Below are 230114 nucleotides of genomic sequence, written 5' to 3' on the forward strand. Positions count from 1 at the left end.
TCGATCGAGAATTTCCCGTTCGGCGCGCAGGAGCGGATGCCGATCGGCATCGTCCACGCCCAGGCGATCGTGAAGCAGGCGGCGGCGCGGGTGAACGTCAAGCACGGGCTGGACCCCAAGATCGCCGAGATCATCGACCAGGTCGCGCAGGAAGTGATCGACGGCAAGCTCGACGACCAGTTCCCGCTGGTGATCTGGCAGACCGGCAGCGGCACCCAGACCAACATGAACGTCAACGAAGTCATTGCGGGCCGCGCGAACGAGATCCTGACCGGCAAGCGCGGCGGCAAGTCGCCGGTGCATCCGAACGATCATGTCAACATGGCGCAATCGTCGAACGACAGCTTCCCGACCGCGCTGCACATCGCCGCGGCGCGCGGGGTGACGCTGAAGCTGTATCCGGCGCTCGACCGGCTGTTCGCCGCGCTCGACAAGAAGGCGAAGGATTGGGACCACATCGTCAAGATCGGCCGCACCCATCTTCAGGATGCGACGCCGCTGACGCTGGGGCAGGAATTCTCCGGCTATGCGGCGATGCTCGCCTCGGCCAAGGCGCGCTTTGCCAGCGTGCTCGACCTCGACATCTTCAAGCTCGCGCTGGGCGGCACCGCGGTCGGCACCGGGCTCAATTCGCCGCCGCATTATGCCGAGGACGTCGCCGCCGAGATCGCGAAGATCACCGGGCTGCCCTTCGTCACTGCGCCGAACAAGTTCGAATCGCTGGCGACCAAGGATCAGTTGGTGAACCTGTCGGGCACGCTCAACACGCTGGCGGTGTCGCTGACCAAGATCGCCAACGACATCCGCCTGCTGGGCAGCGGCCCGCGCTCGGGGCTGGGTGAACTCGACCTGCCGGCGAACGAGCCGGGCAGCTCGATCATGCCGGGCAAGGTCAACCCGACTCAGTGCGAGATGCTGACGATGGTCGCGGGCCAGGTGATCGGCAACCATGTCGCGGTCACCGTCGGCGGCATGCAGGGGCATATGGAGCTCAACGTGTTCAAGCCGCTGATCGGGTCGAACGTGCTGCGCTCGATCGAGCTGATGGCGATCGGCATGACGAGCTTCGCCGAGCGCACCGTCGACGGGCTGAAGGCGAATGAGGGGCGGATCAAGGAACTGGTCGACCGCTCGCTGATGCTGGTGACCGCGCTGGCGCCCGCGATCGGATATGACAATGCCGCGAAGATCGCCAAGAACGCGCATGAAAAGGGCCTGACGCTCAAGGAATCGGGGCTCGCGCTGGGGCTGGTCGACGAAGCGACGTTCGACAAGTTCGTGCGGGCCGAGGACATGATCGGGCGGTAACGCCGTCCCCCTAACGCCGTCATCCCGGCGAAAGCCGGGATCTCGCGAAGAAGCGCTGCGCCGTCATCGCCCGGCCCCCGCGAGGCCCCGGCTTTCACCGGGGTGACGGGGTGTGCGGTGCCGGGTCTCCTCTCATACCGTCGTCCCGGCGCAGGCCGGGATCTCGTGAAGGAGCGCTGCGCCGTCATCGCCCGGCCCCCGCGAGGCCCCGGCTTTCGCCGGGGTGACGGGGTGTGCGGTGCGGGGTCTCCTCTCATACCGTCGTCCCGGCGTAGACCGGGATCTCGTGAAGGTGCGCTGCACCGTCATCGCCCGGCCCCCGCGAGGCCCCGGCTTTCGCCGGGGTGACGGGGTGTGCGGTGCCCGGTCTCCTCTCATACCGTCGTCCCGGCGAAAGCCGGGATCTCGTGAAGGTGCGCTGCGCCGTTATCGCCCAGCCCCGACGAGGCCCCGGCTTTCGCCGGGGTGACGACCTGAGCGGAACCCCGCCCCGCCTGCGCCGTTTGGCGTCCGGAAGGAGATTCGGATGATCGGCAAGGCAATTGCAGGATGGGTCGGCAGCAAGGTCGACCAGCGGGACGGCGAGGGCGGCACGGTAGGCGCCATTGTCGGCGTCGTGGTGTGGGAAGTCGGCAAGCGCGTCGTGCCCGCGGCGATCGTGCTCGGTGCCGCGGCCTATGGCGTGCGCTATGTCTCGCAGCGGATGGCGCGGGCATGATCCGGGGTATCGTCGGCGCGCTGATCGGCAGCCGGATCAACCGCGGCCAGGGCGGCGGCGGCGCGAAGGGTGCCGTGATGGGCTATGCCGCGCAGCGGGTCATTCGCCGGATGGGAACGCCGGGGCTGGTGCTTGCGGGCGGATATGGGCTGTGGCGCTATGCGTCCGATCGGCGGAAGCAGCGGCGCAACGGTCCTGTGTGACTTGACGCGGGGGGTGGTCGCACGCCAGTAGCGCCCATGCCCCACCGCTCCCACAACGATCCCCATAAATTCCGCCGCCGCGGCGTGTTGTTCGTGCTGTCCTCGCCATCGGGCGCGGGCAAGTCGACGATCGCGCGCAAGCTACTCAAGGCCGACGACCAGCTCGAAATGTCGGTGTCCTACACCACGCGGGCGATACGGCCGGGGGAGGAAGACGGCGTCGATTATCACTTCGTCGACCTCGAGCGGTTTCGCGAAATGGTCGCGAATCACGAGTTTCTCGAATGGGCGCATGTGTTCGACCAGCGCTATGGCACCCCGCGCGAGGGGGTGGAGAAGATCCTCGCCTCGGGCCGCGACGTGCTGTTCGATATCGACTGGCAGGGCGCGCAGCAGCTGTTCCAGCTGGCCGGGGGCGACGTGGTGCGGGTGTTCATCCTGCCGCCGTCATTGCCTGAATTGCGCGAGCGGCTGGTCAACCGGCGCACCGATTCGATGGAGATCATCGATCGCCGGATGGCGCGCGCGACTGCCGAGGTAAGCCATTGGGACGGCTATGACTATGTGCTGGTCAACGACGATGTCGAGCAATGCTATGCGTCGGTCCACACGATCCTGCGCGCCGAGCGGCTCAAGCGATCGCGCCAGACGGGGCTGATCGGCTTTATCCGGGGTTTGAACAAATAGGCGTCCTGCCCGGCCATCGCGCAGGACCAGTAAGGGAGAGCGGCATGGCACGGGTGTTGATGGGCGGGCTGCTGGGCGGCGTGGCGATGTGGATCGTCGGCTTCCTGTTCTGGGGGACGCCGCTGAGCCGGATCGCATTGTCGCGGACCGACGATCCGGCAAGCGCGGCGCTACAGCGCGTGCTGGCCGATAATCTGGGCACGCTGGGCACCGGCGCCTATCCGGTGCCGTGGCCGGGCACGCCGGCGGGGACCCAGCTCCACGGCCAGGGGCCGGTGGTGATGGTCTTCTTCAACGCCAATGGTTTCGCGATCCCCGACAGCAGCGCGCTGATCGGCGGGCTGGTGCTGGCGATTGTCTGTGCGCTGCTGGTCGCGGTGGCGATCCGGACCGTGGCGAACGGGGCGAGCTTTGGCGCGCGGCTCAAGCTGGTGGCGGTGATCGCAGTGGCGGTGACGGCCTATACCGACCTGGGCCAGCCGATCTACAACCACATGCCGCTGGGCTATTTCCTGTTCCTGTGGATCAGCGACGTCGCATCGTGGATCGCGGCGGGCGCGGTCATCGCCTGGGCATTGCCGCGCACGCCGATCCTGCGGGGCTGATTACAGCAGCGTCAGGAACCGCGCGCCCGCGTCGAAATCGGCGCGGTGCGCGGTGCGGGTGGTGACGGCGAGGTCGTCATCGCCCCACATCTCGACCTGCCACGCCTCGTCCACCTGCGCCGCGTGCCAGACGCGATCGGCGTCCGCTGCTCCTTCGAGAAGCGCGAGCGCTGCGACCAGCGACCCGCTGACCGTCACCAGCGGCGACATCGCGGCCAGGCGGAAGGGGTCGAGCGCGGCGACCGCATCGCCCAGCCTAGCCAGCGTGGCGGGGGGCTGGGCGCGGTGCATCACGCCGGCGACGGTTTCGAAATGGACATCGTAGCGGGTGCGCGCCCAGTCCAGCAGCGGGTCCCAGGCGGCGCGCTGGCGCTCGACCAGGGGCTCGGGCGCTTCGGCGCGGTAATAGAGCAGGTCGCTATCGGCATAGGCCGCGAGCCCGGCGGCGAAGCGCGCCGGATCGGGGGCGACGCGCTCGATCGCGGCATTGGCGAGCCCGGTGAGCGGCATCGCGCGCGGATCGATCGTGTCGGCCACGGCGCGCCATTCGTCGGCCACGGCTTGCGCAAGCTGCGGCGTCGGCAGGACCAGCGGCAGGCGCCCGGGGGTGCGCACCGGCTTGCCGTCGAGCGCGATGCCGCCGTCGACGATCGCGACGTCTTTCCAGAAGCGCCTCATGACGGCTCGGGCGTCTTCCAGCGGCGCGCCAGCGCGCGCGGGACCACCGCCATGACATAGAGCGCCGACAACAGGATCGCCCCGCCCAGCACGCCATGCTGCCAGTCGTTCGCGCGGCCCGCGATCACCAGCCCGAAGACCGCGCCGGCTGTGGCGATCATGTTGACGGCGACGATCGTGTAATAGCGCTTCATCGCCAGAGCGTCGGCGTCGGTCATAGGGCCTCCAGATGCGCCGCGAGCGCGCGTGCATGCGGCACGACATGCGCCGCGCCTGCCGCCGTCAGTTCCTGCGCGCTGTGGTAGCCCCATGCAACACCTACCGCATGCGCGCCGGCATTCAGTGCCATCGCCATGTCGAAGCTGGTATCGCCGATCATCGCCGTCGTGTGCGGCGCGGCGCCTGCCTCGGCCATCGCAAGCTCGACCATCGAGGGATGCGGCTTGGACGGGTGGCGATCGGCGGTCTGGAGCGTGACGAAGCGGTGCTTGAGCCCGTGATGCTCGAGGATCAGGTGGAGCCCGCGATCCGATTTGCCGGTGGCGACGCCCAGCATCCAGCCATTTGCCTCCAGCGTGTCGATCGCTTCGACGATGCCGTCGAACAGCGGCTCGGGATCGAGCGCATTGTCGGCGCGCATCGCCCAGAAGGCGCGCTTATAGCCCTCGGCCAGCGAGTCGTGGAGCGCGGCGTCGGCTTGCGGGAGAAGCTGCGCGATCGCGGGGACGAGGCTGAGCCCGACGATCTGGCGGATCGCGTCGCGCCCGGGCGGATCGAGCCGCTCGGCGACGAAACAGGCCTCCATCGCGCGACAGATATTGGCCTGGCTGTCGACGAGGGTGCCGTCGCAATCGAAAAGCGCGAGGCGGTTCATGACGGTGCCCGCATCAGCGCGGCCAGCGCATCGTTGCCGCGCGCGGCAAGCGCATCCGCTACCGCCAGCCGTGGCGCAACCGGCTTGGTCTGGGCCAGTTTCCGCGTCCCGCGCCACGCGGTGACGGCAAGGCGGAAGCCCGTGACCGCGTCGAGCATCCGGGCGATCCTGACGGGGTCGGCCTTGGCGCGCGTCCATTCGGGCTTGGGGGCGAGGCGCGCCTCCTGCACCTGGCTCAGCGCATCGATCTGGTCGATCAGCGCGTCGCGATCCATTTGCGACACAACACCCTCCAGCTCCGCCGTCACATAGTTCCAGGTGGGGACCTCATCGGGTCCTGTGCCGTACCAGTCGGGGCTGACATAGCCATGCGGTCCCTGCACCGCGAACAGGGCCGTCGCGCCGTCGAGGTCGCGCGCAACGGGATTGTTGCGGGCCAGATGGAAGCCGAGCGTCTGGTCGTCGAGCCAGACGATGGGAATATGCGCCACGCGCGGCCCCTGTTCCGAAGCGACGAACAGCGCCCCGAATCCAATATCCTGCACGAACGCCCGGAGCGCCGCCTGATCCTGCCAACGGAACGCCGGGTGCGCAGACATCAGCCCCGCCGCCGACCGCGCTCGCCGCGACGTTCCTTGCGCACCGACTTGGCGTGAGCGCGGCCCATTGCCTTTTTCTGCTCGCGCGAGGGGGGCGGGCGGCCGTCGAGCAGCTCGATCTCGCCCAGATGCTCTTCGAAGCCCAAAGTCTTCATCGATTCGGCGAAGTGGCTGGGCAGTTCGGCGGTCACGTCGATCTTGCCGCCATCGGGGTGGTCGATGCGGATGCGGCGGGCGTGGAGGTGCATCTTGCGGCTGATCCCGCCGGTCAGGAACGCCTCTTGCAACCCATATTTGCCGTCGCCGACGATCGGATGGCCGATCGCCGCCATATGGACGCGCAACTGGTGGGTGCGCCCGGTAAAGGGATGCAGCTCGACCCAGGCGGCGCGGCTGCCCGCCTGTTCGATCACGCGGTAGCGGGTGCGGCTGGGCGCGCCTTCCTTCATGTCGACATGCATCTTCTCGCCGCCGGTGCCCGGCTGCTTGGCGATCGGCAGTTCGATGAAGCCGTCCTCGATCTCCGGCACGCCCATCACCAGCGCCCAATAGACTTTGCGCGCAGTGCGGCCCGAGAAGGACTTGGCGAAGAAGGCGGCGGCGCGCGAGGTGCGGGCGACGAGCAGCGCGCCCGACGTGTCCTTGTCGAGCCGGTGGACCAGCTTGGGCCGTCCCTCCAGATCGAACTGGAGCCCGTCGAGCAGGCCGTCGACATGCTCGTGCGTCTTGGTCCCGCCCTGTGTCGCGAGGCCCGGGGGCTTGTTGAGGACGATCGCCTGCGCGTCCTGGTGGATCACCATTTCGCGGATGAAGCTGGTCTGGTCGTCGCTCAGCGGGGTGCGCTGGACCTTGGGCTTGCCGGTGTCGGGCTTGGGCGTCTCCGCCGGGGGGACGCGGATCGTCTGGCCCTGCGTCACCCGGTCGCCCGGCGTCGCGCGGGCGCCGTCGATGCGGAGTTGCCCCGTGCGCGCCCAGCGCGAGACGAGGTTGAAGCTGACATCGTCGAGATGCCGCTTGAACCAGCGATCGAGGCGGATGCCGTCGTCGTCGGCCCCGACGATGAACTGGCGGACTTCATTTTCGGCGCTCATGCCACGATTCTCACAAGACTGAGGCCGAGTACCAGCGCGGCAATCGACCCGATGACCGAGGCAAGGATATAGCCGAGCGCAGTCGGCCAGTCGCCGCGCTGGAGCATCGACACGGTGTCGAGCGAAAAACTGGAAAAAGTCGTGAAGCCGCCCAGCACGCCGATCGCGAGGAGCAGCCGCAGGGTCTCGCCCCCGTTGCTGAGTCGCGCAAGCGTGCCGACCAGCACGCCCATCAGCAGCCCGCCGAGCAGGTTGACGATGAGCGTACCCCAGGGGAAGCCCATGCCGAACGCCGAAAAGGCCGCGCGCCCGACCAGATAGCGCGCGCCACTGCCGACGGCGCCGCCGAGCATGACGAGGAAAAGAGAAGGCATAATGCCGCGGTTAGCGCGGAAAGCCGCGCAGGGGAACCGTGCGCTTAAATCCCGTTGTTCGCGACCATGTCGATGTCGGTGCCGCCATCGGCGCGCGCGGTGAGGAATAGGACATAGGCGCCATCGTCCCGGGCGCGGGTGCCGCCGAGGATATGTTCCTTGCCGTCGAGCTGATGCTCGGCGGTGTACCCGGCCTTCACGGCGCGGGTGTAATACCAGTCGAGCAGAATCTGCATCGGCTGGGCGGCGGAGAAGCTGACGACGCGGAGCGCGCATTTGCCCGCTTCGGTGCCCGCAGCCTCGGTCACGCGCGCCTGGGGGAAGAGCGGCAGGTCGGCGGGAAGGCGCTGGGCCCATGCGGCGGAATAAGTGAGCGAGGCGGCGCATTGGCTGCTCTTCGCATTCTTCTGGCGGGCGGCGAGCCCACCCAGCGTCACGCTCTCGCGCGCCGCCGCGCATTCCGTGCAGTCCTTGCCAGCCGCGATCGGAGCCGGCGCCTTCATCAGCCCGTTGGTGTCGAGCGGGTCGGTGTTGGCGGCGACCGCGTCGCTGGGGACTGCGCCCGAATAGGGCTGGGCCGGCGGGCGAATCGAATCGCCATTGGCCTGGCGACCCAATTGCGGGTCGACCATGATCTGGTCCTGCAACGCACCCGCGAGCTGGGGATCGGTGGCGTTGACCGCCATCGTCGCATTGCCGTCGTCCGCGCCCGAGCCGCTGCATCCCGCCAGCGCAAGCGGCAGGAAAACGAACACGAAGAAGGCGATTTTGCGAACCATTACATGCTCCTGGGGGGCGGGCGCATCCTGCCGCAGGAAGGTTAAGGAAGCGTGGCCGCGGCATCATGGTGCGGCAGCGATTAACCTTTGCGGGGAACCGCTACGGGCGCTTCCGCGTTTTTGCGGGCTGTGCTATAGTGCCAACACACCAACAAGGCGACATCCCTGCCATGCTCAACATCGTATCGCTGCTGATCGGATTCGTCGCGTTGCTGATCGCGATGGTCGGCATCCTGCCAATCCCGCTGCTGCCGCTCGTCAACTGGATCGCGTTGCCGATCGCGATCCTGGGCGCTGCGATCGGCGCGGTGTCGAGCAGCAATGCGGGGCGCAACCTGAACCTGCTGGTGATCCTGATCTCCGGGGGGCGTCTCTTCCTGACCTGGGGCTTGATCTGAGGCAGGCTCCGCCCGGCGGCGAACCGCCGGGCTTGAGCGCCGAGGGTCAGATCCGCGCGGTTCCCGGATAGGCGAACAACAGGTCGCTGCCCGCCTCGGCATGGAGTTCGGCGGTCCCCTCCAGCGTCAGGCAATCGCCTGCGCGGAACGGCACCCCGTCGACCACGCCTTCGCCGGTCACGGGAATCAGCCAGCCGGTGACGCCTGCGGGCAGAGTCAGCGCGCGGTGGCCGCCTTCCCAGCGCTCGAGCACGAACTTCGGCCCTTCGACCAGGATCGTGCGGTCGTCGGCGACCTTGCCCGGCATCGGATGCGCGACGAAGGGCACGGCGTTCGAGACCGCGACACCGTCGTCGAGATGGAGTTCGCGCGGGCGGCCATAGTCATACAGGCGATAGGTGGTGTCGCTGTTCTGCTGGACTTCGATCAGCGTGATCCCCGCGCCGATCGCATGGACCGTCCCCGACGGCGCGTAGAAGAAGTCGCCCGCCTTGACCGGCTTCCAGTCGAGCAGTTGCTCGATCGATCCGTCGAGCGCGGCGGCATGGAGCGTGGCGGCGTCGACCGGCGCGTGCGTGCCCAGCGCGATCGTCGAATCGGGCTCCGCCGCGAGGATGATCCAGCATTCGTCCTTGCCGCGCGGCAGGCCGCGGGCGTGCGCCTGTTCGTCGTCGGGATGGACCTGGACCGACAGCTTTTCCGACGTGAACAGATATTTGATCAGCAGGTCGGGCGCGGCATTGCCCGGCGTCTGGAACCAGATTTCGCCGACCGGATCGCCCGTCGGCGAAGGGTCCGCAAAGCCCGGCCACAGCGTGTGGCGGCCCCAGGGTTTTTCGACACGATGCGTGGCCAGAAGCGTGGCGGTCACTCAATTCCCTTCCATCTGAAGCGCTGTGCCTAGCGCAACGCGGGGCCGCTGTCAGCGATCCGATCGCACCCGGCCACAAAGCCGCCGCGAAAAGGATTGTTTGAAGCCATGGCCGTCGTCTAAGACCCTGCCCATGCGTACTCCCATGCCCCGCGTCTTCGCGCTCGCGCTCCTTCCGGTGCTAGCTTTTTCCACTGCCGGTTGCGCCAAGAAGAGCGCGCGTTCGGACCTGCCCTATGTCGCGCGCGACGTCGGCACGCTGTACAGCGCGGGCAAGCAGAAGCTGGACCAGCATCAGTATAAGTTGGCGGCGGCGTTGTTCGACGAAGTCGAGCGGCAGCACCCCTATTCGGTCTGGGCGCGCCGCGCACAGCTGATGGGGGCGTTCAGCTATTATCTCAACCGTGACTATACCGAATCGATCGCCTCGGCGCAGCGCTTCCTGGCGGTCCACCCCGGCAACCGCGATGCCGCCTATGCCTATTACCTTGTCGGGATCAGCTATTATGAGCAGATCCAGGACGTCACCCGCGACCAGAAGATTACGCAGCAGGCACTCGATTCGCTCGGCGAACTGACGCGGCGCTATCCCACCAGCCGCTATGCGTCCGACGCGCGGCTGAAGATGGACCTGGTGCGCGATCACCTGGCCGGCAAGGAAATGGAGATCGGCCGCTTCTACGAGACGCGCGGCCAGTGGCTCGCGGCGGTCACGCGTTTCCGCACCGTCGTCGACCAGTATCAGATGACGACGCACGTCCCCGAGGCGCTGATGCGGCTGACCGAGGCCTATCTGGCGCTGGGCGTGCCGCTGGAGGCGCAGAAGTCCGCCGCGGTGCTGGGCGCCAATTATCCGGGCACGGACTGGTACAAACATGCCTATGAGCTGGTCGAGGACAACAAGGACAAGGTCGCGAAGGCGAATACCTCGGCGGGTTGATCCGTCGAGGGGCTGGACGCCCTTCCGTTCCGTCTCCGTTCCTGCAATAACGCTGCGGGCATGCTGACCGCACTATCCATTCGCGACGTGGTGCTGATCGAGGCGCTGGACCTCGATTTCGGCGCAGGGCTCGGCGTGCTTACCGGCGAGACCGGGGCGGGCAAGTCGATCCTGCTCGATGCGCTGGGCCTGGCGCTGGGCGCGCGCGGCGAGACCGGGCTGGTCCGGCAGGGCGCGGCGCAGGCGATGGTGACCGCCACCTTCGACGCACCGGCACCGGGCAGCGCGGTCGCCAATGCGATGGCGCAGAACGGGCTGGAGATCGAGCCGGGCGAGCCATTGCTGATCCGCCGCATCGTCAAGGCCGATGGCGGCAGCCGCGCCTTTGTCAACGACCAGCCGGCATCGGCGGGGCTGCTCCGCGAACTCGCGCCGTCGCTGGTGGAAATCCATGGCCAGCATGACGATCGCGGATTGCTCAATCCGCGCGGGCATCGTGCGCTGCTCGATGCGTTTGCTCGGCTCGACACCGGCGCCGTCGCGATTGCGCACCGCGCGTGGCGCGGGGCCGAGGATGCGCTGGCGGTGGCGCGCGCCGAACAGGATGCCGCCGAGCGCGACCGCGAATGGCTGGAGCACGCCGTTGCCGAGTTGCAGGCGCTCGATCCGCAGCCGGGCGAAGAGGAAGCACTGGCCGAGCGGCGTGCGACGATGCAGCGCGGCGAGAAGGTCGCGGGCGAATTGCAGGCAATCGCCGAACTGCTCGAGGGATCGGAGGGCGGGCTCAGCCAGTTGCGGCAGGCCGCGCGGATATTGGAGCGCGTGGCGAACCAGCATGACGCGCTGGGCGACGCACTGGCGGCGATCGACCGCGCGCTGACCGAGGGCGGCGAGGCGCAGGACCGGATCGATGCGGCGGCGGAGGCACTGGCGTTCGATCCTGCCGCGCTCGAGGCCGACGAGACGCGGCTGTTCGAACTGCGCGCGGTGGCGCGCAAGCACCGCGTCCAGCCCGAGGAACTGCCCGCGCTGCTGGAGACGCTGGCGACGCGGCTGGCGCGCGTCGAACAGGGCGGGGCGGGGATTGCCGCGCTCACGCTGGCGACGGAGGCGGCGCACGCCGCCTATCGCGACGCCGCCCGCGCGCTGTCGGCGGCGCGGACCGAGGCGGCGACGCGGCTGGACCTTGCGGTCGAGGGCGAGCTCAAGCCGCTCAAGCTGGATGCCGCGCGTTTCCGCACGCTGGTCGAGCCGCTGGACGAGAGCCAGTGGAGCGCGAGCGGAATGGACCGCGTCGAATTCGCGGTGTCGACCAATCCGGGGGCGCCGTTCGCACCGCTGGTCAAGATCGCGTCGGGGGGCGAATTGTCGCGCTTCATCCTGGCGATGAAGGTCGCGCTGGCGGAGGAAGGCGGCGCGGGCACGCTGATCTTCGACGAGATCGATCGCGGCGTCGGCGGCGCGGTGGCCAGCGCGATCGGCGAGCGGCTGGCGCGGCTGGCGCAGGGAGCGCAGCTGCTGGTGGTGACGCACAGCCCGCAGGTCGCGGCGCGGGGCACGGCGCACCTGCTGATCGCCAAGCGCCACGACGGCATCGTGACGCGGACCGGGGTGACGCCGCTGGATGCAGGCCAGCGGCGCGAGGAGATTGCGCGGATGCTGTCGGGCGCCGAGATCACCGACGAGGCGCGGGCACAGGCGGTGCGGTTGCTGGAGCCGGCGTGACGCGGGCACAGGCGGTGCGGTTGCTGGAGCCGGCGTGACGCGGGCGATCAGCGGCCAGTGAGCTGATCGAGCATCGCGCCGCGGATTTCGTTCTGCTTCTCGCGGATCATGCCGGGGATCAGGATGGCGTCGATCAGCACCCAGAAGAACCCGATCAGGACGAAATAGGACAGGATCTGGAGGATCGCGGTGCCGGGCCGACCCAGGTAGAAGCGGTGCGCGCTGACGAACCACAGGAAAAACCATAGCAGATAGGCGACGGCGATATTGGGGCCGTCGTTGGTCACGCGCTGTTCGACCAGCGTCAGTTCGGCGGTAGTCAGTGCCATTCGGTGCAGTCCCCCTGCCAGCGACTATGCGGCGCGCGCGCCCGGCGATCAATCGCGCATTGCGCACGCCGAACCTGAACGAAGCCCGCGCCGGTGCGACAAACCGCGACACAAAAGGGCGAAGCGTGGGACAGGTTCGCGACAGGCGCGTTCCACATAGGTGTCAGGCCGCAGCGACGGCCCAGTATCAAGAGGAGTGACACCATGAAGACCATCACGATCCTGCTCGCCGGCCTCGGTATCGCGGCTGCCGCACTTCCCGCGACGACCGCGACTGCGGCGACGGCGCCGAACCATGGCTATGCGAGCTTCCAGGGGCAGGGTGCCTGGCAGAATATCAACGCCCGCCAGAACCGGCTGGAGCAGCGGATCAACCAGGGCATCCGTTCGGGCGCGCTGTCGCGCGCCGAGGCGACCCGGCTGCGCAACGAGTTCCGCGGGCTGACCCGGCTCGAGGCCCAGTATCGCCGCTCGGGCCGCGGGCTGACGCTTTCCGAGCGCCGCGACCTCGACCGCCGCTTCGACGCGCTGTCGGCGCGCATCCGGATCGAGAAGAACGACCGCAACAACCATCGCCGCTGATCCGCGCGACGGCGAATGACAAAGGGCTCCGCCAGCGATGGCGGGGCCCCTTTCGCTGCAGGGTGATCGCATAGGGCAAAAACCGAGTCATCCTGACGAAAGTCAGGATCCATTCGGTGCTCGGTAAGGGCTTTTGGGTCGAGCGGAGCGGCTGAATGGATCCCAGCCTTCGCTGGGGTGACGGCGTGTATGTTTGCCCGATGCCATATGGGATTGCCCTGCCTTTCGCTGGGGTCAGCGCAGCGGTTTGCCGCTGTCCTTCCACTTGTCGAGAATCTGCGACTCGTCGTTCGCGGGGCGGGCATAGGCGGCGAGCGGGGTGCCGCTGTCTGCATAATCGGGCTGTACCGCGGGGCGCGGCGTGGCGGCTTGCTGGGGCGTCGCCACTGGCGGCTGCGCTTCGGCGAGGACATCGGGCAGCGCGCTCGGGTGCGGGGCGGGGAGCGGCTCGTGCCCGCGATAGGGCTGGCTGAACGCGGCGCGGGTGCCCCACCAGCCCTTCCAGCGGTGGAAGAAATGCGCGCCATAGACGCCGGTCATCACCAGCCCGCGGTTCCACGACGGGGTGACCGCATAGGTGTGATAATGCGTCGCCAGCCCGACCGGCGCGAACACCGCTCCGCCCAGCGCATCGGCGGCGACGCGGCCCGCGCGCAGCCATGCCGCGCGGCCGGGCGCGCCGCGCGCCATCGCGCCGTCGCAGGCGAAGCTGAACTGGCAACCGCTTTTCTCCGACCCCTGAAACACCACGCCGCACACGCTGGCGGGGAAGGCGGGGTGGCGGACGCGGTTGAGCACCACCTGCGCGACTGCGCGCTGGCCGGCATCGGGCTCGTTGGCGGCTTCGTAATAGATCGCGCTGGTCAGGCATTGGAGCGCGCGCGCCTTGTCGGTCGCGCTGCCTGCCAGGCGGAAGGGTGTGGCGGGCTGGATCGAGGTGTCGACCACGGCGTTCTCCGGCACGGGCAGGTCGGGAAGCGCGGTGGTGCCGGTGCTGCCGGCGCTCGCGGCCGTCTGTTCGTCGATCGCGGTATAATAGGCCGCGCCGGGGAAATGATCGTCGGCTTCATAGCCGGTTGCGGCGACCTGCCTGGGCGCGCCGGGCAGGTCGGGGGCGAGCGCCTGCGCCGAGAATCCGGCACCGATCAGCGACGCGAGTACCGCCGCCGCCAGCCCCCGTGCCTGCATCCGAGTGAAACGCCGCCAGAACATGGCCCGGCCCATATCGCCTTTCGGCAAGCCGCGCGCGCCCGGATTTCGCCGCGTCCCACGGCGAAACACTTGATGGTTAAGCTAATTTTTGCCGAACATAGCGCGCGCGGAAATCATCGGCGAACGCGGTGAGGCGTCCGTCCCCGATGGCGCCGCGCAGATCGGCCATCAGCGCCTGGTAGAAATAGAGATTATGCTCGGTCATCAGCATCGCCCCCAAAATCTCGCCTGCGCGGACGAGGTGGTGGAGATAGGCGCGGCTCGACGTCGCGCAGACCGGGCAGGCGCAGGCCGGGTCGAGCGGCCCCTGATCCTCGGCGAACTGCGCGTTGCGGATGTTGATCGGGCCGGAGCGGGTGAAAGCCTGGCCGGTGCGGCCCGAACGGGTGGGGAGGACGCAATCGAACATGTCGATCCCGCGCTCGACCGCGCCGACAATGTCGTCGGGCTTGCCGACGCCCATCAGATAGCGCGGCTTGGCGGCGTCGAGCTGGCCCGGCGCATAGTCGAGCACGCCGAACATCGCCTCCTGCCCCTCGCCGACCGCGAGGCCGCCGACGGCATAGCCGTCGAAGCCGATGTCCTTCAGCGCATCGGCGGAGGACTTGCGCAGATCCTGGTCAAGCGCGCCCTGCTGGATGCCGAACAGCGCGGCGCGCGCGGCATGCGCCTCCCCCGAATCGAAGCCCGCGCGGCTGCGCTTCGCCCAGCGCATCGATCGCTCCATCGCCTTTGCCTGCACGTCGCGGGTGGCGGTGGTGGGGACCAGCTCGTCGAACGCCATGACGATGTCCGAGCCGAGCAGCCGCTGGATCTCCATCGAGCGTTCGGGGCTCATCAGGTGGCGCGAGCCGTCGAGATGCGAGGCGAAGGCGACGCCCTCTTCGCTGCGCTTGGTGAGTTCGGACAGGCTCATCACCTGATAGCCGCCCGAATCGGTGAGGATCGGGCGGTCCCAGCCCATGAACTTGTGCAACCCGCCCAGCCGGTGGACGCGCTCTGCGGTGGGGCGCAGCATCAAATGATAGGTGTTGCCGAGCAGGATGTCGGCGCCCGATGCGCGCACATCCTGCGGCTTCATGGCTTTCACGGTGGCGGCGGTGCCGACGGGCATGAAGGCGGGGGTGCGGATCTCGCCGCGCTGCATGGCAATGCTGCCCAGACGGGCCTTGCCGTCGGTGGCGTGGATCGTGAACTGGAAACGGGTGGACATGGCGGTGCGCCTTGCCCCCATGTGCGCGCGAAGTCGAGGGAGAGACAGGTTGAGCGAACGCGACGACGCACTGCGCGCGATGGCGGCGCATCGCGGGTTGAAGCTGGTCACGTCGCGGCGGCGCAAGCCCGGCGGCGATTTCGGGCTGTATGGGTTGAAGGATGCGGGAGGCGCTGCGGTGTTGGGGATCGGCGAGGATGGCCTGACCGCGGATGCCGATGCGGTCGACGCCTGGCTGCGCGATGCGACGCGGGCGACCTGGGGCGAGTCGGCTGAGACGACGCCGGGTGCGGTGAAGCCCAAGGGGGCGCCGAAGCCGAAACCCCAACCCAAGCCCAAACCGAAACCAAAGCCGCGCTTCAAGGTGCAGGTCGGCAACCTCCTGACCGGGCTCCCCGCCGCCAAGCGTGCCGAGGCTTTCACCGAACTGCTCGCGCGGCCCGGCGTGCGAGCCGAGCGGATCGTGTCGCACGGCCAGTCGACCCCCGAGGATGCGCCGATGGTGCAGGATAGCGACGAGTGGGTGCTGCTGCTGCAGGGTGCTGCCGGGCTGCGGATCGAGGATTCGGACGAAGTGGCGCTACACCCCGGCGACGCGCTGTGGATCGCGCGCGGGCAGAGGCATTGGGTGACCTGGACCGCAAAGGACCGCCCGAGCGTCTGGCTGGCGGTGCATTTCGAGTGAGGGCGCCGCCTCAGCGGTGGCGCGCGACGAAATCCAATATGTCCTGCGGAGTGCGGAACTTGGTATCGGGCTTCATCGCGGTCAGCGCCTCTTCGCTGGCATAGCCCCATAGCACCGATCCGGCGCGCATCCCGACTTCGCGGGCGGCGTCGATGTCGCGGGTCTCGTCGCCGATCGCCAGCGTCTGTGCGGCAGGGATACGCATTCGGCGCAGCACCCGGCGGAATTTGGGCGCCTTGCCGAACAGCGACGAGCCGCAGCAGAAACACTCGATCCGCGCGGCATGCGCCGGCCCCAGGATTTTCCGCGCATTCGCCTCGGAATTGGACGTGACCAGCGCGATTCGCACGCCCATGTCGGCGAGCTGCCCGAGCAGGTCGGGGGTGCCGGGAAACAGCTCGATCTGGTGCGCGTTGCGACCGATCATCCGGCGGAGATAACGCGCGATCAGCGGCAGTTTCCAGCGCGGGATGCCGAGATACTCGATCACTTCGCGCGAGCTGCGATGGCGCAGCGCTGGCACTTCCTCGGGCGTGACGGTGCGGAAACGATAGCGCGCGGCAAGCTCGTCGATCACCGACAGGAACCAGTCGCCGCTGTCCGATAGCGTGCCGTCGAAATCGAAGATCACGAGCCGGATGGGTTCGCCCTGTGCCCCCCCGGGCGACTCAATCATGCGCATGGTCCCCATGCAGACGACATTCGGCGCCCTCGCCGAGTTCGATCTGGACCGTGATATGGTCGATCTCGAAATCATGCGCCAGCCGATGCTGAAGGTCGCGCAGGAATGCGTCGCCGGGGTGGCCCGCGGGCATCACCAGATGCGCGGTCAGCGCGGCTTCGGTCGTGCTCATCGGCCAGATGTGGAGATCATGGACCCGCGCCACGCCGGGCAGCGCGCCCAGCGCACTGCGCACCGAATCGACATCGATCCGCGCGGGCACCGCCTGGAGCACCATCACCAGCGATTCGCGCAGCAGCCCCCAGGTGCTCCACAGCACGACGACCACGATCACCAGGCTGATCGCCGGATCGATCCAGCCCGCCCCGGTGATGAGGATCAGCCCCGCGCCGATCACGACTCCGGCGGAGACCGCTGCATCCGCCGCCATGTGGAGGAACGCGCCGCGAATGTTGATGTCGCCCTTGCGCCCGCGCGCGAACAGCAGCGCGGTGCCGAGATTGACGACGATGCCGACCGCCGCGACCGCCATCACCGGGACGGCGTCGATCGATGGCGGTGCGGCGAAGCGTTGTACCGCTTCCCATGCGATGCCGCCGACCGCCACGAGCAACAGCACCGCGTTCGCCAGCGCGGCGAGGATCGAACTGCCGCGATAGCCATAAGTGAAGCGCTTCGACGCCGGCCGCTTGGCCAGTTCCGCCCCGGCCCAGGCGACGAGCAGCCCGAGCACGTCGGACAGATTATGCCCGGCATCGGCGAGCAGCGCGACCGAATCGGTCCACAGCCCCGCGCCCCCCTCGATCACGACAAAGGCGAGGTTGAGGGCGGTTCCCAGCGCAAAGGCCCTGCCGAAATCGGCGGGGGCATGGCTGTGGTGGTGGTGCGCGTGATCGTGATCGGAAGCCATTGGCAGTGGCTTAGCCGGGCTTGTGTGTCGGACGCTAGGGAATCAATTGCCCGGCGCGCGCCCGCGCTTGCCCTTGCGCGATTCGGGCTGGAACATCTGCGGGCGGATCGTCACCAGTTCGCGGCGGACGAGCACCCCGTCCTTGTCGGTATCGAACCGCGCGAAGAACATCGCGAAACGATCGGACAGCTCGTCGAAGGTGATCCGATTGTCGCCGTCGCGATCGGTTTCGAACGGGCTGGGCAGCGTGTTGCGGTCGCCCAGCCAGCGCTCCGCCCAGTCCGAAAAGGCGATATAGCCGAGCGAACCGGTGCGCCGCGTGTCGATCGAATCGAAGCTGCGGCGCAGCCCCGCGTCGAATTCCCCGCGCGTCACCCGGGCATCGCCATCGGCATCGAACGCCGCGATCATCATCGCCACCGGCTCGACGATGATGTTCGCCGCAGGCTGGGGCCGGGGCGGGGTGGCGACGACCGGCGGGACGGGCACGGTCTGCGCGGCGGCGGGCGTCGCGACGATCGCGGCGAGCAGGGGCAACAGGCGCATGGGAATCCTTCCGGCGAATCGGGGCGAGGGCCGCGGTAGCTCGCACGGTAGGTGAAGCACGATTGCGTGGCCAGTCGCCGACACGCGGCCCGTCGGCGCCGCGCGAGTGGTCAGGCGGTCGGGGCGGCCAGATCAGTGCGCAGCCGGGTCCGTGCATCGTTGCCATGGGCCACCGACACCCGATATTCGGTCGCATCGGTCTCGCGCGCCAGATAGCGGCGCACTTCGCGGGATGGTCCTGCGCCCACCGCCGCGAGCGCAGCGGAGAGCGTCAGCGGCTCGAAATCGAGAAAGGCGTGGCGCCGCTCGATCCCCCTGGTGCTGGCGCCCGCCTGCCCGACGAAATCGGCGAAGAAGGCGATGTCGAACTTGCCGCGCTCCGCCGTCTGGGCGAGCCCGGCCCAATAGCGGAAATCGGGCTTTCCGCTATTGGCCGCGCCGGGTTGGCGCCATGCCCCGGATGGTGGCCGTGGCGGGTCAGGAACACCCCGAGGGCGAGTTGGCGGCGGGCGCTGATCCCGGACGGTCGCTCCCGCTCATTCCGCTGCGGCGGCGGTGGCGTAATGGATGGTGCCGTCGTCGGAGACGCTGGCATCGGGGGGGACGAGCTTGCCCATCTTCCATTGCTGTTCGAGCACGCCCGGCCCGAACGGCTGCGACCCGCCGAGCGCGGCGGCGAGGATCTGGAACTGTGCGCCTTCCTCCAGCAGCACGATATTGTTCACCAGATCGCGCAGACCCTTCCAGCTCCACACCGTCGCGCCGCCATTCGCCTCGACGATGCCGGGGACTTCGCGATCGGCCTCGATCGAATCGACGATGAAATCGACCTCGGGCTGGCGGCGGTTGATATAGACCGGCAGCTCGCTGCTGAAGCGGAAGCGGCGGTTGGGGACGTAGAGCAGCGGCAGCTTGGCGTGCGCCTGCGAATAGGCGCCCAGATGCGGGGTGTGGACGTGGCTGATCGCCTGGACGCCGGCATGCGTGCGGAACAGCTTGGCATAGCGCGCGGCGCCGCCGGGCTTGTTGTGCCAATAGCTGTTGCCCTGGAAATCGATCACCGCGGTCTGCGGCTGATCTGGATCGTCGGCCCACAGGCCGAGGTAATTGAAGGTGATGATCTTGTCTTCGCCGGGGATGCGCACGGCCAGGAACAGCGTCCCGCTGGCCGAGATCGTGCGGGTTTCGCGCAGCAGGCGGAAGGCGCGGCGGGCATCCTGTTCCTGCGCGGCGATGAAGGCGATGGTTTCGGGCGAAAGGCCGGGATGGTCGGACATGGCTGTGTCTCCTGTCAGGCGAGTACAAGGGGGGCGTTGCGACGCGCGTTGAGCGCACGCGCGGCTTCGAGGGGGCGCGGGTCGACCCAGTCGGCGAGCGCGAAATCGGCATCGAGAAAGCCGTGGGTGAAGAGGAATTTCTTCTGCTGCTCGAACAAAGCGAGCCGATCGGCGTCGAGCGTCGGGTGGAGCCCTTCGTGGAGGTGGCGATAGGCCTGGTCGACGGCCTCCGGGCTCGCGTCGGTCTCGAACTCGAGGATCGCGCGGAGCTTGTCGGGCTCGGCCTTCACCCAGTCCGCGGCGCGCAGCGTCACCGCGAGGAAGCGCACGAGCACGTCGAAATGCGCGTCGAGCAGATGCTGGTGGACGGTGATCGGGCGCGGCGTGCCGTTGTTTACGCGGAAGCGCGGATCGGGCAGCGCGTCGAGGTCGACCGCGACGACAAGCCCGGCCTCGCGCGCACCGTCGAGCGCCGAGGCGCCCTTGACGTAGATCGCGTCGACATGGCCCGAGACGAGCGCATCGATCGGCCACAACCGCCCGAGCCCCGAGCGGCGCGGGCCGAGATCGCGCCCGCTGCCGCCGATGTTGCGCAGCCGGTCGGGCACTTCGACCAGATCGACATCGTCGAGGCTGAGTCCGGCAGAGGCAAGGGCGCCCTTATACCCCGCCAGCGACATGCCGCGCGCGATGCTGGTGCCGCGGACATGGCTGGGGATGTCGTTGTGCGACCAGCCCGGCAGCGCGAGGCGGCGGCCCTTGAGGTCGCCGGCGTTGCGGATGCCGGTGTCGGGGCGGGTGAGGATGCGCTGGCTCTCCTCGATCCAGGTCAGCCCGATCAGCCGGGTTGGCTCGCCCTGCGCGCGCGCGGCGATCGAGAGCATGTTGCCCCCTTCGCGGATCAGCGTCGGCAGGCGGTGGTCATAGTGATGGCGGCCCAGCTCCGAGCCCGATTCCTGCAAGGTGCGGACGGTGATGCCATCGGGGGCGAATTCCTCTGTCAGCCAGCCGAGCTTGTACGCGATCCCCGTGGCGGTCGGGACCGGGCAGCGCGTGAACCAGAGTTCGTCGAGGGTCGGATCGGGTGTCGTCATGGTCTTTGCTCCCGTGCGGTGGTGGGGTGCCGAAGCGTTGCGAAACGCCGCCGAGGAAGGAGCAAAGAGCGTGCCAAGACGAAGCTGGGAGGGGAGGCTCGCCCGCGGCCAGGCTGGCGTGCGCGGGATTGCGGGGTATTGATCAGCGCGATTGCTGCGTTTTCACCGCAGCGTCAGATCAGGCCGAAATTCTTGAGGTGCGTGCGCACGACGTTGCGCGTGACGCCCAGCGCGGCCGCGGTCTTGATCTGGTTCGACGCGCAGCGGTTGAACGTCTCGGTGACGACTGCGCCGACCAGCCGATCGAGCATCGCGTCATGTTCGCCCCGGAGCAGCGTATCGACCAGCGGGCGGACGATGTCCTCCAGCACGGCACCCTCCGGATCGAGCGGCGCGAGCGCGGGCGCGCCATAGGCCATGCCCGACAGCCCGAGGTCCGGCACCTGGATCATCCCGTCCTGGCAGACCAGAGTGGCGCGGAAGATCGCGTTCTCCAGTTCGCGGATGTTGCCCGGCCAGTCGTGGCGGTACAGCGCCTCTTCCGCGGCGGGGCCGAGTTCGAGCCGGCGCGGCTGGATCTTGTCGCCATAGACCTGGAGGAAATGGCGCGCGAGCGGCAGGATGTCGGCGCGGCGCTCGCGCAGCGGCAGCAACGGCAGCGTCACGACCTGGAGCCGGTAATAAAGGTCCGGGCGGAACAGCCCGTTGGCGACCGAGCGATGCAAGTCGACATTGGTCGCGGCGATCACCCGCACGTCGAGCGGGATCGGCGTGCGCGAGCCGAGGCGGACGACTTCGCGTTCCTGAAGCACGCGCAGCAGCTTGACCTGGAGCGACAGCGGCATCTCGCCGATCTCGTCGAGGAACAGCGTTCCGCCATTGGCCGCCTCGAACCAGCCGGGGCGGGCCAAATGCGCGCCGGTATAGGCGCCCTTCTCCGTGCCGAACAGCTCGCCCTCGATCAGCGATTCGGAAAAGGCGCCGCAATTCACCGCGATGAACGCGCCCTGCGCGCGGTCGCTGAGCGAGTGGACATAGCGCGCGACCAGCTCCTTGCCGGTGCCGGTCTCGCCGATAACGAGGATATTGGCTTCGCTCGGCGCGGTCTTTTCAATGAGCGGGATGAGCGCGCGCGACTGCGGATCGGAAAAGACGAACGCGCGCGCGCGCGGCCCCACCGAATGATGCTTGTCCGAATCGAATGCAAGCACCGGCCGCCCGCCCGGCTGCTTGTGCGCCGCCAGGCCGATCTCGATACTCTCGGCGTTTTCGGTACGCGACACTGCGACCATCGGATCCCTCCAGACCTGTCGCGCAATGGTAGCAGCAAATCTCCTACCGATTAAGTAGGAAATGAATTGCATGGCCTAGCAGGGCTTTAGACGAGCGCCAGTGTGTCGGTGTCGGCAGCCGCCCGGCAGCGCAAAGCGGCGTCCAGCGGGCGCGCGTCGAAGCGCAGCTCCTTCAGGTACGCGGGCTCCCGCGAACCGGGCGATTTCCGGCGCCAGTGAGTCAGCTAAGCGCATGCCAAGTTGCGCGGCAAGCCCGCGGCCCGCCACCGCACCGAAACCGCTGCATTTCGCGCAGCCCGGGCGGATGCACTGCACCGAATTGCGCAGCGGCACGCGCGCAAGCGGCGCGTTCGGCGACGGCGCGCCTCCCGCAGGGCTTTTGGCACGTGAAGTGCATCGATCCCCGGAAAAGGAGTGACGCGTGGCGATCCCAAGACCCAAATCGATCCTGACCTGGGCCATCGGCGCGGCCGCGCTGATTGCGGTGGTGGCGCTGCTGGCCTTTCCATTCCGCGGGGGCGGGGCGGCGTCCGCGCCGAAGACCGTGACGATCGCGGGCATCGCCTATCCCTTCGAGGGCAAACAGGCGTTTAACGGCCTGACCGGCGTGGTCATCCGCGAGGGCTGGCTCAAGGCCGAACTGGCGAAGCGCGGCGTGGCGCTCGCCTTCACCCCTGTTCCGACTGCCGTCGGCGGCCCGCTGATCAACGAAGGATTTTCGGGAAAGCGTATCGACTTCGCGTCCTATGGCGATTTCCCCGCGATCATCGCGATTTCGGGCGGCGTCCCGCTGCGGCTGGTGACGCCGGTGGGGCAGGGGCAGCACAGCTATCTGGTGGTTCGCAACGGCCTGGCCGCCAACAGTATCGCCGAGCTGAAGGGCAAGCGGATCGCGCTGCATCGCGGGCGGCCCTGGGAACTGCCCTTCTCCAAGCTGCTCGACGCCAGCGGGCTCAAGCAAAGCGACTTCAAGATCGTCAACATCAACCCCGCGGCGACCCCCGCGGCGCTCGCGTCGGGCAGCATCGATGCCGCCTTCCTGCTCTCCGACGGGCTGCTGCTCGAGCAAAAGGGCGCGGGCCGGGTGATCTGGTCGACCAAGCAGGCGCCCGCCGACTGGCGGATGCGCGCCGAATTGTTCGGGCGCGGCGATTTCGTCGATGCCAATCCCGAGCTGACGCAATTGGTGGTCGACGCCTATGTCCGCGCCGCCGCCTGGTCCGCGCAGGACGCCAATCGCGATCGCGTGATCAAGGACTCGTCGCGCGGGTCGATGCCGGTCGAAATCATCGCCCGCGATTATGCCAATGACGGCATCCCGTGGCGCGAGCGCTTCTCGCCGACCTTCACGCGTGACGTGATCGCGCATTATCGCTCGGTCGCCGACTATGCCTTTGCGCGCGGGCTGGTCCGCAACAAGATCGATGTCGACGCGCTGATCGACCAAAGGTTCGTGGCGCCGGCATTGCGCGATGCCCGGCTCGAGGGATTCTGGAGCCCAACCACGCCCGTCCAGGCGCAGGCCAGCGCGGCCAAGGCATCCTGATGGCGAGCATAGCCCTTCGCGCCCCGGCGCCGCTCCCCGCGCGCCGGCAATCGCCGCTGGCGTCGCTGCTCGCGCCGATCGCGCTGCTCGGCCTGTGGCAGCTTGCCAGCGTCAGCGGGGTGTTTCCGCCGCAGGTGCTGGTGCCGCCGAGCGAAGTCGGGGCGACGCTCTGGTCGCTGGCACAGACGGGCGAGTTGCAGCGCCATGTCGCGGACAGCATGACGCGGCTTGCACTAGGCTTTGCGATCGGGGCAGTGGCGGGGCTGGCCTTTGGCGCGGCGATCGCCTTGTCGCGCATCGCCGAGGCGCTGTTCGCGCCGTTCTTCTTCGCGGTGTGGCAGGTTCCGGTGATCGCGTTCGTACCGATGCTGGTGATCTTCCTCGGCATCGACGAGCAGTTCAAGATCGTGATCGTCATCCTCGCGGCGTTCTTCCCGGTGGCGCTCGCCGCGTTCGACGCGATCCGCAGCGTCCCCCGCGCCTGGTTCGAAGTCGCGCGCGTCTATCGCACCCGGCTGCCCGACCTGATCTGGCGGATCCTCGTCCCCGCGACGCTGCCTGCCGTCGTCACCGGGCTGCGGGTGGCGCTGACGCGCGCCTGGGTGGTGCTGATCGCCGCCGAACTGCTCGCGGCGGACAGCGGCATCGGCCAGATGATGGAGATGGGGCGTCAGATGTTTCGCATCGACGTGGTGCTCGCCGGGGTGGTGGTCAGCGGGGTGATCGGGTTCGCGCTCGATCGTGGTGCCAAGGCCATCGAGCGCCGCGCATCGCGCTGGAGGGCGGCATGAAGGCGCTGCTTTCGCGCTGTTGGGGCCGTGCCGCGATCGGGCTGGTCGCACCCGTCCTGTTCCTGGTCTGGTGGCAATCGCAAGCCCTGTCGGGGGGCGCGCACGCGCTGGCCTTTGCCCCGCTCGAATCGATCGGGGCCGGGTTCGTCGAGCTGGCGGTGCAGGGCACTCTGGTCGCCGACATGGCATCGACGCTCTCGCGCAGCCTGAGCGGGCTTGCGATCGGCGGCACGCTGGGGATCGCGCTGGGCGTCGCGATGGCGATCTTCCGCCCGCTCGACCGCGCGCTCAATCCGCTGCTCCAGGCGATCCGGCAGGTGCCGCTGATGGGCTGGCTGCCGCTGCTCGGACTGTGGGTCGGCACCGGACGGGGCACCGAGCTGATCGTGGTGAGCCTGTCGGCCTTCTTCCCGACATTGCTCAACAGCTTCGAAGGCGTCGCGGGCGTCGAGCGGCGCTTCGTCGAGGTGGGGCAAATCTATGGCTTCACCCCCGCGCAACGCTTCCGGCTGATCCTGTTGCCCGCGGCGATGCCGCTGATCCTCACCGGGCTGACCCAGGGGCTGGCCTTTGCGTGGATCGCGTCGATCGCGAGCGAGATCCTGCTGGGGGTCGGCGGCGGGCTGGGGGTGACGATGCAGCTCGCGCAGACCCAGCAGCGGCTCGACATCATCCTTGTCGCGATCCTGGTCACCGCCGCGCTCGGCTTCGCGATCAACCAAGTGTTCCTGCGCCTGCGTCGGCATTTGCTGCGCTGGCAACCGCCGCTGCGCTGACATGACCTGCGCTGAAATGGAGAGTCCGATGATCCACGAAAAACTCCCCCGCCCGGTCGCCAATCCGGTGCCCGCGGCACGCGGCGCGCTAACGATCCGCGACCTGCACAAGAGCTTCACGATCGGCGGCGAGCCGCGCGCGGTGCTGGAGGGGATCAGCCTCGACATCCGCCCCGGCGAGTTCGTCAGCATCGTCGGCGCCTCGGGCTGCGGCAAATCGACGCTGCTGCGGCTGATCGTCGGGCTCGATGACGACTATCGCGGCGAAATCCGGCTCGATGGCGAGCGCGTGTCCACCACCAGCCTCGACCGCGGCATCGTGTTCCAGGATCATCGCCTGTTCCCGTGGATGACGCTGGCGCAGAATATCGAACTGGCGCTGCTCAATACCGATGTGCCCAAGGCGCGGCGCGCGGCGATCGTCGCCGATCATATCGCGCTGGTGAACCTCACCGGCTTCGAATCGGCCTATCCGCACCAGTTGTCGGGCGGCATGGCGCAGCGCGCGGCGATCGCGCGGGCGCTGGTGACCGAACCCAAGCTGCTGCTGCTCGACGAGCCGCTCGGCGCGCTCGACGCCCTCACGCGCGTCCGCGTCCAGAACGAGCTGCAGCGCATCTGGATGGCGCAGCGCTCGACGATGCTGATGGTGACGCATGATGTCGAGGAGGCGCTGTATCTCGGCGACCGCGTGGTCGTGATGGCGCCCGATCCCGGGCGGATCCGGCGGATCGTCGAGGTCGACCTGCCGCACCCGCGCGACCGCTCGGCGCCGCTGCTCCACCGGCTGAAGGATGAGATCCTCGCCGAACTTACCGCCGCGCCGGGAACGCCGTCGAACCTGGTCCGGCTGCCCGGGCGGGAGGTGCGCTGATGGCCCGCACGCCCGATCATCCCATCGCGCCGCTGTTCGCCGATCGCCTCGGCCAACCCGCGTTTGTAACCGAGAGGAATGCAGCATGACGATCCAGACCTATTGGCAACTCGACGTGACCGAGGATGCGGCGCGATCGGAACCCGGCGCGCGGCCGTCCGGGCGGTTCCGCGACGTCCGCACGCCGGCGCTCAATCGCTATGATTATTACGTCCAGGTCGGTCAGGCCGCGGCGCAGACGGCGTTCGACGGGCTGTTCCTGCCGCATCGCCCGCAATCGGACGACAGCAACATCGTCGCCGCCGCGATCGCGCGCGAAGTGCCGCGGCTGGGGCTGATCCCCGAGTTCCCGGCGTCGTCGGGCTCGGCGGTCTATGCCGCCAAACAGGCCGTGAGTTTCCAGCGCCAGACACACGGGCGGCTCGGCTGGGCCATCGCGAAGGATGCGGACGCTGCGTCGCGGGCGCGTGAGGGGGACGAGGTTCCCGACGAGGCGCTCCCTGCGCGCGTCGACGAGTTCCTGACGGTCGCGCGCGGCGTGCATGGCCAGCAGCCCTTCGATTTCGCCGGTACGCATTTCGAAGTGCAGGGCGGCGGGTTCACCGCGCCGCTCAACGGTGTCGCCTTCCCCAGGGTGTTCCTGCAGGGCGAGAGCGAGGAGGCGCTGGCGCTGTCCGCGCGCACTGCGGACGTGCATCTGTTCGCCGCAAACACGCCCGCGGCGCTGCGCGCGCACGTCGAGACGCTCGACGCGCTGGCGGCCCATGCGAGCCGCTCGGTCGGGTTCGGTGTCATCCAGCACGTTCTGGCGCGCGAGGATTCCGCCGATGCGCGGCGCGAGGCGGGCCGCGCCGGACTCCCCGACACCGCGATTGTCGGCACCTATGCCGATGTCGCCCAGCGGCTGGCGGATCTCGCCGCGCTGGGCCTGCGCCATTTCGTGCTCGCCGCGCCCTCCTCGCTCGAGGAGGCCTATCGCATCGGCCAGCACGTCCTTCCCCGCTTCCGCGCGCTGACCGAGCGCGTGGCGGTCGCTGCCTGAGGAGCTGTTGCCATGACCATCGATTTCTACTGGCGCCTGCCCAGCCATGGCTGCCACGGCAGCCTGCGCGATACTGCCTATGACCGGGGCGACTGGTCGCCGATCAGCCCGCGCAACGTCGCGCCGGGGCTCGATCGGAGCGGCGCGGACGACGGCTTCCGCTATGTCGACCATCTCAGCGCGATCGCGCGCGCGGCGGAGAGCGTGGGCTTTATCGGCGGGCTGATCCCGTCCTTCCCCAACACCGACGACCCCTGGGTGATTTCGCCGCTGCTCGCGCGCGAGACCCGGACGTTCCGCTTCATGATCGCGTTCCAGCCGGGTTTCCTGAACCCGGTCCATGCCGCGCGGATGTCGGCAAGCCTCCAGCGCGCGACCGGCGGGCGCACGGTGTTCAACATCATCACCGGCGGCGGCGGCCCTTCGCAGCTCTGGTGGGGCGACCGCTTCAGCCATGACGACCGCTATGGCCGCACCACCGAGTTCCTAGACGTGTTCAAGGGCGTGTGGAGCGGGGAGGGCTTTTCTTATGACGGGCGCTTCTATCAGGTGCAGGACGGGGGCCTTTCGCCGCTGCTCGCGCGCGAGGAAGTGCCGGAGATCTGGTTCTCGGGCTCGTCCGACGCGGCGCTGCAATCCGCTGCCAGGCACGCGGACTATTACCTGTCCTGGCTCGAACCGTTCGACCAGCTCGCCGACAAGTTCGCGCGGGTGAAGGACCGCACCGCGGCGCTGGGCGGCGAGCAGAAATGCGCCGTGCGCGTCGATCTGGTCGCGCGCGCCACCGAGGAAGAGGCCTGGGCCGAGGTGCGCGCAGGCTTTGAGGGGCTGAGCCCCGAGCGGCGCAACCAGGCGCGCGGCGGCCCGACCGATTCGGTGGGCGCCGCGCGGCAACAGGCGCTGCGGCCCAGCGAGGCGACGCGCTATGACGACCTGATCGTCGCGCCGAACCTGTGGGGCGGATTCAGCCTGCTCCGTGGCGGGCCGGCGCTCGGCATCGTCGGGAGCTATGAGCAATGCGCCGCGCGGCTGGACGATCTGATCGCGCGCGGGACCGACGCCTTCATCCTCGCGGGCACGCCGCATCTCGAGGAAGCCTATCGCGTCGGCGAGGAAGTGCTGCCGCTGCTCGGGAGCAAGGCGGAGGTGCTGTTGCACGCCGCGGAGTGACACGCGGCGGAGTTGAGAAAGGGCGCCGGTGGCATGTCACCGGCGCCCTTTTTTGCGCCCGGGAGCGGGAGGGCGGCACCCCCCCCGCCCGGTTCTCAGAAGCGCACGATCAGCGACGCGCCATAGGTGCGGCCATCGGCCCAGGCGACCGTGTCGCCGGTAATCCCCTGCGCCGCGTTGGCGGCGGGGAGGGCGTGGTTCAGATAGTCGGTGTCCAGCAGGTTGTTCACGAACGCGGACAGCGTGACCCGCTCGCCCGCCGGGGTGTAGCTGATCCGGGCATTGGCGATCGTATAGCCCTTCTGCGTCAGCAGGTAACGGTTCACGACATCCTGCGGCGTGATGTAGTAGAATTGCCGCGAGGTGTAGCGGGCATCCGCGACCAGATCGACCGTGCCGCCGCTGCCCAGCCCGACCGTATAAGTCGCGCTGCCGTTGAGCGTCAGCTTCGGCGCCCGCACGAACCGTGCGCCCGCCAGGTTGGCGCCGCCGTTCACCACCTGGAGCGTGTCATATCTGGTGTCGAGGATGCCCACCGCGCTGGTCAGCCGCAGCCCCTGGACCGGAGTCGCGTCGATCTCGAACTCGGCGCCGTTGACGTGCGCCTTTTCGGCGTTCTGCAGATAGGAGACGGTGGCACCGCCGACCGCGCCGGGATTCGGCCCGACCACGTTGATCTGCACATTGTGATAGTCATAATGGAACACCGTGGCGTTGACCGTCAGCCGCCGGTCGAACCATTGCGACTTATACCCCAGCTCGAACGCGTCGAGTTCCTCCGGCGCGACCGTGGCGAGCGCGACCGGCAACGTCGCGGCGGTGTTGAACCCGCCCGATTTCACCCCGTGCGAATATTTGGCGTAGAGCAGATTGTCGGGCGCCACCGTCCAGGACGGGGTCACGTCATATGTGAAGGCGTCCCAGGTCTTGCGCAGACTGCCCGAGAAGGTGCCCGCGCCGCCGAAGCTGCCGGTATAGCTGTTCCACCATTGGGCAGTGTTGCTCCATGCCGTTCCCGCCGCATTGGCCGAGGCGCGACGGTCGAAGTCGAGCGTCTTGGTCTCGCGGGTCCAGCGCGCGCCGATGGTCAGCTTCACGGCATCGGTAAAGTCGAACGTCGCGCTGCCGAACGCGGCGCCGCTTTCGGCGCGGTGATCATAGTGCGTCAACGCATACGCAACCGTCGCGGTGCTGCCCGGGCGGGCCGGGACCGAACCGTCCGGGAGTCTCGCCGAATAGGCATCGGAGTCGATCTTCTCGTTGAAATAATAGAGCCCCAGAATCCAGTTCAGCCGATCCGACTGGGGCGAGGCGAGGCGGAGTTCCTGCGTCCATTGCTGGCTGCGCGCGCGGGTGTAGCTGCGTGAAATCTCCAGCGGGGTATAGTCGCTGTCGCCCGCGCCGCGGGTCTTGAACCGTTCATAGCCGGTGATCGCCGTCAGCGAGAGCCCGCCCAGGTCCCAGTCGAGATGCAGCGACCCGCCGAACTGCGAATTGCGGCTGAACTCGCCGGCATTGGTGCTGATCATGTCCTTGTCGGTCGAGGGCGCATAGCCGTTCCGGACGATCCCGCTCGCCGCATAGCTGCCGGTCGTCCAATAGGTGCCGTCGGTCTGGTAATCGCGATAATGGAGGCTCAGCAGCGCCTCGAAACGGGGCGCGGGGGCGAGCAGAAACTGGCCGCGCACGACATTGTCGCGGATCGCGTTCGACTTCTCGCCGGTGAACGCATTGGTGAAGCGCCCCTCGCGATCGTCGATCCGCGCCGAGATGCGCGTCGCGAGCACGCCGGGGATCAGCGCGGCGCCGATGCCGGCCTCGGCGATCTTGTTGTCGAAGCTGCCATATTCGAGCTTCACATAATTCTGGTCGGCGGCATCGGTGAGCGACGGGCGCTTCGAGATGACGTTGATCGCGCCGCCGGTGGTGTTCTTGCCCCATAATGTGCCCTGCGGCCCGCGCAGCACTTCGACGCGCTCGATGTCGAACAGCGGCAGGCCGGTGGCGCTGGCGTTGCTGATATAGACATCGTCGAGATAGAAGCCGACCGGGTTCGCCAGGTCGAGCTGTTGCTGGCCGGCGCCGACGCCGCGGATCCACCAGCGCGGGCGGCCATGCTGCTGGGTCCCGGCCGAAGCGTTGGGCACCAGATTGAGCACTTCGTTCGCCGAACGCCCGATCCCGCCCTCGCTGAACTGCGTAGAGCTGATCGCGGTGATCGCCGTCGGCACGTCCTGGAGCCGCTGCTCGCGGCGCTGCGCAGTCACGACGATATCGGCCTGGGACTGGGTTGGATCGTCCTCCGGATCGGGCGCGGCGGTTACCGTGGCAACGGCCTTTGCAGCGTCCTCGTCGCGCGGCCCGGCAAGGGCGGGGACCGCGCAGGCCAGCGTCAAGGCGACAAGGCTCGAGCGGGCGAGAAGCGACAGCGCGGCGGGATGAGTCGGTTTTGGCAAAATGAGATTCCCCTGATCATCGGGCGCGACGGCGCCGTGGTCTGGGGAGAGGAAAGCAAGCGATGTGCCATAGCCGTAAACTATTGAGATGCAGTGACATATCGCGAATTATGGCAATATGGTGCGGTTCTGGCTGGTGCGATTACACCAGCGGGGCGCGGCGGGGCTGTTGGGTCTTCAGCAGCCCTGCCCTGAAAGGAGGCGCAGCCGTCAGGCGTGCCCGCCCGTTCGGGCCTAGTCGTCCGACCCCGTCGTCGCGTTCGGGTTGCTCGGACCTTCATAGTCCTTGTGGCTCTGGCCGCCGTCGAAATGGCCGTCGGACTTTTCGCCATGGGGGTTGGGATAGGCGCCGCCCTGACTTTCTTCGCCCGGCGGAGTGGTGACGCCGTCGGGGGCCTTGTCCGTGCCTTCGCCGTTCGCTTGCATCGGCTGACTGTCGCTCATGTCGATCTCCGGTCGCTGGGATGCATCAACGGCCGGGCCGCCGCGCGCGTTCCGGTGCGCTATTCTTCGCGCGCCGGCTGGAGCAGCTGTCGCCGCATCAGGTCACCTCCAGTAAATTGACTTAAGGAAAAATACGACACCTCGGAAAGGGATCAAAAATTCTACGGACACCGAAAGTATGATCGGTAAATTACTGTTAGTATATATTTACCATTGCTTTAATCGCACATCGGTATTTTTGCGAAATAGATGAATATCTTGCGCTTATGCATCAAGCGACCTGATTTACTATGAAAGGCAGGGGTAATGATGCGTAGTGTTCACCTATTCTCGACCATCGCTTCGATGGCACTGATTCTCCCCACTCTCGCGATCGCGGCGCCGGACCGGACGCCCCCTGCGGATACCGGCAAGGACAAGGACGCCGCCCAGAGTGAGGCGAAGGCACCCGAGCCTGCCCGCCAGAAGGCGCTGTTCTCCACGGGCGTGGCCAAGGGCCGCGACCTGCTCGACAGCGCGATTTCGACCAGCGCGATCGGCGAGGCCGAAGTGACTCAGATCGGCGCGCGCTCGCTGGGCGAAGTGCTGCGATCGGTGCCCGGCTTCCGCGTCGAGGCGACCGGCGACACCACGACGGTGGCGTATACCATCCGCGGCCTGCCGCTGACCGGGTTCGGGTCGAAAAACGTGCAGTTTCAGGAAGATGGCCTGCCCGTGCTGGAGTTTGGCGATCTGGCGCTGACGACCCCGGACACCTATCTCCGCCCGGACCTCACGCTGAACCGCATCGAATCGATCCGCGGCGGCTCTGCCTCGACCTTCGCGTCGAATTCTCCCGGCGGCGTGATCAATTTCATCTCGCGCACCGGCGAGGAGGAGGGCGGTTCGGTGATGCTCACCGCCGGGCTGAACTATGGCGAGCATCGCGTCGATTTCGACTATGGCGGTCGGCTGTCGGACAATCTGCGCTTCAACGTCGGCGGCTTTTATCGCCAGGGCTCGGGTCCGCGCGACCCCGGCTATTCGGCCTTCAAGGGCGGTCAGGTAAAGCTGAACATCACGCGCGAATTCGCGAACGGCTATGTGCGCGTCTATGCGAAGCTGCTCGACGATCGCGTGCCCGGGTTCCTGGAGGCACCGATCAAGATCACCGGGACCAATGCGAATCCGACCTATTCGAACTTCCCCAGCTTCAACATTCGCAACCAGGTACTCTATTCGAACAACACGCGCGCCTATGCCACCTTCAACGGTGACGGGAATGTGGAGACCCCGGACAATGCCCAGGGGCTGCACCCGATCTCCAAGTCGATCGGCCTGGAAGCGCGTTTCGAGCTCTCCGGATGGACCTTCACCGAGCGCATGCGCTACAGCAGCAATTCCGCGACGCTCGCCGCAATCCCGGCAGCCTTTGTCGCACCCGCGCCGCTGATGGCGATGATCATGGGGGGGCCGGGCGCGACGCTCAGCTATGGCACCGGCGCGAAGAAGGGGCAGGTGATTGCCGATCCGGCGACGTTGAACGGAAACGGCCTCCTCGTCTATGGCGCGCAACTGTACAATCGTTACCGCGATCAGGGCAATTTCATCAACGACTTCCGCGGCACGCGCGTCTGGAAGCTCGGGGCGGGCGACCTGACCTTCACGGCCGGCGTGTACAAGTCCGTGCAGCAGGTGAACATGGACTCGACGTCCAACGCCGTGCTGATGGAAGTGAACGGCACCGACACCGCCCTGATCGACGTGCGGACGGCGAGCGGCGTTCCCGTGACCGCCAATGGCAAGACGGGCTACACGGTCGCCCCCCTCGGGCACCTCGACTCCTCCCGCCGTGACGTCGAATACGACATCACAGCCCCGTACGGCTCCATCAACTACCATATCGGCAAGCTCGCGATCGGCGGCAGCCTGCGCTACGACAGCGGCAAGGTGCGCGGCCAGCTTTTCGGCGCAGCCCTGGGCGGCGATCGGATTGGGCAAATTGCCTATGACATCAACCGCGATGGCGCGATTTCGGTGCCGGAGACGCGGGTCGGCGTTATCCCGACCGACAGCCCGATGGCGCTCGACTATGATTATAATTATGTGAGCTATTCGGTCGGCGCGAATTATCGGGTCGGGCCGGGGCTGGCCTTTTTCGGTCGCTATAGTCGCGGCGCGCGCGCCGCTGCGGACACATTCTTTTTCACGCCGTCGATCAATGTCCAGACCGGCACGCTGGCCAATCCGGCCGACGCCTATGACGTCGTCCGCCAGTCCGAAATGGGCGTGAAGTATCGCAGCGGCAACCTTGCCCTGAACCTGACCGGGTTCCTGGCCAACGCGCATGACAAGAATTTCCAGATCCTCAACGACGCGAACGGCCAGCTTTATTCCGCGCAGATCGACCGCAACTACCGGGCCTATGGTGCGGAGTTCGAGGGCAGCTATTTCTACGGACCGTGGAATCTGACCGCTGCCGCGACCTATACCCACGCGCGGATCCGTGACGACAAGGACAATCCGGAGTTCGTCGACAAGACGCCACGGCATCAGCCAAAGCTCATCGCCCAGGTGGCGCCTTCCTATGTCGGCAAGATGTTCAGCGCGGGTGGAACCGTAATCTATACCGGCAGCAGCTATGCGCAGGACCTGAACCTGCTGAAGATGCCCGCCTATACGACCGTCAACGCCTTTGTGCAGATCCGCCCGGTCGACCGCGTGGAACTGATGGTTACGGCGAGCAACCTGTTCGACACGCTGGGCCTCGTGAACGTGATCCAGAGCGCGATTCCGGCGAGCGGCATCGGCACCGCGACGGTGATCAACGGCCGCACGGTCGCGGGGTCGATCCGCTTCCGCTTCTGATCGATCGCGCGGAGGCTGCGGCGCCCTCCTCCCGGCAACGGGAGGAGGGCGCCGCACTCAGCGCATCGTCGGGATCACGAAGCTCTGGTCGAGCACCGCGCCGCCGCTCGGCCAGCGCTGCGTGACGGTCTTGGTCCGCGTGTAGAAGCGGATGCCGTCCATGCCATATTGGTTGAGGTCGCCAAAGCCCGAGCGCTTCCACCCGCCAAAGCTGTGATAGGCGACCGGCACGGGGATCGGCACGTTGATGCCGACCATGCCGACTTCGACGCTGCTCATGAATTTGCGCGCGAGGTCGCCGTTGCGCGTGAACAGCGCCACGCCGTTGCCGTATTGATGCCCGGTCGGGTAGGAGACGGCTTCCTCGAAGCTCGACGCGCGCAGCATCTGGAGCACCGGGCCGAAAATCTCCTCATTGTAGCTGCGCATGGTGGGCGTGACGCGGTCGAGCAGCGTCGGCCCCATGAAATAGCCGTCCTCATACCCCTGGAGCGAAAGCCCGCGCCCATCGACGACGAGCTCCGAGCCTTCGTCGATCGCCATCTGGATATAGGCCTCGACACGCGCCTTGTGCGCCGCGCTGACGACCGGGCCGTACTGCGCGTCCGGATCGGTGGGGACGCCGACGCGCAGGTCGGCGATGGCGGCGACCAGCTTTTCGCGCAGGCGGTCGGCGGTCTCTTCGCCCACCGGCACGACCACGGGCAGCGCCATGCAGCGCTCGCCCGCCGAGCCATAGGCGGCGCCGACGATGTCCGCCACGGCCTGGTCGAGATCGGCGTCGGGCATGATGATGCCGTGGTTCTTGGCACCGCCCATGCACTGCATGCGCTTGCCGTTCGCCGCGCCGCGGCCATAGACATATTGGGCGATGTCGGACGATCCGACGAAGCTGACGGCCTTGACGTCGGGATGGTCGAGGATCGCGTCGACCACGACCTTGTCGCCATGCACCACGTTCAGGATGCCCTCGGGCAGCCCGGCTTCGAGCGCCAGTTCGGCAAGCCGCACGGGCACGGAGGGATCGCGCTCCGACGGCTTGATGATGAAGGCGTTGCCGCACGCGATCGCGGGGGCGCACATCCATAGCGGGATCATCGCCGGGAAGTTGAACGGCGTGATACCGGCGGCGATGCCGATCGGCTGGCGCATCGAATAGACGTCGATGCCGGGCCCGGCGCCCTCGGTAAATTCGCCCTTCAGCAGGTGCGGAATGCCGCAGACGAACTCGACGACTTCGAGCCCGCGCTGGATGTCGCCCTTCGAATCCGCGATCACCTTGCCATGCTCGCGTGACAGCATCTCGGCGAGTTCGTCCATATGCTGTTCGATCAGCTCCTTGAAGCGGAACATCACGCGCGCGCGGCGCTGCGGGTTGAGCGCTGCCCAGCCCGGCTGCGCCGCCTTGGCGCTCGCCACCGCACGGGCGACCATAGCGGCATCGCCGAGCGTCACCTGTGCCTGGACCTTGCCAAGGGCCGGGTCGAACACGTCGCCCAGCCGCGCGGCGGCGTCGGTCACCGCGGCGCCGTCGATGAAGTGATGGATCATTCGCATGGGAAATCCTCTCCGTGTTGCCTCCTTATAGCGTTCACAGCGAAGTGCATATATAGCGGCGAAATGCGCAACTGTTGTGCGATTTCCTGAATGCTCGATTGGGACGATCTCCGCCTGTTCCTGTCGGTGGCGCGCGATGGCAGCTTCGTCGCGAGCGGTCGCAGGCTCGGGCTCAACCACACGACGCTGGCCCGGCGGTTGACCGCGCTCGAGCACTCGCTGGGCACGCGGCTGTTCGATCGTTCGCCGCGCGGGGTCCAGCCGACGCGGGCGGGAAGCGAACTGCTCGACCATGCCGAGCGGATCGAGGCCGAAGTGATGGCTGCCGGGCGCAGCCTTGCGGGGCAGGAGCAGCAGGTGTCGGGGACCGTCCGGCTGGCCACGCCCGAGGCATTCGGCACGTTCTTCGTGGCACCGCGGGTCCATCTGTTCGCAGCCCGCCATCCGGGCATCGAGCTCGAACTGGTGCCCGAATCGCGGACCGTGAGCCTGTCGAAGCGCGAAGCCGATGTCGCGATCGGGTTGCATCGTCCCGACCAGGGGCGACTCCGCGCGGCACGGCTCGTCGATTACCGCATCGGGCTGTATGCGTCGCAGGACCTGCTGGCGCGCACCGGTCCGGTTGCCACCGTCGCCGATCTGCGCGACCGGCCCTTCATCTCGTATATCGAGGAGATGATCGACCTGCCCGAACTGCGCAATCTGGACCGATCGCTGGCGCAGCGCTGCGTGTTCCGCTCGAGTTCGGTCGCGGCGCAGATGGCGGCGGTCGTCTCCGGTCTCGGTTTCGGGCTGCTCCATTGTTTCGCGGTGACGCCCGAGATGCGGCTGGTGCGTGTGCTGGCGAGCGAGGTGGAGGTGATCCGCAGCTATTGGATGATCTACCATGCCGATCTGGCGCAGGTGCCCCGGATTCGCGCGGTCGCCGATTTCCTGACCGAGCAGGTGCGCGCGCGTGGCACGCAGTTTTGAGGCGGGTTGCCAGACTGGTCCACGCATCGCGCCCAAAATTTCGCGGCTGTCGCGGCAGTTTTGCCTCGACAGGACGCCCGCTGGTCTGAATGGGCGGATCGCCGGAGAAGGTTGATGCCTGGGGAACACGCATATGCATGAAGACGTGGACGTTCTGATCGTTGGTGCCGGCCATGCCGGTGCCGCCTGTGCGATTGCCCTGCGCCAGGGCAAGTTCGACGGGACCATCCTGGTGATCGGCGCCGAGCCCGAGCTTCCCTATGAGCGGCCGCCGCTCTCGAAGGAGTATCTGGCCGGCGACAAGCCGTTCGAGCGCCTGTTGATCCGCCCGGCGGGCTTCTGGGCAGAGCGCGACGTCGCGTTCCGGCTCGGCACCCGCGTGACCGCGATCGACGGATCGGCGCACAGCGTCACCACCGATGCGGGCGACACTATCGGGTATCGCCATCTCGTCTGGGCCACGGGCGGCGCGCCGCGGCGGCTGACCTGCGATGGGCATGACCTGACCGGCGTCCACACCGTCCGCGACCGCGCCGACGCCGATCGGATGATGGCCGAATTGCCCCGGGTCGAGCATGTCGTCGTGATCGGCGGCGGCTATATCGGGCTCGAGGCGGCGGCGGTGCTCGCCAAATTCGGCAAGAAGGTCGTGCTGCTCGAAGCGCTCGACCGCGTGCTGGCACGCGTCGCCGGCGAGCCGCTGTCGCGCTTCTTCGAAGCCGAGCATCGCGCGCACGGCGTCGAGGTCCGGCTGGGCGCGGCGGTCGACTGCATCCTCGGCGAGGATCGGGTGACCGGCGTGCGGCTGTCCGACGGCGAAGTGCTGCGGGCCGATATGGTGATCGTCGGCATCGGCATCGTTCCCGCAGTCGAACCGCTGCTCGCCGCGGGTGCGGAGGGCGGCAACGGCGTGGCGGTCGATGGCCAGTGCCGGACGAGCCTGCCCGATATCTTCGCGATCGGCGATTGTGCGCTCCACGCCAATCGCTTTGCCGGCGGCGCGTCGATCCGCGTCGAATCGGTGCAGAACGCCAACGACCAGGCGGCGGTGGCCGCCAAGGCGATCCTGGGCCAGCCGGTGGCGTATGAGGCGGTCCCATGGTTCTGGTCGAACCAATATGACATCAAGCTCCAGACGGTCGGGCTGTCGATCGGCTATGACCTCGCCGTGGTGCGCGGCGATACGGCGAGCCGCAGCTTCACCGTCGCCTATCTGAAGCAGGGCAGGGTGATCGCGCTCGATTGCGTCAATGCGGTCAAGGACTATGTCCAGGGCCGCAAGCTCGTGACCGAGGGCAATTCGGTGGACGTCGCCCGGCTCGCCGATCCGGCAGTGCCGCTGAAGGAACTCGCCGGATAGCAGCGCGCGGTCCGGTGCGACTATCCGCCGATAGCGCAGCCGTGCCGGGCCTGGAAGTCACGCACCCACTCGGCGGTCGCGCGGAGGCCGCCAAAGGGGTAGAGATGGAGCAGGACGTCGCCGTGCCGCGCGGGATCGAAGCGCTCGGCCAGTTCCTCGACCAGCCGGTCCGGGCCGGCGTTCGACAGCAACCGCGTTACCGACAGCCCGTATTTCGCCATCACCGACGCCGACGCGGCAACCCCGCAGCGCGCGGCGAAGCCCAGCAGCCGCTTGACGCTGGCGGGGCCCGGAATGCCCAGCCGGATCGTCGCGTCGATGCCCGCATCGCGAACCTGCTCGACCCATGCGAGCATCGGCGCCGCGTTGAACCCGAATTGGGTGACGATCGCGAAATCATGCCCGCCCTGGAGCAGCAGGTCGCGCTTGTCGCGCGTCGCCTGCCAGATCTTGTCGTTGCCGATATCGGCATGGCCCTCGGGATAGCCCGATATGCCGACGCGCTTGATGCCGTGTTCGGCGAGCATCCCCGAACGGATCAGCGACAGCGCGTCGGGATAGGGGCCGAGCGGCTCGGGCGGATCGCCCGCGACGACGAAGCAATGGTCGTTGCCGACCTCGCGCCGGAGCGCCGCCAGGAAATCGCGCAGCTCGGCCTCGGAATGGAGCCGCCGTGCCGAGATGTGCGGGATCGGCACGAAGCCCAGTTCCCTGACGCGGCGCGCCGTCGCCACCCGCGCCTCGAAGGTCTCGCCGGGAAGGAAGGTTACGGGCACCTTCGTCCCCGGCGGGACCAGCGCCGCCGCCTCTTCGAGCCGATCGGCATCCTTGGCCGTGATCTCGACCGACCAGCGGTCGATCAACCCGCAGGTCTTGTTTGTACCGGGCACCGGCGCTTCGATCATGATCACGGCCTTTTCAGGGGAGTATAGGGCTCAGGCGGGCTGCTTGGTGCGCCAGCTCTCGGCATAGGCGTCGCGGGCGACTTCCGAATAGGGAACCGGGCTGACGGTCGCCTTGATCTCGGTCTGGACGTGGCGCTCGACCGTGGGCTTGCGCGTGCCGCTATCGGGCTCGCCCCACAGCAGAGTGACTTCGGTGCCGGGCTCGGCATAGCGCTCGTCGACCATCGCCAGCGTGAGCATGCGGCCCTCGTTCCAGCTATAGCCGATCCAGGTCGACAGGCCGACCGTCTGGCCGTCGACCAGCACGCTGTCATACGGATGCATCGAATAGACCGCCGAGGGGAACTCCATGAACTTGGCGCGGTCGCCCTTGCTGAACATCGAGCTCATCACGCGCAGCACGTCCTCGTTGTCGAGCGCCAGCGTGACCTTTCGGCGGTGCGGCCCCTCGGCCTTTTTCTCCAGCGCCTCGCGACCGATGAAATCATGGTCGAACTTGACGAACGGGCCATAGCCGAGGTCCCAGGGCGTCAGATAATAGTCCTCGATGCTGGCGCCGACGAAGCTGCCGCCGATCGATGCCTTGGCCTCGTAGGAGGTGGCGGGCAGCCACTCGCGATAGGCCTTGAGGCTTTCGCCGGTATAGACCGCGGGCAGCGGCGACGGGATCCAGCCCGATTCGAGCGTGTTCGACGAATAGGTGCGTCCGCCGACCAGCTTCATGCCGACCGGCGCGCCGGCCTCGACCAGCGCGCTGTGGACTGCCTGATAGTCTTCCCACGGCCCGAACAGCTCATAGCCCGGCTGCCCCGCCATGCCGTGGCGCAGCGCGCGCACGTTCTTGCCGGCGATTTGCAGCGTGGTCATGTTGAAGAACTTGAGCTGAGGCACTTCGCCGCCGACGGCGTTGTTCATCACCTTGAACGCGTCCGGGCCCTGGACCTGGAAGCGATAGTTTTTGCGCTTGCCGTCGCTGCGCATCGCAGTGCGCTCGTCGCGATCGAGCGTGACGTCCCACTTGCCGGTGGCGACATGATATTCGATCCACTCGATGCACGGCGCGCGACCGACGAGGCTGAACGCATTCTCGGCGAGATAGAACAGGATGCCGTCGCCGATGACATAGCCTTCGGGCGTCACCGGGACCCACTGCTTCGCCTTGTCGACGGTGAAGCCCTTGAAGCTGTTTACGCCGAGATAGTTGAGCAGCGCGAAGGCGTCCGGTCCCTCGATCGCGAGGTCGACCATGTGGTAGGACTGGTTGAACAGCACCGCGCCGTGCTGCCAGGCCCATTGCTCCTCGCGCCAATTGGAATATTCGGCGGGCACGCCGGGATAGGCATTGGGGCCGGTCTGCTGGTTGCGCAGCAGCGCGACGATGTCGCCGGCCTCGCCGATAACCTGTTCAAGATTGCTCATGTTCGTCCTCTCACTGGATCCTGATCCGATGGTTCGAGCCAGCGGCGCAGCGCCGCAGTGACCGAATCTGCCGCTTCGACGGGGGCCATGTGGCCGCTGTCTTCGAAAATCGTGAAGGTGCTGCCGGGGATGGCGTCGGCGATCTCGCGATGCTGCGCCACCGGGCTCCATGTGTCGTCGCGCCCGACACCGACCAGCGTTGGCACCGCGATCGTCGGCAGCAGGTCGCGCCGGTCGGCACGCGCCAGCAGCGCCTCGATCTGCGCCTCGAACTGCGCCAGCCCGGCGCGGCGGCACATTGCGCGCAGGGGCCCGGCAATCGCCGGCACGTCGCGATGCGCGGGAAGCAGCATCGGCGGCAGCCATGCGTCGATCAGCGCCTCGACTCCGCGCGTCCGCCCCAGGTCGCACAGCGCATGGCGCTTCTCGGCCTCGCCAGCCGCAACCGGGTGCACGCCGGTATCGAGCAGCGCGAGCCGCTCGACGCGCTCGGGCGCCTGATCGACGATCTCCAGCGCGACGCGGGCGCCCATCGAATGCCCCGCGAGCGCGAATCGCGGCGGCGCCGCGGCGAGCGCACGGGCGGCCATTTCTGGGAGCGTGCGGGCATCGCCATAGTCTGCGACGATCGGCGCAAAGTCCGCGAGCGCGACGCATTGCGGCGCCCAGATCGTCGAATCGCACCACAGGCCGGGCAGCAGCAGGAGGGGAGTTATGTTCGCACTCATGAAAAGTTCAGATAGACGAAGCTTTGCCGCGCCGCTAGACGAAATCTAAGCAGACCGCGAGGAGCGAGGATGCGCGAGAGGATCTGGACCATGCCGAGCACCGTCATGCAGCAGCGCACCGCGGGCCGCCGCTGCACCACGCATGCCCGCTGAGCCCGGAGTGATGGACGCGCGCCAGACCCTGCTGAAATCGCCGCTGCACTGGCGCCAGGTCGCCGCGATCGGGCTGTGCATCTTCCTGAATGCGCTCGACGGGTTCGACGTGCTGTCGATCAGCTTCGCGGCGCCGGGCATCGTCGCCGAATGGGGAATCGATCGCGCCGCGCTGGGCATCGTCCTGTCGATGGAGCTGGTCGGCATGGCGCTCGGCTCGGTCCTGCTGGGGCAGCTCGCCGATCGGATCGGGCGGCGTCCGGTCCTGCTCGGCTGTGTCGTGGTGATGGCTGCCGGGATGATGCTCGCCGGGCGTGCGCGCTCGATCGAGGTGTTGTCGCTGTGGCGGTTCCTGACCGGCATCGGGATTGGCGGCATGCTTGCCACGATCAGCGCGACTGTCGCGGAAGTGTCCAATGCGCGCCGCCGCAACCTGGCAGTGGCGCTGATGTCGTGCGGCTATCCGCTCGGCGCGGTGGCGGGCGGATCGATCGTGTCGAGCCTCCTCATCACGCATGACTGGCGCGCAGTGTTCGAATTCGGGGCGCTGGTGACTGCGGCCTGCCTGCCGCTCGCCTGGTGGCTGGTGCCCGAGTCGATCGAGTTCCTGCTCTCGCGCGGACGCCCGGCCGATCTGGCGCAGGCCGGGCGGATCATGGCGCAGTTCGGCCATCGCGACCTCGCTCCGCAGGCGCCCGCGGCGGCGTTCGGCGATTCGCGCGCGCCGCGCGGTGCGCTGTGGAGCGGCGCGCTGGCCCGCACGACCTTCCTCCTGACGCTCGCCTATTTCACGCACATCCTGACCTTCTACTTCCTGGTGAAATGGATTCCGAAAGTGGTGGTCGACATGGGATTCCCGGCATCGTCTGCGGGCGGGGTGCTGGTGTGGACCAATGTCGGCGGCGCGGCGGGCGCGCTGTTGTTCAGTGCGCTGGTCGCCTTTGTCGACGTACGGCGGCTGACCATCGTCTTCCTGCTGCTGTCGAGCGCGGCGGTGGTCCTGTTCGGGCGCAGCCCCGCCGACCTCACCCAATTGTCGCTGTTCGCGGGGCTGGCGGGCTTTTGCACCAACGCCGTGATCATCGGCATCTATGCGCTGACCGCCGCCAGCTTCCCCGCCGAGCAGCGCGCCAGCGGCGTCGGCGCGGTGATCGGCATCGGTCGGGGCGGCGCGGCGCTGGGGCCGATCGCCGCGGGATTCCTGTTCGCCGCGGGCTGGAGCCTGCCGCTCGTCGCCGCCGCGATGGCGCTGGGGTCGCTGGTGGGCGCCGCTGCGCTGGTTCTTCTCGCTCGCCGGCGCCGCAGCTGACGGCGCCGCAATTTTCACTCGTGCAGGGGCATTTCATGTCGTCCGAACATATTCTCACGCTTTCGAGCAGCGATCGTCCCGGCATCGTCGCCGCGATCACCACCGCGCTCGCCGCCAGCGGCGCCAATATCCGTGAGGCGCAGCAATATAATGACGTGCCCACCGGCGGCTTCTTCATGCGCGTGCTGTTCGACATCGACGAGGGCGCCGTGGACGGCCTGCGCCAGCGGCTCGCCGCGCCGATCGCGGAATTCGCGCTCGACCTGACCCTGAGGCCGCGCGACCAGCGCAAGCGGGTGCTGATCCTCGTCTCCAAATTCGATCACTGCCTGGGCGATCTCCTCTACCGCAATCGGCTCGGCGAACTGCCGATGGATATTGTCGGCATCATCGGCAATCACCCGCGCGAGGCGCTGACGATCTCGCTGCTCGGCGACGTGCCGTTCCATCACCTGCCGGTGACCCGCGAGACCAAGGCGGAGCAGGAGGCGCAGATCAAGCAGCTGGTGACGCAGACCGGCGCCGATCTCGTCGTGCTCGCGCGCTACATGCAGATCCTGTCGGACGATCTCGCCGGGTTCCTGTCGGGCCGGTGCATCAACATCCATCACAGCTTCCTGCCCGGCTTCAAGGGCGCCAAGCCCTATCACCAGGCGCATGTGCGCGGCGTGAAGCTGATCGGGGCGACGGCGCATTTCGTCACTGCCGATCTGGATGAAGGCCCGATCATCGAACAGGATGTCGAGCCGATTACCCATGCCGACACGCCCGACGACCTCGTCCGCAAGGGGCGCGATATCGAGCGGCGGGTGCTGGCGCGGGCGGTGCGGCTGTATGTCGAGGACCGCATCCTGCTGAACGGGAGCAAGACGGTGGTGTTCAAGCACTGACGGGGCGCGTGGCCAGGATTCACGGAGAGGGAACGGATAGATGACCATCGAGACGACGCATGTCGGAAGCCTGCCGCGCGGCGACGCGCTCACCCCGCTGCTGCTCGCGCGCGACAAGGGCGAGCCCTATGACGCGGCGCAATTCGATACGCTGGTGCAGGCCGCCGTCGACGAGGGCGTCGCCCGCCAGATCGCCAGCGGCGTCAGCATCGTCAGCGACGGCGAACTCGGCAAGGTCGGCTATTCGACGTATATGATCGAGCGGCTTTCGGGCTTTGGCGGGCATGTCGATCGCAAGCCGGCGGCGGACCTTGCCGCGCATCCCGGTCTGGCGCGCAAGCTGTCGGCGATCATGGGCAGTCAGGAGTTCACCCGCGCATCGTGCATCGGGCCGGTGCGCCTCGTCACGCTGGAGCCGCTTCACGACGATATTCGCCGCTTTCGGCACGCGATCGACACGGCGGGCGGCGCGCGCGGCTTCCTGAATGCGGCGTCGCCGGGGCTCATCACCGCGTTCCAGGTGAACCGCCACTATCCGACGCACGAGGCCTATCTGGCCGATATCGTCGATGCGATGCGCGAGGAGTATGAAACGATCGTCGCCGCCGGCTTCGACCTGCAACTCGATTGCCCCGATCTCGCAATGTCGCGGCATACGGGCTATCAGGACGAGAGCGACGAAGCGTTTCTGCGGATCGCCGCCGCCAATGTCGAGGCGCTGAACGCCGCGACGGCCAATATCCCCGCGGACCGGATGCGGATGCATGTGTGCTGGGGCAATTACGAAGGCCCGCATGATTGCGACATCGCGCTGGAGAAGGTGATCGACATCGTGATCGGCGCGCGGCCCGCGACGATCCTGTTCGAAGCCGCCAACCCGCGCCACGAGCATGAATGGACGATCTGGCGCGACGCGAAGCTGCCCGAGGACAAGATCCTCGCGCCGGGGCTGATCGACACCTGTTCCAACTATGTCGAGCACCCCGAGCTGATCGCGCAGCGGATCGAGCGTTTCGCGGGCATCGTCGGCAAGGACCGCGTCATCGCCAGCACCGATTGCGGCTTCGGCACCTTCGCCGGCTATGGCAAGATCGATCCCGAAGTGACGTGGAAGAAGCTGCGCGCGCTGCGTGCGGGGGCCGACATCGCGGACGCGCGGCTGTGAGCGAGTCCGCGGCGGCGGAACGGCGCGCGATCGAGCAGGACTGCGCGCGGCTGATCGCGCGCTATGCCAATCTGAACGATGCCGGCAAATGGGAGGCGGTGGCGGCGCTCTATGCCCCCGATGGCCGGATGTCGCGCCCGACCGCGCCCGACGACTGGATCGAGGGGCGCGCCGCGATCCTCGCGGCGTTCACCGCCCGCCCGCCGCGGACGACGCGGCACATCTGCTCGAACATCGTCATCGACGTCACCGGCCCCGACCAGGCCGAGGGCGAATCGGCGATGCTGCTGTTCACGGGAGAGGGGCCGCCCAAGGTCGGGAGCTTCCACGATCGCTTCGTCCTGACCGCGGACGGCTGGCGGTTCGCCGAGCGGCGCGGTACGCTGACCTTCTGACCGCCGGGAATATCGTGCCAAATCCAACCCAGCCAACCGTCAAATCGGCGATGCGCACGCTCGACATCATCGAGTTCGTCGTCGCGCATCCACAGGGGGTGGTGGCACAGCAGGTCGCGGCGGCGCTGCAGATCCCGGTCAGCAGCCTGTCCTATCTGCTCGCCACCTTGTGCGAGCGCAGCTATCTGCGCCGCGACGGGCGCCGCTATGTCGCGGGCGACGGCCTCGATCGGCTGCGCCTGCCCCCCGCCGCGCGGACGATCGAGGAGCGCGTCGGGCCGCAGGTGACCGCGCTGCGCCGCGCGCTCAACGAGACCGTCTCGTTCTTCGTGCCGGTCGGCTGGGAGCTGGAGGCGCGCGTGACCGAGGCGGCCGACCAGTTCCTGCGCTATTCGATCAGCGCGGGGGCGCGGGCGCCGCTGCACTGCATGGCAGCGGGCAAGGCGGTGCTCGCGAGTTTCGACGAACCGACGCTGCACCGCTATTTCGCCGAGGCCGAGCGGCGGCTGTTCACGCCGCGGACGATCGTCGACGAAGCCGCCATCCGGCGCGAGATCGACGCGGTGCGCGAAGCGGGCTGGGCGTTCACCGACGAGGAATTCACGCTCGGCGTGTGCGGAATGGCGCGCACGGTGGTGATCGCCGGCGCCCCCGTGGGCGCACTCGCGATTGCCCTCCCCAAGCTGCGCTATACCGAGGCGGTCAAGGTCGACAGCATGGAGCGCCTGCTCCGCGCGTGCACCGCGCTTGCACGCGAGGACTGAGCGGGCGGGGCGGGGGGCGCCGGTGCGCAACGCGCACCGGCTGCAGGAGGAAGGCACCTTGGGGTGCGACGCCGCGAGGTTTAGGCTCGTCGGCTTCTCGACTCTGTCATGCATAGGAGGTCAGCGTGCGCGCCGTGAGACAGCTGATTACCGCATTTGCGGCCCTCGCACTCGGAGCGTCGGGCGCTTCGGCCCAGGCGCCCCTGACGGCCAAGCGCCAAGCAGCCGAAAAGGTCGATGCGCAGGCAAAGCTGGTCCAGGAAATGGTCGATTCGGTGTTCAGCTTCTCGGAGCCGGGCTTCCAGGAATATCGCACCATGGCGTATCTGACCGGCATCCTCGAAAAGAACGGCTTCACGGTGACGCGCGGTATCGCGGGCATCCCCACGGCATGGACTGCGACCTGGGGCGACGGCGGACCATTGATCGCGTTGGGAAGCGACGTCGATTGCCCCACCGGCCTCTCGCAATATCCTGGCGTGCCCACGCTCAAGCCGATGGTCGAAGGTGCCCCGGGGCATGGCGAAGGGCATAATTCAGGCGTGCCGCTGATGATCGCGGCGGCCATCGCCGCACGGCAGGTGATGATCGAGAAGAACATCCCCGGCCGATTGATGCTCTGGCCGGGCGTCGCCGAGGAATTGCTGGGCGCCAAGGCCTATTATGTCCGCGCCGGCGTGTTCAAAGGCGTGGATGCCGTGATCTTCGGGCATGTCGGGAATGAATTCGCGACCGGCTGGGGAGACCCCGGAAGGCCCGGCGTGGTGTCGGTCGAATATACGTTCCACGGCAAGACGGCGCATGCCGGCGCCATGCCCTGGGAGGGGCTGAGTGCGCTGGACGGCGTCGAACTGATGGACGTCGCCTGGAATTTCCGCCGCGAACATCTGCCGCCCGCGCATCGGTCGCATTCGGTGATCACCAACGGTGGGGGCCAGCCCAATGTGGTGCCGGCGGTGGCGTCGGTCTGGTATTATTTCCGCGGCCAATCCTTCGACGGTACCCGCAAGCTGTTCGAGGTCGGCAATGCGATCTCGCAGGGCGCAGCGATGGCCACGGGCACGACGGTGACGCGGCAACTGCTTGGCTATGCCGCGCCCAATTACAACAACAAGGCGCTGGCCGAGACACTCTACGCCAATATGAAAATCGTCGGCATGCCCAAGTGGAGCGCCGACGATCAGGCATTCGCCCGCGCGGTCCAACAGGCGAACGATCGCAATCTGTTGCCGCTACGCAGCGAAATCGGGGCGCTCACGACACCCGACACCGTCGAGTTCGGCGCCAATGGATCGTCCGACGATATCGGCGACGTGATGTGGGCCGTGCCCACGATCCGCTTCACCTATCCGGCCAATATCCCTGGGCTGATCGGCCACAATGCGATCTCGGCAATGGCGATGGCGACACCGATCGCGCACAAGGGCGCGGTCGCGGGTGCGAAGGTGGTCGCGATGACCGTGCTCGATCTGATGACGACGCCCCGGATCGTCGCCGCCGCGCGCGACTTCCAGCAAAGGGTGCAGTTCAAGGATCGCAACTACGATCCCGTACTAACCCCCCAAGACAACCCCGCGCTGCACCTCAATCGCGAACTGATGGAGCAGCTACGGCCGCAGCTGGAGAAATTCTACTACGATCCCGCCCGCTATCCGACCTATCTGGACCAACTCGGCATCAAATATCCCAACCTGGAAACCGACCCCAAGCCGTAAGGTGCTGGGCGCGGAATGCACCATTGCGAACCGCTTCGCACCTTGTGGATCGCACCGGAGGTTGGGAATTTGCCGGGCGGGGGCCGGCATCGGACCGGGCATTCGGGGAACCAATAATGGGTTATGTCGCCAGAAAAGCATGGATTGTCGGTGCGCTTTGCACACAGCTTGCCAGCTCGGCATGGGCGCAGACCCCGGTCACTGCCGACGTGATTTTCGAGCGCGGCAAGATCGTCACCAATGCGCCGGGTCCGGAAACCGTGGAAGCGGTGGCGATCCTGGGCGGGCGGATCATCGCCGCCGGCACCACCGAGCAGGTACACAAGCTTGCCGGCGCCACGACGCGCATCGTCGATCTCAAGGGGCGAACGGTCCTGCCGGGATTTTACGACAACCATATCCATCTGGGCGGCAGCGGTGCCGATCCGCGTCAGCAGGATTGGAGTGCGATCAACTCAAAGGCTGATCTGCTCGCGGCACTTTCGGCGCGCGCGGCTGCGCTGCCCAAGGGGAGCTGGATCCTGGGCACCCTCACCAACGAGAATATGCCGCAGGAAAAACTGCCCACGCGGTGGGAAATGGACCGCGTGACGCCCGATCATCCGGTGGTGCTCGAACGCGGCCATATCACCCTGGGCAATTCGCTGACGATGAAGCTCTCGGGCGTCACCGATGCCACGCCGGCACCCGTGGGCGGCGACATCGATCGCAATGCCAAGGGGCAGGCGATCGGCTGGTTCCGCGAAGGCGCCGGAAAGCGCATGATCACCAGCGCGATGCCGCCCGCGCCACCCAACCCCGACGAGGTCGCGGAGAAGGGCCTGAAGGCGCAGCTCGAGGCGCTGCTGCCGCTCGGCATCACCAGTATCAACGTCGCGGGCATGCGGCCGAACACGCTGCGCTGGATTCAGCAGACCTATGCCAGATGGGGCGAGGCGCTGCCGCGCTCGACGGTCCAGCTCCGTCTCTCGCCGGGCCATGACAGCTATGACGATCCTGCCAAAGGCGTGGCCGCGTCGATCGCCGAGCTCGAGAATCTGTCGTTCATCACCGGGTTCGGTGGCGACCGGCTTCGTCTGGGAGCCGTGAAGATGAGCATCGACGGCGGCTTCAGCGCCGCTGCCTTCTACACGATCGAGCCCTATCCGAACCATGACGATTATCACGGCGTGGTCCGCATCGATCAGGACACGCTGTACAAGGTCGCGAAGCGTGCCGACGCGCTCGGCTGGCAGCTCGGCATCCATGCGATCGGCGACGCTGCGGTCAAGATGGTCGTCGATGTCTATGCCAGGGTGCTCGACGAAGCGCCGCGCGCCGACCATCGCCACTTCGTCCACCATCTCTCGGTGCTGCCGCCCGAGGAGACATTGGCGAAGATGGAGAAATACCACATCCTCACCGCCAGCCAGCCCAATTTCACCTACTCGCTCGGCCCCCATAACGCGGCGCCCGCATTGAGCGCCGAGCGTCTGGCGACCAACAACCCCCAGATGTCGCTGATCCGCCACAATATTGAGGTTTCCTACGGCTCGGACGGCATGCCCACCGATCCCCGCGTCGGCATCTACGCTGCCGTTACGCGCAAGGGCATCGACGGCAAGGTCTATGGTCCCGGCGAGAAAGTGCCCCTCAAGGACGCCATCCGGATGTACACGCTCGCGCCCGCGTATCTCAACTTCCTCGAGAAGGAGCGCGGCTCGATCGAACCGGGCAAGGTCGGCGACCTGGTCGTGCTGGGTCAGGACATTCTCAGCGTCGATCCGGAGCGGATCAAGGAGATTCCGATCGACATGACGATCGTCGCGGGGAAGGTGCTTTACGCACGCGCACAATGATGCGCTGGGACAGCATTTCCTCCATATACTTCGGGAGATACGCACATAAATCTTGCGCTGCGGTATGACATCGGGAATGCTTCGGGCATTGGTTCATGAATTCGCAAACCCCTCCCGATCGCAACGCCGATGCCGCCGCTGCCAAGGGCATTCCGCCGCTCGCCGCGCTTCGCGCTTTCGAGGCTGTGGGCCGACTCGGCGGCATCCGTCGCGCCGCGACCAGCCTGAACCTCGATCATTCGGTCGTCAGCCGTCATCTGCGCCAGCTCGAGGACTGGGTCGGCGCCGCATTGTTCCACCGGGTCGGCGGGCAAGTGAACCTGACCGAGGTGGGAGCCCGCTATCACGGGCGCATATCGGCGGCTCTGGCCGAGATGATCCTCGCCACTGCCGAAATCCGGAACCCGGACGACCAGAAGAAAATTCTCGTCTGGTGCGTGCCGGGCTTCGCCGCACAATGGGTTGCCGATCGGCTCGCGGCGTTCGAACGCGCGCGGCCAGACTATCCGGTCGAACTGCGGCCGACCGATGTCCGCGCCAATCTGCTGACGCACGAGGCGGATGTCGATATCCGCTTCTATCTGGACGATTGGCCGCCGGACCCGGGTGGGCGCGGGATCCAATATGTCGAGTTGGCCCGTCCGCCTATCATGATCGTCGCCAGCCCTGCCGTCGCAGAGCAATTGAAGGGAATCACCGTCGACGAACTGGTCGACGCGCCGCTGCTGCACGAGGAGCATGATCATCAATGGCGCGCCTGGCTCAGCCTGAATAACGCCGGCCCGCTTCCGGAGAAGCTCTCCGGTCCGTTGTTGTGGCACGCCCATCTTGCGATCGCCGCTGCGCGCAACAGCCGCGGACTGGCGCTTGCCAGCACCTATCTGGTCGATGCCGACCTTCGCAGCGGCGGGCTTGTCGAGCTTCAGGTCCGCGACACGCGCCCGGTGGTGATCGGCGCCTATGCCTTCGTCACGCGCGAGGATCGCTGGTCGGCTGACGGCGTGTTGCAATTCCGTCGCTTCCTGCAGAGCGAAGTCGCGCGGTTCAGCGCCGGCGCAACCGGCGCCCGCTGATCCTCCACGCGGTGCGCCCCGCGCACCGGGCCGACGGCAATTGCAACTTGTCGCATACCGCGCCCGCTCGGATGGTCTCGAGGAAATTCAACGAGACGGAGGCGGCACTTGCGGCGGTGGCAACGATGGTCTGGCAGGAACCCGCATCAATGGCCGGCGGGATGAGTAGCGACGATGCCACTTTGGCGGCGGTGCCCGATCTTTCCGCTTTCTGGATGCCCTTTACCGACAACCGCTATTTCAAGGCCAATCCGCGCCTCTTCTCGGCGGCAAGCGGTATGCATTACACCACGCCCGACGGTCGGAGGGTATTGGATGCAACGGCGGGCCTGTGGTGCGTCAATGCCGGGCATGGCCGCGAGCCGATCGTCCGCGCGATTCAGGCGCAGGCGGCCAAGCTCGATTTCGCGCCGACGTTCCAACTCGGCCATCCGGCAGCGTTCGAACTGGCGACGCGACTGGCGGCGCTCATGCCCCGCGGTCTGGATCGCGTATTCTTCACCAATTCGGGGTCCGAGTCGGCCGATACCGCGCTGAAGATGGCGCTCGCCTATCACCACGCGCGCGGCCAGTCGGGGCGCGTTCGGATGATCGGCCGGCAACGCGGCTATCACGGCACCAACATGGGCGGAACGTCGGTGGGGGGGATCGGCGGGAACCGGCGCGCCTTCGGGGCACAGATATGGGGGGTCGATCACCTTGCCCACACCCATGGCCACGCCGCCCCGTTCACGCGCGGCAGACAGGCCAGCAACGGCGACCTTGCCGGCGAGTTGAACGAACTGATCGCGCTGCACGGCGCCGAGAGCATCGCGGCAGTGATCGTCGAGCCGGTGGCGGGATCGACGGGCGTTCTGGTGCCGCCGCGGGGTTATCTCGAACGCCTGCGACAGATCACCGCGCAACACGGAATCCTGTTGATCTTCGACGAAGTGATCACCGGTTTCGGGCGTCTGGGCAAGGCGACGGCGGCCGAGTTCTTCGGCGTCACGCCCGATATATTGACGCTGGCCAAGGGGCTTACCAACGGCGCGGTGCCGATGGGCGCGGTGGTCGCCAGCCGGGCGGTGCATGACGCGATCGTCGAGGGTGCCCCGGCCGGCATCGAATTCCTCCACGGCTACACCTATTCGGGCCATCCCCTGGCCGCCGCCGCGGGGATCGCCACGCTGAAGATATGCGAGAGCGAGGCGCTGTTCGAGCGCGCGGAGGGCCTCGCTTCCTATTGGGAAGACGCCGTGCATCGGCTGGCAGGAACGCGCCACGTCATCGACGTGCGCAATCTCGGGCTGGTCGCGGGCATCGAGCTTGCGCCGCGCGAAGGCGCTCCCGGCGAGCGTGCGACCCGGGCCTTCCGCCGTTGCTTCGACGAGGGGCTGCTGATCCGCGTCACCGGCGACATCATTGCGCTTTCACCGCCGCTGATCGTCGAGCGCGCGCAGATCGACGAGATCGTCGAGCGCATCGCGGCGGTGCTGGAGACGATCGAATGACCGTGACCCACGAGGCGATCGAGACGGCGGTGGCCGGCGCGCCGCGGTCCGCCACGCTCGACAAGAGCCTGCGCCGGCGGCACGTGGAGATGATCGCGATCGGCGGCATCATCGGCGCGGGACTCTTCGTCGGCAGCAGCGCCTCGATCGCGGCGATCGGCCCCGCCGTGGTGCTGAGCTATGCCGGCGCCGGGCTCATCGTCCTGCTGGTGATGCGGATGCTGAGCGAGATGGCCGTGGCCATTCCCGGCGTGCAATCCTTTCCCGATTTCGTGCGGCTGGGCCTTGGTCATTGGGCCGGGTTCATGAGCGGATGGCTCTATTGGTATTTCTGGGTGGTGGTGGTGGCGATCGAGGCGATCGCGGGCGCCAACATCGTCCATCAGTGGCTCCCGATGGTGGATAGCTGGGTGATCGGCGTGGCGCTGATGGCGGTGCTCAGCGCGGTCAACCTGCTCTCGACCCGCTCCTATGGCGAATTCGAGTTCTGGTTCTCTTCGATCAAGGTTGCGGCGATCCTGGTGTTCATCCTGGTCGCCGCGGGCTTCGTGTTCGGGATCACCGCGCCCGCCGGGCCGACCTGGTCCAACCTTGTCGCGCATGGCGGCTTCATGCCCAATGGCGCATTGCCAGTGCTCGGCGGGGTGACCAGCGTCATCTTCTCGCTCGTCGGCGCCGAGATCGCGACGATCGCAGCGGCTGAATCCCCCGAATCCAGTGGCACGCTCGGGAGAATGACGGCAACCGTCGCCGGCCGAATCCTGATCTTCTACATCCTCTCGGTGACGCTCATCGTCGCGGCGATACCCTGGACGACCATCGTACCCGGCGAATCCCCCTTTGCCGCGGCGCTGGCCGCGATGGAGATACCCGGCGCCGCGCTCGCAATGAATATCATCGTGCTGGTGGCGGTGCTCTCGTGCCTCAACTCGGGGCTCTATGTGACGTCGCGGGTGCTGTTTTCGCTCGCCGCGCACGGCGATGCCCCGCAAGCGCTGGTCGCGCTCGACCGACGGAGGGTGCCGGCGCGGGCCATCCTGATCGGCAGCCTGTTTGCCTATGCCGCGCTCGCCGCTTCGATCCTGTCGCCGCAGACGGTGTTCGCGTTCCTCGTCAACGCATCGGGCGCGCTGATGCTTGCGATCTATCTGATGATCGCAGTCGCCCAGATCCGCCTGCGCACCCGGATCGAGAAGGAAGCGCCCGAGCGCCTCGCCGTCCGGATGTGGTTTCATCCCTGGGGTACGATCTTCGCGATAGCGGCGATCGTCACCGTCCTGGCGGCGATGGCGCTTACCCCCAAGCTCTCCCGCGAATTCTTCGCGAGCCTTGTCCCGGTCGTCATCACGGCCCTCGCCTTTCTCGCGCACCGCCGCAACGCGCGCCGCTGAGTTCGCCGAGAGCGTCTTCGCTCGCCGCAGCGCACGCGCCGTGCCGATCTCTTCCCGCGCTTCCGACCGATTAGCCGCATCATGGGGCGCAAATACTGTGCGCCGCACCATGCCTGGGCAACTGGTGCATAGCGCGCACCGCCCTGCGACCTTTCGCACCTTGCGACAGGCTGCGCCAACGGTGAAACACAGCGAAAGGCCTCAAAGGGGGCAACAAGAATGCCGCGTCGCACAAACGGGAATCCGAACATGAGCAGAGCTGCCGCCATCGCCATGCTTGCCTTCACCGTGCTGACGCCGGTCGGTCGGCAGGCCCATGCCCAGACCGCGTCGGCCGCCACGGTCAGCGCACCCGATCTGATTTACGAGAACGCCAGGGTCTATACCGTCAACGCGAAGTTCGAACTGGCGCAGGCCGTCGCGATCCGCGGCGACAAGATCGTCGCAGTGGGGAGCACTGCCGAGATTCGCCGCCTGGCGGGTCCGCAGACGAAGGTCGTCGATCTCGCGGGCAAGCCGTTGCTGCCCGGGTTCGCCGACAATCACGTGCATCTCGGCGGGCCGCTCCAGCCCTGGAAATATGGCGGCATGATCGGCGAGCTGCCCGCATGGATCCGGGGCGCCGACACGATCCCCAAGGTTCTCGAAGCGATCAAGGGCCAGGTGGCAACGCTTCCCAAAGGGAGCTGGATCGTGGGTGAGCTGTCCCGCGAGCAATGGCCGAACGGCACGCTTCCCGGGCGCATCGATTTCGACAAGGTCGCGCCGGACAATCCCGTTGCGATCGCCCGCGGGCCGCACACCTTGCTGGTCAACAGCGCCGCGCTGAAGGCGGCCAGGATCACGCGGGAAACGACTGCCGAGGGCGGCGAGATCGTTCACGGTCCCGATGGTGAGCCCAATGGCAAGATCCTCGAATCCGCGCGGCGGCTGATCTGGGAAGTGATGCCCCCCGAAACCCGCGAAGGCGGCGGCGGTAAGGAAGCCAGTCTCGCCGAATGGCACAAATTGTTCACGCAGCTCGTCGACCTCGGCGTGACCAGCGTCAACATTGCCGGCGTTCGGCCCGCCGACCTCAAGCTCGTCCAGGAGATGTATGATCGCTGGGGAGACGAACTGCCGCGCGCGGTTGTCCAGGTCCGCCTCTGGCCCGGATATGATCATCACGCCGACCCGGAGATCGGCGTCAAGGAGTCGATCGCCGAGGTCGATGCGCTGCCCGATCCCAAGACGATCTTCACGCATCCCAAGCTCAAGGCCGGCGCGATCAAGATGAGCATCGACGGCGGGCTGAGTGCGCCGATCATGTGGACGACCAAGCCCTATGAAAACAGGCCCGGCTTTCACGGCGAGCAGCGCATTCCGGACTCGGTCTTCTACCGCGTCGCCAAACGCGCCCATGAGCGGGGATGGCAGCTCGGCATTCACGTGATGGGTGACGGCGCCGTGGTGATGGTCGTCGATCAGCTCGAGCGGATTTACAAGGAAGTGCCCGGCAAGGACGATACGCGCGACTATCTTCATCATGTCGCGGTGATGCCGCCGGAATCCACGATGAAGAAAATGGGCAAGCTGCACATCAACGTGGCCAGCCAGCCCGGCTTCCTGCTCGCGCTGGGGTCTTATGCGGACGAGGCGCTCTCGCCCTATGACGAAGCGCATCAGGACCCCTCGCGTTCGCTGCTGAACCACGGAGTCCGCGTATCCTATGGCTCCGACGCCGGGCCTTATGGTCCGATCGCGGGCATCTATGCGGCGGTAACCCGGCGCGGGTGGAACGACGTCGTGCATGGCGCGGAGGAGGCGGTGACCGTCCCCGAGGCAATCGAAATGCATACGCTCGAGCCTGCATATTTCAACTTCGAGGAAGCGGTCCGCGGTTCGATCGAGCCCGGAAAGCTCGCGGACCTGGTGGTTCTGGACACCGATCCGATGACGATCGATCCGGTGCGGATCCAAGACATCAAGATCGAACGCACCATCATCGGCGGCAAGGAAATATTCGCCCGCTGATTATCGTAGATAATAACAAGGGATAGATCCGGAAGAGCGCCAACGGGCGAATTCCGAAGCGATCTATTGGGGAGAGGCTGCCCGAATTACATAAAAAGGGGGTGGCAATAATGATTGGGCACTATAACAATCCGGGTAGCAGCGCGCTCTCTCGGGCGCGCGGCACCAGACGATTTGGAATCGCGACCGTCAGTCTTATCGCTCTTTGCATCAGTGCGCAGGCGCATGCGCAAGATGCTGCCTCGACAGAAAGCGCGGAAGAAAACGCACAATCCGAAAGCCCCGGGGTCGCACCTGAAGGCGAGATCACCGTAACCGGCTCGCGCATCGTGCGCGATGGCTATAGCGCACCTACGCCGGTGAGCGTGCTCACCAGCGCGGATATCCAGGCGCAGGCGCCCGCCAACCTCGCCGATTTCGTCAACCAGCTGCCGTCGATCGCGGGCAGCACGACGCCTGCGAGCAGCACCGGTTCGCTGAGCGGCGGCGCCGCCGGCATCAACGCCATCAACCTGCGCGGCCTGGGAGCAGGCCGCACGCTGGTGCTGCTCGACGGGCAACGGTCGGTGGCCTCGACCGCGACGGGCCTGGTCGACGTCAACACCTTCCCCCAGCAACTGGTCGAACGCGTCGAGATCGTCACCGGCGGTGCGTCCGCGGCCTATGGCTCCGACGCGATCGGCGGGGTCGTCAACTTCATCCTCGACAAGTCGTTCAAGGGTCTCAAGATGTCGGCCGAGACCGGCATCACCGACTATGGCGACGGCGAATTCTACAAATTGAGCGCCACCGGCGGCCTTTCGCTGATGGATGACCGGCTGAAGATCATCGCAAGCGCCGAGTATTTCGAGCTTCCCGGGATCCACTATATCGATCGGGACTGGAACCAGCAGGGTTACTTCCACATCACCAATCCGGATTATGTGGCGGGCAACGGAAAGCCCGAGCGCTATGTCGGCTATAATATCGGTCCAAGCAACGCCACGCCGGGGGGCCTCATCACCTCCGGTCCCCTGCGCGGAACGGTTTTCGGGCAGATCGATCCCGCGACCGGACGCGCGACGACGTCCACGCTCAATTTCGGAAAGGTCAGCGGCGCGTGGATGATCGGCGGCGACTGGCAGGCGACTTCGGAAAACTGGGTCGGCGTGAACTCGTTTCAGCCGGGTCAGGAGCGCATCGGGACCTTCGGTCGCGTCAGCTTCGAGCTCACGCCGGACATCGAAGTCTTCGCCCAGGGCTCGTTCAATCGGGACGAGGGCTATTCGGTGTACATCTCGTCGATCAACGCGGGCAATCTCTCCATCCGGCGCGACAATGCGTTTCTGCCGGCATCGGTGCGGGCCGCGATGGTCGCGAACAATCTTCAAACCATCACCGTCGGGACGTCTAACGAAGGCATCCCTCCGGGTACGGCGACCAACATTCGCGAAGTCACGCGCTATGTGGTCGGCGCGAACGGTAATTTCGATGCGCTGGGCAGCAATTGGAAATGGGACGCCTATTACCAGTCGGGCAAGTCCAAGCTCAACGAAAACCTGATCAACACCTGGAACAACACCCGGATCGCCAATGCGACCGACTCGATCTACGCGCCCGCCGGCAATGCCGAAGGGGTGGCGGCGGGGACCGTCACCTGCCGGATCAATGCCGACAGCAACCTGTCGAACAACGATGCGGCATGCGTGCCGCTCAACCGCATCGGCACCGGGGGCGTTACCCAGGCTGCGCTCGATTATGTTCTCGGCACGCCCTATCGCCTGCAGACCATCACCCAGAAGGTGGGGGCGCTGACCTTCAGCGGGAACCCGTTCGCGCTGCCCGCCGGCCCGGTCTCGGTCGCCTTTGGCGGTGAATATCGCGAGGAGAAGGTCGACGGGTTCGTCGAGGAGCGGTACAAGACCGGCTGGCAGTACGGCAATTATCTGCCGAACGTCGGCGGCTACAACGTCAAGGAAGCCTTTCTCGAAGTCGCGGTCCCGATATTCTCGGGCCTGGATCTCAATGCGGCGGGTCGGTACACCAGCTATTCGACCTCTGGCGATGTGCAGACGTGGAAAGTCGGCGCGACCTATGCGCCACTGTCCGACATCAAGTTCCGCGGCACGATCTCGCACGACATCCGTGCGCCCAATCTCGACGAACTGTTCGCCGCCGGCACGGGGCGCAGCAACACGGTCATCATCAACGGCGCCTCCGCCGCCTATCAACAATTGGCCACCGGCAATCGGGACCTGAAGCCCGAAGTCGCCGACAGCTGGAGCGCAGGCCTGGTGTTCACACCGACCTTCCTGCCCGGCTTCGCCTTCTCGGCGGACTATTACAGGGTCGAGATCAGCGAGGCGATCGGTTCGCTCCAGCCGCAAACGGTCGCCGATCTCTGCTACCTTCAGAATGTCGCGGCGCAATGCGCGAACATCACGACGCTATCGAGCGGTCTGCTGCAGATTAAGCTCGCACCGTTCAATTTCTCCAAACAGCTTTCGCGCGGTCTCGATTTCGAGGCGAGCTATCGGATGTCGTTGGGCAGCGGAAACCTGTCGCTGCGCGCGCTGGCCACGCATTATATCGAAAATCTGGTCGATAACGGGCTGGAGGCGGCGCAGGATACCGCCGGAACCAATGATGCGACCAATGGCGGCGGTCCTCCCCACTGGATCTACCGCCTGAATGCCCTGTACGAGATTGATCCCTTCAAGTTCAGCCTGATCGGTCGCGGCGTCAGCGCCGGTGTGATCAACAACTCCTATATCGAATGCACGTCGAACTGCCCGGTCTCGACGGTCGAGCATCGGACGATCAACAACAATCATGTCGATGGCCAATTCTGGCTCGACGCCTCGGTCACCACTGCATTCGATGCACTTGGCGCGCTGGGAGAGTTCCAGATTTCGGTGTCGAACATCTTCAACTCGGATCCGGTACTCGTCGCACGCGGCCCTACCGGGAACAGTGCCCCGTCTTTTCCCGCGACCAACCAGACCCTCTACGACATGTACGGCCGCACCTATCGCGCGACCTTCCGCATAAAGTTCTGAGCCGAACCCCGCCGTTTCGACAGGGCGGCGGGGTACGGCCCGAGTGTCCTTCCTACGACGGTTGCAGCCAACCGAGCCCCAAGGAAAACGCGAATGATCTGGATCGAGAAACTGTCCGCCGGCCTGGCCAGGGTGATCGCCGGGACGATGCTGGCGGCACTGCCGGTTGCAGCGATCGCGCAGACTGCGTCGCCCTCGGCGGATGCGCTGAAGCGCGAGGGCTTTGCGATCGTCGATGCCGGCGCCGATCGGATCGGGCGGATCAACGACGCGATCTATTCCTACGCCGAAATCGGCTTTCAGGAATATAAGACCGTGGCGTTGCTCACCGCTACCCTGGCGGAGGCCGGTTTCAAGGTCGACAAGGGCGTCGCGCGAATGCCCACCGCGTTCGTCGCGACCTATGGCTCGGATGGACCCGTGATCGGCCTTATGGCCGATTTCGACGGCGTGCCCGGCACTTCGCAAAAGCCGACCGTGCTGGCCCATCAACCGCTTGTGCCGGGCGCACCCGGGCATGGCGAAGGCCATAATACCGGACAGCCCACATTGCTCGCCGCCGCATTCGCGATCAAGGCGCTCAAGGACAAGTATAAGCTGCCCGGCACGATCGTGATCTATGGCGGCCCTGCCGAGGAACTCCTCGCCAGCCGCGGCTATATGGTCAATGCCGGCCTCTATAAGGGCGTGGACGCGGTCATCGACGTCCATATCGGCACCGATCTGGCCACGAGCTGGGGCCTCCAGAACCTGGGGATATTGTCGGCGCAATGGACCTTTACCGGGCTCCAGGCGCATGGCGCGCGGGCTTGGGAAGGCCGCAGTGCGCTCGATGCGGTAGAGATCATGAACGTCTCGACCGATTTCATGCGCGAACATATCCCGCCATCGGCGCGGATGCATTACGTCATCCCCGACGGCGGACAGCAGCCCAACGTCGTGCCGGGCGAAGCGACCACTTGGTATTATTTCCGCGATACCAGCGCGAAGGGTGTGTGGGACCTGTTCAAGCGGGTACGCGAGGCCGCCAAGGGCGCTGCGCTTTCCACCTCCACCAGCGTCACCGAACGTATCCTCTCCGCATCCTGGCCGTTCAACGGCAACAAGGAACTCGCGGAAGTCGTGCAGTCAAACATCGAAATCGCCGGCATGCCCCAGTGGAGCGCCGACGATCAGGCGTTCGCACGGGCCTATCAGAAATCGATGGGCGCGCCGGTCGTCGGCATGCCGACACAGGTGGGCAGGCTGCGCAAGGCGAGCCAGGCGTCGGGCTCCACCGATGCCGGGGACGTGAGCTGGCAGACGCCGTTCGTGCGGCTCCGTATTCCCGCCAAGCCCGACGGCGAACTGGCCGGCCATCATTGGTCCGCCGGTATCGCGCCCGCCACCCCGCTCGCGCACAAGGGAATTACGGCGGGCGCGAAAGTGCTGGTCGGCTCGGCGATCGATCTGATGACCAGTCCCGAAGCGCTGGCCCGCGTGAAGGCCGGATTTGCGGCGCAGCTTGCCCAATATCCCAAGTGGAAAAGCATGATCCCGCCGGACGCCGATCCGCCGACCTTCCTCAACGTGGAGGAGATGGGTCGCTACCGCGCGGCACTCAAGCCGTTCGAATATGATCCCAAATCCCGCCAGACCTATCTCGAGTTCATGAAGGTTTCCTACCCACCAGCCGAGCCTGCAACGGCGATCGGCTTGGCATCGAACGATCCCAATGCGGGGGGAGAGTGACCATGTACCGGACTTCTAGCGTTATCCTCGCCATCGCGCTGGCCGCCTCGCCTGCGGCCGCGCAGGAAAAGCCCAGCGCCGAGCAGCTCAAGCAGGAGGCTTTTGCTGTCGTCGATGCCAATGCCGACCTGATGGGCCGGTATAGCGATGCGATCTTCTCCTATTCCGAGATCGGCTTTCAGGAATTCAAGACGATCGCGCTGGTGACCGAAGCGCTGGCCAAGGCGGGTTTCAAGGTCGAGAAGGGGGTGGCGGGGATGCCCACCGCCTATCGGGCGACCTATGGCTCGGGAGGTCCGGTGATCGGGCTGATGTCCGACTTCGATGGCGTTCCTGGCGCTTCGCAAAAGCCTGCCGCGCTGGCGCACGACCCCGTCGTCCCCGGCGCGCCCGGGCATGGCGAGGGTCATAATACCCACCAGCCGACGCTGATCGGCGCTGCGCTCGCGTTCAAGGCGCTCAAGGACAAGTATAATTTCCCCGGAACGCTGGTCGTCTATGGCGGACCGGCAGAGGAATTGCTCGCCAGCCGCGGCTATATGACCAATGCCGGGCTGTTCAAGGGCGTGGACGCGATGATGGACGTCCATATCGGCACTGCATTCGGCGCCAGCTATGGCCTCAACAATTTCGCGAACGTGACCGTGCAGTGGAGCTTCCGCGGTAAACAGGCGCACGGGGCGCGACCGTGGCAGGGTCGCAGCGCGCTGGATGCTGTCGAGCTCATGGATACCGGCGTCAACCTGATGCGCGAACATGGCTATGACCCCGCCGACGCGCGCGTCCATTATGTCATCCCGGACGGCGGCAAGCAGCCCAACGTGGTGCCCTATGAGGCGACCGTCTGGTATTATATCCGCGCGAAGAGTCCTGAGATCGTGAGCGACGTGCTCGATTGGGTCCGCGACATCGCCCAGGGCGCGGCGCTTTCAACCAAGACGCGAGTCAGCGAGCGCGTCCTTTCGGGTTCCTGGCCCGTAAATGGCAATCGTCTGCTCGCGGAACTGGTCGTGAAAAACATCACCCGGATCGGCATGCCGAATTGGTCGAAGGACGATATCGCCTTTGCCCGCGCCGTCCAGAAATCGATGGGCGCTCCGGTCGAGGGCCTGCCGACCAAGGTCGATCCGCTAAGCTCCGATCGCCAGGGGTCCTCGACCTCCGACGCCGGGGACATCTCGTGGAACGTGCCCTATGTTCGCATGTACATCCCGGCCAAGCCCGACGGCGCGCTTGCAGGGCATCACTGGTCGGCGGCTCTCGGCCCGGCCACGCCGATTGCGCACAAGGGCATCGCGGTCGGCTCGAAGGCCCTGATCGCCAGCGTTGTCGATCTGATCACCGAGCCCGCGGCGCTTGCGGCGATCAAGGCCGATTTCCAGAAGCAACTGGCGGCGTATCCGGCATGGAAAACCCTGATCCCGCCCGGCTCCACGCCGCCGATACATCTCAACAAGGAAGACATGGCGCGATACCGTCCGGCGCTCGCCCGATATGAATATGACCCCAGGTCCAAGCAGACCTATCTCCAGTTCATGGGCGCAGCCTATCCGCCGGCCGAACCTGCAACCGCAATCGGCAAGGCATCGAACGAGCCCCAGCCAGCCGCCTCCAAGTCCTCGATAGATTGGGACTGGGAGAAATGAAGGCGGCGCCAGCGAAGGGTTCGACCTTGTACAGCGGGGATTTCCCGCGCCCGGCGCGGGCATAGTCGCGGACTCGCTTTCCGCATTGTCCGCGTCCGTAGCGCCGGGCCCTGTCGGTGGCGACACCAGGATCGTCGAAGAAGATCAGGCGCTTGGCGCTGAGCATCGGCTGCATTGCCCGCCATGCCTCGCGCCGCGCCACCACGTCAGGCCGGAGCTGTTCGGAGGCGTAGACGCTTTTTTTGAAGCTGATCCCGATCCGGCAACGATCATGCCGGCGGGCAGCGTCACCCAATAGTCGAAGTCACCATAGTCGAGATAGAATTCCTGGGCGAGATAGGGGAGCGGATCCCAGCCGCGCAGATCGTCATACACCGCCATGCGCGGATACCATTGCGCGATGTTGTACACCTCGCCGTCGCGGGCCTTGCCCCAGGCCATGCGTCCGCCCCATTCGCCGGGAATGGTGAAGTGATAGCGGATGCGCAGGGAAAGCTTGCCGTGCGATGGCAATGCCGCCGGCAAGGGCACCTGCATGCGCGTGTCCGAAATCACCGGCGTCACCGCGATCGTCTTGCCGCCAGACAGCAGCTCGACCGCCTCGATCACCATGCCGTCGGTGGTACCGCCGGGCGCATGCCCGCTCGCCATGCCGCCGCGCGATCCGGGCCGGTAGAGATTCTGGTCGAGCTGGAGCCAGAGAGTGTCGAGCCGGTCGGGGCTGTTGTTGGTATAGGCGATCGTCGCGGTGCCGCTGATCCGCTTTGCGCCGGGATCGAGCGTCGCCCGGATCTGATAGTCCGCCCGGTTCTGCCAATAGCCAGGCCCCGGCATGCCGTTCGCGCTGCGGATCGTGTTGGCAGCGGTGGGAAGAGTGAGCGGCGCAAAGGTGACAGCCGGGTCGTAGCGCGTTTGGGCACCGGCCGGCGCGGCGCCGGGGGCAAGCAGGGCGACGGCCCCGGCGATAGGGAAGGCCAAGCGTTTCAGGGGACAGCTCCGTTTGTCTCGAGGGTTAGCATAGGAAGATCTGCCGGACCGTCTGCCGGTTGGTGCCGCAGGGCATAGGTTCGTACCACACTTGCCACGCATAAGCACATAGGGGTAGGGGGTATCCCTATGAGTCATGTGAGCGATAGTAAACCCGAGCTGATTGCGCGCGTGCGCCGCATCGCCGGCCAGGTTGCGGCGGTGGAGCGGGAACTCGCCGCAGACGCTTCGTGCACGAAGGTGCTGCACCTTGTCGCTGCGGTGCGAGGCGCGGTGAACGGACTGGTCGACGAGATCATCGCAGGCCATCTTGAAGCGCATGTCGCAGCAGCCGGACTGACCGATGAAGCGCGCGCGCAGGGTGCTGACGAACTGCTGGCGGTGATCCGCCGCTATTCCAAATAGGATCTTTCGATGCCCGAGGCTACGAATGCTATGGCGCTGACCCACGCGCACAATTTCCTCGGTGCGGCGCATGAGGCGAATGCGCGCCGCACGCTGTGGGTGGTCGGCCTCACCGCCGTGATGATGGTGGGCGAGATCGCGGCAGGCTATATTACCGGCTCGATGGCGCTGCTCGCCGACGGGTTTCATATGGCGACTCATGCCGGCGCGCTGGCGATCGCGGCGGCGGCCTATGCCTATGCAAGGCAACATGCCGCCAGCCGGCGATTCAGCTTCGGGACGGGCAAGGTTGGCGACCTCGCCGGTTTCGCCTCGGCGCTGGTTCTGGGCTTGGTCGCGGCCGCGATCGGCGCCGAATCGGTCTGGCGATTGTTCGAACCCACCGACGTCGATTTCGGCGCCGCCACCTGGATTGCAGCGCTCGGCCTCGTGGTGAACCTCGTCAGCGCGATTCTGCTGAGCGGAGGGCATCACCATCACCACCATGATCACGGGGCGCACCATGGCCATGGGGCGCACGGGCACCACCACGACAATAATCTGCGTTCGGCCTATGTGCATGTCATGGCTGACGCGCTGACCTCCGTCCTTGCGATCGCGGCCCTGCTGGCGGGGCGGTATCTTGGCTGGTTGTGGATGGATGCGGCGATGGGGATCGTCGGTGCGGTGGTGATCGCGCGGTGGTCGTGGAGCCTGATGCGCGATACGGCTGCGGTCCTGCTGGACGCCACAGACGATTCTGTTGCGCAGGAAGTGCGCGCGTTGGTGGAAACTGCCGGCGATGCACGGATCACCGATCTCCACGTCTGGCGGGTGGGGCCGGAGGCGCGCGCCGCGATCGTGAGCGTCACCGGGGTTCGCGATGGTGAATTGATTCGAGAGCGTCTCAACGCCGTTCACGAACTCGCGCACCTCACGGTCGAAACGCGGTAACCCCGCCCGCGCGGCGCAGTCGCTGCCAGCCGAGCACCACGCCGGTGATGCTGAACAGGAAGCCCGCCGTCAGGGGCAGCAGCAAGAGTGTACGGCGCAGCACCGGGCGCGTCGTCAGGCCGGGCACATTGCCGGTGTGCAGCGCGTAATAGACCCAGGCATAGGCGGCCCGGCTGCTATCCATCACCGTCAGCAGCCGGCCGGTATCGCCGTCCACAACCAGATCGGGCCGGCCCCGCGCATCCAGCCGAACCCGCCATGCCGAAGCGGGCCAGCCTTCGGCCAGCGCATCGGTTGCGCTGGGATCGATCGGATCGATGCGCACATGCGCTGCGCCCGGCCAGCCGGCGAGCGCCGCGCGCTGTACCAGCCCGCGCATTGCTGCCTCGTCGATGATGTGCCCTGCGCCGTCGACGCGATCGGCGCGGCCATCCCCAGAATAGCGGGTCAGCACTGGCGTGCAGGCAAGCGGCGTGAACCCGATCTCCCGGAGATTTGCCCCGGCCAATATCGTGGGATTCACACGCTGCAGGGCATCCGCCAGCGAACAACCCGCATAACGCCGCGCCTGCACGTCCGTCGCCGTGCCGCGCGAAAACAGACGGCCATGGTCCATCGACAGCCACCCGCTGAAGATCCAGCCTAGCACGAACACCGCGCTGCCCAGCCCAAGCAGGTGGTGCCAGCGCAGCCAGCGCCGCCGATAGAAACTGATACGCGGCGGGCGTAGGCGCCGCGCCGCCAGCATCCGCACCACGCCCAGTACCGTGCCCGCGATCGCCACCAGCATGCAGACCAGCGACAGCCACCAGACGCTGGAATCCCAGGCGCGCCAGTCCTTCCGCAGCGGCGTCATATAGACCCAGTGGAGCACCGCTCCCGGCCAGTTCCACGCCCTCGCGCTCCAGGTCGTGCGCTGGAGCAGTTCACCCGAACGCGCGGACAAATAGAGTTGGGTCCCCGCCGCGTCGTTCGCATCGAGGCGGTAGAAGGGCCGCGCCGGATCGAACCGGTTGTGGACCACCCATTGGTCATAGCCGAACGGCCCGGCGACGGTCGCGGCGGGGCCGAACACGCGCCGGGCTTCGGCAAGCGCCTGTGCGGGCGTCAGCGGCGGGAGCGGCGCGCCCGTCTGCGCATCGATGGTGCTTAGGGCTTCGCCCCCGCCGACCAGATAGGCCGGACGTCCTGCCCGCTGGACCAGCCGCAGCGTCTCCGCGCCGGGCACCGCCGCCGCGGCGCGGCCCGGCGCGACCGTCACGTCGGCAAGCCGCACCGGGGCTTGCAACGTCATCTGCGCGGCATGGGGCAGCGACGGGAAAGGCTGGAACAGCATCACCGCGCCGCTGGCAAACCAGGCAGCGAAGATCAGGCAGGTGGCCACGCCCAGCCAGCGGTGGAACCAGACCAGCGCGCCCAGCACCCGGCGCGCCTTAGAAGCGGGCAAGCAGGCTCACCTCGGCGCGCCGCGGCTCACCCAGCATCACCTGCGCCGGATAATAGATGTCGGCCCATTGCACGAATGTCTTGTTCCACACATTGTTGACCCGCCCGGTCAGCGACAGCCGCGGGTTCACCGCCCAGGTGGCGTAGACGATGCCGGTCGCATAGGGGCGCAGCACCAGCGTGTTGGCGGTGTTGCCATAGCGCTGGCCGACATATTTCACGCCCCCGCCCGCCTCCAGCGGCAGGCCCGCGATCTGCTGGACGCTGGTCCAGACATTGGCCGTCCAGTCCGGCACGTTCGGCGGCCGGTTGCCCGAGGCCGCCACGCCGTAGTTCGGATCGGTGAAGCTGCCATAGGCGGCATCGACATAGGTGCCGCTGGCGGTGACGGCCCAATGCGGCGTCAACCGCGCCTCGCCCGACAGTTCGATCCCGCGCGATCGCTGGCTGCCGATATTGCTGACCGTATCGATCGCCACCTGGGTCAGGATATTGCGCCGTTCGATGTCATAGACCGCCGCTGTCAGCGACGCCCGCCCGTTCAGCAGCGCCGCCTTCACCCCGGCTTCGACTTGCCGCGAGTTCGATAGCGCGAAATTCTGGCCGGCATTGACCAGGAAGATGTTGGAGCCGACCGGATCCTGCCCGGTGCTGAACGACGCATAGGTGGTGATCGCGGGCGTCACATCATAGACGAGGCCGGCGCGCCAGTTGAACGGCTTGTACACGCGGCGGAAGCTGGAGCCGGCGTTGAAGCTGCCATCCAGATTATAGTTTTCGCGCGTCAGGTACAGCCGCTCGGCCCGCAGGCCGGTGACCAGCTTGAGTTTGGCGGTGAGATCGAGCGCATCCTCGGCGAACAGCGCGATCTGGTCCCACCGCGTCGGGCTCACCCGCCGATCGAGCGCGCCGAAACTGCCGCGCGCCGGCCGTAGCAGATCGACGCTGTCGCCGTCCGGGAAGCCCCGGCTGCGCACGAAATCGAGATGGTTATAGTCGAAGCCGATCACCAGCTGGTTCGCCATCCCGGCCAGGCTGTGGCGGAACGTCGCGCTGCCCTGGTCGCCGACAAGATCCTGGTTGTGGAACACGAAGAACCGATCGCGATCTACCCGGCCGGTGGCGGCATTATAGGCATAGCTTTCCGCGTTGATCCAGGCGCGGTCGGCGTGGAAATAATAGGCCGTGTTGGACAGTGTCACCGCGTCCGAAGGCGACCAGGTGACGGCCAGGCGCGGCCAGACCTGCCAGCTGTTCGCGCGGCTATCCCCGACATTGTAATTGACGAAGCGGGTGCGGCGATCGACCACGGCGCCGTTCGCCGATGTGAGAATGCCCGGAATCGGGTCCGTTGCCGCGGCGGCCGGCAATAGCGGCGTGCCGTAATAGGTGGGCAGCCGATCGCGCAGATAATCGACGCTGAGTTCGACGGACAGGTCGCTGCTGGGCCGATAGAGCAATGCACCCGTCGCGTTGAACGAGTGCGGCCCGGTATCGTCGACATAGCCGTTCGAGCGGTGATAGCTCACATCCACGCGGCCCGCGAGCGTATCGCTCAGCACCCGATTGCCGCCCGCGCCCAGGCTGACCGTGTCGAATTCGCCATAGGAAGCGAGCGCCTGGCCGCTATTGCCCTTAAAATCGGGGTGCTTGCTGACGATGTTGACCGCGCCGCCCACTGCGCCCTGGCCATAGAGCACCGACGCCGGCCCCTTCAGCACATCGATGCTGGCGAGGTTGAAGGTGTTGCCCGGCCGGTTGATCATGTTGGCGGGGCCGAGATACAGGCCGTTGTGCAGAATCGTGATCTGCTCGCCGGTGAAGCCGCGCATCGAGAACAGCGTGGGGTTGCCGGGCGATCCGCCGGAAATGATGCCAGGCAGGCTGTCCGTCGCCTCTTCCACCGTGCGAAAGCCGCGCGTCAGCATTTCGTCGGCGGTGATCCGGTCGAGTGTCGCGGGCGTGTCGCGGATGGAGAGATCAAGCCGGCTGCCGGTCGGCGTCACCGTGTCGAGCTGGCGCAGGCGCCACCCGGTGACGGTGATCTCCTGGTCTACGGATGCCGCTTGCCCGGCGGACTGGCCGCTCTGTGCGGCCGCGGGCGCGGCAAAGGCCGCCGCGAACGCAAGAAGAGAGATGCGCGGCAGAAGCCGCAGCTTCGATGTCATGTTGGTGTCCCCCCTCAGGAATATCGTGAAAAGCAGTGCGCGTAGGATCAGACGCTGGTTCCGGCATGCGCGCGCCAGCGGCTGGCGACGAGCAACAGGACGATCGCCGCCGCCGATCCGATGCCGATTGCCGTGAAGGCGCCATCGGACAGCGCGACGTCCAGACCAGACAGTTCGGCAAGTGCATAGCCGGCGGTGCCGAAGCTGAGCGCCACGACAAGCCAGCCGACCGCGCGGCGATAGCGGCGCACGGTCGCCGTCGGCCGATCGGTGGCACGCAGCAGGCGCCCGACGATCTGGCTGTCCAGCGTGTCCGCCAGCATCATCCCGATGGTGAACGCGGCGATGATCGCCAGCGCGGCGGTCGTACCCCCCTTGGCGGTTGCGGCGGCGCCCCAGGCGGCGGCCTGCGTCGCGGTATCGAACACCAGGCCGAAGATCGCACCGATCGCCACCACCGCAAGCGGATGGGTGCTGTTGCGCAGCCGCCGCGGCACCAGCCCGCTTCGCCAACCGACCGGCGTATAGTCCGCCCGGACCAGCAGCGCGTGGAGGTTGAGCGACCCGACGATCAGCAACAGGCCGATCACCGCCGCGTCGACCAGCGGGCCGCTCCAGGCGGGCAGCGCAAAGGCGTCCGCCGCCAGCGACACTCCGATGGCGACGACCGCCACCGACAGGCTGTGCCCCAGCGCGAACAAGGTGCCCACCCACAGCGCCAGACGCGGCCGAGGCTGCACGGTGCGGAACACGATATTGTCGATCACCGCGACGTGATCGGGATCGAGCCCGTGGCGCAACCCCAGCACGAACATCAGCCACAGCGCGGAAATCTCGATCATGCTTCTTCCTCGAACACGCGGATGCCGCGGGCGTCGAGCTTGGCGAGCCGCGCCGGCAGTGTCTTGTTGATCGCCAGCAGCCGGGGCCGCGGCGCCTTTTTCCATTCCCGGCACTCCGCCAGCGTCCGCGCGCAGGCGACGCACCAGCCGGTGCGGCCGTCGAACCGGCACACGCTGATGCAGGGGCTTTTCACGCGCGCGCGTCCATGTTCAAAATGCCGACGCGCCCGTCCTCGCATCCCCAGCCCAGCCGGGTGCCCGCATCGTTCCACGCCAGCGTGGCGACCGGGGCGCCGGCGGTGTCGAGCAGCAGCGTGTTCTCATCCGCAAGCCGTGCAAGGGCGACAATGCCGTCGCCATAGCCGACCGCCAGCACCTCGTCCTTCGGATGGAATGCAACCTGCGTGACCAGCGCGCCCTTGCGCTCGGCGCGGAGCAGCGGCGCCTTGCCCATCGGCCCGTCCTTGCCGTCGAACGGCCACAGGATCGCAGCCGCATCGCCGCTGGTGGCGAGCCATTTGCCCTTGCGATCCCAGGAGAAGCTGCGGGTCTTGGCGGTATAGCCGCTCATCCGCATGTCGCGCAGATCGGCCAGCCGCCAGCCGTGCAGGCCGGTTTCCTGCAGCGCAGTGAGCAGAAAGCGGCCCTCTGGGTGCAGCGTGCAGGCGAGATGCGACCCCGTCCAGGCGAGCGCCACGCGGCCGCTGTCCGGGTTGGTGCCGTAGAGCAGCGTCGCGCCATTGTAATGGGCGACGGCCAGCCGCTTGCCCTTCGCATCCAGCGCCAGCCCGCCGATCGTCGAGGCGACAGCGTAGCGATGCGACGGCGCGTCGGCCCCTCTGGTCCAGGCGATCGCCTCCTTGCCGACACCCGCGACGAGAAGACCGGACGCCGGGCTCGCCGCCAGATGCTCCACCCATTTGCGCGGGAAATGGCCGAGCTGGGTCACCGCCCCATCCGGCGAAACCCGGCAGATTTGTCCGTCGTCACCGCCCGTGACGATCGCCGTGCCGTCGGGATGCCGGCATGCCGACAGGATCGCGCCGCCATGCACCGGAACCGGCTGCGCATCTTCCCCGTCTGGAATCCAGCAAAGCCGGCCATCGCCCAGCGTCACGGCAGCATTGGTGCCCAGCCACAACAAAGCGGTGGGCGCCGCCTCCAGTTCTACATGGCGGCCATGGCGCTGGATGAGCGGACTGTCCGCAGCCGTCGTCGCCATCAGGCGGCACGCACCGCGCAAGCCTCGAACCCCTGTTGCAGCGTGGCGGGATCCAGGTTGCGGCCGATGAACACCATGCGGCTGGTGCGTGGCTCCTCCGGCTTCCAGGCGCGCTGGTGATCGCCGTCGAGCAGCATGTGCACGCCCTGCACGACATAGCGCTGTTCTTCGTCCGGAAAGGCCAGCACACCCTTCAGGCGCAGAATATCCTGCCCCTGGTTCGTGGTCAGCATACGCAGCCAGGGCATGAACAGTTCCGGCCGGATCGCGGCCTCTGAGCGCAACGAGACCGAGGTGATCGCATCGTCATGCTCGTGATCGTCTTCGGAGAGGAAGTTGGGCTCGATCTCCAGGATACGGTCGAGATCGAACGCGCCGCGCTCCAGCACTTCCTCCAGCGGGACGACGCAGTTCTGGGTTTCGTGCAGCCTCGCCTGGGCGTTGATCGCGCGGATACGCTGGCGCACCCGCTCCAGTTCCTGCGCATCGACCAGGTCGATCTTGTTGAGCAGGATCACATCGGCAAAGGCAATCTGCTCCTCCGCCTCATGGCTGTCCTCCAGCCGCTGGAGAATGTGGCGTGCATCCACCACCGTGACGATCGCGTCGAGGCTGGCGCGGGCGCGCACGTCGTCGTCGACGAAGAAGGTCTGGGCAACCGGCGCGGGATCGGCGAGGCCGGTCGTCTCGATCACGATGGCGTCGAACGTTCCCTTGCGCTTCATCAGCCCTTCGATGATGCGGATGAGATCGCCGCGCACGGTGCAGCAGATGCAGCCATTGTTCATTTCGAACACTTCCTCATCGGCATCGACGATAAGGTCGTTGTCGATGCCGATCTCGCCGAACTCGTTGACGATCACGGCATAGCGGCGGCCGTGATTCTCGCTGAGAATGCGATTGAGCAGCGTAGTCTTGCCTGCACCGAGATAGCCGGTGAGCACGGTGACGGGGATAGTAGGTTCGGCAGCCATGGTGATTCTCACGAGATGATGTATCATATCCTGATCGGCGATCATGCTGCGGGAATCAACCACTTCGTGTCGAAGAACTGGGCTGCTGCGTGGATATGCCGCCGGTCAGAGCTTCCACTGCACCTCGATACCGCCTTGCCGCCCGCGGCCGATGGGCGCGTACCAATTGCCATCATTGCCGAATGCGAGGTTGCGGAACGCAAGACCGGTCGCGCGCCGCACATCCGTCAAATTCTCGACAAATCCCCGGATCGACCAGCGCGGCCCCGCATAGCCCAGTTGGAGACCGACCATCTGTGTCGCCGGCTGCACCGCGTCGCCCTTGCTTTCCAGCGATTGCTTCCCCGTCAGGGCAAGCTCGGCGCGCGCGAACAGCCCGCCGGGCAACTGGTATCGCGCCGCCAGATAGCCGTCATAGGCCGGGATCAGCTTGACGCGCCGGCCGCGTACATTGGTCGTCGCATCGACCTGAAGGTTGCGGTAGCGGGCGTCGGCATAACCGAGATTGGCCGTCAGCGTGAGGCCGCCCAGCGGCTCCGCCGATGCTTCGACTTCAAAACCCTTGCTGTCGATCGATGCGGACGAACCGATATAGTCGGCGGATAGAATGCGGCCCGAAGCATCCGTCGCCACCTGGATTTCCTGCCAGTTGTTCGACCGGATGTAGAACGCCGCTGCGCCCAGCCGGAGGCGCCCATCCGGCGAGTGCCATTTTGCCCCGCCTTCGTGGCTCCACATGGTTTCCGATTGGTAGCGCAGCACGCTGTCGGGCAAATTGCCTTGTGCTGCCGTCAGGTTGAAGCCGCCGGGGATATAGCCCTTTGAGGCACTGGCATAGACGGTGAGCTGCGGCGACGCGGTATAGCGGGCGGTGAAGCGCGGCAGCACTGCCTCGAAACTACCGGCCAACGACGCATCGCGATAGGTGAACAGGGTACCGTTGCCGAGATCGATCGAGCCCGCATTCTGCTGGGCGGTGCGCCGGGCATGATCGTAGCGCAGGCCCGCTCCCAGGCTCAGCTTCGGTGCGAAGTGCGGCGCCCATTCGGCCGATCCGAACACCCCCCAGTCGCGCGCCTGCGCATATTGATGCGGCGATGGCTGATAGGAATCGAGCGTGCCTGGCCCCACGAAGGTCGTCTGGAAGCGGTCGTCATTCTGCCGATACTGGGTGGCGCCGAGAATATAGGTGAACGGCTTGTCGGACGGCGAGGTGAAGCGCAGTTCGGCGTTCCAGAAATCGCGGTCCTTGAAATCCTGTCCGGCGGCGGTGGGCAGCGCGGTGAAGTCGAAATCGAGCCCCTTCGCGTCACTCTTGTAGTGACGATAGGACAGCGCGGCATCGATCCGCCCATAGCCGAGCTGATAGCTGGCGCTCGCACCCGCCACGCGCTCGCGCTTGTCTGTCCGCTTCGGCGCGTCCTGGATATAGCCGAACCGGGCCGCAGACTTCCCTTCGTTGAAGGCGGCACCATAGGTCTTGTTGTAGAGCGCCAGATCCAGCGGCACATATTCCTGATCGAACACACCGGGCGCGCGCGTGTTCAGGATATAGCCGGTCATGTTGACGGTAAGCCGGTCCGAGGGTTCCCAGCGCAGGCGACCCTGCACGAAATCCTCCTCGATGCGGCCGCCGGGCTGGCCCGGCTGCTGGTTGCGCAGGAAGCTGTCGCCGCGCTGGACCTTGAACGCCACCGATCCCGTCAGCGTACCGCCCGCCAGCGGCCCGCCGACAAAGCCGTCGGCGATGCCGTTCCAGCCATTGCCGAAGCGCATCCCCGTCATGCGCAGTTCCGCCGTCGTGCGATCGGTGGGCGCGCGCGTGTTGATGACGATCAGGCCCGATTCGCTGTTGGCGCCATAGAGCGTCGCCTGTGGCCCACGCAGCACTTCGATCGATTCGACCTGGTTCAGCACCGCGTTCGAAAGCTCACGGAACGGGATGCCGTCGATATAGACGGCGGCGCGATTGACGATGAACGGGTTCGATTCGATGCCGCGGATCGAAATGAACGTGCTGCCGAGTTGGCCGCTCTCGTTGAACTGCACGTTCGGTACGACGGCATCCAGCTGGCGAATGTCGCGGATGCGGGCTTCGTCCAGTGTCTCGCGCGTCAACACCGTCACAGAAGCGGGCGTGTCCTGAAGCCGCGTGTCGCGGCGCGTACCGGTGACCACGATTTCATTCTGGCCGGGCGTCTGCCCAGGATCGCTTGCCGATTGCGCTTGAACGACGGCAGGCGTGGCACAGCCCGCGAGGATGCAGGCGAGACGAACGGACGACATGATGGATAAACGCTCCCCGGACTCTTTTCCGGGGCGTGTAATACTGTATCATCGCGGACATGCCGCTCCATTCCGAGACCGACCGCTCCAATCGGGGAAATAGCAGCTTGGTCGACAGCGATCGGGCAAGGATCGCCGGTGGTGCCCAGGATTCGGGCACGGTGCTGTCGTCGCCCGATGGCAGTGCGACGATCCTGCGTCGGCGCTATCCAGCGTTCGAGGGGCCGATCGCCAACGGCCCGCACCTGCGCATCGGCCTGTCCGTCAGCGGCAGCGCGCGGCTGGTGCAGCATGTCGGCGGCGGGCGGCTGGAGGGCAGCTGGCGGCGCGGTGCGATCGTCGTCACGCCGCCGGGCGGCACCGGGGAGGCCAGCAGTTCCCCCGTCGACATGATCGGGCTGGCGCTACTGCCTTCGCATTGGAATGCCGCCGCCGACATGGATTGGGACGCGGTATCGCACCGCTTCCACGCCGATCCGCTGCTCGCCTCGGTCCTCACCGCGCTCTGCTACGAAGCCGAGGCGCATGGCGCATCGACCGCCTTTTTCGAACATGGCGTGTCGCTGATCGTGAAGCGGCTGGCGGATTCGGCGCCGCCGGCGGCGGACGTCCGATCAGCCCGCCCCTTATCTGCCCAGCGGCTTGCGCGCGTGCGCGCCTATGTCGATGCGCATTTGGGCGACGACCTTTCCGTGACACAGATGGCCGCGATTGCGGGGATGGATCCCAGCGGCTTCACCCGTGCGCTTCGCGCACGCACCGGCCTTGCGCCCTATCGCTGGCTGACGATGCTGCGAATGGAGCGGGCGGCAGCGCTCCTTGCCGCCGGCGCCAGCGTCATGGGGGCGGCAAACGCGGTTGGCTATGCCAATGCCGGCAAGTTCGCGGCCGCGTTTCGCCGGATTACGGGAATGCCGCCCTCCGACTGGCGACCGCGATAGCCCGGGCAGCTGTGCAACCCCGCCCCGCGCACGCCAGATCGCCTTTGTTCGCGTTACTCCCCGCCCAGACCCCTATTGCGCAGCAGTGCCTCCGGCGTCGGCATCCGCCCGCGAAACGCGGTGTAGCTCTCCGCCGGATCGCGGGTGTTGCCGCGTTCCAGCACCTCGCGGCGCAGCTTCGCCGCCAGTGCCGGATCATAGATGTTGCCCGCTTCCTTGAACGCCTGGAACCCGTCGGCGTCCATCACCTCGGCCCAGGTATAGGCGTAATAGCCGGCCGAATAGCCGCCGTCGAAGATGTGGCTGAAATGGGCAAGGCGGTGGCGCATCCCCACTTCCTCGGGCACGCCGAGCGCTTTCAGCTCCGCTGCTTCCCAGGCGCGCGCATCGAAATTGGCGGGCAGGCTGGTCAGCGCATGCAGCCGCATGTCGAGGATTGCGGAAGACAGCTGCTGCACCGTCAGATAGCCCTGGTTGAAGGTCCGCGACGTGAGCAGTGCCTGCAACATCGCTTCCGGCATCGGTTCGCCGGCTGCGTTGCGGGCATAGGTGCGCAGCGTCTCCGGCTCGGTCACCCAATGCTCATAGACCTGGCTCGGGAATTCGACGAAGTCGCGCGATACCGCCGTGCCGGACAGGCTGGGGTAGCGCACCTTGCTGAGCAAGCCGTGCAGGCCATGGCCGAATTCATGGAACAGCGTCCGCGCCTCGTCGACCGAGATCTGCGCCGGCTGGCCCGGCGCGGGCGGAACGATATTCTGGTTGTTCACGACGATCGGCAGTTCGCCGAACAGAGTGTTCTGGTCGCGCAGGCTGTTCATCCACGCGCCCGGCCGCTTGGTTGGCCGCGCGACCCAGTCGGCGTAGAACAGGCCGATCGTGCGCCCGTCCGCCTCGCGCAATTCCCACACCCGCACGCCCTTGGCATAGACGGGCACGTCCTTCCGTTCGTGCGCGGTGATGCCATAAAGTTTGTTGGTGGTATCGAACAGCGCCGCGACCATGTTGTCGAGCAGCAGATACTGCTTCACCGCCCCCTCATCGAGTGCGAAGCGTTGCTTGCGTACCTGCTCGGCATAATAGCGCCAGTCCCAGGGTTCGACCTTGGCGATGCCGTCCTTGGCGGCATATGCGGCGATGTCGCGCAGCTCTTCCTTGGCCCTGACAAGCGCCGGGCGATAGACGCGCATCAGCAGTTCTGTCGCGGCGGCCGGGGTCTTGGCCATCTGATCCTGCAGGACGAACGCGGCATGGCTTTCCGCGCCGAGCAGCTTGGCGCGCTCGATGCGGAGCGCGACCATCCGGGCGATGATCGCATTGGTATCGTTGGCGTTGCCATTGTCGCCGCGCATCACGAACGCACGCCAGATCTTTTCGCGCGCGGCGCGGTTGGGCGCGGCGGTAAGGAACGGCTCGGCGGCAGAGCGCGTCGCCGGGAACAGGAAGCTGCCGGCGTGCCCGGCGGCTTCGGCCGCCATCGCGGCGGCGCTGCGCTGATCTTCAGGCACGCCGGCGACCTCGGCAGCGCCGAGCAACACGCTGCCGGCCTTCTGGTCGGCGAGCAGCTTCTGCCCGAAATCGACGCCCAGCGTCGCAAGCTCTTCGTTGATCGCGGCGACGCGGGTCCGCTGCGCCGGGTTCAGCGCGGCACCCGCACGGACAAACCGGCTGTGCGTTTCCTGCAGTAACCGCGCCTGCTCAGGGGAAAGCTGCAAGGTCGCGCGTGCCTTCCACAGCGTATCGACGCGGCCGAACAGCTTCGGATCCAGCAGCGTGTCGTTGCTCAGCCGCGTCAGTTTGGGCGTGACCCGTTCCTCGACCCCCTGGATGGCGTCGGTGGCATCGGCGGAAGCGACATTGAAGAAGGTGCTCGCAATGCGCCCCAGCGGCCGTCCCGCGCCTTCCATCGCCTCGATCGTGTTGGCGAAGCTGGGCGCGGCGGGATTGTCGGCGATCCGCCGATAGTCTGTCCGTGCCTCGGCGAGCGCGGCGTCGAATGCCGGCTCATATTGTTCAGGGCGGATTCGGTCATAGGGCGGAACGCCGTCCGGCGTGGTCCAGCGCGCGAGCAACGGGTTGGCGGTCTGGTCTGGGGCCGCGCGGGGCGTTTGCGCTGCGGCGGCGTCGGGAAGCGGGGATGCCAGCATGGTGACCAGCACGGTACAGGCAAGCAGGGGTGTTCGCACGGTGTATTTCCTATTCAACGTCTTGGGCGCAGCCGCCGGTGCCAGGACTTGCGGCAAGCGTGGCTATTGCAGTGTGGTGGCGCATTCGGCGCAGCGGCCATGGCTCTCGATGATGAGCCGGGCAGGCCTGAAACCCAGCCGCTGCGCTTGGGCGGCCAGTTGCGCGGGGAGTTCGGGGCAGGGCAGAAGTTGGATCGCATGGCAGCCATCGCAGATCAGGCACATGTCGAACGGCGCGCGCCAGAGCATATAGGCGGCCAGCGTTTCGACGCGGAACACCCGCCCCTGCGCCATCAGCCGCGCCAATACGCGGTACACCTGGGTGGGCGCGATCGGATGCCCCTCGGCGGTGCAGCGATGGACGATGTCATAGGCGCTGATCGGCCGGTTGGCGCCTGTAAGCAACGCCACCACGCGCGCCTCGGCGACGCCGGGGGCCCTGCGGGGCGCCGCAGCGCCACTCGCTGCATGTGCCGGGGCGCGCATCGTCACCGCTTCACCGCATGGGGGCCGTCGCCATGCCGAAGCGCGCGCCAGTTGAGCGCATGGCCAAGCGCCAGCGCCAGGGCGCCGGGCACGGTCAGCGCGGCTTCCATCGCTTCGGTCGGGGCGGCGAGTGCGCCGAATGCCAGCAGCGCAATCCCTGGAACCACGATCTTCGCCGGCCTGCTCTGGCGATGGCGGCGATAGCCGGCAGCCAGCGCGATCGTGCTGGCCGGTATCGCAAGCGCAAGCGCCCACAAGTGGAATTGCTCCGGCACCGCCAGATAGGCCGCCAGCACGGGAAGCAGGAGGATCAGCATCGGCAGCACGAGGCAGTGCACCAGGCAGAGCAGCGAGAGTCCGAGCGCGAGCGCGTCGTACAGATATTGTCGTCGCACTGCCTGCGTCATGCCTTACTCCATCCAACGCTGGACACCGAGGTGCCTGCGTGGCAATGATATAACATTACCATCGCGTCAAGTGGCCTTCCCACCTATTGGCGTCCGACCAAGGAAGAAAGCACGTTGTTCCAGCTACATCGCTGTCGGGATGCAGCCCGGCCACCCCGGTCTTCCCTCTTCGCGCGGAACGCTCTTTCTTTGAGCGCGCGGTCGACGCCAAATCCGCGTGCCACGCGTTTCGGTCGTGTGCCGACCCGTCCCACCCCAGCCATAACCAGGAGGAACCCATGAAGCGCATTGTCCTATCGCTTGCGTTTGCGAGCCTTGCCGCCGCCCCGTCGCTCGCTCTCGCACAGGCGACGCCTGCGCCCGCCGCCTTCACGCTGCCGGCGCTGCCCTATGCCGCCGACGCGCTGGAACCGGCGATCGATGCGCAGACGATGACGATCCACCACGACAAGCACCACCAGGCCTATGTCGATGCGCTGAACAAGGCAGTTGCCGCCGATGCTGCGCTGGCTGGCCAGTCGCTCGAGCAACTTGTCGCCAGGGCGGGCACGCTGCCGGCGGTCGTGCGCAACAATGCCGGCGGGCATTGGAACCACAGCTTCTTCTGGAAGACGATGGCGTCGCCCGCGCAGGCTGGCGCGCCCTCGCCGGCGCTGGCGACCGCGATTGCCGACAGCTTTGGCTCGCTCGACACGTTCAAGGCCGCGTTCAAGGAGGCGGGTACCAAGCGCTTCGGCTCGGGCTGGGTCTGGCTGATCGTGGGCGCGGACGGCAAGCTGGCCATTACCTCCACCCCCAACCAGGACAATCCGTTGATGGACGTGGCCGAAGCCAAGGGCACGCCGATCCTCGGCAACGACGTGTGGGAGCATGCCTATTATCTGAAGTACCAGAACCGCCGCGGCGATTATCTCGACGGCTGGTGGCAGGTGGTGAACTGGGCCGAAGTCTCCCGCCGCTACGCGCAAGCAATGGCAAAGCGCTAAGACGATGGCACAGCCGATCTAGACCGCCGCCTATTCGTGCTCGACTATGCCTATGACGGCATCCCCTCGACCTTCTCGTCCGGCGTGCCCGAGTTCGACTTGGTTATCTATGAGCGGCTTGAAGTGCAGCGCGGGCCGACCGGCCTGTTCCGTGGATCCGGATCGCCGGGCGGCACGATCAACCTCATCCGCAAGCGTGGACAGGATCAACTCGCAATTTCCGGCGCGCTTTCTGCCGGCTCCTGGAACAACTATCGCGGCGAGTTCGATATCGGCGGGCCGGTGGATGCAGCCGGGCGTCTGCGCCTGCGTGCGGTGGGCGCACTGCACGATCGCGACTTCTTCCAGGCCAAGTCGCATACCCGGCCGCGGCCAGCATCGCGCCGTTCCTCGACCCATGGTCGATCTTCGACCCGCACATGGCCGGACTGGAAAGCCCTGCGGTGCTCGCTGCAGGGCGCTTCGATCTCGCCTTTGTCATCGTCCTGCTTCTGCCCCTGCTGCTGATCGCCGCGACCTATGATTTCTGGTCGCGTGACGTCGAGAATGGCAGCGCCCGGTTCCAACTCGCCCAACCCATTTCGCCCGCCCGGCTGGTCTTGATGCGCGTAGCGGTGCGCGGCGGCGGCTTGCTTGCCGGCGCAACGCTGATCGCGTGCATGGCGCTCGTGCTGGCAGGCGCGCGCGACCTTGCTGGCCTGACAGGCTTTGCCGCCATCGTGCTTGCCTATGGACTGTTCTGGATCGCGCTCACCACGCTCATCAATCTGTTCGTGCGTGCCTCGACCACTGCGGCGCTGGCGGCGGGTACCGCCTGGCTGGTGATCGTCGTGCTCTTGCCCGGCGCGATCGCAGCCGGGGTGGGCCTCGCGGCGCCCCGCCCGCCGGCGATGTCCTATACCAATGCCGTCCGCGCTGCAGGTCTGGAGGTGCGGGCCGCGCATGCCAGCGCCGCGCTCGCGGCTGCCAAGGCGCCACCGCGCAACAATTACCCTGCATCGCTGTGGCATAGCCGGGGCGAGATGGCAGGGTCTCAAGGCCGAGGTGATCCTGCCTGGCGAGGCCGCGGAGACGATGAGATCGTCGGCGTCAGCGGCGTCTTCACCCGGGCAGTTCCGGCAGGGAGACGCAGTCATTTGCCCTGCAGGCTCACCACGGCAGAGAAGCGCACGTCCTAGCCGATCGCGCGGCGCAGCATCAGATAGGCGATCATCAGCAGATAGATGCCGAAGAGAGTCTTCAGTGGCCGGGACGGCAGCTTGTGCGCTGCCGCCACGCCGTACGGCGCGGTCACGATCGACATCGCCGCGACTGCCGCAGTCGCGGGCAGGTTTACATAACCGAGCGAGCCCCAGGGCAGCCGCTGCTCGTGCAGCCCGATCAGCACGAAGCCCAGCGTCGTCGGCACCGCGATCAGCGTGCCGACGCCCGATGCTGTCGCGATCGCGCGATGAATGGTGCGCCCGCACAACGTCATCAGCATGATCGCGAGCGTCCCCCCGCCGATGCCCAGCAGCGAGGAAAACGTCCCCAGTCCGGTTGCGAATCCTATCCGGAGCATGCCGCCGGGCATCGTGTCGCGCACCACCTTGTCGCCCAGCTTGGGGACAAGGAAATTGATCGACATGAGCCCCACCCCGATCCCGAAGATCAGCGTCAGAACGCGGCCGTCGATCCGGTCCGCGAGCAGCACGCCCGCGCCACAGCCGAGGACGATCCACGGCGCCCAGCCGCGCAGCGTATCGAACTCCACGGCGCCGCGCTTCGCATGCGCGCGCAGCGACCGCAGCGAGGTTATGATGATCGTCGCTGCCGAGGTGCCGATCGCGACATGGGCATAATGATGCGGGTCACCGCCCAGCAGCGGCAGCACCAGCAGCAACGCGGGAACGACGACAAACCCACCGCCGATCCCGAACAGCCCGGCCGCGAACCCCGCCGCCAGGCCCGCTGCAAGCAAGGCGAACCCGGGAAGGAGCAACGCCATCAGCGCACGCCCTCCACCTTCTGACGCACCACCAGTCGGGTGCCGGCATAGCGCCGCGGGTCGACGTTGCGGATCGTTTGCGTCCTGCGGCCCTTCGGCGTCAGGAACGTCACCTCCACGGTGACCGGCGCAATTCTGGACAGCCCGAAATGCACCGGTAGCGCGCTTTGCGTGTTATAGCCGTCGCCGGTGCCGAGCTGCCGCGTCGCAAGGATCTTTCCGGCCGCATCGCGCAGTCGCACCTCGGCGCCGGCGCGAGTGAAATGCCCCTTGGCGTCGAGCACCAGCACCTGCAGGCTGCGGGCCGCGACGCTTTTCGGCGAGGTGTTATGGAAGACGAAATGGCCGCCGACCGGGCCATAGCCGTCGGTGATCGACAGATCGAGCGCGCCGTCGCCGTCATAGTCGACCCATTGCACGCCGTGGTCGCCGGCATTGACCGGGCTGGTGCGCGGCAGGACGTTGACGAAGCGGCGCCCGCCCTTGCCGTCGGGCGCGTTGTGCATCAGCGCATTGGTTGGCACCTGCTGCCCGACCGGGCCCTCATAGGCCATGATCGACAGGTCGATCCAGCCGTCATTGTCGTAATCGCCCCAGGCGGCACCGACGCCGTGGTTCTCGAAGCCAAGGCCCGCAGCGGCGGAGGCATTCTCGAACGTGCCGTCGCCCTTGTTCCGGTACAGCGCGTTGGCGCCGTAATTGGGGACGAACAGGTCGAGATGGCCGTCATTGTCATAGTCGCCCACCGCGCAGCCGACGCCGCCTTCTTCCTTGGTGCGCGGCGGCCCGGCGACGCCGGCCTGCACCGCCACGTCGGTGAAATGCCCGCCATCGTTGCGCCACAGGGCATCTGCCGCACCCGACTGGTTGGCGAGGAACAGGTCGAGGTCACCGTCCTCGTCATAGTCGAACCAGCAGGCGCCCACGGTCGGGCGCGGATCGGTGATGCCGTCGCTAGCCAGTATCTGGGCGAACTGGCCCTTGGTGTTGGCGAAAAGCTTGTTCGGGCCGATCCGATCGGCGGCGTACACGTCCAGATCGCCGTCATTGTCGAAATCGACCCAGCTGGTCTGCCGCGCCGAGCGGCCGGAAAAGCCCAGCCCGATTGCCGCGCCGACTTCCTCGAATGTCTTGCCGGCCAGATTGTGGAATACCAGAGTCGCGGTCTTGGGATCGGTCGCGCCGCCGAGCAGGTCGAGCCAGCCGTCGCCGTCATAATCGCCCCAGCTCAGGCCGCGCAGCTCATAGCCCTTGGTAGGCAGCCCCATCGCCGCACCGACGCTGACGAAGGTGCCGCCGTCGTTGCGATAGAGCCGCAGTTCGCCGCTCTTGAGCGATACCGCCAGATCGGCATCGCCGTCGCCGTCGAAATCGCCCCACGCATTGGAGAGCGAGCCGGCGACGCCGAACAGCTCGGGCTGGACCGACTGGAACGGCAGCGGCGGCGCATCGGCGGCGGGAAGGGGGACGCCGTGCTCGTCCTGCATCGGCGCGGCGGCCAGCAACAGGGCGAAGGGAAGCAGGGGCAACAGGCGAACGCGAGCCATCGGCATTACCTTTCGGGATCGGCGCCGTCCGCGGCCATCTGGCCGCCGGCGCGGGTTTCGGGCATCAGGAAATAGGCGATGAGCGACAGGGCGATCAGCGCCGAGACGTACCAGTAGAAGCCGTTCTCCAGCCCTTCCCGCTTCAGCCACAGCGCAACATATTCGGCGGTGCCGCCGAACAGCGTGTTGGCCAGCGCATAGGGCAGCGCGACGCCCAGCGCGCGGATATGGGCCGGGAACATCTCCGCCTTCACCACCGCGTTGATCGACGTATAGCCGGTGACGAGCAGCAGTCCCGCCAGCACCAGCAGGAACGCCTCGAACGACGAGGTGACATGCTCCAGCCGGGTGAAGATCGGCACGGTCAGCAGCGCGCCGCCGATGCCGAACAGGATCAGCAGCGGCTTGCGCCCGATGCGATCGGAAAGGCCGCCCGCCAGCGGCTGGGCCAGCATGTAGAGGAACAGCGCCGATGCCATGATCGCGGTGGCGGTCTGGCGGCCGAACCCTGCCGAGTTGACCAGGAATTTCTGCATGTAGGTTGAGTAGGCGTAGAAGGCGAGCGTGCCGCCAGCGGTCATCACGAACACCGTCAGGGCCGCGCGCGGATGGTGGCGGAACAGCGCCAGCGCCGCCGAGCGCGGACGATCGGCCCGCGCGGCGCTGTTCTGGAAGGCCGCGGTTTCCTGTAGCCTACGCCGCAGCACATAGACGCCCACCGCCATCACCGCGCCCACCGCAAAGGGAATCCGCCAGCCCCACGCCTCCAGCTGCGCCTCGGTCAGCACGTCCTGGAGCAGTAACAGCACGCACAGCGCCAGCAGCTGGCCGGCGATCAGCGTGACATATTGGAAGCTGGAGAAAAATCCGCGCAGACCGGGCCGCGCCATTTCGGACAGATAGGTGGCGCTGGCGCCATATTCGCCGCCGACCGAAAGCCCCTGCATCAGCCGGGCGAGCAGCAGCAGCAGCGGCGCGGCGTTGCCGATCGTCGCATGGCCGGGCGTCATCGCGATCAGCGCCGAGCCGCCGCCCATCAGCGCGACCGAGAGCGCGAGGCCGGCCTTGCGCCCGTGGCGATCGGCATAGATGCCCATGATCCACGCCCCCAGCGGCCGCATCAGGAAGCCGACGGCGAAGATCGCCGCCGCGCTCAGCAGCTGCGCGGTGCTGTCGTCCGACGGGAAGAAGACCGGCGCGAAATAGAGCGTGAACGCCGAATAGACGTACCAGTCATACCATTCGACGAGATTGCCCAGCGAACCGCCGATGATCGACCTCAGCCGTCGATCCGCCGTGGCGGCTGCAATCGGTGCGTGGTCTGCCGTTGAACGCTGCTGTGTCGTGAACCCCATGTCGCCGGAAACGGACCGCGCGACGCTTTCTGCTACTCGGCGGGGCTATTCCGCCGCCGGCATCAGCAGCAGCGATCCGTCCGCGCCGGGAAGGGTGCGGATTCCGAAGCTCTGCTCCAGCGCATGGGCGAAATCGTCGGAGCGGTCCGAGCGGAAGGTGCCGCCGATGCGCAGGCCGCTGATCGCCGGATCGCCGATCACGATCGGGCTGATGCGGTAGCGGTTGAACTCCTCCACCGCCTGCGCGAGCGTATCGCCCTCGAAGCTGAGCCGCCCCTGCTGCCACGCCAGCCGGCGGGCGATGTCGTGGCCGGCGAGCGGGGTCACCGCGATCGCGCCCTGGCGCACGGCGGCGGCGTTACCTGCCGTCACGCGACGGCCGGCTGCCTGGTCGTCGCGCACCAGCACCACCCCCTGGGTTACGGTCACTTCGGTCAGGTCGGGGCGCAGCCGCACCGAAAATGCCGTGCCGACCGCGCGCACCTTGGCGCTATCGGCATCGACGATGAACGGCCGGGCGGAATCGTGGGCGACGTCGAAGCTCGCTTCGCCGCGAAGCAGCCGTATCGAGCGCTCCTTCTTGCCCAGCGCGACTTCGATCGAGCTGCCGGTGTTCAGCCGCACCACGCTGCCATCCGCGAGCCGGACGGTGCGCTTCTCACCGATCTTGGTGCGATAATGGTCCACCGCATGATCGAGCTGGAGCGCCACCGTGCCGCCGATCGCTACTGCCAGCATGCTGGCGGCGATGGTGCCGGCCAATAGCCGGCGGGTCGGCCGCCATCGCCAGGGCGGCGATCCCGCCTGGTTCAAGGCGCCGGGGGCTCCATCCGAATCTTCCGGGACGGCGGCGGGCGGAGTGCCGTCACGCGCGCTCAGCGGGCAGCGCGGGTCGGCGGGTGCAATCTCGCCCAACCGTTCGGACAGCTCCCACGCCGCCTCTACCTTGGCGAAGGCATAGCCATGTGCCGGGTGCTCCGCGACCCAACCGAGCGCTTCGTCCCACGCCGTGTCAGTATCGGCGGCGCGCGCCTTCAGGAACAGACGGGCCGCCTGGGCCTCGATCGCCTGCCGTTCTGCTGCGCTTGTGAAGGGACCACCCAAAACCCGAACCCTCAAACTCGCCGATCGCCTGCATGATCTTCAGTGCGGCCCGCGCAAGATGCTTGTCTACAGTGGAAACGGACAGGCCCATCTCCTCTGCTATCGCTACCACCGGCCAATCATAGACGCGCCGTAAAAAGAAAGCACGCCGACACTGGGGCGGCAACGTATCCAATATGGCCTGCAAGTGGCGCAATTCATCGCGCGCCTCCAGCCGGGCATGCGCGGTATCGTCCACGCCGATCAGCTCCAGATCGGCGATAACCTCGAACGATACGATCTTGCTGCGGCGTGCCTCGTCGATCACCAGGTTGCGCGCGATCTGGAACAGATAGGCGCGGCCCGACTGCGTCCGATCGATGTCCCCATTCGCATAGGCGCGAGTCATCGCCTCTGCCACCATATCGTCGATGTCGTAGCCGTCGGGCAGAACGCGACGGAGGCGCGCCCGCAACGCCCCCTCATGCGGCAGAATACACCCTTTATACCAGTCCAGCCGTGCCCGAACGGGATCCATGCGACGTCCCCCCTTTTTATGGGGCATCCTCTCCTGCGGATCGTGGTTGGGGCGATACGAACAGGGAATCGGGGGCGTGTCCAGCCACGATGAAATAAAAATGACGCGCCGATTAGCAGAATGTGTCGTGCCGTCCGTCTTCCCAGCAGCAAACATCTTCTCTGGGGGGCAATCCATGACATCGACCCTGCTTCGCACCATGATGGCCAGCGCTGCGGCCATCACGGCGTTTCCCGCAGCCGCGCAGGCCGAGCGCGAGGTGACCTTCGACATTCGCGCACAGCCGGTGCAATCCGCATTGGCGCGCTTCGCCGAACAGACGGGCATGCAGATCCTGTATCCCTATGATCGTGTGGCGGGCCTGCGCACCGCCGGTGTGCAGGGCAAGATGGCACCGCGCGCCGCGCTCGATCGGCTGCTCGCCGGCACCGGGCTACAGATTAATCGCGCCGGTGGCGGCGTGATCGCGCTCTCGCTTCCCAAGGCGGTCGCGGCCGCGAAGCTGGTGCGTACCGCCAGCCTCACGCCGATGGGCGTCCCCGCCGCGCCGCCGGCGAGCGCGAGCCGCGCGGCACAGGACGTCCAGGAAAGCGCCGCGGCGCAGGATAGCCCCGACAAGGAGATCGTCGTCACCGGCAGTCGCGGATTGCCGCGCACGGTGGCGGACAGCCCCACGCCGATCGACGTCATCGGCGCAAGCGAATTGCAGCGTACCGGGCGGGCGGGCGTGTTTTCCGCGCTGAACACGCTCGTGCCGTCGTTCAATCTGCCGGCCCGTGCCGGCGGCGGCACGTCGACGGTGATCGCCACCGGCGGCCTGCGGGGCCTGAATCCCGACCAGACGCTGATCCTCGTCAACGGCAAGCGGCGCCACAAGACCTCGCTGATCAACGCGGTCTCGTCCTATTACAACGGCTCGGTTCCGGCCGACCTCGACCTGATCCCGACCTCTGCCATCGACCATATCGAGGTGCTGCGCGACGGCGCCGCCGCGCAATATGGCTCGGACGCGATCGCCGGCGTGATCAACATCATCCTGAAGAAGGACAAGTCCGGCGGCTTCGGATCGTTCACAGCGGGCCAGAATTTCGATCGCAGCGACGGCGAACTGTTTCAGGCCGACGCCAATATCGGCTTCGCGCTGGGGCAGGACGGGTTCCTCGACCTCTCGGTCAGCGCCAAGAAGCAGAATGCGTCGAACCGCGCCGAGCCGATTTCATCGTCGATCCGGCTCTATCCGCTCGTCAACGGCGCGCTCGATTCGCGCGAGGCGACGATCAACCGGCTGGTGACAACCAACTATGGTGCGATGCCACAGGAATCCATCAACACCGGCTTCAATGCCGGCTATGATCTGGGGGGCGTCGAACTCTATTCCTTCGGCACCTACAGCCAGCGGAAATCGGACCTCAATTACACCTATCGCGCGCCCACCAACGCCAATTCGCTCCCGGCGGTCTTCCCCAACGGCTTCCGCCCGCACGTGATGATCGCCGAAGAAGACTATGAGGTGGCGGTGGGCGCGCGTGGCGCGCTTTCGGGATGGGACTGGGACTTCAGCCAGACGCTGGGCAAAAACCGTTCGCGCCAGACCGCGGACAATACGCTCAACGCATCGCTTGGACCGACGAGCCAGACGCATTTCTATGTCGGCACGTTGATTTCCAAGGAAGCGGTGACCTCGCTGGACCTGACGCGCGGCTATGCCGTGGGCGGCGGCAGCCTCCAGGTTTCGGGCGGGCTGCAATATCGCGTGGAAAGCTATCAGGTGCTCGCGGGCGAGTGGGCCAGCTATGCAGCAGGGACCTATACGAGCAGCCTGGGCCGCCCGACGCCCGGCGCATCGGGCGCCGCAGGCTTCACGCCCGATGATGCAGGCTTCCTGAAACGCAACAACATGGCGGCCTATGGCGACATCGTCTGGGACCCGAGCACGCGGCTGACCATCGGCGGCGCGCTACGCTTCGAGCATTATGACGACGACAGCGGCGACACGCTGATCGGAAAGCTCAATGCCCGCTATGCCGTAACGCCCTGGGTGGCGGTGCGGGGCGCGGTCAGCACCGGGTTCCGCGCGCCGGCGCTGGCGCAACAAATCTACGCCTCCACCACCGGCCAGTTCCGCACGATCGGCACCACCCTGAACCTGCTCCAGATCAAGACGCTTCCGGTCAATTCGGCCGCAGCGATCGCCTTGGGGGCCGAGCCGCTGAAGCCAGAAAAATCGACCAACCTGAGCGCGGGTATCGTGCTGACCCCGTTCGCGCGGTTCACCCTCACCGTCGACGGCTATCAGATCGAGGTGCGAGACCGGATCGCGATCACCTCCACGCTGACCGGGACGGCGGTGTCCGCGATCCTGACTGCCAACGGGCTTTCCCCCGATATCAGCGCGCAATATTACACCAATGCCATCGACACCCGGACCCGCGGCGTGGACGTAGTCGCGACCTATCAGCACCCGATCGGCAGCGTCGCCAGCATGGCGTGGAACCTCGGCTACAACTATAACCGGACGGTCATCACCCATATCAAGGATAACCCGTCCGAACTGGGATCGCTGGGTTCGGGCTATGTGCTTTTCGATCGCCTGTCGCAGAGCAACATGACGGTCAACCTGCCGGAAACAAAGTTCTTTCTGGGCAACGTCACGACGCTGGCGCCCTTCACCCTGGCGACGCGGCTGGTGCGGTACGGATCGTTCAAATCCTACGGCAACACCATCGCGAACGACCGCACTTTCGGCGCAAAATGGGTCACCGATGTTGATCTGTCCTGGAAGGCCAGCGACCGGCTTACGGTCTCGGCAGGGGCCAATAACCTGTTCAACGTCTATCCCGACCGCAACGACACACTGACCAACGTCAACACGGGCGCCGGCTTCTATTCCACAGGCGGAGCCTATGGCTTCACCGGCGGATATTATTACGGTCGCGTCGCAATCAAGTTCTGAGGGGCTGACATGCGTACCAAGATCATTTGCGGATTGCTTCTGGCCGGGGCCGCAGCCGCGCCCGCCGTATCGCATCAGGCGCGGCCCGCCCCCGGCGGGAAGGGCGAGATTTTGTGGGATAGCTTCGGCGTCCCCCATGTCTATGCGAAGACGGAGTCGGGGGCCTTTTGGGGCTTCGGCTACGCCCAGGCGCAAAGCCACGGCAACCTGCTGCTCAAGCTGTACGGCGAGGCGCGGGCGAAGTCGGCCGAATATTGGGGAGGCAGCGCCAACGAGACGCAGGATCGCTGGCTGATCGCCAATGACGTGCCCGTCCGCGCAGGGCGCTGGTTCCAGCAGCAGACCCCACAGATGCGCGCCGATCTCGACGCCTTCGCCGCCGGCATCAACGCCTATGCGGCCAAGCATCCTGATGCGATCGATCCGGCGATGCGGCGCGTGCTACCGATCACCGGGCTGGACGTGATGGCACATGCCCACCGGCTGATGAACTATGTCTACATCGCCTCGGACCGGAAGGTGCTGGCCGATCCCGCGACCAACGAGGCCGGCGGATCGAATGCCTGGGCGGTGGCGCCTTCGCGGTCCGCGAGCGGCAAGGCGATGCTGCTCGCCAACCCGCATCTGCCCTGGGCGCCGAGCATGCTGACCTATTATGAGGCGCATCTGAACGCGCCCGGCTACAGCGTGTATGGCGCGACGCAGGTGGGTCTGCCGGTGCTGCGCTTCGCGTTCAACAACGATCTGGGCTTCACCAACACGGTGAACACGATGCTCGGCTATTCGAGCTACACGCTCACCCTGGCCGACGGCGGCTATCGCTATGACGGCAAGGTGCTGCCGTTCCGCACCGAGCAGAAAAGCTACAAGGTCCGCCAGGCCGACGGTTCGCTGAAGACCGTGACCTTCACCCAGCGCTATGCCGTGCAGGGCCCGGTGTTCGACATTCCCGGCGGCACCACCGTCGCGCTGAAGGTGGCGGGGCTCGATCGCCCGGGCGTGCTCAAGCAATATCTCGACATGGGCAAGGCGCATAATTTCGCGCAGTTCCAGGCGGCGCTGCGCCAGATGCAGGTGCCGATGTTCAACATCGTCTATGCCGATCGCGCCGGGCATATCCTGTATCTCGACAACGGCATCCTGCCCAAGCACGCAGGCGGCGATCTCGCCAAATGGTCTGCGCCGGTGCCGGGCGACACCTCGGCCACGCTGTGGCGCGACGTGCACGGCTATGACGATCTGCCCAAGGTGATCGATCCCGCCAGCGGCTTCGTCCAGAACGCCAATGATCCGCCCTGGCTCGCCACCTGGCCGCGCGTGCTCGATCCCAAGGCGTTCCCCGCCTATGTCGCGCCGGTCGGCCCGGTCAGCCAGCGCGCGCAGATGTCGGTCAAGCTGATGACCGCGAGCCCCAAGATCTCGTTCGACGATTTCGTGGCGCGCAAGCTCGAGACGCGGGCGCTGATGGCGGACCGGCTGCTGCCGGAGCTGATCGCGGCAGCAAAGGACAGCACCGATCCCGAGATCGTCGAAGCGGTGCGCCTGCTCAGCGGCTGGGATCACCGGTTCGAGGCGGATGCCCGCGGCGCGCTGCTGTTCGAGACCTGGGCGGCCATGTTCGCGCCGAAGAACTTCACCGACCAGAGCAACTATGCGGTGAAGTGGTCGCTCAGCGATCCGCTGGAGACGCCGCGCGGCCTGAAGGACCCTGCCGGCGCGGTCGCGATGCTCAAGGCGGCGGTGGCCAGGACGCGCCAGCTCTACGGCGCCGTCGATCGCCCCTATGGCGAGGTTTCGCGCTTCCACCTGGGCGATGTGAGCCTGCCCGCCAATGGCGGCTTCGGCAACACCGGCGTGTTCCGCACGATCACCTGGGGCCCGATGAAGAATGGCGAGCGCACGCCGATGCACGGTGAGACCTGGGTCTCGATGATCGAATTCAGCACGCCGATGCGCGCCGTGGGCATGATGAGCTATGGCAACAGCAGCCAGCCGGGATCGAAGCATAATTCCGACCAGCTGCAATTCCTCAACAGCAAAACCTTCCGTACGCTGTGGATCGACCGGACCGAGGTCGAACGTCATGTCGAAGAACGGACACCCTTCTGATGCGCATCTTTTCCACGCTGCCGCTGCTCGCCTTGCTCGCCACGCTTCCCGCCGTCGCCTCGGCACAGACCGCGCGGAAGGTGCATGACGACGCGATCGTGCTCGACACCCATTTCGACACGCCGGCCAATCTCGGTCGACCGGGCTGGACCATCACCGACCGGCACGACACCGCCAGGGACGGCGACCAGGTCGACGTGCCGCGGATGATCGAAGGCGGCGTCGATGGCGGCTTCTTCGCCATCTACACCGCGCAGGGGCCCCGCACGCCCGAGGCGCGGCGGGCGGCGCGCGACGCCGGTTTCGTTCGCGCGGTGCAGATCCGCGAGATGGTGGCGCGCCACCCGAACGTGTTCCAGTTCGTCACCACGGCGGAGCAGGCCCGCGCCGTTGCCGCTTCGGGCAAGCGCTTCGTCTTCATGAGCATGGAGAATGGCACGCCGGTGGAAGCCGACGTCTCGCTGCTCTCGACCTTCCATGCGCTGGGGCTGACGATGGCCTCGCCGGTGCACTTCAAGAACAACGACTTGGCCGACAGCGCCACCGACAAACCCGAATGGAACGGCCTCAGCCCCGCCGGGCGCGCCTTCGTCGCGGAGGCCAACCGACTGGGCATCCTGCTCGATGCCAGCCACGCCTCGGATCAGGTGCTGGAACAGATGATCGCGCTGTCCAAGGCGCCGATCATCCTGTCCCACTCGGGCGTGCGAGCAATCTATAACCATCCGCGCAACGTCAGCGATGCCGATCTGAAGCTGCTTGCGGCCAAGGGCGGGGTCGTCCAGATCAACGCCTTCAGCGCCTATATGATCGACCAGCCCAAGATCCCCGAGCGCGATGCGGCGATGCAGGCGCTGATGGCCAAGGCTGGCAATATGCGCGACATGACGCCCGCGCAGCGCAGCGCACTAATGACCGAGCGCAAGGCGATCGACGCCCGCTGGCCGGCACCACGCGCGACCTTCGCCGATCTGATGAAGCATCTCGAACACGCGATCCAGGTGGCCGGCATCGACCATGTCGGGCTGAGCGGCGATTTCGACGGCGGTGGCGGGATCGAGGGGTTCGACGGCGTCGCCGATTTCCCGAAGGTCAGCGCGGTGTTGCTCGAGCGCGGCTATTCGGCGGCGGACGTCGCCAAGGTGATGGGCGGCAATGCCCTGCGCGTGCTCGCCGCGGCCCAGGCAGCCGGCGATCCCGCCGCGCGCGTCACCATTCCACAGACCAATTGAACCAAGGGGGCCGGAACCATGCTCGACAAGGATGCACGCAACGATCTGATGGAACGCGGCTATTCGCGGCGGCAGCTGGGCCGCATCGCCGCGCTGGTCGGCGGCGGCGCGGCGCTGGCGCCGTTCGCGCCCTCGGCCTTTGCGCAGAGCCAGGCCGCGCGCGGCGTGAAGGGTGCCGTGCAGATCGGCGCCAACGAATGCTGGACCGGTCCATTCCCCGCTGCCGTAGCGGCCGGCGCCAGCATCCTGGCGCAGGGCAATCGCTACGACCCTGATGACCTGCGTGGCAAGCTGATCAAGACGGTCGCCACCGTCGAGCACGTGCCCGAAGAGCGCGTGATGCCCTGGCCCGGCTCTGGCGACCCGCTGGTGCGCTCGGTCATCACCTTCTGCTCGCCGAGCAAGGGTCTGGTGACCGCCGATCCAACCTTCGAATCCGCCTGGCGCGCGGCCGCCTGGCTGGAGGCTCCGCTCGCCAAGGTTCCGATGGCCCCCGGCGCAGGTGCCGACGTTCGCAAGATGCTCGCCGCCAATCCGAATGCGGGCCTTTATTACATCTGCACGCCCAACAACCCCACCGGCACGGTCACCCCGCTCGCCGATATCGAATGGCTGCTCGCCAACAAGCCGGCGGACTCGGTGGTGCTGGTCGATGAGGCCTATCTGCACTTCTCCGAAGCGCCCAGTGCCGCCCCGCTCGCCGCCACGCGCAGCGACGTGATCGTGATGCGCACCTTCTCGAAGCTGTTCGGCATGGCGGGTGTCCGCCTCGGCCTCACCTTCGCGCATCCCGACCTGCACAAGCGGATGATGCGCTATGACGGCTTCCAGGTGACCGGCACGCTGCCGATGCCCGCCGTCGCCTGCGGCACGGCCGCCTATACCATGGCCGACGCCATCCGCGCCCGCCGGGCCGAGATGATCGCGGTGCGCGAGGCGACCATCGCCCAGCTCACCCGGCGCGGACTGCAGGTGCACCAGAACAGCCAGGCGAACATGATCATGCTCGACTGGAAGACCCGCCCCGCCGTGGAGGTGCAGAAGGCGCTGCTGGCCCAGAATGTGCAGATCGGGCGCAACTGGCCGATCTGGCCGACCGTCTCGCGCGTGACGATCGGCTCTGCCGACGATATGATGAAGTTCAGCGCAGCGGTAGACAAGGTACTGGCCTGAACATCAGTGCCGCCTGGAGATCGTGGGAACGTCCCGCGATTTTTCTCCCGAGAATTGCAGGTCTTTGGCGGGCCCGTTGATCGCGCCGCTGAAAGAGACGGGCTTCGAAAGCGGGTGCCGGGCCTAATCTCCGCGTGTACACCGGTCGTTACCTCCTCGGGCCGCATCCGCAGCACCCGCGATGTGCCTGAGACCAGCCCTCGTTTGTGTTGGTAACTATGACTTTGAGGAGCGTCTGCTCATGGGAAAATCGACCGATCAACACAAGACGTTGGATCGGCAGGAAAGTCCCAATATTTGACCTTCCGGCTTGCGTTGGGGGATTAACGTCGTTGTTCTCAACATGTGCGAGCTGCCGCTCATCGCTCGAAGCGCCGCCAGGAGCGCAAGAATCTGCTTGGAGAGGGGGACCCGATGCGGGCGGCCCCTCTTCATTTTCTCGCCGGGGATGGTCCAGACCTTCGCTGATAGGTCGAACTCTCCCCACTCAGCAGCGCGCAGTTCGCCCGGACGCACAAAGACGTGTGGGGCGATCCGAAGCGCCAGGGCAACCGATGGCTGACCCTCGTAACCATCTATGGCGCGCAAGAGTGCGCCCACCTTGTCGGGTTCGATGATTGCGGCGTGATGCTTGACCTTGGGCGTGATAAGGGCGCCCTGGAGATCGGCTGTCGGGTCCCGCTGCGCCCGTCCGGTGGCGATTGCGTAGCGAATGACGCTGCTGCAGGTGCTACGAAGGCGTCGTGCCGTCTCGTAGCGGCCTCGGACCTCTACAGTCCTCAATACGGTGAGCAGCTCGGGCGCGCTGATGTCGCCGATCGGCCGAGGGCCGATCAGCGGGTTGGCGAACCCGATCAGCCACCGGAGCTTTTCGAGGGTCTTTGCCGCTCGCCCCTCGGCCTCGATCTTCCTCAGCCATTCGTCGGCGACGGTAGCCGGCCGAAATGCTGCCCACCCCGCGGGTCAGCTTGCCGTAGGAGGAAGGGTTGATGCCCTTCTCGAGCAATTTCCGAGCATTCTCTCGGCGTTCACGCACCTCCTTAAGGGCTACGTCCGGGTAGACGCCCAGGGCGACGGTGCCGCGTTTGCCGTCATGTCGGTAGTCCCATCGCCAGTACCGACCACCGCCAGGCTGAACGAGGAGGTACATGCCGTGCATGTCCTGAGTCTTGAACGCTTTGTCCCGCGGTTTGATTCGACGGACGGCTGCATCGGTGAGCATGACGGTCTCCTCAGCTGGCGCAGTGCTGATGCCGTCAAAATATACTGCCAGGGGCCGCGGGTTCCAATGGATCGACCCGGATTTGGGTGGATCAGATACCGTCAAAACCCACGCAAAACTGCGGATTTTTGAACGTTCTTGGATCTGTACGGAAAGGCAAATGGTGCCCGGGGACGGATTCGAACCGCCGACACTGCGATTTTCAGCGGCAGCGCTCCATGCGTAACTAATTCAGATAAAAACGGAAATACAGTATGCGTGCTAGATATGTGCTAAAACGCCCTGCGAGCGTCAGCACCTGCATGGTCGCCGCTGCGCAGTGTTGAAGATTTCGTTGTGAACGTACCTTCATCGAGCATCGCAGGCGTCTAGCTACGTCTCCTCGTGGGCCGGAAGCAGACAGACCCCTTTCTGGAAACGCCCTCGTGATTTCGGTCGATCGCGTCGGGACATCCCTTGACGAGGGCGGCTGACCTCGCAGGGGCTGTTCAAAATGCGCGGCAGAGGAATTGATCAATACCACTTCTCTGCATATCTTTGCGCTATGTCGATAAGCGCGCGCTCGATCCCCGTCGGAACCAAGATCACGATCTGGGAGGAGCCGGTCCTCGGGCAGTCGGCGATAACGTTGCTGAGCCCAAGGATCGCCAGCATTTTTGCTCGGTGGAGCGTACTTGAGAAGCAACTCAATCAACTCTTCACGCTAGTGACCGATGCCGACCCGGTCGCCAGGAGCGATTTCGATCAACTTAAGGGGTGGGACCGCCGCGTGGATGCAATCGTTATACAGGCGACGCATCGTCTGGAACCAGCGGTGTCCGATCTTGTGAAGGTTGTGCTGCGGCTTGTGAAATCTCCCGCCGCAAAACGCGACGAACTCGCCCACCGCGTCTGGGCGACAGCGGAGGGTTTCGAGGATGAACTCGCGCTGCTGCCGCCCGACGACCAGCATAGCTTCGCTGAATCGATCATTGCGGTGAAAATAGCCGGGCGGTGCGACATACCGCTCGACAACGGTCCGCTTTATGACGGTAGTACGCTCGTGTCGGCATCAGATCTTGATGCGCTCATCCTCGATCTGAAAAATGCCGGGGAGCGGATGAATAGCCTCATTCGAGGGCACTTCTTCCCACCGTTCGCCGATCTGACTGGCGGCGGGTTCGCCGACGACCGCCAGCGGCTGGCCGACGACGGCGAAATCTCTGCGCGCATCGTCAATGTTGCGAGAGCCCGTGAGCAAGCCGAGCGAGCAGCGCGTCGGCAGACCGGTTGAAGACTGACCGCTTTCGGGCCGCCGAACGCGGGAAGCAGACACGTCTGAAATCCAGCACCGCTATTCGTCAGCTTAGGAGCGCCGACCTTCAAGCGCCACCCCAGATCGGCGCGGCGGGCTTCGAAGCGGTCGCGCGTCCTGCTATAGAAGCGGGATGATCGGACGCCCGCTCGATGAGATTTCCCTTGCCGATATCATGGCGCTGACCGCCTATGGCCGAAGCGAAGGGCCGACGCTCGACTTCAAGGAGCGGTTCCCCGGCGCCGACCACAAGGGCGTGCGCGACTTCCTCGCCGATGTGACCGCCTTCGCCAACACTGAGGGCGGCGACATCATCATCGGCGTGCGTGAGGACAAGAACGGGGTCGCGGCAGAGGTGGTCGGCATCGAGCGGGAGGGGCTGGACGAACGTTTGCGGCGGATCGACGACCAGCTGCGCAGCTGCGTCGACCCGCGGGTGCCGCACTTCCGGGTGCGGGAGGTTCCGCTCGAGAATGGCCGCGTCACGCTGGTGATGCGTGTGGCCGCCAGCCTAGCTGCGCCGCACCGCGTCGTCTTCGACAAAAGCAGCCGCTTCTTCCGCCGCGCAAACCGGGGAAATTACGAGATGAGCACCGCAGAGCTGCGCCAGGCCTTTGCTGCATCGATCGATCTTCCAGCGCGCATCCGCGATCTCCATCGCAAGGCTGTCGCGGCCAGCGCCGGCACCGATATGCCCTTCCGCATCTACGAAGGCCCCACCGCAGTGGTGACGGTCGCGCCGGTGTCGGTGCTGCGCGCCGCGCGCGATGTCGATGTCACGCGCGATGTCGCCGTGCTGCCGCCGCGGCACACCAGCAATACGCAAATGATCGTCGCCCTCGACGGCGTGATCGCACATTCGCCGGTCGACGCGAAAACCGGCGGCGTGCGAGGCTGGGCGGTGAACCACCGCCTCGGGTATGTCGATCTGGCCTGGAGCATCGGTCATTCCGATCACGAGGGCCACAAGCTGGTCTGGCCCAAATACTTCGTGCCGCAGTTAAAGGGGATTGTGCCGTTCGCGATCACAAGGCTCCGAAGCTATGAGATCGAAGGCCCCTGGATCGCCATGCTGACGCTCACCGGCGTCAAGGACTATCGGATCATCGCCGGCGACGACTGGGTGACCGAGCCTGCGTGGCAGGACTTGGCTTATCTCGGCGAAATCGTCCACGATGCCATGGCCGCGGAGGCGCTGCTGCCCTTCACCCAGGGGTTCTGGCGGCTGTTCGGTGAGGATCGCCCGCCGGTCTCGCAGCTATGAAGCGATATCGGTGAGATTGGAGCGAGATCGATGGCACAGGTGAGCAAGCTGGACGCGGCCGAGCGGCTGATCGTCAGCGGGATCAACATGGTCGAGCGCGGAGACGATCCGATCGCGATCCATGTTGTGGCCGCCTCCGCTCTCAACATGCTGCGCGAGCTAATTCAGGAGAAGGGCGATGATTATACCGCGTGGGTGCTGCGTGAGGGCCTCCACCTGCTCGCCACCGCGCGTCTCAGAGCCTGATTCGAAAGTTTCTTAATCTAGACAATATCTTGCGGTTCGTCGGATGAGCATGCGGATGGATGCGACGAGCGCCCAGGCGGTGGAGGAAGCGATAGAAGTTTCCCAGTCCTTGGCGAGGCGTCGGCATCGTCCGAGCCAGGCGAAGGTTCGTTCCACGACCCATCGGCGAGGCAGGAGTTGGAAGCCTTTGGCAGCGTCGGAACGCTTGATGATCTCGACGGTCCACCGGCCCATGTCAGCGAGTGCGTCGCGGAGCTTGTCTCCGGCATAGCCACCATCGGCGAACAGGTGCCGCAGCCACGGGAAGCGATGCCGTATCGCCGCCAGGACATCGACGGCGCCGTCGCGATCCTGGATGTCGGCAGCATGGACGAGAACGAAGATCAGAAATCCGCAGGTGTCGGTGACGATATGCCGCTTGCGGCCTTTCACCTTCTTGCCCGCATCATAGCCCGAAATTCCGCCGCTTTCGGTGGTCTTGACCGACTGGCTGTCGATCACGCCGGCCGATGGCGAGGCTTCGCGCCCTTCGATCTCGCGCAGGTTCATCACCAGCAGCGTGTTGATCGCATCGAACAATCCGGCATCGCGCCATGCGTAGAAATAGCGCCGAACCGTCGAGGCCGGGGGGAAGCATTTCGGCAGTAGTCGCCACGCGCATCCGGCAGAGGCAAGATACAGCAGCGCGTTCAAAACCTCGCGCATGTCCGTCGTCCGACGTCGCCCGCCCGTCTTGGCCGGCGGGATGAACGGCGCCGCCAAAGCCCATTCGCGGTCCGTCATATCGCTTGGATACCGCAACCCCTCCCGGCTATGCTCCCGCCGGGCGATACCAGACCATGCCATGTTTCACTCCACCTCGTCGCAAGGGCGCCGTGAATCACAACATGCTGGTATCGCTCAACAACTTTCGGATCGGGCTCTCAACGGCATGCCGATCAACTTGCCGACCACGCCGGAAATCGACGCGCTGATTGACGATGTCGCGCGGGGGATCGAGAACGGAGTCATCAAGGAGCCGACCGACCTCAAGGTCACGCTCGATACGGAGGAGCGGCGTCGGTTGGTCGCCTATATCATCCGCCCGTTCAACTTCCTGAAGCATGCGCAGCGCGATCCCCTCGCGACGCTCGACGAAGTAGATATCGACCAGGAGGGCGCGATCATCCATGCCTTGACCGCCTATTCGGTACTCAGGCCTGGACAGGCATTGCCTGAGCAAGTCGCATCGTTCCTCGCGAAGCACGACCTGCTCTAGCTGCCGCTCCCTACCGACAGGGCGAATGGCAGCGTTTGGGATCATCTGCGGGCCGGCAGGATGGCAACTATTGGGGCGCAAAGCGGACATCGCTCGCAGCGCCGTCTTACTTGAGTATGCCGCGCCAAGACACCTGAGGAAGACGTAGAGCCTGTCGCCTTGTGGTTGACGGCCCTCTCAAAAGACACATCGTGGCCTTGGTCTCGAACCAACCAAGACGGAGGCCAACATGATTGTGGGGTACGCGCGCGTCAGCAGCGCGGGGCAGAACCTGGATGTACAAGAGGCGGTGCTCGCCGAGGCCGGATGCGAAAAAACGTTCAGCGAAAAACAAAGCGGGACAACTGTGACGGGCAGGGCGGCGCTCGCGGCGGCGCTGGACTTCGTAAGGGCGGGGGACACCCTTCTGGTTTGCAGGCTTGATAGGCTGGCTCGCAGCGTGGCCGACCTTCACCGGATCATTGAACGCCTCAACGATAAGGACGTGGGCTTCCGGGTGGTTCAGCAGGCGGGCATCGATACGACGAGCAGCACCGGCAAGCTCACCATGGCGATCCTGGGCGCGGTCGCGGAGTTCGAGACCGAGATCAGAAAGGAGCGCCAGCGCGACGGCATCGCGAAGGCAAAGGCCGCCGGGGTTTACAAGGGCCGCCGAGCAACCATTTCTGCAGACCGAGTGCGCGAGCTTCACACGGGTGGCATGCGGCCCGTCGATATTGCCCGCGAGCTCGGGATAGGCCGCGCAAGCGTCTACCGGTTGCTTGGATAGTGAGGCCGATTACGATTGGCCGCTTTCAGCGGCCTCCCGCATCGCCCGCTTGGCCGCCATAGTGGCGAGCCGCGCCGCGGTGCGATCGGCAATCTGCTGTGGGGTCTGTTTCCTTCCGCGCTTGCTGTCACCGATGGCTATCTTGGCGGCCGGCGAGTGCTGCGACCCACGCCTAAACCCGAAGAGATGCTTGCTCTCCTTTGCTGGTCGGATTTTCGCGTTCCGGACGGTCATGACGCCTCCCCGCACGAGGTCCGTTGGCGCGACCCAGCTGCACACCGGGCGCAGATACCGGTGGCTCATATAGGCACGGATTGCCGCAGGTCCCTTGGCCAAATTATCGGTTATTGCGGCGAGTTGGTAGCGGGGCCAAAGGCTCAAAAACTCATCGAATGTCATCGCTACGGTGATGTCGTTTCGTTGTCGCTGGTAGCGGATCGCCGCGCAGTACTCCTCCCACAGGAGTTCTTGTACGGGTTCGGGAATGGGGCTGCGGTCTATCATTGGCGTCGTGTCCTTTCATGCGAGCCTGGAAGGGACACGACCACCTTCCAGGCTCTTTGGGCTCGCGCCCAAGCTGCTCAATGCCACGTCGTATCCAGCACTCGATCTACTTATGCCGGCCCACATTCGGCATCTTCGCATTGTACAAAGACCAATTGCATGGTGTCATTATTCACGTGACAGTTTTATAAGAGCCATAGTATTCAGTAGGTCGTCGAGCGACTGGTACCTCGGCATTTTATAAGAGCCATATCTTCGATAGAAGATATGACCCCCACAAGCTGACGAAGCACCAAACGTTCAACGAGTAGTCCTTCGCGGTTTCACGCGAACTCCGCGCGTCGCTTCGCTCGGCGCTCGTTCGGCGAAACCACTCGGACATGGCGTTTCACGCCGCTCCAGTGGATTTAGCTTCGCTGCTATTCGTCCTGCGGACGGCCTGGTCGCTTCGCTCCTGATTTTCCACCTTCGGCGGAAAATGGCATGACGGCGTAGCCGAGAAAGAAGCGCCGTCCTGCCCCTCAGGGCGTCACACAAGGGCGGAACGGGGCAAGCACTACTTTGGCTCAGCTTCTTTTCCTTCCGCTGCTTCTCGGGCAGCGCGATCGAGGCGCTCGAAAAGCGTTTCATTGGAGTGCTGGATGTGAGCAAGGCGCCGTTGCGTGGCCCTTGTTACCGCTTCGTCGATCATGCCATACAGCTCGTCCCGATAGCAGGGCAGCGGTTCGCGAGTTGCAAAAAAGGCCATTGCGGCGTTGAAAATTGCCACGCGGGTCGCTTCCCGAACACCGTCCTCATATCCTGCGGATCGCTGGCCCTGCATCAGCCTGTGGATGTGCCGCTCTTGCTCGCGTGCAGCGGGGTCGAAGCGAGCCTTTCTGAGACTTTTATGCCTCATGGCTCTTCTCCAAGAGCGGCAGCAAGGACCACGCTGACACCATATGCGACCGGCAACTCGGCGTGGGGCATGACAACGGCGGGCGGGGCTATTTCTGCCATTTCCGGCGGCCAACCGCCTTGTTCGCTCCCCTGCTCCGCCCAAATTTTTACGTCACGGGGCAGTTGATCATAATACGCCCACATGCGGGCTTTGCTATTCGCGAGCTCGTCTTCTGCCTGCTGGATCCGAGTGACCAGCGCGTGGGCTTTTGGACGAAGCTTTTCGATCTTAGCGGGCGCCGCCCTGTAGCTATTCTTCGTTGCGCGCAACTTGGCCCGGTAGGTTTGCACGGCCGGCGGCGGCTGACCGTAATCCGCAGCTAGCTCGTCATATTGCTCATAGAAGGAATTGCCGCGCACGATCGCGCGAGCAACTACAGCCTCGGCTAACTCGGCCGGAAGCACCGCTTCGACTTCGTCTTCGGTGATCGCCTCATTTGCACGAGCACGGTTGAGCAGCGCCGCAAAAGCGGCGCGTTCTGCATCACTGTACATTGTTGAACTCCCATAGGGCGGGGAGGGCTCGCGCCCTCCCCCGCACGCTCACGCCGCTGCGCCGACCTGGCTCTCATCACTCGAAGTGATGGCATCCCCGGCAACTTGTACCTCGCGTGGAAACGAGAAGTCACCATCACGTTCGAACACGGTCAGCCTGCGGCTGAGCTGCCTCTCCGCCTCGCGAGCACCGATGTAATCGCCCTGGGCAGCAAGCGCGGCTAGCAGGCTTTCGATGTCATCGGGGCCATGCTTGTCCAAATTGGCCACGGCAAGCTTCATCGCGGCTTCCGAACGCCACTCGCGAAACTGCTGTACCATTGGCTTAGCGATGGTCGACCATGCGCGCGCGCTATCCGACTGATTGACGCCGCGAACCTGCCATTCGCCGGTCTTGGCATCGTACTGGGCAACTAGGCCAAGCATCTGCCGGTCCCGAGGATCCGTAGCCAAGGTGCCGCAAAAGGTGGCCAGTGGCGCTTGGGTCCTAGCGAGCCAAGCGATAGCCGCACGGCTCTCCTCTTCGTCCCATGCAGCGGACGGATCACCGTTCTGCTGCCTATCCAGGGCTTCGAGGGCACTCAAGAACCGCAAGGTCTTGTCCTTGCCGCCGGCCGCTACGACGAGCGAGAACCCCGCGACGTTGGTCGCGAAATCCCCTGCCTTCCAGCCAAGCGTTTGAGCAGCGCGGAAGGCCTTTCCGTATTTCCACGCGCTTCGGGCCGCTTCAAGCTTCCCCCTCTTGCTCTTCTTTCCGAACATCAACCGAACGGGGGCGCTGTGGGGGTTTTCGAGAACACCGGGCGCATTGGTCCCGTAATGCGCGCAGAGCTGCCCAAGCACTGCCATATCAGACGTAAGCCTCAGGCTGACCGAATAGGCCTCCCCGAGCATTTCGAACAAGCGTTCACGGGTAGCAATCTCAAATTGCTCCTTATGGCCGTCCTTACCCGAATGCGCTGAGTTGTACGCAGAGAGCGTATTATGGAAGTCGGAAATCAGCTTGACGCCAGCGTTCAAGTGTAAAGATTTGTTTTTCATGGCATTTCTCCGTGCAGATTGGCTCTGCAGGGCCCGTCCGAGTACATTCACTCGGTTGGAGGCGCTTGATGGACTCGAACCATCCCATTCGCGGGCAGCGGATTCCCACGAACTAACAACCAGCAGCGCCAGGCGAACGCGGTTGTTCGCCAAACTAGATTTCCAAATCAACAATGTGAAAGAGCGCGGGTTGCCCCGGAGCGGCCCAAATACCAGAGTTTTCTGCACGGTCAAGCGGAAGGATGGTAGTGATGAAGATAGTGACGACCATTCGTCACTGTAAGTGAGGTGCTTCGTAGGGACCGTTAGGCTTGAGAAAGAAGTCGCTTGGCAAATAAGCGATAGAATTAATAAGCAGTTCCAAGAAACTGATCACGTTAGTCAAAATTTGTGCCGTACGATACGCGTTTATTGATCGTATTCTCTGGTTCTGAAGGAATAATTATTTCTTGAAGTCGACGTGATCTTCGGTCGTACTTCTGGAAAAAGGCAATATCGCATCGGCATCAACCACGAAGGAGATGCCGATGACTATCCTCAAGACCCTTACCCTCGCCGCTGCTAGCCCCGCGCGTGCGACCACGCCGGAACAGCGTCTGCGCGTGCGGCTGCTCGATCACCTCGCCGACCAGCGGGCACTGGCGGCGGCAGAGATCGCCGGTACGCCGTTCAACCCCACGCGGAAAGTCACGCGCACCGATGACGCGGGCAACAAAGTCCGAGTGGACGCCCCGCGTCAGGTCCGAAAGGGGTGGTTTACCGATGCGACTGGCAAGCTGTTTTTCCAGGTCCGCTACGCTGGCAAGCCCTTGGACCTCGCCAAGGGCATGAACGCCGTGGCGGTCGCGGATACGGGGGCGCTGCCCGAAATGATCGGCACGATCATCGATGCCGTGAACGCGGGCGAACTCGATCCGCAGCTCACGGCGGCGAGCGCCGAGCGGAAGGCGAACTTCAAGCCTCGCGCCAAGAAGGCCGGCTGATGCCCAAGGATTTGAGGCGGGCAGCGACAATTGCCCGCCTCACTGAGGAGTTTCGCTTCACCGGTAGGGGCGGCGAGATGTACATGACCGCAGGCGTGGCGGCTCTACCGTTGGCAACGCAGCGGCTCATCATGGATACGGTGCAACTTCCGGGAGAATTCGGCCCCGACAACAATCCATATTTCGAGGGTGATTTCCAGGCCATGACCGTTCATGGGCACCGCGTTTTCTGGAAGATCGACTACTATCCGCCCGACGACGATCCATCCCGCGATCCCGATCCGGCCGATCCCGCAGCCGTGAAGCGCGTCCTTACGATCATGCTCGCCGAGGAATATTGATGCGCCGCTACAACGTCCGCGACATCACCGATCGGCATTACCGCGCGCTCCGTGTCCTGCTCGCAACGCAACAGGCCGAGGCCCACATCGTAGTACGCAGCAAGCGGCCCTGGCCGTCGCGCATACCGCTGTCACCTCATGAGAATGTCGGCGATGTGGAGGGGGACGCGATCAACTAGCTGGCGTGGCAGCAGGCGATTCTTCCAACAGCGCTCCCGGTTTTACGCCAAGTGCGACTGCAATTTTCTCGACAATATCCAGCGTAGGATTGCGCTTTCCGCTCTCTATTTCACTGAGGTAGCTGCGCTTCACATCTGCTTCGAACGCCAATTGCTCTTGGGTCCAGCCCTTCTCGCGCCGAGCCGATCGCACGTTTCGTCCAAATACTTCCGACAGCACCATAATGGTGACCATGAAGGCTGCCGCCGCACGCTCTATCCCCAATAGGGGACATTCCGCTTTACGCCGAGAGCGTTGATGCTAGTGTCCCCTATTGTAGACACATGCATAGTGCGTTGTTCAGGGGAGATAGAATGCGGCAATTTGCAACGGTGGTGGCGGGCGTCTCCTTGGTCTTGGCTGTCGGTGGGTGTGGCGGCCAATCCGTAAACGGCCAGGAGTTTGCGCTAGCGATTCCACAAGCGATGACAGAGTGCGTGGTTGCGATCGGAGTGCGAGAAAACTGGGCCAATCGCGTCGAACGAAATATCGATGCTGGAACCCAATCCACGCCGTCATACGCGGTGTCGATAGCCGGATACGAGTTTGTCGCAAAGAAGTGCCGGAGAACGTTCGCCGACCTGGCGAAATTAAAACTGCCAAGTATCAGAAGCGGTGAACTGCGGGTCGAAATGGAGCGGGCGCTAGGCCAATGTAAGCAGGCCGCATTGGATGCTGCCGACGCCGGCACGCGCAGCGCCCGGTTCGCCGATCAGACGGTCGGAGATCCACTCGCGACGCGCGAATTCTTAGACGCGGGGCGGCGCTTGCGATCAGTTTCTGCCGATCGCATTCGGCCGTGCATGCAGATAATGGGTGAGCTATCGCGAGCGGCGGGACTGCAAACTCCGACCGCCGAAGCGTTGACCAAGTTCTATATGGAGAGGCAGCGCGCGCTGACCGCAGAATTCGAGCGCGAACTGTAGGGAGAAACTACATGGATACCTTGGAGCGCTAACGAACCGCCGGGGTCCGCGCGTTCCTGACCACCCAAGACCGCTTGGCGCCCTTTTCGGCCATTCGAGCATTGCGGTCTGATCCCGAAAGCTGACGTGGAGCGGGCAGTCGCCTAGCACGGATGCCGGTTCAACTGCGACCGGCGCCCTGCGGTTTCACTGTCGAGCCTCCACAATGCGCTTGTCTCCGTCTCTAACGTAAGCGAGGTCTGAAGGCCGCCTTGCGGGCGGGGTCATCAACGGGCTGATAGCCGCTCTTTGAGCGGGGCGGTGATGTCAGACGAGATCGGGTCATCTAGTGCTGACACCGGACCTGCGGCGGTCTCCGCGTCTGTCTTAACGATGATCATATCGGTAACGACGTGGTCCACCTCCACGTCCGGCTTGTTCACCACCTCCCACTCTCCTCGGATCCACATCGAGTAGAGTTCGAAGGGGTCGTTAGGATTCTGCGCGGGGTCGGCATAGGTGGCCGTCTCGACGTAGGGGATGCCGACCTTGAGGCGCTTTCCCGATATCTGGCCGTATAGGTGATCGTAGCAGGCCAGCAGCACCGCGATCGACAGCAGCTTGGAAGAAAGCGGGGACACGAAAGCCTTGCATCCGCCGAGAACGTTGAGCGCCAGGCGATAGCGGTCCATCGCCTCGAACACCTGCTTGTAAGCCTCGAACGGGTTGTATTCACAGGCGAGCAAGATATTGCGGGGTTCGACTTGGAAGGTGTCGAACAGCAGCTCACGATGTTCGTAGATGATCTCGTCTCCGCGGCGCGGAGAGCGGGATGGGAATGGCACGACGGGACAGATCTCGTCGGGCGTGACCTTCTGGTGAATCTTGTCGAGGCGGTCGCGCTGGTTCTCGCCGAGCACGGGAAACCAGACGTTGGGCAGATCCTTCGTGGTAAGAGCGGTGAGCTCACCGGAGAAGCCGCGTACGAACGAGACCTGATCGCGCAGCGACCCCTGACCGGCGCCGAGGTCGGCGGTGACGCTCTCGGCCGTGGTCACGTGCAGGTTCACGCACTTGTTGCCCTCGGGCGGGTGGTCGAGCCAGTATAGCAGTACAGCGACGCTGGTCATGGCGACCATGCGCGGCATCGCGCTGATGTCGACCACCACATCGTCATAGGCCATGGCGTCGCCCGCGGCGAGGATCTGCTCGTAGGTGGTGCGCGAGGCTATCGGATCCTCAAACGCACCGCCGAGGTCGATCAACACTTCCTTAACGCGATCTGCCGGGAACAGCTTGCCGAGACCCTCGACGTTGTCGTCCGTCCGCTGCCGCCGCAGCGCGCTGTCGTCCTGTCCATTGTGGAAGGCGAGCAGCCAAACGTCGACGTCGGCTCCAAGGGCGTGCAGGCGCCGTGCGGTCTCCAACGCCCTCACGTCGAAACCCTTCCCGACGACCAGCAGCAGGCGACGCTGGCGTTGGGCGAGATGGCGCTTCCAGAAGACGTCGAAATCCAGGTCGCTCGCCAGCGAGTAGGGATCCCAGCGCATCACTGCTTGGTCAGACAAAGGTCGGCTCCTCTTCCTTGCCGCCGTATGCCTGCCAGGCCATCAGGTCTTTGATCTTTTTCTCCCGCCAGCCGCCGTATCCGAGCGGCAGGCCGAACTGCACGCAGAGCAACCGGTTCAGGTAGAAGACGACGAACTTCTTGTTTTTGTTGCTGTGGTCTAGCCGCGGGACGAGCAGGTTGTGCGCGACCAGCGAGGTGAGCACGTCGCGCAGGCCGCGAAGATGCTTGATCTGGTCGTCGGGTGTGTCGATCAGTGCCTCGCGGTCCTGCATCGTAATGCCGATGCCGGTCACGCCCGGCATGTAGGGCGCCGTCTCCCGGAAGGTCTGCGCGCGGCAGAACGTCCCAATCCCCTCGAGGAGCGTCTTGGCGTCTCGTCCGAGCGGAAGCCGGCGGGTCAGGTCGTCCCATCGGGCCTTGGCGACGCCCGTAATGATGCTGTGCTGCCGGTCGGCGTTCAGAGGCATGGGGTTGTCCCGGACGAACTGGATCTTGGCGGAGATCTCTTCGAACAGCTCGCCGGCCACAGCGAGATACTGCTCCACGTTGTAGGACGACACATCCGCGATCGTGTCGCGGCCGAAGTAGATTGGCGCACCGATCTCGGTGCGCACGAAGTGCTCGGCGGCCCGCGCGGCGCCGCTGCTTCCGCGCTTGTCGAGCTCGTCAGTCGACAGGGACACGAAGTCGAACGCCTGCTGCTGGTTCCGCATGTCTCGCGCGATTAGGATCTCGGCCATCCGCCATTGGACGGCCTTCTCCACCGCGCTGCCTTTCTTCGCGCGCGCGGCGTCGAGCCAGAGGTCATAGCGTGGCGACGAGCCCTTCGCCGCAACGATCCGCGTCTCGATGGCGGCACACGCTTCCTCGAACTTCGGCGCCCATACCGTAAGGTCGTCGCCGTCCGAGATCAGGGTGAACAGGTCCCGATCTCCGAAGTTGTCGGCCTTCGCGGCGCGCAGCTGGGCGATATTCTCGACGAAGCGGGAATAGGCCACCCCGCGCTTGTCGCTCCACTGCCGCTCGAGCTGAATCACCCCGCTATAGTCGCGGTTCTCGAGCGCCCCTTCGGAAAGCAAATCCTTGTGCGTGAGGGTTTCCAGCCGCTCGGCGATCCAGACGCCGCACTTGGCACGGGCCGCCGTTACAAAGTCGAGAAGCGATCGCCGCTGACCGGCGGAGAGGGTCTGGAGCTCGTCGAAGAGCAGCACGCGTCTGACGACCACGTCTCCGAACGGTTCGGTGATGCGGGAGTTGGCGAACCACTTCAGGCCATCGAGCCGGGCGTGTCCTCCGTGGACCGGCCGCGGCTCTCCGAGGACGTCCATGCGGCCGTAGAAGTCCGTCTCGATCTGCGACGCCCAAGCGAAGAGCTCATCGCCGGTCGCGGACGCCGGAATAGTGCTTCCGGACTCCGGCTCCCACTCGAACCTGATATGGCGGAGATCACGGGGGAACGGTCGACCCAGCCTCTCAAGCACGGCGCGCAGCGTCGCGATCACGATGCGCGAGTTGACGAGCTCGCGGAAGAGGGAGTTGCCGCGGTCGAACGCGGCCAGTTCGCGAAACTCGCTCGTGAACTCCACCATGGTGCCCAGAAGTTCTGCCCCATCCGGACCGATGGCGCCGACCGAGCGCAGCGCCTCCTGCGTCGCCTTGACCGCCGAACTGCCACTGGCCAGCGAATTGGCGAGGCCGAGCGGTCGCGGGGTCATCAGACGCAGAAACGTGGTCTTCCCGCCACCCGGCGCGCTGCGGAGGAAGGAGACGCTGCCCCATGGATCGTTGATGTTGTGGACGAGATCGATCGCGCCGGCGCCGAAGAGCCGCACGAACTCCTCGTCCGACGTCGCCTTCTGCGACGCGCTGATACGAAAGGGGTTTCTCACGGCTGCTGCAGCTTCCGATGTCGGCTGACCCGGGGAAAGAGACCGCGCACGGTCTGCACGTCCTCGGCCCATAGGATATAGACCGAGTTGTTCGGCGTGTTGTGGTTGAGCACGATTGGAAGACGGCCGTTCGCGTAGCCGTAGCGCTTGGTGCTGCCGCCGACCGCTCCGTGCTTGTCGTCCGCCTCCGGGTCGAAATAGCGGTCATCTGCCATCAGGTCGAAAAAGGCCGCGTCACGAGACTCGTCGAGCGGAACGAGCGAGCCGAGCTTGCAGACGACTTCGAATTCGACCGTGCCCTTGGTGAAGGGCAGGGAGGGAAGCAGTTTGCCGATATGCTCGATTGCCTGCTCACTCGCGATGTATGCGACGATGATCACCTTCACGCTTTGGATCACGCTGGCGCCTAGGCGTTCATCGTCCTTTTCGAGATCCTCGATGATCTTGGGGATCTTGCCCTTCCACTTGCCGGCCTCTTCGTCGTAGCGGATCGCGCTGGTGCCGCTGGCGGTGAAGTCGTCGAGGAGCACCACGGTTTCGAACAGCGCGTCGTCGCCATCGGGCTCGGCGCCCGACATCTCCGTAAGGTCCTTCTTGAGGTTGTCGACCATGTCGGAGCTCTTGACCTCGGACACGTCGTAGGCGTGGAACACCTGCTCGTTCGAGATCGACGGGTTGGCGCGGCGGAACCAGTCGGTACGGGCCCCGTCGCTCATCCCGAGGTAGAGCGTGCGGCGGTGCAGCTTGCGATACTCGGCCGTCTCCATGATCGCCTTGATCCGATCGACCGCGACGCCGCTTCGTGCGCTCGCGGTCTCGATCAGCCTGGGTCGGACGATCGTCGGAAAGGTCAGCTCGACCAGATGGTTCATCTCACCCGCGCTGAAAAAGATGAGGCGGTTGCAGACGAAGTCGTAGGCGGTGCGGCGCTGGCTTCCAACGTCGAACTGGGCGAGCCAGAGCGCGAGGCTCTCGATAAACCGCCTGCCGGGAGAGAACTGCTGATACTCGTCGTATTTGTAGCTCGAGAACGTCTCGAGCCGCGCCCGCTCACGCGCCTTCTCCTCGTCCGTCCAGTCCATGATCCTGGTCAGGAGAGCCTCGGCCAACTCCTTCTTCACGCAGTCGCTCCCGGTGCTTGCCGCTGTCGTCCAGCGCGACCGGCCCCTCTCTGCGCTAGCAATACACGGCAGCCCGGCGATTGCATCAGGATTCGGTTAGATTGCGGGGTTGCCTACAGGTGAAGCATCCGAACTGGCTTCTTTCCCTCGTTTGCCCGACGTCACCTTGGCCACGGCATCAATGACCGCGACCAGCCGTTCGGCTCCCTGCGGGGTCTGATCCCAGGCGCGTCGGACCGACGCTTCCAGCTTCGCCCAGGCCGCACGCTTCCTGACTTCCTTGGGGGCGGCATCGTCGTCGTCTTCACCATGCGGATTGATCCCCAGTGCGTTGCAAATTCGCAAGACGTTGCCGCTGACAGTGCGAAACTGGCCGTCGAGGATGCGCGACGTCTGGCCCGGATCCACGCTCGCGATCGCAGCCAATTCGGCGTTGGAGAGCGAGGTCTTCGCACGCCGCCGCCGGATCAGTCCGACCAACTTTTCTCTTTCCTCCCGACTCGGCTTCATGCATATTAGCATGCATATTCGGTGCTAATATGCAATAGGAGTTAGTCGATGGCCGAGGACGAGATCCGCTTTTACCGGGCGAGCGAGAAGCCCTACGGCGCCTTTAGCAACCTCTATCGTCGTGCGGTCGAGTTTGAGGGCGAGACTTTCGCCACCAGCGAACACGCCTATCAGGCGGGCAAGGCAAGGAAGCCGGAGGTTCGAGACTGGGTTCTCTCGGCGCCGTCGCCGGCGCTGGTCGCAATGGCCGCCCATGGCCTCTACTACTGGGACATCGCACCCGGGTGGTCGCGCACGAAGTTCGACCGGATGCGCGGCGTTCTTCGCGCCAAGTTCACCCAGCACGAGGATCTGAAAGAGATGCTGCTCGCGACCGGTGACGCGCGTCTCGTCGAGAGCGCGACGGTGGACAACGAGGTCAATCGGCTCTGGGGCGAAGTGAACGGCGAGGGGCGCAACATGCTCGGACAGCTCCTCATGGAGCTTCGCGCGAGCCTCCGCGAGGAGGCGTCCAGCCCTACGCGCAGGGCGGCCTGACGCCGGGGCTCAGAACGCGGCCAGTATCGTCCTGGCGTGCTGTGGGCCGCGCTCGCGGAAGAGTCCGCGGGCTCCGATGTACGCGCAGTTCGCCGCGGCCAGGCGCTGACCCGACTTGACCCCGGAAAGGACGATCGGGAGCGACAGGCCTTCGGAGCCCCGTACGCCCGCCTGTATGATCGCGTCGATTAGGCCGAGCGTGACCATGTCGCCCGCGCCGCAGGTGTCTTTCACCACGCCCGCATCGATCGCCTCGCACCGGTATGCAGCCCCGTCGTGCCGCACCTCTAGGCCGAATCGACCGGCGGTGACGATGCTGAAGGCCTCGGGCCGCAGCCGTTCGGCCACGTCGGGATCGAGCCGGTCCGCCGAATACTTAAAGATATGCGCGGCGGAGAGCGCTCGTTCGAACAGGTCCGGGTCCGAAATCGACGAGGGTTCGAAGTGGACGATCGCGCCTCCGTCGGCTGCCGCCTCCATCGCGTCGCAGATCGCCGCCGAGACTCTGTCCGCGTAGAAAACGGCGCACGAAGACACCGCGGGTCGCGCCGGCTCCAGTTCACGCAGCGTGATCGGTTCGAAGCCGCCGAACCTTTCGAACGAGTGCGGGCAGACGAAGGAGAAGCTGTGGTCGCTTGACGCCAGATCCAGCATCTCGACGATCACCGGCGTCCTGATCTCCTCGTCGAGCCAGACTAGCTTGGTGTCCGCTCCGGCGAGGCGGAGATCTCGCTCGAGCCGCTCGCCGACCCGATCGGTTCCCAGTCGCAGCAGCGGGATCACGGAGCGGCCCAGCATCGCGAGCGAGATCAGCACGTTACCGCACGATCCGCCGAGCTCCTCGAAGAGTGGCTCCTGCTCGTCGACGTGGATGCGGTCCAGCGCGACCAGTCCGGTGCCGACCACCTGGCCGTAGGATGCGGACATGGAATGCATCTGAAAGTTCATGCGGGACTCGCGCTGAGGAAATCGAGGTCGAGGCGAGCATGCCCGCTTTCGGTGCGGAGCGCGCGCAGAATCCGCAGCAGCGCAACCGGCCCCGACGAGGCGCGTCCGAACAGCGACCAGCTGCCCCCGAGATGGCCGCACACTCCGTCGACGCTGACGCTCGGCGAGCGCCTCAGTAACTCGGTATCGTTTCCGCCTGGCTCGCCGCTGTCGCCGATTGCTAGAACGTGGTGATCGGAGCCCATTCGCCGGTGCATCTCGTCGGTCACCGCAGTCTTGCTGGTGGCCGATGGGAGAAGGTCGAAGCTGTGGTGCGAGCTCAGTGCCTTGATGCGACCGTCTGCGACTGCGGCGAAACCGGCCACGCGGGAGGCGAAGGCTGCCGGATCCGTGAGCTCGTCGTGCCGTATCGTGATCTGGACCTCGCCCCGCTTGAGCCTGGTTCCCGGGGCAAGCAGCGACTGCCCCTCGATCCAGTCGGCGAGAGCGACGAGATTGGCGTCGGCTTCGGGGCGGTCGTTCTCGATGTCCGCGTCCAGCGTTCGCACATGGCCGCCGTTGTAGTAGCCGACCGCGACAGTCGAATGTAGCCTCTCGGGCAGAGCCTTTCGCAGCGCGTCGCCGGCAGACCCGCCTCGCCCCGTCGCGAAACCTATCGAGATACCGGCGTCGGCGAGGCGGACCAGTTCGGAAATGATTTCCGGCGCGGGCGGATCCAGTCGGGCTTCGGTGGTAACCACCGTTCCGTCGTAGTCAAGCAAGATGCCGCCGATGCAGGCATTGGACAGCCCTTTCAGCCACGCCTTCCGGGCCTCCGGCGCGTCGCCGACCGGGCAGGTCGGGTCGTCATAATGGTGCACGGCTTGGAGCTTGTGGCGCACTGCGGGGTCGAGCGCGCTGGCAAGTTCCGCGAGGCCGGTGTCGCCGTAGATGGCTCCCGCGAACTCGCCCCGTCCTGGTCGGCCGGGATCGATTCCGGCCGCGTCGCCAAGGGCTCGGACCACGTCCAGGCCGTCCGCGATCGAGACCGCCGTTCCAAAGCGGCCTGCGTGGCCGAGGTCGATCTCGACCGCGCGGATAGTGTCTGGCAGGGCGCTGCGGATGCCGGCCCAAATGTCGCGGGACGTCGCCGCCGTCACCGAAATCACCAGCATGCTGTCCGGATGCCGGGCGGCCCAGACGTGTCGACCGTGAGCAAAGTTCCTGAAGTCGGCGCGCTGGACCGGCGCGATTGCGGTCTCCCACAGGGAGGTCTCGATCAGCGTTGCGATCGTGCGGCACTGAGGATCGTGCAGGACGACAACGGTGTCGCCAGGTCTGAGGTCGATGCTGCGGGGCGCAGCTGCGACGCGCTCGACCTCGCCTGCCAGGCGGCCGACCGTCTCGGTCGAGCCGGATTGGCTCGAGACCATGTCGGCCGCGGCCAGCATGCAGGTCGCCATAGCGACGAGCGAATGGGTGGCGAGGAAGCCGTCCTTGCGTTCGGCCACGGGCGCGACGAGCACCCGGCAGCGATCTTCCCGCGCCGCCGCGACGGCCGCCGCGCCATCCCGGTTGACGGTCAAAATCGTCACGCCTGATGCCGCCGAGGCCAGTGCTGCGGTCAGCGCCGCGACGGCGTCGGGATTGTCGGCACCGGCGCTAAATATCCACACGTCGCAACCGGACATGTCGTCCCCGGCCACCACGAACTCCATCGGGGTCTGCACGGTCGTCGGTCCGTGGCCGAATGTCGTCCGGCAACGGGCGAAGAACTCCGCCATGATCGCCGATCCCCCGGATCCGATCGCGATGGCGGGCCGGCCCGCATTCGCGCGCAGCGCGTCCGCGAGCGCGCCGAGCGGCCCGTCGGCAGCTAGGCGCACGGTCTCGACGAGTGTCGAGAGCTTGTCGGCGAAGACTGTCATCGGCGCTTTCCTATCAGCAATTCACGAACGTTCGACCCGCTGTTCGATCCATCAGTGAAAACTTTTGCCGACCCTACCGGCGAACCGGGCGACTCACTGCGTAATGTTCTCTATATGTTCTCTGAGATTATGTCGACGGAATGTGCGGCGGCCCGCCAAGACGGAGCTCGGCGAGCTTAGCGGCGTCCTAATCCCAAGCTGCTGTCCGCACTTTCAGGGCTATATCGAACCGATCAGTCGGCTCATGAACAGATGGCCGGTTGCGGTAAGCGTTCACGCTAGCGTGAACGGCCAGAATTGGCTCTTAGCGGCTTTGGCAATCTCCTGAACGAGCGTCCGCTTTGTGTATCGGGCCTTCCGAAGGACGTCTGCCTACAAGCGGCCCAAGAGCGGTCGATTACGCCAAGCCCTCCGGCACTCTAAAAGGATGAGAAATGCCATTGCTGATGCAAGTTTGCCTTCGGTGAATTTCTGCCCTGTATGAACCCTTGCAGGGTATCAGCGCCACTGCGGACGCAACTGATCTTTTAACTGCTCGACCGACACCTGTCCGTAGAACTTATCGATCATATCCGGGGACGTGCCGCAGTTTCGCGCGAGGGCAAAAACATCGACCCCAGCGATGAGCTGCTGACTGATGTAGAAGTGCCGGAAACTGTAACTGTCACGTTTCATGCCGCGGTGGTCTGTCTTCAGCTCGGCCGCTTCAAGCAGCGACGTAAGGCTATTGTTGATGGATGTAAGCCGGTTGCCGTTTGCGGCGGCAAACACTGGATCTTTATCCGCAGGCTCGGCGCCGTGATGGCCGGCTTTCCACAGATCCCAGAGCCTGTCGAATTCGTGCAACGTGCCTTCAAGCGGAATAAACTCGCGAGCCTTACCCTTGCCGCGCGCACGTATGCGGATGTCCCTATCGCGCGCTGGCTTGGTTCTGCCTTCGCGGTAATGCAGGATGTCACCCCAGTTAAGATTGCGGATCTCGGTCGGCCTCATGCCGGACGCGGCGGCGATGGTGATATATGCGTAGAGAATTTGCCGATCACGCTTCACCTCGCTGTTGATCGATTTTTCCCAAATGCGATTCTGGGCCAGCTTCAGCAGCTTTTGCATCTCGGAGATCGAGAAGCTGGGTCGCGGGGATGGTGGAACACGTGGCGTATCCACATCAGGAATTTGCGCTTGGTTGAGATATCCCCACTTCGCGCCCTGTCGAAATAGCTGCCGTAGGACGACCGCTTCGCCGCGCTGGGTGCTTAGGCTGGACGCGCCGCGAAGATCGGTCGCAGGCCGACGCAGCCGCTTACCGCCGCGCTCATATTCGATGTGCGTTTGATCGGCGCCAGGACCCGTTGTCCAATAGCTCTTTCGCCACTCCTGGTATCGCGCGACATCGTGATCGGTGATCGCCTCGATGGCTTTCTTGCCGAAGTAGGGAATAAAGTAACGACGGATCAGTGACGCATGCCGGCGATCAACACCGGCGCGACGTTCCCCTCGCTCAACCTCGCGCTCCAACTGCTTGATAAACTCTTCGGCAACGCGTTCGAAAGAACGTTGCACGGGGCGGAGGCCGTTTTCGGAGCGGTAGGTTGCATCGCGCCAAATCTTGTCTGCTTTTCGTCGCGCGTCCGCTTCATCCGACGTGCCCAGCGAATTTCTGATCTGTCCTGCGCCGCGGATGCTGAAGCGCACCCACCAGATCGAGCTGCCCTTGCGTTGGAAAATCTTAAACTGCTCTGCCCGCGCATCTGACATGCGTCTTGCCCCTTGCGATCATAGCGCACGGCGGTACGCGGAGTGCCCTGCCTGTGCTTGAAATGTGCGAGATTGCACCTCTTTGCGCTGGGTCCCGAATCCTAGGTCCTTGAGATCCTTGGGATGCGCAAATTGGGCTGTGCTAGCACTGTGCTAGCCTACTTCCGCTCAAAGGGTAGGGCAACCCAATGCTAAGTTGCTGATTTTGCTGTAAAGTTGTGGTGCCCGGGGACGGATTCGAACCGCCGACACTGCGATTTTCAGTCGCATGCTCTACCAACTGAGCTACCCGGGCATCGTCCGGCGGGCCGGAGCGAAAGAGGACCGACCGAAGCCGGAAGCGGGCTCTTAGTCGCGGCTTTCGTTCCTGTCCAGCCCGCTAAGTGCATCGGGATCTACCGGATCGCCGGGAACGCGATAGCCTTCGCCGAGCCAGTTGAGCAGATCGCGATCCTTGCAGCCGCGGCTGCAAAAGGGTTTGAACTCGGGGGTGGGGGCCTGCCCGCAGATCGGGCAGCCTTCGCGCTTGGCCAATGTCTACTCCTTTGCCGAGACGAACTGCGTCGTCCCGCCGCTGCGCCGCGCCAGTTCCGTGGTCCAGCCGGGTTGCTGGGCGAGGCGGCGGGCGATTCGCTGGGTTGTCATATGGGTGGCCGGGGGCGGCGGGGGAAGGCGTTCGATGCGGCGCAGCTCGGCGCGGGTCTCGGCGCCGATCGGGTCGGCGCGCAGCAGCTCGGGCAGCGAGGGGCGGGTGCGGCGGCGGACGATCTGGAGGAAGCCGAAACCGTTGACCGTCGTCCGCTCGAACGGCTGGGGCAGTGCGGCGTCGATCGCCTCGGCCACCGCCGCGCGCGCGGCCCTGTTCGCCAGTGTGGGGAAATCGACGCCGATCGAGCCGGTGATCCCATGCCGTTCGATCGCGCGGGCGACAGCGTGCGCGGCGGCGACCGCCAGCGGCTCCAGCGGGCCACCGCCATCGACGTCGAACAGTGTCATGGCGGGGGTTGGCGACAGCCGGAGCGCGCCGCCGGGGAAGGCGATTTCGCCAGTGACGGCTTCGTCGAGCACTTCGGACCAGCCCGCCTGTTCGAGCAAATCGGGCTCGTGCGCGCGGCAGACGCGCACCGGCACGTCGGACGCAGTGATTCGCTCCAGCAGCGTGAGGCCGGGCATCGGTAACGCGTCGCTGGGCACCGCCTTGGGCAATTTGGGGCGACCCGGCTCAGGGATCGCCTCGCGCACGATTCGCACCCGCAGCGGCCCGCCCTGGGTCACGCCGGGGGGAAGCGGATCGCACAGCGCCTCGCCGCCACCGTCCAGCGTCACCTTGCCCGTCGACCGATCGGCCAGCCGCGCGTTCAGGATCGCGCCGACGCGCGCGCCGGTGCCCTCCAGTTCGATCCGCGCCTTCCAGATCGTCCCGCGCGAGACCAGGGCGGCGCGGTTCTCGCCGATCCCGGCCTCGTACAGCCACTCAGCCAAGCGGATAGCCCGCCGATTCGAGCAGCGCGCGGGCTTCGAACACCGGCAGCCCGACGACGCCCGAATGGCTGCCCGACAGGAAGCGGACGAACGCCTCGGCCCGGCCCTGGATGGCATAGCCCCCCGCCTTGCCCATCCCCTCGCCGCTGGCGACATAGGAATCGACCTCGGCGGGGGTCAGGCGCTTGAACGCGACGACGGTGTCGCTGATCCGGGTGCGCGCCTTGCCGTCCAGCCCGATCAGGCAGATCGCCGACAGGCAATGGTGGCGGCGGCCCGAGAGCAGGGCCAGCATCCGGCGCAGATCGGCCTCATCGGCGGGCTTGCCCAGGATGCGGCGACCGACTGCGATCGTGGTGTCGCCGGCCAGCACGATCTCATCCGCGGCACGCGCCACCGCATGCGCCTTGCCCCGCGCGACGCGCAGGACATAGTCGCGCGGCAGTTCGGCACTGCGCGGGTCTTCGTCGATATCGGGGGCGGCGATGCGCGCGGGCTCGGCACCGATGCGCCGGAGCAGATCGAGCCGTCGCGGCGACGTGGAGGCGAGGACGAGCTTCATGCGCGCCCGCGCCGTGCGCGCGAAATCAGGATGGGCCTGGCCCACCGCGACCGGGCATGAAGCGATAGGTGATCCGACCCTTGGTCAGATCATAGGGCGTCAGCTCGACGAGCACTTCGTCGCCCACCAGCACGCGGATGCGATTCTTGCGCATCTTGCCTGCGGTGTGCCCCAGTATCTCATGGTTGTTTTCGAGCTTCACGCGGAACATCGCGTTGGGCAGCAGCTCAACGACTTGTCCGCGCATTTCAAGCAGTTCTTCTTTGGCCAAAAATATGCCTCTCGGGTGAGCGCCAGCAAAATTTGGCGGAGCCTTTACTCTGCCGGGGGGGAAAAGGGAAGGTGGGCGGTGCGGGGGACGTGTCGTCGGGGTGCGAAAGAAGAAGGTAGAGGTTCGCGCAGAGGCGCGGAGGCGCAGAGGGGGTTCTGGCGAAACGGGCGTGGGGGCATGAAGCGGACGGGCGTTGACGCCCGAATAGCGGTGGTTGGAAACTGGTGCTAGATTGGGACGATGAAGGCGTTTCCGTCCTTACTGGCTGTGGCTTGTGCAATGCCGCTTGTTGGCTGTTCGGTCGACATCGATGCAGAAAATGCTGTTGCCCGCGGGGCTTCCTTGACGGAAATTGAGAATGATGGCGAAGCCTCAGCAGTCCGGCCCGATGGTGCAGGGACGTGGGTGCTGATCACGGCCCAGATCAAAAAAGAGGATGTCGAAAGCGTCTCTCGCTGGGAAGTGTATCCCCATGTTTACATTGTCGAATGTGTTACAGGCAGGGATGTAAATGTAGGGAGCGAGCCAAAGATTGGGGGAGAGGACTTCGCAAACAGCAACGCTGTTAAAGCGCAGTTGGATGCGCAACCAGACAAGCTACATTATCAGATGCGAAGTCTCATCTTTGCCCGCAAAGGGGACTTTCAAACGCCGCAGTGTTTGCAGTTTCGAGGTGGCAGCATGCTCGGGCAGAAGATCATCGAGAAACAATTTCCCATCCGTATCGTCGGTCCGCTTCCCTAGGGCCAACTCACACCGGACCCGGCCTCTCCGCCGTCCCCCGCAGAGGTGCGCGCGCCCCTCTGCGCCTCCGCGCCTCTGCGCGAGCCTCTCTCTTCTGTTTGACCATCCCCCGTCTCCAGAATCGCCCGCTTGCCATCCCCCCACCCCCTCACTTACACTCGTGTTAATTGGACGGCCCATCCAGGGCTGCCACGACAGGAGCAGAGGATGGCGGAGGCCTATATCGTCGCGGCGGTGCGTACCGCCGGCGGGCGTCGCAACGGGCGGTTGATGGGGTGGCATCCTGTCGATCTGGCGGGGGCGGTGCTGTCCGAAGTCGCGGCGCGCAGCGGGATCGATCCGGCGGCGATCGACGATGTCATCATGGGATGCGTGGGGCAGGCGGGCGAGCAGGCGCTGCATGTCGGGCGCAACGCGGTGCTGGCCTCGACTTTGCCCGACAGCGTGCCCGCCGTGTCGATCGACCGGCAATGCGGTTCCTCGCAACAGGCGATCCAGTTCGCGGCGCAGGCGGTGATGTCGGGCACGCAGGACGTGGTGATCGCAGCAGGCGTCGAGCATATGAGCCGGGTGCCGATGGGCACATCCGTCGCGGGCGCGCGACCGTTCAGCGAGCGGGTGCTCGCGCGGTACGGCGTGAAGGGGTTCAGCCAGTTCACTGGTGCCGAGATGATCGCGCGCAAATATGGCCAGGATCGCGCGATGGTCGACGGCTATGCGCTGGAGAGCCACCGCCGCGCCGCCGCCGCGGTTGAGCGCGGCGATTTTGCCGACGAGATATTGGTGCTCGACGTCGATACGCCCGACGGGGCCGTGCGCCACGCTGTCGACGAGGGTATCCGTTTCGACGCCAGCCTGGAGGGGCTGGGCGCGCTCAAGACGCTGGCCGAGGGCGGGGTGGTGACGGCGGGCAATGCCAGCCAGATTTGCGACGGCGCGTCGGCGGTGATGGTGGTCTCCGAAGCCGCGCTGAAGGCGCATGGCCTCACGCCGCTCGCCCGGATCGTGAACCTGACGGTGAGCGCGGGCGATCCGGTGATCATGCTGGAGGAGCCGCTGTTCGCGACCGACAAGGCGCTCAAGCGCGCTGGCATGTCGATCGGCGATATCGACCTGTACGAAGTCAACGAGGCGTTCGCGCCGGTACCGCTCGCGTGGCTACACCATGTCGGCGGCGATCCTGCGCGGCTGAACGTCAATGGCGGGGCGATCGCGCTGGGGCATCCGCTGGGTGCGAGCGGGACCAAGCTGATGACGACATTGGTCCACGCGCTGCGCAAGCGCGGGCTTCGCTATGGGTTGCAGACGATGTGCGAAGGCGGCGGCATTGCCAACGTCACCATCGTCGAAGCGCTTTGAGGGGGATTTGGCCATGGATTTCAACGGTATCGCCGCAGTCGTCACCGGCGGCGCATCGGGGCTGGGCGCGGCGACGGCGCGCGCGCTGGCGGCGGCGGGGGCGAAGGTCGCGCTGTTCGACATGAACGCCGAGAAGGGCGAGGCGCTGGCCGCCGAGATCGGGGGCGTGTTCTGCAAGGTTGATGTGCGATCGGACGAAGAGGTCGATGCGGGCTTTGCCAAGGCGCGGGCGGCGCATGGGCAGGAGCGGGTGCTGGTCAATTGCGCGGGGGTCGGCAACGCCTTCAAGACCGTCAGCCGCGACAAGACGAGCGGCGAGATCCGCCAGTTTCCCGCCGCGTCGTTCGACTGGGTGATCCAGGTCAATCTGGTCGGCACCTTCCGTTGCATCGTCAAATCGGCGGCGGGGATGCTGACGCTTGAGCCCGGAGAGGGCGGCGAGCGCGGCGCGATCGTCAACACCGCCAGCGTCGCGGCGGAGGACGGGCAGATCGGGCAGGCGGCCTATGCGGCGTCGAAGGGCGGGATCGTCGGCATGACACTGCCCATCGCGCGCGACCTGTCGAGCGAGGGTATCCGGGTGAACACCATCCTGCCGGGGATTTTCGACACCCCGCTGATGAACGCAGCACCACCGCAGGTGAAGGACGCGCTGGCGGCATCGGTGCCCTTCCCCAAAAGGCTGGGCAAGCCTGAGGACTATGCCAGCCTCGCGCTGGAGATGCTGCGCAATCCCTATTTCAACGGCGAGGACGTCCGGCTGGACGGTGCGATCCGCATGGGGCTGCGGTGAGCGGCGGCTGGCGGGACGATCCCGAACTGGTCGCGCTGGGCGATCACGCCGCGCGCTTCTTCGAGCGCGAAGCGCCGCCGGAGCGGATCGCGGGCTGGCGCGAGGCGGGGCAGGTCGAGCGCGCCTTTTGGCGGCAGGCGGGCGAGGCGGGGCTGCTCGGCGCGTCGATCCCGGTCGAATATGGTGGCGCGGGCGGCGATTTCCGGCACGACGTGGTGCTGGTCGAGGCAGTGGGGCAGTGCGGCGTCGAGGGATTCGCGCTGTCGCTGCACAATGTCATCATCCTCCCCTATGTCCTCGCGCACGGGACCGAGGAGCAAAAGGCGCGCTGGTTGCCGAAACTCTGCTCTGGCGAGAGCGTGGCCGCGATCGCGATGAGCGAGCCGGGCGCCGGATCGGATCTGCAATCGATCCGCACCACCGCGATCCGCGACGGCAACGGATACCGGATCAACGGCGCGAAGACCTTCATCTCGAACGGCCAGATCGCCGATTTCGTGATCGTCGTCGCCAAGACCGATCCCGCGCAGGGCGCCAAGGGCGTGTCGCTGTTGGTCGTCGAGACGGGGGAAGCCGAGGGCTTCCGCCGGGGCAAGGCGCTCGACAAGGTCGGGCTGGATGCGCAGGACACGTCGGAGCTGTTCTTCGACGATGTCTGGGTCCCCGCCGACAATCTGCTCGGCACCAGCGAAGGGCAGGGTTTCCGGCAATTAATGGCCGAGCTGCCCCGCGAGCGGCTGGTGATCGCAGTGGGCAGCGTGGTGACGATGCACAAGGCGCTCGACGTGACGACCGAGTATGTCAAGCAACGCCAGGCGTTCGGTCAGCGTGTGTTCGATTTCCAGAACACTCAGTTCAAGCTCGCCGAGTGCAAGGCGAAGACGGAGGTGGCGCGCGTCTATGTCGAGGATTGCATCGCGCGCCAGATCGCGGGCACGCTCGACCTGACCAGCGCCGCCATCGCCAAATATTGGGTGACCGACGCCGAATGGCAGGTGGTCGACGAGTGCCTCCAGCTCCATGGTGGCTATGGCTATATCAACGATTACCCCATCGCGCGGATGTGGCGGAATGCGCGGGTGCAGCGGATTTATGGCGGGTCGAACGAGATCATGAAGATGCTGATCGCCCGAAGCCTATAGCGCCGGCTCCTCCGGCAACCGGCACACATCCACCCAGTGGGCCGACACCAGCACCGCCAGCCGTTCGGGCGCGATTTCGACCGAGCTGGTCAGCGATCCCGCCGCCGGGAAGACGCTGGTGAAGGCGCGGAGCGAGACGTCGCAATAGACCGGCAACGGCGTCGCGAGGCCGAACGGGCACACGCCGCCCACCGGATGCCCGGTCAGCGTCAGCGCCTCTTCCGCCGCCACCATGCGGGGGCGCCCGCCGAACGCCGCCTTGGACTTGGCGTTGTCGATCCGCGCATCGCCGCGCGCGACGACCAGCAGCACTTGCTCGTCGACGCGCAGCGCCAGTGTCTTGGCGATCCGCGCGGGGGCGACGCCCAGCGCGGCGGCGGCCTCCGCGACGGTGGCGGTGCTCGCGCCCTGATCGATTATGGTCAGGTCGGGGGCATGGTCCGCCAGCCATGCGCGAACGGTTTCGATCGTCATGCCAAAGCGTCTACAGGCGGTGGCGCCGGGGTTGAAGCCCCCAAGCGGGCTATGCCGCCATGTCGAGCACCACGCGCCCCTCGATTCCGCCGGCGCGCATCTTGTCGAAGACGGCGTTGATATTCTCCAGCCTATCGGTGCTGACCGTCGCCGCGACCTTGCCCGCCGCTGCGAAATCGAGCGACTCCTGCAAGTCCAGCCGCGTGCCGACGATCGATCCGCGCACGGTCAGGCCGTTCAGCACCGTATCGAAGATCGGCAGCGGGAAATCGCCCGGCGGCAACCCGTTGAGTGCCAGCGTGCCGCCCCGGCGCAGCATCCCCAGTCCTTGCGAAAACGCCTTGGGCGATACCGCCGTCACCAGCACGCCGTGCGCGCCGCCGATTTCCTTGCGCACCACCGCCGCCGGATCAGCGTGGAGTGCATTCACGGTCAGCGCCGCGCCCAGCCGGGTCGCGAGCGCCAGCTTGGCGTCATCAATGTCCACTGCCACCACGTTCAGCCCCATCGCGACGGCATATTGCACCGCCATGTGGCCCAGCCCGCCGATGCCCGAAATCGCCACCCAGTCGCCGGGCTTGGTGTCGGTCACCTTCAGCCCCTTGTACACGGTCACCCCTGCGCACAGGATCGGGGCGATTTCGACGAAGCCGATCTTGTCGGGCAGCAGGCCGACATAATTGGCGTCGGCGAGGACGTAATCGGCATAGCCGCCATTGACCGAATAGCCGGTGTTCTGCTGGCTCTCGCACAGCGTCTCCCACCCGCCCAGACAATGGGTGCAATGGCCGCATGCGCTGTACAGCCAGGGCACGCCCACCCGGTCGCCCTCGCGCACATGCGTCACGCCCGCGCCGACGGCGGCGACATGGCCCACGCCTTCATGGCCGGGGATGAAGGGCGGGTTGGGCTTGACCGGCCAGTCGCCCTCGGCGGCGTGGAGATCGGTGTGGCACACGCCGCTGGCGGCGACGCGCACCAGTATCTCGCCGGGGCCGGGGCGCGGCACCGCGACTTCCTCGATCACCAGCGGCGCACCAAAGGCGCGGACAACAGCGGCTCTCATCGTGGTCTGCACGGCTTTTCTCCCGATTGTTCGGGGAGGCCATGCCTCGCGCGTAGGGCACGTCCCATTGGGACAGTCCCGTATCGGCGCCGCAATGATCAGCCGGGGATCGCCGTCACCTCGACCAGCTCGATCGCGTCGGCACGCCCGTTGAACGCCACGCTCTCGCCTGCTTCGGCGCCCAGCAGCGCATGGGCGAGCGGGGCGGAGAAGGCGAGGCGGTCCGCCGCCGGATCGGCCTCGTCATGCCCGACAATGTCGATCGTGCGCAGCTTGCCTGCCAGCCGGATGCGGACGCGCGAGCCGATGCCGGCCACGCCCTCCTCGGGCGGCGGGGCAAGCTGGGCGGTGGTGCGCCGGGTGTTCCAATAGCGGCGTTCGCGCTGGAGCACCTCGCGCGGCTCTTCGGCGGGCTCGGCGGCGATTGCGGCTTCCAGCGCAGCCACCTTCGCCTCGATCGCGGCGAGTCCCCGTGCGGTGACCAGGTTTGGACCCGAGGGCAGCGGAATCTCGAACTTGGGCTCCTTATGCTCCTCGTCGCTCTCGCGGCGGAACGCGACGCTCATCCCTTGGGTGTCGTTTCGAGCGTCGAGGAGACCTTCCACAGGTCGATCGCGCCTTCGGTGGCGTGGCGATCGATTGCGGCAAGCTCCTCGGGCGAGAAGTCGAGATTGTTCACGGCATCGAGCGAATCGTCGAGCTGCGCCACCGTGCGCGCCCCGACCAGCGCCGAGGTGACACGCGGATCGCGCAGCACCCAGGCGATTGCCATCTGCGCCAGCGTCTGCCCGCGCGCCTCCGCAATCGCATTCAGCGCGCGGATGCGGGCGAGATTGTCCTCCGACAAGAGCTGCTGCCCCAGCGATCCGCCCTTGGCGGCACGGGCATCGGCAGGAACGCCGTTCAGATATTTCGAGGTCAGCATCCCCTGGGCCAGCGGCGAAAAGGCGATGCAGCCGGTGCCGAGCTCGCCCAGCGTATCGAGCAGCGACTCCTCGATCCAGCGATTGAGCATCGAATAGCTCGGCTGGTGGATCAGCAACGGCACCTTGTGCTCGGCCAGGATCGCCGCCGCCTTGCGCGTCAGCTCGGGCGAATAGCTCGAGATGCCGACATACAGCGCCTTGCCCTGCTGGTGCAGCGTGGCGAGCGCGCCCATCGTCTCCTCCAGCGGAGTCTTGGGATCGACGCGGTGCGAATAGAAGATGTCGACATAGTCGAGGCCCATCCGCTTCAGGCTCTGGTCGCACGACGCGATCAGATATTTGCGGCTGCCGCCGACATCGCCGTACGGGCCGGGCCACATGTCCCACCCGGCCTTGGTCGAGATCACCAGCTCGTCGCGGTGCGCGGCGAAATCCGTCGCCATCACGCGCCCGAAATTCTCCTCGGCTGAGCCATAGGGCGGGCCGTAATTGTTCGCGAGGTCGAAATGGGTGACGCCACGGTCGAACGCCCGGCGCAGCATCGCCCGCGCGGTTTCGAACACGTCGGTCCCGCCGAAATTCTGCCACAGCCCCAGCGAGATCGCCGGCAGGTCGAGCCCGCTGCGACCGGTGCGGCGATAGGGCATCCGACCGTCATAGCGTGCGGGATCGGCGGTGTAGGGCTGGGGGAAGGCCATGGAATTCCTCTTCGGGCAACGGATTTGCATCCGTCCTATCGCAGTCCGCGCCAACGCGCGACTGGCGCAAAGGGATGCTTCAGATTCCGTTTGGAAATGCGCCGTGGCGCATTTCGCGGTGCCAGCCCGCTCCCCCGCCCGGCCACCCGACGACAATATTCTAGGGGTGGCCGGGCGGGGGAGCGGGCCGGCACCGCCTTGAAATTCGCTCTTTCGCGAATTTCCAAACAACTTTCAGACGGTAAAGCTCTCGCCGCAACCGCACGCGCCCTTGGCATTGGGGTTCTGGAAGGTGAAGCCGGCGGTGAAATCGTCCTCGACCCAGTCCATCGTGGAGCCGACAAGGTACAGCACCGAGGCGCCGTCGACGAAGAATAGCCCGCCGGGGGTCTCGATCCGCTCGTCGAACGGCTTGGCCTCGGTCACATAGTCGACCGAATAGGCGAGCCCCGAACAGCCGCGTCGCGGCGTCGACAGCTTGACGCCCAGCGTCCCCTCAGGCGCCCTGGCCATCAGTTCGGCGATGCGCGCCTCCGCACGCTGCGTCAGCGTCAGCGCGGCGGGGCGGGTGCGGGTCTTCACGTCGGTCATGTCTTGCCTCTTGTCCGACCCTTCCGGTCTGCGCTCCCCTTCCGCAGAGCGGGAGGGGCAGGGGGAGGGCCTGTACTAGATAGGAACGAATCGTCCCTCCCCTAACCCCTCCGCCACGCGGAAGGGGAAAGAAGGAGGGCGCGCGTCACAACATCCCCAGTTCCAGCTTGGCGTCGTCGCTCATCTTTTGCGGGTCCCAGGGCGGGTCCCATACCAGATTGACGTCGGCGGTCGCGATGCCGGGCACCGAACTCACGCGCAGCTCGACCTCGCCGGGCATCGATTCGGCGACCGGGCAATGCGGCGTGGTGAGTGTCATCATCACGGCGGCATGGCCCTCATTGGTCACGTCGACGCCGTAGATCAGCCCGAGGTCATAGATGTTGACCGGGATTTCGGGGTCGTAGATTTCCTTGAGCGCGGCGATCACCGCCTCATACAGCGCGCCGCCGGGCTGCCCGTCCGGGTGCGGCTCGGGCTTTTGCGAGAGGAAGCCGGCGAGATAGTCGCGCTTGCGCTCGAAGCTCGCCTGCACGCCCTCCGGCTCGGCGATCGCGTCGTCGACGCGCGCCTTGGGCGGGGGTTCGACGGCGTCGACCTGCTCGACTGCGATCCTGCGTTCCTCGTTCATCCGAAGATCCTCGTCACTCGTTGTATTCCCTCGACCAGCGCGGCGATGTCGTCCGCGCCGTTGTACACGCCGAAGCTGGCCCGCGCGGTTGCGGGCACCTCCAGCAATTCCATCAGCGGCTGCGCGCAGTGATGGCCTGCGCGGATCGCGACATTGCCCTCGTCGAGGATCGTCGCGACGTCGTGCGGGTGGACGCCTTCCACTGCGAAGCTCACGATCCCGGCGCTGTCGTCGGGTCCGAACAGGCGCACGCTGTTGATCTGCGACAGCGCGGCGCGGGCGCTGCGGACCAGTGCGGCCTCATGCGCCTCGATCCGGTCGAGTCCCAGTCCGGCGACATAGTCGATCGCGGCGTGGAGCCCGAGCACGCCGACGATGTGCGGCGTCCCCGCCTCGAACCGGCCGGGGGGCGGGGCGTAGCTTATCTTCTCGAAGCTTACGCGATCGATCATCGAACCGCCCCCCTGCCAGGGGGGCATTGCGTCGAGCAGGTCGTAGCGGCCCCACAGCACCCCGATGCCGGTCGGGCCATAGAGCTTATGCCCTGAAAACACGTAGAAATCACAGCCGATCGCGGCGACATCCACCGGCAGCCGCGCCACCGCCTGGCAGCCGTCGATGAGAATTTTGGCGCCCACGGCATGCGCCAGTTCGGTCGCGCGGCGGGCGTCGAGCACCGATCCCAGCACGTTGGAGACATGCGCCAGCGCGACCAGCTTGTGCGCGGGAGTCAGCATCGCCGCCATCGCGTCGAGGTCGATGCGGTGGTCGGCGGTCAGCGGCACCACGTCGATCGCCGCGCCCACGCGCTCGGCGGCCATATACCAGGGCACGATGTTCGAATGATGCTCGAGCGCGGAGAGCAGGATGCGGTCGCCCGGCTTGAGCTGGGTCGCGGCCCAGCTTTGCGCGACGAGGTTGATCCCCTCGGTCGCGCCGCGCACGAACACCACTTCCTCGGGCTTGCCGCCGATGAACGCCGCCACGCGGGCGCGCGCCGCCTCGAACGCCAGCGTCATGTCCGCCGAGCGCTGGTACACGCCGCGATGGACGGTGGCATAGGTCTCGCCATAGCCGCGCGTGATCGCGTCGATCACCGGGCGCGGCTTTTGCGAGGTCGCGGCGGTATCGAGATACGCCCAGCCCGCCGGGATTGCGGGGAAATCGGCGAGCACGTCGAGGGGGGCGGTACTCACTTTCTCCCCTTCCGCTTGCGGGAGGGGTCGGGGGAGGGCCTGGGAGAGATCGACGTTCATAGGTCGCCCTCACCCTTCCCACTCGGCTGCGCCGAGCGGGCCCCTTCCCTCTCCCGCTGGGAGAGGGAGGCTTCCAACCAGCGGTCGGCATCGGCTTCGAATGCCGCGCGCACCGTTTCGTCGCCGATCCGGGCCACCGCGTCGGCGACGAAGGCGCGGGTCAGCAGTGCCTTGGCGCGGGCTTCGTCGATGCCGCGGCTCTGAAGGTAGAACAGCGCCATGCGGTCCAGCTCGCCGACCGTGGCGCCGTGCGCGCACTTCACGTCGTCGGCGAAGATTTCCAGCTCGGGCTTGAGGTTAACCGTCGCGCCGCGATCCAGCAGGAGACCGCGCAGCGACTGTTCGCCATCGGTCTGTTGCGCAGCACGCGCCACTTCGACGCGGGCGGCGAGGCTGGCCGCCGAACGGTCCGCCGCGACCGCGCGCCAGAGCTGGCGCGAGCTGCCCTCGACGGCCTCATGCCGCACGGTGACCGCCGCTTCCTGGCGCTGGCTGGCGCGGGTCAGCAGCGCGCCGCCCATTTCGGCGAACGCGCCCTTGCCGGTCAGCGTCAGCGTGCCGTCGATGCGGCTGCCCATCCCGCCCGCGCCGAGGAAGATCGAGACGAGGCTCGCCGCCGCGCCGATTTCGGCCTCGTCGCGGATCGACACGAAGCCGTCGGCCTGCACCAGCCGCACCGAGCGCATCAGCCGCGCGCCGGTATCGAGCGAAATCTGCGTCAGCCGGTTGGCCCAGCCATGGCCGGCAAAAGTCTCGACGATGCTTGCCACCGCATCGGCATCGAGCGCGATCCGCGCGGGGACATGGCTCTCGCCGCCCGAGCCGAGATGGACGACCTGGATCGTGCCCACTGCATGCTCGGCGCCGACGCGCAGCACCCAGCCCTCGCCGACGGCGAGGCGCCCCAGCGGATGCTCGGTCGCGGCGATCTGCGGCGCGACCTGCACCGGGCCGGGGCGGCTATGCGCAGGCTCGAACACGCCGTCGACGAAGCACAGCCGCGGGCCTTCGATGTCGAGGAACAGGGTGGCGGGATCGATGCCCGTTGTTGCGGGTGCGCTCTCGGCGGCGGTGCGCAGCGCGCCCATGTCCGCCCAGCGCCAGGCCTCCTGCTTGGGCGAGGGGAGGTCGAGCACGGTCATGCGATCCTCCCCGGCACGGGGAGGGGGACCATGCGCAGCATGGTGGAGGGGGCGTGCCCCAAACCGATTCGCCTGTGGCGGGCCCCCTCCACCAAGCCGCTACGCGCCTTGGTCCCCCTCCCCGTGCCGGGGAGGATCGGAAACGGCGACGATTCGAGGATTGATCCGGCGCCGCTCATGCCGCGATCGCCCCATAGCCTTCGCGCTCGAGCTCGAGCGCGAGTTCCGGCCCGCCCGAGCGGACGATGCGGCCATCGGCGAGGACGTGGACGAAATCGGGCCGCACATAATCGAGCAGCCGCTGGTAATGGGTGATCAGGATCACCGCCTTGTCGGGCGCGCGCATGATGCGGTTGATGCCGTCGCCGACCGCCTTGAGCGCATCGATGTCGAGCCCGCTGTCGGTCTCGTCGAGGATCGCCAGCTTCGGGCCGATGATCCCCATCTGGACCATCTCGTTGCGCTTCTTCTCGCCGCCCGAAAAGCCCACGTTCACCGGGCGCTTGAGCATTTCCATGTCCATGCCGAGCGCATCGGCCTGGGCACGCGCCAGTTTCAGGAACTCGCCGCCCGACAGCGGCGCCTCGTCGCGCCCGCGGCGCTGGCTGTTGAGCGCCTCGCGCAGGAACTGGACGTTGGAGATTCCGGGGATTTCGACCGGATATTGGAAGCCGAGGAACAGCCCCGCCGCGGCGCGCGCATGCGGCGCCATGTCGAGCAGGTCGGCGCCGTCGAAGGTCACGCTGCCCGCAGTCGCTTCATAGCCCGGACGCCCGCCCAGCACATAGCCGAGCGTCGACTTGCCCGCGCCATTGGGGCCCATGATCGCATGGACTTCGCCCGCGCCGACGCGCAGCGTCAGGCCCTTGAGGATTTGCTTGCCGCCGATTTCGGCGTGGAGGTTTTCGATGTTCAGCATCATTCCGGTTCTTTCCTTGCCGGGCCGGTCGTGCCGCCCCGCGCATAAGCGAGCATGCGATCCTGTACGCATGCAGAGACCGCGGCCTGTTCGCGGGGCCGCTGGTTGAAACATTGCACCGTGGTGGTGCACGCGGTTCGGTCGAACGCGCTGTCGCCGCTGGTCCGATCGATCGCGCACGCCGTCGCCCGGCCCTTGCGATTGGTCTTCAGGCTCACTTTCAGCGCCAGCAACCGGCCCGAAACGACGATTTCCTCGCCCGGCGGCGCTTCCGGCGGTGCGTCCTGGGGCACGGCGAGAAGGGCCAGCAGCGTCGCGGCGATCATAGCGGCACGACCAGCAAATTGACCGATGTGAGCGGACCTGGCGCATTGTAGACGTCGACGCGACCGCCATCGGGAAGCTGCCAGATGACCTTATATTGTTTGGGGCTGACGATCGCGTTCGACACGTCGCTCTCCACCGCGTCGAACACGCGCTGCATCCGCTTCCACCAGCCCGCGCTCACCACCCGGTCACCCACCTTGACGCGCCCGGCATCATGATCGCTTTCGACATAGGCGCGGCAATCGGTCACCGCCGTCCGGATCGCTGCGTCGCGCGCGGCGTCCTCCTCGGGCGCGATGCCGACGCGGCGGACGATGCAGCGCGCATGGCGCGTGGCGAGCCCGATCTGGGCCACGTTCGACACCTGCACGCCGCCGCTGACGTTCAGGTCCTGCACGACCATGGCGGCAATGAACAATGCGATACTCATCGGGTTTCCTTGTTCCCTTTGGGAATGTGGTGAGTCATTCGGGCTTACCCCCGCCGAAGGTGACGACGGGCCCGTTGCTCGGCGCCTTGGGAAGCGGGGGAAGCTTGACGCGCTGACGCTCGGTCTCGCGGCTTTCCTCGCCGGGCTGGAGCGGGCCGGCCTGGCCCGGGGCCAGCGGCTGCGGGCGCACGAGGCTTGGCAGTTCGAACACCACGGCCTTGGCAGCGGGAGGGGGGGCGGCCACGATCGGATCGATCACCGCGAACTGGACGCAATCCTCGACCACATCCTGCGTCTTGGCATAGCAGACCGGCGTCGACTGGCAGGCCTTGGTGTCGCGCCGCTGGCTGCCGCTCGAGACCATCACCCGGCAATTGTGGAGGCGCCCGTCGGCGCTCTTGTCGAACAGCATCGTCGTGGTGCCATAGGTGGCGCGCACGACGATCTCCTCCTCGGCGGGCGCCGCGGCGGCGGACGGATCGGGCACGTCCTGGGCAAGGAGGAGCAGCGCGAGGATCACCGTTCAACTCGTCAGATTACTGCGCATTGTAAGGTGATAGGACTTACCGGGTCCGGAAAATCACCTTTTGAAGTCGGATAATGTTCGACCAGCAAGACTCGGAGTTTGATTTCCCCGGCTTCCGTCTGAACGAAAATTATCTCATCAGTTCGTGGAACGCTTGCAAATTCAAAATGGTCCGACACTGTGCCGCATTCGGTATCAACAAATATCTGCACCATCACCCCACGCTCCCTTCCAGCGAAATCCCCAGCAGCTTCTGGGCCTCAACGGCAAACTCCATCGGCAGTTGCTTGAGCACGTCCTTGGCAAAGCCGTTGACGATCAGCGCGACCGCGGCCTCCTGGTCGAGCCCGCGCTGCATTGCGTAGAACATCTGGTCCTCGCTGATCTTCGACGTGGTCGCCTCATGCTCGATCTGCGCGGTGGGGTTCTTGACTTCGATATAGGGGACGGTGTGCGCGCCGCACTGATCGCCCAGCAACAGGCTGTCGCACTGGGTGAAGTTGCGGACATTCTCGGCGGCGGCATTCACCAGCACGCGCCCGCGATAGGTGTTGTCGCTGCGCCCGGCGCTGATCCCCTTCGACACGATGGTCGAGCGAGTGTTCTTGCCGATATGGAGCATCTTGGTGCCGGTATCGGCCTGTTGGCGGCCATTGGTCACCGCGACCGAATAGAATTCGCCGACCGATCCATCGCCCTTCAGCACGCAGCTGGGGTATTTCCAGGTGATCGCGCTGCCGGTCTCGACCTGGGTCCAGCTCACCTTCGAATTGCGCCCCTCGCACAACGCGCGCTTGGTCACGAAGTTGAAGATGCCGCCCTTGCCGTTCTCATCGCCGGGATACCAGTTCTGGACGGTCGAATATTTGATCTCGGCATCGTCGAGCGCGACCAGCTCGACCACGGCGGCGTGGAGCTGGTTCTCGTCGCGCATCGGCGCGGTGCAGCCTTCAAGATACGAGACATAGGCGCCCTTGTCCGCCACGATCAGCGTGCGTTCGAACTGGCCGGTATTCTCCGCATTGATGCGGAAATAGGTGCTCAGCTCCATCGGGCAGCGCACGCCCTCCGGGATGTACACGAAGGTCCCGTCCGAGAAGACGGCGGCGTTGAGGGCGGAGAAGAAATTGTCGCGCACGGGCACGACCTTGCCCAGCCATTTCTGAACCAGCTCTGGATATTCGCGGATCGCCTCGCTGATCGAGCGGAAGATCACCCCCGCCGCTTCCAGCTCGGCGCGGAAGGTGGTCGCGACCGAGACGCTGTCGAACACCGCATCGACAGCGATCTTGCGGCTGCCCTCGACCCCGGCGAGCATCTTCTGCTCCTCGATCGGGATGCCGAGCTTTTCGTAGACGCGCAGGATCTCGGGATCGACTTCGTCGAGCGAGCCGAGCTTGGGCTTCGCCTTGGGCTCGGCATAGTAATAGGCGTCCTGGTAATCGATCGGCGGGATGGCGAGCTTCGCCCAGTCGGGCAGTTCCATCGTCTGCCAAGTGCGGAACGCCTTGAGCCGCCAGTCGAGCATCCATTCGGGCTCGTTCTTCTTGGCGGAGATGAAGCGGACGGTGTCTTCGCTCAGCCCCTTGGGTGCGAACTCCTGCTCGATGTCCGAGCTGAAGCCCCATTCATACTTCTTGTTCGCGGCGGCATGCGCCTCGGCGTTCTTGGTAGCCATCATGCATTCCCACTCAGGGTGGCGAGGGAAACCCCCGCGAGCGCGCCCTTCACGGCGCCATTGACTGCGTTCCAATGCGGGCGGACCCGGCACGATCCCTCGACCGCGCAATCATGCCGGCCGCCGTCGACGCAGGCGGTGAGCGCGATCGGCCCTTCGATCGCCTCGACGATATCGGCGATGGTGATCGCGGCGGGCGGGCGGGCGAGGCGGAAACCCCCGCCGGTGCCGCGCGCGCTCTCGATCAGCCCCGCGGCGGAGAGCCGGCTGACCAGCTTCTGCACCGTCGGCAGCGGCAGCCCGGTTTCTTCGGACAGCAGCGTGGCGTTGAGCCGGCACGACGCGCCGCAATGGCGCGCCGCTGCGGTCATCATCACCACGGCATAGTCAGTCAGGCTGGAAAGTCGCATCGCACCCAATCGGACGGTTTCAGTCCGATTGCATGTGGGGTCACTTTGGCCGGCGGTCAACCAGTTCTTCGGGAATTACGTCGGGCAGGAAGTGGAATGTCTCGTTATCGAGCGTCGCCGCGAGCACCGGATCGATCCGTTCGCGCAGCGTGCGCGGAGTGTGGCCGGTGAAGTGCTTGATCTCGTTGATCATGTGCGACTGGTCGGCGAAAGGGCCGATCACGTCGGACAGCGGCGCGCCCTGATATAGCCGCATCGCCGCGCGAATCGCGCGGAACTTGCGCTTCAGGTGCATCGGCGCGCTGCCGAAATATTCGCGGCACAGCCGCTGGACCTGGCGCTCGCCCAGCCCGCTGGTGGCGCGGATCGAGTCGTAGAGCTGGTCGAGCGTGCCGTCCTCGATCACCGTCCATTCGCGGACCGCGCGCAGGAAGGGGAGGTGCGCATGGGGCACCGGCTTCACTTCGTGGCGGCGCATCTTGAGCAGCGGCTCGACCGCGGCGACCATCTCCTCGAGCGTCGCCATCTTGCGCAACCGGCCCAGCAACAGCGCGGCCTGTTCGCAGAACAGCTTCTCGCCGTCGATGATATGGTCGGTCACCTTGTGCGCCGGGATGCCGATCAGCGTCTTCCACCCGATCGCGCGCAGCGAAACGCCGAAGCAATGGAACGGCCCGTCGACGCGATAGGTGGCCGCAGCGGTGCCCGGCCCGTTGATCATCACCGGGCGCGTGCGTTCGACGCGGCCATCGGGGAAGGTCATCTCACCCTCGCCGCGCAGCACGAACCGCAACTGGCCCAGATCGACTCGCTCGATCCCTTCCACCAGCGCGGCCTCGTAGCGATACAGATAGTAGGACTCGACCAGCGGCATCATGCTGCCGGTAGCCTTGCGGAACTCGATCGTCGGTATCACCGGCGCATAGATTCGCGCGCGTGCGGACCTGTCGGTCCTGATTGTGCCTGCGTAAGACATTGTGACCCTGAGCCCCCTGATTCTCAGATTCATTTTCGTGGGGGGCAGTCTATACCATGCAAATAATTTGTACAAAAAATGACCCGACCGGTTGCCCGGTCGGGTCAGGAAAAAGGGCTCCCCCCGTTAAAGTGGAACCCCTCGGGTCGCATTTCCTCTCTACGCCGCTCGGCGGCTGACGTATTGGATGAATTCGACATTTTTGACTTTCCGCCGCGATATCGCGGGTTCAAAAGCAGGCATCATGGCATATCCGTTCCGAACCGCTTTGTTCACGCTCGACGCGGAAAAGGCGCATGGCGCCGCGATCGCACTTCTCCGCGGCTGGGGGGCGTTGGGCGCGCCGTTCGCGGTTGACTCCATTCCGGATGCGTCGAGCGTCACGATCGCGGGAATCAGCTTCCCCAACCCCGTCGGGCTCGCCGCAGGACTCGACAAGGATGCCGAGGCAATAGTCGGACTATTCGGGCTGGGTTTCGGCGCAGTCGAAGTCGGCACGCTGACGCCGCGGCCCCAGCCGGGCAATCCCCGACCGCGGCTGTTCCGCCTGGCCGAGGACGAGGCGGTGATCAACCGCATGGGGTTCAACAACCATGGCATCGACGCCGCGATCGCGCGGATCGCCGCGCTGCGCCGCCGGCCCGGAATCCTGGGCATCAATGTCGGGGCGAACAAGGATTCGACCGATCGCGTCGCCGACTATGCGCTGGGCGTGGCCAAGGCCGCGCCGCATGCCGATTATATCACGATCAACGTCAGCTCGCCGAACACCCCCGGGCTGCGCGATCTCCAGTCGCGCCCTGCGCTCGACGAGCTGCTCGCCGCCTGCGACGCCGCGCGCGCGCATGTGCCGCTGTTCCTGAAGCTGGCGCCCGACCTCGATCGGGCCGGGCTGGAGGGCGCGATCCGCGCCGCGACCGATAACCGAGTCGATGCGCTGATCGTGTCGAACACCACGCTCTCGCGCCCCGATACGCTGCGCTCGTCGCAGCGCGGCGAAGCGGGCGGGCTGTCGGGCGCGCCGCTGCGCGCGCTGGCCCGCGCCAAGCTTGCCGAGGCAGTGGAGATCACCGGCGGGGCGCTGCCGCTGATCTCGGCGGGCGGGATCGACAGCGCCGACGAAGCGCGCCGCCGCCTCGATGCGGGGGCGCGGCTGGTCCAGATCTACAGCGCGCTGGTCTATAAGGGGCCGGGGCTGGTGCGGCAGATCGTGCGCGGGCTGGCGGAGCGGGGTTAGCCCCGCGCGATCCGCTGTGCCACGGCCTCCAACTGGCGGGCAGCCGTCAGCCATCCCGCTTCGAATCCCATGACCGCGTGCTGGTCCCTGAGGTCCTCGGACCAATGCCGGGCGCTGGCGCGATAGCGGGTCCGCTCTCCGTCCGGCTCCAACTCCCATACGCCGACGAGGAACGGCTCTTGCGGGACCCATCCGACCGCGAACGCGTCGGTCCAAACGACCCGCCGCGCCGGAATCGCCTCCAGGATCACGCCTTCCAGTCGGTTCTTCTCCTCGCCATCCGGCCCGCGCAGGATCATCGCGCTCCTGCCACCGGGGCGTACGTCATGCTCGATCAACTCGGTCGTCCACGGTTTCGGGCACCACCATTCCGCTAGGTGATCGGTCCATGCCCTCCACACGGCATCGACGGGCGCGTCGATCAGCGTCTCGATCGACAGCTCCAACGCGGGATCGGTGTCTGGCATCCTGTGGTTCCTCAATCCCGGTCCGGGGCGCCCGGCGGGAAATAGCTGCGATAGGGTCGGGCTTCGTCGACCACGCGCGCGATCGTCGGGCGCGCGAGCAGCCGGGCGCGATAGGCGCGCAGCCGGGGATGGGTCTCGGCGATCAGGTGGACCCAATCGGCGTAGAACAGCGCGGGCGCGGCGGCGCAATCGGCGAGCGAGAACCCGCCGCTGGCCCATTCGCGCCCGTCCAGCCAGGTTTCCAGCCAGCCATAGGCCTTGTCGAGCATCGCCTTCGCCTGATCGACTTCGATCGGGTCGCGCCGCTCGGGCGGCCGTAGTGCGTTGTTCACCACGCGCTGCATCTGCGCCATGACGTGGTTGTCGAAGATGCGGTCGAGCATCCGCACCTCCAGCGCGGCATCGCCCTCCGGGATCAACGGCACGGGCCCCGGATGATGGCGCTGGAGATGCTCGATGATGATGCTCGATTCCATCACCGGCACGCCATCATCGACCAGCAGCGGGAATTTGGCGAGCGGCCAGAGCCGCGCGAGTTCGGCCCCGTTCTCGGGCACCTCCAGCGAGCGATAGTCGAACGGCGTGGCGTTCTCGTAGAGCGGAATCAGCACCTTCCAGCAATAGGACGAGAAGGGGTGGGCGAAGAGTGCGAGCGCCATCAGCCCCGCGACCCCACTACGCCGAAATGCAAGCCCTGCGGATCGAGCGCATAGATCACCCAGTCGCCGCCCGGAACCTCGATCGGGCCATGGGCCAGGCTGCCGCCGCGTTCCTCGATCCGCGCCTTGGCCTCTTCGATCGGGCCGACGCGGAAGAAGTAATTCCAGCGCGGGCGCTCTCCCGGTGGGGCGGGCATCACCGCGCCGATCACGCCGCCGTCATGGCTGAGGAAGCTGTATTCGCCCATCGGCCCCATCGGCATCGCGCCGTCCTTCTGCCAGCCGAACTGGTCGGCGTAGAAGGCGAGCGCTGCTTTGTCGTCGGCGGCGTAGAGTTCGTTCCATTCGCCATGGCCCGGCGCCATGCGCTTGAACGACGTGCTCGGCTCCGGGCTGGCGCCCTTCATCACATAGAATCGCGCGCCGCCCGGATCGGCGACCATCGCCAGCCGCCCGACGCCGTCGAGCGTGGTCGGCGGCATGTCCACCGCGCCGCCGCTTTCCGCGACTTTCGCCGCGGCCGCATCGACATCGTCTACTCCGATATAGCCGTACCAGCCGGGGGCGGGGCCGCCCTCCGGCGCGCGCATCATCCCGGCCACGCCCTCGCCATCGGGAGCGCTGAAGATGCGATAATCGTCGGGGCCGGCGACGGTCGCGCCGCCATAGCTGCCGACGCTCCAGCCGACGACATGCCCGTAAAAGGCCGATGCGGCGTCGGGGTCCGAGGTCATCAACTCGTACCAGATCGGGGTGCCGTGGGGATTGGTCATCGCGCTGTTCCTTCAGGCTCCAGTGTCGAGAACGACTTCGAATTCACCGTAGATCATCCGCTTCGGATCGAACGGCATGTCCTCGCCCGGTGCCATGCTGGGATCGGCCATCACCTTTTCCCACCCCGCGTCGCGCGTCGCCTTGTCGGGCCAGACGATCCACGAGAAGACGATGGTGTCGCCTTCGTCGGCGGCGACGGCGCGATAGAAATCGGTCTGCTTGCCATGCGGCACGTCGGTGCCGAAGGTCTCGACGACCTGGAGCGCGCCATGTTCCTGGAAAACGGGGGCCGATTTGGCCGCGAGTTCGATATAGGCGTCGCGCTTGCCCGCGGGCACCGGCGCCACGAATCCGTCGATATAGGGCATCTCTCTCTCTCTCTCCTCCTTAGGTTGCGCCGCCTCAGGCCGTCTCGACTGGGCGCGCGTCGAATTCGGCCAGTTGTGCCGCGATCGCCGCGACAAAGCCCGGACGGGCGAGGCAGCGCTGCTGATAGGCCGCCAGCCGGGGGTGTTCGGCGAGCAATTCGGTATGGTCGAGCGCGCGCAGCGCCGATGCCATCAACAGGTCGCCCGCAGTGAAGCCGCCCTCCAGATAGTCGCGATCGCCGAGTGCGGTTTCGAGCTGCCCCAGCCGCGTGCGAATCGCCTCGACCAGGCTGGGCCGCCGCAGATCGGCCCAGGGCTCGCCCCGCGCGAACAGATCGACGGTGGTCAGTTCCATCAGCATCGGCTCGACGCTGTTGAGCGCGGCGACCATCCAGCACTGCGCCCGTGCGCGCTGCGCGGGGTCGAGCGGCAACAGCGCTTCGGACGCCTCGGCGATGTGGAGGACGATCGCGCCCGATTCGAACATGCGCACGGTGTCGTCGCGATACGCCGGCACCTGACCGAACGGCTGGTCGGCGAAATGGCTGGCGGGCCGCTGCGCCGCGCTGATCGGCCGCGTGCGATAGGCAATGCCCGCTTCTTCGAGCGCCCAGCGGACGCGAAAGTCCCGGACATAGCCGCGTGCGAAATCGGGTACCCAGTCGAAGGTCACGATCTCGACCGGGCTGTTGGGATCTGTCGGCATGCAACTCTCCTCTTGGTTGTGCGCCCCTCAGGCCGCGACCGCCGCCTCCAGCGCGGCAATGTCGATCTTCTGCATCGTCATCATCGATTGCATCGCGCGCCGGGCGCGGTCGGCGTCGGGGCTTCCGATCAGCTCCATCAGCTGGCGCGGCGTGATCTGCCACGAAAAGCCCCAGCGATCCTTGCACCAGCCGCAATCGCCTGGCGCGCCGCCGTTCGTGACGATCATCGCCCATAGCCGGTCGGTCTCGGCCTGGTCGTCGGTCAGGATCTGAAACGACACGCTCTCATTGGGCGTGAAGGCGGGGCCGCCGTTCAGCCCCGCGAATTTCTGCCCCGCCAGCGTGAAATCGACGACCAGCACCGCGCCCGCGGGCGCCGCCGGCGTGTCCGCTGCGGCGCGGACCACGCGCTCGATCCGGCTGTCGGGCAACAGCGACACATAGAAGCGGGCGGCCTCCTCGGCATCGCTGTCGAACCACAGCATCGGCGCGATCTTCGCCATTGCTCAGGCCTCCGCCGGCTGCGCCATCGCGGCCATCGCGGCTTCGGCGTCCATGAACATCGGCTCGAAGATATGGCCGTCGGGGTCCTCGAAGCTGCGCGCGTACATGAAGCCCATGTCCTGGGGCTCGCGGATATCGCCCTTGCCCCCGGCGGCGGCGGCGCGCGCGACGATCGCATCGACATCGGCGCGGCTTTCGCGCGAGATGCACAGCAGCACCTCGGTCGTCGCATGCGCGTCGGCGAGCGGCTTGGGCGTGAAGCCCTGGAAGAAGGCGCGGTCGAGAACCATGAAGCTGATCGTGTCCGACAGCACCATGGCACTGGCGTGGGGACCGCTGAAGCGCGGATCGAGAGCGCAGCCGATCGCTTCGTAAAAGGCCGTGGCGCGGGCCACATCGGCCACCGGCAGGTTCACGAAAATCATCTGCGGCATCGGCCATCCCCCTGAATTCATTGTCCCGACTCGATTCGGCCGGCGACTTGATTCGTGCCGTCATCGGTTATAAAAAGCAACCATGAAGTTAGAAAATATAACTGAAGGTCGCAACAAACCGAAGCGTTGGTACGATGATGCGTGCGGGACGGCGCTGGCGCTGGAGTTTGTCGGCGAGCGCTGGGCGCTGCTGATCGTGCGCGAATTGCTGCTCGGCCCGCGCCGGTTCGGGGAAATCCGCGCCGGGCTGCCCGGGATCAGCGCCAATGTCCTGACCCAGCGGCTGGCGGGGCTGGAGGCCGACGGGATCGTGGTGCGCGAGAAGCTGGCGCCCCCCGCCAATGTCCAGGTCTATGCGCTCACCGCCTGGGGGCGCGAGGCCGAGCCGGTGGTGATGGCGCTGGGCCAATGGGCGCTGCGATCGCCGCGGCACGACCCGAGCCTGCCGTTCTCGCGGGTGTCGCTGTTGCTCGCGCTACGGATGATGCTGCTGCCCGAGCGCGCGGCAGGGTGGGCGGGGCGGATCGGCTTCCGGCTGGGCGAGGAGACCTATGCCGTGGCGGTGGAGAACGGCGCGCTCGACATCGCGCGGGGCAGCCTGAGCGGAGTCGAGGCGGTGTTTATCGGCGAGCCGAATGATTTCCTGCCGGTGTTGTTCGGGCCGATGCCGCTGGCGATGGCGCTGGCCGAGGGGCGCTTCGCCGTCGAAGGCGATGTGGCCCGCGCCGCCGCGTTTGCGGGGCTGTTCCTGCTGCCGCCGAAGGTGGTGGGATGAGGGTGGGGCTATCGCATATGGATGCGATGCCCTCCTTTACCGCCGTCCTGCTGAACTTGTTTCAGCATCCAACGCGCCACAAGCTGCGAATTCCCGTGTTGCGCGTTGGACCCTGAAACAAGTTCAGGGCGACGGAATTGATAGAAGCGGCCCTCCGTTCCACATGCCCTTGCCCTGCGCCTGCGGGCGAATTTCAGCGAGGCTCAATCCGCGTTAGCGCCCGCAGGTTTCCGGGCGGCCCGGCTTGCCCCAGCAGCCCTGGCGGATCTGGATGCGCAATTCGGCGCAGGGGCGGCGTGCGCTGCATTGGCCGCCGCTGGTGCCGGTCACCGCCTCGCACTGCGACGCGAGCCGCGCTGCCGCCGCGCCGCCGATGTCGCCGGTGCAGCTCTGCTCGCCTGCACCTGCGCGCCATGTGCCGCCGTGCTTGATGGGGTGCGGGCGCGGCTTGGGCTTGGGTTTCGGCTTGGGCGTCGGGCGCGGTGTCGGCCGGGCGGCGGGGACCGCGGGGTAGAGATAGCGGCGATAGGCGATGGCGACGCAGCCGGCGTCGTTGCACGCATCGCGCTCGCTCAGCAGCGCATAAAGCTGGTTCTCGAGTATCTCGAGCCGCTGGTCGGACGCATTCTGGCGGTCATTCGCCCATTGCCCCGCCAGTTGGCGATGGAGCGCGTTTAGCGCCTTGTCGTCGCACACCAGCCATTCGGCGCGAGTCAGCGTGCCGGTGCACAGCGGGTCCTGCGTCAGCCACGGCGCCGGAGCGGGCGGGGTCGGACTCGCCGTCGGAGTCGGCTTGGGAGTCGCGCTGTTATTGGCGACGGGCTGCCCCCAGCATCCGGCCAGCATTATCAACAACGCCGCCGATCCTATCGCCTTGCGCATCGATTCCCCCCAGAACGCGATCGTTACCGTGACGTCATGATCTCATGAATGCATGGCCAAGTGAAGGGCCGCGCCGACCGCGTTCGCGCTTTGGCGTTGCGGTGGGGGTTGGGAGACACTAGTCGGCAGGAACATTCCCCCTTTCGCCGACTTCCAGGAAGCAGTGATGGCAGACATTCCGAATACCCAGCCCGACAGCCGGGAAACGACGATCCTCGAAGCGCCCGACAAGATGGTGAAGGTGCGCGAGCTGTTCGGGATCGATTCGGACATGGAATGCCCGGCGTTCAGCATCGCCGACGAGCGGGTGCCCGATCTCGACCCCGCTTATGTGTTCGATCCCGACACGACGCTCGCGATCCTGGCGGGGTTTGCGCATAATCGCCGCGTGATGGTCCAGGGCTATCACGGCACCGGCAAGTCGACGCATATCGAACAGGTCGCGGCGCGGCTGAACTGGCCGTGCATCCGGATCAACCTCGACGCGCATATCAGCCGCATCGACCTGATCGGGCGCGACGCGATCGTGCTGAAGGACGGCCAGCAGATCACCGAATTCCGCGAGGGGCTGTTGCCCTGGGCGCTCCAGACGCCGACCGCGCTCGTGTTCGACGAATATGATGCCGGTCGCCCCGACGTGATGTTCGTGATCCAGCGCGTGCTGGAGACCGAGGGCAAGCTGACGTTGCTCGACCAGAACCGCGTGATCCGCCCGAGCCCGTGGTTCCGCCTGTTCGCCACCGCCAACACGGTCGGGCTGGGCGATACCAGCGGGCTGTATCACGGCACCCAGCAGATCAACCAGGGCCAGATGGACCGCTGGAACATCGTCGTCACGCTCAACTATCTGCCCGCCGCGGTCGAGGCGAATATCGTGCTCGCCAAGTCGGGCGAATATGACAAGCCGGGCGGCAAGGAGACTGTCGAGAACATGGTCCGCGTCGCCGAGCTGACCCGCCGCGGCTTCATCATTGGCGACATCTCCACCGTGATGAGCCCGCGTACCGTCATCACCTGGGCCCAGAATGCGCTGATCTTCGGCGATGTCGGCTTCGCGTTCCGCCTGTCGTTCCTGAACAAGTGCGACGAGGCCGAGCGCGCGCAGGTTGCCGAATATTACCAGCGCGTGTTCGGCAAGGACCTGCCCGAAAGCGTCGTCGGAAAGGCGTAAGGCGCAGCCCGCGCGATTGACATTGCGCGGGCCGCCCCCTGCTAAGCTGCGCTCACTTGAGCGGCGTCTCCGTGCGCGTTACGCTCCTCGCCGGGGCCGACGCTATTCACGCGCAAGGGGGGGAAATGATTCGAGGAAGGTTGAGCGCCGCCGTGCTGGCGGGCGCACTGATGTTGGGTGTTGCGGCTCCGGCAAGCGGGCAAAAAATGACGGTGTATCCGCTACCGGATACGCTGTGGCCCGACGCTTCCGCCCCAATCGGCCAGCCTCTCACGCTGAAGCCTGGCGACGAATTGATGCGCGCCACGGTCATGCAGACTCGAAAGCTCACGCTTTCCGAGCCAGTGAAAGTGTCTATCGACAGGTTCAGCGACGATCTGGCGATCGGCGAGGAACTGACCACGGTCATCGGGTCTGACTCGACCGAGGTCATATTGGGCCGAGGCCCCTATTTCTGCGGACGCGACCAGCGCAGCCGCTCCGAGCTGGCCGCTTTGCTGATCGGCGGCTTCGGCTCGAAATTCCGGTCGATCGTCCGATTCTGTTTTATCGATAGTAATCGTGATGGCACGCTCGACCAGGTGTTTCTGGCTGGCGCGAAGGACAAGGCACTTCAAAAGACGTTTCCCATCGATCCGGTGCGGTATAGCAGCGAGGCTCTTGTGCCGCGTGACGCCAGCCAATATTTGCGGCTGCGCTATCGGAAATATGTCCTGGAAAGCAACAAGGTACAGCTCGAACTCGAGGTGTTCGAAAACGGCAAGAAGCGCGTTTTCGACTATGTGATTTACGAGGGCCCTGGCGGGGTGGCGTTTCAGGAGCAGCCTTATCGCCAGACCAATCCCAAGAAGGTTCCCTATCCGGCGGTGTTTACGAACATCCTGGGCGCGTCGGTGGCGGTCAACGGCGTCGATCCTGACGGAACCGCACGCTTTGAGATTCGGCGCAATTTCCGCCCCTCCCTGTTTCGCCCGGTCTCGATCCAGACGCAGATGATATTCATCTATATGTAGCGCGGGCTTGCATCGCGCGACCAAGCTTACCAAAGCGAAGACATGGCCGCAGACTCCCCGCTCGACAAACTCCGCAACGTGCTCGGCGGGACGGCGCGCGCGCTGTCGGGCGAGGCCGAGCTGGAGCTGAGCTTCACCTCGGACGCGCCGCGCCAGGACGGCAACAGCGTCAAGGTGCCGATGCCGTCGCGCGGGGTGCCGGTGGAGCAGGTGGGCGAGGCGCGGGGCTTTGCCGATGGCTTTGCGCTGCGGATGCGGCACCATGACGTGCGGCTGCACCAGCGCAATGCGCCGGGCGATGCGGTGGCGCGCGCGGTGTTCGATTCGGTCGAGACCGCGCGGATCGAGGCGCTGGGATCGCGCGGCTATGCGGGGATCGCGGACAATCTCGAGGCATCGCTCAACCTCAAGCTGCGCTCGGACCCGATCACGCGCGCGCGCAATCGGGACGAGGTTCCTCTCTCCACTGCGATCGGGCTGATGGTGCGCGAGCGGCTGACCGGGCGCGAATCGCCGGCGGCGGCGGCGATGGGGATGGCGCTGGTCCGCGACTGGATCGAAGAACGCGGCGGCAGCGATCTCGACGCGCTGGCGCTGGCGATCGACGACCAGCGCGCCTTTGCCTCGCTCGCCACCAAGCTGCTCCAGGACCTGGAGCTGGTCGAGGGCGACCGCGTGCCCGAGGAGAGCGACGAGGGCGGCGACGAGGACGAGGGCAGCAACGACCAGGACGAGCCCGGCGAGGAAGAAGGCGACAGCGAAGCGTCCGAAGGCGACGGCCAGACCGAGGCGCGGGGCGAGCAGCGCGAATCGGACCAGAGCGAGGAAGGCGAAGAGCAGCAGTCCGAAGCGATGGACGATGGCGATGGCGAGCCCGGCGACGATGGCGAGGAGGGGATGATCCCCTCGCGCCCCAATCGCCCGTGGAGCGATTTGCCGGCGAGCTTCGAGTACAAGCCGTTCACCCGCCAGTTCGACGAGGAAGTCGCGGCGACCGAGCTGTGCGATACCGAGGAGCTGGATCGGCTGCGCGCCTATCTCGACCAGCAGCTCGTCCATTTGCAGGGCGCGGTGACCAAGCTGGCCAACCGGCTCCAGCGGCGGTTGATGGCGCAGCAGAACCGGAGCTGGGACTTCGACCAGGAGGAAGGCATCCTCGACGCCGCGCGGCTGGCGCGGGTGGTGGTCAATCCGATGCTGTCGCTCAGCTACAAGGTCGAGCGCGATACCGAGTTCAAGGATACGGTGGTCACGCTGCTGATCGACAATTCGGGGTCGATGCGCGGGCGACCGATCTCGATCGCCGCGATCAGCGCCGACATCATGGCGCGCACGCTGGAGCGGGTGGGGGTCAAGACCGAGATTCTGGGCTTCACGACGCGCGCGTGGAAGGGCGGGCAGAGCCGCGAGAAATGGCTGGCCGAAGGGCGCCCGCCGCAGCCCGGGCGGCTCAACGACATCCGCCATATCGTCTATAAACAGGCCGACGAGCCGTGGCGCCGCGCCAAGCGCAGCCTGGGGCTGATGATGCGCGAGGGGCTGCTCAAGGAGAATATCGACGGCGAGGCGCTGCTCTGGGCGCACGCCCGGCTGCTCGCGCGGCACGAGGACCGCAAGATCCTGATGGTGATCTCCGACGGCGCGCCGGTGGATGACTCGACGCTGTCGGTGAACAGCGGCTCGTATCTGGAACGCCATCTGCGCCAGGTCATCGGCTGGATCGAGACGCGCTCGCCGGTCGAGCTGGTCGCGATCGGGATCGGGCATGACGTGACGCGCTATTACCAGCGGGCGGTGACGATCATGGACGCCGAACAGCTTGCGGGGACGATGGTGGAGCAGTTGGCGGCGTTGTTTGACGCCAAGGATTGAGTTGGGCGGATACGAACCCTAGTCTCGACCCGCATTGATCGGGGGAGGGGGCCAGCGTGAAATCGGACTGGCTTGAACCCGTTGCGGCAGTCGCGTGTGCTCTGGCGAGTTTCGTCGCGCCGATCGATGGCGGGGCTACGGCGGCGTTGGTCGGCGGGGCTGCGCTGCTCGCGCGGTTCAAGGCGGCGCGGGCCAAGGCGGGGTTGGACGACGCCAAGCTGACCGAAAAGATGCGGCTCGCCGTGATCCGCGATTGGGACCGCCCCGATCAGTCGGAGGAGGCGCGCGACGCGGTCGGGCTCGCGGCCACGGCGATGGGCAAGCACATCGCCGATTGCCTGCCGACCCGCGAGCAAGTCGCGCAGGTCGCGATGCGGGGCCAGGGGAGTTATCCGGCAGCGGTGGCGCGGCTGGTGGTCGATCGGCTTGCGGGTTGCGATGCGGAGTGCGGTTCGCTGTTCGTGGCGCCGGGAGATGGCGCCGAACCCAGCATCGGGCGCCGCTTCGCACTCGATGTGGTCGAGCGCGCGGTGCGGCAGGCGAAGGACGACCCGGAGTACGCGACGCTGCTGACGCTCGATCTGGTGATCGAGATTGCGGGCGGGGTGGCGCGGGTTGAGGACATGGTCGAGGCCAACAGCGCGGTCTGTCTCGATACCAATGCGATGGTGCGCGCGCTGTTCGACGATATGCGGGCGACCCAGCGCGCGCGCCACCTTACCGACGAAGCGCTGATCGCGCTGGCCCGCCGGATCGCGGCCAAAGTCGAGGATGCGGGCGAGGCGCTGGAGGCGCTCGGGCTGGCGATCGACGAGTTCATTCGCCAGCGCGATCAGGCCGAGCGCGGCACCAATCTGGGCGAACTGGTCGATCGCACGCTGCGCAACATCGTGGCCGCCAATGATCTCGGCGACCTCGACAAAGGCGCGCAAGAGGCGGCGCGTGCGTTCGACGACTGGTGCGAACAGCTAGAGGCGGCGCGGCAGGCCGGGCTGCGGCTGATCGATGCCAACATCGAGCAACACCGGCTGCGCTTCGACGCCGAGGCGATGGCGCACTGGATTGGCAAGCGGCTCAAGCTGGAGAATGGCGGAACGCTCGATTTTGAAGCTCTGCGCGTGGAGCAGGATCGCTGGTACGTTCTGGGACGCGATCACGGGCTATCGCTCGAACTCGATGTCTCCATTCGCCTCGCGCGATTGTCGGAGCGGATAGCGAAGTCGGAAACCGATCGCGCAATCGCCCAAAACGACCTCGGCATCGCGCTTGCGACGCGGGGCGCTCGGACGGGTGGCGATGCGGGGTCGGCGCTGCTGTCGGAAGCGGTGTCGGCGTTTCGCGCGGCGCTGACCGTGCGCACCGAGCGCGCGATGCCCGCAGACTGGGCGGGGACCCAGAATAGCCTCGGCGCTGCGCTTCAGACGCAAGCCGAGCGGACGGGTGGCGACGCGGGGCTGGCGCTGCTTGCGGAAGCGGTGTCGGCGTATCGCGCGGCACTGACCGTGTACACCGAGCGCGCGATGCCCGCCGACTGGGCGATGACCCTGAATAATCTCGGGTTTGCGCTTGCGAGGCAGGGCGAGCGGACGGGTGGCGATGCGGGGTTGGCGCTGCTTGCGGATGCGGTGTCGGCGTATCGCGTGGCGCTGACCGTGCGCACCGAGCGCGCGATGCCCGTCGACTGGGCGGGGACTCAGAACAATCTCGGCACTGCCCTTACGACGCAAGGCGGGCGAACGGGTGGCGATGCGGGGCTGGCGCTGCTTGCGGACGCGGTGTCGGCGTATCGCGCCGCGCTAAGCGTGTTCACCGAGCGCGCGATGTCAGCCAACTGGGCGATGACGCAGAATAATCTCGGCACTGCTCTTGAGACGCAGGGCGAGCGGACGGTGGGCGACGCGGGGCTGGCGCTACTGGCGGAAGCGGTGTCGGCGTATCACGCTGCGCTGCGAGTGTGGACCGCCGAGCATTTCGGCTATCAGCACGAAGGCGCCACCCGCAACCTCGCCCGCGCCTTCGCCCTCATCGCCGAGCGCAGCAAGTGACCATCACCCCGCCCCCCGGCGGCTTTCGCGGGCCGGTCAAGCGATCGATCACCATTGCCGGGCACCAGACGTCGATCAGCCTTGAACCCCTGTTCTGGGAACTGCTCGAAGCCGCCGCCGCTGCCCGTGCGCTGCCGCTTTCCGCGCTCGTTGCGGCGATCGATCATGCGCGCATCCAGGCGGAGGCGCCGCCCAATCTTGCGAGTGCGCTGCGCACCTGGCTGGTGGGGCAGGGCGAAGGTGGCGAACATTGCCCATAGCGCAACACTCTTGCGACAAAAGTGAGAACAGTTCGCATTAGCGTTGACTCTGCGAACGCTTCGCAATAGCTGCCCCTGTAACGAAACATTACAGGGGGACTTTTCTACCGTGACGCGCTCCGCTCCTGCCGCCTCGCCGGCATTCCTGGCACTCGCCTGTGTCGGCTTCATCGCCTCCGCCCCGCTGGCGCAGGCCGCGCCACCGGATCCCACGACGGACGACGACAAGACCAAGGCCGACGAGGGCCAGGACAGCGACAAGATCGTCGTGAAGGGCGAAGTCTATCAGCCCCGGCAGGCAAGCCCGAAGAACACCCGCGGCGTGCGCGACACGCCGCAGACGGTGACCGTGATCACCGCCGAGACGATCGAGCAGCAGAACCTGCTGACGCTGCGCGACATGCTCTCGACGGTTCCCGGCATCACCTTTGGCGCGGCGGAGGGGGGCACGCCGCCGAGCGACCAGATCACCCTGCGCGGCTATTCGGCGGGCAGCGACATCACCCAGGACGGGGTGCGCGACAGCGCCGCCTATAGCCGTTCGGACTCGTTCAACCTCGAACAGCTCGAAGTCGTCAACGGCGCCAATTCGGTCTATTCGGGCGCGGGCTCGGTCGGCGGATCGATCAACATCGTGACCAAGCGGCCCCAGTCGCAGGATCACCTGACCGTCACCGGCGGCGTCGGCACGTCCGAATATTATCGGGGCACCGTCGACGCGAACCTGCGCGTCACCGACAAAATCGCGGTGCGGCTCAACGCCATGGCGCACAAGAACGATATCCCGGGCCGCGACGTCGAATATTACAAGCGCTGGGGCTTTGCGCCCGCGGTGACGATCGGGATCGACAGCCCGACGCGGCTGACGCTGCTCTATACCCATCAGGAAGACACCAACATCCCGCAATATGGCGTGCCCTATTACACGAACGCCACGAGCAGCGGCCCGGTGGCCGGAGTCGATCGCAGCGACTATTTCGGCTTTCGCAACGTCGATACGCAGGAGATCAAGGTCGATCAGGCGACCGGCATCTTCGACCATGATTTCAGCGACACGCTGTCGGTGCGCAACCTCGCGCGCTATCAGCAGGTGACGCAGCTCACGATCGTCGGGCCGCCCCAGGGCACCTATTGCCTCGCCAGCGGGGTGCTGCCCACCGGGGCCGCGTGCCCGGCGACGGTGCCGGCGGGCTATTATCTGATCGGCGGTCCGCGCGGCAATTTCCGCGATTCGAAGAACGAGCTGATGTACGACCAGCTCGACCTGAGCGCGAAGTTCAACACCGGGCCGATCGAACACACGCTGGTCGCGGGCGGATCGGCGAGCTGGGAGAAATTCTCGCTGCGGACGGGCAACGCGCTGCGCAACGCCAATGGCACGGCGGTCTATTCGAGCTACCCGCTGGTCAACATCGCCAACCCCAACGCGGTGGTCCAGGGCCCGACCGGCTTCACCTATGGCAGCAACGTCTATACCGGCCCGGTCAACCTGATCGCGAGCGGCGCGCAGCAGGGCGAAGTGACCAACTATGCGCTGTACCTGTTCGACGCGATGAAGCTCGGCAAGGTGGAGATCAACGGCGGGCTGCGCTGGGAAAGCAACCACGGCACCTATCGCACCGATACCTCGACTCCGACCGCGACGGTCACCGTGCCGCAGGGCCCGCTGACGCGCGGCACCACGCTCCACAACGACGCCAAGCTGTTCTCGTACCGGCTCGGGCTGGTGTACAAGCCGATCGAGGCGGTGTCGGTCTATGCCGCGTTCGGCAATTCGATGACGCCGTCGCAAAATGCCGTGAACGGCGCGTGCACCACCGCGACCTGTAACGTCGATCCGGAGACGGCGAAGAACTATGAGGTCGGCGCCAAGGTCGAGCTGATGAACGGTCGCCTGCTGCTCAGCGGATCGGCGTTCCGGAACGAGCGCGACAAATATCGCGTCGCGGCCGGCGACCCGGTGGTTCCGGACCAGCAGCTTGATGGCCGCTCGCGGGTAGATGGCGTGGCGCTGAGCGCAGTTGGGCAGATCACTAAGGCGTGGTCGATCACCGCCAACTACACCTATCTGAAGGGCAAGTTGATCCAGTCGGTGTCGGATTATTGCCTTGCCAACCCGAACAACCCGAACGCGAAGCCGCCGGTCGTCAACACGTGCGGCAATAGTGTTGAAGTGCCCGATCCGGCCAAGGGCGCCCGGCTGGCGAACACCCCCGAACATTCGGGCAGCTTGTTCACTACCTATGCCTTCCCGTTCGGGCTGCGCGTGGGATATGGCGCGACCTATCAGGGCAGCTTCGTCTTCGCACTGCCCACGCTCGCCGTGCCGACCGTGTACAAGTCGGACTCCTATTGGGTGCACAACGCCTATGTCGCGTATGACATCACCAAGTCGGTGAGCGCGCAGGTCAACGTCAAGAACTTCACCGACGCCGAATATTACACGCGCATCCGCAACAATGGCTGGGCCACCCCCGGCGATGCGCGCGCGGCGGTGCTGACGCTCGCCTATCGCTACTGAGTTCCCCGCAAGGGGGCGGGCGGCGGATACTCCCCAAGAGGTCCGTCGTCCGTTCGCTTATCTTTTGATCTTGCCCAAGATCTGCGGCAGCGAAGGCAGGTAGAACCGCCTCCGCTGCCATTTTCGTTGAGGATCGCCCGCCCATGATGATCGCCATCCCGGACCTGTTCGACGCCGCCGGCGTGTCGCGGTTGCGCGCGATCATCGATGCCGCCGAATGGGTGGACGGCAACGTCACCTCGGGGCATCAGTCCGCACTCGCCAAGCGCAACGAGCAATTGCCCGAGGGCAGCGACGCCGCGCGACAGGCGGGGGCGATGGTGCTGGAGGCGCTGGGCCGCTCGCCCTTGTTCTTTGCCGCCGCGCTGCCGCTGAAAGTATTTCCGCCGCTGTTCAACCGCTATGGCGAGGGACAGACTTTCGGCACGCATGTCGACAATGCGATCCGCATCCAGCGCGGCACCGACTTCCGCATCCGCAGCGACTTGTCGATGACGGTCTTTCTCGAGCCGCCCGAGGCCTATGACGGCGGCGAGCTGGTGGTGGAGGATCATTTCGGGGTGCAGCGCGTGAAGCTGCCCGCGGGGCACGCCGTGCTCTATCCCTCGTCGAGCCTGCATCATGTGACGCCGGTGACGCGGGGCGTGCGCGTGGCATCGTTCTTCTGGCTCCAGTCGATGATCCGCGACGATGGCGACCGGCGCATCCTGTTCGACCTCGACCAGGCGGTGCAGCGGCTGACGGGCGAACTGGGCGGTAGCGATCGGTCGGTGATCGAGCTGACCGGGGTGTATCATAATCTGCTGCGGCGCTGGGCCGACGCCTAACCCAGCATTGCCGCGAAGGCGGGCGACAGATGCTCGCCCCCGCCGCGCACGACCATATGCGCCGCCAGCCCCTCGCGCGCCGCCAGCGCCATGCCCTCCGGCCCCAGCACCCCTAGCGCGGTTGCCCAGGCGTCGGCGCGCATTGCGCTGGGGTGCAGCACCGTCACCGACGCGACGGCGTTTGCCAGCGGGCGTCCGGTGCGCGGGTCGAGGGTGTGGGCATAGTCGCGCCCCTCGTGGCGGAAGCTGCGGCGGTAATCGCCCGAGGTTGCGATCGACAGGCCGTGGAGCGCGACGCGGATCGGGGCGACAGGGGCGCCCGGCGCGGCCTCGACATCGACCCACCAGGGCTGGCCATCGGGCTTGATCCCTTCGCCGCGCAGCTCGCCGCCGATCTCGACGAGGACGTCCGCGATGCCCAGCGCGAGGAGACGTTCGGCGACGGCATCGACGGCATGCCCCTTGGCGATGCCCGAAAAATCGAGCGTGGCGTGGGAGAGCCGCCGGGCGCGAGCGCCGTCCTGTTCGATGTGGCGGACGCCCGATAGGGCGAGCGCATCGGCCACTTCGCGGTCGCTGGGCACGCCGTCGCGGGGCCCGGCGGGGCCGAAGCCCCATAGATTGGCGAGCAGCCCCATTGCGGGGTCGAACGCGCCGCCGCTGGCCTGCGCCACGTCGAGTGCCGCTGTGAGGACGGTGGCAAACCCTGGCGGCAGCGGCTGCCAGCGCCCCGGTTCGGCGCGGTTGAAGCGGCTGAGGTGCGAGTCCCGTGCCCAATGGCTCATCTCGGCGATGATGCGGTCGAGCACGCCCGTGATTTCCTCGCGCAGCCCGGCGGTGGGGGCGACGGCGTGGACCGACCAGCTTGTGCCCATCGTCTCGCCCGACAGGTGCGCCAGATGCGACGAAGCCTGCCGCCTGCGGAATGCCGCGGGCGACAGGCTGTCGGGAATCGCGATCCGCGGGTCGCGGCTCAGGGGGCGAGCACTTCCAGCGTGGTGGTGTAGCTCACCCGGCGCGGCTGGGGGCCGGTGGGGCGGGGGCCGCCCATGCCGGGGCCGCCGGGGCCGCCCTGACCGGCGCCAGGACCACCGGGGCCGCCAGGACCACCGGGACCACCGGGGCCTTCGCCTTCGCCGCGCGGCGCATTGGGGGTGACGTTGAGCCAGTACATCCCCGGCGTCGGCCAGTTGATCGTGACCTTGCCCTGCGCATCGGTCTTCAGGTCCATCTGGCCCAGGCTGTCGCGATAGCGGTTGCCGCCGGGGATCGCGGTGACGAACAGGCCCGCCGCGGGCTTGCCGTCGAGCAGGAACTGGAAGGTCGCCGCCTCGCCCGCGACCAGATCGTTGGGATGCGTCACCGGGACCAACTCGAGCCCCTTGCCGGTCGGCTTGAACACCGTGCTGGTCGGCTCGCCCTGCGTCACGAAGATCTCGTTGCGGGTCAGGCTCTCCGACGTCATGACATCGGTCGCGCCCGCCGGGATCGCCGATGCCAGCGTGGCGGGGGTGGTGCCGCGCGGGATCATCTTGGTCTCGCCGTTCAGCGTATAGCGGCCCATCACGCCTTCGTTGACGAAGCCGATCTTGTACGTCCCCTGCTGGGTCAGATGCACGTCGAAGGTCGCGCGGAACTTGCCGACGGCGTGGTTCTCGATGGCGCCGGGGGTGCCGTCGGGCTGGGTGACGATCGGGGCGACGCGCACCGGCTGGTGATCGAAGAAGAACAGGTCGTTCGAGACCGCGGCGTCGACCGTGATCCAGTTATCGGTGCCCGACACGGTGGTCGACGAGGGCAGCAGCCACATGCGATGGGCAAAGGCGGCGGGGGTGGCGATCGCGGCCAGCGCGGCGATCGCGATCAGGGGTCTGCGGAGGTTCATGAATCGGCTCCCGGTTAGCGCTTGACGGTGAGGGACACGGCGCCAAGCTCGCTCGTGCCCTTGGCAGTTGCAGTCGCGGTGCTGCCGTTCCAGGCGAAGGGCAGGCGGAGGACTTCGCGGCCCCCGACTTCGCGCGCGGCCTCGATCACCAGCGTGTAATTGCCCCCCGACAGCACCGGCATCGCGCCGCTGCCCCCGGTCAGCCGCAGCTTCTGCGCGCCGGGCGCGCGGGTTGCGCCGCTGACGCCGTCGGCGGGGAATTGCATCGAGCGGCCCGAGGCGCGCCACCATTGGCGCACGTCGCGCAGCCATTTGGTGCCCTCGCCGCCGCGCTTGTCGACATCATACCAGACCGCGAGGGTGCGCGGGGCGGCGCCCTCTTTCTCGAGCCAGATCGCGACATAGGGGCGGTGATATTCGGCGACGGTGAGCTTGGGGATCGTGATCGTGAGGTCCAGCGTCTGCGCCGCGGCACCCGCGGGGAAGAGCGCGGCGCCCCCCAGCGCTGCGGTGGCGAACCCGGTGATGCGAAACTGCATGTGCGAACCCCTTAATGAATGAACAGGACGGCGAGCAGCGCCGGAATGGCGAGCCCCGCCGCGACCAGCGGCCAGGTGCTGCGGCGGTGCTTCGAATGCATCTGGAGCAGGAACAGCCCGGTGCCGGTGAAGACGATGCAGGCCAGGACGAAGATGTCGATGAACCATTTCCACACAGTGCCCGCGTTGCGGCCCTTATGGAGATCGTTGAGATAGGCGATCCAGCCGCGCGAGGTGACTTCGGAGGTCACTTCGCCGGTCTCGCGGTCGATCGATACCCAGCCATCGCCGCCGGGGCGGGGCAAAGCGAGGTAGATTTCGTCGGCGGACCATTCGGCGGCGCCGGTGGCGGGCAGCGACCAGCTTGACTGCACCCAGCCCGCGACGGCGGGGGGGAGCGGCTTCTTGGCATCGGAGGCATCGTCGGGGCGGACCATCGCGGCGAGCGGCGCGGGGAGTTGGCCCTTGCGCTCGACCGATTGCGGGGAGCCCTCGATGTCGGCGGCGTGGTTGAGCGTGAAGCCGGTGAGCGCGAACAGCAGCAGCCCGATCAGGCTGATCGCCGAGCTCATCCAATGCCAGGTATGGAGCTGCTTCAGCCAGAAGCTCTTCCGGCTGCGCTTGGCCTTGACCGGCGGGGGCGCCGTTCCGTGCATCAGGGGAGGGTCTCGCTCATCGTGCAGCGGCGATAACGCGAACGATTCGCAATTGCAACGTTCTCGGCAAAATCAGTTCCTCCCCGGAACGGGAAGGGGGACCGCGCCCGGAGGGCGTGGTGGAGGGGCCCGCCGCGCAGACGGCGGGAGTCGCTATCGGCACGCGAGTCCCGCGCCTGGCGGCGCGGCCCCTCCACCATGCTGCGCATGGTCCCCCTCCCCGTTCCGGGGAGGAATTTTTGGGCGGTTATTCCTCCCCGAGCGCAGCACGGGGAGGGGGACCGCGCCCGCAGGGCGGGGTGGAGGGGCCGCCGCGCAGACGGCGGGAGTCGCTATCGGCACGCGGGTCCCGCGCCTGGCGGCGCGGCCCCTCCACCCTGCTGCGCAGGGTCCCCCTCCCCGTTCCGGGGAGGAGTTTTTGGGCGGCATTCCTCCCCGAGCGTAGCACGGGGAGGGGGGGCCGCGCCCGCAGGGCGTGGTGGAGGGGTTCGCCGCGCAGACGGCGGGAGGCGCTATCGGCACGCGAGTCCCGCGCCTGGCGGCGCGGCCCCTCCACCCTGCTGCGCATGGTCCCCCTCCCCGTTCCGGGGAGGAATTGCACATTGCACCGTGGTCACCCTCACCCTTCCGCGCCTTCGGCGCTCCCTCCCTCTCCCGCTAGGAGAGGGAAGGGGCCCGCGCCGCAACGCGGCGTGGGAAGGGGGAGGGTGACGGATTTCAGCGCCCCAGCAGTACTCGTGCCTGGCCTGCGATCTGGGCGAGCATTGCGGCGTTGGGTGTCGCCGCCTGTCGTGCGCGGCGGACCAAATTGGCGAATTGCGCGACGCGGGCTGCGTTTGCCGTCAGCCATTCGTCCACTGCCGCCTGCGGGTCCTTGCCGTCGGCGCGCGCGAGGAACTCCAGCCGCAATTGCTGGAAATCGCGCGCGAGTCCCGCGATCAGCAGGCGCTCCCACGGATCGCCGGTGGTGATCCGCGCCGCAGTCGACTGCGCCCAGTCGAGCCCGAGCGCCTGCCCCAGATGCGTGAACGCGCGGGTGAGAATCGTCTCGTCGATGCCGCGCCGCTCGCCCAGATCGGCGAGCCCGACCGAGCCGTCGACTTCGAACAGCCGCACGACCTGTTCGACCAGCGCGGGCGGTGCGCCTGCCGCTTCGAGCCGGGCCGAAATGCGCGCCGATTGCGCCTTCACTTCGTCGAGCATCAGCGCCTTGGCCTGGCGATCGAGCGAGTCGATGCCGGGGCGCAGCCGCGCGACCACCTCGGCGGGGCTGGCGCCGGGGCGGCAGACGCGGAGCAGGTCGGCGATCTGGCCGCGCGTCGCGACCGCGACTTCCTCGATCAGCGCGAGCCGCGCGCCTTCCGAAATCTGCGCGGTCTCGACGGCTTCCCAAATCTCGGGAAGCCCGAACAGCCGCTCGGCGACGACGAACATCGCGGCGATGTCGCGCAGCGACGCCCCCTCCTCCTCGGCCAGTTCGAACGGGTGGAGCACGCCCAGCCGGTTGATGATCCGGTTCGCCAGCTTGGTCGCGACGATCTCGGCGCGCAGCCGGTGCTCCTCGATCGCCGCAGGGAAGCGTTCCTGCATCGCGCGCGGGAAGGCGGCGAACAGATCGTCCTTGAGCTCGGGGTCGGCGCCGAGATCGCCATGCTCGATCGCATCCTGGAGCGCGAGCTTGGTCGAGGCGAGCAGCACCGCGAGTTCGGGGCGGGTGAGCCCGCGGCCCTCCTGCGCGCGGCGCAGCATCTCTTCGTTCGACGCCAGCCCCTCGACCACGCGATCCAGCCGACCGGCGGCCTCGAGGATCTCGATCACGCGGACATAGCTGGGCAGCGCGACCGCGCCGTCATTTTCGAGGAACGACAGCGCGAGCGTCTGGAGGCGGTTATCCTCCAGCACCAGATGCGCGACATCGTCGGTCATCGACACGAGCAGGGTGTTGCGATCCTCGAACCCCAGCCGGCCCTCGATCATCTCGCGGTTGAGCGCGATCTTGATGTTGACTTCGTTATCCGAGCAATCGACGCCTGCCGAATTGTCGATGAAATCGGTGTTGATCCGACCGCCGTGCGTCGCGAAGGCGATACGCCCGGCCTGGGTGACGCCCAGATTGGCGCCTTCGCCGATCGCCTTGGTGCGAAGATCCTCGGCATTGACGCGCAGCCGGTCGTTGGCGGGATCGCCGACATCGACATGGCTCTCCGCCGCCGCCTTGATGTACGTGCCGATGCCGCCGAACCACAGCAGGTCGACTTCGGCCTTGAGGATCGCCGTGATCAGCCCGGTCGGGTCGATTTCCTCGACGTTCAGCCCCAGCATCGCCTGAACCTCAGGGCTCAGCGGGATCGACTTCGCGGTGCGCGCGAAGACGCCGCCGCCCTTCGAGATCAGCGCGGGATCATAATCGGCCCAGCTCGACCGGGGCAGCGCGAACATCCGCGCGCGCTCGTGCCAGCTCTTGGCCGGATCGGGATCGGGATCGAAGAAGATGTGGCGATGATCGAACGCGGCGACCAGCCGGATTGACCTGGACAGCAGCATGCCGTTGCCGAATACGTCGCCCGACATGTCGCCGCACCCGGCGACGCGCACCGGATCGGACTGGACGTCGACGCCCATTTCCAGGAAGTGCCGCTGCACCGACACCCAGGCGCCCTTGGCGGTGATGCCCATCGCCTTATGGTCATAGCCCTGCGACCCGCCCGAGGCGAAGGCGTCGCCCAGCCAGAAATTGCGCTCGATCGCGATTCTGTTCGCGACGTCGGAGAAGGTCGCCGTGCCCTTGTCGGCGGCGACGACGAAATAGGGGTCCTCGCCATCGAGCACCGTCACGCCCTCCGGATGCACGACTTCGCCCGCGACGATATTGTCGGTCACCGACAACAGCGTGCGGATGAAGATGCGATAGCTTTCGGTGCCCTCGGCCAGCCAGGCGTCGCGATCGGTGGCGGGGGAGGGGAGCAGCTTGGGATAGAAGCCGCCCTTGGCACCCGTCGGGACGATCACCGCGTTCTTGACGCGCTGTGCCTTCATCAGCCCCAGGATTTCGGTGCGGAAATCGTCGCGCCGGTCGGACCAGCGCAGCCCGCCGCGCGCGACCGGGCCGGCGCGCAGGTGGATGCCCTCCACCCGCGGGCTGTACACCCAGATTTCGCGCCACGGCAGCGGCCGGGGCAGCCCGGGGACGAGCGCCGAATCGAGCTTGAACGCCAGCGCCTCGGCGGCGGCGGGGGCATAGGCATTGGTGCGCAGCGTCGCGAGCACGACGCCCTTCAGCATCCGCAGAATCCGGTCGTCGTCGATCGCCGAGACCAGGTCGAGCCCGGCGTTGATCGCTGCATTCGCCTCGCCCAGCAGTTCGTCATCGTCCGCGCGCGCGGGGTTGTGCGCGGCTTCGAACCGGTCGATCAGCCCGGTCGCGACCATCGGCGCGCGGCGCAGCGCGTCGACGACGGTCGCCATGCCATAGTTCATCCCCGTCTGGCGCAGATAGCGGAACCAGGCGCGGAACAGCACCACCGCCGAGGGGGGCATCGCCGCCTCGACGATCAGCCGGTTGAACAGGTCGTTCTCGGCCTTGCCCTCCAGCACCGCGGCGATCGCGGCTTCGACGGTGGCGGGATCGCGGTCCAGCGTCTCCGCCGGGCTGCTCGGCACGACTTCGAAATCATGGATGAAGGCGCCGTTGAGCAATTCGGTCGGCACTTCGTCGACGACGCGGAAGCCGAAATTCTCGAACGCCGGCACGGCGTCGGACAGCGCCAGCGCGCCGCCCAGCCGATACAGCTTGATCCGATAGCTGCCGGGCTTCTTCGCGTGGGGGATAATCCGCACGCCGCGGTCCTCGGGCGTCTCCAGCGTGCCGATCCCGATCACGTCCTCGGCGGCTTCCTCGGGGGTGTGCGTCGCGCGATAGACTTGCGGGAAGGCCGAGGCGAAGCGCAGCGCGAGGCGATAGGCGCCGCTGCCGATCTTGTCGGCCAGCGCACCCTCGACCGCGGGCACCCAGCCGCGCACCATCCGCGCGAGCCGCGCGTCGAGCGCCTCGGCATCCGGCATCACGCCGCCGTTGCGCAGGTCCAGCGTATAGCGGATCTGCGCGGTGACGCCGTCCTCCAGCGCGATCGACCAGCTGATAAGCTGGGCATGCGCGGCTTCGGTCAGCATCTCGCCGATCGCTTCGCGGTGGCCGGTCGCGATCTGGTCGCGCGGCAGCCACACAAAGGCGAACAAATGCCGCCCCAGCGGGCTGCGCACCAGCACCAGCTTCGAGCGCGGGCGATCGGCGACCGACATTGCGGTCAGCACCAGCCGTTCGAGCGATTCGGTGTCGAACGCGGTGGTCAGGTCGTGCGGCAGCGCGGTCAGCGCGTGGGTCATCGCCTTGCCGGTATGGCCGTGCGGATCGAAGCCGAACTTGGTCTCGAGCGTCTCCAGCCGGTTGCGCAGCATCGGCACCAGCGGCGGCGGGGTGAACAGCGCCTGGCTGGTCCACAGCCCGACATGGATCGACAGCCCGGTGACGCGATCGCCGTCCTTGACCGGGACCACGATGATATCGAGCGGGGCATTGCGATGCACGGTCGACAGCGCATTCGATTTGAGCAGCAACGGCGCCTCGCCACCACCCTCGAAATAGCGCATCGCTGCCTCGCGCGACGATTCGGCGAGCAGCGGCACGTCGAGCGTATAGCGCGACAGGCCCAGATGGTCGCGCGCCTCGCCGTCGATGCTCCAGACTTCATGGCCGAGCAGCGTCATCGCATCGTCGGCGAACCAGCGCAGCAGCGCCTCGCCCTCGCGCGACGGGATCTGGACCGCGTCGGCGCCCAGCGCGCGCTGCAACCCGCGCCAATCGTCCACCACGTCGCGGACATGCTCGAGGATGCGCTCGATCTCGCCCGCCAGCGCGCGTCGGCGTTTCGCGTCGGCGCGCTCCATTTCGATATAGATGATCGATTCGGGCACGCCGCCTGCGGCATCGGCGCCGATCGCAGTGATCGCTCCCTCGGCATCGCGCGCAACCTGGAGGATCGGGTGGATGATTCGGTGCACGCCCAGATCGTGCGCGGCGATCCGTGCCGAGATCGAATCGACCAGGAACGGCATGTCGTCATTGACGACCGCGAGCCGCATCCGCCGCCGCTCTTCGTCGAGATAGGTTTCCAGCCGGACGCGCGGCAGCCCGGGCGGTCGCACCGCCGCGGTCTCCGCGACGAACGCCGCCGCCTCGGCGCGCTCGGCCGCGTCAAATCCTTCCAGCTCTCCCGGCAGCGCTCCTTCGAGCAGCCGATTCTCGAACGCCTGCACCAGCGACGTCATCATGTTTTTCATGGCCGGCATATGCCCCCGCTGCGGGCGTAGCTCAAGACTTGCGGCCCCAGAAACCACCCGGTGCGTCTACCTAAGGTAGTTGCACGGAGGGCGGCGATCAGGCCGCGGCGCGGCGGATCGCGCGTCCGGTGAACCCCGGATCCTCGGGAAGGCGCGCGACGATGTCGAGCCCGTCGCCCCGCGCGCAGGCCAGCAGCAGCACGAAATCGTCGCCGTCCGCGTCGATCGCGACATGGCCCAGCGGCGGGCGGCTGCGCAATTCGGCGGCAGCGCGCGCGAAGCCCGCGTCCGACAGCGCCGGGCGGCGATGCGCGCGTTCGGCCTGGACCAGCCCCTTGATCCCGCCCTCGGCGAGCGCGAGGAACGATTCGAGCCCGCCCTGCGGCACGCGGATGCGCCGCGCATGGCTCAGCACCGCGATGAACTCGGCGAGTCGCGCCTTGTCGTAATCGGCGCCGAACACGAGCTTGACTGGCGGCGCCATCGGCTGCCGCTCGTGCGCGGACACTCCGGCGTCCGCGAGCAGTTCGGCATAGTCCGCGGCATCGCGTTCGGCGGCGAGCGCGAAGTCATAGGCGCGGCCCAGCGCGCGATACAGTGCAGCGCGGCTGCGCGTATCGGATGCGCGCGCCGCCGCCGCCGATTCGCGCGCGAGCAGCAGGCGGTCGGCCAGGCTGGCGCCCGCGAGCAGCTCGACCGGGGCATCGTTGGCAAGCGGTTCGTCGAACCCCGCGCTGGGGCCGTCGGCCCAGATCGCGGTTGGCACCACCGGGCGCGGCGCCGCGCGGCGCGACTGCTCGACCTCGGCGGCGAGCCGCGCCTGCGTCTCGGCGTCGACCAGCTCCTTCCAGTTGATCACGCCATAGATGAAGTCGATCGTGTCCGAGTCGGACGAGAAGGGCATCAGGATGCCGCGATACAGCGTATTGTGCCCGCGCTGGCCGACGAACTCGGCCTCGAAGCCGATCGGCGCGCGGTTGGCGATGATCTGGAGATAATGGTCGGTCAGCCGCGACAGCAGCGACCGGCTCGGCACCTGCGCGACATGGGTGATCGACCCGTCGACGCCGCATTCGACGCGCAGTGCGCTGCCCAGAAAGCGGATCGCGGGGTTTTCGACACCGCGCGAGAAATCGAGCAGCACCCCGTTGGGGCCGAAATCCATGCTGTTCGCAGGGTCCAGCGAGTCGATCGACGGATAGGGGCGGCCCCGGAGCAACGACACCCAGTGGTTGTAGGCGCGGACGTGCATCCGGCGCTCGTCGGTGCCGATGTCGAGCGGGCGATCCGAAACCGCGGCGTCGTCCGCCTCGGCATGCGGGGCCGGGTCGAGCGGGCCGTTGATGCCGCGAGCCATGTTCATGCGCGTGCTCCATTCCGGGCGAACGCGCCCGGTATCAGTGCCGGCTTTTGCACTGCCCTTGGTAAACGAGACGTAAAGCCGCCGCTCCGTCGACGCCCGAAACGCAATATCGCAAGCCAGCGCTTGTCAGCACGGATTCCTGCTGTTAAGCGCGCCCCTCTCTTCCGGACGCAACCCAGCGCCGGACGGGCCGCTTTAGCTCAGCTGGTAGAGCATCGCATTCGTAATGCGGGGGTCGCAGGTTCGAGTCCTGCAAGCGGCACCATTTCCACCAGAGAACATCGCTGCAAAACCGCAGAGTTCCGCGGTAGAATCGCTCCTGCGGGCCTTATCGTTTCCCATTTTGTTCCACCGTGGCCTAAAGTGGCCAAGAATCGGTGGGCCACGAAGACCCCCTTCGAGCTCGTTGCCAACGACGATATCGAGAAGATGGAGCGTGCGGGGAAATCGGCGGCGAGGCGGATGGTCGCAGCATCGGCCATAGCCTCGCGGACAGGATCGGAAGGGGGCGGAGCAGGGGGCCGAGCATCGGACTGTGCGTAACGTTCAAATAATGCATTGAATGTCCGCGGTTCAAAGGCCGGTCTCGCTAATCGTGCGCCGACGCGGGGGCAGGGTTGTCAGGCGGCAACGTCCCAGTGATAGAGATCCCTGAGATTTTGAGGGGACTTTTGTTGAACCATCAGGCGCTGTCGGCTTTCATCTGGTCTGTGGCCGACCTTCTGCGCGGCGATTACAAGCCGGCCGACTATGGCTCGGTGATCCTGCCCTTTACGGTCTTGCGGCGGCTCGACTGTGTCCTGGAGCCCAGCAAGGCGGACGTGCTGGCCGAGCTTGCGCTGCGCTCGACCGCTGGATTCGACCCGGAGCATTTTTTACGACGCAAGTCCGGCACACACTTCTTCAACACCTCGCCGATGGACCTCCAGAAGCTGCTGGGGGACCCGGACAATATCGCCGCGAACCTCACCGCCTACGTCCAGGGCTTCTCCGAAGAGGTGCGGGACATTTTCGAGAAGTTCGAGTTCCATAACCAGATCGACAAGCTCGCCCGCGCCAAGCTGCTGTTCCTGGTCACCGAGAAATTCGCCGGCATCGACCTGCACCCGGACAAGGTGGCGAACAGCCAGATGGGGCTGGTGTTCGAGGAGCTGATCCGCAAATTCGCCGAGGCCTCGAACGAAACCGCAGGCGACCATTTCACCCCGCGTGAGGTGATCAACCTGATGGTCAACCTGATCTTCGTCGAGGATGACGCGGCGCTGTCCAAGCCCGGCGTGGTGCGGACGATCTACGATCCCACCGCAGGCACCGGCGGGATGCTGTCGGTTGCCGAGGAGCATCTGGCGGCGCTCAATCCCGGCGCGCGCCTCACCATCTCCGGCCAGGAGCTCAACCCGGAATCCTATGCGATCTGCAAGGCGGACATGCTCATCAAGGGGCAGGCCGTCTCCAACATCGCCTTCGGCAATACGCTGTCCGAGGATGGCCACCCCGGCAAGACCTTCGACTATATGCTGGCCAACCCGCCGTTCGGCGTCGAGTGGAAGAAGGTCGAGAAGGAAGTCCGCCGCGAGCATGAGCAGCAGGGCTTCAACGGGCGCTTCGGCCCCGGCCTGCCGCGTGTCTCGGACGGCTCGATGCTGTTCCTGCTCCACATGCTGGCGAAGATGCGCCCGGCGACCGAGGGCGGCTGCCGTTTCGGCATCGTCCTCAACGGCTCCCCGCTGTTCACCGGCGGCGCCGGCAGCGGCGAGAGCGAAATCCGGCGCTACGTGCTGGAGAACGACCTGGTCGAAGCCATCATCGCGCTGCCGACCGATATGTTCTTCAACACCGGCATCGCGACCTATATCTGGATCGTCTCGAACCGGAAGCCGGCCGGCCGCAAGGGGCAGGTGCAGTTGATCGATGGCTCGGGCTTCTGGCGCAAGATGCGCAAGTCGCTCGGCTCGAAGCGCAAGGAACTGGGCGAGGCGCATATCCGGCAGATCACCGAGCTGTTCGGCCGCGCGGAAGCGGCGGAGATTGCGACCGTGCTCGACGCCGAGGGCAAGGAAGTGGCGCGCGAGATCGTCTGGGCCGGCGAGAAGGCCCCGGAGGCACCGCAGGGCGGCAAGGTGAAACGCGCACCGCTCTCCCGCCTCTTCCCCAACAGCGCCTTCGGCTACCGCACCATCACCGTCGAGCGTCCGCTGCGCGACGCGGCGGGCAAGATCGTCCTGGGCGAACGCGGCAAGAACAAGGGCAAGCCGCAGGCGGACAGCGCGCTGCGCGATACCGAGAATGTGCCGCTGGCCGAGGACGTCGCCGCCTATTTCGAGCGCGAGGTGCTGCCGCACGCGCCGGATGCGTGGATCGACGAGAGCAAGACCAAGGTCGGTTATGATGTGCCGTTCAACCGGCAGTTCTATGTGTTCGAGGCGCCGAGGCCGTTGGCGGAGATCGACGCGGATTTGAAGCAGGTGACCGACCGGATCAAGGCGATGATCGAGGGGCTCGCGGCGTGAGCTTTCCGACGTACCCGAACTATCGGGAAAGCGGAGTTGAGTGGCTAGGACGTGTTCCGAGCAACTGGACCACTGCAAAGCTGAAACGCATCGCAAGCTTCAGTGGCGGCGGGACACCCAGTCGAGATCAAGCTTCGTTTTGGAACGGAGCCATACCTTGGGTGTCACCCAAAGACATGAAGTCTGAGGTGATCACTACGAGCGAAGAGATGATCACAGACGAAGCACTTGCCGCAAGCGCCACTTCACTGGTCCCGCCCGGGGCAGTGCTCTTGGTGGTTCGCTCTGGCATCCTGCGACACACCGTTCCCGTAGCAATCAACGAGGTAGAGGTCAGCCTCAATCAAGACATGAAGGCGCTGCGTTTCAATTCCTCCTACTGCGACCCGCGCTTTTTCTTCCGATGGGTGCAAGGTCTCAACGATGAATTGATTCTCGCGTGGTCGAAGCCGGGCGCAACGGTAGAGAGCATTGAGCATCAATATCTCGCCGAAACCGTGATGGCTTTACCGTCACTTCCCGAGCAACGCACTATTGTCGCATTTCTCGACCGCGAAACCGCCAAGATCGACGCACTGGTGGAGGAGCAGCGGCGGCTCATCAAGTTGCTCAAGGAGAAGCGCCAGGCCGTCATCTCCCGTGCGGTGACCCAGGGGCTGGACCCGACCGTGCCCATGAAGGACTCCGGCGTGGAATGGCTGGGCGACGTGCCGGCGCATTGGAACGTGACGTCAGTAGGTCGGCTTTGCGAGCAGCTTTCCTACGGCTTCACAAATCCGATGCCGACTTCGGCGGATGGACCGTTTATGTTGACGGCTAACGACATCGGCGATGGCGAGGTCCGTTTCGAAACGGCACGGCGCACTACCCTTGAGGCTTTCGACACTCTGCTGACTGAAAAGAGCCGCCCCCAACCCGGGGATATCCTGCTCACGAAAGATGGCACGCTGGGCCGCATTGCGGTCTTCGACGGCACGCTATCCTGCATTAACCAATCGGTCGCGTTTTTGCGCCCGAAGGTCGATCTGGTTTCTAGTGATTATCTGGCTGCAGCGCTCGCGGACGGAGTCTATCAAGATCGCATGATCTACGAGGCAGGTGGGACAACCATCAAGCATATCTACATTTCGCGGCTGGCTAAAATGCCAATCGCCATCCCGCCTCTCGACGAGATGAAGCAGCTTGAAAAGTTCTGCTTGATCCATCGCGCGGCTGCGCAGCAGCTCTCGATAGCTGCAGATGCGGCCGTTACATTGCTGAACGAGCGCCGCGCCGCCCTCATCTCCGCCGCAGTCACCGGAAAGATCGACGTGCGCGCCACCGGAACCCCGCAGGCAGAAGCAGCATGACCCGTCTCTGGATTGCCCGCGCCGGTCGCAACGGGGAACGCGAGCTGGATGCCATCCAGCAGGGCAAATTGATGCTCGGCTTCAATGAAGTCGACGACCTGAGCCTGTATCAGGACCGCGCTGCCATCCTCGCGCATCTCGAAGAGGCCGTGCCTGATGCCAGCGCAAACCGGCGGAAGAACTTCGCGGCCCAGCTGAATCAGTTCGCCCATGTGATCCAGATCGGGGACCTTGTGGTGCTGCCCCGCAAGCTTACCAGCGGCGTCGCCATCGGCGAAGTCACCGGCCCGTACAAGTTCGAGCCGGACGGTATCAGCAAACAGACGCGCGCGGTGAAGTGGCTCAACGAGGCTGTGCCCCGCGACGCCTTCAAGCAGGACCTGCGACACTCCTTCGGCGCGTTCATGACGGTTTGCGAGATCAAGCGGAACCAGGCGCTGGAGCGGGTCAAGGCGGTGCTGGCGACCGGACGGGACCCCGGCGCACTGCTCGGCAAGCAAGGTACGGCGACGGTCGCCGCGTCCGACGAGGTCGTGGACGCGGACGATATCGCAACGGACATCGAGGATGTCGCGAACCAGCAGATCATCTCGCTGATCAAATCGGAGTTTGCCGGACACGCGCTCGCGAACCTTGTCGCAGAAATACTGGAGGTCGAGGGCTACACGACCAAGGTTTCTCCGCCGGGTGCAGACGGCGGCGTCGACATCCTGGCGGCAGGGGGAACGTTGGGGCTTGGCGAAGACCGCATCTGCGTACAGGTGAAGTCGGGGGATGGCGCTGCAAACCATGACGTGGTTCTGCGCCTGATCGGATCAGTGTCGAACAGCCAGGCGCGCACGGGCCTGCTCGTTAGCATCGGCGGCGTGAACGCCGTCGCCCAAAAGGAACTCGACAACAACTTCTTCAAGCTGCGCCTGTGGCAGATGCCGGACCTGTTGAAGGCGCTGTTCCGTACCTACGCGCAGCTCCCCGTCGAAACGCGAGCGAAGTTGCCGCTGAAGCAAATCTGGGCGCCTCTCGCTGGACCCGAAGCATGAGCCGCCTCCACGAGGAGATCAGCTTCGAGAGCGAGGTCTGCACGATCCTCGCCTCCAAGGGCTGGCTGTACGCGGCAGGCGACGCGCAGGCCTATGACCGCAAGCGCGCGCTGTTCCCGGCCGATCTGCTCGCCTGGCTACAGGAGGCCCAGCCCAAGGCCTGGGAGAGCCTGACCACGCTGCACGGCGCCTCGGCAGAGGCGCTGCTGCTCGACCGCGTGCGCAAGTCGCTGGACGACCGCGGGACGCTCGACGTGCTGCGCAACGGCGTCGACACCATCGGCGTGCGCGGCACGATCCAGCTTGCCCAGTTCAAGCCGGCAATGGGCATGAACCCGGACATTATCGCCCGCTACAGCGCCAATCGGCTCCGCGTGGTGCGGCAGGTTCGCTACAGCCTCGCCAACGAGAATTGCATCGATCTGGTGCTGTTCCTCAACGGCCTCCCCGTCGCCACGGTGGAGCTGAAGACCGATTTCACCCAGTCGGTGCAGGACGCGGTCGACCAGTATAAGCACGACCGGCTGCCGCAGCTTAAGGGGCATGAACGCGAGCCGCTGCTGAGCTTCCCATCGGGTGCGCTGGTCCACTTCGCTGTCTCGAACCGCGAAGTGATGATGACGACCAAGCTGGCGGGGCCGGCCACGCACTTCCTGCCGTTCAACCAGGGCGATCATGGCGGCAAGGGCAACCCCGCGCTGCCCTTCGGCCATGCCACATCGTATCTGTGGGAGCAGGTGTGGCAGCGCGACAGCTGGCTGGAGCTGCTGGGCCGCTACCTCGTCACCCAGCGCGACGACAAAAAGGCCATTCGGGCGATCATCTTCCCGCGCTATCACCAGCTCGACGTGACGCGGAAGCTGCAGGCGGCGGTCCTCCAGGAGGGCGTGGGCGCCAAGTACCTCGTCCAGCACTCGGCGGGATCGGGCAAGACCAACTCCATCGCCTGGACCGCGCACTTCCTCTCCGAGCTCCACGACGCGAACGACGAGAAGCTGTTTTCGACGGTGATCGTCGTGTCCGACCGGCGGGTGATCGACGGGCAGCTTCAGGACGCACTGTTCGATTTCCAGCGCACCACGGGCGTTGTCGAGACGATCAAGAGCGAGAGCGGCAGCAAGAGCGCGCAGCTGGCCGACGCGCTCAAGGCTGGCAAGAAGATCATCGTCTGCACGATCCAGACCTTCCCCTTTGCGCTCCAGGCGGTGCGGGATCTGGCGGCGACCGACGGCAAGCGCTTCGCGGTGATCGCGGACGAGGCGCACAGCTCGCAGACGGGCGAGGCAGCGGCGAAGCTCAAGGAAGTGCTCTCGCCGGAGGAGATTGCCGAGCTCCAGGACGGCGGCGAGATCGACACCGAAGACCTGCTGGCGGCACAGATGGCGGCGCGGGCGAGCGACACCGGCGTGACCTATGTCGCCTTCACCGCAACCCCCAAGGCGAAGACGTTGCAGCTCTTCGGGCGCGTGAAGCAGCCGGGCGGCCTGCCGGAGCCCTTTCACGTCTATTCGATGCGCCAGGCCATCGAAGAGGGCTTCATCCTCGACGTGCTCAAGAACTACACGCCCTATAAGCTCGCGTTCCGGCTGGCGCATGGCGGCAAGGAACTGGACGACACCGAGGTCGAGCGTTCGGCAGCGACGAAGGGCATCATGCAGTGGGTGAGCCTGCACCCCTACAACATCGCGCAGAAGGTCCAGATCGTCGTCGAGCATTTCCGTGAGAATGTGCAGCCGCTGCTCGACGGTAAGGCCAAGGCCATGGTGGTGCTGGCGAGCCGCAAGGAAGCGGTTCGGTGGAAGCTGGCCATCGACCGCTACATCAAGGGCAAGGGCTATCCGCTGGGCACGCTCGTCGCCTTTTCGGGCGAGGTGAACGATCCGGATTCGTCGCCGGAGCCGCTGAGCGAGACGAGCAAGGCGCTCAACCCGAACCTGAAGGGCCGCGACATCCGCGACGCCTTCAAGGCCACCGAGTATCACCTGCTGCTCGTCGCGAACAAGTTCCAGACCGGGTTCGACCAGCCGCTGCTGTGCGGCATGTATGTCGACCGGCGCCTGGCGGGCGTTCAGGCGGTGCAGACGCTGTCGCGCCTCAACCGTGCCCATCCGGGCAAGGACACGACCTATATCCTCGATTTCGTGAACAGCTCGCAGGAGGTGCTCGCCGCGTTCCGCACCTATTATGAGACGGCAGCGCTCGAAGGCGTCACCGATCCCAACCTTGTCTACGACATGCGCGCGAAGCTCGATGCCGGCGGCTGGTACGACAGCTTCGAGGTGGATCGCGTGGCGACCGTCGCGATGGACCCGAAGTCCACCCAGGGGGACCTTGCCGGGGCGCTCGGGCCGGTCGCGGATCGCCTGCTGAAGCGCTTCGCCGCAGCCAAGGCCGCCAAGGAGGCCGCCGACGCGCTTGGCGACGAGAAGGCTGCCCAGACGGCAAGCGACGAGATGGGCACGCTCACGCTCTTCAAGACCGACGCGCAGACCTTCATCCGCATCTACACCTTCCTCAGCCAGATGTTCGACTATGGCAACACGGACATCGAGAAGCGTTTCCTGTTCTTCAAATACCTCGTGCGGCTGCTCGATTTCGGGCGGGAGCGCGTGGCGGTGGACGTGTCGCAGCTGCAGCTCACGCACCACCTGCTGAGCAAGCTCCACAAGCAGCCAATGCAGATGGGCGGAGAGCCCCCGAAACTCGCGCCAGTAGGCGACGCAGGGTCGGGGTCGATACAGGAGAAACAAAAGGCTCTCCTCCGCGAGATCATCCAGCGCGTGAACGACCTCTTCGACGGCGAACTCACCGACGGCGATCAGCTCGTCTACGTGAATGACGTCATCAAGGGCAAGCTGCTGGAGTCCGAGGAGCTGGTTACGCAGGCGCTGAATAACAGCAAATCGCAGTTTGCCGCGTCGCCGACGCTGGACAATGAGCTGCTCAACGCGGTCATTGAGGCGCTCGACGCCCACCAGAAAATGAGCCAGCAGGCGCTGGGCTCGTCTACGGTCCGAGCAGGCCTGAAGGATGTCCTGTTGGGCCCTGGCCAGCTCTACGAACTGCTTCGAGATCGCGCTCCTGGGGCTGGGGGAATCCGTGAGTTGAGGTGATGCGGATATGTGCCGGCGCCACAGCGTCGGATCGGCGACGTTCACCAAGGGGAAGTCGAAATACGGCGGGCCGAAAGTCTCCGAGGCGCGCGCCTGCGTGCGCTCGAAGGAGAACGCCCGGCTGAAGAAATTGTTGAAGGCCCGCGCCGTCAGCCAGGCCTTATCACTATCCTCGGCATTGAAATCGACAATCACGCTGCTGGTCACGCAGTCGTAATATCTCTGCTGCACCGGGCTCTCGGGCTGGTCGGGGGAAAGCAGGAAGCGTCAAGAACGTCATTTTCCCGATAATTGTCGCCGCGAGGCGCAATGCATCGCGGGTGGGTGCGAGGCGATATGCCCTGCGTCCGTCCGCAATGCCCGTCGGGCCCGGGGAGAAAAAAGCGCGGCGGTCGTGAGGTCGCCGGAGCTGCGCACATAGACGTCAAAGAATGCAGCAATCCCGATCTCTTCCGAGGTCGGGAAGCGCTGGCGCTCGCCACGAAGACATACGCAGGCGGACGTCCAGCAAAATCAACGGGGGGTCATACATTGTACAACAAATTCAGCCGCTTCGAGCGCGCCACGCATCTTCTCGCCGGAGTGGCGCTTGCCGCCCTGACGATTGTCCCGGCCGCGGCGCAGACCGTGCCGCCCGTCGACGCCGATGCCAACGAGGCCGGTGAGGAGATCGTCGTATCCGGCTATCGCCGCAGCCTGGACGAAGCGATCGAGATCAAGCGCAATACGGTTGGCTTTTCCGATTCGATCGTCGCCACCGACATCGCCGACTTTCCCGAGCAGAACCTGTCCGAGGCGCTGCAGCGCATCCCCGGCGTGACGATCGAGCGCGAGCGGGGCCTGGGCACCCGCGTCAACGTCCGCGGCCTGCCGAGCGAGTTCACCTTCGTCTCGATCAACAAGCTCGCCACCGCATCGGGTTCGGGCGGGCGTGATGTCGAGTTCGACATCTTCGCCTCCGAGCTGATCCAGTCGGTCACCGTGCAGAAGTCGCCGACCGCAGCCGACGAGGAGGGCGGCATCGCCGGCTCGGTCTCGATCCGCACCGCGCGCCCGTTCGACAATCCCGGCCTGCGCCTCGTCGGCAGCGTCGAGGGCGCGTATAATTCGATCTCGGAGAAGATCGACCCGAATTTCTCGTTCCTCGCGAGCAACACCTTTGGCGATTTCGGCGTGCTGGTGTCGGTCGCCAAGCAACAGCGGACCAACCGCACCGATTCCAATTCGGGGATCAACTTCCGGCCGATCGCGCGCTGGACCGATCGCACGGGCTCGGGCGCTGTCTATCGCGACCAGGCGATCGCCGTGCTCCAGCGCGATGCCGGCATCACCTTCACCAATGCCGACAAGAACAAGATCGTCTTCCTCGATAAGGTCGGCGACCGCGTCTATCAGAATGACCAGGATCGGCTCGGCCTGTCGGGCTCGGTCCAGTACAAGCCGAGCGAGACGTTCAGCCTCGCCTTCGACGCGTTCATCGGCTCCTATGATTCGGTCGAGGACGAATATGACGCCGCCGGCTATTCGGCGTCGAGCAACTCGACGCTCGAGACCATCCACGAAGTGGACAAGACGACGCTTTCGAGCGCCGGCATCATCGTGCTGCGCGACGTCTCCTATACCAACACCCAGCATGAATTCCTGAGCAAGCAATATATCAACGAGACCGACTATCGTCAGTTCGGCGGCGAGCTGAACTGGGAGACCGGCAACTGGAAGATCAACGCGCTGGGCGGCTATTCGGGCGCCAAGAAGACGATCGATTATGCCAATCTCAAGCACGTCGCCTATGCGCCGTCGCGGACCCGCTACACCGAGACGGGCGGCGAGACGATCCCGAGCGCCAATCCGCGCACGATCGACATGTACAATGCGCCGGCCTCCTATCTGTTCGAAGCCTATGAGACGACACGCGAGCAGATTGAGGACGATAAATATGCCGCGCAGCTCGATCTCACCTACGGCTTTGATTCGTCGGTGCTGAAGCGCTTCAATGTCGGCGGGCGCTACACCAACAAGACCAACCAGCGCCAATATGGCGAAGAGAAGATCCAGGGGCCGACGCGCGGCAGCACGGCCTATGTCAACAAGCGCACGCTTGCCGACAGCCCGCTCACCAATGTGACCGAGATCGTCGGGGGCAAGGACTATCAGGTCCGCGACCTTGCCTGGGCGCAGGTCTCCAACGAATATGCCCGCAGCTTCTTCCGTCCGGCCGGCTTCGTGACGCCGTTCGCCAACGCCAACTATGCCAAGGTCAGCGAAGAGACGTTCGCCGGCTATGCGATGGTCGATTTCGAGTTCGACGTCGCGGTGCCGGTGTTCGTGAACCTGGGTGGCCGCTACCTGCGCACCGACATCCACTCCGAGGGCTTCCACCAGATCCAGAACCCCAACGGCACGACGGGCCTGACCCCTGCGCCGGTCGCGAGCGACGGCAGCTACGAGAAGTTCCTGCCCTCGTTCAACGCGCATGCCGAGATCACCGACAGCCTGGTCCTGCGCGCTGCCGCGTCGAAGACGCTGATCCGCCCGGCGCTCTCCGACCTTGCCTATAAGCGCACCGCCAGCATCGGCAATTTCCGCTACACCGACGGCAATCCGGGCCTGAAGCCCACCTTGGCCGATCAGTGGGAAATCGGCGCCGAACAATATCTTGGCGGCGGCGGCATCCTTGCGGCGTCGTATTTCTGGAAGAAGATCAAGGGCGTGGTGCAGAGCCAGCTGACCGGCGAAGTGCCCAACGTGACGGTGTACAACGCCAACGGCACGGTCAACGGCGTCTATGATTTCGACGTCTATCAGCCGGTCAATGCCGAGGGCTCGTACGACGTGAGTGGTATCGAGCTCAATGCGGTGATCCCGTTCGGGATGGCCGCCAAGTGGCTCGAAGGCTTCGGCCTCAATGCCAACGCGACCTTCCTCGACAGCTCGCTGACCGGCCAGTCCGATCTCGGAATCCCCACCTCGCCGATCGGCCTGTCGGACAACACGTATAACGCCACGCTGTTCTACGATCGGGGCCCGCTGTCGCTGCGCGTCTCGTACAACCGCAAGGGCGCCTATGTGGAGCGGATCGAGCGCAACATGTATCCGGTGTACCGCGACGCCTATGGCCAGTTCGACGTTGCCGCCAGCTATCAGGTGACGCGCAACTTCCGCGTCGAGCTGCAGGGCATCAACGTGGGCAATGCCAAGACGACGGGCTACACGATGGATCCGTCCTTCCCCGTGATGTACGAATCCTCGGGAAGCCGCATCAGCCTGGGCGTTCGCGCGCAGTTCTGATCCCTCGGACCGGCGTGCCCGCGGCACGCCGGTCCCCGCACCATTTTGGAGCTGGCTCATGTTCTGGCTGTTCGCCCCGCTGGCGCTTGCCGCTGCAGAAGCGCCGCTGCGCGTCAACGACGTGGTGATGCTCGGCACGCACAACAGCTACAAGCTGGCGATGCCGGCCGATCGCATGGCGGTGTTGCGGAAGGCCGATGCGGGCAGCGCCGACGCGCTCGACTATGCGCACCGGCCGCTCGCCGAGCAACTCGACGCGGGTGCGCGCCAGCTCGAACTCGACATCTGGTACGATCCCAAAGGCGGGCTCTATGCCGACGGGTCCGCCGAACCGATGATGCAGCGCCCGGGCTTCAAGGTGCAGCACATCGCCGGGTTCGACAACCGGGCGAGTTGCGTCACGCTGGTCCAGTGCCTGACGATCCTCCGCCTCTGGTCCGACGCGCATCCGGGACACCTCCCGATCCTGCTCATGTTCAACACCAACGATAATGGCCGCGTCCTGAAGGGGGAGCCGTATAGCGAGGCCGCCTATGACGCACTCGATGCCGAGGTCCGCTCGGTACTCGCGCCGTCGAAGCTGATCGTGCCCGATGCCGTGCAGGGCCGCTACCGCACGCTGCGCGAGGCGGTGCTGGCCAATAATTGGCCGACGCTCGCGGAATCGCGCGGCAAGTTCCTGTTCGCGCTCGACGAAGGCGCGGCCAAGGTCGCGCTGTATCGCGGCGCGCGCAAATCGCTCGAGGGGCGCGTCTTCTTCGTCAATGCCGAGGAAAGCTCGCCGGCGGCTGCCTATCTGACGATCAACGATCCCGTGGGCGACGCCGATCGGCTCGCGCGCGCGGTGAAGGCCAATTTCCTGGTTCGTACCCGCGCCGATGCCGACACCCGCGAAGCCCGGACCAACGATACGCACCGGCGCGACGCCGCCTTGCGCAGCGGCGCGCAATACATCTCGACCGACTATCTGTGGCCCGACGCGCGTTTTGCCGGAGGCTATCGCGTGACGATGCCCGGCGGCGCCGTGGCGCTCTGCAACCCCGTTCGCCGTCCGCACGGATGCGGCGGCGCCATCACCGAACCGCCCGTTCGCTGACCTCTGGAGTACCGCCAATGATCTCGCGTATCGCCCTTGTTGCCCTGCTCGCTTTGTCTGCCCAGCCCGCCTTGGCGCAGGATTCGGCGCCCGATCTGGCGCGCGGTGCACGCGGCGATATCCGCGAACCCGGCGGTGCGCGGCGGCTCGCCGGAGACATGCGCGCCACCTATCGCACGCTCAGCGCCGAGGGCGAGGTCCGCAACGTCATCCTGCTGATCGGCGATGGCATGGGCGATTCGGAGATCACGCTGGCGCGCAACTATGCCGAGGGCGCGGGCGGCTATTTCAAGGGCATCGACGCGCTGCCCTTCACTGGCCAGTACACGCACTATTCGCTCGACCGCGACACCGGCAAACCCAATTACGTGACCGACAGCGCGGCGTCGGCGACCGCCTGGGCCTCGGGCGTCAAGAGCTATAACGGCGCGATCGGCGTCGATCTTCGTGGCACGCCGCAGGCGACGTTGATCGAGCGTGCGCGGGCGGCGGGGCTGGGCACCGGAAACGTCTCGACCGCCGAAATCCAGGACGCGACGCCGGGCGCGCAGATCGCCCATGTTGCGTTTCGCAGCTGCTATGCGCCGGCTGTGACCAGCAAGACCTGCCCGAAGGAAGCGCTCGAGAATGGCGGCGCCGGCTCGATCACCGAGCAAATGCTGAACACCCGCGCCGATCTGGTGCTGGGCGGTGGCGCGGCGAGCTTCGCCGAGACGGCGACAGCGGGCACGTACAAGGGCAAGACGCTGTTCGAGCAGGCGCAGGCGCGCGGCTATCGCGTCGTCCGCAACGCCGCCGAGCTCGACGCGGCCACACGCGCCGACGACAAGCAGCCGCTGATCGGCCTGTTCGCCGACGGCAACATGCCCGTTCGCTGGATCGGGCCAAAGGCGAGCCTCCACGGCAATATCGATCAGCCCGCGATCACGTGCCAGCCCAATGGCGCGCGCGGCGCGACGATACCGACGCTGGCGGCAATGACGCGCAAGGCGATCGCGCTGCTCAAGGACAAGCCCAAGGGCTTTTTCCTTCAAGTCGAAGGCGCGTCGATCGACAAGCAGGACCATGCCGCCAACCCCTGCGGCCAGATCGGCGAGACCGTCGATCTCGACGAAGCGGTTCAGGTCGCGCTGGAGTTCGCGCGGGCCGATGGTCACACGCTGGTGATCGTCACTGCCGACCATGCGCATACCAGCCAGATCGTCGGCAACGGCACTCGCGCACCCGGACTGTCCGCCGCGCTGAACACGCGCGAAGGCGGCGTGATGACGGTGACCTATGGCACGGCGGAAGAGGGATCGCAGGCGCATACCGGCACGCAATTGCGCATCGCGGCCTATGGCCCGCACGCCGTCAATGTCAGCGGCCTGCTCGATCAGACCGACCTGCACTATATCATCCGGGATGCGCTGAAGCTCGATTAAGGGCTTTGCTACGGGCGGGGATGTGCCCCAATTTCGACCGTTCGCCTGGTGCGGGGCGATCCCGAAACCGGGCGACTTGGTGGCCAATCAGCGCCGCACTTTTCCGTCCGGAGCCACCTTCAAGGTTCGTCCCGTCTCCGCAGACGCATAAATCGCTTCGATCAATCGAAGGTCCCGCAGCCCCATCTCTCCGGCTGTCCTTATCTGCGTGCCGTCGCGGATGGCGTCTGCAAGGTGATCGAGCTGGCGCGCGAACTGAACCTCGGGATCGCCTGGGGTGAACGCGCGACCATTCGGCCCTTCGATCCGCATTTTCTGTCCGGCATAGCTGGTCGCCGGATCCATGATCAGCGTGCCATCGGTGCCGCGGACAAGCGAGATGTTGCCCCCCGCCGAATCATAGGAGGTGACCAGCTGCGCAACCGCGCCCGACGGAAATCGCAGCTGTGCAGAAACATGCGCGAAAATCTCGGCAAAGCGTGGATCGCCATTGGGCCGGAAGGTGGTGGCACTGATGCTCTCGGGCATCTCGCCGGTCAGATACAGGGCCGATTGCAGGCCATAGAGTCCATAATCCTCCAGCGGGCCGCCGCCCGCCAGCGCGCGATTGACGCGCCAGTTCTGGGCCGGACTGGTCGGCCCCATTCGATAGGCCTGCTCGGTCCGCACGAGCCGGATATCGCCAACCGCCTTTTGTTGCATGAGCTTCATGGCTTCGAGGTTGTACGGCTCGAAATGCGATCGATAGGCGATCATCAGCTTGCGGTTGGCGCGCCGCGCCGCGGCAATCATCCGCTCACAGTCTTTGCTCGAAATCGCCATCGGCTTTTCGCACAGTACATGCTTGCCCGCAGCGAAAGCGCGGATGGCCCATTCGGCATGCAGGCCCGTCGGCAGGACGATGTAGACGGCGTCGACGCGGTCGTCTGCGGCGATCTTTGCGAACGTGTCATAGGAATAGCGGGCGTCTTCCGGGACACCATAGGCATCGCCGACGCGGCGGAGCTTGTCGGGGTTGCCCGAGACCAGCGCGGCAATGTGCGCGCGCTTGGCCTGGCTGAAGCGCGGCATCATCTGGTTGAGGGCATAGCCGCCGAGACCGACGATCGCGTATCCAATGCTGTCCGCACCACCGCGTCGCGGCGGCTCAGCCGGGAGCTTCGCATCCCGTGGCAAAGGCTGGCCCTTCACCTGCGCGCCATCCTTTGTCTGGGCAAAGGAGGCGACCGAACTCGCCGTTGCTGCGAGCGAGGCGGCGGCCACTCCACCGACTTCGATGAACCCTCGCCGCGAAATGCTTTCACCGATCATCAGCGCTCTCCGGTTGTACGTTCCAGCTTCCGTCAAGGGATAGTGGGGTATTGCAGTTGTTGACAGTCAGGCTGCGCTAGAATCGACGAGGATTACAACCCCCTGCAACTCGCCATTGCGCTACCCGACAGGGGTTCCTGAACCCGCCCTGCGTTCGTAAATCTATGGCGTGTGGAAACGATAGCCGGGGACCGTTTGTTCCGAACCTGATCAGGTCGACATTGTCGCTCGGAATGGGAATATAACGCCATTCGCCACTCTGCCCGGGCTTGACGCTGCCAGGCCGCTCCACCGGCTGCAAGGCGCCTAAGACCGCCTTCGTTTCAGGTTCGACGAGCGGCGGACGTCACAATACTAAGTGCGAGAATCCCGGCAATTAGCCTCATAGTCGCTCTCCCATGGTCGCGACGGGTATGCCGGCCGCCCAGGCGTTCAGGCAAGCCGCTTCGCCACCTTGTGCAACGGATGCGTTGTCTATCAAGCTCGGGCGCCTCCGCTGAAATACTTCGTGCTTTCGCTGTCCCGCCATGCGCATCGTGCGTCTAAGGGGAGGCGGCGTTAGGCCGACAGGAGCGATTGGGCGACGTGCAGCAGGAAAGGGTCAGTGAGCAGACGCATCTGCACCGCCGCTGGCGGCCGGCGCTGATGGCGTTTTTCCTGCGCCGCGTCCGCGACCATAATGAAGCCGAGGATCTGACGCAGGAAGTGTTCCTGCGGCTGCTCAATGTCGGTGCGCACGCCCAATCGCCCGATGCATATGTCTTTCAGGTCGCCGCCAATCTCGTCACCGATCGCGCCCGCCGGGTGCGGGTTCGTGCCGAGTATCGCGAGGCGGCGTCGCGGCAGGACGATCGCCATGTCGAGCCGATCGACCCGCACCGCATCCTCGCCGCACGCGCGCAACTCGCCGCGATGACCAGGGCGCTCGAAAGCCTTCCCGAACGGACCCGTACGATTTTCACGCTCTACCGCATCGAAAATATGAGCCAGCAGATGATCGGACTTGGATGCGATCGGGCCATCGTCACGATGACCGACACAAACGCCAAGGTGACGCGGTTCGCGCAGCAGCAGAAGGTCGCGCTCCTGACCGCGGCCTTCCTCCGTCACTGGGCGGGCGGCGACGATGTGCTCAAGGATCGGCTCAGTCTGGAAGAACTGATTGCCAGCATCCAATCGTACGCGTGGCAGAAGCAGGACGGCGACTGGATCAAACAAATAGCGGTTGCGAAGTCCGCCGTTGTCTGTCTCGCGCCCTACCCAGCCTTCAACAAGGCGATCAGTTCATTTCGTTTCTTTGCCGAGCGGGCCGCCACACGCCCACAACACCGGGAGCAAGCTCTCCGCGGCGCGTTCCTGTCGGCCGCGCTCGCCTGCATGGCGCTCGACGCGGCACTTGAGAAGCTGGCCTTCGAGGAGCACTCCACCCTCGACGTCTGCCGCCGTCGCCAATCCGGTCGCGAAGGCGGCGGCAGCGGATGGGCCTGAGGATGAAAACGAATCGGGCAAGCCCGAGGCTGGCGAGGACCAGAAAGGCCAAGACGCAAGCCCCAAGTTGCTCTAGCTGAAAGTTCCCCGGGCGTTTCCCTGGGCCGGGCTGTGGCCGGGAAAGAGGAAGCCAATTCATTGAAAAGATGGTGCACCCGACAGGATTCGAACCTGTGGCCTCTGCCTTCGGAGCGCGCTCGGATAGCCTTACCGAACCTTCGCCAGTCTGTCCAATCGCACGATAACATATTGTAAATAAGAATTTATTTGATCATGATTTTCCGCTGCAGTACGATGCGCAACGCCAGCATTTCCGATTTTCTGGTGAGAATGTGGTGAGAATCCCGGGAGAGTTCGGGCGAGGCTGAGACCCCCGATCGACCGTCAGTGCCGCCCATTTTCGACCGCAGCTGGCGCAAGCGCGGAGGATATTTGGTGGTCAAGCTTACCAAGACCGTCGTCGAGGCGGCGCGGCCCGGCGACAAGCAGTATATTGTCTGGTGCAGCGACCTGAAGGGGTTCGGCGTCTGCGTGTTGCCGAGCGGCACCCTCACCTATGTTGTCGACTACCGCACTGCCGAGGACATCAGGCGCCGGATGACGATCGGCCGCCACGGCAAGATCACGGCCGAGGAGGCGCGCAAGATCGCGATCGCGACGCTGGGCGAGGCGGTGAAGGGCGGCGACCCCGCCGGCGAGCGGGCTACCCGGCGCGAGGCGATGACCATGTCGGAGTTGTGCACCCAGTATATCGCGGCAATGGAGAAGGGGCTTATCCTAGGCAAAAGCGGGCGGCCGAAGAAGGCGAGCACGATCTACACCGACAAGGGCCGTATCAACGGGCACATCGTGCCCCTGCTCGGAACACGTCGCGTGATCGATCTCAAGGCAGCCGACATCAAGCGCTTCCTCAAGGACGTCGCGGCGGGCAAGACCGCCAAGACCAAGCGGACCGCCAAGCACCGCGGCAAGTCGATCGTGCGCGGCGGCAACGGCACCGCGGCCCGGACTACCGGGCTACTAGGCGGCATCCTGACCTACGCGTTCGACGAAGGGATCATCGAGCGCAGCCCCGCCATTGGGGTGAAGAAGCCCACGGGCAAGAAGAAGAAGCGGCGGCTGTCTCCCGAAGAGTTCGCGGTGCTTGGTGCTGCGTTGCGACAGGCGGAAGCCGAAGGCGAATGCCAGCAGTTGATCGACGCGGTCTGGATCACGCTGTTCAGCGGTTGCCGGCGCGGCGAGGTCATCAATCTCAAATGGTCCGAGATCGATGTGCCTGGGAGCGCACTCCGGCTCGAAGACAGCAAGGAGGGCGAGTCGGTCCGACCCGCCGGAGCCCGGCTGCTCGAACGGCTCGCCCGGATCGAGCGGGTCGAGGATTGCGAGAAGGTGCTTGTTCCTGGCAGGGGCGGCGAGGTGTTCGGCGGGCTGCCTAATGGCTGGCTTCGGCTCCGCAAGCGTGCTGGATTCACCGATGTTACGCTGCATACGCTGTGGCACAGTTTCGCGTCGGTTGCGGCGGACCTCGGATATTCGGAGCCGACGATCGGATCGATGCTGGGGCACAGTTCCAGTACGATTACCGGCCGCTACATCCACCAGCTGGACGCAGTGCTGATCGCGGCAGCGGACCGGGTCGCGAATGCGGTGTTCGAAATGATGTGCGCGCCAGCGAAAATCGCGGCGGCGACAGATATCCAGGAGATGTAGGCACCGATTATCCCCACTATTCGCGAAGGTCGATGCGTTCCATTACTCGCCCTATGGACCACATGGTTCCGATCCTGACGAACGGGTATGCGAGGTGATCCGCGCCGTGCGGCTGGGCCGCACGGCGCGCTCCCTCACTCTGTTTTGCGACGCCGAGAGGTGGGGGACTTGGTGACCGTCTGGGACTTGGAGTGGCGGCCTTTGCTGCCGAGGCCAATCTTCTTCACCATCGCGCGGCGCTGCTCGGAATAGGCTTCGGCTACCATCGGATAATCGGATTTGAGGTTGTAGCGTTCGCGATATTGCTCCGGCGTCAGGCCGTGCCCTGCAGGATGACGGCGCAGCGTCTTGTAGGGTTTGCCGTCGATCATCGAAACGATATGGTCTCGCGATGCGAGCGAATTGCGAGCCGATATGGCAGGAGCGAACGCCTGCGCCGCAGCGGCATGTTCGGCGTCCGGATTGCTGTAAACGACTGGTGTTTCAGCGAGCGTAATGATCGTTGCGTGCATACTGCGAAGAAAAGAGATGGCTCGGTTCATTTGAACAGCTCGGCGCGATTGCTAAGTGGAGCGTCTGCCGGTTTCATGCCGCTGCGAGAAGCGGCCGGTCGAAATAAACCTGATCGGGTGTCCTGCGGTCAAGCGACGAGTGCGGGCGCAGGGAAGAGCCGTGGGCCGCAAGCGAATCTCGCCCAGGTGACGCTATCGTCGCCGGGGCAGGTCGCGCCGGACGTCGGACAGGGTGGCGTAGCGCGGGGAGCGATAGGCGGCGCGGATCAGCGCGGGTGGATTGATCGCGGGGTCCTTGATGTACTTCGTGTGCCAGGTCATGAAATAGCACCAGTCTGCACCGCTGGCGCGCATCTGTTCGGGATCGGGAATCGGGCCGTTTTCGTGCAGCGCGATCGGAATGTCCGGGCCGGTGATGGCCACGACGCGATCGTACAGCGATTTCAACGGGCCGTGATCGTCGACATAGGCATCGGCACCGGCAATGTCATAGAAGGCGCGTCCGGGATCATAGGCCTTGTCGGGCTCATGCGAATAGCCCAGCACCCAGATGAGATTGTCCAGCCCGCGCGTGACAGTGAAGTGCCGGTACATGCACTGCCACAATTGCCGGAACACCGCCGGACCGTGCTGTCCCCACCAGAACCAAGTGCCGGTGAACTCGTGGAAAGGGCGCCACAGGATCGGCACGCCGCGTCGCTGCAGCACCGCCAGTTTGTCCGCAATGGCGTCCATGTCGCGCAGCATCACGCGGTGTTGCGGAGTCCCCGGAACCAGCGCGGCGACGGCGTCGAACGGCTTCTTGGCGTTCTCATATCCCGGCCCGATGTCCGGAGCGCCCCAGTGCCAGCATAGCGTGGCGATCCCCCCTTCTTCGAGATACCAGCGCGACGCGCGATCGTTGACATGGTCGTTGTCCGCCGGATCGATGTAATCCAGTCCCAGCAGCGCGGGCAGCTTCCCGCTGCATTTGCGGATATAGTCCAGTTCGGACCTGGGGCCGCCGTCCCAGGTCGATTCCATCTGTCCCGTCAGCGTCTGGCGACCGCGAAGCCCGGCGATGTAGCGATACAACGCACGGGCGCCCGGCGATGCCGCGGGATTGGAAAGTGCAGGGGTGGGGGTCGCGCGGGCGGTGGATGCCGCCAGCGGCATACAGCTCATACCTGCCAAAGCCTGCCGCCGGCTGCATTTCCACGCATGCCCATTTCGCATCCCGCCTCCCGTCTCGCGTTGTCGGCGGAACCAACGCCCGCCGGATCTGTGCCAGAATTTCATAAAGACAAATAACTTTACTAATTGACAGTTGCAATCGGGACATTTTATATCGGCACGATAACGACCGTGGGCTGTCCGGCAGGCAGACCGACGGGTCGATCGAGAGGAATGTGATGAAACGGGCCATTCGACCGTCGTTCTCGGTTATGATCTTTGCAGTCATGGTATTTGGCGCGGTTTCGCCTGCGGCGGCGCAGAGCCGTGCCCCGATCCGCGTGTATGACGATGCACTTGCACTGGGTTGGAATAACTGGAGCTTTGCGGTCGATGCCGCGCTCGACGCCGGCCATGTCCATGATGGAAAGGCGGCGATCGCGGTCACGGCGAAGCCCTGGGGGTGCCTGGCTATCAACGCCGGGAGCCCACTGGACGTGGCGGGCCTTACCACGCTGTCCTTCTGGATCGATGGCGGCGCGCAGGGCGGCCAGACGCTCAGCGTCATTCTGAACGGCGAGAAAGGAGTCGCCAGCGCGGTCAACCTTCCGCCGCTGGTCAAGGGGTGGAACCATATTGCGGTGCCGCTGGCGGATGCCGGGCTGGCATCCGGCATGCTCACGGCGATCTGGGTCCGCAATTCCAGCGGCAGCCCCGCCGAAACCTATTTTATCGACGACATCGAACTGCGCTGACGGGCGATGCATACCGGGCATTTCCTTGCCGCGCTGACAACGTTGTGCGTCGGTTCTCCGTCGCTTGCCCACGCGCAGGCGGCGGTAACCGAGCTGCGCTTCGGCGCGATGTTCGCCAGCCATGGCGTCATCCAGCGCGATACGGCGCTGGAGATATGGGGCGACGCGGCGCCGCGTGCGCGGCTGACGGTAACGCTCGCGGGTCGGCAGGTTGCCGGGCGCGCCGATGAGGCCGGCCATTGGCGGGTGGCGTTGCCGCCGCTTGCGGCGGGCGGTCCCTATGCCCTGTCGGTTGCCGATGATGCGGGCCATGTCGTCGCGCTCGACGATGTGATGATCGGCGATGTGTGGCTGTGCGGCGGGCAGTCCAACATGGAAATGCGGCTGGGCGCGGCCACCAATGCTTGGAACGAAATCCGCTCCTCGGCAAATCCGGCACTCCGTTTCGCGACCATCGAGAAGGCGCTGGCGCCCACCCCGCGCGTGCGCTTCACCGCGCCGGTCGCGTGGAAAGTCGTCGGGCCGAACAGCGCGGGTGAAGCGTCGGCGGTGTGCTATCAGATGGCGAAGGCGCTCCAGGCAGCGACGAAGGTACCGATCGGCTTCGTCAACGCCAGCTGGGGCGGAACGGCGGCGGAAGGCTGGATCGCTGCGCCTGACCTGCGCGCGCTGAAGCGTTTCGACGCGGGGCTGGACCTGCTCGACCGCTATGCGCGGACGCCGGAAGATCCGGCGGTGAAGGCCACCGTCAATGCGCCCTGGACCGCATCAGATTACAGCCTGTCGGTGCTCTACAACGGCATGATCGCGCCGCTCGCGGGATATCGGTTCAAGGGCGTGGCCTGGTATCAGGGTGAATCGAACTGGCGGGCGCCGCGCCAATATGCCGAACTGCTTCCGGCGCTGATCGCCAACTGGCGTCGCACGCTGGGCGATACCCGGCTGCCGTTCCTGGTTGTTCAGCTTCCTGGCTTCGGCGCGCTCGCCGCCCAGCCCGGCGACAGCGCCTGGCCGATCCTGCGCGATATGCAGCGTCGGGTGGTTGACGCGACGGCGAACACGGCGCTGGTCGTGACGCTGGATGTCGGCGACCGGTTCGACATCCATCCCTCGCAAAAGGCCGTGGTCGGCGAACGGCTGGCCCAGGCCGCGCGGCGGCTGGCCTATGGCCAGGCGGTGGTCGCGCACCCCTATCCGCGCGGGGTGCGTCGGGTGGGAAGCGATCTGGTGATCGATTTTGCAGAAACCGACGGTCCTCTCAAGACGATCGGCGGCGATCATGCGCTCGGGTTCGAGGCCTGCTCCGCCGCCAGCGACTGTCATTGGGCAGAAGCGCGGGTGGCGGGCGCTGCGGTCGTGCTGACCGGTGCCAACCGGGCCGAGGTGGCGAAGGTTCGCTACGCCTGGGCCGATGCGCCCGTCGTCAATCTTTTCGGCGGATCGAACCTGCCGCCGGGCACTTTCGAACTGCCGGTTCCGTAGCACCGGATTGAGCAGGCGATCGGTGAGAGGGGCCGATCGCCAAAACCATGAACTTGATAATTTGGGGGGATTATATGCGTATCAGGATCAAGACGCTGCTGGCCGTGACGTCTGCGAGCATCGCGCTGCTGCCGGGACTCGCGCAGGCGCAACAGGCCGCATCCGCGGATGATGCCGACGCCGAGATCGTCGTCACGGGCCAGCGCGCGGCACAAAAGACCGCGATCGAGACCAAGAAGAAATCCGACGTCATTATGGATTCGGTGTCGGCGGATGAAGCGGGCAAGCTGCCCGACAACAGCGTCACCGAAGTGTTGCAGCGTGTTGTCGGCGTGAACATCACGCGCATCCAGACCGGCGGCTCCAGCGAGAATTATCTCGGCGAGGGCACCGGGCTGACGGTGCGCGGGCTCGACAAGATCGTCAGCCAGCTCAACGGGCGCGACAGCTTCAGCGCCGCCAGCGGTCGCAACCTGGCGTGGGAGGATATTCCCCCCGAGCTGGCGCAGGGCGTCGATGTGAACAAGAGCGCGTCGGCCGACCTGCCCGAAGGCGGCTTCGGCGGCACCGTGAACCTGCGCACGCGCCAGCCGTTCGATTTCAAGGGGCGCACGATCAATGCGTCGATCGACGCCAACTATGCCGACTATGCGCAAAAGGCGCATCCCGGCGGCAACATCCTGCTGTCCGATCGCTGGACGACGCCGATCGGCGAGTTCGGGCTGCTGATCAACGCCGCCTATTCGGATCTGGCGACCAAGGCCGACGGGGTGCAGGTCTCGCCCTATTTCCCGCAGGTCTACAACCCGAGCTTCACCTCGACCAACGAGACGCGGCTGCCCTATCTGGGCGATGCCGGTTCGACCGAGGTCTATGTCCCGGGCGGGGTCAATTTCAACCAGAACGAATATGATCGCAAACGGCTGGGGCTGTACGCGGCGGCGCAATATCGGCCGAACGACCGGCTGACCTTTTTCCTCACGGGCTTCCGTTCGGAATATCGCCTGAAGTCGGTACTCCATTCGATGTACGCCGATACCTCGGGCGTCACCGTCCTGTCCCCCAATTCGACGAACACGTTCGATGAGAATGGGGGGCTGACGTCCACTACGGGCCTGTCGAGCTTCCTGTATATCGCGCCTTCGGGATCGGGTTCTGCCGTCGGGCTGGGGACGGCGAGCGGCTGGGCGTATCAGCCGATGCCGTATGTTTTCCAGACCAGCCAGTCGGTGCAGAAGAACGTCACCAGCGATATTTCATTCGGCGCAGATTGGGACCCCAGCGATCGGTTGAAGTTCAAGTTCGCCTATCAATATGTCGACTCGACATCGACCTCCTCGGACAAGGCGGCCTATGCCTATGCCTATCTGCCCGGATACGGCCTGACGCTGGGTTCCTATGGATCGTCGGCGCTGCCCCAGGTCACGCTGTCGTCGCAGACGCCGGACCTGACCAATGCCGCCAATTACGGCTGGCTGGCGACCATGGACCATCTTCGCGACGATCGCGGGCATGAGCATGCGGGCTATATCGATGGCAGCTACATCCTGGGCGACGGGCTGTTCCGCTCCATCAAGTTCGGCGCCAAGGTCACGTTCCGCAGGGAGCGGGACAACGAAACGCTGTGGAACTACAAGGCGCTGACCCCGCCCTTCGGCGTCGGCATCAATTCGGACGGCCAGTATCAGGCGCTTTCGTCGTTCAGCCCGCCGGCGTTCAGCTATCTGTCGACGTCCAATTCCGCCTGGTCGGAGCTGTTCAACCTGGGCAGCCTGTTCCACGGCCAGACCAGCCTGCCGTCGAGCGCCTATTTCCCCTCGCTCGCCCTGCTGAACACCGATTTCGGGACCGTCCATTCGGCAATCGGCGCCCCCGGCGACACGACCGAAACCGTGACCTACCAGCCCGGCAGCCTGAGCACGCAGCGCGAAGATACCCAGGCGGTCTATGCGCTGACGAATTTCCGGAGCGAAGCCAACGGCTTCATGCCGTTCCGCGGCAATATCGGCGTCCGCCTGGTGCATTATGACTATTACTCGTCGGGATCGGTGATTTCGCTGGGCTTCCCCACGCCGGTCTCGCTGATGCCGGTGACCGGCTATGTCGCGCCGGGTGCCGAGGGCTCGATCGTGAACAATGGCCAGTATCAGGGCAACACCGTGCAGTTCACGTCGGCGGATACCGCCATTCCGAACGCCGGCGGGCGTTCGGGGTTCATGGCACTGCCGTCACTCAACATCCTGCTCGAGCCGATGGCCGAAGTGCAGGTCCGCCTGGCCGCATCGAAGGGCATGTCGCGCCCGACCTTTGCCCAGCTGAATCCGCGCGGGTCGCTCTACGGCACCTATGCGGGCACCTATGTCAGCCATTTCAGCGGCAACCAGGGCAATCCCAACCTGAAGCCCGAGACGGCCGAACAGTTCGACGCCTCGTTCGAATGGTATCCGGGCTCCGGCGGGCTCGTCCACCTGGCGGCATTCTACAAGCGGATTCACAACTATATTTCGACCCAGGCGGTAACGGTGCCCTATACGCTGGAAACCTATGTTTCGGGCGGCGTCGCGGGCACGGTGAACGGTCAGGGCAATGCCGGTTGCGCGTCGGTAGTCTATGGCGCCTATTGCCCGCAGACCGTCAACGCGGTGATGATCCAGCCGTTCAACGAAACCGAAGTCGCGACGATCAAGGGGCTGGAATTCGGCCTTCAGAAATATGCGACGTTCCTGCCCGGGCCGTTCGACGGGCTGGGGGTGAACTTTAACTATACCTATATCGACAGCCACCAGCCCGGCGCGCTCGCCTATGACATCAAGGGCAACCGGATAAACGGCCTGCCGCTGACCGGCCTGTCCAAGAACACGCTGAACCTGGCGATGCTGTACGACAAGGGGCCGTTGTCGCTGCGCGTCGCGTATAACTGGCGCGACAGCTTCCTGGTCTCGACCGCGGCGTATCAGACGTCGGGATCGTATAACTACATCAACGACCTGGCGCCGGTGAACGGCCAGACCGCCGGGCAGCAGGGCACAGTCATAACCTATGCCCTGCCGGTGTTCCAGTATCCCAGCGGCACGCTCGACGTGAACTTCAGCTACAAGATTAGCGATAACGTGACCTGGGTGGTCCAGGGCGCCAACCTGACCCAGCCGACCGTCCGGCTGTACATGGGGACGGGCACCGGGCGGTATAACCGGAGTTGGTACACGTCCGACCGGCGCTACACCACGTCGATCCGCATCACGCTTTGAACACATAGGGGCCGGGACCGCGCAGCGCGTTCCGGCCCCGAACGGCACGCGCGTTGCTCCGCGCCCGTTCGAACCATAGCAATCAGGGGAGGGGTTACCCATGAATCCGTCAGCTTCGAAGAATAGCTTCCGTCGCCCGTCGAGCGCATTGGCGCTCGTCCTGGCCGCCGCCGCAGCCTGTGCAGGGGCAGGTTCCGCCCAGGCCCAAACCACGCTGGACGAGAGCAACAGCCCGGTCCAGATCGATGGCGGCGCGACGTCGATCACCGTCACCAGCGGCACCAACGCCGTGGTCCTGCCCAATTATGCTTCGCCTGGCGTTGAACAGGGCTGGATCACGATACCGGACAATGGGCTGGTCCTCGATTATGCCAATTCCATACTGTCCTCGCCCGCATCGTCGTCGCCCTTCGGCGGCGCTTCGACCGGCGCCCAGATCAATGTAGAAAGCGGCGCGACGCTGACCTTCGCCGGGGTCCCGACGCTGGGCTATGGCCAGTGGGTCGCGTTCAACAACCTGATCCGCGCGTCGGGGGACGTGGTGATCGAGAATACCGGCGGCAACTCGATCAACCTGGCAGGGGCCAACAGCTTTCTCGGCAACCTGACGTTGGAGGCGGGCGCCCAGCTCAACACCGGCCAGACCTGGGGGGCGCCGGTGCAGCTCACATTCGGCGCGAATTCCAACGTCACCCTGGGCGCTGGTGCGCAGTGGTTCATCAACCAGGGCACCAACACCGCCACGATCGGCGGGCGCTTGTCGGCGGCGGATTCGACAGCGACCGTCAATCTGAGTTCCGGCACGCTGGTGGTGAACGGCCAGAACACCACGGCCAGCCCGTTTCGGGGCACGCTGACGATCGGTGCCGGCGCAACCTTCGTCGTCGGCGATTCCACGCATTCGAGCGCGATTTTCGGCGATCCGAATTACGTCGACGGGTCCGGCCTGACCATCAATGTCGTGCGCAACAGCACGGGCACGCCCGCCACGCTCCAGGGCTATGGCACGATCTATGCCGCCGTGAACAATGCATCGGGCATCGTTCAGCCGGGCGGGACGGCAGGAACGCTCGGCACGCTCACGGTGGGCAGCTATACGCAAGGCGCCACCGGCATCCTGAATGTTGAGGTATCGCCGACGGGTGCGTCTCAGCTGAAGGTGCTCGGCGCCGCCTCGCTGTCGGGTACGCTGAACATCACGGTCGATGCCGGCGAGTATGGCAACGCGGTCTATACGGTCCTGTCCGCCCAGTCGATTTCGGGTGAATTCTCCAACATCGTGACCAGTGGCAACACGAGCGGGGCGATCGTCGGGCTCCAGGTGACGTCGACCAGCTATTCGCTGGTGACCGAATCGACCGAGAGCACGCAGATCATATCGCATCTGTCCGCCGCCAATCGCGATCATATCAAGCTGTTCACCGGCGCGCTGTACGACACGATCGCCACGACATCGGAAAGCTATGGCGCGCCGCGGCAGGACTATGGCCGTGGCGTCAGCCTGTGGATGGCGCCCATCGGGCAGCGTTCCAACGTGCGATCGGGCAATACGGGCTATCGGGCCGATGCCTATGGCGGGATCGGCGGGTTTGAACTGGCGCTGCCGCACAAGGGCAAGCTGGGCATCGCGGCGTCCTATACCAGCGGGTCGATCGACACGCGCAGCGGGACCGCGCAGGCCAGTGTCGATACGCTCGATCTGGCGGTCTATGGCGGCCTGGAATTCCAGAATGCGCGGATCGACGGTATCGCCTTCTACAACCGCTATGACGCCACGGCCGATCGCCAGCTGGAGGGCTATGGCACGATCTCGAGCAGCCCCAAGGGCATTTCCTATGGCGGCTCGCTTCAGCTCAGCCGCGGCATTTTCGACAATGCCGTCGTGCCGTTCCTGCGCGGGACCTATTCGTTCCACAAGCAGAAGGGGGTCGTTGAGGCCGGGGGCGATGCGCTGTCGCTGGCGTTCGACGAGATCCGGCTGCATTCGTTCGTGGCGAACGCAGGGCTGAAGATCCATCCGGTCGCGCCGATCGGCAAGGTGAAGCTGCGCCCCGAAATCACGCTGGCGGTGGAGCATGATTTCTCCAACCCCGGCGAATATGTCACGGGCAGCTTCGCGACGATCACCGGCTCGCCCTTTTCCTATTACTGGTCGGGCAACACGCAGACGGCGGGTGTCGGGTCGATTGATCTGACCGCGCTTCTTTCCCCCCGGCTGGCGGTATTCGGACGGGTGGATGGTCGTTTCACCAGCCGGCAGGACTCAGAAGCTGCATCGCTAGGCCTGCGTTTGCGCTTCTAGAGCCGGCACCGCCACGGTGCCGAGGATGGCCCGGCGCGCCGCCGACACGGCGCGTCGGGCCTCGTCTTTGCCCGGTGGCCGACACGTATACGCCCGGCGCCAAAGGGGTGCGGGACTCCGCTGGAGACGATTGCATTGATACGGATTGGCGTGGATTTCGGAGGCACGAAGATCGAGGCCGCCGCATTGAACCCGGACGGCGGGTTTCTGTCGCGGGTGCGGGTGCCCAATCCGGGGTCGTATGACGCGGCGCTTGCGGCGATCCGGGGGCTGGTCGATCGTGTCGAGCAGGAAGCGGGCGGGCGCGGGACCGTGGGCGTCGGCGCCCCTGGATCGGTTTCACCGCGCACCGGCGTGGTCCGCAACGCGAATTCGGTGTGGCTGAACGGGCGGCCTTTCCGCGAGGATCTGGAAAATACCCTCGATCGTCCGGTACGGCTGGCCAACGACGCCAACTGCATGGTGCTGTCCGAAGCGACCGACGGCGCGGCCATGGGATGCCATACCAGTTTCGGCGTGATCGTCGGCACCGGTTGTGGCGGCGGGCTGGTGGTCGATGGCCGGCTGGTGGAAGGGGCGAGCGGCATCGCCGGCGAATGGGGCCATATCTCGCTGCCCTGGCCAAAGCCCGACGAGGTGCCGGGACCGGCGTGCTGGTGCGGCCAGAGCGGCTGTATCGAGAAATGGGTTTCTGGCACGGGCTTTGAACGCGATTTCCAGGCGCATACCGGGCGCAATGAGCGGGGCGCGGCGATCGTTGCCGCCGCGCGTGCGGGCGATGCCGATGCCGTCGCCGCGCTGGATCGGCTGATCGACCGGCTTGGCAGGGCGCTGGCCCTGTTGTGCAACGTCCTCGACCCCGACATCTTCGTGTTCGGCGGTGGGCTGTCGAACCTGCCCGAATTGTACGAGCGCCTGCCTGTAGTCATTCAGGCCTATGTCTTTTCGGACAATTGGTCGGGGCGGCTGGCGCCCGCCACCTGGGGCGATTCGTCGGGCGTGCGCGGCGCGGCGCGTCTCTGGCCGCTGCACCAGCATATCGAGAACGGGCCGATGGGGGTGTTTTCCTGATCGCAGATCGCGTGGCGGCAGGACCTTGAAGAGAAAAAGCGGCGGGCGCCCCGGGTCGGGGCGCCCGTCGTCGTTCAGGCGGGTGTTGCGAAACGCTTTGCGTGGTCGCGGATGATCGCCTGGATCGCGGTGTCGCTGTCGAAATTGCCATACCAGCCCTGGGGCTCATGTGGCGGATCGCCCATGAACTGGGCGTCGCCCGGCTGGAAACGATAATCCGCGTGCGGGGTGCGCGCTTCGCCGTTCCAGGCCCAGAAATTAGTGCCCGCGACCGGCCCGCCCTGCGCCAGGCTGCGCTCTGCCGCGCCATAGATCAGCCGGTAGTATTTCTCGCGGAAACTGGTGCCGGCCTCTTGCCCGAAGCGCCCGTCGTCGCGCGGGAAGCCGAACTCCTCGATCACGAGCGGCTTGCCCGCCGTCGCGGCCAGCCGGACATGGGTATCGACATAGGCCTCGACCTTCTCGGCCCCGGCCTGCCACGTCCCGGCAAGGTTCTTGTCGTCCACCCATCCCCAATTGAGGGGCCAGACATGCGCGGTCATGTAATCGATATTCTCATGGGCCTTAAGGACGATCTCTTCGCTACCATTGGTCGCGATCGTGCCTTCCATGCCAAGCGATACCAGATGCTTTGGCGCCAGGCTGCGGATCAGCCGGGCTGAGGTGTTGATCCAGTTGTAATAGGCCGGGAGAATGGCCTTCATCACTTCCGGCCGCACGCCCGGGCGCGGTTCGTTGCACAACTGCCACGACATGATCGTGGGATCGTCGGCATAGCGAATACCCGTTACCGAATTCACTCGCGATACCAGCGCGCGGACATAATTCAGGTTGCGGCGGACAGCAGCGGCGTTGGCATAGAATGCGCTGCCCCGGTCGGGGAAATCGGGCCAGGGATAGGCGGGGTCATTATTGTCGATATACTGGCCGGTCTCGTACCACAGCAGCGTCATCATGCCGCCGGACCATTCCCAGTTGTTGGTCAGGTAGAGCACCCCGGTCATGTCGCGCACCGCCAGTTCTGCCAGCGCATGATCGAGCCCGACGAGCAGATCCTGGTTGAGCGTGCCCGCGCGATTGAGGAATCCGGGCGTGACGGCGTTCTTCAGCGGGCCTTCCTCGGCACCCGCGAGCAGGCGCACATTGGTGACGCCCAACGCGCGCAGGCGATCGAGTTCGCGGCCCAGCCGGGCGCGGTTGCCATAGCTGGCGGCGCTGCCCAGCCACGCAAGATACCAGGCATTGGCCCCGGTCAGCCGCCACGGCTTGCCATGGCGGACAAAGCTCGTGCCGCTCCGCCGAACGAAGGCATCCCGGCCGGGCGCGGGCGCAATGCCCGCAAGCGCTGCGGGTGCGACAATGCTGCCGGCGGCACCGGCAAGGAACATGCGCCGGCCCAGGGGGGTATCATTCGGATTCATCGTGTCGATCCTCTCGCTGTGCTCGTTTGCGGCACCTGTGTCTCGAAGGTTCCGATTGTGGAACAGGATGTGCTAGGTTTAAAGAAAAATATTTGCTTTATCACTGAGACACGGCCCGCAGGCGGGTTCCGGCACAAGCAAGAGGAGAGGAAGATGAGCCCGAATGCGATCCTGCGCGGGGTCTGCCATTGGATGGCGCTGACGGTTGCGACGGCGTCGATAGCCTGGGCGTCGTCGGCGGCGGCGCAATCGCCCGTCGTTGCGGTGACTGGCGGCGCGATCGCCGGGCATGCGACCGACGGCGCAACCGAATTCCTGGCGATCCCCTATGCCGCCCCTCCGGTCGGCACTCTGCGCTGGCGCGCGCCTGCGCCGGTCCTGCCCTGGGCCGGCCAGCGCGATGCGAGCCGCTCCGGCCCCGCCTGTCTCCAGAATGACGAGGGCTGGAACCACGCCCAATGGCTCGACGCGAGCGAGGATTGCCTGACGCTCGACGTGCGCACGCCGTCGATGACCGGCAAGCGCCCGGTGGTGGTGTGGATTCACGGGGGCAGCAACCGCGCCGGGTCGGGCCGGGATGCAGTCAATTCGGGCTTTGTCGGCAAGGGGCTGGTGGTGGTGTCGATCCAGTACCGGCTGGGCGTGCTGGGCTTTCTGTCACATCCGGCGCTGGCCGCCGAACAGGGCGGGGCGAGCGGCAATTACGGGTTGATGGATCAGATCGCGGCGCTTCGCTGGGTCCGGGACAATATCGCGCGTTTCGGGGGTGATCCCGCGCAGGTGACGATCATGGGCGAAAGCGCGGGTGCGCAGGACGTGTCGCTCCTGTTGGCCGCGCCGGACGCGCGCGGCTTGTTTCGCGCCGCAGTCCTGCAAAGCGGAACGCCTGGCTTCGGCATGTCGTTTCGCTCGCATGCGGACGCCATGAAGATCGGTGAAGCGCTTGACCGGCTGGCGGGTGCGCAAGGCGATCTGACCCGGCTGCGTCGGCTGTCGCCGGTCGCTCTGTTCGCGCTCCAGTCGCAGTTGAGCGAAACCGAATCGCATGGCAGCGACTTCGTGTTTCTCCGCACCACCATCGATGGGCGCGTCCTGCCCGAGTCGCCCGACCGATTGCTGGCAAAGCGGCCCGCAGTGCCGGTGATCATCGGCACCAATACCGTAGAATTCGGCCCCGGCGCCGGATCGGTGCCGCTCGACGCCTTTGCCCAATATTGGTTCGGTGCCGGCGCCACAGCGGCACTCGGCGCCTATCGCGACGAAGAAGCCAGGGGCGCCGATCCACGGCGTGGTAATGTGGAGTTGCGGATGCAGTCCGACGCGCAGTTCCACTGTCCTGCCAACCGAATGGCGGCGCTGCTGACGGCGCGGGGATGGCCGGTGTGGCGCTATGAGTTCGATGTTGGTCCGACCGGCGGGCTGACCAGCCACGCCGCCGAGATCGGTTATATTTTTGGCGGTCGACCGGTGGGTGGCGGCGTCAGCGTGCTGGATTACTGGTCGGCGCTGGCACTGCACGGCGATCCGAACGCCGCGATCGACAGCACCCCCACGCGCCCGGCCTGGCCCAGCCTGGCGCAGGGAAGCGAGCGCACCCTGCGCTTTGGCGGGCAATCGACCGAGGTTGCCAAGGGACTTCCGCGCGCTGCCTTCTGTAGCTTCGCCAGCAACCTCTGACTTCGGGGCTCAGGCTTCCTCCTCCTTCCAAAGCGCTTCGGTGTTGGGCAGCAGAAAATGGTGGAAGGGGAGGATGGCGGCGCCGATTGCCGGTGCGTTGTCTGACAGCAGGGCGCGCATGATTGGCGCGCGCGACGGCAGCGTCGGGGTTACGGCATCCAGTGCCTGTTCGAGCGCGCGTGTCAACCGATGGACGCAAGCGTGGGGCAAACGCGCGCCGATCAGGATGCACGCCGGGTTGAGTAGGCAATTTACTGCCACTAGCGGGCTGGTCAGCCGCTCGACTGCACCGGCAAGCCAGACATCATAGGCGCGCATCACCGCACTGTCTTCCGCCGCACCCTCCAGTTCGTCAAGCGTGTGGCCCGATTGTCCGAGATGCGCCTTCAGTGCGGAAAGCGACACATAGTCCTGCACGCGCTTGCCATCGGCGAGCGGAATGAGCCCGATCTCGCCGCTCCGGCCGGTCGCGCCCCGCATCGAATGCCCATCGACCAGCAGGCCCCCTCCAAGACCCGAACTGATCAGGATATAGAGCGCGCTCGATACCTTCGGACCCAGCCCGAACCGCAATTCGCCCAGTGCTGCCGCGGCGGCATCGTTTTCGACGAAGGTCGGCAGGTCGAACGGTGTGGCGAACAGTGCTGGGACATCGGTGTCCTGCCATGCCCTATAGTCTTCGGGCGCGCCGGGAAGGTAGATCGCGCCCAGATCGTCGGGCATCGCAATGCCGATTCCGATCAGCCGCGACACATCCGCACCTGCATCGCGGACCATCGCCTCCACCTCCGCCTGCCAATAGGCGCGCACGTCGGCGGGAAGGGCGAAGGGCAGGTCAAGCGAACGGGAGGCCACGATTTCCCCAAGGAAATTGACCAGCAACAGGCTGATATGGTCGCGATCGATGTTCACGCCGATGCTGAACCGGCCATGCGGGTTGATCTGGAGCAGCTTGCCCGGCTGGCCACGCCCCTGGCGAAGCAGTCCTTCCTCCTCGATCAGCTTCTCATCCAGCAGCCGTTTGACGATGTTCGCCACCGCAGGGGGCGTGAGCCCTGTCATCCGGGCCAGCGCAATGCGCGTGATCGTCTTGTGGACGAGAATTGCCTGCAATATCGTGCGTTGGTTATGGTCAGCGGCGCGAATGATGTTCGTGCCTGACAGCCTGACCTGAACAGGGGTCACACCGGTTGCTCCTGATTGTGCGACATCCAGCACATCGCAGGGCTTCATATTAAAGTAACTAGCTTAATGAATTCGCGCCAGGTGTCAATTCACCGCAAGCGACCTCCTCCTACGGGCAGGGCGGGCTAGCGCGGTAGGATAACAGACCTTGCCCCCGATGGCAAAATGCCGATGGATCTTGCGTGGTGGACGCTGCCCGCTATTCGCCGCTGCGCACCGCTGAACATGCATCCTGCGAATCGCCGAAATGCCGTTCGACCACGCGCACCTGCGCTATCTCCGCGCCCAGCCCGGTGGCAATCTCCTCAAGCCCGGCGTGGAGATAATGCGCGCGTCCGCACATGAAGATATCGACCCATGCGGTGCTATATTCGCGCCAAGTGTGGATCGAAATGGGGGATTCGGCGAGCAGCGCCACGCCCGTCACTCCCTGGCCGGGGCCGAAGCTGCGGAGCCGGATTACCAGCAACGTGGCAACCGCCGCTGCCGCCGCCGCGATCAGGCAGGCTTCGATCGGGGCGGCGTCCGCCAGATCGCGGGCGTCGTGCAGATCGGCGAGGAGGTGGTGTCCGATGGTCACAACAGGCTTTCATGCGCGTGGCCGAGCGACGACATCGCGCGTTCGGCGGCATCCACGCCCCGATAATGGGCTTCCTCGAAAAGCGACAGGCCGCTCAGGTCGAATGCGCGAGGAACAGCGACGGATCGGGCAGCAGCGCGTCGCCGCGCCAGAGGAAGCCCGGCGTCGGGCGGACCATCGCATGCCCCCAGCGCCACAGCTCGATGCCCCGAATCGCGTCGGCTAGTTCCGGATGCGTCGCGAGCAGATCGTCGCGCACGATGCGTTTCCAGTCATCGGCGGAACGCTCGACCAGCAGCGTACGGGCGGCGCCGGGCGCAATGTCCGACAGCGGCAGATACCAGATGGACACAGTACCCAAGGTGACCGCCTCCGGCCCCAGATGCGTCGCGACGACCAGCCAGGGCGCGTAGCTGAAGTCCTCGCGCCGGTGATCGCCGGGCAGATGCGCGCCGCGATGAAATGCGGCTTCGCCAGAATCGCGGCGCGGGCATGGCGAACGATGCCGGCACGCTATAGCGCATGCGCTCGAAGCTCACGAGACAGGTTTTCCAGCCCGACGCCGGCGTGCACGCCACTGGCTCGACCAGATAGCCGACCGTTTAGCCATCAATCCGGGGGATTGATGGCAGGGAGGCCCGCACATCTGCTCGAAGCGGCGGTTATATTTACGTTCACGCCCGACGAAGATCGCATCGACCGCCGTCTTCATGTTGTCGTAGATGCCGCGCTGGCAAGCACCGCCGAAGAATGCGAACGCGCGGTCATGCGCATCGAACACCATCTCCTGGCTCTCGCGCGGATAGGCCCGCACGTAGAACATCCGGCTGTGGCAAAGCCGCATCTGCGCAACCTTCACCGTCGTCGTGGCGCCCGCGATCACGACGATCTCGTGGCTCCAGTCGAACTGGTACGCCTCGCCCGGCGCGAAGCTCAGCGGCACATACGCAGCCGCTGTCGCGACCGATCGCTCGCGGTGCCACGCCGCCGCATAGCGCCGGACCGCGTCGTAACCGCCGCGGTAGCCAAGCCCCTGTAGTTCCTCGAACACGCGGATGATCGTCAGGCGCTCGCGCCGTGCCTTGCGGTCGTTCGTCTCCAGCAGCCGATCCAGATCGGCCGTCCATGGTCCCAGCTTCGGCAACGGCTGCACGCTGCGCTCATACGCGAACGCCGTCTCCCCCGAGCGCAGCACCTTCCTGACCGTTTTCCGCGATACGCCGAGGTCGCGCACGATCTCCTTGATCGACTTGCCCTTGACGAAAAACTCGCGCCGGATGCGCGCCACTGTCTCCACGACCAGCATCTCCCACCGCCCCCGCCGCAAAGCGACGAGGCGTGAACCGCATCCGTTCAGGGGGTCAATTTTGGAAGCCGAGCAGCCCCGAACGGGGTCAATATTGCAGGCCGATTCACACGCATTCGGCGGACCACACCACGAGTCTCATCCGCTCGTCGCCTTCTGCGCGCGCCGCGAGCATGTAGCGCTCCTTCTAGCGGTTGCGGCGCGGGCCGGCGTCGGGATGGAGAACAACGAAATGGGTGAGGTTATGGTCTACACCGATGACATCCGCCGCATGCCGGTCTTCGCAGCGGCATTGCTCGAAAACCGCGACCTTTTCGACGGGCTGAGTTTCTCCGATAGCGAAGCAGGGGACTCAAATCGCGCCTGAAGCGGCGTATCCCGCGCCGGGCGATCGTACAGATCAGCTTCTGTCAGGTTCCGTCGACCCGGATTCCGGATATTCGACGTCGATTCAGACGCGATACGCATCCCCGAACCCGACGCACGCTGCGTCGCTACCAGATCATGCGAGCGCGACGTGCCTGCTGCGCGTCCATACTATTACCTCATCATCCACGGGCCACCGCTAGGCCATTCGCCATCGAAGCTCCTGCCTTCGGCGAGCCTCCTTACAAGGGGCATCACCAGCGCCGCGATTTGCGCCTGGATCGCCGCGAACGGTTCGGGCGCCAACGCGATTTCGGTCCGCCGCAGGAACGCGGTCCATTGGCCCTGCTTCTCATCGGCGAAGGCGGGCGTGAGCGCCGGGGGCGTCTCGGCGGGCAACGGGGTTTGACGGCGATCGAAGGTGGCCTGGATGGCGCGCGATAGCACGGCGCCATCGAACGCAAACGATCCCACGATCGCCCAGATGTCGTAGAAATCCTTGAGGCGCGTGTTCAGCATACCGAGCGCGACCATGGCCTGGAATTTTTCGGCCACGACCGTTTCGGGCGGATAGGCCCGAAGATGCGCGGTGGGCTGGCCGAGCAACGACGGATATTCGATCTCGATCGCGCCCGGCGTGATCGCATCGCCATAGCCGATATCGACGTGCATCGGCAGGCGCGCGCCGGCGAGTTCGGCGACGAAGTCGATACGGACACCGGCATATTCATCCTCGGCACGGGCCGCAGCCGCGCGCAGGGTTTCTGGCCGGAACACGATGCCGTCGTCATCGACCGCGACCGCAATGATTTCCTGAAAGACCGCCGCGAGCTGCTCGGGCGCGTTTTCCCCCACGCCTAGCAGATCGAGGTCGCCGGTGGCGAGATAGGGTGCTGCCGCCCACAGGCTGAACAGCATCGCGCCCTTGAGCACGAACCGCTCGCGATGGGGCGACAGGCTCAGGCGAAAGAGCAGGCGCTCGATGACATAGCGGGTCATCAACAACTGTGCGTTTTCGCGGCGCTCGCGCACACGCGCTGTCAGCCGGTCACGCACCGAGATCGCCATGTTCTTCGGTGGTCGGCTCATGTCATGGCCTCGAGATAGGGCCGGATCACCGACTGGACCCGATCGAGCTGAGCATAACGGTAGATCGCATTCCCGCGAATTATCTTGATGCCGGGCGCCGCGTGTTCGGCGGTATCCGCCTCAACTTCTGACAAATTCAGGATCGCGCCGGCCAGGTGCCGGCCGATCGCAAGGGAGAATGACATGGTCGACAAACTTGATCGGCGCGGCGTGCTGCTCGCAGGCAGCGGCGGCGCGTTCGGGCTCTATTCCTGGGCGGCCGGTGCGCAGGTCGCGCAGGGGCAGCCTGGGAAGCAGGACCTGCGGCTCAAGCGCAAGCCGGGCGTGAAGCCGAAGAACATCCTGTTCGTCCTTACCGACGATCATCGCTACGACGCGATGGGGTTCATGAAAGCCCAGGACTTTGGCGACACGCCGACCCTCGATCGGCTGGCGCGCGAGGGCACGCATTTCCGCAACGCGTTTGTGACGACGGCGCTCTGCTCGCCGTCACGCGCCTCGATCCTCACCGGCCTCTACGCGCATCAGCACAAGGTGGTGGACAACAACCATCCGTTCCCGCCCGAGCTGATCTTCTATCCCAGGTATCTGCAGCGCGCCGGGTACGACACGGCGTTCATCGGCAAATGGCATATGGGCAACGAAGGCGATGCCCCGCAACCCGGCTTCCACCATTGGGTGAGTTTCAAGGGACAGGGTACCTATCTGCCGAGCCCGAACGGACTCAACGTCAACGGCCGGCAGGTCCCGCAAAAGGGCTATATCACCGACGAGCTGACCGACTATGCGATCGACTGGATCCGCAAGCGCGATCGCAACAAGCCGTGGATGATGCATCTGGCGCACAAGGCTGTGCATGCCGAGTTCCTGCCGGCCGAGCGCCACAAGGGGCGCTACGACAACGAAACCTTCCGCTACCCCGAGAACATGAAGCCTGGGGTGCCGGGGCGCCCGATGTGGGTCGAGAACCAGCGCAACAGCTGGCACGGCGTGGATTATGCCTATCACGGCACGCTCGACATCGCCGACTATTACAAGCGCTACATGGAGACGCTGCTCGCCGTTGACGAAGGGTTGGCGCGGATCCTGGATTTGCTCGAACAGCGCGGTGAGCTCGACGACACGCTGATCGTCTATATGGGCGACAATGGCTTCCTGTTTGGCGAGCACGGACTGATCGACAAGCGCAACGCCTATGAGGAATCGATGCGCGTGCCGTTGCTGGTGCGCTGCCCCTCGCTGTTCAAACCGGGCAGCACGATCGAGTCCGTGGTCGCCAATATCGACATCGCGCCGACGCTGCTAGCTGCGGCGGGGCTCGAGGCGCCGGACTATATGGCCGGATCCGACATGCTGCCGCTGGCGCGGAATCCCAAGGCACCGTGGCGCAGCGAGCTGCTCTACGAATATTATTGGGAACGCAATTTCCCGCAGACGCCGACGGTGCACGCTCTGCGTGAGGACCGCTACAAATATATGCATTTCCACGGCATCTGGGATTTGGACGAGCTCTACGACATCGTCGCCGATCCGCACGAAAACGACAATCTGCTGGCGCGTCCCGGCCATGAAGACCTGGCCGAACGCCTGAGCGGCAAATTGTTCGCGCTGCTGGACGAAACCAACGGCATGCAGATTCCGCTTAGCGCGGACGCGGGCGGGCGCAACGAGTTGCGCAACGCCGCCGGCAGCCCGCAGGCCGGCTTCCCGCCATCTTTCTTCCGGACCCCGCAACAAGGGCGAAAGAGGGGTTGAAGCCCGTCGCGATCCCCGGATCGCGAGATGCTTGAACGCGCGCATGACGGAGGCGGTGACTTCCTCTCTGAGGTGGAGCCGGTTTTCTGGACAGGGTGTTAAGCTACTCGCGATCTGATCGATTGGTACGGGAATGAAGACGACGAGGAAGCGCTACAGCGCGGATTTCAAGGCCAAGCTTGCGCTGGAGTCGATCCGTGGCGACCTGACACTTGCGGAACTGGCGGCCAAATATGGCGTCCACCACACGATGGTCGCGGCCTGGAAGCGGCAGCCCATCGACGGGATGGCGAGCACGTTCGCCGCGGCTGGCGAAGCGGCCAAGACTGCCAGTGAAGGCGAGGTGGAAAAGCTGCACGCCAAAATCGGGCAGCTGGTCGTGGAGCGGAATTTTTTAGCGAAAGCCTTCGGTCGATGAGCGCGGATCGGAGGCGGGTGATGATTGAACCTGCTCACCGCCGCCTGTCGATCTCGGCGCAGTGCCGTCTGCTGCGGATCAGCCGCTCCTCCTGACCTTATGCGCAGATCGGTGGTTACGAGCTTCGCCTGAAAATCGGACCTTCCTCTCACCGGTTGACCCGGTCTCGCGCCCTTCTCGGGATCGAGCCAATTCCGATTGCGCCACCTTACAACGCTGCGCTCAGCGTCAGCGTCACCGCACGCGGTGCGATCGGGTTTAGCAGTCCGGAATTCCCCACATTCCACGCGAAGCGGTCGGTGATGTTGGTCACGCGCGCACGAAGCGTGAAGGGCTTTCCGTCGAGCGTGATGGCCTGGCGAAGGCCCAGATTGATGATGGCGTAGGACGGGAGCGTGAAGCTGTTCGCCCTGTCGCCGTATCGCTCCGATCGGAACGTTACGCCACCGTCGATCGCGAGCCCTTCAATCCATGGCGCTCGCCAGGTCGCACTAGCCAGCGCCACGGTGGATGGACGGTTCATAGGACGGACACCGTACAGGCCTAGATCGACCAGCTCGCCCTGCGCGTGCGCATCAAGATAGGTTGCTCCCACGACCACGCTGAGGCGCGGCGTGAGCGGACCGGCGACGGACAGTTCCGTGCCCCGATGCCGCACCGTTCCCACAAAGCCGAACGCGCCGCGTGCATCGATCCCCAACTGTGGCTTCGAGAGGTCGAATAACCCTGCAATCAAGGTCGGCCCACCACGGATCGGAAATTTAAGCCCGAGCTCGGACTGGCGCGAGATCGCGGCCGGAAGGATATCGCCGCGATTGATGGCGTTCGCCGGCGCTACGCCGGATTCCTCCAGCCCGCGCGTGAAGCTTGCATAAGCGGTCAGCGCCGGGGTTATCGCGACCGAGAGGGCACCGCCATAGAGCCACGGGCGGCTCGCATTTTCCGTCACCGATCCGTCCAGCGCGCGTGCCTGTTTTACATAATCGACGCGCTGGACGTCGGCGCGGATCTCAGCCTTGTCACCGATCGATAGCCGGTAGCCAAAGCCGGCCGTCCATTGGTCAACATCGTCCCGGAGCCGCCGCGGATCGAGCGCTACCGCGGGACGGTCCCGTTCCGGTGGGTTGTCGAGGTCAGGATATTGCCCGAGCTGGAATGCCGCGCCCGAGTCGCTTGAGGCCATGCTGTCGCGGCGTCGGATCATGGCCAGCAGGCGGTGCTGGAGCGCACCGGTGGAAAAGCGCTTGGCGGCAGTGACCTCTGCGGAGATCGAGCTGCGTGTCTCGGCGCCGTAGAGCAGTCCGCTCGCTTCGGCCGGTGCGCCGTTCTGCGGCAAGCGGATTAGGCTGAAGACATTACGCTGATAGGAAAGCGACGATCGGAAGGCCGAGGCACCGAAGGTCCATCCGGCGCCCGCCTCGATATCGGCCATGACCCCGGCAAGATCGCTGGTGTTCCTGACATCCATCCACGCCTGGGTGCGATCGGTGCCGCGGCGGATCCGGGCGGGCGGGGCGCCAGTGACCGAATAGGAGGTACTCGCGCCGCGTGTGAAAAGGTTGCGGCTCCAGATGCCAGTCAGTCGGATGCCAGGCGCTGGCCGCCAACGAGGAACGAACCCGAAGGCGACGAAGTCCCCACGCGTGCCATCGGCGTACCGCTGGGCGAGGCTGAGCTGGACGCCGGCCGACATCCCAAACTCGCCTCCCGCCGTCGCGGCGGCGAGACGCGGGAGTACCACCGGGCCCGAGCCGCCCCACCATCCGGCTTCGATCGTGGCACGCGTGCCTGGCGCCGCGTCGGGCAGCGAATATTGCACCACCCCTGAGGGGGCTGCAAAATCGGTTCGCAAGGCGCTGACCCCAACTCTGATCGCCGTCCCTTCGGTGACTGGCTGGAGCAGGCCGGCGGCACGGACGAAATAATGGTCCTCGATGCGGTAGTTGCCGGCACTTTGCAGGTCGAAGCCGCGCACCTCGCTTTCGCTATAGAGGCCGACATCCTCCACCCCGATCCGCCGCCCGAACGCGTCATCCGATTCGCGCACCACGTCGCGTCCCTGGGCCGGCGGAGGCGACGCGCTTTGGGCCTGCGCGGCGGGCGCAACGAGCAACGTCAGGGGCAAAAAGGGGAAGCGCATTCTGGCAATCTCCGGAGATGGAGCGGCACCGCTGCGCGGCTGAATGGCTTGGAATCGAGCGGCTTGGTGCGAACGGCGCGTGCGCGGGACGAACGACACTTCGCGCGCGCGGGCACCTGCGCTACCGGGGAGACATGAAAACGAACGCACATCGATTGGTCTGGGATCAGCAGATCCCGCTTGCGGCTGGGCTATTGCTCGCACTGTTCGGGTTCGTGCTTGGCTACGGGGTGGGCGGTACGGCGCTGCAGCTAAATCCTTTCGCGGCCGACCATCCGGCCGAGGCACCGATCGCCAAGATGCTCGTCTGGTGCCTGGCGCTGGTGATCGGTTGCGGGTGCCGCGGGCCCATCGCCGACCTGCTTGGGCGGCGAGGCTCGCCGTTGCTTCTGCTGGTCCTGGCATTCGCGCCGGTGATGATCGCGGATATGCTCGCCTCGCGCTTCGCGATCGGGCTTTCAGGGTACCCGACCTGCGCGCCCGGTGCGATACCGCTGCCCGGCTTTGACAGCTTTCTGCCACGCGGCATGCTGCTCGGCACTGCCGTGTTGCTCTCGCTTCTGGGCTGGAGCCAGTATCTTACGAAACGTGCCGCCGCCGAAGCCGCTGAACTGGAGCCGGTCGTCGCTTGCCCTGAGCCTGGGGAAAGCCCTGTACTGGCCGGCGAATGGCTCGCACTGCCCGAGGCCCCGCATTTGCGGCTACGTCTTGCCGACATCGTGCTGATCCGGTCTGCAGGCAATTACAGCGAGATCGTCGCGGACGGACGTGCGCATCTAGTGCGCGTCGCGCTGACGGACCTGGCGCACCGGCTCGCGCCGGTGGGCTTCATCCGCGTCCATCGTCAGACTGTGGTGAATAGCCGACAAGTGCGAGAGATCCGCAAGGGGGCGGGCGGGAGCCGCATCGTCGAGTTGCTGTGCGGCGTCTCGGTCACACTTGGGCGAAGCTATGCGCGCTCGGTTTTGTCTGCGCCGTAACAGTGTGACGGATTGCTTTTTAAATAGTCCCGGTCGTCAGCGCGTGATGGACCCCTTCGATCACCAACGCTGTCCACATGATGTTTGTAAGCATTGCCACGGCACCAGTGTTTCGCCGAGCGCGACCTTTGCGCGGTAGTCTGCCATCAGAAGGCGAGGCCGTCAGCGTTGGTATCGCCCTCCGGCGAAGCCGGATTCTGATCACTTCGATGCCGACGAAGCCTTGCAGAGAAGCTGCGACCGCGTTGCGGCAGCCGTTCATTGCTGAGGGCCAGGCCAAGATCGTCGTGCCGGACATCGATCAGATCGGCGAGACGTTCATTGAGCCCGAACACGACCAGAATGTCGGCGAGCGTGCCGATCCCGACTCCCGCCTCACCCTTTTCCATCCGGATTATGGTGCTGGTCGAGGTGCCTGCGCGCACTGCAAGGTCGCTGATCGCCATGCCGCGGCGAAGGCGCGCAGCCCGCAGGTCCTTGCCAAGCCTAACCAACACCGACCGGGTTTTTGCCGACGACAGGATAACGATCCATATATGAGGTCTTGTGCCTTGTAAGTGATCATATATGACAGGTTGGTAGTTGCGTAAAGGTTTGACGTGTCGTTGCACGCGCATCAACCAACATAGGAAATGTGCTTTCTGTCGGTGGCATCTCGTGCCGCGACGACCATCCTGTCCGCCGCTCCTTTTTTGCGCTTCGCCGCCCGGAGGAAAGGCATTCTCCTGAGGCCCGGCCCTGGTCTGGCTGTCGCTTCTACAGCGGGCGGCCCCGCGGGCGCCCCGAAGAGGAAGAGCGCGGCCGGTTCGGCCGTGACGGGTCAGGGTCGAGAGAGAGTCTCTCGGCACCCGTCGCGGAGAAATTCCATGGCGACTGTCCTCAATCAAGCATCCGCGCCGCCCCGGCGTCCGGGTTCCTACAAGGTCGATATCTCGCGAGGATCTCGCATCGGGCGCGTCTCGTCCGAATGGTTCTCGCGCCCCGACGACGAGCGCTATCTCTCGCTGCGCGAGCTCCACGCGGCGACGCTGGCGCGCGCAACGCGCGCCACGACCCGTACCGTCGAGACCCGCGAGGTCCGGGTGGAGGCGAGCCGCGACAATGCCGAACGCCTCGCGCTGTTCGTGCCGGGCCGCGACGAACCTGTGGCGCCGACCCACTGGTCGTTCGGCCAGCTTTGCAGCCTGGTCGGCGCGCCTTCGGTCTGGACGCGGTACGCACACGGCTGCTCGCACAGATATTGCCCGAAGATCGTCCCTGATACTCTCATGACCGGGAGGCATCGCCTCCGTTGCTGCGCTGGCGAGAGTCCGCGCCATGCGCCTTCCGAGAGGGCGACGGGTCGGCATCGCGCGCGCCTGTGCAACCCGTCCGCGCGGCTATTTTCCGCCGCGGGCCTGCGGCCCGCTTTGCATCGCGAAGCAAAATAGCCGCGCTCCCGGGTCCTCCGCTGCGCTTCGGCGCCCGCCGGCTTTGCCGGTCGCTGCCCTCGGTCGTGCGCGGGCGCGCGCGATACCGCCTCTTGTCGCCAGGAAGGCCGCAGCGACGCGGCCCCAGCCAGGAGCACTTCGGATGGACGATTTTCACGACAGGGCGGGCGAGGGCGGATCGCAATTCGCCCATTTGCTGGAGGAGCTGGAACTGTTTGGCCGACGGCCATTCGACGATGATCTCGATCCGAGGCCACTGCCCGAGGGGCGCCTGATCGAGGCAGCGACAGCCGACGCCTTCGACGCGATGGGCGCCAGCCTCGCCGATACCCGCCTCGAGCCCGAACTCGAGGAACTGCTCTGGGGGTTCACCAATGTCTTTCACCGCGCGACCGAGCGGGCCGACCGGCAGCTGGATTCCAACGAGCTGGCGCAGAAACGCCTCCAGCGCGAGCAGGACGGGTCCGAGGTCAAGTCGGTCGAGCTCGAAACACTGATCGCCGAGGGCCGGACCATGATCGAGCGCCGCGACGCGATGGAAGCGTATCGCGAAGCATTCGCCGAGCAGTTTCGCCACTATTTCCGCAAACCCTGGCTGCCCAAGAGCGGGTCGATGCTCAACCGCACCGCGATGACCGCGGCGGTGATCGAAAGCCGCGAATTCGTGAACGATCGGCGCTGGACCGATGCAAAGCTCCTCCTGCCACCCGGCGAACGCATTTATGTCAGCGGTGGCACCGATTACATGGAGCATCGCACGATCTGGCAGGTGCTCGACAAGGTCCATAGCCGCCACCCGGCGATGGTGCTGATCCACGGCGGGTCGAGCAAAGGCGCCGAGCACATCGCTTCGCTCTGGGCGGGCGAGCGCAAGATCCCGCAGGTGCCGTTCAAGCCCGACTTCGTGAAGCACAATCGGGCATCCGCTCCGTTCAAGCGCAACGACCGCGTGATTGCCTGCATGCCCCGCGGCATCATCATCTTCCCGGGCGGGGGCATTCAGGACAATCTGTTCGACAAGGCGCGCAGCGCCGGCATCGCGATCATCGACCGCAGGCAGCGATGATCGTCGCCTCCAACGCAGCCCAACCCGGGCGAGCCAGGCCTGGGCCCGCGCCGGCGGGGCCGCAACGCGGGCCCAGGCCCCGCGTCCTCCACTTTGTTCCGGCCCTGCGGGTGCACCCCGCCTCCTGACGCGGGCCCGCACCGTCTCTCCCCCGGCTTCGGCCGCCATGCGATGGAGAAGGATAATGAACCGCGAGCTTGGAAGGTTGCGTCTTGCGATGGACGCCATGCCCGACCCTGAATGGCGGGTATTTTGTCGGGCACGCTACTGCGACCTCGACTATTTCCAGATCGCGGCCGAGCTCGACATCGCCGTGTCCGAAGTCGAGCGCCTTCTCGCCTCCGCGATGCTGCATCTCATGCAATTTCGGGAATGACCGGCAGGAACATTGAGGAAACGGTCGGCCACAGCTAGGAAATGATCATGCGCGTCGATCTCGATCACTTGCCCGATGTCCAGCAGGCCGAGCTGGCGCGCGTGCGCGACACGCTGATGGCGGAGTTCGCCCGGGCGAACTCGACCTCGACTCAGCCGTGGAAGAAGAACGGCAAGATCCTCAAGATCATCCTGTTCGGCAGCTATTCGCGCGACGATTGGGTCGATGAGCCGGACAACGGTTACCAGTCGGACTTCGACCTGCTGGTGATCGTCAGCCACGAGGACCCCACCGATATCGCCGCTTACTGGTATATCGCCGAGGACAAGATCCTCCACGATCCCGCGGTGCGCCGGCCGGTCAACATCATCGTCCACACCCTCAATGAGGTGAATCAGGCGCTGCACCGCGGCGAGTATTTCTGGGTCGATATCGTCCGCGACGGCGTGGTGCTGTACGAGTTGCCGCAGCATGCGCTGGCGGCGCCGAAGCCGCTGACGGCGGCGGATGCATTAATGATGGCGCAGAAATATTTCGACCATTGGTATCCTGACATCGCTGATCTCCTCTCAGGTGCGGAGCACTATCTGAGCATCGGAAACAGGAATCTCGCCGCCTTTACGCTGCACCAAGCGACAGAGCGTGCCTACGCGTGCTTTCTGTTGGTACGGACGCTCTACTTCCCACGGTCGCACAACATCAAATTCCTGCGGTCATTGTCAGAGGACAAGGAGCCGCGCTTGGTCGATGCATGGCCGCGTGCGACTCGTATTGATCGGCGCCGTTTCGAACTGTTGAAGCGAGCCTATGTCGAGGCGCGCTATTCGCCCAGCTATGAGATCGAGAACGAGGATCTCGCGACGCTAACGGCATCGGTGAGCCGGCTGCGTGATATCGTGCAAGTGTTGAGCCTCGAGCAGTTGGAAATCCTGCGTTCGGAAGCAAACGCCTGACAGGTGTCAGCACTGCAGTATTAGTGGGCGTTTCGCGCCTGCGGCGCGACCGCGCTCTATGCCGCTGCGCGGCACCGAGCCCCTTTAGGGTCTCTGCCGCCAGAGGCGGTAACGATCGCGAACGCGAGAGTTCAGTTAGTCAGCTTTGTGCCCCAACTGTTGTCGTTCAGCGCCTCTATCCCTGTCCCCAATACCCGCCGTTCCCGCAACCCGCCGTCGCACGCGCACGAAGGTCCGGAGCTGGGAGATTGTGTTGAAAAAGGCGGTGTCTGTCGCCGGTCGGCGTGATGGCTGAGCGACGCTGACGAGTTGCCTCGTCGCTCACCGCGCTCCTGCCATGGCCGGCATCGGGATGAGCTTGGCGAGCTTGCGGAGGTTCTGGGCGGTGGCGGCGAGGAGGAATTCGTCCTTCGCTCCGTTGGGCCCTCGCAGCCGCAAGCGCCGCAGATTCAGGATGCGCTTGAGATGCGCGAACAGCATCTCGACTTTCTTTCGCTGTCGTCGGGATGCGACATAGGCGTCGGTGGTGGCGATATCGCGCGCCATGTCGCGGGCGCCCTCGTGGATCGAGCGCAGGATCTTGCGGGCGGGCGCGTTGGGGCAGCAACGCGGCTTGAGGGCGCAGGCGTCGCAATCGAGCTTGCTGGCGCGGTACCGGGTCATCCCCTCCGCATCGACGAAGGGAAGCGCTTCCCGGTAGTGCTTCCGGCGCTGCCGCAGGCGCTTGCCAGCGGGGCAGACATAGCTGTCGTCGTCATGGTCGAAGACGAAGTCGGCGCGCTCGAAGCTGCCGTCGCGCCGGGCCGACTTGTCGAACACCGGGATGTGCGGCTCGATGCCGCGTTCCTCCACCAGCCAGGACAGGTTCCTGGCATCGCCATATCCGGTATCCGCCGCAAGCCGCTCGGGCCACAGCCCGAACCGGGTGTGCGCACGCTCGATCATCCGGCGCTGGGCGGTGACCTCGGCCTGGCGGATGGCGGTGGTCGCCTCGACATCGACGATCACGGCATGGTCGAGGTCGATCAGATAGTTGGTCGAATAGGCGAAGAAGGCGCGGTCGCGCGACGCCGCCGTCCACCGCGCCGCCGGATCGGCCACCGCCAGCTGCTTGGGCGGCACCGGCGTCGCGCCTCCGAACGCGGCATCGTCGAGCACGGCCAGATATTCCCGCACCGCATGGCTGGCGCTAGCCGGCGGAAGCTGACCGGCATGATCGACGACATGCTGCCGGCTGGCATCGGCCCGGATCAGGCTGGCATCGACTGCGAAGCCTTCGCCGCCCACCAGCTTCTCGGCAATGCAGCGCGCCACCGTCGTTTCGAACAGCCGGCGGAGCAGGTCGCTGTCGCGGAACCTGCCGTGCCGGTTCTTCGAGAAGGTCGAATGGTTGGGCACGTCGCCTTCCAGCCCGAGCCGGCAGAACCAGCGATAGGCCAGATTCACATGCACTTCCTCGCACAGCCGGCGCTCGGAGCGGATGCCCATGCAATAGCCGATGATCAGCATCCGCAGCATCAACTCGGGATCAATCGAGGGGCGTCCCGTCTCGCTGTAGAAGGGGCGCAGCTGTTCGCGTAGGTCCGACAGGTCGACGAAGCGGTCGATCGAGCGCAGCAGGTGGTCCGCCGGCACGTGCCGTTCCAGGTTGAAGCTGTAGAACAGCGACTCCTGCGACACGGTTCGCTCGCCCATCATCCGCATGTCTCCCAACGACCGGTAGGAGTGAATCAGACCGTCACCGCGACTTCAAGAGCGGGTTTTTCAACATTAGGTAATGGTCTGGCTGCTCTTCGATGGAGACCGATAGGATCGGCTCCGATGTAGAAGAGGAGAACGACCATGGATTACTATGCTGGCCTGGACGTGTCGCTGGAGAAGACGCACATCTGCGTCCTTGATCGTGACGGCACGGTGATACACGAGGTGACGGCGTCGTCATCAGCGGAGGCGATCTCGGCGGCCCTGGCCAAGGCCCCGGCGTGTACGCGTGTGGTGTTCGAGACGGGCCGCATGGCACCGATGCTCTACCATGGCTTGGCCGAACTGGGCGTGCCGGTTGTCTGCGTCGAGAGCCGGCAGGCATATCAGGCGCTGAAGACGCTGGCGACACACAAGACTGACCGCAATGATGCGCGTGGGCTGGCTCAGTTGGCGAGGACGGGCTTCTTTAAGCCCGTGCACGTGAAGTCGCTACCGGCACATGCGGTGCGCGCGCTGATCATCGCGCGCAAGAAGCTGGTCGGCCAGCGCGTCACGCTCGAGAACCAGATCCGTGGCCTCGCGGTCGTGTTCGGCGTCCGGTTGCCGCGTGGCCTCAGCCCCGCGTTCGTAGACCAGGTGATCGCCATGAGCGAAGGCATTGCGGGCCTGTCAGGCGCCATGCGAGGGCTCGTGGCGGCACGCCATGCCGTACTCGGCGCGATCGCGGCCATCGACGCCGACATGAAGAAGCTGGTTCGCGCGTCCGATGCGTGCCGCCGGCTGATGACCATCCCTGGCGTTGGGCAACTGACCGCGCTGGCGTTCACCGCCGCCATCGACGATCCGGGCCGCTTCCGCCGCTCGCGTGATCTCGGTGCCTATCTCGGACTGGTGCCGCGGCGCTACCAGTCGGGCGAGATCGACTATGTCGGCGGGATCTCCAAAGTTGGCGACCGACGCGTTCGAACCCTGCTCTATGAGTCGGCCAACGTCATGCTCACCCGCTACAAGGGCGATCTGAAGCTGAAGGACTGGGCGCTCGCCATCGCCAGGCGCTCGACCATGCGCAAGGCGCGGATCGCGCTCGCCCGACGCCTCGCCATCATCATGCACTCCATGCTCCGACACGGCACCGACTTCCGACCGGCCTAATCTCCGCCGACCAAGAGACAGGAGGCCGCACCGAGCTCCCGAGCGGGAGCAACGCCCGAGGGAGGGAGCAAATGATGGCGCCGATTCTGTAGCATGCGGCCGACCCGTCGACCGACTGCGCTTTCAACCAAGCCACGTTGCACCCAGCTGACCCCATCAAGTGCCGATATCGAGCACGCAGAGAACGCAGGCACCCAAAGGCACCCAATCCGCTCAGGACCGAGCAGCCAGACCTTGCCCTATTAGAGAACACAATTGGGACGTAGCCGTCGTTCGCGATCGCAACTGACAGCGTCTGGTTTCGGATAAACTGGACGATTGGTTGACGGAAAAAGGTTCGCCGCGGAAGCAGGTCTGGTTGCTAAAAGACCGGCAGATTTCGGGTCGCAAATATCAGAAAACTGTCCTCTCAAGTAGGAAAGGGACAACGCCAAAAACTGCCATGAGCAATGAACAGTGCAGCCGGCTGTCCACGCAACGATACTGTCACATCCGGCTCATATGCATCCCCCGCGATGGCCGCCACAATGCCCCTTTTGCGCGAACAGCGCGCCGAACTGCTGCACTATGTCGGCCGGCAGGTTCGCGATTCAGCATTAAGCGAGGATATCGTCCAGGAAGCCTATCTGCGACTGCTGAGCTTCGAGGCGAAGGCGGACAATGTCGTCACGAACATTCCTGCCCTGTTAAAGCGCATTTCGATCAACCTTGTTCGCGATCATTTTCGACGGGAAGGCCGAGCGTCAACGGTTGAGCTGTCTGAAGCGATGCCCTGCCCGAACTCCGCAATCGACTTACAGTTGGAGCGCAAGGAACTCGTCGATCAGGTGTTCGCGATCCTCAAGGAGATGCCAAAACTGCGCCGCGAGGTCTTCATTCGCCGCCGGGTGCATGGAGAAACAGCCGGGGAGGTCGGCGAAGCACTTGGCCTGTCTCCCAGCGCCGTTAGCAACCATGTCGCACGAGCGGTGCTGGATCTCGATGCGGCGATCGAGAAGATCGAAAAGCGTGGCGGCTATCACGGAGCCTGATCCCATCAAATGGGAAGCTGCGCAGTGGGTCGAGCGTCACATGGACAATGCCCCGTTCGACGAGGCAGGCTTCCGCAGCTGGCTGTCCGGCAATCCGCGTTGCCAGCCCATTTTCGAAACGATGTGGCAGCGCGTGATGGGACCAGACATGGACTACGCACTGTGCGATTATGGCCGCCGCAAAAGCATGGCCCGCAAAAGACTGGCGAGCGCCGCAGTCGTCGCGCTGCTTTCGCTCGTCAGTTATCAGTCACTGCCGTCGATTGAGCTGCAACTCGCCACGCCACAGACATTCGAGGTTGCGGACGGCGCCGTTCGTTCGATCACGCTGCCAGATGGCAGCCGGTTAACCCTAGGGGGCGGGGCCAAGGTCAATGTTCGCTTTACGCGCAGCGATAGGGTCGTCGATTTTTCACAAGGTGCCGTCTTCGCCGATGTTGCGCATGATTCTGATCGTCCCTTCCGCATTCGGACCAATGGCGCTGACATCGTCGATATCGGAACCAGCTTCGAGGTGCTCAGCAAGCCATCGGAAGTGCGTGTCACGGTCACGGAGGGCGAGGTCGAACTTAAGCATCAGGGATGGTTCGGTACACCGGTCAACCTGAAGGCAAGCCAAGCAGCCACACTAAGCGGCTCGAGCGTCAGCCGGATGAAAAATGTCAATCTGAGCGATGTGGCGCGTTGGCGTGATGACTGGGTCGAATACAGAGGCACTCCGTTGCGACAGGTGATTGATGATCTCCAGAGTTTGTCGCCGCTGCCAATCGAGATTGAGGGCGACAGGCTAGCAAATCAGCCAGTGAGTGGCCGTATCAAGCTCTCCAGGCCATCGGAACAGTTAGACAACCTGGCTGTGATCCAGTCCTTCCGAATCGACAGGACAAGCCATGCCCTGATCCTGAGGGAAGAATAGGGTCGCGGCATGCGAGACCCATGTCATTAAAATGCAACAAAAAACTTTGTGAAACTTGTCCTCTCGCAGCGTCTTAGGTCTGAAGAGTTTCAGCCTTGGCGCCGGGGGGTTCGGGTGTACGCATACTACCGCTCGCTCCGCGCGAGCATCGATACGTCCATTATCATAGCGGCATGCGCCGCTTCGCCGACTGTTGCCCAAACTCGGATCAGCCTGCCCGAGTCGAGCTTGGAAGAAGCATTTAACGGGCTCTCTCGGCTGACGGGCATACAGATACTGGTCAATCAGAAGTTGGTGCGCGGAAAGGGGGCTCGCGCTGTGAAGGGCGCGAGTTCTCCCGATGCAGCGCTGGCTGAAATGTTGCGCGGTTCCGGTCTGACATTCGATAGGCGCGGTCGGACATATCTGATAATCCGGGCACCTGGGAATGATCGACCGCAAGCGCAGCGTCCTCGGCCGGAGGTGAAGAAGTCGGTCGCCAGTCGACCTTCGGGCGGTCGAGATGGGCTCAATCTGGACACGATAATCGTGACAGGGACGGCGCAAGGGCAACGTCAGTTCCAAGCATCTTATGCAGTAACCGCGCTCTCTGAACATGACATCCAGCGCATTGGAGCGACGAGCACGGCGGACATGCTGGGTAAAGTGCCCGGCATCTATGCCGAAGCGAACTCCGGCGAGGCGCAGAATGTGTGGCGCATTCGCGGCTTGCCCGACTCTGGATATTTCACGGAGTATCAGGAGGACGCCGCTCCGATTCTGGCCCAGAACAGCATCGGGAACGGCAAGGCCGACGTGCTGAGCCGCATCGACATCATGACATCCGGTTTTGAAATCGTTCGCGGCGGATCGACTCCTGTTTTTGCCGACCAGGCAATCGCCATCATGAACAATGTCAGCCGCCGCGGCACCTCGACCGCAGAGGGTGCCGTGCGCCTGACTGGCGCTTCCATCGGCCTAGCGCGAGCGGATGCATATTATGCCGGACCGCTGGATCAGCATACCGCGATCGCGCTTGGCGGTTTCTATCGCGTCAGTGAGGGCTATCGCGACAACGGTTATCTGGGAGACAGGGGTGGCCAATTTCGCATGAATCTGACGCGCAGGTTTAGTGGTGGAGACCTAAACCTGTTCGTCCGAGTTCTTGACGATCGGAACGCGTTCTACCTGCCTATCCCCTTGGCTAATCCATACGATCCTGATGAGAGCCTTGCCGATGTTCTCGATCCCTCGAGGGGGACGCTCAATACGCCAGCGCTGCGCAACTCCCTCATTCTGTATCCATCTGCGGATGGCACCACCAATGCGGTGACGCGCGATCTCAGTGATGGCCGCCATATCAGAACTCAGACCGTCGGCCTCGATTTCCACCGAGATTTCGACAGCGGTTGGGCCCTCACCAACCGGCTGCGCTGGGCGCATGTCGATATGAGTTTCGATGCCCTCTATTCGGAGGGCAATCCGATCAGGGCCGAAGAGTTCTCCAATCGCTATATAGCGGCCGCCAGCGCAGCCTTTGGGCCCTACACATCTCTGGATTTCGCCCTTGCGGGCACAGGCGGAGCGACCCACTTCGATCCATCGCAGACTCATGGTCTCGTGCTGACTGGCAGCCTTCTATCGTACGTCACGACGGCTTCGTCGATCCTGAATGACATACGCGCCACCCGGAAATTCAACACCGGCTGGGGCGTGCATAATCTCACGATCGGTGCCGCAGCATCTCACTTCACGCATAGTTTCGACCGCTTCCGGCAGCGCTACCTGCTTGAGATGGCAAGCAATCCGCAGTTGCTCGATCTCGTCGCACGCGCTGCAGACGGAAGCGTGGTGGGCTACGTGACCGACAACGGCGTCCTAGCTTATGGTACCGGGCGTCAACTCGATGATGCCATGGCGAGCCACATGGCCTTTTATCTCAATGATGAGTGGCAAGTGGCCAATCGGGTCCGCTTGGATGGCGGCCTTCGTTGGCAATATCTGAATGTTAAGGGCGGACGGTTTGGCCAGTCGACTTACAATCTGGGTAATCCTGCCACACTCGCTGACGACAATGTGCAGGGCCTGACCGAACAATATATTCCAGTCTTAACAAGCCGGCGATTTTTCGCCTGGACGGCTGGCGCCAATCTGGAATTTTCCACGAAATTGGCCGCTTATGTGCGCTATGCGAGATCATACAACGCGCCGGATGCCAGCGCCGTGGTCAACGCTGAAGCGATCAGGCTGACAACCGTCGATCAGTATGAACTTGGCCTCAAGCTGAACACGCGCCGATTGCAGCTCTTCGCAACCGCATTTTTCGCCAGGTACGCACCGTTCACAGCGGTGGGTGACGGTATCGATCCCATCACAGGCATGGTTGTTCAACACAATTACTCAGGCGATGCCTTGGTCCCAGGCGTTGAAGTGGCCGCATCCTTTCGCCCTCAGCGCTGGCTGCGCATCGAAGCCACGGCCAACTATAACGATGTGAAAGTTGAAAACCTTTCTGATGATCGTGGCGGTCAAGCAGTGGACGTGAACGGGAACATGCCGTCCCGTCAGCCAAAATGGTATGGCAATATTTCGCCGACTATCAGCCTCGATCAGGGGCAGACCAGCTTCGATCTCTACGGCCGATACAATTTCGTCGGCAGTAGATGGACCGACGTGATGAATAACACTCTGTTGCCTGCCTATCAGAATTTCGATGTTGGTCTGAACCTTCGGCAAGGTAACTGGGATCTCCGAATCACCGGGCGGAATATTACCAACACCTTTGGCCTGAATGAGGGCAACCCTCGCACCGATCAATTGACCGGCCAAGGCACGCCAACGCCAATCTACGGCCGGCCAATATTCGCCAGAACATTCGAGTCAGCGATCACCTATAGATTCTAACAACGGATAATTACCATGATATCATTTTTCATATTTAGCGAGATCATGGTGAGGTAGATCGCCCGCTAAATAAATAACGAATTCCGTAATTACCTCAACACCCCCTGCCGGGGTGACCGGCACCGCTTTGCCTGAGCAAATTCACTTTCAATAGAAAATATCATTCCGCTGCGCGGAGAGGATTCATTTCAAACATTTTCGAGGTTATCATGAGATCTACATTTTTCACCGGCGTTGCACTTGCTGCTTTGACCATTCCTGTTTGCGCTCATGCCCAATCCACCGGCACGCTCGATATCGAAAGCAATGATATCGTCGTAACGGCAGGTTCGCCGACCAAGTCGCTGGGTGGCTTTGAGCAGGCTGAGACGACCAAAACCCGTGCTACGTTGAATCAGGAGTTCATCGCCAAGCAGCGCCCTGGTCAATCGGTTTTTGAGCTGATCAACCAGTTGCCTGGCGTCAGTGTACAGAATTCGGATCCGTTTGGCGCGGCGAATGCGACCATGTCGATCCGTGGCTTCGATTCTGGCCGCATCTCGCTCACGGTCGATGGTATTCCGCTCAACGATACCGGCAATTACGCCGTCTATGGCGCGCAGCAGCTCGACTCCGAACTGATCGAGCAGGTGTCGGTCAATCTCGGGTCCACTGATGTGGACTCTCCTACGGCGGCGGCCTCTGGACCGACCTTGAACTACCGCTTGATGAGTCCGACCGAGGAATTTGGCGGACGCGTTGCCGCGACCGTCGGCCGGTTCAACATGCATCGCTTCTTTGGCCAGATTAACACCGGCAATCTGACGGCCTCGGGAACTCGTCTATGGCTCGCGGCCAGCACCGTGTCCTACGATCCGTTCACCAATGATTGGGGCAAGACCGAGCGCACCCAGTTCAATGGAAAAATATATCAGCCGCTCGGTTCCAACGGTGATTTCATCTCGATTGCCGGAACGCACAGTCGCTATCGCAATAACCAGCCTGCATCGGTCCCGCTACGCACCGATGCAGTGGCCTACTCCGTCACAGGCAGCTCGCCGAACCAGACGCTGGTAACTACGTCTCGCGCTTTTGGCAGCGCGAGCGCCAATCGCTTCCCGACTGGTTTTGATCAGTTGCCCCTGAGCATCGCACGTTGCACGACGCCCGAGGGCACGGCTGGCGTGGCGGACGACGTGAACGGCTGCGGCACTGCTGGCGCTTACAGCTTCAATCCCGCCGACACTCGCAACATCCGCATCAACTCGCGCTTTACATTGGCGAGGGGCCTCGTCCTGACGGTCGATCCCAGCTTCCAGTCGATCAAGATGAATGGCGGTGGCACCGTCACGGCGCGCGAGGGTGTGCGGATCGTCAACGGCAAGACATATACTGGCTACATCGACGGACAATTCTATGGCGGCAGGGATCTGAACGGCGATGGCGATGTGCTCGATACCTGCTCGCCACTCGGTGCAGCCTGCGCTGCGTCGAACACCAAGGGTGTTACGATGCTGTCGCCTGGACAGGCGCGCACCAATCGGTTCGGCGTCATCGCATCGCTGCGCTATACGATCGATGAGAATAATACCGTCCGTCTCGGCTATTCCTGGGATTATGGACGCCAACGCCAGACGGGCGAACTCGCTCCCTTGAATCGCGATGGCACTCCCGTCATGGTATTTCCCATGGACAGTCCGACCGAGGCATTGAGCGGATATGTCCTGCAAAGTCGCGACCGTCGTTCCTTCGCCACGCTGCATCAGGTTTCCGCCGAATATATCGGCCGCTTTGCTGACGACCGCCTCGTCATAAATGCCGGGCTGCGGTCTCCCTGGTTCATCCGCGATCTGACGAACTATTGCTTCACGCGAACGGCGACGGGCGGGGTCAATTGCCTGGGCCGGGACAATGCTGCTGCCAATTCGGACTATGCGAGCCAGAACTCCTATTCGTTCAACGGAGGCACCAACACTGTTGCGGGACAGGCGGCACCACAGTCGCGAACCTACCGCTATCATGAGTTTCTGCCGTCTGCCGGATTCGTGTTTCGGCTCGATGATCGCTTTGTGGTCCATGCCAATTATTCCCGCGGCCTGCAGGTTCCGAGCGTCTCCAATCTCTACAACAGCTTCTACTATCCGCAGAGTGTCCAGAGCACCCGTCCGGTGCCTGAAACGTCGAACAATTTCGACGCAGGCCTCCGCTATGCCACGCGGAACCTAAAAATCGAAATCAGCCCGTGGTACACTCGCTATCAGAACCGCCTCGCGAGCGCGTTCGATCCCGTTCTCGACGTCACGGTTTTCCGTAATCTCGGAGATGTTGAGAAGTATGGCATCGATTTTCAAGTGGATGCGCGGCCGATCCCCGGCCTCGGCCTTCACGCCTTCGCCTCCTATCTCAAATCGACCATCCTCGATGACGTCCAGAGCGGCACGACGATCGTGAACGGGGTGGCAACTCCGGTTTATGCTGCCACTAAGGGCAAGCGGGAGTCCGGTTTCCCTACCGGAACGCTGGGTGGTCGCGTCGACTACACCACCGGTCCGGTGATGGTTGGCGTTCAAGCGAAATATACCGGCGGCCGTTATGTTAACGATCAGAACCGTCCGATCACTGCCAGCTACACCCTCAATGGCCAGAATGTGAGCTATCAGGTCTATGGTGCTCAAACGCCGAGCTACACGCTGGTTGATATAGACGCCAAAGTATCGCTGGAAAAGCTGGGTTTGAAGCGGGGAACCTACCTGCAGATCAATGTGACGAACCTGTTCAACAAGTTCTATGTTGGTGGTTTTGGTGGTGGATCGCTGTCTGCAGACAATGTCCCCTCGGCCAATATCGGCGTGCCGCGGACCTTCACCGCTACGCTCAACGCCGCATTCTGACATCTGGCAGCGCACCGGTCACATCAGGGGCCGGTGGGCTATCCCGCACAGCAGGGTTATCACAATGAGAGCTTTGATTTGCGCGACCATCGCTTGTGTCGCGCTCACAGTACCGCAAACCGCGGAGGCGTGGGGTGCTTTGGGCCATGCCGTAATTGATGAGGCGGCCATCGATGCGCTTCCACCGGATGCGCCGGATTTTCTGCGAAAGTACAAGCAGTATATTATCGATACCTCCAGCGTGCCAGACTGGTGGCGCGAGGATAATGGCAGCTTTTCCAAGATCGGAGAGGAGACAAATCACGCATGGTATCAGGAGCAGCTTCCGCTAATCGGCGAACTCCCTCGATCTCGAACGAAATTTCTGATCGAACTTGCCCGTATACAGCAAAGCCTGACCGAAATCGGCTCGCCTGCGGCAGCAAGCCTCAACGCACGTGGTGTCGGCACGATGCCCTACGAGATTGCATCGGTCTACGGGCACCTCGTCACCGGATTTCGATGGTATCGAAACCTGAAAGCTGCGGCTAAGGCGACCCAATCAGCCGAGATGGCATGCGCTTTCTACGTCGCTTGGATGGGCCATTATGTGGGAGACGGCGCACAGCCGCTTCATGTCAGTGTGCATCATGATGGCTGGCAGGGTGCCAACCCGCGCGGCTATTCGACGGATCGAAAGCTGCATAATCGCTTTGAAGTCAACTTCGTCGAGAGCATCAATCTGTCGGCTGGCGATATTCGACCTTACGTAACATCGGTCGACTTGTTGGGAGGTGACGTGTTCGAAGCGGTGCTCGCTTACCTGACTGCCTCTCACGAGCACGTTGAAGAGGTCTATCAGGCTGAAAAGCGCATGGCCTTTACCGACGCGAACGACCAGAGGGCGCGCACGCTGGTTTATACGCGTACCGCAGCAGGCGCGAGCATGATGCGCAATTTGATTTTTCGTGCGTGGCTTGAAAGTGCCATGCCAGTGGACAGGACGGAGTCCGCTTATGATCCCGTGTTTATGAGGGAGACCGGTGCGAATCCGGCTCGGCAGTCACGGGCGGTCGCAGCGGGCAAACCTTAGAGTTAGCTCCATAACGTCGGAGTTCGGCCCATTAAGAGCATTGCCTGCTTCCGGGACCCGACCACGTCTGCGGGGATGCCCAATGTGGGGCGCTAAGCATTGCGTGCAAATGACCGGTTCCGACGTGAGCGGACGTTCAAGCGTCGAACGCGGAATGGCTAGAACTGGTCCGAGTCCTGCCGAAGCGCGGCCGGCGCTTCGTGGACAATTCGGTCGTTTGCAAGGATGGCGGCAACGGCCGGTCTCAGCGACACCCGACGTTCACTCGGTAGCGCCGATCACCCTATGGGTAGGTGAGACTGGCCGATTCCGGAATGTCGGCTCATCGGCTGGGGTTTGAGTTGCCAAATCGTAGATCCGGTTGGCCGGCACCCATTTGACGTCGGGTGGCGCAAAAGGAAGGCGTTTCTGGAACTTGTCCATCATGCGCTCCCACGCCTGAACATCAGCATCGTGCCCGTCGCGTTCGGCCTTCGCAACGGGGTCGAAATCGGGCGTGGTTTCCATCAGCATAACTAGCCGATCCCCTGTCTGCCAGATCGTCATCGCCACGATGCCCGATGCCAGGATCTGGCGCGTGACAGCGCTCGGAGGTCCCCCCGGCCGATGCCATTCACGATAGGCCGCGATCAACTCCGCATCATCTACAAGATCGAGCAGCAGAACGTGGGAGACGGTTGCGCCTTCAGACATCGGCCAAACTGCCATCCGTTAGCCCGCGCCCCGAAAGTATCAGCGGAATACCGATGGTGTTGCGAAGGCCTTGTGGCACCGTCACTTCAAGCGCGGCATCGGTCCGCTTGAATGGCAGTGGAGCGTTCGACCCCGGCACCGTCACGCGCTCAACCTCGCCGCGTCCGACCGGGTTGTTCCGGCTCCACAGCGTCAGGCGGACTATGCCGTCATCGGGCCAGCCCATGACCAGCCCATGGACATTTTCTCCCTTGCGTACATAACGCACATCGCGCGCGGTATAGGGTGATTTCGGTCCGCCTTCGGCAAACATGCCGCTATTGGGCTTGGTCGGCCCTTCGGCATGAATGCGCCACGGCCGCGTGCCATAGATCGCCTCGCCAAAGTGACCCATCCAGGCCGCGATCTCCTCGACGATCCGCTCCTCTTTCTCGTCGATAGACCCGTCACCGCGCATCGGCACGTTGAGCAGGAGATTGCCGTTCTTGGATACCACATCACACAGCGTGTGGATGATTGTCGCGGCCGTCTTGTAGCCATCGCGTTCGTACAAAGCGCGGTCGTAATGCCAATCGCCGATGCAGGTGTCGGTCTGCCAGGGATAGGTCTCGATATAGGATTTTCCGCCGCGCTCGACATCCTCGACCAGCCCCATTCGCCGTTCGGGCGGGACCATCTTGATGTTCAACACCGCCTCAAGATTGCCATTATGCCAAGCGCGATTGGCATTGTAATAATGCGCGGCGATCTCCAGCCCGATCTGCTGGAACGGCAGATCGAAATTGTCGAAATACAGTAGGTCCGGCTGATATTTGTCGATCAACTCGCGACAGCGCAGCGCCCAGTTACGCGCGAATTCGGGATTCTGCGCCGGGATCGCTTCGCTCCACAGCCGGTCGGTACGCTGGTGTATCTCATTGGCCTCGACAATGGTCGTCACGCTGTCGGGCAGCGGCATTACCGGCTTGGCATAAAGCGTGCGCGGGTCCAGCCCGTTCCACCACTGGCCCTTGCCGTCCGCGGCTGTCAGTCGCGCCGCATCGTAGCGCTGACCGCGCATCGGGCCTTCAGGATCATAGCCATAGGCGGTCTGAAACCAGTGCCAGGTGTGTGCGCTGTGGTTCGACACGCCAAAGCGCAGGCCCCGTTCGCGCGCCAGTTTCGACCAGATGCCGATAATGTCCTTGCGCGGCCCGATCCGGGTCGAGTTCCATGGATGGTGCGTCGAAGTATAGGTGTCGAAATTGTCGTGGTGGTTGGCCAGCGCGACGAAATACTTTGCGCCGGCGCGCTGATACAGGGTGATCAGGCGCTCCGGCTGCCACTTCTCCGCCTTCCACAGATTCGTGATTTCCATGAAACCAAATTTGGTCGGGTGGCCATATTTGGCGACATGCGCCTTGTTCGCCCGCGTGCCTTGCCGGTACATTTCACGGGCGTACCAGTCGCCTTCCTCGGGCACGCATTGCGCGCTCCAGTGAGCCCACATACCAAACTTGGCATCGCGGAACCAGTCGGGCGCGCGATAGCCTTTAGCCAGCGACGCCCAATCGGCGGTGAACGGGCCGGCGGCCGGTTGTGCAAGAGCAGATGCGCTACCGCCCATTGCGCCGGCGGCCCCGGCAGCACCAAAGACGCCCAGCGTCTCGCGCCGACTAATGTTCATGATCTCTCCCACTTCCGCAACCATCTGCAACTTTCAGGGGTAAAAACTATTTTGCACATGTGGATGTGGGCGTCTAGAGGGAGCGTTGAGTTTCCGCTCTCGGGGTGTAGGAATCACCGTCCAACGGCGAAAGGTGGCGGTTGTCATTCGTCTGCTTCGAATATGCCGAGTGGCAGCTACCGTCACGACCGGACGTTCATCAGCGCAGATGGGAGCGGCCGGGTCTGGTCGGCACCCGCCGCCGCAAAACGAACGCCGCATCGTGGGGACATTGCGGTCGTTCCCGCCTTGGTCGCTGAACGACAGCTTCTAACAGAAGCCGCCGCTCGCGAATCCCCGGCGGTCAAGGCGCCGAATGCTAACGTTGCTTCAGAATGGGTGACGCTACGGAATGGTCGGGGACGTAAGCTCAGTCATCTCGGACCTCTACGGATGGCGGGCGGATGATCTCCGGCGAGTTCGATCGTCGTCGCTTTTAATTCCTCGGTAAGTCGGGCCATGAAGCGCAGCGCAGCATCGAGTTCGTCGTCGCCATATTCATCCAACAAAGCCGTCGTCCGCTTCACATGATCGACATAGATGGCGTCGACGGTCGCAATCGCCTCAGGATCGGACTTCAGAATCCAGCGCCGTCGATCGGCCGGATCCTGCTCACGGCTCAGGAAGGCGCGAGCGGCGAGCTTGTCGACGATGACGCTCAGCGACGCCCGCGTCAGGCCGGTCTCCCTCGCCAGCTCCGATGCCGTCAGCGGGCCCTCGTTCCGCACCAGTTGAAAGCATTCAAGCTGCGTCGCCGTGAGATCGAGCCGGCGCGCCGCCGCTTCCTGAAACAGCACGGTTCTTGCGCCGAAACGTTGGGCGATCAGGACGTAGCGCTCAAACCGCTCTCTGGACATCGGCGCTCCAATAATTAGATGAGCTAATCGTTAGTCGGTCTAACCGTCTTATCGCCAGTCGTCCAGTGGAGACGTGGCGGGAGGGGTGCGCTGGCTTCGTATCAACGCGCCAGTCCAGAAGGATGCAGCTATGAAGTTCGAAGGAAAGACCGCCCTCGTCACCGGCGCCGCGACCGGCATCGGCGCTGCCATTGCGACCGGACTCGCCGAAGCCGGCGCGCGTGTCGTTGGAGCCGATCTCGCCTGGACGGAGCAGGAAAGCGCATCTGGGATCGAACGGGTTCACTGCGACGTCGCCGATGCGGTGAGCGTTGAAGCGTGCATCGCCGACATCGATGCGCGCCATGGAGGGGTGGACATTCTGGTGAACAATGCCGCGCTGGCGGCCGAGATCGCGCCGAAACCGTTCGAGCAGATCACGCCGGAGGAATGGACTCGCGTGCTGACGGTCAACACGCTCAGCCAGTTACTGTGCACCAAGGCGGTGATGCCGCGGATGCGCGAGAAAAAGTGGGGCCGAATCGTCAATCTCACGTCGGGCACGGTCTTCGTCGGTACGCCGTACATGCTGGCTTATACCGCGAGCAAAGGCGCGATCGTCGCCATGACGCGCGCGCTTGCGAAGGAAGTCGGGGGCGACGGGATCACCGTCAACGCGATCGCACCGGGACTGACCGTGACAGAAGGGATCAGGAACAATGAAGGCTACTCGAAAGAGATGCTCGACGGCGTGATCGCCTCGCGCGCCATTCAACGTGAGGAAGTCGCTGAGGATCTTGTCGGCACCTGTCTATTCCTCGCGAGCGATGCCGCGCGGTTCATCACTGGTCAGATCGTCGTCGTCGACGGCGGCGCGACCTTCCATTGATTGATGGGAGCGACTGCATGCCAATCTCGCTCAACCACACGATCGTCTGGGCGTCGGACCCGGGGAAGTCCGCGCGCTTGCTGGCGACGATATTGGGGCGACCAACGCCGATGCGTTTCGGTCATTTCGAAGTCGTCCAGCTCGACAACGAGGTCACGCTCGACTTCGCTGCCTGGACGGGACCGATCCAGTCCCAACATTATGGGTTTCTGATCGGCGAGGACGATTTCGATCCGATCTTTGATCGCATTCGAGAGGAGGGTCTTAATTACTGGGCCGATCCGTTCCGCCGTCGCCCGAACGAGATCAACCGCGACGATGGCGGACGGGGCGTGTATTTCGCGGACCTCGACGACCACCTTCTTGAGGTCATCACCCGACCATATGGCGGAGGCTAGAACCGGCGCACCAAATCAACCAGGTCGACCGGCAGGCGGAAACTCACGCGCGGGCGAATGGCAATTTCCGTCACGACCAGACGTTCGCGCGCGATTTGACGAACGACTTAAAGTGGTCGACTACTGCCGCAAGCGAACACCGGATCGTGGGACAATCCGTCATTGAAGTTGAACGGCTTGAATGGTGGCTCCCGGCAGACGCAGACACTATCGTAAGCGTGTAGAAGCAATCAAGGATCATGCAAGGTCGGGGATGGACCGGCGATAGCTGTCGGTGGCTGCCGTCCCAAAAAGGATCTAGTTTCGGGAAAGCTACTGCCCGGTGACCTCCTCGCCGCGATGCACGATGTGCATCTTGTTGCCATCGGGATCGCGCAGATAGGCGCCGTAATAATCCGGACCATAATGAGGACGCGGGCCCGGCGCGCCTTCATCCGTGCCACCCGTGCGCAATCCCTCGGCATGCGCGCGCACGACAGCCTCGGTCGACGGAGCGCGCAACGCCACCATGCTGCCGTTGCCGTGCGAGCTGGGCCGCCCGTCGAACGGCAGGTAAACGTAGAATCGTGGCAGCGACAAACCTGGCCGATGCCAGCAGCGCGACGGCGGTCCACCATCCGGTACGACCGATCGCCGGGCAAGGCCAAGTGGTGCCAACACCGCGTCGTAGAAGGATGCGGCCCGATCAAGGTCGCTTACGCCTAAGGTGACGTGGCTGAACATGGCCGTCCCCTCAGATCTCACCTATGATCGACGCTATTTCGCCCAGCCGTTCGTCATCACGACGATAAAAAGTCCATTGTCGGATGCGCTTGGCCGTCACCAGCCCGCTGGCTTGAAGCACGCGCATATGCTCGCTGAGTGTGGAGGCGTTCACGCCGAGCTTGTCGGCGATGAACTGGCCGCACACGCCGTCCTCGATCAGGTCGCCGTCGCGTTGCGGAGGAAAGTGAGCGGTCGGATCGCGAAGCCAGCCCAGAATTTGCAGGCGACGCTCGTTGCCCAGCGCGCGGAACAGATCTGCGGTTTCCATGTCGGGAATTTGCCAATTAACGAACTAAGTGTCAAGCATGCGGCGAATCGTAGCAGGATCGCGCAATGACCTCATTTCCGTTCTTTACCGTCGATGTGTTCACCACCGCGCGCTTTGGCGGCAATCCGCTCGCAGTGGTGATCGGTGGCGAAACGCTCGACCCGGCCACGATGCAGGCCGTGGCTGCCGAGTTCAATCTTAGCGAGACCACCTTCGTCCTGCCGCCCGCCGATCCCGCCCATACGGCGCGGGTCCGCATCTTCAACCGGACCGCCGAGATGGCCTTTGCCGGGCATCCGATGGTTGGGACTGCCTTCGTCCTGGCGGGGCGTCATCCCGATCTTGTCGAAGCGACGTTCGAAATACCGGCGGGCCTGGTCCGTGTCCGGATCGAACGAAATGCCACGGGCGACCCCGTCGGTGCCGCGATCACTACGCCGCAACCCCTGACGGTGGGAGAAGCGTTGGAACGCGAGGTGATCGCCAGCGTCCTGAGGCTGACTGCCGACGACGTGATGACGACGACGCATCCGCCAATAATGGCGTCGAACGGCAACCCTTACGTGATCGCCGAACTGACCGATGACGCGCTAGCGCGTTGCTCGCCCGACCTGGATGCCTTCCGGGCGGCGCTTGCGGCGCATCCGCAGGACGGCAACCGTTTCTCGGTCCATGTCTACTGCCGAAAGGAACGCACGTTGCGCGCCCGCATGTTCGCGCCGCTGGCAGGAACCTGGGAGGACCCGGCGACCGGCAGCGCGAACGCTCCGCTCGCCTGCCTCCTGCTGTCGCTGGAGCCGGGAAGCGAGGCGGCGGTGTTCAACATCCACCAAGGTGTCGAGATGGGTCGACCGAGCCTGCTGCGCGTCGAGGCACGCCGTGTTGCAGAGGGCATCGTCGCTACGCTCGCCGGAGCGTGCGTAGCAGTCATGCAAGGGCAGATCACGCTATGACGGATATTGCTTCCACTATCGAAGCCCTTTCGCTTCCCGTCGATCGTACGATTGGGCCTCTTCTGATGGTGTCAGGGTCGGCGATCCGCGGTTCCTGTCGGGTCGCATGGGGCCGGCCTATGCCGACATGATCCTGAATGGTGGCCGGTAACACGCAACTGCGGTTGTGCGGGCGCCGGACGACCTTAGCGACGCTCTTGGTCATGGCCGCCGTTCGCAGGTCCTTCGCGGAACGTCCTGAGTTGGTCGGCACCCGCCGCCGCAAAACGAACGCCGCATCGTGGGACGAAGCGGTCGTTCCAGACGGTTACTGTGAACGTCGGGTTTCGGACAGACCGGCCATTCGCGGGGCCGCTGGTGTCGGGACAGCAGCAAGCAATCCCGGCCGGTACTGAACTGTACGATTCTGGAGAGGTCGTGCCGAAATTGCGGTCGTTGTTCCCCTGACGAAAAACCATGCCTTCAAGGTTGTCGCACACTTTCTCAATCCGACAGGGTTTGTCGGACACTCATGCCCAACATGGAGATCCTGCTATGCCCTCTCACCTTGATCATCGTGAATTTGCGCGTGGTGTTGTATCGACAAACATGTGTTTTCCGACAGTGACCGGCGGGCAGGCAGCGCTAAAACGCGGCCGGGCCGTTTCCGCCCAAAGTCGGTGATAGCGAGGGAAATCGGCCGCTCTTGAAAGCGGACATTTCGAACCAGGGTTCTGACCCTTCTCGCCGAGCAAAAAGGCGTGGGTCTGCGGCAGCGTCACAACCGCTCGGTTGTAACACCTGATAAGCGGGGAGAGCGACAGCCGAGATCGTCAGCCGTCATCGGGCCGCTCTGCTTGAATTGCGATCTATGTTTTCATTCATGTCCTCATTGGTTTTGAGGTGAATGCCGGTTGGAGCAGCAACGGCTCCTTCAATGAGCAAGGCGGCCACAGCGCTTGCCGGACTGATGCGCCATCGAAGCGGCAGCACGGGAGCCAGAATTCTCGCGATAACCTGTGCTGTACGTTCATCGGCGCGCTGGCGGTCGCGATGTCCTTCGAGCACGCTCGGACGAACGATCGTCAAGGACGCAAAGCCAAGTTTGCCCAATTCCGACTCCATCTCACCTTTTGTCCGAGTATAAGCAAATCGCGAGTACGGGTTCGCGCCAAGGGATGACGTCAGCGCGAAGCGTGTTGCCCCATTGGCCCGTGCATGTTGCGCGACAGAAAGCGGATAATCGTAATCGATCGCGCGGTAGGTAGAAGGTGATTGGGTCTGGGTGCGCGTGGTGCCGAGCGCGCTGACAACCGCGTCCACGCACCACCAACCGGCATGGTCGGGCATGTCGGAAAAATCGATTACGACATTCTTCAGCTTCTCGCACGTCGGGATCGGGCGCCGGGTCAAGGCGATGACCCGGCTGATCCGCGGGTCGGCGATCGACTGCATCACGACCTGCTGACCGACAAGTCCGGTCGCGCCTACGACCAGCAAGCGGGTCATGTCGCCATCCGTTTGGGAAAATGCGCTTTCAGACCTCGATCGAGCATCCGGTCCATCATCCGGTCGGGCATGAAGCTGACGAGGCGAGCGAGCATCGCGGTATACCGACCGACGGTGTAACGCGTGCGAGGCCGTGGGCTGGTAATCGCGTTCGCAATGACACGAGCCGCCTCCTCGGGTGCCGCGCCGCCGGGTACGGACGCTTGGGCTTGGGCTATGACCGCGTGCATCAAACCCTCGTAGCGACCGCGCTGTTCGGTTGTCATATCGTCGATGACGCGTCGGCCGGCGACATCGACTCGTCCCAGCATGCTGGTCGTGACCGCGCCCGGTTCGATCACTACGACCTTCATGCCAAGCGGTTCGACTTCGCGACGCAGGGAGTCGCTCACCGCTTCCAAAGCGAACTTTGTGGCGGCGTAGGGGCCATAGGCAGCCATCGCCACCTTGCCGCCGATCGACGAGATGTTGACGATGGTCCCACGGCTCTTGATGAGCACAGGCAGCAATGCCTGCATCATCGCAACATGGCCGAAAAGATTGACCTCGAAGAGACGCCGCCAGTCGGGCAACGGGTAGGTTTCCAGCGGTGCGTTGACCGCCATGCCCGCATTGTTGACCAAGGCGCAGAGCGGACGCCGCTCAGGATCTTCGGCGATACGCCGTACCAGGGCGGCAATCCCCAATGAATCGGTGATATCAAGCAAGACCGGCTCGATACCCGGAGCACGGATCGCATCGGCATCGATGTCTCGGCGCACCCCGGCCAAAACGTGGAAGCCACGCCGGGCAAGTTCATGAGCCGTGGCGGCACCGATACCTGCCGACGCACCGGTAACCACGACCATCTTCTGTTTAGACTGTTCGCTGATGATGATGTCCATATTGATTGTCCAGTCGCTCTTTTAAAGTTCAAATAAATTAGGTCAGAACGCGCCAAAGCACCTCGAAACCGGCTGCGGCATGGACCCGAGCATGGGCAGGGTTTCGTGTCATGTAATCGACCGTCGCATCGACGATGCTCGTCACAATAGAGGCGACGAACATGAGGGGGGCATCGCGCAACAATCCATTGGCGCGGCTCCGATCCAGGAGCGCTTCAACGCCGGCAAAGGCTTGATCAGCAACCTGGTGGCTCGCCTCAGTCACGGCGTTCGAAACGCCCAGATGGGCAAGGGTGCGGCGTTCCGCCGGATGCGCCGTTGCCCAACGCAGCCAAGCATTCCAGACATGTAACATCTGGTCACGCCGGGGGGCTTCGGTCGGGATGCCGGTCGTTGTCGACTTGGCCATGTCTTCTTTCAACTCTCGGTAGAGTTGGTTCAGGAGGTCGGCCTTGGTCTCGAAATAGGTGAACAGCGCGCCGTTCGAAACGCCCGCCTCCTTTGCGATCGACGCGGTCGGCGCACTGAGCCCCTGCGCGGCAATGACCTTTATCGCCGCGGCAAGTATGGCGGCACGCTTCTCGTCGCTCTTTGGGCGGGCCATCACATCACTCCAAGAATTCCTGCTTATAAGAGAGTGTGCAGTCAGTCAACTACCTTCGGCGTATTGAGTTGGGGATCGCAGAGCCCTGGGTCGGCACACCCGCTCGCAAGCTACTGGATTTTGTAACCTCCTCGCAGCGTCACAACCGAGCGGTTATGACACCGGCTCAAAGGCACCTTTCAACCATTCCGCTGCCGAAAGTTGCCTGTCGCCTAACCACCATTTATGGCCATTCATCGATTGGGTGTGCGGAAAACCCGGTCGTAATCACGACTATGCGACAAACAGGTGTTTTCCGCCACGGCAGGTCATGCCGCCGTTGACTCAGCAGGGGGTTGCTCCGGATGGGTCGCAACGCCGAACATTTGTATGCGCAGCGTAAGTGGCAGGTCTTGCGAAGAGCCGCCGTTCACGCCTTCGCTCATGTATGGCGTGGGTTGGTCGATTGTGTTCTCTAATAGGGCAGGGTCTGGCTGCTCGGTCCTGAGCGGATTGGGTGCCTTTGGGTGCCTGCGTTCTCTGCGTGCTCGATATCGGCACTTGATGGGGTCAGCTGGGTGCAACGTGGCTTGGTTGAAAGCGCAGTCGGTCGACGGGTCGGCCGCATGCTACAGAATCGGCGCCATCATTTGCTCCCTCCCTCGGGCGTTGCTCCCGCTCGGGAGCTCGGTGCGGCCTCCTGTCTCTTGGTCGGCGGAGATCAGGCCGGCCGGAAGTCGGTGCCGTGTCGGAGCATGGAGTGCATGATGATGGCGAGGCGTCGGGCAAGCGCGATCCGCGCCTTGCGCATGGTCGAGCGCCTGGCGATGGCGAGCGCCCAGTCCTTCAGCTTCAGATCGCCCTTGTAGCGGGTGAGCATGACGTTAGCCGACTCATAGAGCAGGGTTCGAACGCGTCGGTCGCCAACTTTGGAGATCCCGCCGACATAGTCGATCTCGCCCGACTGGTAGCGCCGCGGCACCAGTCCGAGATAGGCACCGAGATCACGCGAGCGGCGGAAGCGGCCCGGATCGTCGATGGCGGCGGTGAACGCCAGCGCGGTCAGTTGCCCAACGCCAGGGATGGTCATCAGCCGGCGGCACGCATCGGACGCGCGAACCAGCTTCTTCATGTCGGCGTCGATGGCCGCGATCGCGCCGAGTACGGCATGGCGTGCCGCCATGAGCCCTCGCATGGCGCCTGACAGGCCCGCAATGCCTTCGCTCATGGCGATCACCTGGTCTACGAACGCGGGGCTGAGACCACGCGGCAACCGGACGCCGAACACGACCGCGAGGCCACGGATCTGGTTCTCGAGCGTGACGCGCTGGCCGACCAGCTTCTTGCGCGCGATGATCAGCGCGCGCACCGCATGTGCCGGTAGCGACTTCACGTGCACGGGCTTAAAGAAGCCCGTCCTCGCCAACTGAGCCAGCCCACGCGCATCATTGCGGTCAGTCTTGTGTGTCGCCAGCGTCTTCAGCGCCTGATATGCCTGCCGGCTCTCGACGCAGACAACCGGCACGCCCAGTTCGGCCAAGCCATGGTAGAGCATCGGTGCCATGCGGCCCGTCTCGAACACCACACGCGTACACGCCGGGGCCTTGGCCAGGGCCGCCGAGATCGCCTCCGCTGATGACGACGCCGTCACCTCGTGTATCACCGTGCCGTCACGATCAAGGACGCAGATGTGCGTCTTCTCCAGCGACACGTCCAGGCCAGCATAGTAATCCATGGTCGTTCTCCTCTTCTACATCGGAGCCGATCCTATCGGTCTCCATCGAAGAGCAGCCAGACCATTACCCAATGTTGAAAAAGCCGCCGCTGAGATCGAGGCTAGTGCCAGCTTAGGCGCGGTCTGGAGGGCTCATCCCCGGTTATGCGGGCGCTGGGATTGCGGGCATGGTGACTTGCGCCCCATTTTCAGGCCGCTGATAATTAGCTTCGGTGTTCATATGCTCATGGCGGGGGCGGTTCGTAAACTCGGCGGGTGCCAGCCCGCCAAGACTGCCGTGCGGACGCAGGGTGTTGCAGTCCGTCCGCCATGCCTCGATGATCCGTCTCGCCGCAGCCAGCGATGGGAACAGGCGCTCGTCCAGGAACTCGTCGCGCTAGCGACCATCAATGCTCTCGACAAAGCCGTTCTGCCGCGGCTCGCCCGGCGCGATATAGTGCCACTCGATCCCGGGGTCCTGGCACCAGGCGAGGACGGAGTGAATGGTGCGCTGGGTGGCTCTCTTCGGATTGATCTCCCGGATCAATCCGCGGCGGTCGGTGTCGCGGACCACCCTGCACGGCAGCCCGCGACGCTCAGCGATGGCGCTCAGTTCGCGGATGACGCGCCGACCCGACAGTGAAGTATCGACGATGCACGCCAGGCACTCCCGACTGTAATCGTCGATGACGTTCAGCATATGGAACTGTCAGCACGCAGGCCAGTGCATCCGATACGAAGTCGAGCGACCAGCGCTGGTTGGGTTCCTGCGGGATCGCCAGCGGCGCCCGCGTGCCGAGCGCCCGCTTGCGGCCACTACGCGTGCGCACCGTCAGCCGCTCCTCGCGGCACAGCGACTTCCAGATTTAGAATGTCGCATCGCTGATCCCCTGCTTACGGCACAGATCAGCCGTCTTCACACCAGCCTCATACTCGCGCAACATACCAATGATATGATCCCCGGTAAATCGGCCTCGCCGCATCTCGTCTCCATCTGACGAGCTAACCTACCAATGGCATGATTTCTGGGAAGCACGTCGGTCCTGATCGATAGCCGCAACGGCAATTGCAAACAGCGTTCAGTGCCCAGCGCACACATGCTCGACAGACCGTATCTGGCGCACCTCGCAGCGATTGGCGCCCGAGGACATTGACATGGTGATGCGCACGTATCTCCATTTTGACCATGTCGACTGGAACACCCGGCTGGAAAACGCCGCCGGGTGCCGAGCTTTCCCGATGGTCGCTACAGCCTTGGCAAGCGCGACTACGAGCATTGGGCGGCGATCGCCATCTGATCGCGTCGGCGGCAGTGCCCGATCGGCGAGACATGCCGAAACCGCAGGGGCGTGCGCGGCATCTGGCGTCCCGAGTTCGGTGGGCGGCTCCGACGTGCGCAGCGGCTCGTGCAGCCGTCCCGCCCACAACAGGTTTGTCGCACAGCGACTATCCACAGCACAAATGTTCACTCTTTCATCCATATTATTGTCAGAATTCGAACAATTCGAAAGGGATTGACGTTCGCTCTCCAACGCGCTCAAAATAGGCAATGCAGGACGCACATGACATTCTCGTCGTCGGTGGAGGAATCAACGGGGCTGCCGTGGCGCGGGATGCCGCGGGGCGGGGCGCGCGCGTTTTGCTGGTCGAGCAGAACGACCTTGCCGCCCATACCTCGTCGGCCAGCACCAAGCTGATCCATGGCGGACTGCGCTACCTGGAGCAATTCGAGTTCCGCCTGGTTGGCGAGGCGCTCGCCGAGCGCGAACGGCTGCTCCATGCCGCCCCCCACCTGATCCGCCCGCTCGAGTTCGTGTTGCCGCATGAGCGCTCGATGCGCCCAGGGTGGATGATGCGACTAGGCCTGTTCCTGTACGACAGGCTGGGCGGCGCTAGCAGCCTGGCACGGTCGCACGCGGTGCGTCTCGATCGCGGGACTCGCGGCGCTCCGCTCCAGCCACAGCATCGGCGCGGCTATGTCTATTGGGATTGCTGGGGCGATGACAGCCGCCTGGTCGTCGCCAACGCGGCGGATGCTGCCCAGCGCGGCGCCGCTATCCGCACGCGCACCCGCCTTCTTTCCGCCGAACGTAAAGAGGGACGGTGGCAGGCGGAGATAGAGGGCCCGGAGGGAATCCAGCATGTCTCGGCGCGCGCGCTGGTCAATGCCACGGGCGCCTGGGCAGCCGATTTCTTGCCGCAGCGCGCCAAAGTCGCCACGCGCTCGGCATTGCGGCTGATCAAGGGCAGCCATATCGTCACGCGCCGCCTGTTCGACGGCGATCACGCCTATCTGCTCCAGAACCCTGACAAGCGGGTGGTCTTCGCGATCCCCTATGAGGGCGCGTTCACGCTGATCGGCACGACGGATGTGGCGTGGGACGGCGCGCTCGACCGCGTCGAGATCGATGCGGCCGAAACCGACTATCTGTGCGAGTCGGTGAATCGCTGGCTGCGCACGCCGATCTCCGCCGCCGATGTCGTCTGGAGCTACGCCGGCTTGCGACCGCTGTACGACGATGCCGAAGCGAACCCGTCGGCGATCAGCCGCGACTATGTCTTGTCGCTCGACGCGGAAAATGGGCAGGCGCCGGTCCTGTCGATCTTCGGCGGCAAGATCACGACGCACCGTGCGCTCGCGAACCGCGCGGTGGACCAGCTTGCGCCTTTTCTCCCGCTCCTCGGTGCCGCATGGACCGACGATGCCGTCCTGCCGGGCGGCGACCTGGGCGCCGGTGGCCTTTCGGCGCTTGTCGAGTCGATTGCCGCGCGCGCACCGTTCCTCGATGGCCGAACGGCGCGGCGGCTGGCCGAAAGCTATGGCACAAGCGCGTATCGCGTGCTCGGTGGCGCGACGTCGGCGAGCGATCTGGGCGAGGCGTTCGGCGCGGGATTGACCGAGGCGGAGGTCGAGTATCTGCTCACCGAGGAATGGGCGCAGACGGCGGAAGACATACTCTGGCGCCGTTCCAAGCTCGGGCTACACATGACGCCCGAGGCGATCGCGCGGCTCACGGCCTATGTCGAGGGTCGCGCGGGCGCCACCAGACAAACTTGCGAGCAAATCGCCGGGACGTAAAAAAAACGGGGAGAGGGAAGTGCCGATCAACAAGGCTTATCTGGGAGAGCTGATCTCCGAATGCATCGCCGTGACGATTATCATCACCATCGGCAATTCCGCCGCGGCGATGTACACACTGTACGATCCGAGTCCCTACCAGACCGCCTATTGGGGGGTCTGCATCACCTGGGGCCTGGCGGTGACCATCGCGATCTATGTGACCGGGGCGGTTTCGGGGACGCATGCCAATCCGGCCGTGACATTTGCGCTTGCGCTGTACCGCGGCTTTCCCAAGTCGAAAATGGTGCCGTTCTGGGCGGCACAGACGCTCGGTGCGATCCTCGGGGCGGCGCTGGTCTACATGATGTTCTCGCCGGTCATCGATATCTATAATCTCGCGCACGGTACTGATCGGGCAGCGGGGGGGGCCGCCGGTGTATTCTTCACGCACCCCGGATTGGGGATCACGCCGATCCGCGCCTTCTTCAACGAAATCGTCCTGACGGGCATCCTCCTGCTCGGAATCTTCGCGATCACCGAGGAATATAACACCCAGGCGCCGCAGGCGAATTCAAGCGCGCTGATCATCGGCCTGCTCGTCGCGGCAATCGGCGCTTCGGCCGGCTATCTTGAAGCCTGGCCACTCAATCCCGCGCGCGATTTTGGGCCGAGGCTGTTCTGCTATTTCACGGGTTGGGGGTCGCAGGCGTTCCCGGCGCCGGACAATTATTGGTGGGTGCCGATCGCCGGACCCTTTTGCGGCGGTGTTGCCGGTGCCTCGGTCTATCAGTGGCTGATCCGGCCCTTCCTGCCCTCGCGGC

The 230114-nt window shown here is 65.3% G+C and carries 209 protein-coding genes, 3 tRNA genes and 6 pseudogenes (2 of these 218 only partly in view); 103 read left to right on the forward strand and 115 right to left on the reverse strand.

The genetic code is table 11. The annotated features are described in order from the left end of the window. The 5 genes from fumC to TS85_RS00560 all read left to right on the forward strand — a co-directional run. Nucleotides 1-1308, forward strand: partial view of a class II fumarate hydratase gene (gene fumC / locus TS85_RS00540; protein WP_044329763.1) — the 3' portion only. 84 nt of this gene lie to the left of the window's left edge; the window shows 1308 of its 1392 coding nt (coding positions 85-1392); its start codon lies beyond the left edge, outside the window; it ends in the stop codon at nucleotides 1306-1308. 526 nt (nucleotides 1309-1834) lie between these two features. Continuing rightward, nucleotides 1835-2026 carry a hypothetical protein gene (locus TS85_RS00545; protein ID WP_044329766.1) on the forward strand — a complete coding sequence of 64 codons (192 nt, stop codon included), beginning with the start codon at nucleotides 1835-1837 and terminating at the stop codon, nucleotides 2024-2026. Further along, nucleotides 2023-2229: a hypothetical protein gene (locus TS85_RS00550; protein WP_044329769.1), complete on the forward strand. Its 207-nt coding sequence runs from the start codon at nucleotides 2023-2025 to the stop codon at nucleotides 2227-2229. Before TS85_RS00545 ends, TS85_RS00550 begins: the two co-directional genes overlap by 4 nt. Nucleotides 2230-2265: 36 nt before the next feature. Then, a complete protein-coding gene (gene gmk / locus TS85_RS00555) occupies nucleotides 2266-2916 on the forward strand; it encodes a guanylate kinase (RefSeq protein WP_044329772.1) in 651 nt (216 codons plus the stop codon). 44 nt (nucleotides 2917-2960) lie between these two features. After that, nucleotides 2961-3521, forward strand: a complete 561-nt coding sequence (locus TS85_RS00560; protein ID WP_044329773.1) for a hypothetical protein — start codon at nucleotides 2961-2963, stop codon at nucleotides 3519-3521. On the opposite strand, the gene TS85_RS00565 is transcribed toward TS85_RS00560, so the two are convergent. The 7 genes from TS85_RS00565 to TS85_RS00595 are packed head-to-tail and all read right to left on the reverse strand — an operon-like array spanning nucleotide 3522 to nucleotide 7916. Then, nucleotides 3522-4199 carry an ATP12 family chaperone protein gene (locus TS85_RS00565; protein WP_044329774.1) on the reverse strand — a complete coding sequence of 226 codons (678 nt, stop codon included), beginning with the start codon at nucleotides 4197-4199 and terminating at the stop codon, nucleotides 3522-3524. After that, nucleotides 4196-4417, reverse strand: a complete 222-nt coding sequence (locus TS85_RS00570; protein ID WP_044329775.1) for a hypothetical protein — start codon at nucleotides 4415-4417, stop codon at nucleotides 4196-4198. The genes TS85_RS00565 and TS85_RS00570 overlap by 4 nt, the downstream gene beginning before the upstream one ends. Further along, nucleotides 4414-5073 (reverse strand): HAD-IA family hydrolase, encoded by a 660-nt coding sequence (locus TS85_RS00575; RefSeq protein ID WP_044329776.1) that lies wholly within the window; start codon nucleotides 5071-5073, stop codon nucleotides 4414-4416. The genes TS85_RS00570 and TS85_RS00575 overlap by 4 nt, the downstream gene beginning before the upstream one ends. Continuing rightward, nucleotides 5070-5672, reverse strand: a complete 603-nt coding sequence (locus TS85_RS00580) for an FMN-binding negative transcriptional regulator (protein ID WP_044329778.1) — start codon at nucleotides 5670-5672, stop codon at nucleotides 5070-5072. Before TS85_RS00580 ends, TS85_RS00575 begins: the two co-directional genes overlap by 4 nt. Beyond that, nucleotides 5672-6763, reverse strand: coding sequence for an RluA family pseudouridine synthase (locus tag TS85_RS00585; protein ID WP_044329780.1), 1092 nt, complete (start codon nucleotides 6761-6763; stop codon nucleotides 5672-5674). Before TS85_RS00585 ends, TS85_RS00580 begins: the two co-directional genes overlap by 1 nt. Further along, nucleotides 6760-7137: a fluoride efflux transporter CrcB gene (gene crcB / locus TS85_RS00590; protein WP_044329782.1), complete on the reverse strand. Its 378-nt coding sequence runs from the start codon at nucleotides 7135-7137 to the stop codon at nucleotides 6760-6762. Before crcB ends, TS85_RS00585 begins: the two co-directional genes overlap by 4 nt. A 44-nt stretch (nucleotides 7138-7181) precedes the next feature. Further along, nucleotides 7182-7916 carry a hypothetical protein gene (locus tag TS85_RS00595; protein WP_052507650.1) on the reverse strand — a complete coding sequence of 245 codons (735 nt, stop codon included), beginning with the start codon at nucleotides 7914-7916 and terminating at the stop codon, nucleotides 7182-7184. Between the two features lie 170 nt (nucleotides 7917-8086). On the opposite strand from TS85_RS00595, the gene TS85_RS00600 reads away from it, so the two are divergent. Then, nucleotides 8087-8314, forward strand: a complete 228-nt coding sequence (locus TS85_RS00600; RefSeq protein ID WP_044329784.1) for a hypothetical protein — start codon at nucleotides 8087-8089, stop codon at nucleotides 8312-8314. A gap of 46 nt (nucleotides 8315-8360) precedes the next feature. Here TS85_RS00600 and TS85_RS00605 read toward each other — a convergent pair whose 3' ends face one another. Next, nucleotides 8361-9185 (reverse strand): pirin family protein, encoded by an 825-nt coding sequence (locus TS85_RS00605; protein ID WP_044329786.1) that lies wholly within the window; start codon nucleotides 9183-9185, stop codon nucleotides 8361-8363. A 133-nt stretch (nucleotides 9186-9318) separates the two neighbouring features. On the opposite strand from TS85_RS00605, the gene TS85_RS00610 reads away from it, so the two are divergent. Next, entirely contained in the window at nucleotides 9319-10125 is an 807-nt protein-coding gene (locus TS85_RS00610) for an outer membrane protein assembly factor BamD (RefSeq protein WP_044329788.1), read from the forward strand. A gap of 60 nt (nucleotides 10126-10185) precedes the next feature. Then, entirely contained in the window at nucleotides 10186-11850 is a 1665-nt protein-coding gene (gene recN, locus TS85_RS00615; protein ID WP_044329790.1) for a DNA repair protein RecN, read from the forward strand. A 47-nt stretch (nucleotides 11851-11897) separates the two neighbouring features. On the opposite strand, the gene TS85_RS00620 is transcribed toward recN, so the two are convergent. Further along, nucleotides 11898-12179 carry a TM2 domain-containing protein gene (locus tag TS85_RS00620; RefSeq protein WP_044329792.1) on the reverse strand — a complete coding sequence of 94 codons (282 nt, stop codon included), beginning with the start codon at nucleotides 12177-12179 and terminating at the stop codon, nucleotides 11898-11900. A gap of 204 nt (nucleotides 12180-12383) precedes the next feature. On the opposite strand from TS85_RS00620, the gene TS85_RS00625 reads away from it, so the two are divergent. Further along, complete coding sequence (locus TS85_RS00625; RefSeq protein ID WP_044329794.1) at nucleotides 12384-12761, forward strand: hypothetical protein; 378 nt, start codon at nucleotides 12384-12386, stop codon at nucleotides 12759-12761. Nucleotides 12762-12995: 234 nt separating this feature from the next. Here TS85_RS00625 and TS85_RS00630 read toward each other — a convergent pair whose 3' ends face one another. Then, on the reverse strand, nucleotides 12996-13973 hold the full coding sequence (locus TS85_RS00630) for a cell wall hydrolase (RefSeq protein ID WP_227698610.1): 978 nt from the start codon (nucleotides 13971-13973) through the stop codon (nucleotides 12996-12998). 76 nt (nucleotides 13974-14049) lie between these two features. Then, complete coding sequence (gene tgt / locus TS85_RS00635) at nucleotides 14050-15186, reverse strand: tRNA guanosine(34) transglycosylase Tgt (protein ID WP_044329799.1); 1137 nt, start codon at nucleotides 15184-15186, stop codon at nucleotides 14050-14052. 49 nt (nucleotides 15187-15235) lie between these two features. On the opposite strand from tgt, the gene TS85_RS25955 reads away from it, so the two are divergent. Next, complete coding sequence (locus TS85_RS25955; RefSeq protein WP_227698611.1) at nucleotides 15236-15871, forward strand: cupin domain-containing protein; 636 nt, start codon at nucleotides 15236-15238, stop codon at nucleotides 15869-15871. A gap of 10 nt (nucleotides 15872-15881) precedes the next feature. On the opposite strand, the gene TS85_RS00645 is transcribed toward TS85_RS25955, so the two are convergent. The 7 genes from TS85_RS00645 to TS85_RS00670 form a co-directional block, all read right to left on the reverse strand. After that, nucleotides 15882-16547, reverse strand: coding sequence for an HAD hydrolase-like protein (locus TS85_RS00645; protein ID WP_044335591.1), 666 nt, complete (start codon nucleotides 16545-16547; stop codon nucleotides 15882-15884). Further along, nucleotides 16540-17463: a cation diffusion facilitator family transporter gene (locus tag TS85_RS00650; protein ID WP_044329801.1), complete on the reverse strand. Its 924-nt coding sequence runs from the start codon at nucleotides 17461-17463 to the stop codon at nucleotides 16540-16542. The genes TS85_RS00645 and TS85_RS00650 overlap by 8 nt, the downstream gene beginning before the upstream one ends. 42 nt (nucleotides 17464-17505) lie before the next feature. Beyond that, nucleotides 17506-18009 (reverse strand): EF-hand domain-containing protein, encoded by a 504-nt coding sequence (locus tag TS85_RS00655; RefSeq protein WP_044329803.1) that lies wholly within the window; start codon nucleotides 18007-18009, stop codon nucleotides 17506-17508. Between the two features lie 110 nt (nucleotides 18010-18119). Next, nucleotides 18120-18257, reverse strand: coding sequence for a hypothetical protein (locus tag TS85_RS25910; RefSeq protein WP_193790686.1), 138 nt, complete (start codon nucleotides 18255-18257; stop codon nucleotides 18120-18122). A 288-nt stretch (nucleotides 18258-18545) separates the two neighbouring features. Then, nucleotides 18546-19286: a class II aldolase/adducin family protein gene (locus TS85_RS00660; RefSeq protein WP_044329806.1), complete on the reverse strand. Its 741-nt coding sequence runs from the start codon at nucleotides 19284-19286 to the stop codon at nucleotides 18546-18548. 14 nt (nucleotides 19287-19300) lie between these two features. Next, complete coding sequence (locus TS85_RS00665) at nucleotides 19301-20380, reverse strand: ABC transporter substrate-binding protein (RefSeq protein WP_044329808.1); 1080 nt, start codon at nucleotides 20378-20380, stop codon at nucleotides 19301-19303. 173 nt (nucleotides 20381-20553) lie between these two features. Beyond that, the gene (locus TS85_RS00670) at nucleotides 20554-21672 is read right to left on the reverse strand and encodes a sigma-54 interaction domain-containing protein (RefSeq protein ID WP_077228375.1); all 1119 of its coding nucleotides are present in this window, start codon (nucleotides 21670-21672) and stop codon (nucleotides 20554-20556) included. A gap of 421 nt (nucleotides 21673-22093) precedes the next feature. Here TS85_RS00670 and TS85_RS00675 point away from each other — a divergent pair, with 421 nt between their 5' ends. From TS85_RS00675 to TS85_RS00700, 6 genes are all read left to right on the forward strand, one after another. Beyond that, nucleotides 22094-23218: an ABC transporter substrate-binding protein gene (locus tag TS85_RS00675; RefSeq protein WP_077228376.1), complete on the forward strand. Its 1125-nt coding sequence runs from the start codon at nucleotides 22094-22096 to the stop codon at nucleotides 23216-23218. Further along, a complete protein-coding gene (locus TS85_RS00680; protein WP_044329810.1) occupies nucleotides 23218-24009 on the forward strand; it encodes an ABC transporter permease in 792 nt (263 codons plus the stop codon). Before TS85_RS00675 ends, TS85_RS00680 begins: the two co-directional genes overlap by 1 nt. Next, nucleotides 24006-24785, forward strand: coding sequence for an ABC transporter permease (locus TS85_RS00685; RefSeq protein ID WP_044329812.1), 780 nt, complete (start codon nucleotides 24006-24008; stop codon nucleotides 24783-24785). Before TS85_RS00680 ends, TS85_RS00685 begins: the two co-directional genes overlap by 4 nt. A 28-nt stretch (nucleotides 24786-24813) precedes the next feature. After that, a complete protein-coding gene (locus TS85_RS00690) occupies nucleotides 24814-25659 on the forward strand; it encodes an ABC transporter ATP-binding protein (protein ID WP_044335596.1) in 846 nt (281 codons plus the stop codon). Nucleotides 25660-25744: 85 nt separating this feature from the next. Beyond that, the gene (locus TS85_RS00695) at nucleotides 25745-26701 is read left to right on the forward strand and encodes an LLM class flavin-dependent oxidoreductase (protein WP_052507651.1); all 957 of its coding nucleotides are present in this window, start codon (nucleotides 25745-25747) and stop codon (nucleotides 26699-26701) included. Between the two features lie 12 nt (nucleotides 26702-26713). Next, on the forward strand, nucleotides 26714-27871 hold the full coding sequence (locus TS85_RS00700; protein WP_044329814.1) for an LLM class flavin-dependent oxidoreductase: 1158 nt from the start codon (nucleotides 26714-26716) through the stop codon (nucleotides 27869-27871). A 95-nt stretch (nucleotides 27872-27966) separates the two neighbouring features. Here the strand turns inward: TS85_RS00700 and TS85_RS00705 are convergent, their stop codons facing one another. Together TS85_RS00705 and TS85_RS00710 are read right to left on the reverse strand one after the other, a co-directional pair. Further along, on the reverse strand, nucleotides 27967-30327 hold the full coding sequence (locus TS85_RS00705) for a TonB-dependent receptor (protein ID WP_044329816.1): 2361 nt from the start codon (nucleotides 30325-30327) through the stop codon (nucleotides 27967-27969). 234 nt (nucleotides 30328-30561) lie between these two features. Then, on the reverse strand, nucleotides 30562-30771 hold the full coding sequence (locus TS85_RS00710) for a hypothetical protein (protein ID WP_044329818.1): 210 nt from the start codon (nucleotides 30769-30771) through the stop codon (nucleotides 30562-30564). A gap of 345 nt (nucleotides 30772-31116) precedes the next feature. On the opposite strand from TS85_RS00710, the gene TS85_RS00715 reads away from it, so the two are divergent. Continuing rightward, nucleotides 31117-33618: a TonB-dependent receptor domain-containing protein gene (locus TS85_RS00715; RefSeq protein WP_044329819.1), complete on the forward strand. Its 2502-nt coding sequence runs from the start codon at nucleotides 31117-31119 to the stop codon at nucleotides 33616-33618. A 57-nt stretch (nucleotides 33619-33675) separates the two neighbouring features. Here TS85_RS00715 and TS85_RS00720 read toward each other — a convergent pair whose 3' ends face one another. Beyond that, complete coding sequence (locus tag TS85_RS00720) at nucleotides 33676-35175, reverse strand: CoA-acylating methylmalonate-semialdehyde dehydrogenase (RefSeq protein WP_044329820.1); 1500 nt, start codon at nucleotides 35173-35175, stop codon at nucleotides 33676-33678. Nucleotides 35176-35265: 90 nt separating this feature from the next. On the opposite strand from TS85_RS00720, the gene TS85_RS00725 reads away from it, so the two are divergent. After that, nucleotides 35266-36147, forward strand: a complete 882-nt coding sequence (locus TS85_RS00725) for a LysR family transcriptional regulator (RefSeq protein WP_044329821.1) — start codon at nucleotides 35266-35268, stop codon at nucleotides 36145-36147. 133 nt (nucleotides 36148-36280) lie between these two features. Continuing rightward, nucleotides 36281-37507 carry an NAD(P)/FAD-dependent oxidoreductase gene (locus tag TS85_RS00730; protein ID WP_044329822.1) on the forward strand — a complete coding sequence of 409 codons (1227 nt, stop codon included), beginning with the start codon at nucleotides 36281-36283 and terminating at the stop codon, nucleotides 37505-37507. Between the two features lie 20 nt (nucleotides 37508-37527). Here TS85_RS00730 and TS85_RS00735 read toward each other — a convergent pair whose 3' ends face one another. From TS85_RS00735 to TS85_RS00745, 3 genes are read right to left on the reverse strand one after another with little or no spacing between them, the layout of a single operon-like run. Next, nucleotides 37528-38412 carry a methylenetetrahydrofolate reductase gene (locus TS85_RS00735; protein ID WP_044335599.1) on the reverse strand — a complete coding sequence of 295 codons (885 nt, stop codon included), beginning with the start codon at nucleotides 38410-38412 and terminating at the stop codon, nucleotides 37528-37530. Between the two features lie 30 nt (nucleotides 38413-38442). Next, a complete protein-coding gene (desA, locus tag TS85_RS00740) occupies nucleotides 38443-39831 on the reverse strand; it encodes a syringate O-demethylase (protein ID WP_044329823.1) in 1389 nt (462 codons plus the stop codon). Further along, the gene (locus tag TS85_RS00745) at nucleotides 39828-40559 is read right to left on the reverse strand and encodes an alpha/beta fold hydrolase (protein WP_044329824.1); all 732 of its coding nucleotides are present in this window, start codon (nucleotides 40557-40559) and stop codon (nucleotides 39828-39830) included. The genes desA and TS85_RS00745 overlap by 4 nt, the downstream gene beginning before the upstream one ends. A 142-nt stretch (nucleotides 40560-40701) precedes the next feature. Between TS85_RS00745 and TS85_RS00750 the strand changes: the two genes are divergently transcribed. The 14 genes from TS85_RS00750 to TS85_RS00815 all read left to right on the forward strand — a co-directional run bounded on the left by TS85_RS00750 (nucleotide 40702) and on the right by TS85_RS00815 (nucleotide 61173). Next, entirely contained in the window at nucleotides 40702-42021 is a 1320-nt protein-coding gene (locus TS85_RS00750; protein ID WP_044329825.1) for an MFS transporter, read from the forward strand. A gap of 35 nt (nucleotides 42022-42056) precedes the next feature. Beyond that, entirely contained in the window at nucleotides 42057-42911 is an 855-nt protein-coding gene (purU, locus tag TS85_RS00755; RefSeq protein WP_044335600.1) for a formyltetrahydrofolate deformylase, read from the forward strand. A 40-nt stretch (nucleotides 42912-42951) separates the two neighbouring features. Further along, entirely contained in the window at nucleotides 42952-44076 is a 1125-nt protein-coding gene (locus tag TS85_RS25960; protein ID WP_044329826.1) for a cobalamin-independent methionine synthase II family protein, read from the forward strand. Beyond that, nucleotides 44073-44471 (forward strand): nuclear transport factor 2 family protein, encoded by a 399-nt coding sequence (locus tag TS85_RS25965; RefSeq protein WP_227698612.1) that lies wholly within the window; start codon nucleotides 44073-44075, stop codon nucleotides 44469-44471. Before TS85_RS25960 ends, TS85_RS25965 begins: the two co-directional genes overlap by 4 nt. 14 nt (nucleotides 44472-44485) lie before the next feature. Continuing rightward, entirely contained in the window at nucleotides 44486-45235 is a 750-nt protein-coding gene (locus TS85_RS00770; RefSeq protein ID WP_227698613.1) for an IclR family transcriptional regulator, read from the forward strand. A gap of 125 nt (nucleotides 45236-45360) precedes the next feature. After that, entirely contained in the window at nucleotides 45361-46950 is a 1590-nt protein-coding gene (locus TS85_RS00775) for a peptidase dimerization domain-containing protein (RefSeq protein WP_044329829.1), read from the forward strand. Between the two features lie 116 nt (nucleotides 46951-47066). Continuing rightward, nucleotides 47067-48788: an amidohydrolase gene (locus TS85_RS00780; protein WP_044329830.1), complete on the forward strand. Its 1722-nt coding sequence runs from the start codon at nucleotides 47067-47069 to the stop codon at nucleotides 48786-48788. 95 nt (nucleotides 48789-48883) lie between these two features. Next, complete coding sequence (locus TS85_RS00785; protein ID WP_044329831.1) at nucleotides 48884-49861, forward strand: LysR substrate-binding domain-containing protein; 978 nt, start codon at nucleotides 48884-48886, stop codon at nucleotides 49859-49861. Nucleotides 49862-50022: 161 nt separating this feature from the next. Then, entirely contained in the window at nucleotides 50023-51354 is a 1332-nt protein-coding gene (locus TS85_RS00790; protein ID WP_044335603.1) for an aspartate aminotransferase family protein, read from the forward strand. Beyond that, nucleotides 51351-52745, forward strand: a complete 1395-nt coding sequence (locus tag TS85_RS00795) for an amino acid permease (RefSeq protein ID WP_044329832.1) — start codon at nucleotides 51351-51353, stop codon at nucleotides 52743-52745. The genes TS85_RS00790 and TS85_RS00795 overlap by 4 nt, the downstream gene beginning before the upstream one ends. 249 nt (nucleotides 52746-52994) lie before the next feature. Beyond that, a complete protein-coding gene (locus TS85_RS00800; RefSeq protein ID WP_162184676.1) occupies nucleotides 52995-54758 on the forward strand; it encodes an amidohydrolase in 1764 nt (587 codons plus the stop codon). A 305-nt stretch (nucleotides 54759-55063) separates the two neighbouring features. Continuing rightward, nucleotides 55064-57796 (forward strand): TonB-dependent receptor domain-containing protein, encoded by a 2733-nt coding sequence (locus tag TS85_RS00805; protein WP_044335605.1) that lies wholly within the window; start codon nucleotides 55064-55066, stop codon nucleotides 57794-57796. 93 nt (nucleotides 57797-57889) lie between these two features. Beyond that, nucleotides 57890-59527: an amidohydrolase gene (locus TS85_RS00810; protein ID WP_052507653.1), complete on the forward strand. Its 1638-nt coding sequence runs from the start codon at nucleotides 57890-57892 to the stop codon at nucleotides 59525-59527. A 2-nt stretch (nucleotides 59528-59529) separates the two neighbouring features. After that, nucleotides 59530-61173 carry an amidohydrolase gene (locus TS85_RS00815; protein WP_052507654.1) on the forward strand — a complete coding sequence of 548 codons (1644 nt, stop codon included), beginning with the start codon at nucleotides 59530-59532 and terminating at the stop codon, nucleotides 61171-61173. 144 nt (nucleotides 61174-61317) lie between these two features. Here the strand turns inward: TS85_RS00815 and TS85_RS00820 are convergent, their stop codons facing one another. Further along, nucleotides 61318-62151 carry a gluzincin family metallopeptidase gene (locus TS85_RS00820; protein WP_227698615.1) on the reverse strand — a complete coding sequence of 278 codons (834 nt, stop codon included), beginning with the start codon at nucleotides 62149-62151 and terminating at the stop codon, nucleotides 61318-61320. 138 nt (nucleotides 62152-62289) lie between these two features. Here TS85_RS00820 and TS85_RS00825 point away from each other — a divergent pair, with 138 nt between their 5' ends. Together TS85_RS00825 and dmeF are read left to right on the forward strand one after the other, a co-directional pair. Then, on the forward strand, nucleotides 62290-62565 hold the full coding sequence (locus TS85_RS00825) for a metal/formaldehyde-sensitive transcriptional repressor (protein ID WP_044329835.1): 276 nt from the start codon (nucleotides 62290-62292) through the stop codon (nucleotides 62563-62565). 9 nt (nucleotides 62566-62574) lie between these two features. Next, nucleotides 62575-63498 (forward strand): CDF family Co(II)/Ni(II) efflux transporter DmeF, encoded by a 924-nt coding sequence (gene dmeF, locus TS85_RS00830; protein WP_044329837.1) that lies wholly within the window; start codon nucleotides 62575-62577, stop codon nucleotides 63496-63498. On the opposite strand, the gene TS85_RS00835 is transcribed toward dmeF, so the two are convergent. The 7 genes from TS85_RS00835 to TS85_RS00865 form a co-directional block, all read right to left on the reverse strand. Then, nucleotides 63479-64945 carry a PepSY domain-containing protein gene (locus TS85_RS00835; protein WP_227698616.1) on the reverse strand — a complete coding sequence of 489 codons (1467 nt, stop codon included), beginning with the start codon at nucleotides 64943-64945 and terminating at the stop codon, nucleotides 63479-63481. The two genes, dmeF and TS85_RS00835, sit on opposite strands and share 20 nt — an antisense overlap. After that, nucleotides 64932-67112 carry a TonB-dependent receptor gene (locus TS85_RS00840; protein ID WP_044329839.1) on the reverse strand — a complete coding sequence of 727 codons (2181 nt, stop codon included), beginning with the start codon at nucleotides 67110-67112 and terminating at the stop codon, nucleotides 64932-64934. The genes TS85_RS00835 and TS85_RS00840 overlap by 14 nt, the downstream gene beginning before the upstream one ends. A gap of 47 nt (nucleotides 67113-67159) precedes the next feature. Beyond that, nucleotides 67160-67954, reverse strand: a complete 795-nt coding sequence (locus TS85_RS00845; protein WP_044329842.1) for a HoxN/HupN/NixA family nickel/cobalt transporter — start codon at nucleotides 67952-67954, stop codon at nucleotides 67160-67162. After that, the gene (locus TS85_RS00850) at nucleotides 67951-68148 is read right to left on the reverse strand and encodes a DUF1289 domain-containing protein (protein ID WP_019367761.1); all 198 of its coding nucleotides are present in this window, start codon (nucleotides 68146-68148) and stop codon (nucleotides 67951-67953) included. Before TS85_RS00850 ends, TS85_RS00845 begins: the two co-directional genes overlap by 4 nt. Then, nucleotides 68145-69176, reverse strand: a complete 1032-nt coding sequence (locus TS85_RS00855) for a WD40 repeat domain-containing protein (RefSeq protein ID WP_052507656.1) — start codon at nucleotides 69174-69176, stop codon at nucleotides 68145-68147. Before TS85_RS00855 ends, TS85_RS00850 begins: the two co-directional genes overlap by 4 nt. Continuing rightward, nucleotides 69176-70150 carry a CobW family GTP-binding protein gene (locus tag TS85_RS00860; protein ID WP_044335617.1) on the reverse strand — a complete coding sequence of 325 codons (975 nt, stop codon included), beginning with the start codon at nucleotides 70148-70150 and terminating at the stop codon, nucleotides 69176-69178. Before TS85_RS00860 ends, TS85_RS00855 begins: the two co-directional genes overlap by 1 nt. A 105-nt stretch (nucleotides 70151-70255) precedes the next feature. Continuing rightward, the gene (locus TS85_RS00865; protein WP_044329846.1) at nucleotides 70256-72436 is read right to left on the reverse strand and encodes a TonB-dependent receptor; all 2181 of its coding nucleotides are present in this window, start codon (nucleotides 72434-72436) and stop codon (nucleotides 70256-70258) included. 107 nt (nucleotides 72437-72543) lie between these two features. Between TS85_RS00865 and TS85_RS00870 the strand changes: the two genes are divergently transcribed. After that, nucleotides 72544-73377: a helix-turn-helix domain-containing protein gene (locus TS85_RS00870; RefSeq protein WP_044335619.1), complete on the forward strand. Its 834-nt coding sequence runs from the start codon at nucleotides 72544-72546 to the stop codon at nucleotides 73375-73377. 53 nt (nucleotides 73378-73430) lie between these two features. Here TS85_RS00870 and TS85_RS00875 read toward each other — a convergent pair whose 3' ends face one another. The 3 genes from TS85_RS00875 to TS85_RS00885 all read right to left on the reverse strand — a co-directional run bounded on the left by TS85_RS00875 (nucleotide 73431) and on the right by TS85_RS00885 (nucleotide 76456). Further along, nucleotides 73431-75563 carry a M3 family metallopeptidase gene (locus tag TS85_RS00875; protein ID WP_227698617.1) on the reverse strand — a complete coding sequence of 711 codons (2133 nt, stop codon included), beginning with the start codon at nucleotides 75561-75563 and terminating at the stop codon, nucleotides 73431-73433. A 63-nt stretch (nucleotides 75564-75626) separates the two neighbouring features. After that, complete coding sequence (locus TS85_RS00880; RefSeq protein WP_152997881.1) at nucleotides 75627-75974, reverse strand: Fur family transcriptional regulator; 348 nt, start codon at nucleotides 75972-75974, stop codon at nucleotides 75627-75629. Between the two features lie 77 nt (nucleotides 75975-76051). Beyond that, the gene (locus tag TS85_RS00885; RefSeq protein ID WP_044329847.1) at nucleotides 76052-76456 is read right to left on the reverse strand and encodes a MerC family mercury resistance protein; all 405 of its coding nucleotides are present in this window, start codon (nucleotides 76454-76456) and stop codon (nucleotides 76052-76054) included. Between the two features lie 278 nt (nucleotides 76457-76734). On the opposite strand from TS85_RS00885, the gene TS85_RS00890 reads away from it, so the two are divergent. The 3 genes from TS85_RS00890 to TS85_RS00895 are packed head-to-tail and all read left to right on the forward strand — an operon-like array spanning nucleotide 76735 to nucleotide 78620. After that, nucleotides 76735-77442, forward strand: a complete 708-nt coding sequence (locus TS85_RS00890) for a superoxide dismutase (RefSeq protein ID WP_044329848.1) — start codon at nucleotides 76735-76737, stop codon at nucleotides 77440-77442. Nucleotides 77443-77478: 36 nt separating this feature from the next. Next, nucleotides 77479-77949: a hypothetical protein gene (locus TS85_RS25105; protein WP_052507658.1), complete on the forward strand. Its 471-nt coding sequence runs from the start codon at nucleotides 77479-77481 to the stop codon at nucleotides 77947-77949. Further along, nucleotides 77862-78620, forward strand: a complete 759-nt coding sequence (locus tag TS85_RS00895; RefSeq protein ID WP_077228379.1) for an ABC transporter permease subunit — start codon at nucleotides 77862-77864, stop codon at nucleotides 78618-78620. The genes TS85_RS25105 and TS85_RS00895 overlap by 88 nt, the downstream gene beginning before the upstream one ends. On the opposite strand, the gene TS85_RS00900 is transcribed toward TS85_RS00895, so the two are convergent. Genes TS85_RS00900 through TS85_RS00920 form a run of 5 tightly spaced genes read right to left on the reverse strand, consistent with a single transcriptional unit; the run spans nucleotide 78617 to nucleotide 84174 of the window. Beyond that, the gene (locus TS85_RS00900) at nucleotides 78617-79429 is read right to left on the reverse strand and encodes a sulfite exporter TauE/SafE family protein (protein ID WP_044329849.1); all 813 of its coding nucleotides are present in this window, start codon (nucleotides 79427-79429) and stop codon (nucleotides 78617-78619) included. The two genes, TS85_RS00895 and TS85_RS00900, sit on opposite strands and share 4 nt — an antisense overlap. Continuing rightward, nucleotides 79429-80976 (reverse strand): CRTAC1 family protein, encoded by a 1548-nt coding sequence (locus TS85_RS00905; protein WP_227698618.1) that lies wholly within the window; start codon nucleotides 80974-80976, stop codon nucleotides 79429-79431. Before TS85_RS00905 ends, TS85_RS00900 begins: the two co-directional genes overlap by 1 nt. Before the next feature lie 5 nt (nucleotides 80977-80981). Beyond that, nucleotides 80982-82331 carry an MFS transporter gene (locus tag TS85_RS00910; RefSeq protein WP_052507661.1) on the reverse strand — a complete coding sequence of 450 codons (1350 nt, stop codon included), beginning with the start codon at nucleotides 82329-82331 and terminating at the stop codon, nucleotides 80982-80984. Nucleotides 82332-82376: 45 nt separating this feature from the next. Continuing rightward, entirely contained in the window at nucleotides 82377-83435 is a 1059-nt protein-coding gene (locus TS85_RS00915; protein ID WP_044329850.1) for a FecR family protein, read from the reverse strand. Further along, nucleotides 83344-84174, reverse strand: coding sequence for a sigma-70 family RNA polymerase sigma factor (locus tag TS85_RS00920; protein ID WP_227698619.1), 831 nt, complete (start codon nucleotides 84172-84174; stop codon nucleotides 83344-83346). Before TS85_RS00920 ends, TS85_RS00915 begins: the two co-directional genes overlap by 92 nt. Between TS85_RS00920 and TS85_RS00925 the strand changes: the two genes are divergently transcribed. Genes TS85_RS00925 through TS85_RS00940 form a run of 4 tightly spaced genes read left to right on the forward strand, consistent with a single transcriptional unit; the run spans nucleotide 84128 to nucleotide 91419 of the window. Next, nucleotides 84128-86905, forward strand: a complete 2778-nt coding sequence (locus tag TS85_RS00925) for a TonB-dependent receptor (RefSeq protein WP_052507662.1) — start codon at nucleotides 84128-84130, stop codon at nucleotides 86903-86905. The genes TS85_RS00920 and TS85_RS00925 overlap by 47 nt on opposite strands. Before the next feature lie 9 nt (nucleotides 86906-86914). After that, a complete protein-coding gene (locus TS85_RS00930) occupies nucleotides 86915-89014 on the forward strand; it encodes an acylase (RefSeq protein WP_044329852.1) in 2100 nt (699 codons plus the stop codon). Next, on the forward strand, nucleotides 89014-90246 hold the full coding sequence (locus TS85_RS00935) for a dipeptidase (RefSeq protein ID WP_044329853.1): 1233 nt from the start codon (nucleotides 89014-89016) through the stop codon (nucleotides 90244-90246). The genes TS85_RS00930 and TS85_RS00935 overlap by 1 nt, the downstream gene beginning before the upstream one ends. 18 nt (nucleotides 90247-90264) lie before the next feature. Beyond that, complete coding sequence (locus TS85_RS00940; protein ID WP_044329854.1) at nucleotides 90265-91419, forward strand: pyridoxal phosphate-dependent aminotransferase; 1155 nt, start codon at nucleotides 90265-90267, stop codon at nucleotides 91417-91419. 258 nt (nucleotides 91420-91677) lie between these two features. Here the strand turns inward: TS85_RS00940 and TS85_RS26345 are convergent, their stop codons facing one another. Together TS85_RS26345 and TS85_RS26350 are read right to left on the reverse strand one after the other, a co-directional pair. Next, nucleotides 91678-92334 (reverse strand): tyrosine-type recombinase/integrase, encoded by a 657-nt coding sequence (locus TS85_RS26345; RefSeq protein WP_077228380.1) that lies wholly within the window; start codon nucleotides 92332-92334, stop codon nucleotides 91678-91680. Nucleotides 92335-92455: 121 nt separating this feature from the next. Next, a pseudogene (locus TS85_RS26350) lies at nucleotides 92456-92641 on the reverse strand (Arm DNA-binding domain-containing protein); the annotation flags it as partial. A 544-nt stretch (nucleotides 92642-93185) separates the two neighbouring features. Here TS85_RS26350 and TS85_RS00950 point away from each other — a divergent pair. The 3 genes from TS85_RS00950 (at nucleotide 93186) to TS85_RS00960 (ending at nucleotide 95445) form a co-directional block, all read left to right on the forward strand. Beyond that, nucleotides 93186-93914: a hypothetical protein gene (locus TS85_RS00950; RefSeq protein ID WP_044329855.1), complete on the forward strand. Its 729-nt coding sequence runs from the start codon at nucleotides 93186-93188 to the stop codon at nucleotides 93912-93914. Between the two features lie 154 nt (nucleotides 93915-94068). Then, nucleotides 94069-95199, forward strand: coding sequence for an AlbA family DNA-binding domain-containing protein (locus TS85_RS00955; RefSeq protein ID WP_044329856.1), 1131 nt, complete (start codon nucleotides 94069-94071; stop codon nucleotides 95197-95199). A 30-nt stretch (nucleotides 95200-95229) separates the two neighbouring features. Beyond that, on the forward strand, nucleotides 95230-95445 hold the full coding sequence (locus tag TS85_RS00960; protein WP_044329857.1) for a hypothetical protein: 216 nt from the start codon (nucleotides 95230-95232) through the stop codon (nucleotides 95443-95445). 12 nt (nucleotides 95446-95457) lie between these two features. Here the strand turns inward: TS85_RS00960 and TS85_RS00965 are convergent, their stop codons facing one another. Continuing rightward, the gene (locus tag TS85_RS00965; RefSeq protein ID WP_044329858.1) at nucleotides 95458-96291 is read right to left on the reverse strand and encodes an IS5 family transposase; all 834 of its coding nucleotides are present in this window, start codon (nucleotides 96289-96291) and stop codon (nucleotides 95458-95460) included. Nucleotides 96292-96376: 85 nt separating this feature from the next. On the opposite strand from TS85_RS00965, the gene TS85_RS00970 reads away from it, so the two are divergent. Together TS85_RS00970 and TS85_RS00975 are read left to right on the forward strand one after the other, a co-directional pair. After that, nucleotides 96377-96703, forward strand: coding sequence for a hypothetical protein (locus TS85_RS00970; RefSeq protein ID WP_044329859.1), 327 nt, complete (start codon nucleotides 96377-96379; stop codon nucleotides 96701-96703). 229 nt (nucleotides 96704-96932) lie between these two features. After that, entirely contained in the window at nucleotides 96933-97472 is a 540-nt protein-coding gene (locus tag TS85_RS00975) for a recombinase family protein (protein WP_044329861.1), read from the forward strand. Nucleotides 97473-97481: 9 nt separating this feature from the next. Here TS85_RS00975 and TS85_RS00980 read toward each other — a convergent pair whose 3' ends face one another. From TS85_RS00980 to TS85_RS25115, 5 genes are all read right to left on the reverse strand, one after another. Next, complete coding sequence (locus TS85_RS00980) at nucleotides 97482-97976, reverse strand: hypothetical protein (protein ID WP_044329863.1); 495 nt, start codon at nucleotides 97974-97976, stop codon at nucleotides 97482-97484. 556 nt (nucleotides 97977-98532) lie between these two features. Beyond that, nucleotides 98533-98874 carry a hypothetical protein gene (locus TS85_RS25110; protein WP_155006256.1) on the reverse strand — a complete coding sequence of 114 codons (342 nt, stop codon included), beginning with the start codon at nucleotides 98872-98874 and terminating at the stop codon, nucleotides 98533-98535. Further along, nucleotides 98871-99410, reverse strand: a complete 540-nt coding sequence (locus tag TS85_RS00985) for a hypothetical protein (protein WP_044329864.1) — start codon at nucleotides 99408-99410, stop codon at nucleotides 98871-98873. Before TS85_RS00985 ends, TS85_RS25110 begins: the two co-directional genes overlap by 4 nt. Nucleotides 99411-99458: 48 nt before the next feature. Beyond that, nucleotides 99459-100451 carry a hypothetical protein gene (locus TS85_RS00990; RefSeq protein WP_044329865.1) on the reverse strand — a complete coding sequence of 331 codons (993 nt, stop codon included), beginning with the start codon at nucleotides 100449-100451 and terminating at the stop codon, nucleotides 99459-99461. 56 nt (nucleotides 100452-100507) lie between these two features. After that, a tRNA-Ser gene (locus TS85_RS25115) sits at nucleotides 100508-100581 on the reverse strand. Between the two features lie 397 nt (nucleotides 100582-100978). Here TS85_RS25115 and TS85_RS00995 point away from each other — a divergent pair. Genes TS85_RS00995 through TS85_RS01005 form a run of 3 tightly spaced genes read left to right on the forward strand, consistent with a single transcriptional unit; the run spans nucleotide 100979 to nucleotide 101954 of the window. Next, the gene (locus tag TS85_RS00995) at nucleotides 100979-101434 is read left to right on the forward strand and encodes a hypothetical protein (RefSeq protein ID WP_044335628.1); all 456 of its coding nucleotides are present in this window, start codon (nucleotides 100979-100981) and stop codon (nucleotides 101432-101434) included. Continuing rightward, nucleotides 101434-101775 (forward strand): DUF3768 domain-containing protein, encoded by a 342-nt coding sequence (locus TS85_RS24420; RefSeq protein WP_044329866.1) that lies wholly within the window; start codon nucleotides 101434-101436, stop codon nucleotides 101773-101775. The genes TS85_RS00995 and TS85_RS24420 overlap by 1 nt, the downstream gene beginning before the upstream one ends. After that, nucleotides 101775-101954 carry a hypothetical protein gene (locus tag TS85_RS01005; RefSeq protein ID WP_044329867.1) on the forward strand — a complete coding sequence of 60 codons (180 nt, stop codon included), beginning with the start codon at nucleotides 101775-101777 and terminating at the stop codon, nucleotides 101952-101954. The genes TS85_RS24420 and TS85_RS01005 overlap by 1 nt, the downstream gene beginning before the upstream one ends. Here TS85_RS01005 and TS85_RS24425 read toward each other — a convergent pair. Further along, a complete protein-coding gene (locus tag TS85_RS24425; RefSeq protein WP_227698621.1) occupies nucleotides 101947-102189 on the reverse strand; it encodes a helix-turn-helix domain-containing protein in 243 nt (80 codons plus the stop codon). The genes TS85_RS01005 and TS85_RS24425 overlap by 8 nt on opposite strands. Nucleotides 102190-102308: 119 nt before the next feature. On the opposite strand from TS85_RS24425, the gene TS85_RS01015 reads away from it, so the two are divergent. Then, the gene (locus tag TS85_RS01015) at nucleotides 102309-102920 is read left to right on the forward strand and encodes a hypothetical protein (RefSeq protein ID WP_155006257.1); all 612 of its coding nucleotides are present in this window, start codon (nucleotides 102309-102311) and stop codon (nucleotides 102918-102920) included. 266 nt (nucleotides 102921-103186) lie between these two features. Here TS85_RS01015 and TS85_RS23885 read toward each other — a convergent pair whose 3' ends face one another. The 4 genes from TS85_RS23885 to TS85_RS01035 form a co-directional block, all read right to left on the reverse strand. Further along, entirely contained in the window at nucleotides 103187-104467 is a 1281-nt protein-coding gene (locus TS85_RS23885) for a hypothetical protein (RefSeq protein WP_162184677.1), read from the reverse strand. Next, nucleotides 104460-106358, reverse strand: coding sequence for an ORC-CDC6 family AAA ATPase (locus tag TS85_RS01025; RefSeq protein ID WP_044329871.1), 1899 nt, complete (start codon nucleotides 106356-106358; stop codon nucleotides 104460-104462). The genes TS85_RS23885 and TS85_RS01025 overlap by 8 nt, the downstream gene beginning before the upstream one ends. Further along, nucleotides 106355-107479 carry a phosphoribosyltransferase-like protein gene (locus TS85_RS01030; RefSeq protein WP_155006258.1) on the reverse strand — a complete coding sequence of 375 codons (1125 nt, stop codon included), beginning with the start codon at nucleotides 107477-107479 and terminating at the stop codon, nucleotides 106355-106357. The genes TS85_RS01025 and TS85_RS01030 overlap by 4 nt, the downstream gene beginning before the upstream one ends. Before the next feature lie 96 nt (nucleotides 107480-107575). Further along, nucleotides 107576-107959 (reverse strand): helix-turn-helix domain-containing protein, encoded by a 384-nt coding sequence (locus TS85_RS01035; protein WP_044329875.1) that lies wholly within the window; start codon nucleotides 107957-107959, stop codon nucleotides 107576-107578. A gap of 78 nt (nucleotides 107960-108037) precedes the next feature. On the opposite strand from TS85_RS01035, the gene TS85_RS01040 reads away from it, so the two are divergent. Beyond that, the gene (locus TS85_RS01040) at nucleotides 108038-108526 is read left to right on the forward strand and encodes an NADAR family protein (protein WP_044329877.1); all 489 of its coding nucleotides are present in this window, start codon (nucleotides 108038-108040) and stop codon (nucleotides 108524-108526) included. Nucleotides 108527-108535: 9 nt separating this feature from the next. Here the strand turns inward: TS85_RS01040 and TS85_RS01045 are convergent, their stop codons facing one another. The 8 genes from TS85_RS01045 to infA all read right to left on the reverse strand — a co-directional run bounded on the left by TS85_RS01045 (nucleotide 108536) and on the right by infA (nucleotide 115451). After that, entirely contained in the window at nucleotides 108536-109453 is a 918-nt protein-coding gene (locus TS85_RS01045; protein ID WP_162184678.1) for a PfkB family carbohydrate kinase, read from the reverse strand. A 17-nt stretch (nucleotides 109454-109470) separates the two neighbouring features. Then, nucleotides 109471-111381 (reverse strand): Cof-type HAD-IIB family hydrolase, encoded by a 1911-nt coding sequence (locus TS85_RS01050; protein WP_044329879.1) that lies wholly within the window; start codon nucleotides 111379-111381, stop codon nucleotides 109471-109473. A 498-nt stretch (nucleotides 111382-111879) separates the two neighbouring features. Then, on the reverse strand, nucleotides 111880-113136 hold the full coding sequence (locus TS85_RS01055; protein WP_044329880.1) for a tyrosine-type recombinase/integrase: 1257 nt from the start codon (nucleotides 113134-113136) through the stop codon (nucleotides 111880-111882). Nucleotides 113137-113355: 219 nt separating this feature from the next. Next, nucleotides 113356-113431, reverse strand: a tRNA-Phe gene (locus TS85_RS01060). Nucleotides 113432-113484: 53 nt separating this feature from the next. After that, the gene (locus TS85_RS01065; protein ID WP_044329881.1) at nucleotides 113485-113670 is read right to left on the reverse strand and encodes a DNA gyrase inhibitor YacG; all 186 of its coding nucleotides are present in this window, start codon (nucleotides 113668-113670) and stop codon (nucleotides 113485-113487) included. Between the two features lie 3 nt (nucleotides 113671-113673). Continuing rightward, complete coding sequence (locus TS85_RS01070) at nucleotides 113674-114618, reverse strand: ribonuclease E/G (protein ID WP_044329882.1); 945 nt, start codon at nucleotides 114616-114618, stop codon at nucleotides 113674-113676. Beyond that, nucleotides 114611-115180: a Maf family protein gene (locus TS85_RS01075; RefSeq protein ID WP_044335635.1), complete on the reverse strand. Its 570-nt coding sequence runs from the start codon at nucleotides 115178-115180 to the stop codon at nucleotides 114611-114613. The genes TS85_RS01070 and TS85_RS01075 overlap by 8 nt, the downstream gene beginning before the upstream one ends. A 25-nt stretch (nucleotides 115181-115205) precedes the next feature. Further along, a complete protein-coding gene (infA, locus tag TS85_RS01080; protein WP_044329883.1) occupies nucleotides 115206-115451 on the reverse strand; it encodes a translation initiation factor IF-1 in 246 nt (81 codons plus the stop codon). Nucleotides 115452-115691: 240 nt separating this feature from the next. Here infA and TS85_RS25120 point away from each other — a divergent pair, with 240 nt between their 5' ends. The 4 genes from TS85_RS25120 (at nucleotide 115692) to TS85_RS01095 (ending at nucleotide 119489) form a co-directional block, all read left to right on the forward strand. Then, nucleotides 115692-116195, forward strand: a complete 504-nt coding sequence (locus TS85_RS25120) for a hypothetical protein (protein ID WP_155006259.1) — start codon at nucleotides 115692-115694, stop codon at nucleotides 116193-116195. A gap of 207 nt (nucleotides 116196-116402) precedes the next feature. Beyond that, complete coding sequence (locus TS85_RS01085; protein ID WP_044329884.1) at nucleotides 116403-117554, forward strand: acetyl-CoA C-acetyltransferase; 1152 nt, start codon at nucleotides 116403-116405, stop codon at nucleotides 117552-117554. A gap of 13 nt (nucleotides 117555-117567) precedes the next feature. Next, the gene (locus TS85_RS01090; RefSeq protein WP_227698622.1) at nucleotides 117568-118347 is read left to right on the forward strand and encodes an SDR family NAD(P)-dependent oxidoreductase; all 780 of its coding nucleotides are present in this window, start codon (nucleotides 117568-117570) and stop codon (nucleotides 118345-118347) included. Further along, nucleotides 118344-119489, forward strand: coding sequence for an acyl-CoA dehydrogenase family protein (locus tag TS85_RS01095; protein WP_044329886.1), 1146 nt, complete (start codon nucleotides 118344-118346; stop codon nucleotides 119487-119489). Before TS85_RS01090 ends, TS85_RS01095 begins: the two co-directional genes overlap by 4 nt. Here TS85_RS01095 and TS85_RS01100 read toward each other — a convergent pair. The 16 genes from TS85_RS01100 to TS85_RS01175 form a co-directional block, all read right to left on the reverse strand. Then, nucleotides 119484-119963: a YbaK/EbsC family protein gene (locus TS85_RS01100; RefSeq protein ID WP_044329887.1), complete on the reverse strand. Its 480-nt coding sequence runs from the start codon at nucleotides 119961-119963 to the stop codon at nucleotides 119484-119486. The genes TS85_RS01095 and TS85_RS01100 overlap by 6 nt on opposite strands. A gap of 49 nt (nucleotides 119964-120012) precedes the next feature. Continuing rightward, entirely contained in the window at nucleotides 120013-121041 is a 1029-nt protein-coding gene (adhP, locus tag TS85_RS01105; RefSeq protein WP_044329888.1) for an alcohol dehydrogenase AdhP, read from the reverse strand. Between the two features lie 86 nt (nucleotides 121042-121127). Continuing rightward, a complete protein-coding gene (locus TS85_RS01110; protein ID WP_044329890.1) occupies nucleotides 121128-121595 on the reverse strand; it encodes a GreA/GreB family elongation factor in 468 nt (155 codons plus the stop codon). Then, nucleotides 121592-122653, reverse strand: coding sequence for an L-glyceraldehyde 3-phosphate reductase (gene mgrA, locus TS85_RS01115; protein ID WP_044329891.1), 1062 nt, complete (start codon nucleotides 122651-122653; stop codon nucleotides 121592-121594). Before mgrA ends, TS85_RS01110 begins: the two co-directional genes overlap by 4 nt. Before the next feature lie 234 nt (nucleotides 122654-122887). Next, the gene (locus TS85_RS01120; protein ID WP_044329893.1) at nucleotides 122888-123244 is read right to left on the reverse strand and encodes a HesB/IscA family protein; all 357 of its coding nucleotides are present in this window, start codon (nucleotides 123242-123244) and stop codon (nucleotides 122888-122890) included. A 145-nt stretch (nucleotides 123245-123389) separates the two neighbouring features. Beyond that, nucleotides 123390-123875 (reverse strand): SUF system Fe-S cluster assembly protein, encoded by a 486-nt coding sequence (locus tag TS85_RS01125; protein ID WP_044329896.1) that lies wholly within the window; start codon nucleotides 123873-123875, stop codon nucleotides 123390-123392. Then, nucleotides 123872-125050 (reverse strand): cysteine desulfurase, encoded by a 1179-nt coding sequence (locus TS85_RS01130; RefSeq protein ID WP_407082117.1) that lies wholly within the window; start codon nucleotides 125048-125050, stop codon nucleotides 123872-123874. The genes TS85_RS01125 and TS85_RS01130 overlap by 4 nt, the downstream gene beginning before the upstream one ends. A 77-nt stretch (nucleotides 125051-125127) precedes the next feature. After that, on the reverse strand, nucleotides 125128-126273 hold the full coding sequence (locus TS85_RS01135) for a SufD family Fe-S cluster assembly protein (protein WP_044329901.1): 1146 nt from the start codon (nucleotides 126271-126273) through the stop codon (nucleotides 125128-125130). Between the two features lie 175 nt (nucleotides 126274-126448). Further along, a complete protein-coding gene (gene sufC / locus TS85_RS01145) occupies nucleotides 126449-127192 on the reverse strand; it encodes a Fe-S cluster assembly ATPase SufC (RefSeq protein WP_044335637.1) in 744 nt (247 codons plus the stop codon). After that, nucleotides 127192-127518 (reverse strand): hypothetical protein, encoded by a 327-nt coding sequence (locus tag TS85_RS01150; protein ID WP_044329907.1) that lies wholly within the window; start codon nucleotides 127516-127518, stop codon nucleotides 127192-127194. Before TS85_RS01150 ends, sufC begins: the two co-directional genes overlap by 1 nt. Continuing rightward, entirely contained in the window at nucleotides 127515-127949 is a 435-nt protein-coding gene (locus tag TS85_RS01155) for a hypothetical protein (RefSeq protein WP_044329909.1), read from the reverse strand. The genes TS85_RS01150 and TS85_RS01155 overlap by 4 nt, the downstream gene beginning before the upstream one ends. Nucleotides 127950-127983: 34 nt before the next feature. Then, nucleotides 127984-128469, reverse strand: coding sequence for a hypothetical protein (locus TS85_RS01160; RefSeq protein ID WP_044329911.1), 486 nt, complete (start codon nucleotides 128467-128469; stop codon nucleotides 127984-127986). Between the two features lie 11 nt (nucleotides 128470-128480). Beyond that, the gene (locus TS85_RS25125) at nucleotides 128481-128690 is read right to left on the reverse strand and encodes a hypothetical protein (RefSeq protein WP_155006260.1); all 210 of its coding nucleotides are present in this window, start codon (nucleotides 128688-128690) and stop codon (nucleotides 128481-128483) included. Next, nucleotides 128690-130153 (reverse strand): Fe-S cluster assembly protein SufB, encoded by a 1464-nt coding sequence (gene sufB, locus TS85_RS01165; protein ID WP_044329913.1) that lies wholly within the window; start codon nucleotides 130151-130153, stop codon nucleotides 128690-128692. The genes TS85_RS25125 and sufB overlap by 1 nt, the downstream gene beginning before the upstream one ends. Further along, nucleotides 130153-130563, reverse strand: coding sequence for an SUF system Fe-S cluster assembly regulator (locus TS85_RS01170; RefSeq protein WP_044329915.1), 411 nt, complete (start codon nucleotides 130561-130563; stop codon nucleotides 130153-130155). The genes sufB and TS85_RS01170 overlap by 1 nt, the downstream gene beginning before the upstream one ends. Nucleotides 130564-130603: 40 nt before the next feature. After that, nucleotides 130604-131479, reverse strand: a complete 876-nt coding sequence (locus tag TS85_RS01175; protein ID WP_227698623.1) for an AraC family transcriptional regulator — start codon at nucleotides 131477-131479, stop codon at nucleotides 130604-130606. Between the two features lie 304 nt (nucleotides 131480-131783). On the opposite strand from TS85_RS01175, the gene TS85_RS01180 reads away from it, so the two are divergent. Then, the gene (locus tag TS85_RS01180; RefSeq protein ID WP_044335639.1) at nucleotides 131784-132776 is read left to right on the forward strand and encodes a quinone-dependent dihydroorotate dehydrogenase; all 993 of its coding nucleotides are present in this window, start codon (nucleotides 131784-131786) and stop codon (nucleotides 132774-132776) included. Here the strand turns inward: TS85_RS01180 and TS85_RS01185 are convergent. Genes TS85_RS01185 through TS85_RS01215 form a run of 7 tightly spaced genes read right to left on the reverse strand, consistent with a single transcriptional unit; the run spans nucleotide 132773 to nucleotide 136689 of the window. Next, a complete protein-coding gene (locus TS85_RS01185) occupies nucleotides 132773-133243 on the reverse strand; it encodes an SRPBCC domain-containing protein (RefSeq protein ID WP_044329919.1) in 471 nt (156 codons plus the stop codon). The two genes, TS85_RS01180 and TS85_RS01185, sit on opposite strands and share 4 nt — an antisense overlap. An 11-nt stretch (nucleotides 133244-133254) precedes the next feature. Continuing rightward, a complete protein-coding gene (locus TS85_RS01190) occupies nucleotides 133255-133902 on the reverse strand; it encodes a glutathione S-transferase family protein (RefSeq protein WP_044329922.1) in 648 nt (215 codons plus the stop codon). Next, the gene (locus TS85_RS01195) at nucleotides 133902-134675 is read right to left on the reverse strand and encodes a VOC family protein (RefSeq protein ID WP_044329923.1); all 774 of its coding nucleotides are present in this window, start codon (nucleotides 134673-134675) and stop codon (nucleotides 133902-133904) included. Before TS85_RS01195 ends, TS85_RS01190 begins: the two co-directional genes overlap by 1 nt. Nucleotides 134676-134687: 12 nt before the next feature. Then, nucleotides 134688-135044: a DUF1428 domain-containing protein gene (locus TS85_RS01200; RefSeq protein ID WP_044329925.1), complete on the reverse strand. Its 357-nt coding sequence runs from the start codon at nucleotides 135042-135044 to the stop codon at nucleotides 134688-134690. Nucleotides 135045-135078: 34 nt separating this feature from the next. Next, nucleotides 135079-135750: a glutathione S-transferase family protein gene (locus tag TS85_RS01205; RefSeq protein ID WP_044329927.1), complete on the reverse strand. Its 672-nt coding sequence runs from the start codon at nucleotides 135748-135750 to the stop codon at nucleotides 135079-135081. 27 nt (nucleotides 135751-135777) lie between these two features. After that, on the reverse strand, nucleotides 135778-136254 hold the full coding sequence (locus TS85_RS01210) for a VOC family protein (protein WP_044329930.1): 477 nt from the start codon (nucleotides 136252-136254) through the stop codon (nucleotides 135778-135780). A gap of 3 nt (nucleotides 136255-136257) precedes the next feature. Continuing rightward, nucleotides 136258-136689 carry a VOC family protein gene (locus tag TS85_RS01215; protein ID WP_044329932.1) on the reverse strand — a complete coding sequence of 144 codons (432 nt, stop codon included), beginning with the start codon at nucleotides 136687-136689 and terminating at the stop codon, nucleotides 136258-136260. A gap of 82 nt (nucleotides 136690-136771) precedes the next feature. Between TS85_RS01215 and TS85_RS01220 the strand changes: the two genes are divergently transcribed. After that, complete coding sequence (locus TS85_RS01220) at nucleotides 136772-137464, forward strand: winged helix-turn-helix transcriptional regulator (RefSeq protein ID WP_044329937.1); 693 nt, start codon at nucleotides 136772-136774, stop codon at nucleotides 137462-137464. 213 nt (nucleotides 137465-137677) lie between these two features. Here TS85_RS01220 and TS85_RS01225 read toward each other — a convergent pair whose 3' ends face one another. Further along, nucleotides 137678-138346 (reverse strand): hypothetical protein, encoded by a 669-nt coding sequence (locus tag TS85_RS01225; RefSeq protein ID WP_044329939.1) that lies wholly within the window; start codon nucleotides 138344-138346, stop codon nucleotides 137678-137680. 166 nt (nucleotides 138347-138512) lie between these two features. Between TS85_RS01225 and cobS the strand changes: the two genes are divergently transcribed. From cobS to TS85_RS01260, 8 genes and pseudogenes are all read left to right on the forward strand, one after another. Then, nucleotides 138513-139517, forward strand: a complete 1005-nt coding sequence (cobS, locus tag TS85_RS01230) for a cobaltochelatase subunit CobS (RefSeq protein WP_044329941.1) — start codon at nucleotides 138513-138515, stop codon at nucleotides 139515-139517. A gap of 56 nt (nucleotides 139518-139573) precedes the next feature. Continuing rightward, entirely contained in the window at nucleotides 139574-140530 is a 957-nt protein-coding gene (locus tag TS85_RS01235) for a hypothetical protein (protein WP_155006261.1), read from the forward strand. A 42-nt stretch (nucleotides 140531-140572) separates the two neighbouring features. Further along, complete coding sequence (gene cobT, locus TS85_RS01240; protein WP_044329946.1) at nucleotides 140573-142402, forward strand: cobaltochelatase subunit CobT; 1830 nt, start codon at nucleotides 140573-140575, stop codon at nucleotides 142400-142402. A 56-nt stretch (nucleotides 142403-142458) separates the two neighbouring features. Next, nucleotides 142459-144447: a tetratricopeptide repeat protein gene (locus TS85_RS23890; RefSeq protein ID WP_052507667.1), complete on the forward strand. Its 1989-nt coding sequence runs from the start codon at nucleotides 142459-142461 to the stop codon at nucleotides 144445-144447. Continuing rightward, nucleotides 144444-144707, forward strand: coding sequence for a ribbon-helix-helix domain-containing protein (locus TS85_RS01250; RefSeq protein ID WP_044329948.1), 264 nt, complete (start codon nucleotides 144444-144446; stop codon nucleotides 144705-144707). Before TS85_RS23890 ends, TS85_RS01250 begins: the two co-directional genes overlap by 4 nt. Before the next feature lie 322 nt (nucleotides 144708-145029). Then, nucleotides 145030-145317: pseudogene (locus TS85_RS26355) on the forward strand (TonB-dependent receptor plug domain-containing protein); the annotation flags it as partial. A 153-nt stretch (nucleotides 145318-145470) separates the two neighbouring features. Beyond that, entirely contained in the window at nucleotides 145471-147228 is a 1758-nt protein-coding gene (locus TS85_RS01255) for a TonB-dependent receptor (RefSeq protein WP_407082118.1), read from the forward strand. Nucleotides 147229-147371: 143 nt separating this feature from the next. Next, complete coding sequence (locus TS85_RS01260; protein ID WP_044329950.1) at nucleotides 147372-148055, forward strand: Fe2+-dependent dioxygenase; 684 nt, start codon at nucleotides 147372-147374, stop codon at nucleotides 148053-148055. Here the strand turns inward: TS85_RS01260 and TS85_RS01265 are convergent. The 6 genes from TS85_RS01265 to TS85_RS01290 form a co-directional block, all read right to left on the reverse strand. Next, a complete protein-coding gene (locus TS85_RS01265) occupies nucleotides 148052-148930 on the reverse strand; it encodes an FAD:protein FMN transferase (RefSeq protein ID WP_044329952.1) in 879 nt (292 codons plus the stop codon). The genes TS85_RS01260 and TS85_RS01265 overlap by 4 nt on opposite strands. 98 nt (nucleotides 148931-149028) lie before the next feature. Further along, a complete protein-coding gene (locus TS85_RS01270; RefSeq protein WP_044329955.1) occupies nucleotides 149029-149940 on the reverse strand; it encodes a DUF4198 domain-containing protein in 912 nt (303 codons plus the stop codon). Nucleotides 149941-149954: 14 nt separating this feature from the next. Next, nucleotides 149955-150479 carry a DUF2271 domain-containing protein gene (locus tag TS85_RS01275; RefSeq protein WP_044329958.1) on the reverse strand — a complete coding sequence of 175 codons (525 nt, stop codon included), beginning with the start codon at nucleotides 150477-150479 and terminating at the stop codon, nucleotides 149955-149957. Nucleotides 150480-150490: 11 nt separating this feature from the next. Continuing rightward, complete coding sequence (locus TS85_RS01280) at nucleotides 150491-151135, reverse strand: PepSY-associated TM helix domain-containing protein (RefSeq protein ID WP_044329962.1); 645 nt, start codon at nucleotides 151133-151135, stop codon at nucleotides 150491-150493. A 717-nt stretch (nucleotides 151136-151852) separates the two neighbouring features. Next, nucleotides 151853-156481 carry an NAD-glutamate dehydrogenase gene (locus TS85_RS01285; protein WP_044329964.1) on the reverse strand — a complete coding sequence of 1543 codons (4629 nt, stop codon included), beginning with the start codon at nucleotides 156479-156481 and terminating at the stop codon, nucleotides 151853-151855. A gap of 88 nt (nucleotides 156482-156569) precedes the next feature. Beyond that, entirely contained in the window at nucleotides 156570-157835 is a 1266-nt protein-coding gene (locus tag TS85_RS01290) for a PAS domain-containing protein (protein WP_044329966.1), read from the reverse strand. Nucleotides 157836-158024: 189 nt separating this feature from the next. On the opposite strand from TS85_RS01290, the gene TS85_RS01295 reads away from it, so the two are divergent. From TS85_RS01295 to phoA, 9 genes are all read left to right on the forward strand, one after another. Beyond that, a tRNA-Thr gene (locus tag TS85_RS01295) sits at nucleotides 158025-158100 on the forward strand. 373 nt (nucleotides 158101-158473) lie between these two features. Next, on the forward strand, nucleotides 158474-160345 hold the full coding sequence (locus tag TS85_RS01300) for a type I restriction-modification system subunit M (RefSeq protein WP_227698624.1): 1872 nt from the start codon (nucleotides 158474-158476) through the stop codon (nucleotides 160343-160345). Then, nucleotides 160342-161694 (forward strand): restriction endonuclease subunit S, encoded by a 1353-nt coding sequence (locus TS85_RS01305; RefSeq protein WP_044329968.1) that lies wholly within the window; start codon nucleotides 160342-160344, stop codon nucleotides 161692-161694. The genes TS85_RS01300 and TS85_RS01305 overlap by 4 nt, the downstream gene beginning before the upstream one ends. Then, entirely contained in the window at nucleotides 161691-162734 is a 1044-nt protein-coding gene (locus tag TS85_RS01310) for a restriction endonuclease (RefSeq protein ID WP_044329971.1), read from the forward strand. Before TS85_RS01305 ends, TS85_RS01310 begins: the two co-directional genes overlap by 4 nt. Further along, nucleotides 162731-165847, forward strand: coding sequence for a type I restriction endonuclease subunit R (locus TS85_RS01315; RefSeq protein WP_044329974.1), 3117 nt, complete (start codon nucleotides 162731-162733; stop codon nucleotides 165845-165847). The genes TS85_RS01310 and TS85_RS01315 overlap by 4 nt, the downstream gene beginning before the upstream one ends. A 7-nt stretch (nucleotides 165848-165854) precedes the next feature. After that, nucleotides 165855-166064 (forward strand): hypothetical protein, encoded by a 210-nt coding sequence (locus tag TS85_RS26360; protein WP_044329977.1) that lies wholly within the window; start codon nucleotides 165855-165857, stop codon nucleotides 166062-166064. Between the two features lie 314 nt (nucleotides 166065-166378). Beyond that, entirely contained in the window at nucleotides 166379-169135 is a 2757-nt protein-coding gene (locus tag TS85_RS01325; protein WP_044329979.1) for a TonB-dependent receptor, read from the forward strand. Nucleotides 169136-169193: 58 nt separating this feature from the next. Next, nucleotides 169194-170231: a phosphatidylinositol-specific phospholipase C1-like protein gene (locus tag TS85_RS01330; protein WP_044329980.1), complete on the forward strand. Its 1038-nt coding sequence runs from the start codon at nucleotides 169194-169196 to the stop codon at nucleotides 170229-170231. Nucleotides 170232-170248: 17 nt separating this feature from the next. Continuing rightward, the gene (gene phoA, locus TS85_RS01335) at nucleotides 170249-171655 is read left to right on the forward strand and encodes an alkaline phosphatase (protein ID WP_044329982.1); all 1407 of its coding nucleotides are present in this window, start codon (nucleotides 170249-170251) and stop codon (nucleotides 171653-171655) included. 87 nt (nucleotides 171656-171742) lie between these two features. On the opposite strand, the gene TS85_RS01340 is transcribed toward phoA, so the two are convergent. Next, complete coding sequence (locus TS85_RS01340; protein WP_052507669.1) at nucleotides 171743-172966, reverse strand: Gfo/Idh/MocA family protein; 1224 nt, start codon at nucleotides 172964-172966, stop codon at nucleotides 171743-171745. A gap of 585 nt (nucleotides 172967-173551) precedes the next feature. On the opposite strand from TS85_RS01340, the gene TS85_RS23895 reads away from it, so the two are divergent. Continuing rightward, a complete protein-coding gene (locus tag TS85_RS23895; RefSeq protein ID WP_227698767.1) occupies nucleotides 173552-174454 on the forward strand; it encodes an RNA polymerase sigma factor in 903 nt (300 codons plus the stop codon). A 435-nt stretch (nucleotides 174455-174889) separates the two neighbouring features. After that, nucleotides 174890-176164: a tyrosine-type recombinase/integrase gene (locus TS85_RS01350; protein WP_044335646.1), complete on the forward strand. Its 1275-nt coding sequence runs from the start codon at nucleotides 174890-174892 to the stop codon at nucleotides 176162-176164. Between the two features lie 134 nt (nucleotides 176165-176298). On the opposite strand, the pseudogene TS85_RS24435 reads toward TS85_RS01350, so the two are convergent. After that, nucleotides 176299-176712 (reverse strand): annotated as a pseudogene (locus TS85_RS24435) (MucR family transcriptional regulator); the annotation flags it as partial. Nucleotides 176713-176868: 156 nt separating this feature from the next. Continuing rightward, nucleotides 176869-177840, reverse strand: coding sequence for a glycosyl hydrolase (locus TS85_RS01360; protein ID WP_227698625.1), 972 nt, complete (start codon nucleotides 177838-177840; stop codon nucleotides 176869-176871). A gap of 227 nt (nucleotides 177841-178067) precedes the next feature. Here TS85_RS01360 and TS85_RS01365 point away from each other — a divergent pair, with 227 nt between their 5' ends. From TS85_RS01365 to TS85_RS01385, 5 genes are all read left to right on the forward strand, one after another. Then, the gene (locus tag TS85_RS01365) at nucleotides 178068-178583 is read left to right on the forward strand and encodes a hypothetical protein (protein ID WP_155006262.1); all 516 of its coding nucleotides are present in this window, start codon (nucleotides 178068-178070) and stop codon (nucleotides 178581-178583) included. Between the two features lie 6 nt (nucleotides 178584-178589). Next, nucleotides 178590-180065, forward strand: a complete 1476-nt coding sequence (locus tag TS85_RS01370) for a sialate O-acetylesterase (RefSeq protein ID WP_044329990.1) — start codon at nucleotides 178590-178592, stop codon at nucleotides 180063-180065. Nucleotides 180066-180139: 74 nt separating this feature from the next. Beyond that, the gene (locus tag TS85_RS01375; RefSeq protein ID WP_044329994.1) at nucleotides 180140-183313 is read left to right on the forward strand and encodes a TonB-dependent receptor; all 3174 of its coding nucleotides are present in this window, start codon (nucleotides 180140-180142) and stop codon (nucleotides 183311-183313) included. A 100-nt stretch (nucleotides 183314-183413) separates the two neighbouring features. Next, nucleotides 183414-185615 carry an autotransporter family protein gene (locus TS85_RS01380; protein WP_077228387.1) on the forward strand — a complete coding sequence of 734 codons (2202 nt, stop codon included), beginning with the start codon at nucleotides 183414-183416 and terminating at the stop codon, nucleotides 185613-185615. Nucleotides 185616-185765: 150 nt separating this feature from the next. Next, nucleotides 185766-186686, forward strand: a complete 921-nt coding sequence (locus TS85_RS01385; protein WP_227698626.1) for an ROK family protein — start codon at nucleotides 185766-185768, stop codon at nucleotides 186684-186686. 74 nt (nucleotides 186687-186760) lie between these two features. Here the strand turns inward: TS85_RS01385 and TS85_RS01390 are convergent, their stop codons facing one another. Next, nucleotides 186761-188107 (reverse strand): glycoside hydrolase 5 family protein, encoded by a 1347-nt coding sequence (locus tag TS85_RS01390; RefSeq protein ID WP_044330000.1) that lies wholly within the window; start codon nucleotides 188105-188107, stop codon nucleotides 186761-186763. 153 nt (nucleotides 188108-188260) lie between these two features. On the opposite strand from TS85_RS01390, the gene TS85_RS01395 reads away from it, so the two are divergent. Beyond that, a complete protein-coding gene (locus tag TS85_RS01395; RefSeq protein ID WP_052507671.1) occupies nucleotides 188261-189784 on the forward strand; it encodes a carboxylesterase/lipase family protein in 1524 nt (507 codons plus the stop codon). Between the two features lie 9 nt (nucleotides 189785-189793). Here TS85_RS01395 and TS85_RS01400 read toward each other — a convergent pair whose 3' ends face one another. From TS85_RS01400 to istA, 4 genes and pseudogenes are all read right to left on the reverse strand, one after another. Then, on the reverse strand, nucleotides 189794-190969 hold the full coding sequence (locus tag TS85_RS01400) for an ROK family transcriptional regulator (protein ID WP_227698627.1): 1176 nt from the start codon (nucleotides 190967-190969) through the stop codon (nucleotides 189794-189796). A gap of 199 nt (nucleotides 190970-191168) precedes the next feature. Continuing rightward, the gene (gene speD / locus TS85_RS01405) at nucleotides 191169-191549 is read right to left on the reverse strand and encodes an adenosylmethionine decarboxylase (protein ID WP_052507673.1); all 381 of its coding nucleotides are present in this window, start codon (nucleotides 191547-191549) and stop codon (nucleotides 191169-191171) included. A gap of 94 nt (nucleotides 191550-191643) precedes the next feature. After that, nucleotides 191644-191910, reverse strand: a complete 267-nt coding sequence (locus tag TS85_RS25915; protein WP_193790682.1) for a hypothetical protein — start codon at nucleotides 191908-191910, stop codon at nucleotides 191644-191646. Between the two features lie 187 nt (nucleotides 191911-192097). After that, nucleotides 192098-192855, reverse strand: a pseudogene (gene istA, locus TS85_RS01415) (IS21 family transposase); the annotation flags it as partial. Nucleotides 192856-192916: 61 nt separating this feature from the next. On the opposite strand from istA, the gene TS85_RS25135 reads away from it, so the two are divergent. Next, entirely contained in the window at nucleotides 192917-193222 is a 306-nt protein-coding gene (locus TS85_RS25135; RefSeq protein ID WP_155006265.1) for a hypothetical protein, read from the forward strand. A gap of 173 nt (nucleotides 193223-193395) precedes the next feature. Here TS85_RS25135 and TS85_RS01420 read toward each other — a convergent pair whose 3' ends face one another. Together TS85_RS01420 and TS85_RS25985 are read right to left on the reverse strand one after the other, a co-directional pair. After that, the gene (locus tag TS85_RS01420; RefSeq protein ID WP_044330003.1) at nucleotides 193396-194310 is read right to left on the reverse strand and encodes a nucleotidyl transferase AbiEii/AbiGii toxin family protein; all 915 of its coding nucleotides are present in this window, start codon (nucleotides 194308-194310) and stop codon (nucleotides 193396-193398) included. Then, nucleotides 194307-194495 (reverse strand): hypothetical protein, encoded by a 189-nt coding sequence (locus TS85_RS25985; protein ID WP_044330005.1) that lies wholly within the window; start codon nucleotides 194493-194495, stop codon nucleotides 194307-194309. Before TS85_RS25985 ends, TS85_RS01420 begins: the two co-directional genes overlap by 4 nt. Here TS85_RS25985 and TS85_RS01430 point away from each other — a divergent pair. Continuing rightward, entirely contained in the window at nucleotides 194494-196065 is a 1572-nt protein-coding gene (locus TS85_RS01430) for a sulfatase family protein (protein ID WP_052507674.1), read from the forward strand. The two genes, TS85_RS25985 and TS85_RS01430, sit on opposite strands and share 2 nt — an antisense overlap. A gap of 133 nt (nucleotides 196066-196198) precedes the next feature. Further along, a pseudogene (locus TS85_RS01435) lies at nucleotides 196199-196575 on the forward strand (transposase); the annotation flags it as partial. Nucleotides 196576-196691: 116 nt separating this feature from the next. On the opposite strand, the gene TS85_RS01440 reads toward TS85_RS01435, so the two are convergent. After that, entirely contained in the window at nucleotides 196692-198623 is a 1932-nt protein-coding gene (locus TS85_RS01440; RefSeq protein WP_044330009.1) for a TonB-dependent siderophore receptor, read from the reverse strand. 134 nt (nucleotides 198624-198757) lie between these two features. Between TS85_RS01440 and TS85_RS01445 the strand changes: the two genes are divergently transcribed. After that, complete coding sequence (locus TS85_RS01445) at nucleotides 198758-199603, forward strand: LytTR family DNA-binding domain-containing protein (RefSeq protein WP_044330010.1); 846 nt, start codon at nucleotides 198758-198760, stop codon at nucleotides 199601-199603. Nucleotides 199604-199749: 146 nt separating this feature from the next. On the opposite strand, the gene TS85_RS26365 is transcribed toward TS85_RS01445, so the two are convergent. Next, nucleotides 199750-200049: a helix-turn-helix domain-containing protein gene (locus TS85_RS26365; protein ID WP_407082107.1), complete on the reverse strand. Its 300-nt coding sequence runs from the start codon at nucleotides 200047-200049 to the stop codon at nucleotides 199750-199752. Nucleotides 200050-200469: 420 nt separating this feature from the next. Between TS85_RS26365 and TS85_RS26370 the strand changes: the two genes are divergently transcribed. From TS85_RS26370 to TS85_RS01465, 4 genes are all read left to right on the forward strand, one after another. Continuing rightward, complete coding sequence (locus TS85_RS26370) at nucleotides 200470-201033, forward strand: hypothetical protein (protein WP_227698628.1); 564 nt, start codon at nucleotides 200470-200472, stop codon at nucleotides 201031-201033. Nucleotides 201034-201175: 142 nt separating this feature from the next. Further along, the gene (locus tag TS85_RS01460) at nucleotides 201176-202099 is read left to right on the forward strand and encodes a DUF2493 domain-containing protein (protein WP_044330011.1); all 924 of its coding nucleotides are present in this window, start codon (nucleotides 201176-201178) and stop codon (nucleotides 202097-202099) included. Nucleotides 202100-202283: 184 nt separating this feature from the next. Then, nucleotides 202284-202475, forward strand: a complete 192-nt coding sequence (locus TS85_RS25145) for a sigma factor-like helix-turn-helix DNA-binding protein (RefSeq protein WP_155006267.1) — start codon at nucleotides 202284-202286, stop codon at nucleotides 202473-202475. Nucleotides 202476-202522: 47 nt separating this feature from the next. Next, the gene (locus TS85_RS01465) at nucleotides 202523-203428 is read left to right on the forward strand and encodes a HEPN domain-containing protein (RefSeq protein ID WP_044335662.1); all 906 of its coding nucleotides are present in this window, start codon (nucleotides 202523-202525) and stop codon (nucleotides 203426-203428) included. A 321-nt stretch (nucleotides 203429-203749) separates the two neighbouring features. Here the strand turns inward: TS85_RS01465 and TS85_RS01470 are convergent, their stop codons facing one another. Next, the gene (locus tag TS85_RS01470) at nucleotides 203750-205126 is read right to left on the reverse strand and encodes an IS1182 family transposase (protein WP_044335663.1); all 1377 of its coding nucleotides are present in this window, start codon (nucleotides 205124-205126) and stop codon (nucleotides 203750-203752) included. Nucleotides 205127-205270: 144 nt separating this feature from the next. On the opposite strand from TS85_RS01470, the gene TS85_RS01475 reads away from it, so the two are divergent. The 6 genes from TS85_RS01475 (at nucleotide 205271) to TS85_RS01500 (ending at nucleotide 215056) form a co-directional block, all read left to right on the forward strand. Then, nucleotides 205271-206284, forward strand: coding sequence for an IS110 family RNA-guided transposase (locus tag TS85_RS01475; protein ID WP_044330013.1), 1014 nt, complete (start codon nucleotides 205271-205273; stop codon nucleotides 206282-206284). Between the two features lie 515 nt (nucleotides 206285-206799). Then, a complete protein-coding gene (locus TS85_RS01480) occupies nucleotides 206800-207315 on the forward strand; it encodes an RNA polymerase sigma factor (RefSeq protein WP_044330014.1) in 516 nt (171 codons plus the stop codon). Next, the gene (locus TS85_RS01485; protein WP_044330016.1) at nucleotides 207293-208231 is read left to right on the forward strand and encodes a FecR family protein; all 939 of its coding nucleotides are present in this window, start codon (nucleotides 207293-207295) and stop codon (nucleotides 208229-208231) included. The genes TS85_RS01480 and TS85_RS01485 overlap by 23 nt, the downstream gene beginning before the upstream one ends. 114 nt (nucleotides 208232-208345) lie before the next feature. After that, nucleotides 208346-211114 carry a TonB-dependent receptor domain-containing protein gene (locus TS85_RS01490; protein ID WP_162184679.1) on the forward strand — a complete coding sequence of 923 codons (2769 nt, stop codon included), beginning with the start codon at nucleotides 208346-208348 and terminating at the stop codon, nucleotides 211112-211114. Nucleotides 211115-211323: 209 nt separating this feature from the next. Further along, entirely contained in the window at nucleotides 211324-213984 is a 2661-nt protein-coding gene (locus tag TS85_RS01495) for a TonB-dependent receptor (protein ID WP_044330018.1), read from the forward strand. 139 nt (nucleotides 213985-214123) lie between these two features. Further along, entirely contained in the window at nucleotides 214124-215056 is a 933-nt protein-coding gene (locus TS85_RS01500; protein WP_155006268.1) for a phospholipase C/P1 nuclease family protein, read from the forward strand. 261 nt (nucleotides 215057-215317) lie between these two features. Here TS85_RS01500 and TS85_RS01505 read toward each other — a convergent pair whose 3' ends face one another. From TS85_RS01505 to TS85_RS01515, 3 genes are all read right to left on the reverse strand, one after another. Then, on the reverse strand, nucleotides 215318-215749 hold the full coding sequence (locus tag TS85_RS01505) for an L-rhamnose mutarotase (protein WP_077228394.1): 432 nt from the start codon (nucleotides 215747-215749) through the stop codon (nucleotides 215318-215320). Then, nucleotides 215742-217415: an alpha-L-fucosidase gene (locus TS85_RS01510; RefSeq protein WP_044335668.1), complete on the reverse strand. Its 1674-nt coding sequence runs from the start codon at nucleotides 217413-217415 to the stop codon at nucleotides 215742-215744. The genes TS85_RS01505 and TS85_RS01510 overlap by 8 nt, the downstream gene beginning before the upstream one ends. A 413-nt stretch (nucleotides 217416-217828) precedes the next feature. After that, complete coding sequence (locus TS85_RS01515; RefSeq protein ID WP_077228395.1) at nucleotides 217829-218311, reverse strand: MarR family winged helix-turn-helix transcriptional regulator; 483 nt, start codon at nucleotides 218309-218311, stop codon at nucleotides 217829-217831. A gap of 130 nt (nucleotides 218312-218441) precedes the next feature. Here TS85_RS01515 and TS85_RS01520 point away from each other — a divergent pair, with 130 nt between their 5' ends. Further along, entirely contained in the window at nucleotides 218442-219179 is a 738-nt protein-coding gene (locus TS85_RS01520) for an SDR family NAD(P)-dependent oxidoreductase (protein WP_044330023.1), read from the forward strand. Nucleotides 219180-219196: 17 nt separating this feature from the next. Continuing rightward, nucleotides 219197-219577, forward strand: a complete 381-nt coding sequence (locus tag TS85_RS01525) for a VOC family protein (protein ID WP_044330025.1) — start codon at nucleotides 219197-219199, stop codon at nucleotides 219575-219577. 312 nt (nucleotides 219578-219889) lie between these two features. Here the strand turns inward: TS85_RS01525 and TS85_RS01530 are convergent, their stop codons facing one another. Beyond that, nucleotides 219890-220300 (reverse strand): VOC family protein, encoded by a 411-nt coding sequence (locus TS85_RS01530; protein WP_044330026.1) that lies wholly within the window; start codon nucleotides 220298-220300, stop codon nucleotides 219890-219892. Between the two features lie 10 nt (nucleotides 220301-220310). After that, entirely contained in the window at nucleotides 220311-220610 is a 300-nt protein-coding gene (locus TS85_RS01535; RefSeq protein ID WP_044330027.1) for an ArsR/SmtB family transcription factor, read from the reverse strand. 65 nt (nucleotides 220611-220675) lie between these two features. On the opposite strand from TS85_RS01535, the gene TS85_RS01540 reads away from it, so the two are divergent. Next, nucleotides 220676-221563, forward strand: a complete 888-nt coding sequence (locus TS85_RS01540) for a PhzF family phenazine biosynthesis protein (protein ID WP_044330028.1) — start codon at nucleotides 220676-220678, stop codon at nucleotides 221561-221563. 819 nt (nucleotides 221564-222382) lie between these two features. Here the strand turns inward: TS85_RS01540 and TS85_RS24440 are convergent. From TS85_RS24440 to TS85_RS26375, 6 genes and pseudogenes are all read right to left on the reverse strand, one after another. Continuing rightward, nucleotides 222383-223051 carry an NAD(P)H-binding protein gene (locus TS85_RS24440; protein WP_077228396.1) on the reverse strand — a complete coding sequence of 223 codons (669 nt, stop codon included), beginning with the start codon at nucleotides 223049-223051 and terminating at the stop codon, nucleotides 222383-222385. Continuing rightward, complete coding sequence (locus tag TS85_RS01550) at nucleotides 223048-223935, reverse strand: SDR family oxidoreductase (protein WP_077228397.1); 888 nt, start codon at nucleotides 223933-223935, stop codon at nucleotides 223048-223050. Before TS85_RS01550 ends, TS85_RS24440 begins: the two co-directional genes overlap by 4 nt. 37 nt (nucleotides 223936-223972) lie before the next feature. Then, nucleotides 223973-224539 (reverse strand): TetR/AcrR family transcriptional regulator, encoded by a 567-nt coding sequence (locus TS85_RS01555; RefSeq protein ID WP_044330030.1) that lies wholly within the window; start codon nucleotides 224537-224539, stop codon nucleotides 223973-223975. A gap of 700 nt (nucleotides 224540-225239) precedes the next feature. After that, on the reverse strand, nucleotides 225240-226253 hold the full coding sequence (locus tag TS85_RS01560) for an IS110 family RNA-guided transposase (protein WP_044330031.1): 1014 nt from the start codon (nucleotides 226251-226253) through the stop codon (nucleotides 225240-225242). A 142-nt stretch (nucleotides 226254-226395) separates the two neighbouring features. Continuing rightward, nucleotides 226396-227086 (reverse strand): annotated as a pseudogene (locus TS85_RS24445) (integrase core domain-containing protein); the annotation flags it as partial. A gap of 12 nt (nucleotides 227087-227098) precedes the next feature. Continuing rightward, nucleotides 227099-227215, reverse strand: coding sequence for a transposase (locus TS85_RS26375; protein ID WP_407082109.1), 117 nt, complete (start codon nucleotides 227213-227215; stop codon nucleotides 227099-227101). Between the two features lie 566 nt (nucleotides 227216-227781). On the opposite strand from TS85_RS26375, the gene glpD reads away from it, so the two are divergent. Together glpD and TS85_RS01575 are read left to right on the forward strand one after the other, a co-directional pair. Beyond that, nucleotides 227782-229311, forward strand: a complete 1530-nt coding sequence (gene glpD / locus TS85_RS01570) for a glycerol-3-phosphate dehydrogenase (RefSeq protein ID WP_044330033.1) — start codon at nucleotides 227782-227784, stop codon at nucleotides 229309-229311. Beyond that, nucleotides 229253-230114, forward strand: partial view of an MIP/aquaporin family protein gene (locus tag TS85_RS01575; RefSeq protein WP_077228398.1) — the 5' portion only. It continues 47 nt past the right edge of the window; the window shows 862 of its 909 coding nt (coding positions 1-862); the start codon lies at nucleotides 229253-229255; the stop codon falls past the right edge of the window. The genes glpD and TS85_RS01575 overlap by 59 nt, the downstream gene beginning before the upstream one ends.

This window comes from Sphingomonas hengshuiensis (assembly GCF_000935025.1).
Classification (GTDB): Bacteria; Pseudomonadota; Alphaproteobacteria; order Sphingomonadales; family Sphingomonadaceae; genus Sphingomonas; species Sphingomonas hengshuiensis.

Bases quoted from the DNA above. Each gene is read 5' to 3' on its own strand.
- TS85_RS00560 (WP_044329773.1), top strand. From the start codon at position 2,961: ATGGCACGGGTGTTGATGGGCGGGCTGCTGGGCGGCGTGGCGATGTGG.
- tgt (WP_044329799.1), bottom strand. From the start codon at position 15,186: ATGTCCACCCGTTTCCAGTTCACGATCCACGCCACCGACGGCAAGGCC.
- TS85_RS00625 (WP_044329794.1), top strand. From the start codon at position 12,384: ATGAAGACCATCACGATCCTGCTCGCCGGCCTCGGTATCGCGGCTGCC.
- TS85_RS00575 (WP_044329776.1), bottom strand. From the start codon at position 5,073: ATGAACCGCCTCGCGCTTTTCGATTGCGACGGCACCCTCGTCGACAGC.
- TS85_RS25985 (WP_044330005.1), bottom strand. From the start codon at position 194,495: ATGTCATTCTCCCTTGCGATCGGCCGGCACCTGGCCGGCGCGATCCTG.
- TS85_RS00950 (WP_044329855.1), top strand. From the start codon at position 93,186: ATGTCGATAAGCGCGCGCTCGATCCCCGTCGGAACCAAGATCACGATC.
- TS85_RS00895 (WP_077228379.1), top strand. From the start codon at position 77,862: ATGGCCGGACTGGAAAGCCCTGCGGTGCTCGCTGCAGGGCGCTTCGAT.
- TS85_RS00900 (WP_044329849.1), bottom strand. From the start codon at position 79,429: ATGGCGTTGCTCCTTCCCGGGTTCGCCTTGCTTGCAGCGGGCCTGGCG.
- TS85_RS00750 (WP_044329825.1), top strand. From the start codon at position 40,702: ATGCCCGCTGAGCCCGGAGTGATGGACGCGCGCCAGACCCTGCTGAAA.
- TS85_RS01225 (WP_044329939.1), bottom strand. From the start codon at position 138,346: ATGCGCAAGGCGATAGGATCGGCGGCGTTGTTGATAATGCTGGCCGGA.
- TS85_RS00810 (WP_052507653.1), top strand. From the start codon at position 57,890: ATGATCTGGATCGAGAAACTGTCCGCCGGCCTGGCCAGGGTGATCGCC.
- TS85_RS01315 (WP_044329974.1), top strand. From the start codon at position 162,731: ATGAGCCGCCTCCACGAGGAGATCAGCTTCGAGAGCGAGGTCTGCACG.
- TS85_RS00965 (WP_044329858.1), bottom strand. From the start codon at position 96,291: ATGGCATGGTCTGGTATCGCCCGGCGGGAGCATAGCCGGGAGGGGTTG.
- TS85_RS25960 (WP_044329826.1), top strand. From the start codon at position 42,952: ATGACCATCGAGACGACGCATGTCGGAAGCCTGCCGCGCGGCGACGCG.
- TS85_RS01530 (WP_044330026.1), bottom strand. From the start codon at position 220,300: ATGTTCAGCCACGTCACCTTAGGCGTAAGCGACCTTGATCGGGCCGCA.
- TS85_RS01040 (WP_044329877.1), top strand. From the start codon at position 108,038: ATGGCCGAGGACGAGATCCGCTTTTACCGGGCGAGCGAGAAGCCCTAC.
- TS85_RS26370 (WP_227698628.1), top strand. From the start codon at position 200,470: ATGGCGACTGTCCTCAATCAAGCATCCGCGCCGCCCCGGCGTCCGGGT.
- TS85_RS00690 (WP_044335596.1), top strand. From the start codon at position 24,814: ATGATCCACGAAAAACTCCCCCGCCCGGTCGCCAATCCGGTGCCCGCG.
- cobS (WP_044329941.1), top strand. From the start codon at position 138,513: ATGGCAGACATTCCGAATACCCAGCCCGACAGCCGGGAAACGACGATC.
- TS85_RS01475 (WP_044330013.1), top strand. From the start codon at position 205,271: ATGGATTACTATGCTGGCCTGGACGTGTCGCTGGAGAAGACGCACATC.
- TS85_RS01280 (WP_044329962.1), bottom strand. From the start codon at position 151,135: ATGCACGGAACGGCGCCCCCGCCGGTCAAGGCCAAGCGCAGCCGGAAG.
- recN (WP_044329790.1), top strand. From the start codon at position 10,186: ATGCTGACCGCACTATCCATTCGCGACGTGGTGCTGATCGAGGCGCTG.
- phoA (WP_044329982.1), top strand. From the start codon at position 170,249: ATGATCTCGCGTATCGCCCTTGTTGCCCTGCTCGCTTTGTCTGCCCAG.
- TS85_RS00720 (WP_044329820.1), bottom strand. From the start codon at position 35,175: ATGCGAATGATCCATCACTTCATCGACGGCGCCGCGGTGACCGACGCC.
- TS85_RS00715 (WP_044329819.1), top strand. From the start codon at position 31,117: ATGGCACTGATTCTCCCCACTCTCGCGATCGCGGCGCCGGACCGGACG.
- TS85_RS01150 (WP_044329907.1), bottom strand. From the start codon at position 127,518: ATGATCGCCGCGACGCTGCTGGCCCTTCTCGCCGTGCCCCAGGACGCA.
- TS85_RS00815 (WP_052507654.1), top strand. From the start codon at position 59,530: ATGTACCGGACTTCTAGCGTTATCCTCGCCATCGCGCTGGCCGCCTCG.
- TS85_RS00780 (WP_044329830.1), top strand. From the start codon at position 47,067: ATGGGTTATGTCGCCAGAAAAGCATGGATTGTCGGTGCGCTTTGCACA.
- TS85_RS00685 (WP_044329812.1), top strand. From the start codon at position 24,006: ATGAAGGCGCTGCTTTCGCGCTGTTGGGGCCGTGCCGCGATCGGGCTG.
- TS85_RS01195 (WP_044329923.1), bottom strand. From the start codon at position 134,675: ATGACCAATCCCCACGGCACCCCGATCTGGTACGAGTTGATGACCTCG.
- TS85_RS00700 (WP_044329814.1), top strand. From the start codon at position 26,714: ATGACCATCGATTTCTACTGGCGCCTGCCCAGCCATGGCTGCCACGGC.
- TS85_RS00890 (WP_044329848.1), top strand. From the start codon at position 76,735: ATGAAGCGCATTGTCCTATCGCTTGCGTTTGCGAGCCTTGCCGCCGCC.
- TS85_RS00660 (WP_044329806.1), bottom strand. From the start codon at position 19,286: ATGTCCGACCATCCCGGCCTTTCGCCCGAAACCATCGCCTTCATCGCC.
- TS85_RS01265 (WP_044329952.1), bottom strand. From the start codon at position 148,930: ATGGGCACAAGCTGGTCGGTCCACGCCGTCGCCCCCACCGCCGGGCTG.
- dmeF (WP_044329837.1), top strand. From the start codon at position 62,575: ATGCCCGAGGCTACGAATGCTATGGCGCTGACCCACGCGCACAATTTC.
- TS85_RS01465 (WP_044335662.1), top strand. From the start codon at position 202,523: ATGCGCGTCGATCTCGATCACTTGCCCGATGTCCAGCAGGCCGAGCTG.
- TS85_RS01190 (WP_044329922.1), bottom strand. From the start codon at position 133,902: ATGGCGCTCGCACTCTTCGCCCACCCCTTCTCGTCCTATTGCTGGAAG.
- TS85_RS01330 (WP_044329980.1), top strand. From the start codon at position 169,194: ATGTTCTGGCTGTTCGCCCCGCTGGCGCTTGCCGCTGCAGAAGCGCCG.
- TS85_RS01365 (WP_155006262.1), top strand. From the start codon at position 178,068: ATGAAACGGGCCATTCGACCGTCGTTCTCGGTTATGATCTTTGCAGTC.
- TS85_RS01510 (WP_044335668.1), bottom strand. From the start codon at position 217,415: ATGAACATTAGTCGGCGCGAGACGCTGGGCGTCTTTGGTGCTGCCGGG.
- TS85_RS00975 (WP_044329861.1), top strand. From the start codon at position 96,933: ATGATTGTGGGGTACGCGCGCGTCAGCAGCGCGGGGCAGAACCTGGAT.
- TS85_RS00665 (WP_044329808.1), bottom strand. From the start codon at position 20,380: ATGACGACACCCGATCCGACCCTCGACGAACTCTGGTTCACGCGCTGC.
- TS85_RS00955 (WP_044329856.1), top strand. From the start codon at position 94,069: ATGATCGGACGCCCGCTCGATGAGATTTCCCTTGCCGATATCATGGCG.
- TS85_RS01285 (WP_044329964.1), bottom strand. From the start codon at position 156,481: ATGCCGGCCATGAAAAACATGATGACGTCGCTGGTGCAGGCGTTCGAG.
- TS85_RS00650 (WP_044329801.1), bottom strand. From the start codon at position 17,463: ATGGCTTCCGATCACGATCACGCGCACCACCACCACAGCCATGCCCCC.
- TS85_RS00885 (WP_044329847.1), bottom strand. From the start codon at position 76,456: ATGACGCAGGCAGTGCGACGACAATATCTGTACGACGCGCTCGCGCTC.
- TS85_RS01520 (WP_044330023.1), top strand. From the start codon at position 218,442: ATGAAGTTCGAAGGAAAGACCGCCCTCGTCACCGGCGCCGCGACCGGC.
- TS85_RS00795 (WP_044329832.1), top strand. From the start codon at position 51,351: ATGACCGTGACCCACGAGGCGATCGAGACGGCGGTGGCCGGCGCGCCG.
- TS85_RS00695 (WP_052507651.1), top strand. From the start codon at position 25,745: ATGACGATCCAGACCTATTGGCAACTCGACGTGACCGAGGATGCGGCG.
- TS85_RS01220 (WP_044329937.1), top strand. From the start codon at position 136,772: ATGAAGTTAGAAAATATAACTGAAGGTCGCAACAAACCGAAGCGTTGG.
- purU (WP_044335600.1), top strand. From the start codon at position 42,057: ATGTCGTCCGAACATATTCTCACGCTTTCGAGCAGCGATCGTCCCGGC.
- TS85_RS01505 (WP_077228394.1), bottom strand. From the start codon at position 215,749: ATGTCTGAAGGCGCAACCGTCTCCCACGTTCTGCTGCTCGATCTTGTA.
- TS85_RS01135 (WP_044329901.1), bottom strand. From the start codon at position 126,273: ATGACCGTGCTCGACCTCCCCTCGCCCAAGCAGGAGGCCTGGCGCTGG.
- TS85_RS25125 (WP_155006260.1), bottom strand. From the start codon at position 128,690: ATGGTGCAGATATTTGTTGATACCGAATGCGGCACAGTGTCGGACCAT.
- TS85_RS00980 (WP_044329863.1), bottom strand. From the start codon at position 97,976: ATGATAGACCGCAGCCCCATTCCCGAACCCGTACAAGAACTCCTGTGG.
- TS85_RS01255 (WP_407082118.1), top strand. From the start codon at position 145,471: ATGGCGCACAAGAACGATATCCCGGGCCGCGACGTCGAATATTACAAG.
- TS85_RS00580 (WP_044329778.1), bottom strand. From the start codon at position 5,672: ATGTCTGCGCACCCGGCGTTCCGTTGGCAGGATCAGGCGGCGCTCCGG.
- TS85_RS26360 (WP_044329977.1), top strand. From the start codon at position 165,855: ATGTGCCGGCGCCACAGCGTCGGATCGGCGACGTTCACCAAGGGGAAG.
- TS85_RS01430 (WP_052507674.1), top strand. From the start codon at position 194,494: ATGGTCGACAAACTTGATCGGCGCGGCGTGCTGCTCGCAGGCAGCGGC.
- TS85_RS00920 (WP_227698619.1), bottom strand. From the start codon at position 84,174: ATGGCCGCAGCGCTGGCCATCATGGTGCGAAGCAGGGTCGATGTCATG.
- TS85_RS01200 (WP_044329925.1), bottom strand. From the start codon at position 135,044: ATGCCCTATATCGACGGATTCGTGGCGCCGGTGCCCGCGGGCAAGCGC.
- TS85_RS00790 (WP_044335603.1), top strand. From the start codon at position 50,023: ATGAGTAGCGACGATGCCACTTTGGCGGCGGTGCCCGATCTTTCCGCT.
- TS85_RS00785 (WP_044329831.1), top strand. From the start codon at position 48,884: ATGAATTCGCAAACCCCTCCCGATCGCAACGCCGATGCCGCCGCTGCC.
- TS85_RS24420 (WP_044329866.1), top strand. From the start codon at position 101,434: ATGCCCAAGGATTTGAGGCGGGCAGCGACAATTGCCCGCCTCACTGAG.
- TS85_RS01005 (WP_044329867.1), top strand. From the start codon at position 101,775: ATGCGCCGCTACAACGTCCGCGACATCACCGATCGGCATTACCGCGCG.
- TS85_RS01205 (WP_044329927.1), bottom strand. From the start codon at position 135,750: ATGCCGACAGATCCCAACAGCCCGGTCGAGATCGTGACCTTCGACTGG.
- TS85_RS01110 (WP_044329890.1), bottom strand. From the start codon at position 121,595: ATGAGCGTCGCGTTCCGCCGCGAGAGCGACGAGGAGCATAAGGAGCCC.
- TS85_RS00630 (WP_227698610.1), bottom strand. From the start codon at position 13,973: ATGTTCTGGCGGCGTTTCACTCGGATGCAGGCACGGGGGCTGGCGGCG.
- TS85_RS01395 (WP_052507671.1), top strand. From the start codon at position 188,261: ATGAGCCCGAATGCGATCCTGCGCGGGGTCTGCCATTGGATGGCGCTG.
- TS85_RS00735 (WP_044335599.1), bottom strand. From the start codon at position 38,412: ATGATCGAAGCGCCGGTGCCCGGTACAAACAAGACCTGCGGGTTGATC.
- TS85_RS00855 (WP_052507656.1), bottom strand. From the start codon at position 69,176: ATGGCGACGACGGCTGCGGACAGTCCGCTCATCCAGCGCCATGGCCGC.
- TS85_RS00585 (WP_044329780.1), bottom strand. From the start codon at position 6,763: ATGAGCGCCGAAAATGAAGTCCGCCAGTTCATCGTCGGGGCCGACGAC.
- TS85_RS00985 (WP_044329864.1), bottom strand. From the start codon at position 99,410: ATGTACAGTGATGCAGAACGCGCCGCTTTTGCGGCGCTGCTCAACCGT.
- TS85_RS01055 (WP_044329880.1), bottom strand. From the start codon at position 113,136: ATGTCAGATGCGCGGGCAGAGCAGTTTAAGATTTTCCAACGCAAGGGC.
- TS85_RS01535 (WP_044330027.1), bottom strand. From the start codon at position 220,610: ATGGAAACCGCAGATCTGTTCCGCGCGCTGGGCAACGAGCGTCGCCTG.
- TS85_RS01125 (WP_044329896.1), bottom strand. From the start codon at position 123,875: ATGAACGAGGAACGCAGGATCGCAGTCGAGCAGGTCGACGCCGTCGAA.
- TS85_RS01090 (WP_227698622.1), top strand. From the start codon at position 117,568: ATGGATTTCAACGGTATCGCCGCAGTCGTCACCGGCGGCGCATCGGGG.
- TS85_RS01440 (WP_044330009.1), bottom strand. From the start codon at position 198,623: ATGCGCTTCCCCTTTTTGCCCCTGACGTTGCTCGTTGCGCCCGCCGCG.
- TS85_RS01185 (WP_044329919.1), bottom strand. From the start codon at position 133,243: ATGCCAGACACCGATCCCGCGTTGGAGCTGTCGATCGAGACGCTGATC.
- desA (WP_044329823.1), bottom strand. From the start codon at position 39,831: ATGAGCAATCTTGAACAGGTTATCGGCGAGGCCGGCGACATCGTCGCG.
- TS85_RS00905 (WP_227698618.1), bottom strand. From the start codon at position 80,976: ATGGCTCGCGTTCGCCTGTTGCCCCTGCTTCCCTTCGCCCTGTTGCTG.
- TS85_RS00825 (WP_044329835.1), top strand. From the start codon at position 62,290: ATGAGTCATGTGAGCGATAGTAAACCCGAGCTGATTGCGCGCGTGCGC.
- TS85_RS00645 (WP_044335591.1), bottom strand. From the start codon at position 16,547: ATGATTGAGTCGCCCGGGGGGGCACAGGGCGAACCCATCCGGCTCGTG.
- sufB (WP_044329913.1), bottom strand. From the start codon at position 130,153: ATGGCTACCAAGAACGCCGAGGCGCATGCCGCCGCGAACAAGAAGTAT.
- cobT (WP_044329946.1), top strand. From the start codon at position 140,573: ATGGCCGCAGACTCCCCGCTCGACAAACTCCGCAACGTGCTCGGCGGG.
- TS85_RS01540 (WP_044330028.1), top strand. From the start codon at position 220,676: ATGACCTCATTTCCGTTCTTTACCGTCGATGTGTTCACCACCGCGCGC.
- TS85_RS00970 (WP_044329859.1), top strand. From the start codon at position 96,377: ATGCCGATCAACTTGCCGACCACGCCGGAAATCGACGCGCTGATTGAC.
- TS85_RS00995 (WP_044335628.1), top strand. From the start codon at position 100,979: ATGACTATCCTCAAGACCCTTACCCTCGCCGCTGCTAGCCCCGCGCGT.
- TS85_RS01050 (WP_044329879.1), bottom strand. From the start codon at position 111,381: ATGACAGTCTTCGCCGACAAGCTCTCGACACTCGTCGAGACCGTGCGC.
- gmk (WP_044329772.1), top strand. From the start codon at position 2,266: ATGCCCCACCGCTCCCACAACGATCCCCATAAATTCCGCCGCCGCGGC.
- TS85_RS01180 (WP_044335639.1), top strand. From the start codon at position 131,784: ATGGCATATCCGTTCCGAACCGCTTTGTTCACGCTCGACGCGGAAAAG.
- TS85_RS01555 (WP_044330030.1), bottom strand. From the start codon at position 224,539: ATGGCCCGCCCAAAGAGCGACGAGAAGCGTGCCGCCATACTTGCCGCG.
- TS85_RS01045 (WP_162184678.1), bottom strand. From the start codon at position 109,453: ATGTCCGCATCCTACGGCCAGGTGGTCGGCACCGGACTGGTCGCGCTG.
- TS85_RS26375 (WP_407082109.1), bottom strand. From the start codon at position 227,215: ATGCGGCGAGGCCGATTTACCGGGGATCATATCATTGGTATGTTGCGC.
- TS85_RS00865 (WP_044329846.1), bottom strand. From the start codon at position 72,436: ATGTCGTCCGTTCGTCTCGCCTGCATCCTCGCGGGCTGTGCCACGCCT.
- TS85_RS01370 (WP_044329990.1), top strand. From the start codon at position 178,590: ATGCATACCGGGCATTTCCTTGCCGCGCTGACAACGTTGTGCGTCGGT.
- TS85_RS01560 (WP_044330031.1), bottom strand. From the start codon at position 226,253: ATGGATTACTATGCTGGCCTGGACGTGTCGCTGGAGAAGACGCACATC.
- TS85_RS00595 (WP_052507650.1), bottom strand. From the start codon at position 7,916: ATGGTTCGCAAAATCGCCTTCTTCGTGTTCGTTTTCCTGCCGCTTGCG.
- TS85_RS01270 (WP_044329955.1), bottom strand. From the start codon at position 149,940: ATGAACCTCCGCAGACCCCTGATCGCGATCGCCGCGCTGGCCGCGATC.
- TS85_RS00610 (WP_044329788.1), top strand. From the start codon at position 9,319: ATGCGTACTCCCATGCCCCGCGTCTTCGCGCTCGCGCTCCTTCCGGTG.
- TS85_RS01310 (WP_044329971.1), top strand. From the start codon at position 161,691: ATGACCCGTCTCTGGATTGCCCGCGCCGGTCGCAACGGGGAACGCGAG.
- TS85_RS00860 (WP_044335617.1), bottom strand. From the start codon at position 70,150: ATGGCTGCCGAACCTACTATCCCCGTCACCGTGCTCACCGGCTATCTC.
- TS85_RS00550 (WP_044329769.1), top strand. From the start codon at position 2,023: ATGATCCGGGGTATCGTCGGCGCGCTGATCGGCAGCCGGATCAACCGC.
- TS85_RS01360 (WP_227698625.1), bottom strand. From the start codon at position 177,840: ATGAGCTGTATGCCGCTGGCGGCATCCACCGCCCGCGCGACCCCCACC.
- TS85_RS01420 (WP_044330003.1), bottom strand. From the start codon at position 194,310: ATGAGCCGACCACCGAAGAACATGGCGATCTCGGTGCGTGACCGGCTG.
- TS85_RS00710 (WP_044329818.1), bottom strand. From the start codon at position 30,771: ATGAGCGACAGTCAGCCGATGCAAGCGAACGGCGAAGGCACGGACAAG.
- TS85_RS24425 (WP_227698621.1), bottom strand. From the start codon at position 102,189: ATGGTCACCATTATGGTGCTGTCGGAAGTATTTGGACGAAACGTGCGA.
- TS85_RS24440 (WP_077228396.1), bottom strand. From the start codon at position 223,051: ATGACCCGCTTGCTGGTCGTAGGCGCGACCGGACTTGTCGGTCAGCAG.
- TS85_RS26365 (WP_407082107.1), bottom strand. From the start codon at position 200,049: ATGGCGATCAGCGACCTTGCAGTGCGCGCAGGCACCTCGACCAGCACC.
- TS85_RS00725 (WP_044329821.1), top strand. From the start codon at position 35,266: ATGCTCGATTGGGACGATCTCCGCCTGTTCCTGTCGGTGGCGCGCGAT.
- TS85_RS01445 (WP_044330010.1), top strand. From the start codon at position 198,758: ATGAAAACGAACGCACATCGATTGGTCTGGGATCAGCAGATCCCGCTT.
- TS85_RS00620 (WP_044329792.1), bottom strand. From the start codon at position 12,179: ATGGCACTGACTACCGCCGAACTGACGCTGGTCGAACAGCGCGTGACC.
- TS85_RS00925 (WP_052507662.1), top strand. From the start codon at position 84,128: ATGACATCGACCCTGCTTCGCACCATGATGGCCAGCGCTGCGGCCATC.
- sufC (WP_044335637.1), bottom strand. From the start codon at position 127,192: ATGCTGAACATCGAAAACCTCCACGCCGAAATCGGCGGCAAGCAAATC.
- TS85_RS01390 (WP_044330000.1), bottom strand. From the start codon at position 188,107: ATGAATCCGAATGATACCCCCCTGGGCCGGCGCATGTTCCTTGCCGGT.
- TS85_RS01340 (WP_052507669.1), bottom strand. From the start codon at position 172,966: ATGATCGGTGAAAGCATTTCGCGGCGAGGGTTCATCGAAGTCGGTGGA.
- TS85_RS01155 (WP_044329909.1), bottom strand. From the start codon at position 127,949: ATGAGTATCGCATTGTTCATTGCCGCCATGGTCGTGCAGGACCTGAAC.
- TS85_RS00680 (WP_044329810.1), top strand. From the start codon at position 23,218: ATGGCGAGCATAGCCCTTCGCGCCCCGGCGCCGCTCCCCGCGCGCCGG.
- TS85_RS25145 (WP_155006267.1), top strand. From the start codon at position 202,284: ATGAACCGCGAGCTTGGAAGGTTGCGTCTTGCGATGGACGCCATGCCC.
- TS85_RS01275 (WP_044329958.1), bottom strand. From the start codon at position 150,479: ATGCAGTTTCGCATCACCGGGTTCGCCACCGCAGCGCTGGGGGGCGCC.
- TS85_RS00930 (WP_044329852.1), top strand. From the start codon at position 86,915: ATGCGTACCAAGATCATTTGCGGATTGCTTCTGGCCGGGGCCGCAGCC.
- TS85_RS01260 (WP_044329950.1), top strand. From the start codon at position 147,372: ATGATGATCGCCATCCCGGACCTGTTCGACGCCGCCGGCGTGTCGCGG.
- TS85_RS00545 (WP_044329766.1), top strand. From the start codon at position 1,835: ATGATCGGCAAGGCAATTGCAGGATGGGTCGGCAGCAAGGTCGACCAG.
- TS85_RS01075 (WP_044335635.1), bottom strand. From the start codon at position 115,180: ATGAAGCTCGTCCTCGCCTCCACGTCGCCGCGACGGCTCGATCTGCTC.
- TS85_RS01100 (WP_044329887.1), bottom strand. From the start codon at position 119,963: ATGACGATCGAAACCGTTCGCGCATGGCTGGCGGACCATGCCCCCGAC.
- TS85_RS00565 (WP_044329774.1), bottom strand. From the start codon at position 4,199: ATGAGGCGCTTCTGGAAAGACGTCGCGATCGTCGACGGCGGCATCGCG.
- TS85_RS00570 (WP_044329775.1), bottom strand. From the start codon at position 4,417: ATGACCGACGCCGACGCTCTGGCGATGAAGCGCTATTACACGATCGTC.
- TS85_RS01480 (WP_044330014.1), top strand. From the start codon at position 206,800: ATGGCCGCCACAATGCCCCTTTTGCGCGAACAGCGCGCCGAACTGCTG.
- TS85_RS00940 (WP_044329854.1), top strand. From the start codon at position 90,265: ATGCTCGACAAGGATGCACGCAACGATCTGATGGAACGCGGCTATTCG.
- TS85_RS00800 (WP_162184676.1), top strand. From the start codon at position 52,995: ATGAGCAGAGCTGCCGCCATCGCCATGCTTGCCTTCACCGTGCTGACG.
- TS85_RS01290 (WP_044329966.1), bottom strand. From the start codon at position 157,835: ATGAACATGGCTCGCGGCATCAACGGCCCGCTCGACCCGGCCCCGCAT.
- TS85_RS01495 (WP_044330018.1), top strand. From the start codon at position 211,324: ATGAGATCTACATTTTTCACCGGCGTTGCACTTGCTGCTTTGACCATT.
- mgrA (WP_044329891.1), bottom strand. From the start codon at position 122,653: ATGGCCTTCCCCCAGCCCTACACCGCCGATCCCGCACGCTATGACGGT.
- TS85_RS01515 (WP_077228395.1), bottom strand. From the start codon at position 218,311: ATGTCCAGAGAGCGGTTTGAGCGCTACGTCCTGATCGCCCAACGTTTC.
- TS85_RS00600 (WP_044329784.1), top strand. From the start codon at position 8,087: ATGCTCAACATCGTATCGCTGCTGATCGGATTCGTCGCGTTGCTGATC.
- TS85_RS01215 (WP_044329932.1), bottom strand. From the start codon at position 136,689: ATGCCGCAGATGATTTTCGTGAACCTGCCGGTGGCCGATGTGGCCCGC.
- TS85_RS01380 (WP_077228387.1), top strand. From the start codon at position 183,414: ATGAATCCGTCAGCTTCGAAGAATAGCTTCCGTCGCCCGTCGAGCGCA.
- TS85_RS00670 (WP_077228375.1), bottom strand. From the start codon at position 21,672: ATGGTCGCAGTGTCGCGTACCGAAAACGCCGAGAGTATCGAGATCGGC.
- crcB (WP_044329782.1), bottom strand. From the start codon at position 7,137: ATGCCTTCTCTTTTCCTCGTCATGCTCGGCGGCGCCGTCGGCAGTGGC.
- TS85_RS01015 (WP_155006257.1), top strand. From the start codon at position 102,309: ATGCGGCAATTTGCAACGGTGGTGGCGGGCGTCTCCTTGGTCTTGGCT.
- TS85_RS25110 (WP_155006256.1), bottom strand. From the start codon at position 98,874: ATGAGGCATAAAAGTCTCAGAAAGGCTCGCTTCGACCCCGCTGCACGC.
- TS85_RS01120 (WP_044329893.1), bottom strand. From the start codon at position 123,244: ATGACCGACGTGAAGACCCGCACCCGCCCCGCCGCGCTGACGCTGACG.
- TS85_RS00655 (WP_044329803.1), bottom strand. From the start codon at position 18,009: ATGCGCCTGTTGCCCCTGCTCGCCGCGATCGTCGCGACGCCCGCCGCC.
- TS85_RS01375 (WP_044329994.1), top strand. From the start codon at position 180,140: ATGCGTATCAGGATCAAGACGCTGCTGGCCGTGACGTCTGCGAGCATC.
- TS85_RS01170 (WP_044329915.1), bottom strand. From the start codon at position 130,563: ATGCGACTTTCCAGCCTGACTGACTATGCCGTGGTGATGATGACCGCA.
- TS85_RS01460 (WP_044330011.1), top strand. From the start codon at position 201,176: ATGGACGATTTTCACGACAGGGCGGGCGAGGGCGGATCGCAATTCGCC.
- TS85_RS01210 (WP_044329930.1), bottom strand. From the start codon at position 136,254: ATGGCGAAGATCGCGCCGATGCTGTGGTTCGACAGCGATGCCGAGGAG.
- TS85_RS25120 (WP_155006259.1), top strand. From the start codon at position 115,692: ATGAAGGCGTTTCCGTCCTTACTGGCTGTGGCTTGTGCAATGCCGCTT.
- TS85_RS00960 (WP_044329857.1), top strand. From the start codon at position 95,230: ATGGCACAGGTGAGCAAGCTGGACGCGGCCGAGCGGCTGATCGTCAGC.
- TS85_RS01525 (WP_044330025.1), top strand. From the start codon at position 219,197: ATGCCAATCTCGCTCAACCACACGATCGTCTGGGCGTCGGACCCGGGG.
- TS85_RS00840 (WP_044329839.1), bottom strand. From the start codon at position 67,112: ATGACATCGAAGCTGCGGCTTCTGCCGCGCATCTCTCTTCTTGCGTTC.
- TS85_RS01085 (WP_044329884.1), top strand. From the start codon at position 116,403: ATGGCGGAGGCCTATATCGTCGCGGCGGTGCGTACCGCCGGCGGGCGT.
- TS85_RS00745 (WP_044329824.1), bottom strand. From the start codon at position 40,559: ATGAGTGCGAACATAACTCCCCTCCTGCTGCTGCCCGGCCTGTGGTGC.
- glpD (WP_044330033.1), top strand. From the start codon at position 227,782: ATGCAGGACGCACATGACATTCTCGTCGTCGGTGGAGGAATCAACGGG.
- TS85_RS00730 (WP_044329822.1), top strand. From the start codon at position 36,281: ATGCATGAAGACGTGGACGTTCTGATCGTTGGTGCCGGCCATGCCGGT.
- TS85_RS01470 (WP_044335663.1), bottom strand. From the start codon at position 205,126: ATGATGGGCGAGCGAACCGTGTCGCAGGAGTCGCTGTTCTACAGCTTC.
- TS85_RS01550 (WP_077228397.1), bottom strand. From the start codon at position 223,935: ATGGACATCATCATCAGCGAACAGTCTAAACAGAAGATGGTCGTGGTT.
- TS85_RS00990 (WP_044329865.1), bottom strand. From the start codon at position 100,451: ATGAAAAACAAATCTTTACACTTGAACGCTGGCGTCAAGCTGATTTCC.
- TS85_RS00910 (WP_052507661.1), bottom strand. From the start codon at position 82,331: ATGGGGTTCACGACACAGCAGCGTTCAACGGCAGACCACGCACCGATT.
- TS85_RS00935 (WP_044329853.1), top strand. From the start codon at position 89,014: ATGCGCATCTTTTCCACGCTGCCGCTGCTCGCCTTGCTCGCCACGCTT.
- TS85_RS00845 (WP_044329842.1), bottom strand. From the start codon at position 67,954: ATGATCGAGATTTCCGCGCTGTGGCTGATGTTCGTGCTGGGGTTGCGC.